177 protein-coding genes and 4 pseudogenes (1 of these 181 running past the window's edge) are annotated in these 230,686 nt (G+C 47.8%); 143 read left to right on the forward strand and 38 right to left on the reverse strand.

All coding sequences use genetic code 11. From position 1 onward, the window contains the following. From EI981_RS06620 to EI981_RS29440, 28 genes are all read left to right on the forward strand, one after another. Positions 1-5,713: the 3' portion of an SDR family NAD(P)-dependent oxidoreductase gene (locus tag EI981_RS06620; RefSeq protein WP_126996556.1), read on the forward strand. The gene continues 3,560 nt to the left of window position 1, outside the view; only the last 5,713 of its 9,273 coding nucleotides appear in the window; its start codon lies off the left edge, out of view; the stop codon is at positions 5,711-5,713. 53 nt (positions 5,714-5,766) lie between these two features. Beyond that, positions 5,767-14,748, forward strand: a complete 8,982-nt coding sequence (locus EI981_RS06625) for a type I polyketide synthase (protein WP_126996558.1) — start codon at positions 5,767-5,769, stop codon at positions 14,746-14,748. A gap of 14 nt (positions 14,749-14,762) precedes the next feature. Next, a complete protein-coding gene (locus EI981_RS06630; protein WP_162616112.1) occupies positions 14,763-17,369 on the forward strand; it encodes an alpha/beta fold hydrolase in 2,607 nt (868 codons plus the stop codon). 141 nt (positions 17,370-17,510) lie between these two features. Continuing rightward, positions 17,511-18,188: an MBL fold metallo-hydrolase gene (locus EI981_RS06635; RefSeq protein WP_126996562.1), complete on the forward strand. Its 678-nt coding sequence runs from the start codon at positions 17,511-17,513 to the stop codon at positions 18,186-18,188. Between the two features lie 56 nt (positions 18,189-18,244). Continuing rightward, a complete protein-coding gene (fabD, locus tag EI981_RS06640; RefSeq protein ID WP_126996564.1) occupies positions 18,245-21,652 on the forward strand; it encodes an ACP S-malonyltransferase in 3,408 nt (1,135 codons plus the stop codon). Further along, on the forward strand, positions 21,649-21,888 hold the full coding sequence (locus EI981_RS06645) for an acyl carrier protein (RefSeq protein WP_126996566.1): 240 nt from the start codon (positions 21,649-21,651) through the stop codon (positions 21,886-21,888). Before fabD ends, EI981_RS06645 begins: the two co-directional genes overlap by 4 nt. Next, the gene (locus EI981_RS06650) at positions 21,875-23,179 is read left to right on the forward strand and encodes a beta-ketoacyl synthase N-terminal-like domain-containing protein (protein ID WP_126996568.1); all 1,305 of its coding nucleotides are present in this window, start codon (positions 21,875-21,877) and stop codon (positions 23,177-23,179) included. Before EI981_RS06645 ends, EI981_RS06650 begins: the two co-directional genes overlap by 14 nt. Next, on the forward strand, positions 23,180-24,412 hold the full coding sequence (locus tag EI981_RS06655) for a hydroxymethylglutaryl-CoA synthase family protein (protein ID WP_126996570.1): 1,233 nt from the start codon (positions 23,180-23,182) through the stop codon (positions 24,410-24,412). Beyond that, entirely contained in the window at positions 24,403-25,197 is a 795-nt protein-coding gene (locus tag EI981_RS06660; RefSeq protein ID WP_126996572.1) for an enoyl-CoA hydratase-related protein, read from the forward strand. Before EI981_RS06655 ends, EI981_RS06660 begins: the two co-directional genes overlap by 10 nt. Before the next feature lie 13 nt (positions 25,198-25,210). Next, positions 25,211-26,005 carry a 4'-phosphopantetheinyl transferase family protein gene (locus EI981_RS06665; protein WP_162616113.1) on the forward strand — a complete coding sequence of 265 codons (795 nt, stop codon included), beginning with the start codon at positions 25,211-25,213 and terminating at the stop codon, positions 26,003-26,005. Positions 26,006-26,061: 56 nt separating this feature from the next. After that, on the forward strand, positions 26,062-26,574 hold the full coding sequence (locus EI981_RS06670) for a flavodoxin domain-containing protein (RefSeq protein WP_126996575.1): 513 nt from the start codon (positions 26,062-26,064) through the stop codon (positions 26,572-26,574). 31 nt (positions 26,575-26,605) lie between these two features. Further along, complete coding sequence (locus EI981_RS06675; protein WP_162616114.1) at positions 26,606-27,379, forward strand: electron transfer flavoprotein subunit beta/FixA family protein; 774 nt, start codon at positions 26,606-26,608, stop codon at positions 27,377-27,379. Between the two features lie 18 nt (positions 27,380-27,397). Continuing rightward, positions 27,398-28,423, forward strand: coding sequence for an electron transfer flavoprotein subunit alpha/FixB family protein (locus EI981_RS06680; protein WP_126996579.1), 1,026 nt, complete (start codon positions 27,398-27,400; stop codon positions 28,421-28,423). 4 nt (positions 28,424-28,427) lie between these two features. Beyond that, positions 28,428-28,697, forward strand: coding sequence for an acyl carrier protein (locus tag EI981_RS06685; protein ID WP_126996581.1), 270 nt, complete (start codon positions 28,428-28,430; stop codon positions 28,695-28,697). A gap of 25 nt (positions 28,698-28,722) precedes the next feature. Beyond that, positions 28,723-29,796, forward strand: coding sequence for a 3-oxoacyl-ACP synthase III family protein (locus EI981_RS06690; RefSeq protein WP_162616115.1), 1,074 nt, complete (start codon positions 28,723-28,725; stop codon positions 29,794-29,796). 16 nt (positions 29,797-29,812) lie between these two features. Then, positions 29,813-30,853 carry a hypothetical protein gene (locus EI981_RS06695; RefSeq protein ID WP_126996585.1) on the forward strand — a complete coding sequence of 347 codons (1,041 nt, stop codon included), beginning with the start codon at positions 29,813-29,815 and terminating at the stop codon, positions 30,851-30,853. Positions 30,854-30,874: 21 nt separating this feature from the next. After that, positions 30,875-32,503 (forward strand): class I adenylate-forming enzyme family protein, encoded by a 1,629-nt coding sequence (locus EI981_RS06700; protein WP_126996587.1) that lies wholly within the window; start codon positions 30,875-30,877, stop codon positions 32,501-32,503. A gap of 24 nt (positions 32,504-32,527) precedes the next feature. Further along, positions 32,528-33,682 (forward strand): acyl-CoA dehydrogenase family protein, encoded by a 1,155-nt coding sequence (locus EI981_RS06705; protein ID WP_126996589.1) that lies wholly within the window; start codon positions 32,528-32,530, stop codon positions 33,680-33,682. Further along, positions 33,654-35,312, forward strand: a complete 1,659-nt coding sequence (locus tag EI981_RS06710) for an amino acid adenylation domain-containing protein (RefSeq protein WP_126996591.1) — start codon at positions 33,654-33,656, stop codon at positions 35,310-35,312. The genes EI981_RS06705 and EI981_RS06710 overlap by 29 nt, the downstream gene beginning before the upstream one ends. Positions 35,313-35,340: 28 nt before the next feature. Beyond that, positions 35,341-35,607: an acyl carrier protein gene (locus tag EI981_RS06715; RefSeq protein WP_126996593.1), complete on the forward strand. Its 267-nt coding sequence runs from the start codon at positions 35,341-35,343 to the stop codon at positions 35,605-35,607. Then, the gene (locus EI981_RS06720) at positions 35,604-38,438 is read left to right on the forward strand and encodes a non-ribosomal peptide synthetase (RefSeq protein ID WP_227011734.1); all 2,835 of its coding nucleotides are present in this window, start codon (positions 35,604-35,606) and stop codon (positions 38,436-38,438) included. The genes EI981_RS06715 and EI981_RS06720 overlap by 4 nt, the downstream gene beginning before the upstream one ends. Next, the gene (locus EI981_RS06725; RefSeq protein WP_126996597.1) at positions 38,435-39,841 is read left to right on the forward strand and encodes a coproporphyrinogen-III oxidase family protein; all 1,407 of its coding nucleotides are present in this window, start codon (positions 38,435-38,437) and stop codon (positions 39,839-39,841) included. Before EI981_RS06720 ends, EI981_RS06725 begins: the two co-directional genes overlap by 4 nt. Continuing rightward, on the forward strand, positions 39,814-40,062 hold the full coding sequence (locus EI981_RS06730; protein ID WP_126996599.1) for a phosphopantetheine-binding protein: 249 nt from the start codon (positions 39,814-39,816) through the stop codon (positions 40,060-40,062). Before EI981_RS06725 ends, EI981_RS06730 begins: the two co-directional genes overlap by 28 nt. A 45-nt stretch (positions 40,063-40,107) precedes the next feature. Then, a complete protein-coding gene (locus EI981_RS06735) occupies positions 40,108-40,812 on the forward strand; it encodes a response regulator transcription factor (RefSeq protein ID WP_126996601.1) in 705 nt (234 codons plus the stop codon). Then, positions 40,809-41,840: a sensor histidine kinase gene (locus EI981_RS06740; protein ID WP_126996603.1), complete on the forward strand. Its 1,032-nt coding sequence runs from the start codon at positions 40,809-40,811 to the stop codon at positions 41,838-41,840. The genes EI981_RS06735 and EI981_RS06740 overlap by 4 nt, the downstream gene beginning before the upstream one ends. 99 nt (positions 41,841-41,939) lie before the next feature. Further along, complete coding sequence (locus EI981_RS06745; protein WP_126996605.1) at positions 41,940-42,704, forward strand: ABC transporter ATP-binding protein; 765 nt, start codon at positions 41,940-41,942, stop codon at positions 42,702-42,704. Next, positions 42,694-44,652 (forward strand): ABC transporter permease, encoded by a 1,959-nt coding sequence (locus EI981_RS06750; protein ID WP_126996607.1) that lies wholly within the window; start codon positions 42,694-42,696, stop codon positions 44,650-44,652. Before EI981_RS06745 ends, EI981_RS06750 begins: the two co-directional genes overlap by 11 nt. A gap of 404 nt (positions 44,653-45,056) precedes the next feature. Continuing rightward, positions 45,057-45,413: a hypothetical protein gene (locus EI981_RS29440; RefSeq protein WP_126996609.1), complete on the forward strand. Its 357-nt coding sequence runs from the start codon at positions 45,057-45,059 to the stop codon at positions 45,411-45,413. 146 nt (positions 45,414-45,559) lie between these two features. Here EI981_RS29440 and EI981_RS06760 read toward each other — a convergent pair whose 3' ends face one another. Further along, on the reverse strand, positions 45,560-46,507 hold the full coding sequence (locus EI981_RS06760) for a helix-turn-helix domain-containing protein (protein ID WP_162616117.1): 948 nt from the start codon (positions 46,505-46,507) through the stop codon (positions 45,560-45,562). A gap of 206 nt (positions 46,508-46,713) precedes the next feature. Between EI981_RS06760 and EI981_RS06770 the strand changes: the two are divergent. After that, positions 46,714-48,905, forward strand: a pseudogene (locus EI981_RS06770) (heavy metal translocating P-type ATPase); the annotation flags it as partial. A gap of 115 nt (positions 48,906-49,020) precedes the next feature. Here the strand turns inward: EI981_RS06770 and EI981_RS06775 are convergent. Both EI981_RS06775 and EI981_RS06780 read right to left on the reverse strand, forming a co-directional pair. Then, positions 49,021-49,407, reverse strand: coding sequence for an ArsR/SmtB family transcription factor (locus EI981_RS06775; protein ID WP_126996617.1), 387 nt, complete (start codon positions 49,405-49,407; stop codon positions 49,021-49,023). Positions 49,408-49,623: 216 nt separating this feature from the next. Further along, positions 49,624-50,427 (reverse strand): lipase family protein, encoded by an 804-nt coding sequence (locus EI981_RS06780; protein ID WP_418789042.1) that lies wholly within the window; start codon positions 50,425-50,427, stop codon positions 49,624-49,626. A 372-nt stretch (positions 50,428-50,799) separates the two neighbouring features. On the opposite strand from EI981_RS06780, the gene EI981_RS06785 reads away from it, so the two are divergent. Both EI981_RS06785 and EI981_RS06790 read left to right on the forward strand, forming a co-directional pair. Beyond that, the gene (locus EI981_RS06785) at positions 50,800-51,879 is read left to right on the forward strand and encodes a Gfo/Idh/MocA family protein (RefSeq protein WP_126996619.1); all 1,080 of its coding nucleotides are present in this window, start codon (positions 50,800-50,802) and stop codon (positions 51,877-51,879) included. 99 nt (positions 51,880-51,978) lie between these two features. Next, on the forward strand, positions 51,979-52,665 hold the full coding sequence (locus EI981_RS06790; protein ID WP_126996621.1) for a DNA alkylation repair protein: 687 nt from the start codon (positions 51,979-51,981) through the stop codon (positions 52,663-52,665). Positions 52,666-52,723: 58 nt separating this feature from the next. On the opposite strand, the gene EI981_RS06795 is transcribed toward EI981_RS06790, so the two are convergent. Continuing rightward, the gene (locus tag EI981_RS06795; protein WP_162616118.1) at positions 52,724-53,653 is read right to left on the reverse strand and encodes a YusW family protein; all 930 of its coding nucleotides are present in this window, start codon (positions 53,651-53,653) and stop codon (positions 52,724-52,726) included. 180 nt (positions 53,654-53,833) lie between these two features. Here EI981_RS06795 and EI981_RS06800 point away from each other — a divergent pair, with 180 nt between their 5' ends. Beyond that, the gene (locus EI981_RS06800) at positions 53,834-54,235 is read left to right on the forward strand and encodes a DUF2871 domain-containing protein (protein WP_126996625.1); all 402 of its coding nucleotides are present in this window, start codon (positions 53,834-53,836) and stop codon (positions 54,233-54,235) included. A gap of 80 nt (positions 54,236-54,315) precedes the next feature. Here EI981_RS06800 and EI981_RS06805 read toward each other — a convergent pair whose 3' ends face one another. The 4 genes from EI981_RS06805 to EI981_RS06820 all read right to left on the reverse strand — a co-directional run bounded on the left by EI981_RS06805 (position 54,316) and on the right by EI981_RS06820 (position 58,229). After that, positions 54,316-54,846 (reverse strand): methylated-DNA--[protein]-cysteine S-methyltransferase, encoded by a 531-nt coding sequence (locus tag EI981_RS06805; protein WP_126996627.1) that lies wholly within the window; start codon positions 54,844-54,846, stop codon positions 54,316-54,318. Continuing rightward, positions 54,843-55,433, reverse strand: a complete 591-nt coding sequence (locus tag EI981_RS06810) for a bifunctional transcriptional activator/DNA repair enzyme AdaA (RefSeq protein WP_127004431.1) — start codon at positions 55,431-55,433, stop codon at positions 54,843-54,845. The genes EI981_RS06805 and EI981_RS06810 overlap by 4 nt, the downstream gene beginning before the upstream one ends. A gap of 128 nt (positions 55,434-55,561) precedes the next feature. After that, positions 55,562-56,743 carry an oxalate decarboxylase family bicupin gene (locus tag EI981_RS06815; RefSeq protein WP_126996629.1) on the reverse strand — a complete coding sequence of 394 codons (1,182 nt, stop codon included), beginning with the start codon at positions 56,741-56,743 and terminating at the stop codon, positions 55,562-55,564. 205 nt (positions 56,744-56,948) lie between these two features. Next, positions 56,949-58,229 carry a glycoside hydrolase family 125 protein gene (locus tag EI981_RS06820; protein ID WP_126996631.1) on the reverse strand — a complete coding sequence of 427 codons (1,281 nt, stop codon included), beginning with the start codon at positions 58,227-58,229 and terminating at the stop codon, positions 56,949-56,951. Between the two features lie 620 nt (positions 58,230-58,849). On the opposite strand from EI981_RS06820, the gene EI981_RS06825 reads away from it, so the two are divergent. The 3 genes from EI981_RS06825 (at position 58,850) to EI981_RS06835 (ending at position 61,852) form a co-directional block, all read left to right on the forward strand. Then, positions 58,850-59,803: an ABC transporter permease gene (locus EI981_RS06825; protein ID WP_126996633.1), complete on the forward strand. Its 954-nt coding sequence runs from the start codon at positions 58,850-58,852 to the stop codon at positions 59,801-59,803. Between the two features lie 25 nt (positions 59,804-59,828). Further along, positions 59,829-60,740 carry a carbohydrate ABC transporter permease gene (locus EI981_RS06830; RefSeq protein ID WP_126996635.1) on the forward strand — a complete coding sequence of 304 codons (912 nt, stop codon included), beginning with the start codon at positions 59,829-59,831 and terminating at the stop codon, positions 60,738-60,740. A gap of 89 nt (positions 60,741-60,829) precedes the next feature. Continuing rightward, positions 60,830-61,852, forward strand: coding sequence for a glycoside hydrolase family 130 protein (locus EI981_RS06835; protein ID WP_126996637.1), 1,023 nt, complete (start codon positions 60,830-60,832; stop codon positions 61,850-61,852). 157 nt (positions 61,853-62,009) lie between these two features. On the opposite strand, the gene EI981_RS06840 is transcribed toward EI981_RS06835, so the two are convergent. Continuing rightward, positions 62,010-64,352 (reverse strand): AraC family transcriptional regulator, encoded by a 2,343-nt coding sequence (locus EI981_RS06840; protein WP_126996639.1) that lies wholly within the window; start codon positions 64,350-64,352, stop codon positions 62,010-62,012. 479 nt (positions 64,353-64,831) lie between these two features. Here EI981_RS06840 and EI981_RS06845 point away from each other — a divergent pair, with 479 nt between their 5' ends. After that, positions 64,832-66,424, forward strand: a complete 1,593-nt coding sequence (locus tag EI981_RS06845; RefSeq protein WP_418789043.1) for an extracellular solute-binding protein — start codon at positions 64,832-64,834, stop codon at positions 66,422-66,424. A gap of 91 nt (positions 66,425-66,515) precedes the next feature. On the opposite strand, the gene EI981_RS06850 is transcribed toward EI981_RS06845, so the two are convergent. Beyond that, complete coding sequence (locus EI981_RS06850) at positions 66,516-67,442, reverse strand: aldo/keto reductase (RefSeq protein WP_126996641.1); 927 nt, start codon at positions 67,440-67,442, stop codon at positions 66,516-66,518. A gap of 161 nt (positions 67,443-67,603) precedes the next feature. On the opposite strand from EI981_RS06850, the gene EI981_RS06855 reads away from it, so the two are divergent. Continuing rightward, complete coding sequence (locus EI981_RS06855; protein ID WP_126996643.1) at positions 67,604-67,981, forward strand: MerR family transcriptional regulator; 378 nt, start codon at positions 67,604-67,606, stop codon at positions 67,979-67,981. Between the two features lie 70 nt (positions 67,982-68,051). On the opposite strand, the gene EI981_RS06860 is transcribed toward EI981_RS06855, so the two are convergent. Beyond that, positions 68,052-68,591, reverse strand: coding sequence for an NADPH-dependent FMN reductase (locus EI981_RS06860; RefSeq protein ID WP_126996645.1), 540 nt, complete (start codon positions 68,589-68,591; stop codon positions 68,052-68,054). Between the two features lie 218 nt (positions 68,592-68,809). Between EI981_RS06860 and EI981_RS29445 the strand changes: the two genes are divergently transcribed. Further along, positions 68,810-69,007: a hypothetical protein gene (locus EI981_RS29445; protein WP_227011735.1), complete on the forward strand. Its 198-nt coding sequence runs from the start codon at positions 68,810-68,812 to the stop codon at positions 69,005-69,007. A 159-nt stretch (positions 69,008-69,166) separates the two neighbouring features. On the opposite strand, the gene uxaC is transcribed toward EI981_RS29445, so the two are convergent. The 7 genes from uxaC to EI981_RS06895 form a co-directional block, all read right to left on the reverse strand. Beyond that, the gene (uxaC, locus tag EI981_RS06865) at positions 69,167-70,555 is read right to left on the reverse strand and encodes a glucuronate isomerase (protein WP_126996647.1); all 1,389 of its coding nucleotides are present in this window, start codon (positions 70,553-70,555) and stop codon (positions 69,167-69,169) included. Between the two features lie 32 nt (positions 70,556-70,587). After that, the gene (locus EI981_RS06870; RefSeq protein WP_126996649.1) at positions 70,588-72,075 is read right to left on the reverse strand and encodes a UxaA family hydrolase; all 1,488 of its coding nucleotides are present in this window, start codon (positions 72,073-72,075) and stop codon (positions 70,588-70,590) included. Between the two features lies 1 nt (position 72,076). Continuing rightward, a complete protein-coding gene (locus EI981_RS06875) occupies positions 72,077-73,495 on the reverse strand; it encodes a tagaturonate reductase (protein ID WP_126996652.1) in 1,419 nt (472 codons plus the stop codon). Between the two features lie 308 nt (positions 73,496-73,803). After that, on the reverse strand, positions 73,804-74,802 hold the full coding sequence (locus EI981_RS06880) for a LacI family DNA-binding transcriptional regulator (protein WP_126996654.1): 999 nt from the start codon (positions 74,800-74,802) through the stop codon (positions 73,804-73,806). A gap of 455 nt (positions 74,803-75,257) precedes the next feature. Further along, positions 75,258-75,602, reverse strand: a complete 345-nt coding sequence (locus EI981_RS06885; RefSeq protein WP_126996656.1) for a hypothetical protein — start codon at positions 75,600-75,602, stop codon at positions 75,258-75,260. A 3-nt stretch (positions 75,603-75,605) separates the two neighbouring features. Then, positions 75,606-76,205 carry an ImmA/IrrE family metallo-endopeptidase gene (locus tag EI981_RS06890; protein ID WP_126996658.1) on the reverse strand — a complete coding sequence of 200 codons (600 nt, stop codon included), beginning with the start codon at positions 76,203-76,205 and terminating at the stop codon, positions 75,606-75,608. Positions 76,206-76,330: 125 nt separating this feature from the next. Then, positions 76,331-76,708 (reverse strand): helix-turn-helix domain-containing protein, encoded by a 378-nt coding sequence (locus tag EI981_RS06895; RefSeq protein ID WP_126996660.1) that lies wholly within the window; start codon positions 76,706-76,708, stop codon positions 76,331-76,333. A gap of 298 nt (positions 76,709-77,006) precedes the next feature. Here EI981_RS06895 and EI981_RS06900 point away from each other — a divergent pair, with 298 nt between their 5' ends. Then, positions 77,007-77,510 (forward strand): ArpU family phage packaging/lysis transcriptional regulator, encoded by a 504-nt coding sequence (locus EI981_RS06900; RefSeq protein WP_126996662.1) that lies wholly within the window; start codon positions 77,007-77,009, stop codon positions 77,508-77,510. A 576-nt stretch (positions 77,511-78,086) separates the two neighbouring features. Continuing rightward, on the forward strand, positions 78,087-79,796 hold the full coding sequence (locus EI981_RS06910) for a DUF4127 family protein (protein ID WP_126996666.1): 1,710 nt from the start codon (positions 78,087-78,089) through the stop codon (positions 79,794-79,796). A gap of 106 nt (positions 79,797-79,902) precedes the next feature. Here the strand turns inward: EI981_RS06910 and EI981_RS06915 are convergent, their stop codons facing one another. Both EI981_RS06915 and EI981_RS06920 read right to left on the reverse strand, forming a co-directional pair. After that, positions 79,903-80,715, reverse strand: a complete 813-nt coding sequence (locus EI981_RS06915; protein ID WP_126996668.1) for a copper amine oxidase N-terminal domain-containing protein — start codon at positions 80,713-80,715, stop codon at positions 79,903-79,905. A gap of 130 nt (positions 80,716-80,845) precedes the next feature. Next, positions 80,846-81,334 carry a hypothetical protein gene (locus EI981_RS06920; RefSeq protein WP_126996670.1) on the reverse strand — a complete coding sequence of 163 codons (489 nt, stop codon included), beginning with the start codon at positions 81,332-81,334 and terminating at the stop codon, positions 80,846-80,848. A 328-nt stretch (positions 81,335-81,662) separates the two neighbouring features. Here EI981_RS06920 and EI981_RS06925 point away from each other — a divergent pair, with 328 nt between their 5' ends. From EI981_RS06925 to EI981_RS07145, 46 genes are all read left to right on the forward strand, one after another. Further along, a complete protein-coding gene (locus EI981_RS06925; protein WP_126996672.1) occupies positions 81,663-81,842 on the forward strand; it encodes a hypothetical protein in 180 nt (59 codons plus the stop codon). Next, a complete protein-coding gene (locus tag EI981_RS06930) occupies positions 81,835-82,293 on the forward strand; it encodes a phage tail terminator family protein (RefSeq protein ID WP_126996674.1) in 459 nt (152 codons plus the stop codon). The genes EI981_RS06925 and EI981_RS06930 overlap by 8 nt, the downstream gene beginning before the upstream one ends. After that, complete coding sequence (locus tag EI981_RS06935; RefSeq protein WP_126996676.1) at positions 82,271-82,501, forward strand: hypothetical protein; 231 nt, start codon at positions 82,271-82,273, stop codon at positions 82,499-82,501. Before EI981_RS06930 ends, EI981_RS06935 begins: the two co-directional genes overlap by 23 nt. A gap of 1 nt (position 82,502) precedes the next feature. Continuing rightward, positions 82,503-83,831 (forward strand): phage tail sheath family protein, encoded by a 1,329-nt coding sequence (locus EI981_RS06940; protein ID WP_126996678.1) that lies wholly within the window; start codon positions 82,503-82,505, stop codon positions 83,829-83,831. Positions 83,832-83,844: 13 nt separating this feature from the next. Further along, positions 83,845-84,312 (forward strand): phage tail tube protein, encoded by a 468-nt coding sequence (locus tag EI981_RS06945; RefSeq protein WP_126996680.1) that lies wholly within the window; start codon positions 83,845-83,847, stop codon positions 84,310-84,312. Positions 84,313-84,323: 11 nt separating this feature from the next. Beyond that, positions 84,324-84,743, forward strand: coding sequence for a phage tail assembly chaperone (locus tag EI981_RS06950; RefSeq protein WP_126996682.1), 420 nt, complete (start codon positions 84,324-84,326; stop codon positions 84,741-84,743). Positions 84,744-84,991: 248 nt separating this feature from the next. After that, entirely contained in the window at positions 84,992-86,284 is a 1,293-nt protein-coding gene (locus EI981_RS06955; protein ID WP_227011880.1) for a tape measure protein, read from the forward strand. A gap of 91 nt (positions 86,285-86,375) precedes the next feature. Continuing rightward, positions 86,376-87,080, forward strand: coding sequence for a hypothetical protein (locus tag EI981_RS06960; RefSeq protein ID WP_227011736.1), 705 nt, complete (start codon positions 86,376-86,378; stop codon positions 87,078-87,080). A gap of 1 nt (position 87,081) precedes the next feature. Further along, positions 87,082-87,765: a LysM peptidoglycan-binding domain-containing protein gene (locus EI981_RS06965; RefSeq protein WP_126996688.1), complete on the forward strand. Its 684-nt coding sequence runs from the start codon at positions 87,082-87,084 to the stop codon at positions 87,763-87,765. A gap of 15 nt (positions 87,766-87,780) precedes the next feature. Beyond that, positions 87,781-88,734 carry an XkdQ/YqbQ family protein gene (locus tag EI981_RS06970; protein ID WP_126996690.1) on the forward strand — a complete coding sequence of 318 codons (954 nt, stop codon included), beginning with the start codon at positions 87,781-87,783 and terminating at the stop codon, positions 88,732-88,734. Next, a complete protein-coding gene (locus EI981_RS06975; protein WP_126996692.1) occupies positions 88,734-89,075 on the forward strand; it encodes a DUF2577 domain-containing protein in 342 nt (113 codons plus the stop codon). Before EI981_RS06970 ends, EI981_RS06975 begins: the two co-directional genes overlap by 1 nt. Continuing rightward, on the forward strand, positions 89,072-89,470 hold the full coding sequence (locus EI981_RS06980; protein ID WP_126996694.1) for a DUF2634 domain-containing protein: 399 nt from the start codon (positions 89,072-89,074) through the stop codon (positions 89,468-89,470). Before EI981_RS06975 ends, EI981_RS06980 begins: the two co-directional genes overlap by 4 nt. Continuing rightward, positions 89,463-90,542, forward strand: coding sequence for a baseplate J/gp47 family protein (locus EI981_RS06985; protein ID WP_126996696.1), 1,080 nt, complete (start codon positions 89,463-89,465; stop codon positions 90,540-90,542). The genes EI981_RS06980 and EI981_RS06985 overlap by 8 nt, the downstream gene beginning before the upstream one ends. Beyond that, positions 90,535-91,119, forward strand: a complete 585-nt coding sequence (locus tag EI981_RS06990) for a putative phage tail protein (RefSeq protein WP_126996698.1) — start codon at positions 90,535-90,537, stop codon at positions 91,117-91,119. Before EI981_RS06985 ends, EI981_RS06990 begins: the two co-directional genes overlap by 8 nt. Further along, a complete protein-coding gene (locus EI981_RS06995; RefSeq protein WP_126996700.1) occupies positions 91,116-91,403 on the forward strand; it encodes a ketopantoate hydroxymethyltransferase in 288 nt (95 codons plus the stop codon). The genes EI981_RS06990 and EI981_RS06995 overlap by 4 nt, the downstream gene beginning before the upstream one ends. Then, a complete protein-coding gene (locus EI981_RS07000; protein ID WP_126996702.1) occupies positions 91,403-94,321 on the forward strand; it encodes a hypothetical protein in 2,919 nt (972 codons plus the stop codon). The genes EI981_RS06995 and EI981_RS07000 overlap by 1 nt, the downstream gene beginning before the upstream one ends. A gap of 9 nt (positions 94,322-94,330) precedes the next feature. Then, complete coding sequence (locus tag EI981_RS07005; RefSeq protein WP_126996704.1) at positions 94,331-94,648, forward strand: XkdW family protein; 318 nt, start codon at positions 94,331-94,333, stop codon at positions 94,646-94,648. After that, positions 94,648-94,791 carry an XkdX family protein gene (locus EI981_RS07010; protein ID WP_126996706.1) on the forward strand — a complete coding sequence of 48 codons (144 nt, stop codon included), beginning with the start codon at positions 94,648-94,650 and terminating at the stop codon, positions 94,789-94,791. The genes EI981_RS07005 and EI981_RS07010 overlap by 1 nt, the downstream gene beginning before the upstream one ends. 484 nt (positions 94,792-95,275) lie before the next feature. Continuing rightward, positions 95,276-96,157, forward strand: a complete 882-nt coding sequence (locus EI981_RS07015) for a hypothetical protein (RefSeq protein WP_227011737.1) — start codon at positions 95,276-95,278, stop codon at positions 96,155-96,157. 71 nt (positions 96,158-96,228) lie between these two features. Next, positions 96,229-96,369: a YqzN/YkzM domain-containing protein gene (locus tag EI981_RS07020; protein WP_162616120.1), complete on the forward strand. Its 141-nt coding sequence runs from the start codon at positions 96,229-96,231 to the stop codon at positions 96,367-96,369. A 1-nt stretch (position 96,370) separates the two neighbouring features. Then, entirely contained in the window at positions 96,371-97,834 is a 1,464-nt protein-coding gene (locus EI981_RS07025; RefSeq protein WP_126996712.1) for a phage tail sheath family protein, read from the forward strand. Between the two features lie 24 nt (positions 97,835-97,858). Continuing rightward, entirely contained in the window at positions 97,859-98,275 is a 417-nt protein-coding gene (locus EI981_RS07030) for a phage tail tube protein (protein WP_068782244.1), read from the forward strand. A gap of 48 nt (positions 98,276-98,323) precedes the next feature. Further along, on the forward strand, positions 98,324-98,785 hold the full coding sequence (locus tag EI981_RS07035) for a phage tail assembly chaperone (RefSeq protein WP_126996714.1): 462 nt from the start codon (positions 98,324-98,326) through the stop codon (positions 98,783-98,785). A gap of 199 nt (positions 98,786-98,984) precedes the next feature. Further along, positions 98,985-100,640, forward strand: a complete 1,656-nt coding sequence (locus EI981_RS07040; protein ID WP_126996716.1) for a hypothetical protein — start codon at positions 98,985-98,987, stop codon at positions 100,638-100,640. A gap of 14 nt (positions 100,641-100,654) precedes the next feature. After that, positions 100,655-101,287, forward strand: coding sequence for a LysM peptidoglycan-binding domain-containing protein (locus tag EI981_RS07045; protein WP_126996718.1), 633 nt, complete (start codon positions 100,655-100,657; stop codon positions 101,285-101,287). After that, positions 101,287-102,264 (forward strand): XkdQ/YqbQ family protein, encoded by a 978-nt coding sequence (locus EI981_RS07050; RefSeq protein WP_127004435.1) that lies wholly within the window; start codon positions 101,287-101,289, stop codon positions 102,262-102,264. The genes EI981_RS07045 and EI981_RS07050 overlap by 1 nt, the downstream gene beginning before the upstream one ends. Further along, positions 102,254-102,631 carry a hypothetical protein gene (locus EI981_RS07055; RefSeq protein WP_126996720.1) on the forward strand — a complete coding sequence of 126 codons (378 nt, stop codon included), beginning with the start codon at positions 102,254-102,256 and terminating at the stop codon, positions 102,629-102,631. Before EI981_RS07050 ends, EI981_RS07055 begins: the two co-directional genes overlap by 11 nt. Beyond that, positions 102,624-103,079, forward strand: a complete 456-nt coding sequence (locus EI981_RS07060; protein WP_126996722.1) for a DUF2634 domain-containing protein — start codon at positions 102,624-102,626, stop codon at positions 103,077-103,079. The genes EI981_RS07055 and EI981_RS07060 overlap by 8 nt, the downstream gene beginning before the upstream one ends. Further along, entirely contained in the window at positions 103,079-104,197 is a 1,119-nt protein-coding gene (locus EI981_RS07065) for a baseplate J/gp47 family protein (protein WP_126996724.1), read from the forward strand. The genes EI981_RS07060 and EI981_RS07065 overlap by 1 nt, the downstream gene beginning before the upstream one ends. Further along, complete coding sequence (locus EI981_RS07070; RefSeq protein ID WP_227011738.1) at positions 104,190-104,777, forward strand: YmfQ family protein; 588 nt, start codon at positions 104,190-104,192, stop codon at positions 104,775-104,777. The genes EI981_RS07065 and EI981_RS07070 overlap by 8 nt, the downstream gene beginning before the upstream one ends. Then, positions 104,767-106,017 carry a phage tail protein gene (locus EI981_RS07075; protein ID WP_227011739.1) on the forward strand — a complete coding sequence of 417 codons (1,251 nt, stop codon included), beginning with the start codon at positions 104,767-104,769 and terminating at the stop codon, positions 106,015-106,017. Before EI981_RS07070 ends, EI981_RS07075 begins: the two co-directional genes overlap by 11 nt. 34 nt (positions 106,018-106,051) lie before the next feature. Continuing rightward, the gene (locus EI981_RS07080; RefSeq protein WP_126996726.1) at positions 106,052-106,297 is read left to right on the forward strand and encodes a hypothetical protein; all 246 of its coding nucleotides are present in this window, start codon (positions 106,052-106,054) and stop codon (positions 106,295-106,297) included. Positions 106,298-106,314: 17 nt separating this feature from the next. Further along, the gene (locus tag EI981_RS07085) at positions 106,315-106,980 is read left to right on the forward strand and encodes a hypothetical protein (RefSeq protein ID WP_126996728.1); all 666 of its coding nucleotides are present in this window, start codon (positions 106,315-106,317) and stop codon (positions 106,978-106,980) included. Positions 106,981-106,995: 15 nt separating this feature from the next. After that, complete coding sequence (locus EI981_RS07090) at positions 106,996-107,400, forward strand: hypothetical protein (protein ID WP_126996730.1); 405 nt, start codon at positions 106,996-106,998, stop codon at positions 107,398-107,400. Positions 107,401-107,613: 213 nt separating this feature from the next. Beyond that, positions 107,614-107,874, forward strand: a complete 261-nt coding sequence (locus EI981_RS07095; RefSeq protein WP_126996732.1) for a hemolysin XhlA family protein — start codon at positions 107,614-107,616, stop codon at positions 107,872-107,874. Positions 107,875-107,929: 55 nt separating this feature from the next. Further along, complete coding sequence (locus EI981_RS07100; RefSeq protein ID WP_126996734.1) at positions 107,930-108,838, forward strand: glycoside hydrolase family 25 protein; 909 nt, start codon at positions 107,930-107,932, stop codon at positions 108,836-108,838. Position 108,839: 1 nt separating this feature from the next. After that, positions 108,840-109,061 carry a phage holin gene (locus EI981_RS07105; protein WP_126996736.1) on the forward strand — a complete coding sequence of 74 codons (222 nt, stop codon included), beginning with the start codon at positions 108,840-108,842 and terminating at the stop codon, positions 109,059-109,061. A 533-nt stretch (positions 109,062-109,594) separates the two neighbouring features. Further along, positions 109,595-109,678 (forward strand): putative holin-like toxin, encoded by an 84-nt coding sequence (locus EI981_RS29965; protein WP_227011881.1) that lies wholly within the window; start codon positions 109,595-109,597, stop codon positions 109,676-109,678. A gap of 258 nt (positions 109,679-109,936) precedes the next feature. Then, positions 109,937-111,067, forward strand: coding sequence for an amidohydrolase/deacetylase family metallohydrolase (locus tag EI981_RS07110; RefSeq protein ID WP_126996738.1), 1,131 nt, complete (start codon positions 109,937-109,939; stop codon positions 111,065-111,067). Beyond that, positions 111,033-112,151, forward strand: coding sequence for a DgaE family pyridoxal phosphate-dependent ammonia lyase (locus tag EI981_RS07115; RefSeq protein WP_126996740.1), 1,119 nt, complete (start codon positions 111,033-111,035; stop codon positions 112,149-112,151). The genes EI981_RS07110 and EI981_RS07115 overlap by 35 nt, the downstream gene beginning before the upstream one ends. Continuing rightward, on the forward strand, positions 112,138-112,893 hold the full coding sequence (gene dagF / locus EI981_RS07120) for a 2-dehydro-3-deoxy-phosphogluconate aldolase (RefSeq protein ID WP_126996742.1): 756 nt from the start codon (positions 112,138-112,140) through the stop codon (positions 112,891-112,893). Before EI981_RS07115 ends, dagF begins: the two co-directional genes overlap by 14 nt. Next, complete coding sequence (locus EI981_RS07125; RefSeq protein WP_126996744.1) at positions 112,886-113,902, forward strand: sugar kinase; 1,017 nt, start codon at positions 112,886-112,888, stop codon at positions 113,900-113,902. Before dagF ends, EI981_RS07125 begins: the two co-directional genes overlap by 8 nt. Positions 113,903-113,913: 11 nt before the next feature. Further along, the gene (locus EI981_RS07130) at positions 113,914-114,627 is read left to right on the forward strand and encodes a GntR family transcriptional regulator (RefSeq protein ID WP_126996746.1); all 714 of its coding nucleotides are present in this window, start codon (positions 113,914-113,916) and stop codon (positions 114,625-114,627) included. 212 nt (positions 114,628-114,839) lie between these two features. Beyond that, on the forward strand, positions 114,840-115,430 hold the full coding sequence (locus tag EI981_RS07135) for a TetR/AcrR family transcriptional regulator (protein WP_126996748.1): 591 nt from the start codon (positions 114,840-114,842) through the stop codon (positions 115,428-115,430). 22 nt (positions 115,431-115,452) lie between these two features. Further along, on the forward strand, positions 115,453-116,175 hold the full coding sequence (locus EI981_RS07140; RefSeq protein WP_126996750.1) for an ABC transporter ATP-binding protein: 723 nt from the start codon (positions 115,453-115,455) through the stop codon (positions 116,173-116,175). After that, the gene (locus EI981_RS07145; protein WP_227011740.1) at positions 116,156-117,910 is read left to right on the forward strand and encodes an FtsX-like permease family protein; all 1,755 of its coding nucleotides are present in this window, start codon (positions 116,156-116,158) and stop codon (positions 117,908-117,910) included. Before EI981_RS07140 ends, EI981_RS07145 begins: the two co-directional genes overlap by 20 nt. Before the next feature lie 7 nt (positions 117,911-117,917). On the opposite strand, the gene EI981_RS07150 is transcribed toward EI981_RS07145, so the two are convergent. Together EI981_RS07150 and EI981_RS07155 are read right to left on the reverse strand one after the other, a co-directional pair. Next, positions 117,918-118,769, reverse strand: a complete 852-nt coding sequence (locus EI981_RS07150) for an AraC family transcriptional regulator (RefSeq protein ID WP_126996754.1) — start codon at positions 118,767-118,769, stop codon at positions 117,918-117,920. A 115-nt stretch (positions 118,770-118,884) separates the two neighbouring features. Then, positions 118,885-119,694, reverse strand: a complete 810-nt coding sequence (locus EI981_RS07155) for a VanW family protein (protein WP_126996756.1) — start codon at positions 119,692-119,694, stop codon at positions 118,885-118,887. Between the two features lie 683 nt (positions 119,695-120,377). Between EI981_RS07155 and EI981_RS07160 the strand changes: the two genes are divergently transcribed. The 6 genes from EI981_RS07160 to EI981_RS07185 all read left to right on the forward strand — a co-directional run bounded on the left by EI981_RS07160 (position 120,378) and on the right by EI981_RS07185 (position 126,196). Then, on the forward strand, positions 120,378-122,168 hold the full coding sequence (locus tag EI981_RS07160) for an L-fucose isomerase (protein WP_126996758.1): 1,791 nt from the start codon (positions 120,378-120,380) through the stop codon (positions 122,166-122,168). Between the two features lie 50 nt (positions 122,169-122,218). Next, complete coding sequence (locus tag EI981_RS07165; protein ID WP_127004441.1) at positions 122,219-122,878, forward strand: class II aldolase/adducin family protein; 660 nt, start codon at positions 122,219-122,221, stop codon at positions 122,876-122,878. Positions 122,879-122,894: 16 nt separating this feature from the next. Next, a complete protein-coding gene (locus EI981_RS07170) occupies positions 122,895-124,400 on the forward strand; it encodes a rhamnulokinase (protein WP_126996760.1) in 1,506 nt (501 codons plus the stop codon). Then, entirely contained in the window at positions 124,394-124,831 is a 438-nt protein-coding gene (gene fucU, locus EI981_RS07175; RefSeq protein ID WP_126996762.1) for an L-fucose mutarotase, read from the forward strand. Before EI981_RS07170 ends, fucU begins: the two co-directional genes overlap by 7 nt. A gap of 6 nt (positions 124,832-124,837) precedes the next feature. Next, positions 124,838-125,077, forward strand: a complete 240-nt coding sequence (locus EI981_RS07180) for a hypothetical protein (protein WP_126996764.1) — start codon at positions 124,838-124,840, stop codon at positions 125,075-125,077. A 141-nt stretch (positions 125,078-125,218) separates the two neighbouring features. Then, positions 125,219-126,196, forward strand: coding sequence for an aldo/keto reductase (locus tag EI981_RS07185; protein ID WP_126996766.1), 978 nt, complete (start codon positions 125,219-125,221; stop codon positions 126,194-126,196). Positions 126,197-126,443: 247 nt separating this feature from the next. Here the strand turns inward: EI981_RS07185 and EI981_RS07190 are convergent, their stop codons facing one another. From EI981_RS07190 to EI981_RS07205, 4 genes are all read right to left on the reverse strand, one after another. Next, positions 126,444-127,442 (reverse strand): LacI family DNA-binding transcriptional regulator, encoded by a 999-nt coding sequence (locus EI981_RS07190; RefSeq protein ID WP_126996768.1) that lies wholly within the window; start codon positions 127,440-127,442, stop codon positions 126,444-126,446. 38 nt (positions 127,443-127,480) lie between these two features. Further along, the gene (locus EI981_RS07195; protein WP_126996770.1) at positions 127,481-128,872 is read right to left on the reverse strand and encodes an ABC transporter substrate-binding protein; all 1,392 of its coding nucleotides are present in this window, start codon (positions 128,870-128,872) and stop codon (positions 127,481-127,483) included. A gap of 73 nt (positions 128,873-128,945) precedes the next feature. Then, the gene (locus EI981_RS07200; RefSeq protein WP_126996772.1) at positions 128,946-129,830 is read right to left on the reverse strand and encodes a carbohydrate ABC transporter permease; all 885 of its coding nucleotides are present in this window, start codon (positions 129,828-129,830) and stop codon (positions 128,946-128,948) included. Then, positions 129,827-130,720 carry a carbohydrate ABC transporter permease gene (locus tag EI981_RS07205; protein WP_126996774.1) on the reverse strand — a complete coding sequence of 298 codons (894 nt, stop codon included), beginning with the start codon at positions 130,718-130,720 and terminating at the stop codon, positions 129,827-129,829. The genes EI981_RS07200 and EI981_RS07205 overlap by 4 nt, the downstream gene beginning before the upstream one ends. Positions 130,721-131,075: 355 nt before the next feature. On the opposite strand from EI981_RS07205, the gene EI981_RS07210 reads away from it, so the two are divergent. Further along, positions 131,076-132,374: a GntP family permease gene (locus EI981_RS07210; protein WP_126996776.1), complete on the forward strand. Its 1,299-nt coding sequence runs from the start codon at positions 131,076-131,078 to the stop codon at positions 132,372-132,374. Positions 132,375-132,441: 67 nt separating this feature from the next. After that, positions 132,442-133,587 carry a glycerate kinase family protein gene (locus EI981_RS07215; protein ID WP_126996778.1) on the forward strand — a complete coding sequence of 382 codons (1,146 nt, stop codon included), beginning with the start codon at positions 132,442-132,444 and terminating at the stop codon, positions 133,585-133,587. 117 nt (positions 133,588-133,704) lie between these two features. Here the strand turns inward: EI981_RS07215 and EI981_RS07220 are convergent, their stop codons facing one another. Continuing rightward, complete coding sequence (locus tag EI981_RS07220) at positions 133,705-134,736, reverse strand: CdaR family transcriptional regulator (RefSeq protein ID WP_193556437.1); 1,032 nt, start codon at positions 134,734-134,736, stop codon at positions 133,705-133,707. 821 nt (positions 134,737-135,557) lie between these two features. Between EI981_RS07220 and EI981_RS07225 the strand changes: the two genes are divergently transcribed. The 9 genes from EI981_RS07225 (at position 135,558) to EI981_RS07265 (ending at position 148,946) form a co-directional block, all read left to right on the forward strand. Continuing rightward, entirely contained in the window at positions 135,558-136,226 is a 669-nt protein-coding gene (locus tag EI981_RS07225) for a response regulator transcription factor (RefSeq protein WP_126996780.1), read from the forward strand. Positions 136,227-136,229: 3 nt separating this feature from the next. Beyond that, on the forward strand, positions 136,230-137,675 hold the full coding sequence (locus EI981_RS07230) for a sensor histidine kinase (protein ID WP_126996782.1): 1,446 nt from the start codon (positions 136,230-136,232) through the stop codon (positions 137,673-137,675). 32 nt (positions 137,676-137,707) lie between these two features. Next, positions 137,708-138,496 (forward strand): DUF3919 family protein, encoded by a 789-nt coding sequence (locus EI981_RS07235; protein WP_126996784.1) that lies wholly within the window; start codon positions 137,708-137,710, stop codon positions 138,494-138,496. A 23-nt stretch (positions 138,497-138,519) separates the two neighbouring features. Continuing rightward, positions 138,520-139,557 carry an ABC transporter substrate-binding protein gene (locus EI981_RS07240; protein WP_162616121.1) on the forward strand — a complete coding sequence of 346 codons (1,038 nt, stop codon included), beginning with the start codon at positions 138,520-138,522 and terminating at the stop codon, positions 139,555-139,557. A gap of 278 nt (positions 139,558-139,835) precedes the next feature. Next, positions 139,836-141,494, forward strand: a complete 1,659-nt coding sequence (locus EI981_RS07245; RefSeq protein WP_126996788.1) for an ABC transporter permease — start codon at positions 139,836-139,838, stop codon at positions 141,492-141,494. Between the two features lie 440 nt (positions 141,495-141,934). Continuing rightward, positions 141,935-143,017 carry an ABC transporter ATP-binding protein gene (locus tag EI981_RS07250; RefSeq protein ID WP_227011742.1) on the forward strand — a complete coding sequence of 361 codons (1,083 nt, stop codon included), beginning with the start codon at positions 141,935-141,937 and terminating at the stop codon, positions 143,015-143,017. Between the two features lie 132 nt (positions 143,018-143,149). Next, entirely contained in the window at positions 143,150-144,163 is a 1,014-nt protein-coding gene (locus tag EI981_RS07255) for an extracellular solute-binding protein (protein ID WP_126996792.1), read from the forward strand. Positions 144,164-144,364: 201 nt separating this feature from the next. Continuing rightward, positions 144,365-145,918, forward strand: coding sequence for a response regulator transcription factor (locus EI981_RS07260; RefSeq protein WP_126996794.1), 1,554 nt, complete (start codon positions 144,365-144,367; stop codon positions 145,916-145,918). 181 nt (positions 145,919-146,099) lie between these two features. Then, positions 146,100-148,946 (forward strand): glycoside hydrolase family 3 protein, encoded by a 2,847-nt coding sequence (locus EI981_RS07265; RefSeq protein ID WP_126996796.1) that lies wholly within the window; start codon positions 146,100-146,102, stop codon positions 148,944-148,946. Positions 148,947-149,018: 72 nt separating this feature from the next. Here the strand turns inward: EI981_RS07265 and EI981_RS07270 are convergent, their stop codons facing one another. Continuing rightward, positions 149,019-149,927 carry an AraC family transcriptional regulator gene (locus tag EI981_RS07270; RefSeq protein ID WP_126996798.1) on the reverse strand — a complete coding sequence of 303 codons (909 nt, stop codon included), beginning with the start codon at positions 149,925-149,927 and terminating at the stop codon, positions 149,019-149,021. Positions 149,928-150,063: 136 nt separating this feature from the next. Between EI981_RS07270 and yicI the strand changes: the two genes are divergently transcribed. The 6 genes from yicI (at position 150,064) to EI981_RS07300 (ending at position 160,957) form a co-directional block, all read left to right on the forward strand. Then, the gene (gene yicI / locus EI981_RS07275) at positions 150,064-152,382 is read left to right on the forward strand and encodes an alpha-xylosidase (protein ID WP_126996800.1); all 2,319 of its coding nucleotides are present in this window, start codon (positions 150,064-150,066) and stop codon (positions 152,380-152,382) included. 169 nt (positions 152,383-152,551) lie between these two features. After that, positions 152,552-154,318, forward strand: a complete 1,767-nt coding sequence (locus EI981_RS07280; protein ID WP_127004445.1) for a sensor histidine kinase — start codon at positions 152,552-152,554, stop codon at positions 154,316-154,318. Positions 154,319-154,636: 318 nt separating this feature from the next. Next, entirely contained in the window at positions 154,637-155,620 is a 984-nt protein-coding gene (locus EI981_RS07285) for an ABC transporter permease (protein WP_126996802.1), read from the forward strand. 11 nt (positions 155,621-155,631) lie between these two features. Continuing rightward, positions 155,632-156,534 (forward strand): carbohydrate ABC transporter permease, encoded by a 903-nt coding sequence (locus EI981_RS07290; RefSeq protein WP_126996804.1) that lies wholly within the window; start codon positions 155,632-155,634, stop codon positions 156,532-156,534. An 81-nt stretch (positions 156,535-156,615) separates the two neighbouring features. Then, positions 156,616-158,361, forward strand: a complete 1,746-nt coding sequence (locus tag EI981_RS07295; protein WP_126996806.1) for an ABC transporter substrate-binding protein — start codon at positions 156,616-156,618, stop codon at positions 158,359-158,361. A 118-nt stretch (positions 158,362-158,479) separates the two neighbouring features. Beyond that, positions 158,480-160,957: a glycoside hydrolase family 95 protein gene (locus tag EI981_RS07300; RefSeq protein WP_227011743.1), complete on the forward strand. Its 2,478-nt coding sequence runs from the start codon at positions 158,480-158,482 to the stop codon at positions 160,955-160,957. 273 nt (positions 160,958-161,230) lie between these two features. Here EI981_RS07300 and EI981_RS07305 read toward each other — a convergent pair whose 3' ends face one another. Further along, positions 161,231-162,085, reverse strand: coding sequence for an AraC family transcriptional regulator (locus EI981_RS07305; protein WP_126996808.1), 855 nt, complete (start codon positions 162,083-162,085; stop codon positions 161,231-161,233). 136 nt (positions 162,086-162,221) lie between these two features. Here EI981_RS07305 and EI981_RS07310 point away from each other — a divergent pair, with 136 nt between their 5' ends. From EI981_RS07310 to EI981_RS07360, 11 genes are all read left to right on the forward strand, one after another. Next, positions 162,222-164,249: a beta-galactosidase gene (locus EI981_RS07310; RefSeq protein ID WP_126996810.1), complete on the forward strand. Its 2,028-nt coding sequence runs from the start codon at positions 162,222-162,224 to the stop codon at positions 164,247-164,249. 123 nt (positions 164,250-164,372) lie between these two features. Further along, positions 164,373-165,317 carry a phosphotransferase family protein gene (locus EI981_RS07315; RefSeq protein WP_162616122.1) on the forward strand — a complete coding sequence of 315 codons (945 nt, stop codon included), beginning with the start codon at positions 164,373-164,375 and terminating at the stop codon, positions 165,315-165,317. Between the two features lie 199 nt (positions 165,318-165,516). After that, positions 165,517-166,728: an S-layer homology domain-containing protein gene (locus EI981_RS07320; protein ID WP_126996814.1), complete on the forward strand. Its 1,212-nt coding sequence runs from the start codon at positions 165,517-165,519 to the stop codon at positions 166,726-166,728. Positions 166,729-166,871: 143 nt separating this feature from the next. After that, the gene (locus EI981_RS07325) at positions 166,872-169,043 is read left to right on the forward strand and encodes a DUF5704 domain-containing protein (protein WP_162616123.1); all 2,172 of its coding nucleotides are present in this window, start codon (positions 166,872-166,874) and stop codon (positions 169,041-169,043) included. Positions 169,044-169,720: 677 nt separating this feature from the next. After that, positions 169,721-171,526: a group II intron reverse transcriptase/maturase gene (gene ltrA, locus EI981_RS07330; protein WP_126996818.1), complete on the forward strand. Its 1,806-nt coding sequence runs from the start codon at positions 169,721-169,723 to the stop codon at positions 171,524-171,526. Between the two features lie 42 nt (positions 171,527-171,568). Continuing rightward, positions 171,569-171,850 carry a hypothetical protein gene (locus EI981_RS29455; protein ID WP_227011744.1) on the forward strand — a complete coding sequence of 94 codons (282 nt, stop codon included), beginning with the start codon at positions 171,569-171,571 and terminating at the stop codon, positions 171,848-171,850. Positions 171,851-172,516: 666 nt separating this feature from the next. Next, entirely contained in the window at positions 172,517-174,310 is a 1,794-nt protein-coding gene (gene ltrA, locus EI981_RS07340) for a group II intron reverse transcriptase/maturase (RefSeq protein WP_126996820.1), read from the forward strand. Between the two features lie 57 nt (positions 174,311-174,367). After that, a complete protein-coding gene (locus EI981_RS07345; protein WP_227011745.1) occupies positions 174,368-175,192 on the forward strand; it encodes a hypothetical protein in 825 nt (274 codons plus the stop codon). A 949-nt stretch (positions 175,193-176,141) separates the two neighbouring features. Beyond that, the gene (gene licT / locus EI981_RS07350; RefSeq protein ID WP_126996824.1) at positions 176,142-176,990 is read left to right on the forward strand and encodes a BglG family transcription antiterminator LicT; all 849 of its coding nucleotides are present in this window, start codon (positions 176,142-176,144) and stop codon (positions 176,988-176,990) included. 212 nt (positions 176,991-177,202) lie between these two features. After that, on the forward strand, positions 177,203-179,110 hold the full coding sequence (locus EI981_RS07355) for a beta-glucoside-specific PTS transporter subunit IIABC (RefSeq protein WP_126996826.1): 1,908 nt from the start codon (positions 177,203-177,205) through the stop codon (positions 179,108-179,110). Continuing rightward, positions 179,097-180,554: a glycoside hydrolase family 1 protein gene (locus tag EI981_RS07360; protein WP_126996828.1), complete on the forward strand. Its 1,458-nt coding sequence runs from the start codon at positions 179,097-179,099 to the stop codon at positions 180,552-180,554. Before EI981_RS07355 ends, EI981_RS07360 begins: the two co-directional genes overlap by 14 nt. A 266-nt stretch (positions 180,555-180,820) precedes the next feature. Here the strand turns inward: EI981_RS07360 and EI981_RS07365 are convergent, their stop codons facing one another. Next, a complete protein-coding gene (locus EI981_RS07365) occupies positions 180,821-183,172 on the reverse strand; it encodes a M13-type metalloendopeptidase (protein ID WP_126996830.1) in 2,352 nt (783 codons plus the stop codon). 279 nt (positions 183,173-183,451) lie between these two features. Here EI981_RS07365 and EI981_RS07370 point away from each other — a divergent pair, with 279 nt between their 5' ends. The 5 genes from EI981_RS07370 (at position 183,452) to EI981_RS07390 (ending at position 191,074) form a co-directional block, all read left to right on the forward strand. After that, positions 183,452-184,072: a class I SAM-dependent methyltransferase gene (locus EI981_RS07370; RefSeq protein WP_162616124.1), complete on the forward strand. Its 621-nt coding sequence runs from the start codon at positions 183,452-183,454 to the stop codon at positions 184,070-184,072. 346 nt (positions 184,073-184,418) lie between these two features. Beyond that, a complete protein-coding gene (locus EI981_RS07375; RefSeq protein WP_162616125.1) occupies positions 184,419-185,645 on the forward strand; it encodes a DUF2399 domain-containing protein in 1,227 nt (408 codons plus the stop codon). After that, the gene (locus EI981_RS07380) at positions 185,621-187,090 is read left to right on the forward strand and encodes a hypothetical protein (RefSeq protein ID WP_418789044.1); all 1,470 of its coding nucleotides are present in this window, start codon (positions 185,621-185,623) and stop codon (positions 187,088-187,090) included. The genes EI981_RS07375 and EI981_RS07380 overlap by 25 nt, the downstream gene beginning before the upstream one ends. After that, a complete protein-coding gene (locus tag EI981_RS07385; protein ID WP_227011746.1) occupies positions 187,074-187,853 on the forward strand; it encodes a hypothetical protein in 780 nt (259 codons plus the stop codon). The genes EI981_RS07380 and EI981_RS07385 overlap by 17 nt, the downstream gene beginning before the upstream one ends. After that, on the forward strand, positions 187,850-191,074 hold the full coding sequence (locus EI981_RS07390) for an AAA family ATPase (protein ID WP_126996836.1): 3,225 nt from the start codon (positions 187,850-187,852) through the stop codon (positions 191,072-191,074). The genes EI981_RS07385 and EI981_RS07390 overlap by 4 nt, the downstream gene beginning before the upstream one ends. Positions 191,075-192,046: 972 nt before the next feature. On the opposite strand, the gene rpoN is transcribed toward EI981_RS07390, so the two are convergent. From rpoN to EI981_RS07410, 4 genes are all read right to left on the reverse strand, one after another. Continuing rightward, a complete protein-coding gene (rpoN, locus tag EI981_RS07395) occupies positions 192,047-193,468 on the reverse strand; it encodes an RNA polymerase factor sigma-54 (protein WP_126996838.1) in 1,422 nt (473 codons plus the stop codon). Between the two features lie 63 nt (positions 193,469-193,531). Then, on the reverse strand, positions 193,532-195,178 hold the full coding sequence (gene ptsP, locus EI981_RS07400) for a phosphoenolpyruvate--protein phosphotransferase (RefSeq protein ID WP_227011747.1): 1,647 nt from the start codon (positions 195,176-195,178) through the stop codon (positions 193,532-193,534). A gap of 13 nt (positions 195,179-195,191) precedes the next feature. After that, complete coding sequence (locus tag EI981_RS07405; RefSeq protein WP_126996842.1) at positions 195,192-195,458, reverse strand: HPr family phosphocarrier protein; 267 nt, start codon at positions 195,456-195,458, stop codon at positions 195,192-195,194. A 76-nt stretch (positions 195,459-195,534) separates the two neighbouring features. After that, a complete protein-coding gene (locus EI981_RS07410) occupies positions 195,535-198,219 on the reverse strand; it encodes a sigma-54-dependent transcriptional regulator (RefSeq protein WP_126996845.1) in 2,685 nt (894 codons plus the stop codon). A gap of 236 nt (positions 198,220-198,455) precedes the next feature. On the opposite strand from EI981_RS07410, the pseudogene EI981_RS07415 reads away from it, so the two are divergent. The 6 genes and pseudogenes from EI981_RS07415 (at position 198,456) to EI981_RS07440 (ending at position 203,473) form a co-directional block, all read left to right on the forward strand. Continuing rightward, positions 198,456-198,780 (forward strand): annotated as a pseudogene (locus tag EI981_RS07415) (PTS lactose/cellobiose transporter subunit IIA). A 5-nt stretch (positions 198,781-198,785) separates the two neighbouring features. Next, the gene (locus EI981_RS07420; RefSeq protein ID WP_126996847.1) at positions 198,786-199,085 is read left to right on the forward strand and encodes a PTS sugar transporter subunit IIB; all 300 of its coding nucleotides are present in this window, start codon (positions 198,786-198,788) and stop codon (positions 199,083-199,085) included. Between the two features lie 89 nt (positions 199,086-199,174). After that, a complete protein-coding gene (locus tag EI981_RS07425; protein ID WP_227011748.1) occupies positions 199,175-200,440 on the forward strand; it encodes a PTS sugar transporter subunit IIC in 1,266 nt (421 codons plus the stop codon). Positions 200,441-200,585: 145 nt separating this feature from the next. Next, positions 200,586-201,560 (forward strand): DUF7916 family protein, encoded by a 975-nt coding sequence (locus EI981_RS07430; protein ID WP_126996849.1) that lies wholly within the window; start codon positions 200,586-200,588, stop codon positions 201,558-201,560. After that, positions 201,560-202,216, forward strand: a complete 657-nt coding sequence (gene rpe / locus EI981_RS07435; protein ID WP_126996851.1) for a ribulose-phosphate 3-epimerase — start codon at positions 201,560-201,562, stop codon at positions 202,214-202,216. The genes EI981_RS07430 and rpe overlap by 1 nt, the downstream gene beginning before the upstream one ends. 195 nt (positions 202,217-202,411) lie before the next feature. Beyond that, the gene (locus EI981_RS07440; RefSeq protein ID WP_126996853.1) at positions 202,412-203,473 is read left to right on the forward strand and encodes an SIS domain-containing protein; all 1,062 of its coding nucleotides are present in this window, start codon (positions 202,412-202,414) and stop codon (positions 203,471-203,473) included. 153 nt (positions 203,474-203,626) lie between these two features. Here EI981_RS07440 and EI981_RS30225 read toward each other — a convergent pair whose 3' ends face one another. From EI981_RS30225 to EI981_RS29460, 3 genes and pseudogenes are all read right to left on the reverse strand, one after another. Beyond that, positions 203,627-203,770, reverse strand: a complete 144-nt coding sequence (locus EI981_RS30225) for an integrase core domain-containing protein (RefSeq protein ID WP_162616126.1) — start codon at positions 203,768-203,770, stop codon at positions 203,627-203,629. A gap of 33 nt (positions 203,771-203,803) precedes the next feature. Then, the gene (locus tag EI981_RS07450) at positions 203,804-204,154 is read right to left on the reverse strand and encodes a DDE-type integrase/transposase/recombinase (RefSeq protein WP_126996855.1); all 351 of its coding nucleotides are present in this window, start codon (positions 204,152-204,154) and stop codon (positions 203,804-203,806) included. A 66-nt stretch (positions 204,155-204,220) separates the two neighbouring features. Further along, a pseudogene (locus EI981_RS29460) lies at positions 204,221-204,334 on the reverse strand (polyketide cyclase); the annotation flags it as partial. Between the two features lie 263 nt (positions 204,335-204,597). Between EI981_RS29460 and EI981_RS07460 the strand changes: the two are divergent. The 3 genes and pseudogenes from EI981_RS07460 to EI981_RS07470 all read left to right on the forward strand — a co-directional run bounded on the left by EI981_RS07460 (position 204,598) and on the right by EI981_RS07470 (position 210,833). Further along, a pseudogene (locus EI981_RS07460) lies at positions 204,598-204,959 on the forward strand (nucleotide pyrophosphohydrolase). 266 nt (positions 204,960-205,225) lie between these two features. Further along, positions 205,226-206,413, forward strand: a complete 1,188-nt coding sequence (locus EI981_RS07465) for a response regulator (RefSeq protein WP_126996857.1) — start codon at positions 205,226-205,228, stop codon at positions 206,411-206,413. Between the two features lie 535 nt (positions 206,414-206,948). Further along, entirely contained in the window at positions 206,949-210,833 is a 3,885-nt protein-coding gene (locus EI981_RS07470) for a DUF8202 domain-containing protein (protein WP_126996859.1), read from the forward strand. 153 nt (positions 210,834-210,986) lie between these two features. Here EI981_RS07470 and EI981_RS07475 read toward each other — a convergent pair whose 3' ends face one another. After that, positions 210,987-214,070: a hybrid sensor histidine kinase/response regulator gene (locus tag EI981_RS07475; RefSeq protein ID WP_126996861.1), complete on the reverse strand. Its 3,084-nt coding sequence runs from the start codon at positions 214,068-214,070 to the stop codon at positions 210,987-210,989. A gap of 214 nt (positions 214,071-214,284) precedes the next feature. Here EI981_RS07475 and EI981_RS07480 point away from each other — a divergent pair, with 214 nt between their 5' ends. From EI981_RS07480 to EI981_RS07520, 9 genes are all read left to right on the forward strand, one after another. Further along, the gene (locus tag EI981_RS07480; protein ID WP_126996863.1) at positions 214,285-216,909 is read left to right on the forward strand and encodes a glycosylhydrolase-like jelly roll fold domain-containing protein; all 2,625 of its coding nucleotides are present in this window, start codon (positions 214,285-214,287) and stop codon (positions 216,907-216,909) included. 210 nt (positions 216,910-217,119) lie between these two features. Then, positions 217,120-218,673 carry an ABC transporter substrate-binding protein gene (locus EI981_RS07485; protein WP_126996865.1) on the forward strand — a complete coding sequence of 518 codons (1,554 nt, stop codon included), beginning with the start codon at positions 217,120-217,122 and terminating at the stop codon, positions 218,671-218,673. A gap of 114 nt (positions 218,674-218,787) precedes the next feature. Further along, complete coding sequence (locus tag EI981_RS07490) at positions 218,788-220,512, forward strand: sensor histidine kinase (protein ID WP_126996867.1); 1,725 nt, start codon at positions 218,788-218,790, stop codon at positions 220,510-220,512. A gap of 228 nt (positions 220,513-220,740) precedes the next feature. Continuing rightward, on the forward strand, positions 220,741-221,610 hold the full coding sequence (locus EI981_RS07495) for an ABC transporter permease (RefSeq protein ID WP_127004455.1): 870 nt from the start codon (positions 220,741-220,743) through the stop codon (positions 221,608-221,610). 14 nt (positions 221,611-221,624) lie between these two features. Next, positions 221,625-222,512, forward strand: a complete 888-nt coding sequence (locus tag EI981_RS07500; protein WP_126996869.1) for a carbohydrate ABC transporter permease — start codon at positions 221,625-221,627, stop codon at positions 222,510-222,512. Between the two features lie 33 nt (positions 222,513-222,545). Then, a complete protein-coding gene (locus tag EI981_RS07505) occupies positions 222,546-224,111 on the forward strand; it encodes a response regulator transcription factor (RefSeq protein ID WP_162616127.1) in 1,566 nt (521 codons plus the stop codon). Positions 224,112-224,168: 57 nt separating this feature from the next. Next, positions 224,169-225,710, forward strand: a complete 1,542-nt coding sequence (locus EI981_RS07510; RefSeq protein ID WP_126996873.1) for a GH35 family beta-galactosidase — start codon at positions 224,169-224,171, stop codon at positions 225,708-225,710. 34 nt (positions 225,711-225,744) lie between these two features. Beyond that, positions 225,745-227,877, forward strand: a complete 2,133-nt coding sequence (locus tag EI981_RS07515) for a beta-glucosidase family protein (RefSeq protein ID WP_126996875.1) — start codon at positions 225,745-225,747, stop codon at positions 227,875-227,877. Between the two features lie 13 nt (positions 227,878-227,890). Then, positions 227,891-229,675 carry a family 43 glycosylhydrolase gene (locus tag EI981_RS07520; protein WP_126996877.1) on the forward strand — a complete coding sequence of 595 codons (1,785 nt, stop codon included), beginning with the start codon at positions 227,891-227,893 and terminating at the stop codon, positions 229,673-229,675. The last annotated feature ends 1,011 nt before the right edge of the window (positions 229,676-230,686 follow it).

A 230,686-nucleotide genomic window follows, 5' to 3' on the forward strand; every position in this document is an offset into this window, starting at 1 on the left:
GTTCCGGGGCAATGCCAAGGGCTTCAAGGAATATGCAGAGCTTTTGAGCAACATACAGCCTGGCGTCTCACTGACGGATATGCTACTGGAAAGCGGAAACATTGGGAAAATTGCCCAGTTATGGACACTTGGACTTGAAGTTGATTGGGCTAGACTCCATAGGTCTGGCGATCGCAGCAGAATCCCGTTACCGACTTACCCCTATGCCCGGAACCGTTATTGGGTAAACGAGGTGAAACGTCGGGAAATCAGCTATCCGGCCATCATTCATGAGACAGCGGGATTGGGACGGCTGGTCGAGCGCAATCTGACCACGATCGCTGGCTTTCGGTTTAACTCTCGCGCGGAAATCATCACCCGCCAGTATGGGCTTCTTTCGTTCGGGGGGCAACCCTGTCTGAATCCCTTTGGCATGCTGAGCTTTGCTCGTGAAGCACTTGAACTGGCTGGGTATGATGGAGAATCGATCATAGAGAACGTCGTCTGGTCAGGCATGGCAGCGCACCGGGATGGTCTGATGCTGGATGTCTATATTTATCCTGAAGATGGCGGGGCGCTATGCGAGATTAGGGATGAAGAAGAACGTGTGCTGCTCCAATGCAAGTTTTCTTCTAGAATTCATGCCGAAGAAGATAATCGGAAATCTGATTTGTCCCTGCTAGAGGCAAAAAAGCTCAAGGACGGGCTGGGCGAGCAGATTCGTCAAGATCTTCAATCGTTGTATGGCATTACGGGAGTGCTAGAAGGCGCCCGTGTCGGGCGATCCGATGGCAGCGACCTGCTTGCCGTCATCGATTGCGGCGAACAGATGACTGATTCGCTGGCGCCTGAGGTGTTGAAACAGGCGAGCGAACTGCTTCTGGTCCTAGCTGCACAATCAAACGCGGGATCCCAGGTTATGCTTCAAGCCGTTGCAAATTGGACTTATCGCCACGGTTTGGCCCGGCAATTTATTCTTAGGGTGGAACGCATCGCGGAGGATCAATATGTCCTGACCACGGCAAACGGTGAGGGCGACATTCTCTGGAGTATGCGGGCATCCGCGTCAGCCGGCTTCCCGGCGCACCATCCGCAAGTAGAAGCACAGGAATCAATCGGCGCAGCAACTATGCTATATTACACGACCGAATGGGCTCCAAGCGGCGTCGAAGATTTGAGTGGCGACAGCCTTGGTGGGGACGTGGTGCTGTTTCTGGACGATGCGTCAAAGCTTGCCAGCTTCAAGCTGAGCTTTGGATCGAGAGCTAGGCTGATCTTCGTCACACCGGGGGAGCAATACGCACAATCGGGGAACAGCCATTATATTGTCAATTACGCTGACAAAGGGTATTTGGCGATGCTTCTAAAGGCGCTGGGCGAGCGGGGCATCAGCATAACGCAGATGGTTTTCTTCGCTGGGGCGTCGGAGCTTCCAGCCGAAGCCAAGCTAAGCCACAGCCTGCATCCGCTGCTGTTCCTAACCCAGGCTCTGATGGAGAGCAAGGCGGCGGACAAGGTGCGGCTGGTCTATGCTTTTACCGATACCGGAAGCGAAACGGCGCTGCTGGACAAGGCGCTCGGTGGCTTCGTCAAGACGCTGCGGCTGGAAAGCCCCAACTACAGCTTCAAAACGGTAGCGCTTGAGACTTCCGTTAAGATGGAGGACGTACAGGGCATGCTGGAGCAGGAGCTTCGCCTGTCCAATGAAGAGCAGGAAGTCCGTTACAGCGGAACCGCCCGTTTTGTAAAGCGGCTCGTTCCGGCGCAATCCCAAGTGGATCTGCCGGGTTCACAAGACATATTACGGGAAAACGGCGTTTACATTGTCACCGGTGGGCTTGGTGGACTCGGCCGTTTGTTTGCGGCATACCTTGCGAGGACCCAAAACGCGCAGCTGGTTCTAACCGGACGGTCCGCCCTTGACGATACCAAGACGCTGCTGCTTGAAGAAGTGCGCTCCTACGGAGGAAGTGTAGAATATATCGTTTCAGATGCTGCAGAAATGCAGGATGCTATGGCGCTTGTAGCGCAGGTTAAAGCTAAATACGGGCGGATTGACGGCGTACTTCACTGCGCCGGCATCAACAATGATGCCTATATCCTTAAGAAGGACGTTGCTGATTTAGATCGTGTCATTTCCTCGAAAATAATGAGCACCCTGAATTTGGATTATGTGCTCAGGGAGGAGAAGCTGGACTTCATGCTTCTTTTCTCTTCGCTGACGGGTGAAACCGGAAATCCAGGTCAAGCCGATTATGCCTATGCCAATCATTTTCTAAATGAATTTGCGGTATATCGCAAGCAGCTTGCTTCAAAGGGTGAACGTACGGGAAGGACAGTATCGGTGGCTTGGCCGCTATGGGAATCTGATGGCATGCAGTTATCGGAGGAGCAACGGAAAATTCTTGAACTGCAGACGGGTCTCGTTCCGCTGCCTGTCGAGAAGGGAATCTTAGCTTTTGAATATGCGCTGGGTCTGGATGCAGCTGGCCCGCTCATAGTGGGCTATGGAAAGCAGGATCGTGTACGAAGGCTGCTGGAAGGCGTTAACCGTAGGGGAACGGCGATAAAAGTTGTTAAGACTCATGTCAGCGACATCTCGGAACGTGAACCGGATGACTTGAATGGTTCAGCTATAAAAGAAGAAGTTCGTACCGTAGCAGACGATTCGGGCATTTCGGCCGCCGAGATTCGAAGCGAGGTGACGGAGGGGCTTCTGGAGCAGACTGTGCGCTATCTGATCGGTATATTTAGCGAACTGCTCAAGCTGGAACCCGATGAGCTTGATGTACACGCCGAATTTGAGGAATACGGTGTCGAATCAGTCATGATCGGTTATTTCAACGGCAAACTTGAAGAGGATCTCGGTGAGGTTTCCAAGACGCTGCTGTTTGAATATCAGACGATCACAACACTGGCCGTCCATTTAACGAAGCAATACAACCAAGCACTTATGCTGCTGTTCGGATCTGATGTGCCATCTCAGCAAGAGCGGAGGGCTGAATCAGTTGAGCCGGTCGATCCTAGTGCAGGGAAATGGTATACAGAGGCTACACCTTATGTATGGCAGGAACTGCCTTCGTTCGCGGGCCGGTTCTCCAGCCGTGCGGAGACAGCTCGTCCAACCTCGGATGATGCGATTGCAATCATCGGATTAGGCGGAAAATATCCGTTGGCTTCCGATGTTTATGAGTTCTGGGATAATATCGCTGCGGGCAGGGATTGCACCGGTGAAATTCCGGCCAGTCGCTGGGATTACCGCAAGTATTTCGGTGGCAGCTTTGAGAAAGTTCAAGAAGGCAAGATGTATAGCAAGTGGGGTGCATTCGTTGATGATGCGGATAAGTTCGATCCGGCCTTCTTCAACATCGCCCCACGCGAAGCGGTCATAATGGATCCGCAGGAACGCCTTTTTGCTGAAACAGTATGGTCAGCGCTGGAAGATGCCGGTTATACGAAGAAGAAGCTTCAGCACTATCAGGAGGGGCATGGAGCGAATGTAGGGGTGTTCGCAGGAGCGACCACCTTCTCGTACCAAATGTGGGGGCCTGAGGAATGGGAGCGCGGCAATCTGTCGGCTATGCCGAATGTGTCGCCATGGTCCATCGCCAACCGCATTTCATATATGTTCAATTTTAGTGGTCCCAGCCTAGCAATTGATACAGCGTGCTCCTCTTCTTTGGCGGCAATCCACGCCGCCTGCGAGAGCCTGAGGAGTAGGGAATGTCGTCTCGCTATAGCCGGAGGTGTCAATCTTTATCTTCATCCTTACAAATATGTGCTGATGTGCCAGACCAAAATGCTCTCACCGACGGGGAAATGCCACAGCTTCGGAGACGATGCCGATGGTTTTGTGCCTGGTGAGGGCGTGGGGGCGATTCTGCTCAAGCCACTTCGCGAGGCAATACAGGACAATGACCATATCTATGGCGTAATCAGGGTTACGGAAGTCAACCATGGGGGGAAGGTCAGTGGGTATACCGTTCCTAATCCAGCCGCGCAGGTCAGCCTGATCTCAAAGGCGCTGAAAAAAGCCGGCGTCGACGCAGGCACTATTTCTTATATGGAGGCGCACGGAACGGGCACCAAGCTGGGCGACCCCATTGAGATCAACGCGTTGAACCAAGTGTTTGATGAATACCACCCTGCCAAGCAGTCCTGTCCGATCGGATCGGTCAAATCCAATATCGGCCACCTGGAAGCGGCAGCGGGTATCGCTTCTATCACTAAAGTGCTACTTCAGATGAAGCATAAACAGCTTGTCCCATCCATCCATGCGGAGAAGACGAATAGCAATATCGATTTCGGCAGCTCTTACTTCCGTGTGCAGCGGCAAGCTGCCCCATGGACTGTAGAAGACCGGGAAACGCCAAGGCGTGCCGGGATCAGTTCCTTCGGCGCTGGCGGAACTAATGCATTTGTACTACTTGAAGAATATAAGGCTTCAGGCGATGGGTACAGAAACAGCGGGCCAGAAGATGATGGAAATCAGATTATTGTCCTTTCCGCCAAAACGCAGTATTCGCTGAAGCAGATGGCTATGAGAATGAAGGGCTTTCTGGAGCGTTTTCCGGATACGGAGCTTAGTGACGCAGCCTACACGCTCCAGACAGGCCGGGAGGAAATGAACTGCCGTATGGCGTTTGTAGCGGTCTCCGTGCAGGAAGCGGTGGACAAGCTTACAGTCTATCTATCCAGCGTTAGCCGAGAGGATATCTATACAGGTACGGTGTCCAAGCGCAACCGGCCGGAAGTGGAGAAGTTGGATAATGACGGAAGGACAGCGGCGTTGTGGGTTCAGGGCGCAGCAATCGATTGGGCACTGCTATACAGCCAAGGTATGAGAAGAATCATTCCGCTTCCGACTTATGCTTTTGAACGGGAGAGCTACTGGATCCCTCGGACAGAGTCACGCGGATCGACTCGCGGATCTCACAAAATACATCCGCTTGTGGACGGTAACATCTCCAGCTTTAGCAGGCAGCAGTACGAGACGTTGTTAGGTGAGGGCTCCTTCCAAAGTTTCGGACATACTGCCTTCATCGAGCTATTCAGGGTCACTTCTGAGCTTGCGATGGAAGCGCCTTGCCGCATGATCGAAGATGTCGTCTGGGGCAAGCTGCCGCTTCTTACGGCGGAGTGCAAAGTGGTCACATCTCTGTATGAGAGTGGTCGTTACATTGAATGCGAAGCGGGCTTTGAGAATGAGTCCGGCGAGTACGTTGTATGCGCACAAGGTAAAGTGTCCACGGTCGGATACAGACAACCCCAGGCTGTCGAAATGGATGATTTGGATGATTTACCTTCGCTTGAGCGGCTCCGGGACGACTTTATGGCTCCAGGAAGCTACATTGAGTCCCTGCGTGATGTCCGGACAGGCGGTGGTCGGGCAGCGATGGGCATTGTTTTTAAGGATTTTGTCGAATCGCAAGCGGAACGAGTATTTAACGATCTGGCAATGGAGGAATTGATCCGGAGCCTGGTGCGCATCACTTCGGATGCAGATGAAATAGAATTCCGCTCGCTGTTGCGGTGTACCGTGTATGGAGCGCTTGGACGCGAGGTCAAGGTGCTGGCATCCTGGCGCCTGCTTCAAGAGGGTAAGGCAGTCTATGAAATTACCGTGAACGATGCGCAAGGCAATGTAATCCTGACAATGGAAGAGTTGGTTGTGAAACTCGTCTCTGTACCAGCAGAAGCCGTCGGCGTCCTGGAACACTCCGCTTCGGTCTGATTCGTAGGGATTGCCGAAAGATAGCATATCAAACAAGACAGGTGGTCAGCACAATGAGTCTCGGTAAAGCGGACGGACATAAAGAAATAATCTATTTTCAGGAGCAGTGGGCGGATTCCGCCCCTGCCCCACAGAACGAAGCGGCCGCCCGGCCCCTGGGAGTCCTACTACTTGTTGTGGAGTCGGACACCCCTGAGTCGTGGAGAACTGTTGACGCTTTGACTTCCGATTTTACAGTGGTGAGCGTGCATCTAGGAGCGTCCTACCTCCGGGAGGGAGAACGTTGCTACAAGGTTAACCGGAATCTAGAGAGTGACTACGCCGCTATGCTTGCGGAGGTTATAACAAGCTTCCCGAAAATTGACTCCGTGGTGATGTTATGGGATCAGGAGCTGCCAGCGGGGAGAAATACGGATGGTGCGTTAAGCAGCGTTTTTTATCTCATTAAAGCCTTCCATGCGTTAAAGCTAAGGTTGAACAATCGTTGGCTGTCCCTTTCCACCAGCGGGGGCGAGAGGCTGGATGTCGAGGCACTTGGCGCGCTTGGAAAGTCGTTGGAGCGCGTATATCCGCGCCTGCGCTTTACGCATGCGGAAGTACCCGGGGACGGCTCAAAAGTGGCGGATATATTGCGCGGAGAGCTGCTACAAGACAGTTATGCATTTTCCCATGAGGTCCGGTATGAACAAGGAATACGGAAAGAAAAACAGCTGCGAGAGGTTGTTTTGAGCAGAGAATGCATACTGTTGAAGCCGGGGGGCGTATACATAATTTCCGGCGGAGCGGGCTCTCTCGGGATGATTCTCGCTGGACACTTGGCCCGTACCTACAAAGCAAGGCTGATGCTGCTCGGCAGGAGCACGCAAGATTCCGCACTTGAAGCGAAGCTGGATACGCTGCGCGCAATGGGGGCGCAGGCGGAGTATCTGGCGTGCGATGTTTCCGATCCGCTACAGGCGCAGCAGGCAGTGCAGCAGGCGAAGCGGTGTTTTGGAGATATTCACGGAGTTGTCCACGCAGCGGGTAAGGCGAGCAGCAAACTTATTTTTCAAAAGCAGGCCCATGAGTTTTCCGGAATTCTCCAGCCCAAAATCGGCGGCGTTCTCGCTCTAGATGAGGCAACGAAGGCGGAGGCGCTTGATTTCTTTATCGTCTTTTCATCTACCTCTTCGCTGATCGGAGATTTTGGGCAAGGAGATTATGCCGTGGCGAACCGATATCTGGACAGATTTTGCGAGCGGCGTGATCGTCGGGTAGATCAGGGGCAACGCAGTGGCAGAAGTATCAGCATACAATGGCCGCTCTGGAAAACGGGAGGTATGCATCTAGATAGTGGGGCCGAGCAGTTGTACCTACAGGCCTCGGGTATCGGGCAATTGGAAGCCGAGCAAGGAATCGTCTGCTTTGAAGCGGTGATGGCGGGCGGATTCCCCCAGACTGCGGTTATATACGGAGAACGAGCCAAGCTGGAACTGCAATTGATGCTGGCGAAGCCGACCGAGCATAGTCAAGTCAAAGGAGGCGCAACCGAGTTGGATAAGCATGGTCAGCAACGATCCATAGAAAGTGGCTTGTCGCGGGTTATCCTCGTGGAAGAGCGGGTCAGGCGCGATGTGCTGCGATTAGCTGCGGAGGTTCTACAAACGCAGACAAGCAAGCTGGATATGGATGAAAATATGGGCGATTTCGGCTTTGATTCGATCTCGCTTAAGGAATATGCCGACGCTTTATGCGAACTGTACGGGATCGAGCTGTCCCCCGCCGTATTTTTTGCCAAAACTACGCTAAAAGAGCTGGCGAATTTTCTTCTGGATGAGGATTTCAGTGAGGAGGTCGCAGCTTATTATGCGGCTGAAGAGGGGCCAGAGCAGGCATTTATTGAATCTCCAGCTGAAGAAGGAGTGGCCGAGAAATCTTCATTTACCGAACAACCAGAACCTTCTCCTCCGAGTCAGACTCCGGCTTTGCAGCCGCTCTCCCAAAAGTACCCAGAACGTAAAAAAACGGGCATGGTGCCCACCTCGGTACAGACAACCCGGGATGTGGCCGTTGTTGGCATTAGCTTCAAGCTACCTGGGGCGGATACGGCTGAAGAGCTGTGGGGACTTCTGGATCGCCGCGAGAACCACGTGCGAGAGGTCCCCGATGACCGTTGGGACTGGAAGGCTTATTACAGTCCCGATGCGCAGGAAGACAACAAGACCAATTCTAGATGGGGAGGATTTATCAGCGGGCACGATCATTTCGACGCGAAATTCTTTCAGATTTCACCACGCGAGGCCGAGCTGATGGATCCGCAGCAAAGGCTGTTTATCCAGGCGGTATGGAGAGCTGTGGAAGATAGCGGCTATAAAATGTCGGAGCTTTCGGGCAAACGGGTAGGGGTGTTTGCAGGTGTGCAGTTCTCCGATTATCAGCAGCTACTGTCCGCTAACATGGAGAAGGTACATGCCCAGTCCAGCATCGGCAACGCGACCGCGCTCCTCAGTAACAGGGTATCTTATCTCTTTAATTTCAACGGGCCGAGCGAGTCGATTGACACCGCCTGCTCGAGCAGCCTTGTGGCCCTTCACCGTGCGGTCAAATCGATCCAGCAGGGGGAGAGCGAGCTGGCCCTTGCGGGTGGCGTTAGCCTAATGCTTGATCCCAACACCTATGTAGGGGCAGGCGTCATGGGGGTCTTTTCTCCGGATGGGCAATGCAAAACGTTTGACCGCAGCGCGAATGGTTATGTCAAAGGCGAGGGTGTCGGCGTGGTTGTACTCAAACCGCTTGAGAAGGCGGTGGGGGACGGTGACTATATTTATGGCGTTGTCAAAGGAACTGCCGTAAACCACGGCGGACGGGCCCACTCCCTGACTGCCCCCAATTCCGACGCCCAGGCGGAACTGTTGCTGGAGGCTTATACGGAAGCAGGAGTTGATCCGGCGACGGTGTCCTATATTGAAACCCACGGAACGGGTACTGAATTGGGTGATCCGGTTGAGGTCGGGGGCTTGAAAAAGGCATTCTCCGAACTGTACCGCCGCTGGGACAAAGACCCGGGAAGCGGACAGCCAATCGGGCTCGGCGCTTTGAAGACAAACATAGGGCATTTGGAGCCTGCCTCAGGTATCGCTGGCTTCATTAAGACTCTGCTTGCTCTTGAGAAGAAGAAATTGCCAGGAAATGTACATTTCAAAGAGCTGAACCCGTACATACAGCTTGAAGGAACCCCTTTTTATGTGCTGGACACTACAAGAGAGTGGGTGGCTACGCGCGATGAGTCCGGCGAAGCCCAACCCCGCTGTGCTGGCGTTAGCTCGTTTGGCTTCGGGGGAGCTAACGCTCACGCCGTGATTCAGGAGTATTTGCCGAGACGATCTGTTCCGCTATCAGGTACGGTTCAGGAACCCAAGCTGTTTGTCCTCTCCGCGAAGAATGAAGGGCGTTTGCGCGAATACGCGTTCCAATTACTTGATTATCTGGGTAAAAGTAAACCAGATCTATGCCGACTTGCCTATACTCTACAAATGGGGCGGGAGGATATGGAGGAGAGGTTGGCTGCGGCTGCTTCCGACGTGGAGGAATTGCGGCTGAAGCTGACAGCTTACTGTGAAGGGCGGCAAGCAGACGGACTTTATACGGGAAGCGTCAAGCAGCGCCGGGCCGGGAATATCGAGACTGTTGTAAACGCAAGCGAGGTTCGTAAAGCGTTGTCTTTGAACGACATCCCCGCACTAGCGAAGGCGTGGATGGCTGGGCAGAGGATCAACTGGGAGGAGCTTTATTCTGGGCGCCCGCTCAGGATAGCCGGCCTGCCAACATATCCTTTTGCAGAAACTCGCTATTGGATGCCGCAGAAGGAAAAGCCGTTTTTTGAAACTGCGGCAGACAGTGGCAGAAGCTCCGTCCCTTGTTTGCAGGTACTGATTGGCCGCAACGTTTCTACGCTGTACGAACAGGCCTTTGAAACGGATTTTCATGGCAGCGAGTTTTATCTTGCAGATCATGGGCATGTGCTACCTGGCGTGGTTTACCTTGAAATGCTACGGGCTGCCGGTGAGATGGCTGATCCTGGGCGCCAAGTATGTGTGATCCGCAATGTGATCTGGTCGAATCCGGTCATCGTTGAAGCGAAGGTGCGCACTGTAAGAACGGTGTTGCAGGCCGGTCCCCAGGGCATTGATTTCCGTATTTGCTCGAAACAGGACGGCCAGATAGCCAGCCATGCGCAGGGCAGGCTGGAGATGGGAAGCACGCTCGCTGGGGCCACGGAGAAGCTGGATATCGGGGCGTTGATAGCAAGATACCGCGGCGGAGAAAGTGACGCACGAGCGTATTATGAGCTAATAGGACGTCTCGGTGCTGAGCTTGGCGAACGATTCCAAGGTATTCAGGCGTTGCATTGCGGCTCCGAAGAGGCGATAACGAAGCTTGCGGTTCTTGCTAGTCTGAATCCGACGCTTGGACAGTTCGGGCTGCATCCGACACTGACCGATGGTGGACTGCAATCGGCCGTGGCTTTTGCTTACAAGACCGGACGGATCGATCAGAATGTGCTGTATGTGCCTTTTGTATTGGGCCAACTTGAGATCTTCGATGTTTCTGCTAAGCCCGCATATGCCCATGTGAAACCTTCCGAGGCCAAGGGGCTTAAATTTGATATTTCCTACCTTGGCGCGGGGGGAGAGGTGCTGGCAAGAATGAAGGAACTGACGATCCGGCCGTTTCAGGCAAGCGTGGTTCAATCTGCGCTGGAGTCCGAATCCGATGTGCCGAAAGAACTTGTCTATTTCATGCCGAAATGGGTGCCGTCTCCAATCAACTCGCCGGCGCTTGACCAAGGGGAGGATAGCCGCCTTGTGTTGGTCAACGTCTCCGGTGGCGAATTCGCTGCACTGGGTACCTTTGATTCAGGCGCGCCCGTCCACATCGAATGGGGGCAGAAGTACCAGAAGCTGGAGGCCGGACGTTTTCAGATCAACCCGAACGCTGATGACGCCTTCAATAAATGGGGCTCTGAATGCAGCATTACCGGAGAGACCCGTCTGCGTATCGTTTACATACTGAGACAACCTGGGGAAGAGACGCTGAAGGAGAGAATCCGTCGGGAAATTTATCCGTTGTTCCAGCTGTGCAAGTGGCTTGTGTCCTGGCGGTTCAAGCATGAGGTCCGGATCTGCTGCATTTATCAAGGAGGACAGGCAATCTCGGAATACAATGCATTAGCCGGGTTCTTCCACTCGCTTGTTCTGGAGCAGCCGAAGCTGCTGGGTAGCGTTATTCATTGCAAAGGTATCGCGGATTTAGACCGTTTGCTGATGGAGGAATTGGCAGGTACCGGGGCGCATGAAGTGAAATACGAGGACGGCAGACGTTATGCACGTCAGTTAGTTCCGGCCGAGCCTACGCTCAAACCAGAGCAGAAGCTCATCCAGCGCGGCGCATATTTAATTGTCGGCGGCATGGGCGGTCTGGGCTATATTTTTGCCAAATATTTAGCGGCCTTCTTCCAGGCCCGGCTTGTTCTCTGCGGAAGAAGCACCCACTGCGACGGGGAGAAGCTGGACGAACTAAGGGGGCTTGGCGCCGAGGCGATGTACATTCCCATGGACTTGGCGGACCCGGCATCCGTAGATGGGGCAGTACGGACAGCAAAAGCTGCGTATTCTGGACTGAACGGTGTCTTCCACTGCGCAGGCGTCGTCCGGGATTCATTATGGGCCAAGAAAGATATGGCCGAAGTTGAAATGGTGCTGAATTCCAAAGTGTACGGGACAGCACATTTGTACGAGACGTTGTCTAGGGAGGAGTTGGAGCTGTTTGTACCGTTTTCCTCCTCCACTTCGCTGATCGGAAACATCGGGCAGGGAGACTACGCTTATGCGAACAGCTTCCTTGATCATTATGTCGCCAGCATGAATGAACAACTTGGCAGATCCGATACGGTGCTCAATTGGTCGGTCTGGCAAAATGGCGGTATGCAAATAGATGCGGCCACACGCGAGTTGCTGTGGAACAAGTTCGGCATGCGCCCACTGACCGATGAGGAGGGGATTGCCGCCTTTGAGCAGAGCCTCGCGCTTGGTGAGCAGCAGATTCTAGTGGCTGCAGGCGACCGGGCTAAGCTGATCTATGCCTTTACCCGCCCTGTCCTCAAGGAGAGCGTCCGTCTTAAGGCGCATCCGGTTACGGCCGCTGCGGCGGGAAGGGATTTGATCTCACGGTTGGCCGATGAACTGATCGGCATTATGGCCGATATTCTGAAGAGCGACCGCGGTGAAATTGCAACTGATTCGGATCTGTCAGAGCTGGGGTTCGACTCGATTTCCTTCACGGAGCTGTCTAATGCGATCAACCGCGCTTTTAGCGTAGATATAACACCGACCCTGTTCTTTGAACAATCTTCTCCGCTTACGATAGCGGAGGCCGTCTATGGGGAGTACGGCGTTGTTATTGATCGGTACTTTGAAGCTGAAGAAGCTTTGCCGACACAGACGGCTAATGCCGAGGCACCTTTTGTGGCGAAGCATTGGCAGAAGGTGCTGGCGGACAATTCGCAGAATGCGTTCCGGACGATGCTGCCAACGTTGGTCAATGAAGCGGTATCCGAATTAGTCCACTCCGATCGGGGCGGGAACGGAAGCTTGTTGGAGCTTACTTCTTCCCGTCCGGCTTCAGCCAGAGAGCCTATCGCGATTATTGGCATGAGCGGCATGATGCCAGGCGCGGACAATCTAGAGCAATTCTGGGAGAATCTCGAGGCTAAGCGGGATATGGTTACGGATATCCCCGCGGATCGCTGGAGCTGGCAGGACCGTTATGGCGATCCTCGCACCGAGACAGGCAGAACGGATGTGAAATCCGGTGCGTTTTTAAATGAAATCGACACCTTTGATCCTTTGTTTTTTGGCATTTCGCCTATGGAAGCGGAGAAGATGGATCCGCAGGAAAGGCATATGCTCCAAATTGTGTGGCACACACTGGAGAATGCAGGCTATAAAGCGGACGCGCTAGCGGGTACGCGTACCTCGGTTTTCATTGGTGTCTCCAATGGGGATTACCAGGAGCTGCTGCTCAAGGATGAAATCGCCACAACGCTGACCCGCACGATGCTGACCAACAGGATATCCTATTTCTTCAATTGGAGCGGGCCTAGCGAACCCGTGGATACGGCTTGCTCCAGCTCACTCGTAGCGATACATCGGGCAGCGGAGTCCATTTGGCATGATGAATGTACATATGCGGTGGCGGGTGGCATCAATTTGATCTCCAGTCCCAATCTATTCATTGCGGGTAGCAGCCTTGGCATGCTGAGCAAAGATGGCAAATGCAAAACGTTCGATAAATCTGCCGACGGGTATGTACGGGGCGAAGGAGCCGGGGCACTTCTGCTTAAGCCGCTATCGGCGGCCATCCGCGACAAGGATTACATTCATGGTGTCATTCGCGGAACGGCGGTCAACCACGGTGGCAAATCCAATTCGATTACGTCGCCCAATGCCAAATCCCAGGCGGATGTGATTGTTCAAGCCCATGCGCGAGCTGGGGTTGATCCGGCCACTATTACGTATATTGAAACCCACGGCACGGGGACTAGCCTTGGCGACCCCATTGAGGTGGACGGTTTGAAGAAAGCTTTTAAAACGCTGTTCCGCGCATGGGACAAACCGGATTCAGAGCTGCCGCAATGTGTGCTAGGTTCGGTCAAGACGAATATCGGCCATTTGGAATCCGCGGCTGGCATGTCTAGCATCTTCAAGGTGCTGTTGTCCATGAAGCACAAAAAAATTCCGGGCAACCTGTATTTCAATGAGTTGAACCCTTACATCAAGCTGGAGGGAACCGGACTGAGAATCGCCGAAGAAACCGTTGCCTGGAAAGCGCTAAGCGACGAACACGGAAGTGAAATTCCGCGTAGGTCGGGTATCAGCTCCTTTGGCGTGGGGGGGAGCAATGCGCACATCATCATTGAGGAGTACCGGAATGATCCTTTTGTTCTCCCTACATCGAACCGGAGTAAGTCACTTATCATTTTGTCGGCAAAAAGCCATAGCAGCCTGCTGGAGAATAGTCGCAGATTGCAGGCGTTTGCAGCCCGAAGTCTGAGCCGTTCCATAACGGCATCTGAGGCGGCAGCCGATTTGGAAGCTGCGTTGCGGCAGGAAACTGCCTCCCTTTTTGGAAATATGATGGGAATTGAACCTGAAAATATCGATCCCTATGTCGCACTGGAAGAATACGGCCTCGATGCGGTCAAAAATGTGCAGTTGCTGGAGGCACTGAAAGAAAAATATCATCTGGAATTCAAGGATTCCCTGTACGGATTCTCTTCTTTAAACAGTTTGGTTATGTTTCTCCTTCAGCATGACCCTGAAGGAATTGCCGAATTTTATGCTGGAATGCCAAGCCATGGAGCAGAGCAGACCCACGTTGACGCTTTTCCGGTAACGCTGGAGCAGATTGCTTACGGTTTACAGACCGGACGCTCCGAATTTGCAGAGCGCGCTGCCTTTGTTGTTGATAGCCTCGTAGGGCTGCATGTCCTACTGGAAGCCTATATCAGTGGAAATCGGGATATGCCGGGCATTTACGAGGGGAGAAGCAATGCACGATCGGCGCTTGGCAAATTGTTCGACGGGGAAGAAAGCCGTCTGTTTATGAACGAACTGATGCAAGCGGGCAAGCTGGACAAAATTGCTCAGCTCTGGGTTCAGGGGGTTTCTGTTGATTGGTCGGCCTGGTACTCGAAAGACGTACACAAGACGCCGCTTCCAGAATACGCATTCGACAGGGAGCGCTATTGGCTTCCAGGACCAGACCGGCCACCAGGAAATGCGGTCCGGAAGGAACATTCTGAATCACCGCTGTACAATGAAGCATCTCAGCACGCCCCGGAAGGAGGGGCGTTCCAAGCCGCTGTAGACCATGACTCACAAGAAGGTCGGGTGTCACTGAATGATGAGCAAATTCTGATGTGGCTGACCAAGGTGCAAAAAGGGGAAATCAGCGCTGAAAATCTAAATCTGTTGGTGGGGGATCTTTTGGAATGAGCAGCTATTCAAGAATGCAATTGTTACAGATGGTCGAGAACGGACAGCTATCGCCGGAAGAGGCGTTGTCCTTGATCCGAGGAAATCAGCGGATGAGTCCAGATAACACGCAGGAGGATCCGCCAGACGCGGCTCCATCCGGCCTTGCTGGGCAAATCCGCCAGATCCTGGTTGAAGGCGTGGCAACCCTGTTGAAAGTGCCTGCCGCCAAGATTGACCTTGATACGGGTTGGAGCAGCTTCGGCTTTGACTCTATCAGCTTTACGGGCTTTCAAAGTTATTTGGCTGAAAAGCTGAAAGTAGACCTCTCTATGAACGTCTTTTTAGAATATGGAACCATTAATGAACTGGGTGAGCATCTATTGGAGCAAACACCTTCCCTGCCTGCTGCAACTGCTGATCTTGCTCCTGCTTACGCGCACGAGGCTGCAGGAACTGCGGAATCCCCGCGAGTGGTTGGATCGCAAGTGGCTTACAGTGCGGGAAATGTAAGGCAGACGGCACTGGATAAGTCTATGTGGCAGAAGACGGATTCCTCGGAGAAGGCAGACACCGTTCCAGTCCGCGGCCCTGAAGTCGGGCAGAATCACCTGCGGCTGATCAGCAGCTCGGATCAATTTTTTACTCGGTTCTGGCAAGAGCTAGGTAGCCAAAAAGCATTCACAGGCAGCTACCGATCCTATTCGCTGGAGGAACTGGAGGAGGATCGGCACAAGTACATCCAACTGCTGGTGGGAACATCATCCGGAAAAAGCATGGAGGTTGTCGTCTCGGGCAAAGGCAGCCCGCTTGTTCTTGTAGGCGGGGTAGGCATGGCTTCGCCGATGGTTCTAAAGCAGTTTGAGCATTTCTCGCAAAAGCATAAAGTGATTTGTATTCATAATCCAGGCTGCGGCCTGAGCGAGGACATTGAGGATTATACGCTAGAGGGCAGAGCTAGGATTATCGCGGAGGTGCTGGACGGCCTTGGGGTGAAAGAGCCGGTTGATTTTATCGGCTTCTCGTGGGGGGGACTTCTGGGGCAAACTTTCAGCGTAATGTATCCGAAGCGTATATCCCGTCTCGTACTGGTCAGTTCTATCTATGAAATCGTCAATGAAAATCCGAAGATGAATGCTGATGAGGCGATGAGGCTGGATCTGGAGGCCGTGCCGGGCGGAGAGGATTATTCAGAGCTGATGGAATGCGGCAAAAGTATCGATCAGCGGATTTTTACTAAATACATGGAATATTATCTGCCTGGAAACCAAAAGAGCTATTCGACGATGAACATCCTCAGGCAAATTCAAGCTCCTGTACTGATTGTCTTCGGAAGAAACGATACCATTATCAACACCCGGCAATCAAAAGTGATGGGAGCCACTATTCCGGGCGCCGCTATGCTGGAACTGGAGGACGCGGCCCACTTTTTGTTTATGACGCATCACAAGCAGCTGAACCTCGCGGTAGAGGACTTCCTAGTGGGGAACACAAAGCCCCATTTCTTCAGCTTGAAGGAATGTCGGGCGCAGATGCTCGAATTCGAGCGGTGCCGCTTGGCGGAGCTTCAGATTGCTGGGCTTGAAGAATACGACGGGCTCGAGGAGCGTCTCAACAACCTGTGCACTAGCTACGCGTTCCGTTTCTTGAAGGATTCAGGCATAGATGTAAGCGCGGGTGCCATCCATGACCGGAACGAATGGGCGATGCGTCTGCGATTGCCAGCGGCCTATACCCGCCTGCTGGACTGCATGATCGACATGCTGGCCGAGGACAGGATCGTAAAGCTGATGGACAGCCGAGTGAAATTTGTTGCGGACGAGTCTACGGTGCCGGATCCAAAGGTACTGTACGAGGCGTGCCTGGAGAGCTATCCCGAGTTCAAGGGCATGCTTTCCTTCCTCGATTATTGCGTTGGAAAATACCAGGATGCACTTACCGGCAAGATTCCTCCGGTCAGTGTGCTTTTTCCGAAAGGAAGCTCGGATGCGTTGGAGCAGAGCAACCGGGATACGGTGGAGCATGGCAGGGAGCGGGTATATGCCGGGGTCGTACATGATACGCTCTCGCTGCTCATTGACGCAGGGGAAGGAGCGGAGATCAATATACTTGAGGTCGGCGGTGGTACCGGCCTGCTGACCCGTCAGCTGCTGCCGCTTGCGGCGCGCGCTAACGTCAACTATTGGTTCACCGACATCGGGGAATATTTTATAGGCAAAGCCAGACAGAATCCCGAATTTGCTTCTCTGAACTTCAAGACATTCGATATCACTAAAGATCCAGAGGCCCAAGGATTTACATCTGGCAGCTTCGACGCTGTGCTTGGCCTGAATGTGGTGCATGCCACTAAGGATATCCAAGGCACGGTGGATAATCTGAAGCCTCTTTTGGCTCCGGGAGGAATCATGATGCTGATTGAGGCCTGTAAACGGCAGCGCTGGGTGGATATGGTCTGGGGGCTGGCTGAGGGCTGGTGGGTCTTTGAAGATCTGCATCTGCGCCAGAAATCGCCAATTATCGATCCGTACGCTTGGGAGAAAGTGCTTGCTGCTTCCGACTTCAGGGAGTTTCATGTGTTTCCCGAAAAAGATAACCAGCGTTTTACTGCGGATTGTGTAATTGCCGCTGCCCAATACCGATAAATATTCAATAAATTGAAACAAAATTTAACAATATACAGTACAAACATTCATTGACAATAAAGGAGTTATTATCTGATAATCTAGTAGATTAATAGGGGAATTTGTGGAAAAATGTCAATGAATCCCTTCTAGGAGGCGCAAATGGAAGCAACCTATGATTTGTTTACCATTAAGACTCAATGTATGACGTTTGTGAATTATTCTTATCTTGGAATCGACAAGTCCTCCCTCAAGGCTTTTGTTGTTGATCCATCCTGGGATGTCTCGCAGCTTGTACATAAACTGAAACTGCATAACGCTTCGTTGGAAGCGGTGCTGCTCACGCATTCCCATTTTGATCATACCAATATGGTGAACAAGCTGGAGATGCTTTACCAGCCCACAGTCTATTTATCCAAAACAGAGGCGGAATATTATCGGTACCACTGCACTCGTCTGAGAACAGTGGAGGATATGGATATTATCCGTGTTGGCGATACCCCTATCACCTGTCTTTTAACTCCAGGTCACACACCGGGAAGCGTCTGTTACTGGGGGGGCGACAATCTGTTCTCCGGCGACACCGTGTTCATCGAGGGCTGCGGTATATGCGACAGCGAGGGTGGCTCTGCGGAAGATATGTACTACAGCATTCAAAGGCTAATCCAGCTGATTCCCGCGAATGTCCGTGTTTATCCCGGACATTCCTTCGGAGAGCCCCCCGGCAGGGAAATGAGCTATTTATACAAAAAGAACCTGTATTTTCAGATTGATGACATCAATCATTTCGTCAAGTATAGAAATCGGAAGAGTAATTCCAAAATTTTTGATTTCAAGTAACCGGATAGCCGGCTGTATGGGCTGAACCGTCATGTTGGATTACGGGAGGTACAAGAGTGCAAGACGAATTGGTATTTATGTTCTCCGGCCAGGGCTCCCAATACAGCAAGATGGGCCTTGAATTGTACGAAGCAAACGCTGTTTTTCGCCAAACCATGAATCAACTGGACGAGTCCTTCCAGGCATTGACCGGTGCAAGCGTTGTGGCAGAGCTTTATCTTGCCGCTAAGCGAAAAGGATCGAGGTTTGATGATATTTTCTATTCCCATCCTGCCATTTTTATGGTTCAATACGCGCTCTCCCAAACGCTGATTGCCGCAGGCATCCGTCCACGTTACGTCATAGGTGTCAGCCTCGGCGAATATGTGGCGCTTGCGGTAGCCAAGGTTCTCTCTCCCACACATGTGCTTGAGCTGATTGTCAAGCAGGTGAATTTGCTGCAGGAGACATGCGGAAAAGGTGCGATGATCGCCATTTTGGACAACTGTCGTCTGTATGAAGAGAGTGCGGAGCTGAATGGTCGTACTGAGCTGATTGCCGTCAATTATGATAAGCATTTTACCGTCGCCTGCAGCGTAAAACACGCCAAAGATACTCAGCAATTTCTGAAAGAACGGAATATTGCTAGTTTGAAGCTTCCCGTAAATTATGCATTTCATTCGGCATCCATCGACAGGCTGAAGGAGCCCTATTGTGATGTCTTGAGGGGATGCGAATTCCGTTTACCTGAAATTTCTTTTGTTTCTTCCATGATGGGTGGTCCGGTAAAGCAGATTGGGGAGTCCTTCCTGTGGGACGTGCTGAGGGAGCCGATGAATTTCCAGGGAGCCTTAAAGGCACTGGCCGACGGGAATCCCAAGGTTTATCTTGATCTGGGGCCCTCGGGAACATTGGAGAACTTCAGCAAGAAGCTCCTCGACCCGGCGCAAACCCGGGCTATCAAATCTATCATTACCCCGATGGGCAGCGATATGAAGAAACTTAATGAGACGATCGTCTATTGCGGACAATTGAACCTTACAAGAGATGGGGAGAAAGCGAAGATGAAAGCTTATTTATTTCCGGGACAAGGCGCACAATCGGTTGGCATGGGGGACAAGCTATTTCAGGAGTTTCCGGAGTATACCGCTATCGCTGACCGGGTGTTGGGCTATTCCATTGAAGAGCTATGCCTCAAGAACAGCAAGAAGTTGCTGGACAATACTGCATATACGCAACCCGCACTTTACGTAGTGAATGCATTGTCATATTTAAAACATCAGCAGGAATCCGGTGAAGCCCCCGACTATGTTGCGGGACACAGCCTTGGCGAATACAGCGCGCTGTTTGCCGCGGAAGTGTTTGATTTTGAGACAGGATTGCGGATTGTGCAAAAGAGAGGCGAGTTGATGAGCACGGCTACCGGAGGCGGTATGGCTGCTCTCATTGGCTTGACGGAAGAAGCGATCCGGGAAATTCTTGCCCAGCATAGACTGGATCGGCTAGACGTTGCCAACCTCAATACACCTACCCAAATTGCTTTATCGGGGCTGCAGGAGGATATAACGGCTGCAAAAGAGATTTTTGAGAGCAGCGGCGTCTCCGCCTATGTGGTTTTGAATGTCAGCGGAGCGTTTCATTCCCGGTACATGCGTGATTCAGCAATACAGTTTAAGCAATTCCTCGAACAATTTACCTTCAAAGCGCCCAAAATACCAGTCATATCGAATCTGACATCTAGACCCTACACTCTGAAAAATATGATTCACTACATGACAGAGCAAATGGTCAGCAGCGTGCAATGGACGGAGTCAGTACGCTATCTAATGGGAAAAGATCCTGAAATGGAGCTGTTGCAGATCGGTCCCGGCCATGTGATCGCCGGACTGGTCAGCAAAATCAAGAGAGAAGCTGAGCCACTTATTGTGGAAGACGATGCGCCTTCAGAGGATAATTTCTTCTTGGAAGCGGCAGCGGCTGTCGAACTGCCTGATATAGAGCCTATCTTGGAGGAAACGGCCACCGAAGAAGAAATTTATGCTGAAGAGATTATTTTGAACGAGGAAGCAGTGCAAGAGGCCGGGCTGGAACAAACGGAAGTGCTTGAGGTTCCGGCGAATGCTGACAATCCAAAAGTTCTAGCTGGGGAGGGTTCCCCAGGAATGCAGCTCGGCAGCACCGGGTTCAAGCAGCGTTACGGTTTGGACTATGCATATGTCCTAGGTGGAATGAATGATGGAATTTCGTCCCAAGAGCTGGTTACGGCGGCTGGAAGAGCGGGCTGTCTGGCCTTTCTCGGTGCAAGCGGAATGCGCCAGGTAGACCTGGAGCATTCCATCCGCGGCATCCGCCAAGCTCTGGGGGCTGACGGTTCGTTCGGAGTAACGGTTATGTACCACCCGATTCATTCCGGCAGGGAAGAACGGCTGATCGAAACGCTGCTGCGGGAGAAGGTGGACTTGGTTGAAGCCACCTCGTATCTGACGATGACACCGGCGCTGATAAAGTATCGTATTCTCGGGCTGAGCCAGCGTCCAGACGGAACGATTCGAACCGCTCATCGTATCATAGCCAAGGTTAGCCGCCCGGATATAGCCAAAATGTTCATGCTTCCTCCACCGGAACGCATCGTGGAGAAGCTGGTGGCCTCTGGAGATATTACGCCCGAGCAGGCTCAGTTGGCCCGGCTTGTGTCGATAGCGGACGATCTATGCGCCGTTGGCGATTCGGCGGGACCAACCGACCAGGCGAATCTACTGAGCCTGCTGCCAACCATGATCCGCCTGAGACAGGAAATCGCACGGGATTTTGCGCCGGCGCGGGATATTCATATCGGTGCGGCGGGTGGTATTGGAACGCCCGAAGCCGCGGCGGGGGTGTTCCTGATGGGTGCCGAATTTATTTTAACGGGATCGATCAACCAGTGTACGGTGGAAAGCGGAGCGAGTGCTGAGGTAAAGGATATCCTCGAGCAACTCAACGTCTACGATATGGCCTATGTTCCGTCAGCCGAGCTGTTTGAGCTTGGCGGCAAGGCGCAAGTGGTCAAGAAGGGCCTATTTTTCTCGGCAAGGGCGAACAAGCTATATGAGCTGTACCGGAATTTGTCCTCGATCGGACAATTGGATCCCAAGACCAAAAGCCAACTGGAGGAGAAATATTTCGGTCGGACGATCACGTCGATCCTTGAGGAGTGTAAGAGGGACATGCCGGCAGAGGAACTGGCTTCATTAAATTCCGATTCGAAGCAGCAGCTCGCAGCCGTTTTTAAATGGTATATCGAGAATAGCAAGAAATCGGCCATTGCCGGAGAAACAGGTAATAAGGTCAATTACAGCATCATGTGCGGACCTTCGGTTGGCGCATTCAACCAATGGGTGAAGGGCACGGCGCTCGAAGCCTGGAGAAATCGCAAAGTCGCCATCATTGGCGCCAAATTGATGGAAGAAGCAGCCACTATAGTCAGAGGGGAGATCGTCCAATGAACAAAGATCAAATTTTTGAAATTATGAGGGAGAAAATGCTAGACATCCTGCCGGACTTGGACGTCCAGCGTGTCAGCAGAGAAGAGAGCATGAAGGATTTGGGTGCGAACTCCATCGATCGCTTCGATATTATTTCCGACACAATGGGCGAACTGAATTTGAAAATTCCGCTCGTTAAGTTCGGTAGCCTCAAGAATATTGGAGAGGTAGTAGATTTCTTGTATGAAAACCTCTAGCAGCGCTTCCTCCTACAGCTTTCGGCATTTCCACCCGGTCGTTGTCACCGGGATCGGCGTAGCCGGGGCGGCGGCGGTAGGAGCTGCCACATTCGAGCAGGTTTTGCGGGAAGGACGCAGCTCGGTGGGCTATCTGACCGGGATGGCCTACCCAAACGGAAAACCATTGATTGGCGCGGAGGCGGAGGCCCGGGAGCTTCAGGTGGGATTTCAGAGGTATGCCCCCGGTTTAAGCCGAACAGCTGGCAGGCTGTTCAAAATCTCGGGTAAATCGGTTCAAGCGTCGTCCGTGGCCGCCGCTGAAGCATGGCAGCAGGCCGGGCTGGAGGAACGCAGCCTCAATCATGAGCGGATCGGGATCATCGTCGCGGGGAGCAACATATCGCCAGCGGTCAGCTATTCTGCTTACAAAGAGTACGGGGAGCAGCCTGAGCTGCTCCATCCCCGTTATGCGCTGAGCTATATGGATACCAATCAAATCGGCGTTCTTAGCGAGATGTTTGGTATCTGTGGAGAAGGAATGACAGTTGGTGGAGCTTCTGCGAGCGGCAATGCCGCGATTCTAAGAGCGTCGCAGTGGATTCAACTGGGTCTAGTGGATGTGTGCATGGTAGTGGGGGCCATGGCAGATTTGTCGCCTCTAGAACTGCAGGGATATCTCAATATCGGCGCCTATGGAGGAAGCGGCTTTGAGGGAGCCCCGAAGCAAGCGTGCCGTCCGTTTGACCGGCGGCATGAAGGCTTTATCTTGGGGCAAACCTCAGCCTGCTTGATTCTGGAATGTGCTAGCAGTGCGGCTGACAGCGGAGCAGAAGTGCTCGCAACTGTGATCGGCGGCGCAGCGGCGCTAGATGGGCACAGCCTCTCCAATCCCAGCGAAGACGGCCAGGTCCGGACGATGAAGGAGGCGCTCCGCAGGGCGGGGCTACCCACGTCTTCCATAGATTATATCAATGCTCACGGGACTTCTACGCCACTCGGCGATTTGACTGAGCTTGCCTCCATCCGGCGCGTATTCGGTGAGCATCTCGGACGTGTGCGGATTAATTCTACCAAAGCACTCACCGGACATTGCCTGTATGCTGCCGGCGTGGTGGAAGCGGCGTCTGTCATCATCCAGATGAAGGGTGGGTTTCTTCATCCGCAGATCAATTTGGAGGAGCCGGTCAGCCGGGAACACTATTTTGCCACGCAGAAGGCGGAGGCGGCAGATTTTACATATGCGCTAAGCAATTCATACGGTTTTGGGGGTATAAATACTAGCATTATTTTCAAGAAAGGATTGTGCTGAATGCGGACAGGAATTGAAAGCATCAATTTTTACGGTGGCCCAGCGGTCATTACAGCACGCAGTATTTTTGAGGGCAGAGGGCTGGATTTAAGTCGGTTCGACAACCTGATGATGGATCGAAAATCGGTGGGGGTGGCGTGTGAGGATGCTGTAACCAATGGTGTCAATGCCGCCAAGCCGATTATCGATGCCTTGAGCGAGGATGAAAAAAAACGGATCGAACTCGTGATCACGGCAAGTGAATCCGGGGTTGATTTCGGCAAATCCATCAGTACATATATCCATGATTATCTGGGATTGGGCCGGAACTGCCGCCTATTTGAGTTAAAGCAGGCATGCTATGGAGGTACCGCGGGTCTGCATATGGCAGCGTGCTTCGTTGCCTCGAATGTGTCACCGGGAGCCAAAGCGCTGGTGATTGCAACGGATGTCGCCAGAGCAGCTGCCAAGAGCACTTACGGGGAGCCCTCGCAGGCCGTTGGCGCTATTGCCATGCTGGTTAGCGACAATCCGGAAATTCTGGAGCTGGATTTCGGTGCCACGGGTCAATACAGTTACGAGGTTATGGATACCTGTCGACCGCTTCCTGAGATTGAGACGGGTAATCCGGATCTCTCGCTGCTGTCATATCTGGACTGCCTAGAGAATTCCTACAAAAATTACAAGCAGAAGGTAGACGGCGTGCATTTTCAGGAAACCTTCGATTATTTGGCATTTCATACCCCTTTCGGAGGGATGGTGAAAGGAGCGCACCGCAAGCTGATGCATGAGGAGCTGAAGCTCCGAGGGCCAGTCGTCCAGCAGGATTTCGAACAGAGAGTGGCACCTGCCCTCACCTACGGCATGCAGGTGGGTAATGTATATTCTGCCGCGCTGTACTTAGGTCTGTGCAGCCTAATTGACCATGCGCAGGTTGATGATTACCGTCGGGTTGGATTGTTCTCCTACGGATCAGGTTGCTCTTCGGAGTTTTACAGCGGGGTGATCGGGCCGGGGGCGGCGGTCAAATTGAGCCAAATGGACATTGGCGGGCATCTGAACAGCCGCTATGAGTTGAGCTTTGACGAATACGAGCAGATTCTTGATCAGAATGTGGAGTGGCTATTCGGCATTCGTGACAAGAAAGTCGATTTCTCCGGCTTCAGCCGGGTCTACGACCACTTCTTCAAAGGCAAGGGATATCTCGTGCTTTCCGAAGTCGATGACTTCCACCGGAAATACGTATGGAGTTGACCGAAATCGGAACCTATTGCTGCCTGGGTGTAGGCCATGTGTTTGAAGGTATCTACAGTATTCGGCTTAGCCGCCCTGAGGACAAAAACAGCCTTACCGCACGGCTTGTGTCCGAGCTACTGCATGCTTTGGACGCCCTCGAACGGTTAGAAGATTGCAAGATGGTTGTGCTTGAAGGAGCAGGGGGATATTTCTGTACAGGAATGAACCTTCAAGCTTTCGAGGATAGAAGTGCGGACGGAAAAGATTATTCTACGCCCGAATCGCCTCAATTCATGTTTGTGATGAAAACCATCGCCGGGATGTCCAAGTTCGTCATTGGCAAGGTAGACGGGCAAGCCTTGGCCGGAGGGGTTGGTCTAGCGGCGGCCTGCGATTATGTAATCGCAACCCCCCGTTCTACGTTCGCGCTGCCGGAAGCTATCTGGGGACTTGTTCCCGCGCTGATCAGCCCTTATCTGATCCGAAGAATTGGCTACTGGCAGGCATATCAAATGACCCTGACTACATTACCGTTAGACGCGGAAGAAGCGCTGAAATGCCGGTTAGCGGACGAGGTGACGGCGGACCCCGATGCAGCGATTATGAAACTGTACCGAAGGGTTAGTCGCGTCTCTTCCCGAACTATGCGGGAAATCAAACAATATTTCAAGCAGATGTGGATCATCAACGAAGCGATGGAGAATGCCGCTATTGAAGAAATCGATAAGTTGACTGCATCGCACGAGGTCAGGGAGTCGATTCAGAACTATGTACGCTACAAGCGGTTTCCCTGGGAGAAATGAGGTTAGTCAGAGCATGATCCAGAATGATTTTGCGAACCGCTATCCCGATTATTGGTCGCAAGGGGTATGGATTATCCCGCTTCAACTGGAAGGGACAAGTCCGCCGGCTTCTCTCAACCTAAGCGTCGTTGCTTTGCCGTCGGAATCAGTTGCTACCGATTTTTTAAGCTTGGTGGAGCAGGAGGAATATTCTCGCTTTCAATATCCGCGCCGTCGCAACAGCTATTTGTTGGGGAAGCTGGCGGCCAAATTGGCGCTTGCCAGGGGTGATGATGAGCTGTCTGCGATTGCAGTTGACCACGGAATTTTAAATCAGCCCATCGCATCCGGCAGATCCAGCAAGGTCACGGTTACGCATAGCGATACATTGGGTGCGGCGCTTGCTTATGACCAGCGGCTGCTTGCCGGCATCGATCTTGAACTCATCAACGAGCAAGCGAGAGACGCTATGCTCAGGATTACTTCGGCGGAAGAGGAAGGACTTGTCAGGCGGCTTGGAACGGATATTGCGCCAACCGCGTTTCTTACCATACTCTGGACGGCAAAGGAAGCGATTTCTAAGGTGCTGCAAACCGGATTCACGGTGGCCATGGAACTGTTCGAGGTAAAGTCGCTGGAGCGAAATAAATACGGGGTTGTGGGGAGCTTTCGTCATTTTCCACAGCTCGTATCCGTCTCCGTTGTGCGTGAAGACTACGTATTCAGTATGGTGCTGCCCGCAAAGGCGTTAGCCGAAGGCGAGGAGTTCCGAATACTTGAACTTATGCATAACAGGCTCCCGGTCTGTTCAATCATCACAGTGGATTAGCGGGGTACAGGCAGTTCAGAGGAATTATGCTCACATAACTTTTAGGAGGTTCGCTTATGAAAACATTGGTGCTTTATACGAGTGTCTATGGAAGTACGCAGCAATATGCGGAGTGGATTGCTCAGGAGCTTGACGCGGTTATCGGCGATATCAACAAATTCGATATGGCTCAGTTAGACGGGTATGACACCATTATTCTCGGAACCTATGTGCGGGTGGGCAAGCTGGTCGCCGGTGATTACCTGAAGAAAATCTGGCCTCGTATCCAGAATAAAAAAGTTGTTCTCTTTTCGGTCTCCAAGACGCCGGTGAATAGCGAGGCTACCTTTAAAAACTATCGGAAAAGCGTTCCCGAGAAAATCCGCGCTGCGATTCAGTATTTTCCGCTGGAGGGACGCTTTGTATTCAACGAGCTGGTGGATAAGGACAAGACTACGATGCGCATCGGCCAGAAAATGACACGCATCTTCATGGGCAAGGCCATGGCGGAAGAAATGGTGCGGGATTGTGACGATGTGCGTTCCGAGAATCTCCAGCCGCTGTTCGCTGCGTTGCGAAGCATTTCTTGATTCCGTCAAAGTTGCGAAAGGAGGGATTGGGATGCGGATTGCTGTATGCGTCAAGCAGGTGAACCTTCCCCGCGAAGGCGCCGCTTTGAATCCGGCTGACCGTTTTGCGCTTGAAGAGGCGTTGCGTATCCGTGATGCGCAGGGTGGTGAAGTTACCGTCGTTAGCATGGGGGCAGATCCAGCGGCCAGAGTACTCCGGAGCTGTATCGCGCTGGGAGCGGATGAAGGCCTGCTTTTGTCGGATAAAACATTTGCGGGTGGGGACACGATGGCCACGGCCACCGTGCTCGCCCAAGGATTGATGGAGAAGATAAAACCGCTGCTGGTGATCTGTGGCAGCCATTCCGTCGACGGGGAGACAGGGCAGGTTGGCCCGGCGCTTGCTGATAAGCTGGATTATCCCCATACAACTCATGTATCTGAAATTCTGAGACTAGATGAACAGTGCATTCGCTGCAGGCGAATCACCGAAGATGGAGAAGAAATCGTAGAACTGCTGCTTCCAGCTTTGATAACGGTACACCATGGGATGAATCAGCCTCGCATGGCTACAGTCAAGGGGATACTCCGGGCTAACCAAAGTGGCATTCGACGTTTGAACGCCGCTGATCTCAAGTTGATGCCCGGAAGCTGCGGCCTTGCCGGATCTCCTACCCGCGTAACACGCACGGTCCAAGCCGTTGCATCCATGCATAACCCATTTGAGGTGGGCGGTGACGATATGGAGGGTCAGATTGAGGCTGTCGTCGCTTTGCTGCTTCGACAGAACCAAATAGATGAAAGGAAACAACCGCTCCATTCATAAGGGAGGAAGGAGAACGAAATGACGGAAGAGCAGGATCATAGCAACGTCGGCGGAATTATGATTATCGCGGAGTGCGGGCCAGCCGGCCCGAAGCCTGTGTTGTACGAGTTGCTTGGAGCGGCCTGCGGGTTGAATGCGAAGCTTATGGGTATCATCTCAGTGGCGCTCATCGGAAGCGGCTGCGGTGGATACAGCAGCAGCTGCATTCACCATGGCGCTCATCAGGTTTTTTTAATTGACCATCCTGGGCTTTGGCCGCTCAACGAAGAAGTATATACCGGACTGCTGCATGAGCTTGTCGTGGACTTAGAGCCCGAAATTGTGCTTATGCCTTCTACCATACATAGTAAATCGATTGCTGCCCGGCTTGCATCGCGGCTGGGTACAGGCTTGACCGCAGAGTGCACGAATCTGGATATTGACCTGCCGGAGCGGACACTATTGCAAATTCGACCTGCCCGAGAGTGTTCATTGATGGCTACTGTGATCTGCCCGCAAGCCCGACCGCAGATGGCGACCGTCCGTCCCGGTGCCTTGCGGTCCAGCATCCCTGATTTCCAGCGGAGTGGTATTGTCGTCCACCGTCCTGTCCTGTTTCCTGTGGACTTGCGTACCACCGTCCTTGAAACGTTGGCCGATAGGGCCGCACGGCACTCATTCGGCGAAGGCGGCATTATTGTGGCGGCAGGACGGGGAATTGGAGGAAAGAACGGGTTGGAGCTAGTGCGGGAGCTATCGGATGTCTTGGGAGCAGATATTGGGGCTACCCGTCCGGTCGTGGATATGGGCTGGCTGGACGGTTCCAAGCAAATAGGGCTTACTGGCAAGCATGTTAAGGGCAAGATTTACTTTGCCGTCGGTATATCCGGAGCCATTCAGCACACGGTGGGCATACGGGGGATGGATACCATTATCGCTGTGAATCCAGACAAGGATGCGCCGATTTTCAAGGAAGCGCATTATGGCATCGCGACCGATATGTTTACCGCCCTGCCGCTGTTGATTGATAAAGTAAAACAAACCATGAAGGTAAGCAGGTGGTGAGAAAATGGAAGAAACAATAAGCTTTCTGCAGTTTCAGAGCATTTTTGCGGAGTATCTGGGGATTGATTCTTCCCGGCTTACCCGGGAGGTTAATCTGTTGCTTGAGCTGGGGGTGGATTCGTTGTCCCTGGTCAATGCGATGATTAGGTTGGAGCGGGAATATCAGGTCATGTTCAAACCGGAGGATGCCATCATGACTCGCACCCTGGGTGAAGCCTATGATTTATTCGTCAATTACCGCAGCCAGGGGGAAGAAATTCAGAGCGGTATTTAATTGTCTGTTAAGGAGGCTTGTTTTCATGTTGAATTTGTCTATTCGTTCCTTATCCTATGCGGTTCCTAGCGGACGCCTGACCAATGGGGAAATTGTAGATTTGTTTGCAGAAAAGTATTTCCGCAATCTGCCAAAGGATGATCTTGAACAACTGGTGTATGGCAGCAAGCGGAAGCTGGATTTCCTGGAAATTCGCACGCGTTCCTACTCACTGGATTACGCCGAAGAGGGCTCTGTCCAAATGGCTGCGAGGGTATCTCGGGAAGCGATTGCAAAGGCTGGGATGACGCCGGACGATATTGATCTCCTGCTTTTTGTCGGCGTGTGCAACCCGTTCCGGGAGCCTTCCTATTCGATTATTCTGGCTCATGAACTAGGGATGACGCAGGGTAACTACTACGATATCAACGATACTTGTAACGGATTTTTGAAAGCGTTGGAGTTGTCCAGCCTATATATAAATTCCGGCAAATACCGCAACATTCTTGTGGTGACAAGCGAGAATCCTTTGGAGCTGCTGGAAGCCTCGAACTTTACGGGCAGAGTGGATACGCTTGCGGAAGCAGATTACAAAATGAACCTGTTCTTCGCTGGAGCAGGCGCAGCGGCGATGCTGCTAACTGCGGACAGCGGGGAGAAATCGGCGCTTTACTACGGGGAAGAACGAAATCACGCAGACTGGGAGTTGTCGCTATACGTCTCTCCAAAAATCCATATGCCTACGCCTCGATTCGAAGGAATGGACTTTATGAGCTGGGCGGACGGCAGAGGCATCGCAGCGCATGTGATTCGTGATATGCCAGCGTTTGTGCACCGCTTTCTGGATGAGCACGAGATTGTGAAAGATGAGATTCGGTATATTTTTTCGCATCAATTGGGTCGCAATATCACGAACTCGCTGCTGAACAAGCTGGAAGTACGCACCGAAAGGGTCTTTCCGGTCAACACCTTTCCCGATTACGGGAATATGGGCAGCGCCAACATTCCTATCGGCCTGTGTATGGCGGAAGAGCAAGGACTGCTATGCAAAGGCGATTCCATTCTTCTGCTGGGCAGCGCCTGCGGCTTGACTTACGGAGCGGCTTATATCCTATGGTAATGCGAGGAGGAGAGCGATGTTGACAGAGAGGAAGTTTCCAGTACCCAAGCTGATTGTGAAGGAGCAGTTGGACAAAGAAATCATCCGCAGGAAAGTGGCGTACGGCAACTACACCTGTATGGACAAAATCGTGCCCATGATTCGGGCACGGGGCACCAATCTGCAAGTTGATGAATCGGGCGACCTGCGTATCATTGGCTGGCAGCGCGATATTACGCGCATGCGCAAGCAGGATGTCTCCCTTTCTTTTATGATCCATTTGACGGTAAGCCCGGAAGGCATGATCAAGGAGGCGCTCGTGGACGATATGTTCAACGGCGGCAAGGGTGTGCTCTGTTCCAAGGACTACCTGGAATCAAAACTGAAGGAAGAGCTGGAGGGCCAGTTGTTTGACCGAAGGCTGGTTTCGCGGCTACGTTTCGACAAGTTCAAGTGCTTTCATATATTCGAAATTATGAGTGGTATCTACAGCTCCTATTTCATGTACAAGAACGAGCTGCAGGAAGGCAGCACCGAACGGCTTTTTTACGAAGAGGATATCGTCGATATCTACGCCTCTGAAGGCAATCTCTACCTTGCAGGGCTACAGGAATTTAAGGGAAAAGAGCCTGTTTCCTATATGGTTGTGCTGTATGATGTGTTCAACAATATTACCTTCGATGAAGATGGTTATATGAAGCTCAAGTCGCCAGTCCAAGCTGAATTTTATTTAAACGACGTGCTGGTTCACAGCAACGAGCTGTACCAGAAGGAGAAGGATTATATTTTTATACGGGTGCAAAAGTTCCTGTTCGTATGCGTCGAAAAACTGAAGGTTTCGTTGTTTCCAGAATTTACTGACAAAATGATGAATACCAATTTGGCGCCGAGCGCATTTATCGGCATCATTATGCAGGCCATCGGTATCCGATCCTTTGCGAACAATTTCAACTATATTCAATATATTATGACGGCTATGCAGCGTCCCCGCAAAATGCCGGGCTGCATCGGCGCGATCCTGAATGAGGAAGAAGCTGCGTGCCATTTCGAAGGCTTTGATTTATCTTATTTGAATTGAGGAAGGAGCTTCGATCAACGGATGATTGAATATAAGCAATTAACGATCGACTGTGTTTTGGATACCCTGCGGGAGGATTATCCCGATAAAGCAGCAGTTGTGTTTGAGCATGAATCGGTAACTTTTGCCCAGCTTCACAGGGTTTCGGTCACCATAGCCGCAAATCTACTGGATATGGGCGTGAAGAAGAATGATAAGGTGGCTGTGCTTCTGCCCAACAGCCTGGAATACCTCTATGTCTACTTCGCGTTGTTTAAGATCGGAGCCTGGATTGTTCCAATCAGCACCCGATATGAGCCGGATGAAATCCGTAGAATCCTTACGGACTCCGATGCAGAGACGGTCATTTATCAGGATGCGCTGGGTATATTCAATTATGATGAAATCCTCTTGTCTGAACTGAAGCACGCTCTGCCGCAAATGAGGAATTATATTATGCTTGGCGAAGGGACTCTGACCGGCAGCTCGCCGTTTGCAGAGCTGCTGAAGCCTGCTTCGGTTCCGCTGGACGAACGAATCCTCGAACCAATTGACCCCGAAGATATCGCCATTCTGGGATACACCTCCGGCACTACGGGACATCCCAAAGGCGTTATGATCTCTCATCGGAATCTGGTGGAAACCTCCTATTACGGCGGCAAGCTACTGGATATACAGGACGACATTGGCTTTTCCATCGCCCCATTGTATGCAGCGCAAGGCTTCAACGCCGTGCTTGTCTATTTCGTCTCTTGCATTACTATGAAATGGATTTCCAATTTTAATCCGAATGATATTTTAAGCCATGTCGCTAAAAACGGGATCAATCTCTTCCATACCCAACCTACGATGTGGAGCTTGATCCTGGCGATGCCTTATTGCAAGCCCGGTCTGTTCAAAGACCTGCGCAAGGTGGTGGTGTCAGGCTCCTTGTGTACGCCGTTTCTAGCCAATAAGATCGAGGAAATGACGCGCTGCACACTGATCAATGCTTATGGCATTATCGAAGCGACAGGTCTGGTCACGATGACTCGACTGGATGATCCACCAGATGTAAGGCTGAACACCGTGGGCAGGCCGATTGACGGCTTCGAGGTGAAGATTGTGGATAAGGAGCGCAAGGAACTTCCTAAAGGGGAAATTGGCGAGCTGGCTATCAAAGGCTTTCTGATGAAGGGATATTACAAAAATGAAGAAAAAACCCGTGAAGTGATCGATGAGGACGGCTGGTTGTATACCGGGGATCTAGCCTGTTACTACGAGGATGGGGTAAACCTGTGCATTGTCGGGAGAATCAAAGACATGGTGATCCGGGGTGGCTTCAACGTGTATCCAGTGGACATTGAGGAGTGTGTTCTGAATTTCGACAAGGTGGAGGATATTTCTGTGGTGGGGCAGCCCGACGAGATTCTGGGCGAATCCTTGACGGCCTTCGTGATCCCGAAGCCGGGCGAACTGCTCAGCGAAGGGGAGATCAAAGCCTGGTGCCGTGGCAAAATCGCTAACTATAAGGTACCCGATCGCGTGCATATGGTCTCTCAGTTTCCCGTGCTGGAATCCGGAAAGGTACAGAAAAATATTCTCCGGGAGTGGGCGGTGGAAGGCATCCCCGCAGAAAGCCAGTTTCTGCTCAACGACCGGATTGTGAAAGGAATGGCCGGACAGCTATAAATTCGGACATTGGAGGGGCTAATTGTGGATTTCAGCTTAACTGAGGACCAAAAGCAAATTTGCGATTTAATGGAAGAGCTGAGCTTGCGGTATTTGAATGTCGGCGTGTATACAGACGATAAACACGCTTCCTTCCGCCGGGACAAGTGGGCCAAAATTGCGGAGACCGGCCTGCTGGGTCTTCCCTTTCCGGAAGCCTGTGGCGGAGCGGATCAAGGTATGCTGACCACCGCGCTGGCCATCCGCACGCTGGCACAGAAATGCCAGGACGAAGGGCTGGTCTTCTCCGTGTGCGCCCAAATGTCTGCGCTTCAGGTTCCACTTTGGCAGTATGGAACCGTGGAGCAGCACAATAAGTTCTTGGCGCCACTTATAGACGGCCGTTACATCGGTAGCAGCGTGATTTCGGAGCCGGGTGCTGGATCGGATTCGGCTGCACTATCAACGCTTATCCGCAAAACGGCGGACGGCTATGAGCTGCACGGTATTAAAACCTTTGCCACGCTGGCACCCGAAGCGGATTGCCTGCTGGTCTACGGGAAACACCCGGGAGGTATTCCGGCGCTTGATGTTTCTGCTTTTATTCTGGAAAAGGAAGGCCAGGAATTTGAAATAGGCCAAATTTTCGAAAAGATGGGACTGCGGACGAGCCCGATGAGCGAAGTTATTCTGAACTGCACCTCGGTGCCGCCCGAGCGGCTGGTTGGGAGAGAACGGCAGGGGATGAGTGTTTTTTTTAAAGCGATGCTGTGGGAACGGATTATGGTTGCTGCCTACCATGTCGGGGCGATGGAGCAGCAGTATGAGGAGGTCTACAAATATGCCTGCGAAAGGAAGCAGTTCGGACAACGGTTGCTCGACTTTGAAGGAGTATACGGCAAGCTGGTGAATATGCGGCTGCGGCTGGAGACCAGTCGACTGATGCTGTTCAAGACCTGTGATGATTTCGATCGGGGCTTCCAGGAGATGCACCGCGCTTCCATGCTCAAGCTGCACACCTCAGAATCTAAGGTTCAGAACAGCCTGGAGGCAGTGCAAATTTTTGGGGCATACGGTTATGTAAAGGAGAGCGCGGTGGAGAAGCAAATCCGCGACTCGCTGGCTGCAAAAATTTATTCCGGCACGAGTGAAATGCAGAAGAAGATCATGCTTGAAGGACTGGGTGAACTGTATGGTTGATTTCCTGCTGCAGCATGATCTGCTGCGCAGCGCTGGCCGTGGTCCAGAGCAGACGGCACTCCGCTATATGGGCCGGAATATGAGCTATCGAGTGCTTCTGGAGAAGAGCCTTCTTCTCTCTGACGCGATGATCGTGTTGGGCATTCAGCCCGGGGAGACCGCTGCCCTCTGTTTGGAAAAATCGCCGCAGGCGGTAATCGCCATGTATGCAATGCTATTTTCCGGAGGAGTCTATATTCCGCTGGACACGGCTTATTCCCCTGTACATCGAGTCTTGACCATTGTGGAACAGAGTGGCACGCGTTTTCTGCTTACCACTTCGTCCACACTGGAAAAATTGTGGAATGGTGCAGAAGAACGGCACCGGCAGATGCTTAAAGGGCTCCACATTCTTGTGCTTGAGCAGGACGAAGCAAGGAGGGAGGGGGACGACTCCGCTTGTATAACGATGGAGCTAGAGGGAGTCAATCACCATCGACCTCAAGCCGGTCAGTCTCCGCGCTACTTATACCGAAGCCGTAAGGAAGTTGTGAGTGACGATGTCGCTTATATTCTTTACACCTCCGGCTCAACGGGGATACCCAAAGGGGTAATGATCACCCACTTGAACGCCAGAACCTTTATCGAATGGTGCCATGCGTACTTCAAGCCGGAGCCGCAGGATATTTTTGCTTCTATTGCTCCTTTTCACTTCGATTTGTCAGTCTTCGATCTCTTCGTGCCGCTATCCATCGGGGCGTCGCTGGTGATCCTTCCAACGGATGTTGTCCAAAATCCTGGACGTTTCACCGCTGCCGTCAAGGAAGAAGAGATCAATTGGGTGTATTCGGTGCCATCCCTGTGGACAGGCGTGATTAAGTACGCCAGATTGGCGCCGGGCGAGCTTACCTCGCTTCGCAAGGTGTTGTTCGCGGGGGAGGTTTTTCAGCCGAAATACTTGAGAACTGCCATGGAGCTGCTGCCGAATGCCTCCTTTTACAATCTGTATGGATTAATTGAAACCAATGTCTGCACTTGTTATGAGGTAAGCCGGGCCGAAGCGGCGTGCGAGCAGCCTCTGCCGATCGGTTACGCCTGCGCGAATACCGAGGTTGTTGCTTTGAATGAGGATGGGCGTATAGCCATTGCAGGAGAAGAAGGCGAGCTGTGCGTAAGGGGTTCGATTGTGATGAAAGGCTATTATCGCAACCGTGCGCTAACCGCCGCAAGCTTTGTTGAACATCCCTCCTTTCCGGAAACCGGAATCATGCTGTACCGCACTGGCGATATCGTCAGAATCAACAACGAAGGAGCCCTTGTCCTGATCGGCCGCAAGGATTTTCTTGTCAAGCGCTCCGGATTTCGGATAGAGCTGCCCGAAATTGAACGGGTACTCCATGGCATGGAGGAAGTTGCGGCTGCTGCCGTTATGGATATCCGCGGGAAGGACGGCGAGGTGCTGCTATGCACCGCGTTGGTGCCAAAGCAGCAGGGCCGGCTTACGGTGCTTGGAGTCAAACAGGTTGTTGGGACGATCCTGCCCCATTACATGATTCCGGATCTGGTTCGGATTATGGATAGCCTCCCGATGGGGAGCAGTGAGAAGGTTGACCGCCAGCAGCTAAAAGAGATGTTCCGGACCATGCTGTGATATAGATTCATGAGAGGAGACATACCCGATGCAGGATGAGCTTTATGGAATCATTGCGGACATATGTTACTTTGAGAAGGATGAAATGCATCCGGCTTTATCGGTTGTCGACGATCTGGCAATCAGCTCCGTTATGATTGTTGAGATCATCGCCATGATTGAGGCCCGGTACGGCTTCAACATAGAGGAGCAAATCGATGAATTACTCGGCTGCGAGTTGCTCGGCGACATGACGACGCTGATCACCCGGCTGGGAGAAGACTATGCAGTAGCCCAAGCCGCGCTAGGGAGGTGAAGCTGTTGCACTCTCCCATAACTTTGCATGGGTTGTTTGAAGAGCAGGTGGAGCGTCGGCCCGAACATCCGGCGATACGCTATAACGGAATGTCCATGACTTACGTGGAACTGAACCACCGGGCCAATCTTCTGGCATATGAATTGATCCGCCGTGGGATTCAGCCGCAAGACCATGTGGCGGTGATTGTAAGCCGCAGGTTTGAACTGATCATCGCCCTCCTGGCAGTATTGAAGAGCGGAGCCGCTTACGTGCCAATTGAACCGGGTTATCCGCTTGAACGCAAGAATTACATCCTTGACCATTCCAGCGCATTTGCGGTCATTACAGAAGATCAGGAAAGGCTGGATGTCCCTGTTCAAATTGTACTGGAGACTAATCTGCCGACGGTTTCCATGAATCAGCCTAATCCGGATATCCATGTGGATGAGCATAGTCTGGCTTATATCATGTACACCTCTGGATCGACGGGTTTGCCTAAGGGTGTGATGATCGAGCAGGGTCCCGCCGTCAATCTGATCCGGTGGGTCAACCGCGAACTCAGTATAGGCAGTGCTGATAAAGTGCTGTTTCTTACGTCGGTCTGCTTCGACCTGTCGGTATATGACATCTTTGGCATGCTGGCGGCCGGAGGTACCGTTGTCCTTTGTCCGGAGGAACAGGTCAGCGACCCAGGGCAACTTCGTCGCCTTCTTATTGAGGAAGGGGTTACCTTCTGGAATTCTGTTCCAACCACATTACTCTATCTGATACGATATCTGGCGGAGTTCGATCCGGATTGTAGGCTACCGATGCTGCGACACCTTTTTGTAAGCGGAGACTGGATTCCGCTAGAACTGGCCCGTAGCTGCCGGAGCCGTTTCCCCCATGCAAGTCTGACGGCGCTTGGTGGTGCGACGGAAGCGACCGTCTGGTCGATTTATTATACGGTAGATGAGGTTAGCTCCGAATGGAACAGCATTCCTTACGGGAAGCCGATTGATGGTAACCTATTTTACATATTGGATGAGATGGGGAGTCCTGTTGCCCCTGGAAATACCGGAGAAATGTTCATCGGGGGGATTGGGCTGGCACGTGGCTACTTGAAAGAGCCGCATAAAACCTCAAAATCTTTCCTACCGGATCCTTTCCAGAAGCAGGGCCGGATGTACCGAACCGGCGACCTCGGGCGCCTGATGGAAGATGGAAATATTGAGTTTCTGGGCCGCATTGACGATCAGGTCAAAATACGCGGATACCGTGTGGAGATTAAGGAAGTCGAGAAGCGTCTGCTGGAATGCCCGGGAGTAAAAGATGCGGCTGTTACGGCAAGAAGTCATGAACACGGTGGACAATATTTATGTGCCTACCTGACGTTAAGTCACCCGCTGGAGCTTTACACTCTTAAACAGAGGCTTTCTTCCCAGCTTCCCACTTATATGCTGCCGTCCATTTTTATTCGTCTAGATGCGCTGCCCTTAAATGCGAACGGAAAAGTGGACAAGAAGCAGCTCCCCGCGCCTTCCCCGGTCATGCTGATGATCGACAGTGGCAGCGAGCCCTGTGCGACACCACTAGAGCTTATCCTTCAGAAGCTGTGGGAAAAGGTTCTCCCGATTCAAGGCATTGGAGCGGAGCAGGATTTCATGGAAATCGGCGGAAGCTCAATTGAGGCGGTGGCTCTACACAGCGAGTTGCTACGGTACGGTTTTTCGATTTCTTTTGAGGAACTGGCTGCGCATTCAACGATCCGAACCCAGGCATCGCTGCTTGAAAAGAAAACCACCCCCGTGGCCTCCGTCCGGAATGAAAGCATTGCAGCGAGCGGGGAAGAAACGGATGTTGTCAAGCCACGACCTTTCAATTCGTTCTTTTACAAAAGCTGTCTGTACAATTCGCTGTTCCCGGTGCTTGAAATGTTCGGCCGCGAACCCAACTCGCTATTTTGTGGGGAAGTTTTCGCTTATGCCTGGAAGGGTGAGCCGGAAGAGTGCATAATCTCGACTGTACCGATGGTGAACGAGTCACCTGAAGAGGCACTACACAGGTTGCATCTGAAGGCCGATTTCAAGCATCTTCCGAACGGCGACGACTTGCTGAAGCAACTTGACTATGGCCTGGCCCGCAGAAGACTATTCATCGTGTGGTTGGACAGCTTCTATCAGCCGGATCGCCGGGACGCATTCAGAAAGCGTCATATTCCCCATACTTTGCTAGTTTACGGGCATGATGCTGTGAGCGGGAGGTATTTGATTCTGGAGCATAGCCATGAGCAGGCGCTTAATTACAAAGAGCGGAGTATTACCGCCAGCGATTTGCTGAATAGCTGCCTCGGCTACAAGGAGCACTTGCAGAGCCTGGCAGATGGCTATACCTGGATAGAGTTTCCCGCCTGGCAGGATGCTTATGAATATGATTTAGCTGCTGACCGTGCAAGGATGGCAGCCTTATTTGCAGAATATGGGCCTGCAGTGATCCGTGGGCTGGATACTCTGGCGGAATTCAAGGCACTGTACGCCGCCCGGTCATGGACGGATTATGTAGCGTTTGCACAACGGCTGCTTCCAGGCGTGACTGCTATAATCGACAGCAAGCGTGCTGAGATCTATCGGCTGGTGCGCCTCTTTCCGGGCAGCCGGATGATTGCCTCTGCGGAGTCCGTGCTTGAAAGCTGGCTGGAAATTCGCGGCGATCTGATCCGCGGCGCTAAAGGCCTTCCGCTGTCCCCGGAGCAGCAGGCTATCCATCTCCTCTTGCTTGAGGGAATCAGAAGCCAAGAGCGGGAATTGGCGGAAACCCTGTGTGGCGGCATAGGTCATAGGATTAATTTTGAAGAGGAGGCTTATCCATGAGCCATGCGCTTGCTAACCGGCTGGATTTCTTGACTCGGAAATACAATGAGTACAATCAGCCTATGTACCTAAGCTATCCTGTGGACACCCACTGGAGGCAGGATACACCGATGTCTGAGATCGCTACTAGTTTGTCTGTCCTTGGATCAGCCCAGGTGTACGTCCATATCCCCTTCTGCCGCACCATTTGTTATTACTGTTGCTGCGATCGTGTGCTGGGCGGTAAGGAAGAGGATAAGGAGCTTTATATCGACGCCCTGGAGAAGGAAATGGAGCTAAAGCTTTCTGGACGGGCATCCAAGCTTGTCACAGATAATATGCACTGGGGAGGTGGAACGCCAGCTTATCTCAGTGAGGTGCAGATTGAGCGGCTGTATGGTTCGGTCAGTCGGTACATTGAATTTACCCCGGACGCTCGCATCAAACTGGAGGCCTATCCTGATAAGCGAATTGTTACCGCCTCAAAGCTCCGTCTGCTGAAAAAGCTTGGCTTCAACTACATTAGCTTCGGCGTCCAGGACTTTGACAAAAGAGTGCTTAGTGCCATCCACCGCGACTGTGATTTGGAAGAAACTCGCGAACTGATCGGCCTGGCGAAAAGTATGGGGTTTATCGTTAATGTGGATTTATGCTACGGCCTGCCGTATCAGGGACTTGGGGAGTTTGAGCGAACGTTGCAGGAAATCGTCAAGATTGCCCCTGACAAAATCGTCGCTTTTCCCTACGCCCACTACCCGGCCGTTTACCCGCTCCAGCGAAAAATTCCGCTGTTGAGCTTGCCTAATCCCTTTATTGTCTCGCTTCTTTATGATATGGCACGGCAATACCTTGCCGCCGATTATGAGGAATTGGGATCAGATACATTCATCCACAGAAACGGGCGAGAAACCCATCCCTCCCTGATTCCCGGCCGACGAGCGGCCCGCGACTTCATGGGCTCCTCGGAGGAGACCAGCCATGATCTTCTTGGTCTTGGCAAATCCGCGGTTAGCAAAGTCGGCGGAATGTATTACAAGAATGTGGCTCCGCTGGACAAGTACCATGACCTGCTAGGCAAGTCGCAGCTTCCCGTTGAACATGGAAGGACGCATGCTTTGAATGCGGATGACTTGATACGGGAGGAAATTATTCTGAAAAATCTGCTGGGAGGCTCGCCCATCGACAAAGCCGCCATTCGCGCCCAATTTGGTGTAGATTTTGATGTTTATTTCTCCGGGGAGCTCGCGCTGCTAAGAAGCATGGAGAAGGATGGTCTGTTGGAGGGCACGGATACGCCACTCATTACGGTTACTGAGCTGGGCAAACATTTTGTCCGAACGATCGCTTTTGCTTTTGATGTTTACTACAAATCAAACAAGATGGGAGAAAACAGTATATGCAACGACAAGAACAAGTTACAATGATCGTAGCGAAGTTGACCCGCATTCCGGCGGGGGAGTTATCGCTTGAGACAGATATCTTTGAATCCAGACTGCTAACCTCTTTGGGGTTGCTGGACCTCGTTTCCAGTCTGGAGGAGGAATTTAATATTATTATTTTGCCCGAGGAACTGATTCACGAGAACTTCGCAAGTATCCGAACGATTATTGACTTTGTCGACGGTAAGCTGGCGGAGGCATCTTAAAGGGGATCGCCTATTGTTCTCATCCGGGCATACGAGGTGACTTCATTGTTCAAGATCATGGTTGTTGAAGATGATATCAAAATCCGTACCCTGATGACGGACATTTTGCAGAAATACGGCTATGAGGTGGTCGAGGTTGTGGATTTCCTCCAGGTCGAGAAAATTTTCGAGCGGGAAGCACCTCAACTGGTGTTACTCGATCTCAATTTGCCCTATTATGATGGATTCTACTATTGCCGGGTATTCCGGCGGAAGACGACGGTGCCAATCATTATCGTGTCCGCCCGGGACGAGGAGTCCAGTCAGGTTCTAAGCATGGAGCTCGGTGCCGATGACTATGTTGTCAAGCCATTGAATATCCAGGTGATGCTGGCCAAAATCATGGCGATTCTGCGTAGGACTTATGGGGAGTATTCCGGAAAGCAGGAGCCTGAGAAGGAAGAACTCCCCATCCATCTGGATGACCGCAATTTCAGCATTTCCCATAACGGAGTGGTGGAGGAACTAAGCAAAAATGAATATAAGCTATTGAAAAAGCTGATGGAGAAGAAGGATACGATTGTGACCCGGGAGGAATTGCTGGAAGAACTGTGGGATGACGTTCACTTCGTGGTGGACAATACATTGACCGTCAATGTGACCCGGGTGAAGGGCAAGCTGGCAAACCTCGGCTTTCATGATGTCATTAAAGTGAAGCGGGGAGTCGGCTACATTTTTGAGTTTGGCCAGACGGGAGGGAGTCAACCATGAGTATGAAGCTGTTCTGGGGATTTCTGAGGGATCATCTGTCCTTTACGGCGGTTTATTTTATCAGCCATATTCTGGTTAGCGTATACTGCTATTTCTATATCAGCAGCAGCGTACAGCTTATGTATTTGCTAGGTATCTACTTCTATTTGTACGTCATCTTCATGTGCTTCCGACTGGTGCGCTATGTGTCGGCCCACCGGGAAATCCAACGTCTGGCGGATAACGTGGAAGTGGAGGAAAAAGGCTTCACCTACGGGCAGCAGGCTGTCATCGCGCTGATCTACCGGATCCACCGGACGTATCAGGATCAAATTTATGAAATCAAGACGCAGACGGACAATACCCATAAACTCATTTCCCAGTGGATACATAATTTAAAGACACCGCTGTCCGTCATCGACCTTATTTTACAAAACCACAGAATGAATGGTTCGCCTAACGATATGGTGCTGCAGCATATCGAGGAAGAGAAGGATCTGATCCTGAACATGCTGAGTCAGATGCTTAAGTTCTTCCGGTTGGAGCATTTCACCCGTGATTATACACCCGAGTCGGTGAACTTGCTGGATTCGCTGCGTGGTATCATCAACAGCAAACGGAATCAGTATATTTACAATAATGTTTACCCCAGGGTGGAATCTGGGGATGAGCGCATCATGGTCATGACGGACAGCAAATGGAATGCGGTTATGCTGGAGCAAATTATCTCCAACGCGATTAAATACTCCGCCTCCAAGGATAAGACGAAATATATCTATTTTCGGATTGAACAAAACGGTGACCAAGTAATGCTGTCCATCCGAGATGAGGGCATCGGCATTGAAAAAACGGATTTGCAACGCGTGTTCCAACCCTTTTTTACTGGAAAGAATGGAAGAACCCACAGCCAAGCCACGGGCATAGGCCTCTATGTCACCTCGGAAATCGCCAGGAAGCTGGGGCATGATCTGAAGATCACATCCGAAATCAGCGTCGGCACCGAGGTGAAGATTTCGTATCTTTCAAAAATGAAAGAAAGCGTAACGTAAATGAATGGATGTCAGTTGCTGCGACAAATACAATAGAGTTAGCCAGAATATAACCGGGATTTGGGCATTTGGAAACGCCCGGCCTAAGGAGATGAAACCGTGAGCGTATTGGAAGTCAGAGAGGTTAAGAAGGTATACGGCGTACAGAACGGGGACAACACGACAGTCGCACTGGATTCAATCAGCTTTAATGTCGAAGAGGGGGATTTCATCGGTATCATGGGTCCATCCGGCAGCGGAAAGACCACCCTGCTCAATATATTGAGCGGCATCGGCAAACCGAGTTACGGCGAGGTATACATTTCGGGCAAGAACATCACCTCCCTGGACAAAAATGAGATGGCACTCTTCCGCAGGAAGCATCTGGGCTTCGTGTTCCAGGAATTCAATCTTATGGATAGCTTAACCCTTAAGGAAAACGTCATGCTGCCAATGATCCTCGACAAGCGGGACAAGGAAGAAATGGAAGCTAAGAGCGAAGAATTAATGCGTCTTTTCGATATCGACCATATCGGAAGCAAATATCCTTTCAATATATCGGGCGGCCAGCAGCAGCGGGTGGCGGTTAGTCGGGCGCTGATCAATGACCCAGACATTATTTTTGCAGATGAGCCAACGGGAAACCTGGATTCCAAATCCTCAAATGCTGTCATGAGGTGCATTGAGAAAATGAATCAGGAGCGCAATAGCACCATTCTGATGGTTACCCATGATGCCTTCGCCGCTAGCTTCTGCAAGAAAATCATTTTCATCAAAGACGGCGCGATCTGCATGGAGATTGTGAGCACCGGGGTGCGCAAGGAATTCTTCGATCAAATCCTTGACTGCCTGGCCGTCATCGGAGGGGAACGCAATGACGTTTAGAGACGTTACGATAAAGAATTTCAAGCGAAATGTCCGCAACTTCTTCTCCTATTTTATTTGTAGCGCCTTTGCGATCACGATCTTTTTCCTGTATGCAGCCTTGCTGTTTAATACCAGCGTACGCGAAGCGGCGACGGAAGATGTGATCAAGATCGTGCTGATGCTGAGTTTGGCCGCATTGACGCTGTTCTCGGTATTCTTCATCAATTATGCGCATTCTTCGTTTATCAAGTCCAGGAGCAAGGAATTCGCCATCTTCATGTCTCTGGGTATGCACAAGAACGATCTTCAGAAGATTATTTTGCTAGAGAATTTGATTATCAGTGTATCTTCAATGATTGTGGGCATTTTGACCGGCTCGATTTTCTCCAGATTATTTCAGAATGTTGCTATTAATTTGCTTGATCTACAAGGAGTTTCCTACTCCCTCAGTGCTGCCAGCTTCATCGTCACGGCTGTCGTCTTTACGGTCATTTTCGCTGTTTCCCAGATGATCTCTAGCGTGAAGGTTGGAAAGCTGGAGATTGCCGATTTGATGAAGGATTCCCGCAAGACCGACAACAAAGCCAAGAAGCATGCGGGCAAGCTGGGCCTCTTGGGCGTGGTGCTGGTGCTGGCCTCGTTCGTCTTGCTGGTGATCATCTCAAATCATGAGAGTCTGAACACGAATCCGTTTATGATCATCACCTACATTCTGATGAGCTTTATAGGCATTTATATGGTCATTTCTCATCTCGGCAATACGCTAATCGGATTTCTAAAGAACAAGAAGTTCTACTACCACCACATCCTGTCAATTACTGAAATCAATCATAAATTCAATCAAAACAAACGTATCATGTTCATTCTGAGCATTCTTAGCGGCATGACCATCTTTCTTGTGGCTTCGCCATTCTCGTTGTTGCAATTATCGGAAAGCATCGCCGAACGCAACAAGCACGATATTGAGTTCGTATCGGTGGCTGGCGTGCACGCCATTCCGGCAAATGAGCTCGAAGGACTACTGAAGCAGGCTCCCGATCCGCTCAAGAATATTAAGGAAACGTCATTCCTGAACCTGAAAATGAATTTGGAAGGCAGCAAGTACGATATATTGAAGACGAAGCCGATTGTCTCTCAGGACATGTATAATGCATTGACCGGGGAGAACGTGCAGGTCGGGGCTGGAGAAGCGCTAAACATCATTACGGCATGGGAGCCAGGCTCGCATGGTATCGAACAAGGCGTGGACATTGAGTTTACCGACGGGCAGCAGACCTTCAATTACAAAATTGCCTCCTCCTATCACGGCGACTGGTTTGCAAGCGCTGGTTCGTATCCGACCAGTTCCGGCATTGTCGTAAGCAACCAGGACTATGCGGATATGCAGGTCAAGGTGAATTCCGCGGCGGTCGGTACCCATTACGGCATAGATTTCGAGTCTTGGAAAGGCACAGATGACGTCGTGTTGATGCTGAAGGATACACTGAATGCTATGGATAAGGACGGTAGCGGCCAATTGTTCCAGGTCGCTTCCAAAGTAGATGCCTACAAGGAATTAAAGAAAAATTACTCGCTGTTTGTCTTTGTGACCACATTGATCGGTGTGCTTTTCTTCGTTGCCGGAGGCATGGTGCTGTACTTCAAGCAATATACCGAGATGGGCAATGCTACCGTTTTTTTTCGCAAGCTGCATAAGATCGGCATAAGCGACAAGGAGATTCGCGGCGTTGTGTCTGCAGAGCTGTTGATCACCTTCTTCGTTCCGCTACTGCTGGGCAGCGTATTCGGCTATTGCTTCATCTATCTGATCACCCATGTCATGAGCGGCTCCGATATCATAGGCGAGTTTATGACCAACACAACGATTGTGGTGGCAATCTATTTCGTCTTCCAGCTCAGCTTCTACCTCATTACCAAGCGTAAATACAGCCGGGAAGTGGTTCGCAAATTGACAAGTGCTGCATGATTGCCAAAGCGGGACAAGATTGCGTCGCAGCTGTTCTTAATGCGTTCTTCATTTACGGTTACTTAACGGGAGAGCCCTCACGGACTCTCCTTGCTTATCCACGGAAATCCTTACTTTTATATGTCTCTCCTCAGAAAAGAACTAAGGGTGGCTCTATTCATAGGTTGCTAAGATTCACACTTCCCGAATCCCGTTTTTAACTAAAAAAGTATGACTTCAACATCATACGATAATTTTGTCAATAGTATGAAGATTGAGGGAATTAATTGAAATTAATGACATAACAAAATATACTAAAGAGGATTTAGAGTTATTTTTTGGCTTTTATATTTTTTAAAAGAACGGACCTAAAAGTATTTCTAGATTTTTTCTCGTAAGCAACTCAAAACCAGAGGTGATATATGATGAGCAGCCACAAAAGCTACGAGATTCAAAGAGAACACCTCAATTCTTTAGGACAAATTTGGAATGTGAAGGTTTCCTTCTATGAAGAAATATCCGGAGTTCTTATTCTCTTCTATTTGTATTGTGATGGTGAAAAATTTCAAGTAGTTCGGTGGCAATGTCCAGATGAAAAGACTGGATTGGCTGAGTTTGCAGTCCTGTTTGTTCGGCTCGTGATCGATAAGATTACGATAGAAGATTTCATTAATAACGATGAGAACGATTACTTGGAGATGATGGGCGAGAAGTATGCCCGACAAGCTTATGCTTTGTCAGAATCTATCCTTTATTCCTATTTTAATAGGTTCTTTGCTTAGCTATTTGCTAGTATGATTCATGTTTGTATGGCCTATGAAATGAAGACAGAAATGCCGATCTCCTTCCTTTCTTCAAACGGATGAAAGAGGAGTACGGGGACCGTCCGACTGTTTGGGCCCGATGATGCCGCCATCAGTTTTTGTCTTTAAAAGAACTTCTTGCGATATTCAAGTGGGGTGATTTTCATCATCTCCTTAAAAGCCGCTCCGAATTTACTCTGGCTCTCATAGCCGACGGACATGGCAATATCGGCTACGCTTTGATTCGTCTCACGCAATAGTGAAGCAGCTTGGCGGATCCGGTACTCCTTCATATATGCTGCAATGGATTTGCCATATACACCTTTGAAATATGCTTTTAGCGCCGTAGGACTGATGCAGTGCTGCTGTGCCAGTTCTTCGATAGTGAAGCGGCGACTAGGTTCGCCGATCATTTGCTTCTCGATTTGTTTAACAATATCTACCTGCTGCCGAGCGTAAAACCTTTTCTGCTTTTCCTTTACCGGATCGAAATAATATAGGTAGAGCAACAACTCAACAATTTTAATCCTGAAGTATAGGCTCCGAGCCTGGCTGGGTATGGTGTACATTCCGGAAAAGATATGTTGAATGTCGTCTTTGGATTGTATGAGAAAGCAGTCATCTTCTATAAAAAAACTCTTAACAAGTTCACCAATCTGAATGGGGATACCGGGAAGCAGATCAGATATTTCTGCAGCCACCTTATCCAGATCGATCATGACCACAATACCGTGGTAAAATCCCAGGGGCAGTTCAATACTGTCACTGGGATTTTGCATTGTATTCAGGAACAGATCGCCTTCGCCGATATATTGCAGGCAGCCGTCACTCATGCGGCATTCAGCCCGACCCTCCAAGCAATGGTTGATCGTCAAAATATTCTTCTCTCTATGAACGGCGGGGATATAGTGCGAAGCCAGGAAATCTAACTGAATGATTTCTATGCCGGAGAGCAGTGGATAGATCGACGCAGTTCCCTCTCCTTCCACAAGGTTCTGTTTATAGGTTATGTAATGCTCATCTTGTTCAATGATAACGCCGTTGTTGAAATAAGAGTAAACAGAGGTAATCAACCAAAACATCTCCTTTTATAGATACCCACCGACTCTATTTTATACCAAATAGACATCGTTTTCGCCCGTTCGGACTTACTTGATCTAAAGCGTTGACTTGTTTTTTCTAAGTGAATATACTGTAGTCATAAACGATCAAACAATCATTTGATTGTTGTATTGATTAAATTCAATCATAACAGTTTTTATACGAGAGGGGAATTACCATGAAAAAAAATATTAAGCTAGAAGAATTGGATTGTGCTAATTGCGCCGCAAAAATTGAGAATGCAATAGGGAAGTTAGACAACGTTACCGACGTGAAAGTGAATTTTATGAGCCAAAAGATGATACTGGAAGCGCCGGATGATAAGTTCGATGATGTTCTGGCAGAAGTCAAGAAGACCGTTAAGAAAATTGAGCCGGATGTTGTTATCTTATCGTAAGTGATGTCTTATTAATACGGAATAGGGGTTCCAAATCACATTAAGGCAGTGGTTGTGTTACCGCAACCGCTGCTTTTCTTATAAGGAGGAAGATAACGATGTCCAGAAAGGAAAAGAAACTTCTATGGCGCATTCTGATTTCGGGGATCATTTTTGGATTAGGATTGCCACTTCACTACACTGATTTTCTAAAAGCTGATATTCTAGGAGTGTCGCTGGAATTAATTGTTTTTCTCAGTGCTTATATTATTATCGGCTGGGATATTGTTTCGAAGGCGGTTCGTAATATCTTTCGGGGGCAGGTCTTTGATGAGAACTTTTTGATGACTGTGGCAACCGTCGGCGCTTTTTTCCTTGGGGAAAATCCTGAAGGTGTAGCCGTGATGTTATTTTACCAAGTGGGAGAATTGTTCCAGTCTTATGCAGTATCCCGATCTCGTCGCTCAATCGCCGATTTGATGGATATCCGTCCCGACTATGCGAACGTGATGCGTAATGGTTTGCTTGTTCAGGTAGATCCGGAGGAAGTTCTGGTTGGTGAAGTTATTGTAGTAAAACCCGGTGAGCGCGTTCCGCTGGACGGTGTTGTAGAAGAGGGTTACTCAACGCTTGATACGTCAGCCTTGACCGGTGAGTCTGTACCTCGTGATGTGTCTACTGGAGAGAATGTGATCAGTGGCTGTATTAACCAATCCGGCAAACTTACGATCCGTGTGAATAAGGAATTTGGTCAGTCCACGGTGGCAAAAATTTTGGAACTGGTGGAGAATGCATCCGATAAAAAGAGCAAAAGCGAGAATTTTATCACCCGTTTCGCACGGTATTATACGCCAATTGTTGTTTTTGCCGCTATTGCCTTGGCAATTCTACCGCCGCTTATCTCCGGGCAGTCGTTCAGCATATGGATCGAGCGGGCTCTAACCTTCCTTGTTGTCTCCTGTCCTTGTGCCCTCGTCATTTCCGTCCCTCTAAGCTTTTTTGGCGGCATTGGCGGAGCGTCTAAATCGGGTGTTCTGGTTAAGGGCAGCAACTATTTGGAGGCACTCGCGAATACAGAATTGGTTGTCGTTGATAAAACCGGTACTTTGACAAAAGGAAGTTTTGCGGTTAGTGAAGTATATTCCGATCAGTTTAGTCAAGAGGAACTGCTTAAATGGGCTACATATGCGGAAGACTACTCCAGTCATCCGATCGCTACAAGCATTAAAAAGGCTTATGGCAAGACGATTCATACGGCTAAAATCAAAGACGTTGAGGAAATTGCCGGTCATGGTGTGAAGGCCGTTGTTGAAGGGAAAGAAGTTCTTGCAGGCAATGCCAAACTGATGAACTTGAAGCATATTGCATACAAGGATACAGCATCGGTTGGTACGGTGGTTCATTTAGCGGTGGATGGCAAATATGCCGGATATATCCGTATTGAGGATGAAATCAAGCAGGACTCGCGACAAGCGATTATAGCTCTCAAAGAAGCTGGCATCAAACAAACAATTATGCTGACTGGCGACAGCGACGCGGTCGGCAGGAAGGTTGCTGCAGCGCTCAATCTGGATAAAGCTTATACGGAACTGCTGCCTGCTGATAAAGTGGAACGCGTGGAAGAGCTCATGCAGAAGAAGAGCGAAAAAGGAATGTTAGCCTTCGTTGGTGACGGCATCAACGACGCGCCTGTGCTGGCTCGCGCAGATATTGGTATCGCCATGGGAGGTCTTGGCTCAGACGCTGCGATCGAAGCAGCCGATGTTGTCATCATGACCGATGAGCCTTCCAAGATCGCTACTGTGATGAAAATAAGTAAGAAAACGCTGCGCATTGCACGTCAGAACATCGTGTTCGCGTTGGTAGTCAAAGGGATCGTACTCGTTCTCTCGGCTCTCGGATATGCTTCCATGTGGGCAGCAGTATTTGCTGACGTGGGTGTTTCGATTCTCGCCATTCTCAACGCTATACGTGCACTGAATGTTAAAGAGTTCAACAGACCAGCTTTAAAAGATGCAGGAAATAGAAGCGAAGTTTCTTCGAAGAAACTTGCAGTATAATATAGAGATGAAAACGTGCTATTCCAAGTTTTTTGGATAGCACGTTTTTTTATTCATGCGTATGGTTAGCAATTCCTTTACTTGGACAACTCAATTGGAAGAAGTCGTCAACCATTTGGTGTACTAGCTGTGCTGTTTCTGTATCAGCCAGCGTGTAGTATACCTCTTTGCCTGCCCGCCTGCTTGTAATCAGGCCGTGCAGCTTCAATGATTTAAGATGGTGGGATACTGCAGCGGTACTCATGTCTACAGCCGAAGCAATGTTGATGCCGCATTCCTCACAGTGGCAGAGCAACCACAGAATGCGCAGACGCGAGCCATCACAGAGCTGTTGAAAGATAGCGGCAGCCTCTTGGAAGTGCTTGATATCAGGCATTCGCTCAAGTATGGGGCCAATATTCTGTCCGTGGTTGTGAGGTAACTCCCGATTGCTCATAACGTCACTTCCTTTCAAATATTCAATGATTAATCAATGAATATATTGTAAGTTGCGGTTCACTGCCTGTAAACCCCTAGTCTCTTCCTTAAGGTAGAGACTAGGGGCTTACAGGCAGGTGGCTTGTCCTTGCCAGTTGGCGCGAAATGTATGGTTCGATTTCGCCCCTTCTTACATTCCTTTCATTATATCTAGAGTATAGTCTGATGTACAACATTACTCTTGTTCTTTCGGTTCAATGACCGGACAAAATCCCGGGTTCGTTGAGCAGAGCAGCTGGGCATACTGCGGCTGGAGCTTGGAGAGCTCGGAGAAATAGCTGCTTATGATGTGATTGCCGCTGAAGGAACCATTTTGGAAGTTCAGGGAAGAGAAGGTCGGGACATGGCTATAATAGTATTTTTTCTGGCGTTTAGGCATCTTGTAGATCGATGGGGGAGTATGGGTAACAACGTCAAATTCATTAGCGATGCGATAGCTTCCTCGTACATATTTTGTAAAAACCTTTGAAAATGAGGGATCCCCTACACGAGGCCCCCCATATGTGAACAGGTATGGTGAGTCGTATTCGGTATTGGCGGCAATATCAATTGCACACAGTGTCGCCAGTGCGGCGCCAAGGCTGTGCCCGGTAACATACAAGGTCTTGTCAGAGGGTAGATTGGACAGCGCGGACATAATTCGATTGCGAGCAGAAGAATAGATGTCTGTGAAGCCGCGATGTGTGAGGCAATCCTCTTTTACATATTTGAATTTTTTCTGAGAGGCGATGATGTCAGATATCCAATTGGTCGTTGAACTGGTCCCGCGAAAGGCAACGATAATTTCCTGAGGGGACTCCAGAATAAACCCGAAGGGCTCCCATACATTGATAATCGATTTCGCTTCGATCGTATCCTTGACCGAATAATTTAATGGGACGATAAATGAGCCGTCCTTATTTGAGAATTGCTCATAGGTCTGTCCGCAGATGGCGGCCATAAAGATGGCCCGCTGCTCTTGTTCATCGATTGTTCTCACAAATATCTCCGCCTTTCTCCTACAATATATTAGAGGGGGCGTGGGGAGATGCCTATATTGCGGAAGATTTTCCGAGATAACCGTAATTTCCCGCGAAGTGACGATAGCTAGATTATTCAATTGCTGATAGAATGAAGCATGTTAGAATGATAGAAATAGAATGCAGATTGGGAAAAGTAAGAATTATGTCGAAATCTCTGAATCCGCTTGCATTTACATCCCGATTGTTAGAGAATAAACTAGAAAAGTGAGTAAATCCTCCTCATAACAGATGTTCATAAAGGTTGGTTCTTAACACGGCTACCTTTATGGCTCCGCTCTGAGGGATGAAATAACCATACTGTCTTGCATAAGGGAAGGGAGACAACATTCATGAGCAATACTAAGCATTCCGTAGTTATCGTTGGCTACGGTGGAATGGGAAGCTATCACGGTCACTTGATTACAGAGAATGGAAGAGTAGAGGTCAAAGGTACTTATGATGTGCTTGAGGAGCGTCGTGAAGCTTCGAAGCAAGCGGGCTACCCTGCTTATGACAGCTTTGAAGCGGTGTTGAACGATTCTTCAGTTGAGGTTGTATTAATTGCAACGCCAAATGATGTGCATAAGGATCTGGCTATTCAAGCTTTGCAAGCTGGCAAGCATGTCATTTGCGAGAAGCCGGTTACGATGTCTGTGAGCGATTTCCAAGACATGGTCGCGGCAGCTGATGAGGCGGGCAAGGTCCTGATGGTCCACCAGAATCGCCGTTGGGATGAGGATTTCTTGACTGTTAAGCAAATGTATAACGAGAGAACAATTGGCGACTTGTTCCAAATCGAGTCCAGAGTACATGGGGCGAACGGAATTCCAGGCGACTGGCGTCATATCAAGCAATATGGCGGCGGCATGCTGCTGGATTGGGGCGTTCATTTGCTGGATCAGATGGTAGAGATGATTGATAGCAAAATTACTAGCGTTAGAAGCCGGCTTAGCTTCATTCTTGGTGATGAGGTTGACGATGGATTCGAGGCGGTTTTACAATTTGAGAATGGGGTTACTGCTTTAGTTGAGGTAGGAACGACCAACTATATTACTTTGCCAAGATGGTATGTGAAGGGTACCGAGGGTGCTGCGGTAATTGAAGACTGGTCCTTGACCGGAAGAACCGTAACGCGGAATAATGAAGTGGGCAAAATTGAGCCTAAGCCGATCCGGGCTGGCGTTGGATTAACAAAGACGATGGCACCGCCATCTGAAGAAGCGACGATTACCGGGGTTCTTCCAGAACCGTTCCAGCGTTCGAGCAGCTTCTACGATAATTTCGCAGATGTGCTAGAGGGCAAAGCGGATCCGATCGTGAAGAATGGCGAAGTACTGCGCGTATTGAATCTGATTGAAGCAATATTCAAAGCTGACGAGACCAATGAAGTCGTGAAGGATTTTGATATTTACGAGCCTGCGGGCAAATAATAGTGAATAAGGATGGAGCCTGACGGGAGGTGGAAGCACTGAGGCCGTTGGGCTTTTTCTGTCTAATGGGTTACCTGAGTTAGGATTGGAGGTTGAATTGTGGAGAAGACGATCAAGGAACAGATTCTGGAATTGGCTGAGGAGGAATATCGTCTATTTAGTTCGAAGCTGATTCCAAATATCGATAATATCTCTGGGGTACGCTTGCCAGCTCTGCGGAAGATCGCCCAGAGAATCGTCCGTTCTGATTGGCGTTCCTATTTGGCTGAGGCCGAGGACGACTATTTCGAGGAGACGATGCTGCAGGGCATGGTTATCGGCTATGCGGTGAAGGATATCGATGAGATGCTGGAATATACAGCGCGGTTTGTTCCGAAAATAAATAATTGGTCGGTATGCGATAGCTTCTGCGGCGGATTAAAGCTTACGAGATCGCATCTGGACAAGGTATGGGATTTCCTGCAGCCTTATCTGCAATCCGATCAGGAGTACGACATTCGCTTCGGGGTAGTCATGCTGTTGGAATATTACGTGCTGGAGGATTACATCGATCGTGTGCTGCAAATTTTGGACGGAATTAGACATGAGGGCTATTATGTAAAAATGGCCGTAGCTTGGGCGGTCTCGATCTGCTATATTAAGCTGCCTGAACCGACATTGGCCTATTTACAGCATAGTACGCTCGATCTTTTTACTTACAACAAGGCTTTGCAGAAGATTACGGAATCCTACCGTGTAGATCAAGCGACTAAACAGATGATTCGCAGCATGAAGCGCAAAGCCTAATATCAAAACCCACCGCTAAAAGGCTGATAGCCTAACGGTGGGTTTTGCTTCATTTCAATTACTTATTAGATTTGAAAGTGAGCTTGTCCCCATCTGGGAAATGGATTTTAAGCTCGAATTCTTTATAGTTGTCAGCTAATTGAAATGCCGTCAAAGTACGAGAGATAGCGTCCTGCTTCGGCGTATCTTTTTCAATTTCCAGCTTAATTAGGACCTTCTCAAGCTGCTTCAGCGCTGTGGCTCCTTGTATCTTCGTAGTAGTCTTACTTCTCTCATCTTCAATTTCAGCTTGAATCATGCCGTGATAATTCTTGTAATCCACCTCATATTGTCCTTGCGCGTAATCAACTTCCAGCTCGAATTCAAGAAAATTGGCGATGCTGGTTGTCAGTTCCTCTGTATTCGTCCCTTTAATTGAATTGTTCTGATTCGACATCTCTCGATTGTCAGCGGCAAAATGAGCGCTGCTATGGTGCTCATTATGCACGATGACGAGCTTTAAATCAGTCACTTTATATTGCGTGATTTGGGTGAGGATCGATTGCAATTTATTCGACTCCTGGCTGGCTGCATTGGCGATTAAATTGGCCTCGGACGCTGAGAAGTTCTGCGCGGTCCAGGTGTCTTCTTGTTGGAGCATCTCTTGTACAACTTTAATAGAAGCGGCGTCAAGTACCTGTCCGGTTAATGCCTCGATCTGATCTTGATTGAATAGGACAACCGTCTTGTAACTGTCCTTATATATTGTGGTCATCGTAGTATCAGTATTGTTCTCCCCTGAAGTAGAAGGGTGATTGGTATCCTCGGCTGGCGTGGTCACTTTATCATTAGCAATTCCTATCGTGTTGGAATTTGTCTCGGAAGGTGTGGCATCCGCTGACTCTAGCGGACGGGGCTTGGATTTGTTCAGGCTTGGAATCAGAATTAGGGCTCCCGCGATAACTACAACAGCAATGCAAGCAACTATTTTTGTGGTTGTCTTGTTCATGTTGTCATTCCTTTCTCTGTGCATTGTGACAATTATCTCAAAGACACTTTAACATAGAACCCCGCCCCCCTAGATTTGAAAATGTGAACAATCTTTTAACAACCGATGATATGGATTACAATTCCGGCTTAAGTTATTTACAATAGGGGCTGAAGTGAGTAAATAATGGAGGGTTATTGAGTGAGAAAATCATACATAGCCGCATTTATCTATCTATTAATCGGGTTAGGATTTGGTGTGTTTTCGAGAGAATTCACGAAAATACAAGGCTTTGACGGGTATACGGTTTTAAATGTTCTGCATACCCACGTTCTTATTCTCGGCTTTATGTTCTTCCTGATCAGTCTGATTCTTTCGAAGCTGTTCTCGGTTCATCAGACCAAGTCTTTCAATGTCTGGTTCATCGTCTATAATATCGGTCTGGTCCTGACGATCGGCTCTATGACGGTGCGCGGAATATTGCAGGTGAATGGCAACGATATGGCAGGCCTGAGTCATATGGCAGGTCTATCTCATTCGATTATCGGCATCGCCTTGATCTGGTATATGCTGTTGCTGAACAAAGCGTACAAACAGCAGTAATATAATAGCACTATCGAGCACAAAGGCATGGTCCCCAAGGTTAAACCTCGGGGACCATGCCTTTAATGATTAAATCCCGCCTATAGCAGGCTCGATCCGCTACGTTCCAGATCCAGCAATTTCGTCTTCATCTCAAGTCCGCCGCGGTAGCCGGTTAATGTCCCGTTCTTGCCAATCACCCGATGACAGGGAACGGTAATCAGAAGAGGGTTAGCTCCGATTGCGGTACCTACTGCGCGAACCGCCGCTGGCCTTTGGATATGATTGGCAATGTCTGAATAAGAGCATGTTTTCCCATAAGGGATCGCACAAAGAGCGTCCCATACTTCTTTTTGAAATGAGGTTCCCTCCAGCGCAACAGGAAGCGAGAAATACTGCCGTTGCCCCTGTAGATATTCGCTCAGTTCAACGGAATAGGGACGGAGGATTTCATTGTTCTCCATCAGCTGGTATTCCTTATAATGTTTCGCTACCCACTTGCTTAGCTCTTCGAAATCCTTATTCTGAGATCCAACGTAGCAGAGCCCTTGCTCGGTAGCAGCCAGGTAAATGCTCCAGTCTTCCTGCGACAATTTAGACCAGTACACCGTCATGTGCGAATTTTGCTTCATAATAAATCGTCTCCTTCATACGGAATGCTTGCGTGTTCTTTGCGATATTGAGCTGGGGTGACTCCAGTCCGTTTCTTGAATAGGGTTATAAAATAAGCTGTATTCGCCATTCCAACACTGGCTCCAACTTTGGCGACCTCAAGCCCGGAATGGAGCAGCAGTTGCTGGGCTTTAGCAATCCGTATTTGCTGGATGTATTCGACCGGCGTTACACCCTTGATTTTTTTAAAAGTCCGATGAAGGTGGTAGGGGCTTCCATGACTGACCTCAGCGAGGGTCTGGAGGGCAAGCGAAGCAGAGTAATTGTTATCAATGTAGTCCGTGACAAGCTCAATCCATTCATCATCAGGCAAGCGCTGACCGGTTGGCCTGCAGCGTTTGCAGGGCCGGAAATTCTCGGATAAGGCCTGCTCAGCGTTTTCGAACAGGCGGATATTCTCCATTTTTGGCGGCCTCGATTTACAGGACGGTCTGCAGAAGATACCCGTTGTCTTGACGGCATAGAAGAACTCTCCGTCATAGGCGGGGTCATTGCCAACAATGGCGTTCCACCGCTCACGGGTTAGCTCTATGGGATGAAGATGCATGGAAGTGTGCTTCAAGTGTAATCCCCCTGGTTTCATATCGGCTTCGTATATTAATATACTCCTTAATTGGGATCATCGTACGCTTTTTAAGCTGTAATAGCAAGATAACGAAATTATGGGGGAGGGGTTTATTTTAGATTATCGTATTTGACAACGGGCCATTTCTCTTTGCGAAGAGCGTCCAGTAATTCGGGGGTCGCATTTAGGTTAGCTTGCACAAGCTCACGCGGCGTAAGGGCCATCCATTGATTCAAGGAGATATCTGCAAAGCGGTCGCTCTTGAATATTTCAAGGAACCAGAGGGTGTCGTTCCCGGTGTTCTGGATATAGTGTCCGAAGGCGAAGGGGACATAACCGACATCTCCCGCCCGGACGTTAAAGGTGCGCGCGACTCCGTTACCGCCGAATACAGTCATTCGACCTTGACCCGTCAAGTAATATTGCCACTCATCATTATTGGGATGCCAGTGCAGCTCGCGCATCCCGCCCGGCTTAATCTCGACCAGTGCAGCCGCAACTGTCTTGGAGATGGGGAAGTTGGTGGTATCAGCGATGCGGACACTACCGCCCGGTGTCTTCAGTGGGGTCTGTGCCAGAAGCTTATGCTTGAAGCTAATGGGAATCGTACCGTAGGGAGATTGAACCTCCTGACTAGCTAATGATCCTGGGACCTTGTCCGGGAAAATATAAAGCTGCTTATCGGGAATACCATCGAAAGCAGCTTCATCTACTCCGAAGTTGGAGGATAGGACTTCTTTGGGCGTATGGGCGAACCAGTCTGAAATGGATAGTGTATTCAGATCTGAGAAATTGCCGTCATCAAAGACAAGCAAAAATTCACATCCGTTCTCAAGCGCTTGAATAGAGTGGGGGATACCCGCCGGAAAATACCATAGATCTCCCGCCTCAATATCAGCGATAAAATTCCGTCCATTCTGATCCACCGCGGTGACTCTGGCACTGCCAAGCAGCATATAGGCCCATTCAGCTTGCTGATGCCAATGTAACTCGCGTACCCCGCCTGGGACCAGACTCATGTTAACGCCTGCCAGGGTCTTCGCGATCGGCAGATCCCGTACGGTAATTTCTCTTGACCATCCGCCCTCATTAAGCTGCATATGGGTATCAGAGTAAGACATAACCAGATTCGGCATTAGCCCGGAATCGGTAACCGGAGGCACCAGCATATCAGGGTTCTCCCGGTCTCTCATCACATCCCGCGGTCCATAATCGGGCCCGCCTGTACCATCGCTGCGTATCGGTTGGGGGATGCGAGGAGGTTCACAGTTGCTTTGTTCTGAATTTGCCATTAAATGATATCCCTCCTTGAACACGGGCATCATTTCCGCCCATTCAGAATATGTTTATGAGTTAGGGCTTGGATAATAGTATTATTCATCGAGCCAGTTATGGGATAAAAGAAAACGCTCCTCACAAACGGCGGGTGTAAGCTCGTTTGGAGAAGCGTAGTTAGGGTTGTTCATTTTGAGGAATAAGGGCTTATTTATGATGTAATTATATGAGGCCTTCGTCCATAGCTTTACAGATCAAGGTTGCAAACAGGCTATTGGACCATGCGAACCAAGGGCGACTGAAATCACTTGGATCATCTGGATGGAAGCCTTCGTGCATATAACCTGTATCGGCATCGGTGTCAATCAAGGTCTGGATAAGTTCTTTGATCTCCTCAGGGTTGTTGGAAGTCAATGCTTGTACAGATAATGCCATATGCCATACATAGCCACCCGGTGTATGCGGGCTACCGATTCCTTTGGCATATTTGCCCTCAAAATAATACGGATTGTCGAAGCTAAGCGCAAATCGGCGGGTATTCTGGTAAATCGGATCGTTGATATCGGTGTAACCGATGTATGGAATCGTAATCAATCCCGGTGTACCAGCATCGTCCATCAGACAGTAGTTACCATGGCCATCGGTCTCGTATGCATAGATCTTCCCGTATTTAGGATGATCCACGATCCCGTAGGTTTGAATGCCGAAATCAATTTCGTTGCGCAGCTTCTCGGTGCGAGCGGCAAGACGGGCATCGCTGTAAATTTCGGTTGCTATCTCCATGATATGACCGAGAATCACTACTGCGAACATGTTACCTGGAATGTTGTATCCGTACAGATTGGCGTCATCGCTTGGCCGGAAACCGGACCAGGTCATCCCGGTATAGTTAGACGGAAGTCCACGGCCGTTGTTCTGAAGTGTTTCTGTATGCTGCTTCGTTTGCCGGATGAAGTGATACAGTGACTTTTGGTCATGATGCTGTTCGGTAATCATCACATTTACAATCGAAGTGAGTGCTTGATATACCTCATTCGTGAACACATCTGTAATCCCGGTTTCTTTCCAATAGGAGTAGAGAAGCTGCACCGGGAAGCAAAGGGAGTCGATCTCATATTTCCGCTCCCACATCCACGGATTTAAGTCGCAGTCGTCTGAATCTCTGTAGTGCTTATCGTTAGCTATCTCATTGAACGCATTCGTATACGGATCAATGTTAATGTAGAACATTTGGCGGGTGATTAGTCCGCCGATCATGTGCTGTAGTTCCTTGTCATGTTTGGCAAAAGGAATGTAGTGACGCACCTGCTCTGTAGAATCGCGTAGCCACATAGCTGGAATATCTCCAGTAAATACGAATGTCGTGCCGTCATCGAGCAGCTTTGTTGTCGTTTCCAGTGTATTAGGGAAGGTGTTTCTGAACAGTTGCTGCAGTTTAGGATTATGCGCCAGTTTCTTATCGGCTTCATCTAGAAATTGTGATATCGAAGCGGGTAAATTCATGAGTCGGACTCCTCTCGAAAATTAGGATTGTTTGAGTTGCAGGGTATTGCACACCTAAATCCTCAGCCTTTACAAATGCACTTGCCTTGATCATCAAGCAGAACACCCTTCTGCAAATCAAGTTCAATTTGTCCCAGAAGGAAAGGGCAATGTCAGTGCATCATTCTTATTGATGCAACAAATGTATGCGTGTACAAAATGATGTCTGATCAAGGCAGGAGTTGATCGACATTGCGACTTCTTTAGACAGATTCACATAACTTCATAGAATTAACAATATGTATGATTTGCACGTGCCAACCTCTGAAAAAACGACATAGCTGTACCTTAAAAAAATACATAGCTAGTGAACTACAGCGACAGCTTGCTGCTGCCATCCTGAGGGTGCAAAGAACTCATAAATCCTTATCTAGCAAGGGATTTGGCGATCAGGAAATGACAATGCAGAATCCACATATTTACGGTATGAAGCTATTTTCACTACAATTTTGCTTGTAAGCGCTAGCAGCTATACTCATCAAATCTCGGTATGAACTGGATTGATGAGTGCTTGCGCCAAATGTTTTCCGGGCAATGACAGCAAGAACTAGAACAAGTTAGGAAAGGAGAGGACTTAGGACATGAGAGCAACACGTAAAGCTGCTGCACTACAATTAAAGACTGCGGGTAAAAGTTCATTACTAACGAGAATTCTGAAGAACTGGGAGTTATATATATTTATCGCCCCAGCGTTCTTATACTTCGTGATTTTCCAATATGGACCGATGTATGGAATTCAGATTGCCTTCAAAAATTTCACTCCGTCCCAAGGAATTACGGGGAGTGAGTGGGTCGGTTTTGAACATTTTAATCGTTTTTTTCATTCCTATTACTTCAAGGATTTATTGTGGAATACGTTCAGCTTGAGTTTCTATGAGCTTGCAATCGGCTTCCCGCTTCCGATCATTATGGCGCTGGCCTTTAATGAAGTACGAAACGGATTTTTTAAGAAAAGCGTGCAAACGATTACTTATGCCCCGCATTTTATTTCTGTCGTCGTTATGGCAGGGATGGTTATTACCTTCTTGACGCCTTCAACAGGAGTTATCGTAAAGCTGATCGAGCTCTTCGGAATCGACGCTCCGGCATTTCTGACTGACCCGCGTTGGTTCAAGACGGTGTATGTATTATCCGGTGTATGGCAGAGCACAGGCTGGGGGACGATCATTTATCTGGCCGCGTTATCCGGAGTAGATCCGCAGCTGCATGAAGCAGCGATCGTCGATGGTGCCAGCCGGTTCAAGCGGGTTCTGAACATTAATTTACCTACGATTGTTCCGACGATAATGATTTTACTCATTTTGAACGTTGGCAACATTCTTGGTATAGGGTATGAGAAAGTATTGCTGCTTCAAAATCCGTTGAATATGGACTCCTCGGATGTAATTTCGACGTTTGTATACCGATCTGGTCTCGTTAGCGCGCAATACAGCTTCTCGACGGCCGTAGGCTTGTTTAACTCCGTAGTGAACGCTCTGTTGTTAATTACAGTTAATAAAATCGCCAAACGGACAAGTGAGACAAGCTTATGGTAAACAGGAAGAGAGGAGGGGCTTATTGATGGCTACTGTTGCAATTAAGGAATCGAAGACAGACAAAATATATCTGGTCATTAACTATTTGTTTCTTGTTATTGCTCTGATCGTTGTATTGTATCCTTTGTTGTATATTATCAGCGCATCGATCAGTGATCCGAAATATGTAAGCTCGGGAGAGATGTGGTTATTCCCTAAAGGATTGAATTTGAAGGGATACAAGCTCGTATTTGACAATCCAAAGATTTGGTCTGGTTACGGCAATACGATTATGTACACGGTGCTAGGAACGATGGTGAATCTGGTTGTTACTTTGCCAGCCGCTTACTCGCTAAGCAGACCTGATTTTGTTGGGCGCAAATTTTTTATGGGCATGTTTCTCGTAACGATGTTCTTTAACGGGGGACTCATCCCAACTTACTTACTTGTAAAAGGCCTTGGATTAATCAACTCGATAGGAGCGCTCATTCTACCGACGACTGTATCCGTCTACAACTTGATTGTTGCCCGTACGTTCTTTGAATCCAGCATTCCGAAGGAATTGAATGAAGCTGCTTACATGGATGGTTGTACAAACTTCAAGCTGTTCATCCGGATTATAATTCCTTTGTCGGCACCGATAATCGCTGTTATGGCTTTGTTCTACGGAGTGGGGCATTGGAACAGCTATTTCCCGGCACTGATCTATTTGAACGATGAAGCAAAGTATCCGCTACAGATGATATTGCGCCAAATTCTCGTTCTGCAGGAGATGTCAGCGGATACGACAGTTGCAGCCAGTGGTGACGCCGCTATAGCGATGAAAAACAAGGCGGAGATCGCTGCGCTGGTTAAATATGCGGTTATTATTGTATCTACGCTTCCTATCATTATCGTATACCCGTTCCTGCAGCGTTATTTCGTTCAAGGCGTTATGATCGGTTCAGTAAAAGGCTAAGACAATTTCAGCTCATAACAAGCGTTTTTTAGATGGTTTCAACTTATAACATAATAGTGAATTTCATAATTAGGAGGGAAATTACTTCGATGAAGATTACGAGGCACCCTAACAACCCGATCGTTGTTCCAGGGGGATATGAATGGCGTAAAGTTACTGTATTTAATCCTGCCGTAATTATTGATAATGGGAAGTTTTATATGATAGAGCGAACAGCAGGTTCATTGACTCCTTGTAAAAACTACCTTGGCTTACTTGAGAGTGAGGATGGTGTAAACTTCACCCATGTGAAGGACGAGCCGATCCTGACCCCAGACGAGCTTGGTTTCCCTTATGGAAGCGTACAGGATCCACGTATTGTCAAAATTGAGGATACATTCTACATGAATTACGCTTTGCGTCCTTGCGCCATGAACTATTACCCAACGAACCGCGGTGTTCCTGAAAGATCGATTCCCGAGTATCCGGATGGCTGGGGGAAGCAGGAAGGCCATTGGCTAACCCGTTCTTCTATTGTGCAGTCCAAGAATCTGATTGATTGGGAATTCGTAGCGGATACGACTCCGCTCGAAATCAATGATCGTGACAATATTCTGTTCCCGGAGAAGATCAATGGCAAGTTTGTATTACTTCGCCGACCAGAGGAATACATCGGCGAGGAATACGGTACGGACAAAGCTGCGATGTGGATTACTTATTCCGAGGATTTGATCCATTGGGAGGAGCCTAAGCTGCTCGCCAAGGCAGAGAATCCAGTATGGGAGTCCAGAAAGATTGGGGGTTCTACTCCGCCAATAAAGACAGACAAAGGTTGGCTGGTGCTGTACCATGGGGTTGATGATGAAGTAGTGTATCGGGTTGGAGCGATGCTGCTGGATTTGGAAAATCCAGAAAAGGTTATTGCCAGAACGAGAAACTTCATTATGGAGCCTGAGACTTACTATGAAAAATTCGGCTTCCAAATACCGAATGTAGTATTCCCTACAGGTAATGTGGTAAAAGATGATCTGCTATATATATATTATGGCGTTACGGATACGGCAATAGCCTTAGCCACAGTTCCGTTGGATGAATTGGTCGATCACATTCTGAACGAGTCTGCTTCATGTTAACGAATAAGCCTTCCCGGTACGGGAAGGCTTATTGTTTATGCAGTGCGCCCGGCAGGGTGTCCGTCGTGAGCAGTATGAGCGTCTAGGAAACTTGCACTTAAGCAATTGAACCACCGTATACCAAACGGTACGTACGGTGGTGTGAGAGGTCGGCTACTCAACTAATGGGTAGCCTCCGACTCGATTTTTCTTGATTTTCGTGTTGCTTGCGGTATTGCCCTGGCGTGACTCCAGTTTCTTTTTTGAACTTACGGATAAAGTTTGGAGCGTCCAGATATCCAACCTGCTCGATGATCTCTTTCAATGGGGCATTCGTAGTTATAAGCAGTCTTTTCACTTCTTCCATTCTTCTCTCCCAAATATATTGCGTGAAATTAATCCCGGTTCTGTCTTTAAACGTACGGCTTAAATAAGAGATAGATACCGAGTATTTCAGTGCGACATGCTCCAGACTGAGCGTATAGTCCGCGTACCTCTGATCCACATAAGAGACAATATCCTCGAAGAGCGATGGCTGATCCGTCTCCGTATTCCGTTCAACCTGGTCACAAATGCGTCTAGTTAAATCAGTTAATCCGACTTCAAGTTCTTCCAGCGTTTCATAGACGGTATAATTGTTGAGACTCTTGAACACTTCGGTTACACCGAGCTCATAGGATGTCCGCAGCATGGAGTTCAAGAGATCAGAGCAGATACAGCGCAGCAGGGCGGGAGACAACGCTTCCTCTTTGATCTGTCTGATGATATCGCCGATAACCTGATTGGCCACGGACTCATTTCCCTGCTTCAAGCTCTGCTCAAGCTTAAGGAATGATTTCTTTGGAATCCAGAATGCCTCTGCCTCGGTAACAACAATATCCTGAAGCTGCTCGAAATAGGTAACTCGTCCGTTTACCCCTATGATACGGTTATCTATTGCAGTTGCAGCCTCGATAAAGGATTGGTTCATACTAGCAAGATCGGGATATGGCAGACCAACGCCGAAATATGGAATGACCTGGGCATTGTCGATAACGATGATCTTAATCGCTTCAATAATCGCTTCGATTCTTTTCTGCACCGATTCACTGCTATCAGCTGGCATTGAGACCAGTAAGGCAAACTGATCTTTTGTATTGAACTCGATACCGAAAATACGAGCTTTAAGGTTCGGGAGTTCCAGTTCACTAAGCATTTCCTGCATATAATGCTGGATGGACAAAGCTTCATCGGCTACTGCGTAGTCATCCCAGGCCAATATAATAGATAAATATAGTCCTTGTTCACCAGGGTATTCCAGACCCGAGCGGATGATCATGCTCTCGATATCAGGATCATTCGGCTTACCATGCTTGAACAGCAACAGAAGACACTGGTTTCTCACAAAAGGAATCTGGGTATCGATTCTTGCGCTGTATTCATGAATGGTCTGCTTGATCCATTCCCATTCGTTACGAGTACGGGCAGAATGATTTGAATTGTACTTCTGTTTGGTGAACTCAATGATATCCTTGATAGGATGATACTGCCGCTTGGCCAGAAATACTGCAGCAACAACACCTGATATTACCGTAACAAGAAATACGATAAGTATTAATGTCTGGATATGCACCACTTTACTAAAGAACTGATAGCTCGGTATGGTGGTGACATAGGTCCAGTTGTTCTCTTTGGATTTGGTGGATACGACAGAGTGCTGTATACCATTTAGCTTCATATTGTGTATCCCAGGCTCCAGTGTGGACAGCATATGAATCGTTTCCGGAGAGATTTCGGTTTCCTTGTTGACGGATGTCAGCAGCTGACCGTCATGAGTGAATATATACCCATTGCCCGAAAAGTTGTTCAGAATCGTATCCATGACACCTGTAAACATAGCCTCGTTAACCATATATACGACTGTTGCGTTGGGATAAAGGTCCGTTGGCTTGATCGGAAAGAGCATCGTCAGAGTTGAATCCTTACGTGAATTCACCGTTACATATTCCGCCGGGCGAACGATTGGCTGATTGATTTCGTTCAGATCGTGGTAAATTTGCTTGCTGTTCCAATTATCGTAATGATAAAGGTTACCAAAGACTACATCGATGTCTGTTAGTCCACGGTAGGAATAGATTTGGTCATCGTTATGAAAATAGAGAAAAAGATCTTCTAATATTCCGCTGTTCGCCTTGTAATTTCCTAGTGTCTCAATGGCTTCCATGCTGTAGTACGGATCGTGAACCATGTAAGAGCTAAGCTTCTGGTCATAGGCAATTCTGCTCGTGATATGCTGCAGTTCGCTCATTCGCTCATCGATTGTAATTTTGACCTGATTTAGCTGATTAAAATTAGTCTGCTCTATCTCCTTACGAAGGGCGCTGACTGCGTTCTCATAAATCAATAGGGTAACGAGGGTTAAAGGTATCAGGAAAATCAGGATGTAGGATAGCGTATACTTGAGCAGTAGCTTGGATTTAAAGCCGTTCCAGGATATGAGAAACTTGGATTCTATAGATATCTTCGGTGCTAATTTGGCCATAGTTGCGTTCTCTCTCCTAAATGTTATCAACATCATATAGTAAACATTATAATGTTCTGATCATTATTATGGACGAAAAAATGACGGCTGTAAAGGAAACGATTTCATTAGTGGTTTATATAACATGTAAATCTATAAAGTAAAAAATGACATATGTAAAATTTGCATTCCAAACTGATTTAACAAAAGACATATATTAAGCTATAATGGTCATCTTGATAAGTGGTCTGTTGCTCCTATTAACGCAATTCCTAACGTTTATCCGTGAAAAATGACAATGGCAAAATCGACATATTTACGCTTAATGACGACCTTGCTTAGAATTACTACTGTAAGCGCTAGCAAATAATCGTCCAAAACGTCAGTTTAGGAAAGCCCTTGCAAGCGCAAGCCAAACATAATAATGCCGGGGAAGAGGCTCCAAGTGAAGCAAGATTCCTGCGCTTATTCATTTGGTCAATATATTCTAAGGGGAGGCAATGCATGTGATTAAAAAGAAAAAAATCTTCATGTCCATACTTGCAACGGTTATGGCACTATCTTTGCTGAGCGGCTGTGGGGGTAAAGGGGAGGATAGCTCTGCAAGCGGCGGCAGCGGCAATGCGGAATCTACGGTTAATAAGGAAGGATATCCGATTGTTGACAAGCCATTGACTCTGTCTATTATGGCTCCTGATATGGGGATTCAGAACTGGAAGGACATGCCTGTTATGCAAGAGATGGAAAAGCTTACAGGTATTAAAATTGAATACCGCAATGCGCCGAGAGACAGCTTCGACACAAAGAAGAATCTCGTATTTGCTAGTGGCGACTATCCGGATATTTTCTTTGCCGCGAAGTTGACTCAAGCTGAAGAACAGACATACGGCAGCCAAGGCATCTTACTTCCATTGGAAGACTTAATTGATGAGTATGGACCTAACATTAAGAAGGCGCTTGAAGACAATCCGGATATTCGTAAGTCCATTACTGCTCCTGATGGACATATCTATTCCTTGCCGCGTATCGAGCCTTATCAACCATGGTATAGAAACCCGATGTGGTATAACGGCAAAATTTTGAAAGAGCTTAACGTTACCAAGCTGCCCGAAACAACGGATGAGTTGTATGATCTATTGAAGCTGTTTAAGGAGAAGGATCCTAAGAACATTCCTCTGTCTTCTTCCTCAGGCATCAAGTTGAGAGATATCAGAACATGGATTTTGGGTGCCTTTGGAGCGTATGAGGAAGAGCTCTATATAGATGATAATGATGTGGTACACTACACACCTGTTGAGGACTCATATAAAGGGTATGTAACTTACCTGAATAAACTGTGGAACGAAGATTTGCTGGATCATGAGTCCTTCTCGCAAACCGATGATCAAAAGAAAGCCAAGATCAAAAACAATCAGGTTCTGTTGTTCTCTGACTGGCATGCATACATGTCGCTTGGCGACCAACCAAGCACAGAAGATCCCATGTTTAGTCCTGTGAAGAGCAATATGGTGGATCAACCGGCGATCGCTCGGAACAAAGGCTTCTCTACGGGAACATTTGCGATCTCTAGGACGAACCCTAGTCCAGAGGCATCTATTCGTTGGGTCGACTACATGTACAGTTCTGAAGGACAAATGATGTGGAATAAAGGACCGGAAGGAACTTTGTGGAAATATACAGATGATTCCAAACAATCGATTGAGTATTTGCCTGTACCAAACGGAGAAGACAGAGAGGATTTCCGTTCGAAGATTACTCCTAACTTTGGTATCGCTTCTCCGATGATCGTACCTGATGAGCCTGTTAAGGATGAGTTTGCGAAGTGGGTTGAAAATGAGTCCCAGACGAAGCTGCTTAACCGTGGTGCTCGAGTTCCATTCCCAGCCCTGTTCTTGACAGAAGCTGAGTCGGCTGAAGTTACAGCGCTTCGTTCCGATCTGAGCACTTATGTGGCGCAGATGGAAGCTAAATTCATTACGGGCCAAGAATCTATCGACGGTTGGGATAAATATGTCCAAACCCTTAAGAAAATGGGATCTGACCGCTTCCAGGAAATTTATCAAGGTGCTTATGACCGCTGGAAGAACAGCTAATACCATTTATAGGGTTTAATAAAAGGCGTCCCAAATGATGTCATTACTGACATCAGGGACGCCTTATATATATTATTGGGAAACTGCTATATTAAGGTATAATCTTGCCGCCTGCCTTGTAGATGCTGTACCATTCTTCTCTGGTGAGTGGAATCTCCGAGCCTTTGCAGGAATCGATAAGTCTTTGCTCATTGGTCGTTCCAAGTACGACCTGCATGTTAGCTGGATGACGAGTAATCCAGGCTACGGCGATCGTTGTATTGGTTACTCCGTATTTCTCGGCAAGATGGTCGATAATCTTGTTGAGTTCTGGATAGTTCTCCAGGTCGCCAAGGAAAGGTCCGTTGAAGAAGCCTTTTTGGAATGGAGACCAAGCTTGAATCGTAATATCCTTCAGACGGCAATATTCGAGAATACCGCTGTCACGGTTCACGGATTGATCGACATCCATATTGAAGGCGATGGCTGAATCGATTATTGGCGTGTGTGTAATGCTAAGCTGCAATTGGTTAGCAATGATCTTATGCGGAATGTACTTCTGCAGCAACTCGATTTGGTTCGGAGTCTGATTGGATACCCCGAAATAGCGAACCTTGCCGCTGCTATGCAGCTGATCAAATGCCTCAGCAACTTCCTCTGGTTCCATTAATGTATCAGGACGATGGAGCAATAGAACGTCCAGATAGTCTGTCTTCAGACGCTTCAGAATGCCGTCCGTTGCTTCAATAATATGCTCCTTGGAGAAGTCGAAGTAACCTGGACGAATGCCGCATTTGCTCTGCAGAATCATTTGCTCCCGAATTTCAGGATTCATTTGGATCGCATCGGCGAAATGGGATTCGCATTCCCCATAGGATGGTCCGTAAATATCGGCGTGGTCGAAGAAGTTAATTTCATGATCCAGTGCAGTACGAACTAGCTTCTCAGCCTCAGTCACAGAGAGCTGCTTCAAGCGCATATTGCCCATAACTATATTTGACGCTTTCAAATCTGTTCCAGCGATGTTAATATACTTCATGCTTTACATTCTCCCTTCATATTCTCTACAATAATAGGATAAGTGCTAGAGTTCACTCTATGTCAAATAACAATTTGGATCGGAAATTTATCTGAATATAGGATGTTCATTGTTATCACATTTGATCCAAATATGGAGCCTTAATGAAGGAGAGATTTTCAATGACTTATACTATTTCGCAGGTTGCCGAGAAGACGAACCTGTCCGTGTACACGATCAGATATTATGATAAAGAGGGACTGCTCCCTTTTGTAGATCGTGAGAACGGTGTACGTGTATTTCATGATCAGGATATTGAATGGATTGACTTGATTTGCTGCTTGAAGCATACAGGAATGCCGATCAAGGATATTCGTACCTTCATCCAGTACTGCATGGATAATGACGCTGTCGTGGATAAGGGGCTGGAGATTCTGATTCAGCATAAGCATAATGTAGAGCAACAGATCAGAGATACTCAGCGCAATCTGGAGACGATTGAATACAAAATTAATCATTTGCCGCAAATGTATAAAGAGAAATTCTCGATCCATCATTAAAGTCGGCTTAATAAAAAAATCCCTCACCCTCTAATGAAGAGAGTGGGGGATTTTGGCTTTGGGGGGAAGATTAACGTAATGTTTTCAAAGCGCCGCTCCATGCAAGAACTTGATCAAGCATGCCGTTAAGGTTAGTCAGGTGAAGATCAGCTGGCTTGAATACGGAGAAGTTCTCGAAATCTGTGAACAGGGACAGAGCTGGGTGAATACGAACGTCAGCAACGGACAATTCGCCCAGGATACCGCGCAGATGTTCAGCAGCACGAGCACCGCCAACAGAGCCATAGCTTACGATACCCGCAGCTTTGTCGTTCCATGTTTCACGGGCATAGTCGAGTGCGTTCTTCAGAGATGCAGAGATACTATGATTATATTCTTGAACGATGAAGACGAATCCGTCCAAGCTGTTCAGCTTATTATTCCAAGCTGTTGCTTGCTCTGTAGCGTCAGCCTCACCGAGCAATGGAAGTTTGAAGTCAGCGATATCCACGATTTCATAGTTTGCGTCTCCACGCTCGTCAGCGATTTTCTTCACCCATTCGCCAACCTGCGGGCTTAAGCGGCCTTCACGTGTGCTTCCTAAAATAATACCGATGTTTAACTTGGACATTGATAAATCCTCCTCTGAAATTAAATAGATTAATAATAACTTGCTTCAGGAATCGTAACCGTTCTGTGAATGAGCAATTCTTGCATATTCTTCACAGATCAACATTGTTTAATTCCTAATGAACAATCTTATTTTTAAGTGTCTTAATATCACGATATGAATATAACACACCGTATTTACTAAATCAAGTACCTAACAAAATGTTAGTAAAGAATTTTTTGAAATGGTCCGAAGTCACAGATATTTCTTTGCGTCAGCAATTAAATAAGCCCATGAATTCAATAAGAATGAACTCATGGGCTTACTATCAGTATAAATATAAAAAGGGTTCAAAAAGTTCAGTTTTCAGCACCGAAGCTGATGCTTCCGATGTGCGTTTTTCCAAAACGCTTCAGTTGGATGAAGCTAGGGCGTGAGGAGCGGAGCGTACGTAGTTTGTACGTGAGCACCTGAGATGTTTCTGTAGGAAACATGACTTCGTAAGCATATGCTTAGGCCAGGGTGAATTCAAGATTCGATGCCGAGATCACTTCTTGAATAGCTTCGTGATCAAAAATGTACTTTTTGACTTCCTCTCAGAAGCCGAAATATCTGGCTGCATTGTTGTAGGAGATATCTTCAACCATCTGTCCCAGTAATACAGGATCTTCAGGCGCTTCGCCGCGCTCTACCCACTCACCGATCAGTTCACACAATACACGGCGGAAGTATTCGTGGCGGGTATAAGACAGGAAGCTGCGCGAGTCGGTCAGCATACCGACAAAGTTTGCGAGCAGGCTGTGCTCTGCGAATAAGGACAATTGCTGGCGCATCCCGCTACGAGTATCGTTGAACCACCAACCGGAGCCAAGCTGCAGCTTCCCTGGAGTTTCCCGCTGGAAGCAGCCCATCAGTGTCAGCAGTACAGGGTAATCCTTTGGATTGAGGGAATATAGAATCGTCTTCGGCAAGCCGGCTTCGCTCTCAGCGCGGTCCAGCAACTTCGCCAGGGCTTCGGTGATCGGCAGGTCATTTAGGGCATCATATCCCGTATCGGGTCCCAACGACTTCAACATCGAAGTATTATTATTGCGGTAAGCATGCATATGAAGCTGCATGGTCCAGTTCTTCTCGCGATAGAAGGCAATTAACTGAGCCAGCAATTCTGTACGGTAAATCGTAATTTCATCTGCTGAGAGCTCCTCATCGGCTATTCTTTTACGGAAGATACTATTCAAAGTTTCGGCATCACCGGCCTTATTGCGTAGTACATCAAGCGCATGGTCGGACAGGCGGCAACCGTTGTCATGAAAGAACTCAACCCGATTCTTGAGTGCATGAACTAACTCAACATAGGAGGAAATCGACTGCCCACTGGTGTTCTCCAGGCGCCCGATCCATTCCTTGAAGCCTGGAGCATCGATGTTCAGCGCTTTATCGGGACGGAAGGTAGGCAATACTTTGAAGTCCTGCTCCTCTTCAGCCAAACGTTGGTGATAGCTCAGAGAATCCACCGGGTCATCGGTGGTACATATCATTTTCACCTTAGCGTTCTTAATAATATTGCGACGCTTGAATGACTCTGTACTCAGTTTGCGGTTCACTTCTTCCCAGATTCGTGGTACAGACTCTTCATTCAGCAACTCATCAACACCGAAAAAGCGACGAAGTTCAAGGTGTGTCCAGCTGTACAGCGGATTACCGATCGTTTTTGGTACCGTTCTGGCCCAGGCCAGGAATTTGTCATAATCGGAAGCATCGCCTGTAATATGAGTCTCCGGCACTCCGTTAGCGCGCATTAATCTCCATTTATAGTGATCTCCGGATAACCAGGCTTCGGTCAGGTTCACAAATGGCTTGTTCTCATAAATTTCCTGCGGGTCGAGATGGCAGTGATAATCGATAATTGGCATCTTACTGGCATGGTTGTGGAACAGCGTCCTAGCCATAGGGGTAGTTAACAGAAAATCGTCATTTAAGAACATAATACCGGCTCCTTTATATCATATAAGTTCGTTTACAAGGTTACACCTGTCTTGAAAATAGCCAGTTCCCGCACTTCATTTTGTTCGTTGCGCGTTTTTTGGCCGCTGGCTACGGCAATGATGTAGTGAATGAAATCCTCCAGCACATCCTCCATCGGAGTCTCCAATAGCGGACCGGCATTGAAGTCCATCCAATGTCCTTTCTTGGCGTACAGCTCATTATTCGTCGCAATCTTCACTGTCGGCACGAAGCTGCCGAAGGGTGTACCGCGTCCGGTTGTGAACAGCACAAGTTGGCAATCTGCAGCAGCAAGAGCAGAGGAAGCGATGAGATCGTTGCCTGGCGCTTGCAGCAGGCTAAGGCCTTTTTTGCGCAGCTTCTCGCCGTATTGCAGCACATCTACTATAGGGGAGGTTCCGGCTTTTTGCGTACAGCCCAATGATTTATCCTCTAGAGTACTGATGCCTCCCGCCTTGTTACCTGGTGACGGATTCTCATATACCGGCCCTCCATAGGAGAGGAAGTACTGCTTGAAATTGTTGATGAGCGAGACGATCTGCTCAAATACTTCGCGATTCTCGGCCCGTGCCATCAGCATCTTCTCAGCGCCGAACATTTCAGGAACCTCAGTCAGAACCGAAGTTCCTCCTTGGGAGATAAGGAAATCAGAGAAGGCGCCAAGCAGAGGATTCGCAGTGATGCCAGAGAATCCATCTGACCCGCCACATTTGAGACCAACATTCAGCTCACTGATCGGAACAGGCTGTCGATGATCGTCTTTGGCAGCTTCATATATTTCATCTAACAGGGTCAGGCCTGTGGAGACTTCATCTCCGACTTCCTGGGCGACGAGAAACTTGACGCGTTCCTCATCATAATCGCCTAAGAGGGTACGGAATTCAGAGACGATATTATTCTCGCAGCCGAGTCCGAAGACGAGTACGCCACCTGCATTAGGATGATTGACAGCATCCATCAGAATGCTACGGGTCATACGGTGATCGTCTCCTAGCTGCGAGCAGCCGTAAGGATGCTTGAGTACTGTAATATTGTCGAAGCTGCCAAGATCCGGATGGAGGTGCTTAAATTCGCTTATCATTTGCTCAGCAATGCCGTTAACACAGCCTACGGTGGGTACAATGTAGAGATCGTTGCGAATGCCAACCTTGCCGTTCTTGCGTACATAACCTTCGAAGGTCAAGTCCCGCTTCGGATAAGTAACCGAATGAAGATCCGGTTGATACTCATATTCTTCTTCACTGGAGAGTCCGGTTTGAAGGTTATGCGTATGCACCCAATCCCCTGTAGAAATGGTATCCATGGCATGGCCTATCGGATAACCGTACTTGGTGATCGTATCGCCTTGATTGAATCGGATGAGAGCCATTTTATGGCCTTGCGGGATATCCTGCTGCGCCTGATACATCTGTCCCTCAAGCGCTAATTCTTCACCAGCTTGAATTGGCCGCAGTGCTACGGCGACCGTATCATGCAGGTTCATCTTCATGAGTCGCTGCATACTACATCACTCCGATCCTATGTTCTAGGGCTGCGCGGCTTCCTACTACTTCGAGCTGTCGCAAGTTCGCTTCTAGGCTCTCAACAAGCCCTGGAAGCTGAGTCAGATCCTCGCCCCATAAATTACTGTTACTCAGAATGGACTGAGCCACGGTGCCTTGATCACTCCATGCTTCATCAAAAATAGCCAGCACCTCAGGGCTGTCCTGCCGCTGCAGGCGATCTCCTCGGTAGCTTAATAGCAGGGCAGCAAAAGAGAGCGTCATAAGCTCAGGCCATTGTCCCTTTTCCTGGTGGTATCTTTGCATAACGGGCAGCAAGCGAGTCTTGAACTTAGAGATGCTATTCAGGAAAATCGATGTTAATTCATGACGTATGGACGGATTATTGAATCTCTCTTGCACGGCAGAGGCATAAGAACGCAATTCTTCGCTGGCGAGGTCAAGCATCGGGATCAGCTCGTTCTCGATTAACAAATTCACAAATCGGGAGAAACTCGGATCGGTCATAACCTCTTCAACCGTCTCAAGTCCGGCTAGCAAACCGAGCGGAACCATGGCCGTATGCGGGCCATTCAAGAGATGAACCTTGCGTTCACGGTAGGGTGTCATGTCTTGAGTGACCCTAACATTAAGTCCGGCTTTGGCCAGAGGAAGTCTCTCCTTCAACCATTCCGGACCTTCGATGACCCAGAGCAGGAAAGGCTCAGCCATGACCATATATTTGTCTTCATAACCAAGCTCCTGTTCAAGCTCAGTAGCCTTGTCATGCGGGTAGCCAGGGACAATCCGATCCACCAGACTGCAGCAGAAAATGTTATCTTCATCCAGCCACTTCAGGAACGATTCTCCCAAATTCCATTCATGGGCGAAGCAGCACACGATTTCTTTCAATTTCTCGCCATTGCGGTCAATCAATTCACAGGGAATGATAGTGAAGCCCTTCTTGCCCAGTTCAAAGCGTCTATATAGAAGAGCAGTCAGTTTGCCAGGGAAGCTCTTTTGCGGGCCGTTGTCGAGCCGATCATCGGGATCATAGGCGATCCCGGCTTCCGTTGTATTCGAAGTGATGAACTCCAACTCATCATTTTCAGCTAATCGAAGAAAATCATCATATTGTGTGTAAGGATTGATCAATCGGCTGACGCTCGTTATAATCTCTCGGTCGTTCACCAGTTGCTGCTGCATAATTCCGTTTATTAACACGGTATAGAGGTAATCCTGCTGATCCAGTCTCGGACCCATGCCCTGGTTGCGAGGTTTAATTAATACTGTGCTGCCTTTAAATAGTCCTTGCTTGTTCATTTGCTGCAATTGCCATTCGACGAACGCTCGCATGAAGTTCCCTTCACCGAACTGGATCATCCGCTCCGGATAGAAGGGGAGATCCGGGTAGTTAGCACGAGATAATGTTTTCACCATCAGACTTCAATCTCCTTTAAGCTATGACAATAATAATGCACACGTTAACAATTTAGGATGTAAAAAAGATATCAATTATGGACTAGTACGTCAGATGAATTGAAATCGGAAACTTGTTAGCTATGTAAGCTGAAAGGATGTTCTTTAGAGCATTCCCTTATAAAAAAATGTTCACGTGTTCATTTTATGTTTTCTTCGCATTTTAGTCAATAACATAATCAGACTGCACGAGCATTGTACTTTAGAAAAAAGCCTGCGATGAGCGGATTTAGCTGTCATCTCAGGCTTTTCTAATGAGGTTATATTCCTTAGATGCTTGCGACCGTCTGACGGATGATCAATTGTGTCTTGACGAATAACTGTTCAGTCGATGTCTCCTTAGGTGTGTTCATTAGTTCGATTAATTTCTGAGTTCCTAATTTGCTAATATCGGCGATAGGTCTATGAATTGTCGTTAGGGCAGGATTCGTGTACTTGGCAAAGACGATATCGTCAAAACCGATCAGCGACATTTGTTCTGGAATCGACACACCTCTGGCATAGCAGGCATTCATGGCGCCAATCGCCATATTATCGTTAGAGCAGAGCACTATGGATGGGGGCTCCGGTAAAGACAAGAGGATGTTCATCGCACTGAAGCCACTCTCCACTGTGTAATCACCGGATACGAAGTATTCGCTTCTGACGGGAATTTGCTTCGCAAGCATGCTATCAATGAAGCCTTGTTTACGCTCGGAGGCTGACTTGAAGTCGGGTCTGCCTTCAATCATAGCAAGTCTGCGATGACCTTGCGAGATCGCATATTCCATCGCTTCCTTGACACCTATTCGGTCGCTGGCCACTACATTCATGATGCTTGAATCCTCGAGCTGGCGGTTGAGAACAACAAGCGGGATATTGGCCTTTTTGACATGATAAATAAAGGCATTGTCCGCATCACTTTGGCTAATGACGAGAATACCATCGAAGCGCTGTGGGGAGATGCTGTCCAGATGCTGGATGCTATCAATGCCGCTAACCGACAGGTTGTAGTTCTCATCAAGCACATGCTTGATGCCCTTGATCACGTCAACGAGGAAGCTCTCCGATGTACCATGGTCGATTGAAGAGAAGAACAGACCGATCGTGTAGGATTTTCTCGTGACCAGGCTCTTGGCGCTGAAGTTGGGAACATAGTTTAATTCAGCAGCGATTTTTTCAATTTTGTCCCGGGTTTCCTTCTTAATTAACGGATTGCCATTAAGCGCCCTGGATACAGTCGTATGGGAGACACCGGCAACCCGGGCAATATCTTTTATCGTAATCATATGTACCTCTTAATTCTTTATATAGTAGTGTGTGTTCAAAAAGGCCGCTTTTCAGCACAGAAGCTTACGCTTCCGATGTGCGTTTTTTCAAAACGCTTCAGTTGGATGAAGCTAGGGTCTGAGGAGCGGAGCTACACGTTTTCGTAGAAAACGACATCGGAAGCATTTGCTTGTAGTTTGTACGTGAGCACCTGAGATGTTTCCGTAGGAAACATGACTTCGTTAGCATCTGCTTAGACCCGGGTGAATTCAAGATTCGATGCCGAGTTACTTCTTGATTTACTTCTTGTTAGATATAGAATTTATAAGTTATCAGCTACGCTGATGAAATTCTATATCGCAAGAAAACCTACCCTTGAATCGCGGTCGCTCATCCTTGAGCTGGCTTCGATCAGGTTTTCTTATCAAAGGCGAATATGTTAACGTGTTCATTTTATGTCTAAGGGGATAACAAGTCAAATAGATATGTTGACCTGCTCCCAGCGGTAGCCTAGCACTTCTTCAACATCGGCAATCTGCAAAATGAGTAGAGAGATGTCGGCTTCTGGGTGGCGTGCGGATATCTGGGGAAGCTGTATGCCAATCTTCTCTGGTTCTTCGTGACTGATAACAAGATCCTCAAGCAGGACGGAAGCGCCGATCAGGTCGCCGAACTGTTCAGCTTCGAACGGTTCAAATGGGCCGGATAAGGGTAAATAGAGAACCTCGCTCCAGTTCAATTCGCCCGGATCAGGCTGAACAATGAGCTGAAGTGGATGTAGCCCTTCCGAGATGAAGTCACAATATACAGCTAGTCGCATAGATCAGTTGCCTCCTTTATCACCTGTAATCTGTCGCTCTAGTTGGTTAAGAATCCGCATGGTCTCGGGAGACCATGAATCAGCAGCCTGCTGCTTCCGATCCGCTTCGCGGGCTGCTGCGATCAATGTGCCCTGAAGCACTCTGCGCTGGACTTGATCGAGTCTGCGCTCCGCTAATTCCAGGGTAACCTGGAACTGCTCAGCGATGAACGGAATCGCCTCACAATGCTGATCCGGAATATTTTGTCTGGCCATCATGTAGAATGGCATCGCAGCGTAGAGAACGAACTGCTCGGCCTCCGTCTCCTGGGCATTCTTGAAGAGCAGGGGCATTCGGCGCTGATCACCAGCATGACGCATGACATGGCAGAGTTCATGGAAGAAGATCAGCCGAGCACTCAGTTCCTGCGTCTGTTTATTAAGAAATATAACTTTATCTTCATTATCGGAGAAGGACGGACAGGCCTCATAGATCAGTTCAACGCCAAAGGCTTCGGCAATATGATCGATATCTAGCTGATCAGGAACCATAATTCCGTGACTCATATATTCTGTACTGATCCATTGTTCCAAAGGAGTTTCCTGGTAATAGGAGAATAACATAAATCCACCTCGAATAAGAATGTATGTTCGTAATATATTGGAAAATAATAGCCCTTCGCAGAAAGGGCCTGATCAAAAGTCAAACTTGATTATTAATAGATTCGTCACCATAAGCGGTGAATCCTCTATTGATTAGGATTGTTTTTATCTGTGTCTCCGCCGTCCTTATGCAGCAATTTCTTCTTCTGCTCGCGATAAGCCTTAAGCGCGGCCTCCATCATCGCGATTTCGTCAGCGGTATAGGCTTCAGGACCACCGTAAAAGGACATGTTCGTCACCGCTTCCTTCATTGGCGCAGGGTCCTGGGTTCTGCCGAGCAAATAATCCCCGCTTGTATCCAGCGCATCGACGATGCGGCGCAAGGATTCTGGATCGGGCTTGCGGTCATTCGTCTCATATCGCGACAATTGGACGATCGTGAGCTCGGCTTGAGCGGCTAAATCTTTTTGCGTAAGTTGCTTCAATTCTCTGAGGTACTTGATACGATCACCAAGGGTTTGCATAATGACTCCTCTTTCATCGTTTAGACTATTATAGCATATAGTTACCGTAATGGTAAGTTATAATTTGTATTTATTTAGGAGTTACAGAGATTGACATTACCATAATGGTAATCTATAATTGAGATATAGTTACCGTTTCGGTAAAAATAGAGTTTAGGAGGTAGGGATACAAAATCAGAAAGAGCGATTCGAATAAAGATTTAAAAGATTCTATCCATTATAAGTTACCAAAATGGTATTGATAATTCAACTGTCTTATGATCATATATTTTATCGGTGAATCTGAGGAGGGATTGCTATGGCAAGACGCAACACTAACATTTACTTGACCGTATTTGAGAATCTGCCGATCAATCAGACTGCAACAAGAGTGGCAGTGGAGCAACGCCTTGAAGAGATCCGTCATTACAGGCAGATTGGCTTTATCCGACGCGAGGCAGGGATCACGGCCAGTTATGAGCCAAGATATCACGGAAATACGAATCTTGTCAGCAAGCCTTCTGAACATCTGGCTATATCGAATGTGGATCGCGAGGCAGAATTGATCCGCAAATCAGAATTGTTGGACAAGGCGATGTGTAGTCTATCTGCGGTACAGCGTGAGGTTATTGAACGGAGTTATCTGGCCCGGGAGGACGAGTATGATTTCATCAGCTGCGGCGAGATGGGCATTAGCGACAGAACATATAGGCGTATCAAGGCAAGTGCGCTGCGGATTCTTGCCGTCGCTATGAAGTTGGAAGTATTCGAAGATGAGGAATCTGAGAGAGTAAGAGAATATGCGAAATGCAGTAATACTTAGTAACTGATATCAGTCGGCAGATAGCCGGCTTTTTCTTTTGTAAGAGGTTGTTCAAAAAGTCCGCTTTTGATAAGAAAACCGATCGTAGCAATTCAAGGAGGAGCGACCGCGATTCAAAGGTAGATTTTCTTGTGATATAGAATTTCATCAGCATCTGCTGATAACGTATAAATCCTATATCTAACACGAAGTGAATCAGGAAGTGGGCTCGACATCGAATCTTGAATTTAGCCGGGCCTTCCGGTGCTCACGTACAAACTACAAGCAAATGCTTCCGATGTCGTTTTCTACGAAAACGTGTAGCTCCGCTCCTCAGTCCCTAGCTTCATCCAACCTTCTCGGTGCTGAAAATCGATCTTTTTGAACACGCACTTAAAGAACCGAACATATGTCCGCTTTGTGTCCTTTGGATGTCCGATCATTTCCTTTTTGCCGTGTTAAATTTGTATTGTGGCATAAGGTGAGAAGCGCAAGAAACCCGCATGCCGATCACACCGGAAAAGTCGCTGAACTTCATTTCAGCGGCTTTTCTTGTTTATGCCACAAAAATTCAAATCCATATAGAGGTGATATTTTATGAAAAAAGTATTGTATGTACCACTCGATGATCGTCCTGTAAATCTGGACGACGTGATCACTTTGGGGCAATCTGCCGGATTGCAGCTTATTACACCTGACCCAATGGACATTAGGAACCGTATTGATTCTGATGCAGAAGCTTCGGGGGATCAATTGATTAGAACCTGCTCGCCAACGTTCGGTAATACGGCGAACATTCGCCAATTCATCCTTGATCATGCGGCAAAGGTAGAGGGCTTTATTATTTCGATTGATATGCTCGCTTACGGCGGACTGATCGGCAGCAGACGACTGCGGGAGAACGGGGGCGGGGACTACCCGAATTATGATTCTTCCACGGCCCACTTGGTCGATGTGATCTGTCAGATTAAAAAGCGATATCCTCATAAACCGGTTTATGTACTGGACACGATTATGCGGCTGGCGACAACGTCATTTACAGAAGGCCTTACTTATGATGCCTACGTAGAATCTCGTAATTTCATGGGCCAGCCTCGTCAAGCATACACGGCCTTCAACGACATTCTGAACGGATACAACACTTCAAATACGGATACACAATACGGCGACACCACGGAGTTTAATAAAGAGCAGTATTATAACGCCCGTCAACATAAGTTCAAGACTAACTATTATGTGCTGGACCGATTGGCCCGACGTGGTTATATCGATTTTCTAGCAGTTGGGGTCGATGATGCGAAGACAGAAGGGGTACAAATCAACGAGATTCGCTTTGTGGAGAACTTTATTAATCGTTCGCTTGGAGGCTGCGGTGGACAAAATCCGAATCTGGCGATTATTCTGCCCGATGCCGACGGTCTCGGTCATTCCTTAGTGGCGCGTATGGCTAATCATTTAAATAGAGGACGAAAGGGCAGAACCAAATTTGCTCTCCAATATTATGGGCCGCATGGTTCCACGATCATTAACCCGTACGAATATATGAGCGTACATGATAATATTCTTCGTCATATCGATATTGTTGGAGGGCAATATGTCACCAGCTCGCCGGATATCGAGATTATCGCCATTACGGACGCTGCCCAAGTACCCAGTGCAATGGCGCGGATTGATGCTAATGGACCGGAGAACAGGGCGACCGTTGTGATTGACTTTGTGGGTCAGGGGGCTGCCAATGCTGCTATAACAGATGCATTGCTGGGAAGCCAAGATACTGGACGACTCCTGGGATACAGCGCATGGAATACAGCTGGAAATAAAATTGGGCTCTCCTTAGGGATGGGCCAGGCTCGCTACAGCTTCCTGGTCTCGGAGAAGAAGGAGGCGGCGCTCGAAGCAGCCGTCAACGCGCATGGGTCTCTGCTGTTCAAGCGCTTCCTGAAGGATTACTTCTACAAAGCAGTAGCTATTGGTGAAATCCGGACGTACTCTAGAAGCCATGGCAAGTACAGCAATTTTCCGCAAACGATGGCAGATCAGAATATGCTTGTTTTCAACTCGCCGGAAGATTATGAATATATGCTTACTTTACTTCGAGATCGAATGCAAACCCTAGTATCGACCTTGGGTGATAAGCCGGCCTTCCTGATCGGCAACTCCGATGGTGCGCTTAATGTGAAGCAAATCTGCGGACCTTCCTGGAGGCTTGCAAGGTATTGCAGTGTCAATCTGCCTTATGATAATCCTGATTTTCTATGGGGCCGTGCCTTTGAGATTACGCTGACTCCTGCCGTTAAGTTGAAGTAACCTGTCTTATTCTTTTAATTCGACTGGTAATATAATGTACCCAGCAAAAGGCCCTCATCTACCGCGATCAGCGGAGGTGAGGGCCTTTTATAAAATTCGGTGGGCGTTAGGCCCCTGTAATAGGAATTTCGTTTTTCTTGAAACTAATGCTATCCACTTTCCAGATCCCTTCACTATAGACGAATTGAGCCTGTCTGGTCATCGTCACCAAATCCCCGTTTTGGTTCTTTCCAATATCAATGGACTGAGAGAATTTCCCTGTCGTAGGGCTTGTATAATAAGCCGGAGAGGTGAGATCTTTAAACTCATATTTACTATTTAGCCCTTTATCCCGAATGATTGAATTAATGAACCGATCGGTGAAGTACGGTGCGAAGTAAGAACGGACCTGCTGGATGGCAGATATATCGTTGGCTTCGTTCAACATATCGGATAATTGCCGCAAACGTTCCATAGTAATTTTCTGTGAAGCTGGGGGCTGTCCGGGATTCATGTTCACTGCGATTTGCAGATCATTCAATGTAATCGTAGCTTGTCTGACTCGTTGATCCCATTTTACGTCCGCTCCCAATGTTTGACTTACAAAACGGAGGGGAACATAAGTAGTTCCTCCATTTATAATCTGTGCAGGAACGTCCAGCGTAACCTCGGATTGATTGACCTGGACCTTTTTCGAGCCTAGAACTAGCTGTATGGTAGTGTCATCTTTGACAATAGTAATAAGCTGATTACGCTTATCCCATTCAACCTGGGCACCTAAGTGCTGTGATACATCCCGAAGAGGAATAAGTACACGATTGTTCTGCAGTTTCCCATTATCCAGTTCTACAGCGGCAGGACTCGCAAAGCTGGAGGCGGATAATACGGGAATAGCCAGCATGACAGAGGCCAATAAGGATAATGTCCATTTTTTAAACATGCGAACCTCCGAATCTTTAAAATTAAAATAGCCGTTAATATATTAAACGTAAAATAGGGAGAAATAGTTGCAAAAAATTTGGATTTAGCAGGAAAGTAAGCTGCTGGTCCTAGGACTAAAAAACGTGATCTCAAAGAGACCACGTAGCGTAACCAAGTACATCCATTGTTTTTGTATATGAGGTCAGTTTTATTTTTATCTTGACTGGTAAATCTTCTTTAGGAAGAGTTGTACCTTTATATACACTTGTATTCTTAATTGGTGAGTCTTTAAAAATTTTATCTGTATTTTCATAATTCAAGTGATAAATCTTTCCGCTCTGTACTTCGATTTCTGCTTGCATGTAAATACCATCAGTGCTATCAGATAATGATTCAACTTGATAATCTATTCCATAATATAAGTAATTATTCATATATTCTTTAGGTTTACTAAACAGCCCATTCACAGTCAGCTTAATATCACCAAATTCAACAGAATCACCCAATTTCAATTCTTCCTTATACATTATCGGTTCTGGAGACTTTGGGGGTTGTTCTGGAGGAAGGGACTGTGTGTAAGGATTAGTGATCAGTATCTCATCCTTTTTCTTATCATAACTAACGTCCATCCCCAGCACTCTTCCAATCTCCCCAATCGGCAGATAATTTAGATTGTTGTAATTAAGTACCCTATTTTTTTCAATATAGTCCCTTCTTTCTTTAAGAGAGTGTCTTGGTTATATTACTATCAATTATAAGGATAGATACAATTATTTACCATATCATTCAAAATACGAACATACGTCCGCTTGTTGTCCTCTGCATGTCCGTCCATTTCCTAATTGGCGTGTTAAATTTGTATTGTGAGAATCAGGCGAACGGGCCAGTGAGGCCCTCCATCGCCGGAAAGAACCAGAGAAGTCGCTGAAGCTGATTCAGCGGCTTTTCTTTTTGGGAGGGTAGCCAATGCCAACGTGCAACAACAACAAGAATCCGCCTGCTGCGCCTTTTACCGAAATCGAGTGGAAGCAGCCCGAGCTGTGCATCAGCTGTATATGGGGGCGGCTCGAAGGTACAAAGCAATTTTGCAGCTTGCCGCGGTGCGTGGTGGAGGATCAAGGGAAAGGAGAGCAACGGTATGATTGAGGTGAGCTTCAGTACGCTACTGGCTGGGGTCATGCGATCACTTGCTGAGCGTTTCCCGGAAATCCCGGTCCATCGTGAGAAGTCCGAGCAGAAGGCCGAAGGGCCTTGTTTTTATGTAGAAATGCTGAAAGCTTCACAGAAGCAGGAGCTGAATCGGCGTTATCACCGGGCTTGTTCATTTCAAGTGCAGTTTGTAAGTGAGGCGACACCTCAGAGTCCCAATATGTCGGTGCATGGTATGGCTGAGCAGCTATACGAATTATTTCGAGATATCGATATTGTCGGTGCTAGATACATGGGGACGCAAATGAAGCATGAGGTTCGGGATGGGGTATTACATTTTGACTTTGGCTTTCATTTTTTGGTCTGGCTCCCGCCTGGGGACGAGCTCAAGATGCAAACGCTCAAAGAGGAGGAATCTCTGAAAAATGGCAACACAAAAGGTAATTAAGCATGCGGAAGATTTAGAAGCTAGTATGTACCAGCCAGTTGAGATGCAGACGGACGTTGCGTTCTCCAAAGCGCAATTTCTGGCTTCGCAGGCCTATTCCGGAGTGCAGAAGGATATTTTGTCGGTCGTACTGAAAGATGGGCAGCGGTATACAAAAGCAGAAGCAGAAGTGGAAATAAATCAATTTAAACATAAAGGAGTGAAATAAAATGGCGGGTGGAACATTTACAGTTCAGAACAAGGTAAGACCTGGCGTTTATATCAATTTCAAATCGGAGGCAAAGGCGCTTGGCACGCTTGGAGAGCGCGGGATCGCGGCATTCCCGGCGCCACTTCCTTGGGGCAAGAGTGGAATTACGGTCCTCAGTAGCGAGACCTTCCTGGAGCAATGCTTGCCATCGCTTGGCTTCCAGCCAACGGATGCGCGGATTCGCCACATTACGGCAGCAATGGCCCATGCCAGTAAGATTCTGATTTATCGGTTAGGTGCCGAAGGCGCTGTGAAGGCAACAGCCAAGCTTGGAACTTTGACAGCGACAGCAAAATATGGTGGTAAACGAGGTAATGATCTGCAGATCGTCATTCAGTCCAGTCTGGACTATGAAGGTTTCTTCGAGGTGAAGACGCTGTTGGACGGTGAGAAGGTAGATGTACAAACCGTTGAGACGGCTGAGAAGCTGCTGGCGAATGAGTTCGTTGAATTCTCGGGAAGCGGCGCATTGACGGAGACTGCAGGTACCGCTCTGGAAGGCGGAGCGAATGGTAGTGGAGGTGCGGGAGAATATTCCGACGCATTGGCGGCTTTTGAGGCAGAAGACTTCAATGTTCTCGGTATTCCTGTAGACGATAGTGCTGTGAAGCAGCTGGCAGTTGCTTATACCAAGCGGCTCCGCGAACAAGAAGGGAAGAAGTTCCAGACCGTTGTATATGACTACCCTGCGGCCAATTACGAAGGCGTCATTAGTCTGAAGAACGGTATCGTTACAGGAGATGGCCTGACAGTAGAGCCTATTTATCTGCTGTGGGAGATCGCGGCGATGGAAGCGGCGGCGAATGTGAATGAGTCCCTAACTTATACGGAAATTCCGAATGCGGTTGATGTGGCGCCAAAATATACAAATTCGGAGATCGTACAAGCCTTGAATAAAGGCGAAATGGTGCTCAGCGTCGTTAACGGGCGGGTGGTCATCGAGCAGGACATTAATACGTTGACTTCCTTTACAGCTGATAAGGATAAGAAATTCAGCAAGAACCGGGTGCTGCGTGTACTCGATTCAATGGCGAAGGACATCCAGTCTATTTTCAGCCAAAATTGTGTTGGCAAGACGGATAACAATGCGGACGGACGTAATCTGCTGAAGGGCGAAGTGATTAGTTACTTGGACAATTTACAGGGAATCGGGGCAATTCAGAATTTCGATTCGCAGAGCGATATCGAGGTATTGCCAGGCCAGGATGTCGACGCTGTCTGGATTCAGCTCGCTGTTCAGCCAGTAGATAGTGCAGAGAAAATTTATATGAGCATTTCAGTTCAATAAGGAGGGACAGACCATGGCATTTTTTAATAAACAGGATGCAGTAAGTGGGAAGCAAGGGAAGGCGTTCGTCATAATCGAGGGGCGGAATGAAGAGCTGTTCTATGCGAAGACGATTGAAGCGACGATCGAGAAGAATAAGGTCGACGTACCTGTTCTTGGTAAGACGAATACACCACAGCGTTCTGCAGGCTGGAAGGGGAGCGGCACATTAACCATTTATTATGTGTCTTCCGTATTCCGCCAATTGATGCGCGATTATATCCGTACAGGCAAGGACTTCTGGTTTGATCTGCAGATTGTAAATGAGCAACCAGGCAGCTCGGCAGGCAAGCAGACCGTTATTCTGAAAAATTGTAATCTCGATAGCGTCATTGCGGCCAAGCTTGATGCGACCACCGACGATATGCTGGATGAGGAACTACCGTTCACATTCGAGGACTACGATATTCTTGATTCGTTCAATACAATCCAAGGAATTTAAGGAGGAGCAGCATGAGTAATTTAAGTTTATTTTTTGCGCAAAATGTAGTGTCGGAAATTTCTGAGGAAGTCATCATTTCACCCCGTTTCAAGAATGAAGCGGGCAAGCCGGTCCCATGGAAGCTGCGCAGTATGACCGAGGACGAGAACGAAGCGATCCGCAAATCGTCACAGCGCAAGATCAAGGAGAGAGGTATCGTTACACTGGATACGAACTCTGATGAATATTTGGCCAAGCTCGTTGTAGCCAGCGTCGTGTTCCCGGACTTGAAGGATGCTGAACTGCAGAAATCCTATGGCGTACTTGGCGCTGATCAACTACTGCGCAAGATGCTGCTGCCTGGGGAATATGCGACGCTCCTACAGAAGGTACAGGAAGTTAACGGCTTTGACAGAGATGTTAACGAGCTCGCTGACGAAGTAAAAAACTAATTAAAGAGGGCGACGGTGAGGCGAACTATGCCTACTACGCCCTCCACAAGCTTCGTATTATGCCCTGGGACTTCGTCGAGCTTGAGCCGCGTAAGAAGGCCGCGCTGATCGCGATGATTCAGGTGCGGATTCAGGCGGAGAAGAAGGCGACGAAAAGGTGAGTCTATTATCTTTGGAGCTTGCAAGCACTCTCTTCAAGAGGGTGCTTTTTACTATTTTTGAAGGGAGGTAGATTTGCATTGGCGACGATGTCTAATGCACTTGCTCTGTTCGACTCTACTACGTCGATTATGCCTCGCATGCCTACTCTGCCATTGCCTGTAACCAATGAACCGGAAATTACAATAATTGATCCGGGTAAGAGCATTGTCTCTAGGTTTGAAGGACAGCCAACAATCTTTGACGCTGAATACACTGTAGTAGAGGATGATTTCAAGAAGAACATTGAAGCTGCTGCCGTAGCCCAGGAAAACTTAAATGAGAAAACCAAAAAGAAGGCTATCGATGTAGTCAAGTTGTTCTCAACAGCGAAAGATGCTGCGAAGAAATTGAAATCCGCAATGGATTTTAGTGATGCCTATGTAAATACATTCGCTCGTCTTGATGCAATTAATGATCATCTTCAGACGACCAAGCAATTGCAGGATAAAGTATTTGCTTCGGCCCAGCGCTCGCGGGGAAATTATATGGATACGGCGGCGCAGATCAGTCAGCTCGGTCAAATGGCTCCGGGTGCATTCAAAAGTAATGATGAAACGATAGCTTTTCATGAATTGGCTCAGCAGTCCATACGTATGGGCGGAGGCGATCCAAAGTCCAGCATGAACAATCTTACCAAAATAATGTCCACTGGAAGTTTCAGCGGTGGTGACTTTAGCTCAATGACGGAGTATGCCCCCATGTTAGCACAGGCGATATCCGATTATACCGGAAAGTCGAGAGAGGAACTGGTCAATCTATCATCTAGTGGTGCGCTATCCTCTGAAGTTATTAAAAATGCTATGTTCGCGGCATCCGATCAAATCAATGCCAAGTTCTCTGAATTTCCGCAGACATTCGGAGACCATTTCAATAGCATTAAAAACACGGCAATCCGCGGCCTGGATCCCATTATCCAAAAATTGAGTGAACTGCTGAATAGTCCGGGAGCAAGTTCTTTCTTCAGCGGGTTAGAGACAGGGATAAGTGTGGCTATGGGGTTGCTCAATATGCTGATTGACGGTGCAATCTGGTTAGCGGAGGTGGCTCAGAACAATTGGCCGGTCATGGAACAAATCTTGACAACCTTCGCGGTGGCTATAATTCCTTTGCTCTGGGGAATGGTAACTCCGATCCTGACCGCAGTAGGGGCTTGGATGATGGCGAATTGGCAGATCCTTTTAGTAGCTGCTATAATCGGTCTCCTTGTCGCTGCTATGATCCATTTTGGAATTTCTGCGGAGGATGTGATCGGGGCAGTCGTAGGTTTTTTTTTTCGCTTTATATGCGGTTATTTACAATATCATTGCAGGAATCATCAATGCGATTGTCCAATCTGCTGAATTCATCGTAAATTTATTCTTTGAAGCTGTCTATTTCGTCAAGAAGCTAATCTATGATTTGGCCATGTTCTTCATTGATCTTTTCTATAATATGTTACTGTCTGTGGAAGAGTTTGCTGGTGGTTTTATGACGACGATTTTATCGGCAATCAATGGGGCGTTGAAGGGCTTTAATTGGCTTGTTGATAAAGTAAATGACATATTTGGTACAGACTTTAAACGGGCTGAATTATTTGACGAGAATAATATCCACGCCCTAAGCGATAAAGTGAACAGCATAAGGGATTTGATGGAAGAACCTGTAAAAACAGAAGTTGATTTCGGTCATATCGCGTACAAAAATGTAGGCGATTCTTTCGATAAGGGTAATAATATTGGGATTAATGGTACAAGAAAAGCGATGGATGGGTTAGGCTCATTTAAAAACTCCCTAACCGACAAGTTCAAAAATCCGACGGGAGGCTTGGATATCACAGCTAATCCTTACAATGCGGCTGGTATTCAGAACCCAGGTGCTGCTTCTATGAACTCAGGGTCCAACTCTATCCCTAATGTCGGAAGAGTCGATAAGGTAGGGCAAATCGAGAATTCGGTAGACATTAGCAGTGAGGATCTAAAAATGATGCGGGAGCTGGCTGAGATGAAATCGATTCAGAATTTTGTCTCTCTCACTCCAACTGTCCAGGTAACGACAGGCCCAGTGAACAACGGTGCGGATATCGATACGATCGTAGCCCGGATAGAACAAACTCTGGAAGAGGAAATCTCCGCTTCCGCTGCGGGGGTGTATGGATGAGATGAATAAATATTCTATGACGCTCTCTTACAATAACGAGAAAGAAGCGATTGAATTTCCGGTGCTGCCGGCCAAGATCGAGGTTTCCGAATCCGGTAATCATAAAACCTATGACATATCGAAGCTCGGCGAGATCAACGTGCTCAGGAATGTGAAGCTTGCCGAGCTGTCTTTTGAGGGCATATTTCCGGCAACTTGGTTCCCGGGGGCGAGTGTTGCGGAAGAAAGGTTATTCGAGCCGAAGCATTATGTTGAGGACATTCAGAAGTGGTCCCGTTCTAAGCAGCCGATGCGTTTGGTCTTTACTGGTGGATCTATAGATATTGCGATGTATGTCAGCGTCGAGAAGTTTTCTTGGTCCGAAAGCAGCGGGGCGGTTGGCGATATCAAGTATCAAATCTCGTTTAAGGAATACCGTTTCTATGCAGCAACGAAGACGGAGGTCGTGAAAGAAACCAAAGAGGGAGCCAAGACCGCTAATAAGAGCAGCACCGAATCGAAGCCCCGTCCGGATACGAGAGTTCAGCCCAAGACTTATAAATTGGTGGCCGGGGACTCATTGTGGAAGGTAGCTAAGAAGTTCCTGGGCGATGGGGCCAAGTATAAGCAGATTCAAAAGCTAAATGGCATTAAGGACAGCGAACTAAGGAAATTACCGATTGGTAAGATCATTAAGCTGCCGTAAAAGGGGGGCATACGGATGCTTGAGCTACTACTGGATAACAAGGAAGGCTCTATATGGGATATATCCGAGCTGGTTACTGATGCAACCTGGAAGACCTCCCGGGTCGGTAAACCTGGCAGCTTTGATTTTTCCTTTATTGCTGCGGATAATATCCAGATTAACAATGGCGATATCGTTAGGGCGAAGTGGGATGGTGTGCCGATTTTTTACGGATATGTATTTACGATCGGGAGCGATCAAGAGGAACAGATCAAGGTCAAATGCTATGACCAGATCCGCTATTTGTCCACGAATGAAACCTATGTGTTCAAGAATATGACTGCCGCAGCCATCGTTAAGCGCATTGCAGATGATACGGGCCTAAAATGGGGGCATGTCGTCGATACGAAGTACCGCATCCCCTCGATGGTTGAGGATAATCAGAAGCTGATCGATATTATTTGCAAAGCGTTCGATCATACCGTTATTAATACGGGGAATATCTATAACTTTTTTGATGAATTCGGGGCATTGGCAGTACGTGATGCTAGGGATATGAGTCTCAATCTGGTGATTGGTGATAAGGCCTCTATGTACGGTTATTCTTTTGAGAAGAGTATCGATAATGAGACGTATAATCGCTTCAAGCTGGTGCAGGACAATAAACAGACGGGTCATCGCGATGTATACGCCGCCGAGGACAGCGCGAATATCGCCAAGTGGGGGCGGCTGCAGTATTTTCAGAAGGTCGATGACAATATGAATGAAGCTCAGATCAATAAGCTGCTTGATCAGCTGCAGCAGATAAAGAACCGCGAGACGAAAAAGCTCAAACTTGAGGCTCTTGGCAATCCATCCGTCAGGGCCGGCTCCTATATCAACGTGAGAATTTCCGATTTGGGCATCGATCAATATTATTTGGTCGACGAGTGCTCGCATCGCTTCAGTGGGGAAGATTATACGATTAGCTTGGATTTGAAGGTGATTTAATGGCACTTGGAGATAAAATAAGAAGGCTCGGCAGTGAAGCCGTGGGCGCCGGAAATCCGGTGGCGGTCATGTTCGGGACTGTGGTAAAAGTTAATCCTCTTGAGGTGAATGTCGATCAACGATTCACGCTCGAAGAGGATTTTTTGGTTGTGACAGAAAGGCTGCAAAGATATGAAATTGACCTGAAGCATAAACACGACACAAGTGAGGCCCCTACGAAGGAGGCGTTACTAGAGAAAGTGGTTATCCGAAAAGGTCTGCAAGTGGGAGATTCAGTTCTCCTGTTGCGTGTTCAAGGCGGGCAGAAATATGTCGTATGGGATCGGGTGGTGAAGTCATGATACCGATTGGAGGCAGCTTGACCCCTGAGCTGGAGGAGACTCAGGAGACGAGTCGAACCTATAGGCTGGATTTCCAGAATAACCGTATGGCCGGAATGACAGATGGGCTGGATGCAGTAAAGCAAGCCGCCTATAAGATTCTGCAGACGGAGAGATTTGCTCATTTGATCTATGGAAATGATTATGGCTTTGAGGGACATAACTTGATTGGTAGGAGTAGTGGTTATGTCAGATCCGAACTGAACAGACGTGTAACCGAAGCTCTTCTGCAGGATGACCGGATATCCGGGATTACGGATTTTCAGGTAGATATTACGGACGATCAAGCGGTGGCATCCTTTTTGCTCCACTCGATTTACGGTGATTTTCGGATGGAGGTGAATGCGAATGTATGAGAATCAGACGTATGAAGCGATTTTGCGGCGGATGCTGGGACGGGTGCCGGAGCAGATCGATAAGCGGGAGGGAAGCATCATTTATGATGCGCTAGCTCCTGCAGCGGCTGAGCTGGCCCAAATGTATATGGAGCTGGATGTGAACCATGATTTGTCTTTTGCGGATACAGCTACGGGAGAGTATCTGGAGAGGCGCACGCTGGAGTTCGGGATCGAACGTGAACCAGCGACCAAAGCAAGACGGAAGGGGTTATTCTTCGCATCCGGGCAAGTACCGATGGATGTTCCGGCCGGAAGCCGTTTCTCGATTCGTAACCTTGATTATACAGCGATCAGCAAAATTAAGACCGGGGAATGGATACTCGAGTGCGAGACGGCGGGAACCGCTGGGAATCAGGAATTCGGAACGCTGCTGCCGATCGAGTACGTCGACGGTCTTGCCCGGGCTGAGCTAGGAGAGGTACTCGTTCCTGGGGAAGATGCAGAGAATGATGAGGCATTGCGCCAGAGGTATCTTGAGGTAGTTAATGAGCAGCCTTTTGGAGGAAATGTTGCTGATTACAAGCAGAAGATTAGTTCGATGGACGGAGTTGGCGGGGTGAAAATATTCCCTGTCTGGAATGGCGGAGGAACGGTGAAGGCGACGATGATCTCGTCGCAGTATACTTCCCCATCTCAGGAACTGATTGAGGAAGTGCAGACCATCCTTGACCCGGAGAAGAATCATGGAGAGGGGATCGGTCTTGCTCCCATCGGGCATACGGTGACGGTTGCGGGGGCGGAGGGCGTCGTAATTGATGTAACAGCCACGCTTACGCTGGCGAACGATACGACGATTGGACAGGTCCAGAGTGATGTGGAAGATGCTCTGCAGTCTTATTTTGGACAACTCAGGCAAAATTGGGCCCATGAATCAGCCCTCGCCGTGCGTGTCGCGCAAATCGATGCCCGCATTTTAACAGTGACCGGAGTCGTTGATGTCAGCCATACGCTGCTTAATGGCCAGGCTGGGAATATTCAGCTCACAGAGGAGCAGATTCCTCTACTGGGGAAGGTGACTCTGGATGAATAGACTGCTTGAATATTTACCGGAATATTACCATGATATTCTCGATTTTCGTGAGCTTACGGAGACCGAGACCCAGGAACTGCTGAGCGTTGAGCAGGCAATGGAGCGGCTGCTGCAGGATCAGTTTGTACTGACTGCCTCGGAGCAGGCGATCAAGCGGCGCGAGAAAATGCTCGGCATCCAGGCCGATCCCAAAGCCGAGACCTTGGACTTCCGCCGCAAGCGGCTGATCAATCGCTACTCGACCAAACCACCGTTTACGGTGCGGTATTTGCAGCAACGGTTGGATTTTTTGGTGGGGGCGGGGCTTTCTATCGTCAGCATCGATCCGCAGAACTATCTGCTTAGGGTAACGGCGAGCATTGATAATGCAAATATTTTCAAAGAAGTAGAGCGCACTGTAAGAGTCATTAAGCCAGTAAATTTGATCTACCAGCAGAAAACTTCATTAGGGGATGACATTCTTCTGGAAGAGCATATTTCTACACAGAAGATTACATGGAATTATAAATTGGATGGAACATGGACACTCGGCGAGATGCCGTTTGCTAGTTTTGATCCAGAGGTGGTGGTGAAATGATAGAGCGAGCTTTTTTAACGGAGATTGCCGAATATACCGAGAACAAAATTGCCAAGGTCGTATTGAACGACTCATTGGAGATAACGGATTTTCTCGTGAAGGAAATGACCGATACGAAGGTTGGAATGCAGTATCTCATTCCGGCGTCGCAGATCTCATTAGTCACGAAAATCGCTCTTGTTGATCAAAGCGGTACGGCGATCAGCACCAATGAGGTGTATATTCCCATCGCATCAGACACGCTGCTCTTACAGACCATCCAAGTGAAGGAGGCGAGCGCCTAATGGCAAAGACAGATTGGAACCTGCGAGATACCATACGCCCCGAGGATATGAATGAATTGGGGCAGGAGATCAATGAGCATGGCGGGAAGATCGCGGAGCAGGGATTGGAAATCGAAGAGCATGATAAGACAATCTTGGAGCAAGGAACGAAAATCACTGAGCAGGGTAAGTCGATCTCCGCATTGGAGAATCGCCTTGATACTGAAGAATACGCCGAGATCACCCTACAGCAGGGGCTTCAGGTGGTTAAGGCCGAGCGGGATTCAAGGTTTAGGCTGGGGAGTATTAAGGGGCGGACTTTGATTAATTTGTTGGGGAGTGCTGGGGGATGCGAGGATGCAAGTATATTTTCCATCAGTTCAGGGTCTGCTACTCCTTCATACTTTGTTTCCACTCCTTTAGAAGCTGATTCCGGAAGTAGTGGTATAAGAGCAACTTGGAATGATATAAATATGGGGTCTTCTTATGCAAAATATGTGCCTATCCCAAATTCATTAGTCCCGGGTAAAACATATTTAGCTGCTCTTGTAGTGAAAACGAATAACCCTAGTATAGGCGGAAGAATAGCTATTAGGAAAACAGATACAGCGATATCTGGAGAAACAACTATACAGAGCTCTAACTATTCGTTAAGTTATCTTAAATTTATGGCAGATGGTAAGGAGACTGCAGTTGGATGTTTTTTTGCAGTTAATAACCAATCAGGCTTTGTTTCTTTCGATTCCATAAGACTCTATGAGCTTTCACAGGCTGAGTCTGTTGCTTTTGATGGCTTGGCACCGGAGCAAATTGCTGAAAAATATTCTTATGTGTCGAGTGGAATCATTGGTGTAGAAAATCCTTATGTAATACGGTATGGAGAGAATCTACTTCCGCCGTTTTATGAGTGGACAACGTACACACAGGACGGAGTGAACACCTACAAGTCATCAGGAGTATACGAAGTTTCTTTTATTGCTGAGCAAGGTAAACAAGGCTTTGTATATTATGACTTACCGCTAGTCCCAAACAGATATTATACTCTAAGCTCCCAACATACTGGCTATATTTCTGTAACTAGCCTAGATTTAAACTCTGTGCTGTTGCCTAACACAGTGGAACAATCAGGCACATTTTTTAGCGGAAAGGCCACTTTAGGACGCGTATACTTATCTAATATAGGAGACGGGTCATTAACTGGTAAAGGCGGCTTATTCACTTTCAAGAGTCCGATGCTTTCACTAGGCACAGAAGCAAAGCCGTTCAAGCCGCGTGAGGACGCTATGCTTGCATTCCAGACAGAGTTACACGCGAATCCGGATACGGGCGCTGAACCTGACGAACTATTTGAACAGAACGGGCAATATTTTAAGCTGGCGAAGTGGAAGAAGGTTGTGCTAGACGAATCGCGTTTTTGGGGAATTGACGCGGGTAATGTTACCCCTGAATATAAACCATTATATTTTCGGGATGGAACAATACAAGCTAAAGATTACATTACTTATGCGACGAAGTACGACGGGACACGTCTTTTTAACAGGGAGACTGCATCTTACACCGGAGCAGATCAGACCTTAATGTACAGAAATGGTATTCATTTGACTGTAGCTAATTCAGACAGCGGATGGGGGCCGAACTACTCACCGACTCAGGACGAGATTAAGGCGTATCTTATGGGCTGGAAAATGTACTTATATGGCAACGTAACACAACCGTATAACGGTACTGGAACCAGAGCATGGGGCAAGTTAGGCCTACCTCTTAATCCAGATGGCGGGTTAAAGGACGGAACAACAACTCTTCCGACGCAATCATACCCTGAATGGAATTATTATCAACTCTTATACCGTTTTGCCGAAGAAACCGTTGAACCAGTCGTGTCCGAAGACTGCCTGACGCTTTCCGAAGGGGATAACGTGGTTGAAGTTGGTACGGGGATTGTGCTGCGGGAGAAAACTAATCCGAAGCAGGTCGGTGGGATTGCGTATCGCATCAATTCTATTAGTATGTCCAATCAGTTTAAATATCGACTCGGCACACCTATAGAAGTATCTCGTAACAACAACATAGATTATCATTGGGTATATGTTGATAACTCTGTTGTTTCTAATGATGGGTACGGCAAAGGGGTTTTGCAGATTAACAGCCCAGCGGATTACGACCCATCCGCAGCTTACAACGTTACCTATATCAAACTCGACAAATCACCCGTCGCCCCGATTACCGGCAGCCTGGCCGCGAACGAAAAGGCACAGATCAGCGACCTGACCGCAGGTGTAGCCGAAGCGTTACACGGTGTATCGGTAAATGGAGCGCAATTGCCAGCACACGTTGATGCTAAGGTACACAGTACAGAGGTACATGGATTACGGATACAAGCGGATAAGTTGCAATATCAAAAGGCGAACGGGGACTGGGATAAGGTAGGGGGGGAAGAAGTTTTATTATCGAACTCCATAACCGGAATTCGGACAGATGTGGCAGCGACAGAATTGGCAGTAAATAGGGCAGCAAATGTACCGTATACGGATAAAACGCTGATAATTGCTAGCCTCAAGAATTCTCCAACACTAACACAACAAGCGAGTACAGTAATTCCATTTGATAATGTACTTACTGATACCTTAGGGGAGCTAAATGGTGATGGTTCATTCACCTTAAGAGATAGCGGAACTTATTATGTCAGCATAGACATAGGAGCTTTTAATACTTCGGATATACCTCAATATACTGATTTTTTTATTTCGATTAGCTATCCTTCAGATCAATATTTAGCGAATTATAGAGTCCCTAAATCAACGAGTATTGTCCGCCTTATTGGGGGGGGGTTACTTGTGGTTAAAAATAATTATGAAAGCTATAAAATCAGTATATGGACTGACGCAGCGAATGTACGTTTAGGCTTAAATTCTTATTTAAATGTAGCACGCTTGAGATAGGAGGAAAAAATGAACAAAGCATTAGCGATTATGCATTTATACCCAAAGGCGAAACCGCTTATTGATTTTGAAGTGGTTGATGATCGCGGGTTACAGACTATTACCAAATGGAATATTGATGCCCCTAAGCCTACTGAAGATGAACTTGTGGTAGCATGGGAAGAGTATTCGAAGTTGCCGCCACCAGAACCCGAGCCGACAGCAGAGGATACACTTGGTATGCTGCTGATCGAGAGCGCAGCGGACAAGGCTACGATTGCAGTACTGGAGGATACGGTTGGATCGTTGTTGCTAGAGGTAGCAGCACTTAAAGGAGGCGAGGCTTAATGTGGTATAACATTATAAAACAGTATTACGATAATGGGCATCCTACGTACAATACGGAGAGTGTCAAGGTGTTTGTAGTAGCCCGGTATATAACGGTAGATGAGTATAAGCAAATTACTGGTGTAACGTATAAAGCTGATTAATGCTGTCGGAGGTTATTGTACAGTAAAATATATAGAGTAGAAAAACTAACCGAATTGGTATAGTTCAATTCTCAAAAAATATATGTTTTTACAGTTAGTTCTTTACAGTTAGTTAGATGATGAATTTAAAGTATTTAAAGTAAAGACTGATAAGGAACATTTTGCGGGTCATTTTACTTATTAATATAACAAACTTGGCCGCTAAGCGTCCGGCAAATGACCTTAGCTCGACCTTTCTCCAGTGAAATATCATGGTAAATTGATATTGTGGGAATCGAAGAAAGACAAGTGACTTTGTTAAGAAAAGAATACGGATTAATCTAAGGCCGCTGAATTGGTTCAGCGGCTTTCTTGTATTCAGAAAACCGTCTAAGACGGTTTTCCTGTATTGTTGGATCCGCGGTTCTATTGCGAACATAATTCCGTAGTCATTCAGTTTTCTTCACTAAACTTGTACTCAGTCTTTTCCCACCCCTGAAAGGAGGTGAGTCAAATTGTCATCTATCCATTAAACGCGATCCGAAGCAGGTTGCTGGAATCTGTGCCGGAATTGAAGGCCGTTTACAACGTCTCGGAACAGGTTGAGCCGAGCAGTGCGAAACCGTACGTCATTTTAGCTTCTTCTACGGATAGTGGCGGTAGCCTATGGAAAGGGCTGCGTTATCCAATCGAAGTCAGCTTATACGTTGACAAGACCAGTCCTGAACAACTTAAGTCCATAGCTGATTCAATTACAGAGACGCTCAACAATCAGCTTCTAGAAGACGAGCTCAACGACAAGTGGCTAACGCTTTATCCCCAACAATCCGTTGCAGAAGCAATCGATGAGGGGCAACAAGCTATCAAGCGTACCATGATCTTTACTGTCATCTGCCCTCGTCCTTTGACGGCAGAAAGTCAAGTGACAAGCGACGAGTGGCTGACCGCTATCGCAGCCTGGACACGTGAATTACTAGGTCAAGAGTGGTCTATATACAGCGGCGCCTGGCCGCTTCAACCATCTGTACCGGCTGTAATGTGGAGAGTTAGTGAGATGGGTATCACGCCCAAGGGAACATCATCCTTTGAAATTCAAAAGCGTATGACCGCTTTTATTCAAGGCGTTGATTCCGACCAGGAACATGCCGCTCTCCTGCAGCTTCTTGAGGCCTTGGGGACATCAACCAGGCTGCCGCTGAATCAAGCTGATCGCCGTTATCTAACCGTCTCCGAGCCGAAGGTGAATAGCAAAGTAACGGCCAATGGTTACACGAATCAAGGTGAAGGGCCGCTCACGGTTACTTTGAGTGGAAGAACGAACCGTCAGCCAGCTGGTACGGAGGGACCATTGATGCAATTTGTACATTATGAACCCAATTTGAGGTGAGACACTTGCTATTCAAAAAAAGAATCGTACTACCCAAAGAGGCATCCTCGCCGCTATATTCACTGCAAGAAATGATGGAGAATTCGGAGCCCATTCTCGGCGTGAAGCCGGAAGTATTGGCTGGGGCCGTAGCAGGAATGAAGCAGGATGCATTACGTATTGAGGAAGCTGAAGAGCTTGTCCAACAATTTTTAAGGAAGAAGGTGCTGTAATATGGCAGGAGGAACTTGGAGTATAACGAATCAACCGGTGTTGCCCGGTTTGTATATGAATTTTGTGAGTGCGGCCGGAACGGCAATCCAATCTGGAGCACGCGGCGTTGTCATCGCCCCCGTTAAATCGCATTGGGGTCCCGTCGGTCAGTTTGTTGAGGTAAATAGTGAAATGGCGATCCGGGAGATGTTTACTGACAATGAGACAGATGGAGCAACAGCGTTCTCTACTTTATATCTTGCACTGCTCGGCGGACCGAACAAGCTGCTAGCTTATCGTCTGGCAGACAGTTCAGCGGCAGAGGCCACTATTCATTTGAAAAATACAGAGTCTAGCCCAGCAGATGCAATTACTCTGAAAGCTAAGTATCCTGGCAAACGTGGTAATGACTTTAAGGTAACGATTCAGCCAAGCCCGGTCATTGCAAATGCCAAAGAACTGAAACTTTACGAGGGCGGTAAGTTGCTGCGGACGATTGCGCTTGGCAGCGGCGAGACGCCTCAGGCCGTAGCTGCTATTAATGAAGATTCAGGCAATCAATGGATTGTAGCAGAGAAAATAGCGGAAGGCACGCTCGCGGATGTATCGGGTGAAGCCTTTGCAGGCGGAGAGAGCGGAATCTCTGGTATTACTAATGCCGATTATATCAAGGCTACGGAAGCTTTTGAGACCCAGGACTTCCACGTGCTGACGCTCGATGGTGTTACAGATGCAGCACTGCGGACCAGCATTGTTGCTTGGGTGAAGCGTGTACGCGGCGAGGGCAAAGGAATTATTGCCACACTGGGTGGCACAGCAGCCGAGGATACGGCCAGTGATGCGGTGAATAAAGCGATTACCCGCAGTATGGCCAGCGATTATGAAGGGATCGTTAACGTAGGTACCGGGGCAAAAATGAACGGCAAAGAATATTCTTCCTCCCAGGTTGCCGCGTGGGTAGCCGGTTTGATTGCCGGTCAGTCCTTGAAGGAATCGACTACTTATGCTGTGGCGCCGTTTGAGGATGTGACTCGCCGCTGGACTCGTTCCGAGCAGGAGCAGGGCGTGCAAAACGGGGTATTTTTGCTGGTGCATGATGGTCGAAAGGTGAAGGTGCTTCGCGGCGTAAACAGTCTGAATACGCTGGGTGAAGGCAAGAACAGAGGCTGGAAGAAAATCCGCAAGATTCGCGTCATTGACCAGATCAACTCGGATCTGCAGAAGACCGCAGAGGATCACTATATTGGCAAAGTGAACAATACGGAAGAAGGCCGTCTCGCCTTGATCAGTGCCGGTAAGCAATATTTGCAGACCTTAGCTCTGGAAAATGTGATCGAATCCACCGGGTTCGATGTAACGCTTGATCCTCGTTTTTATGGCAACGGAGCGCAATTCGTTCCTGAGGACGATCAGGTCTTCCTGGCATGGACGGCGGATGATACCGATGTAATGGAACAAATTTTCGGAACGTTTTACGTACAATAAATCGATTAATAGGGGGATAACAATATGGCACAATATCTTGATCCAGGTCGCATTATTATGGGGACGTTCGGTCAGATTTTTATCGATGGAGTCTGGCAGTCGAACTTGAATCATCTGGAGGCTAATGTCGAAGCGGACAAGCGGGAATTAAACCTTGTTGGTACAGAATATACCGTATTTAAATTAGGACGCAAAAAAGGAACCGGCACGATGAGCGGCTACAAAGTAACGTCGGATATGATTACGCGGGGATTCCAGAAGTTCTCGATCATTAATAAGCTGGATGACCCTGAGGCATATGGCTTTGAACGCATTCAGCTGAACGGATGCATGGTTGATAAAATCCAGCTTGCCAACTGGACCGCCGGCGAAGAGGTCGTTGAGGAAACGGCATTTACGTTTGAATCCTACGAGCTGCTTGACCCGATCGTTGCATCTTAACCGACGGGATTGTTATTGAACGAAGATTAATAAGGAGGAAGCTCAGCTATGAGTTTGAATGAACAACTGAATGAGCAGGAAATTTTGGATGGTCTCTTCGAGACGGCAGCGAATTTGCCGGAAGAGACCATTTTTATTGGACGCCTAAGTCTGAGGATTACGCTTCGAGGCTTAACTTCTAGCAAGGTGGATGCTATCCGCGAACGTTGCACGATCCGCAAGACGACCAAAGGACAGGTTACAGAAAAGATTGATAGCGAGCTATTCAACGCGGCGTTGATCAAAGAAGCTACCTCGGCACTTGAAGTTGTGAAGAAGCTCGACGGCGGTCAGGAGCAGGCCCTGAAGCTGAGCGGATGGGGCGATGATCGCTTGATTAGCCGTTTGAAGCTGTCCGGTGGTGAAGAGGCGGTTCGGCGGATGCTTTTGGCTGGTGAATTGGATGCCGTAGGCGATAAAGTACTCGAAATTTCCGGCTTTGGGGTCGACATTGAAGACATAAAAAACTAATAGACTCCGGCGGCACGACGACACTGCTCTTCCATTTATGGACGCGGCATAGTCTTCGCCCCGGGGTGTATTGGTCTCTTCCCAAAGGAGAACGCCTGTTGTTAAGAGCCTTCTCGGAGAGGGAGCTGGAGTTGTTGAACTCTTCTCCCTCAACCTGAGGTTCGTATCAGGCGTGAACGAGGAAGAAAGGAGGTGGCTTATGCCTCAGAAGGAAATCGATATTGTCATCAATGACCGTGATATTGAACAGTCAGAGAAAAAGCTGATAAGCATGGACAGAATGCTGCAGCAGACCCAGCGACGGGCCGCCGTTCTTGGCCGAACGAGAATGACACCCGTAATTTCATTGGATGATCGTTTCTCCACAAAGGCAAGGCTAATCACACACAGGATGACTCTACTTGACAGGATGAGCGCGAATCCTATTGTTTGGCTGATTGATAATGCATCTGCCCGCATTTTTGAAATTCGAGACTCTTTGGTTCAGTTAACGAGAACGCCTTGGCGCGTGTCTGTTGTAGGGGCGCCTTTGGGTAATGTACTTGGGGATGTTTCACTTTATACGGAGTTGGGTAAGAAGGCGGGAGATGCTTATAATAAATCTTTCTCTGCCTCTATTAACTCTCAGAAAATGACACTAAACCTAAACCAAATATTCATTGGAAATCTAGGTAAAGGCAAAGATAAGCCCGATAAAGATAAAAAACCGGACTGGATAGATAAAATCCTCGGTTTTTTAGGCGATATTGCCAAAGGCATAGCCCAAGATTATATAAAAGATTTCATTGAAAAACTGCTAGGTAAAAAAGATTCTGGAGTCACCAAATGCATTTGTATCTGCAAATGTGGTGGAGGCAGAGGCGGCGGTATGTACGGAGGGGATTATGGGTCCACTGAAGGTGGAAAGAAGGACAACAAGAATAAAAACGGAAGAAGAAATGGAAGATTTCGAAACAGAGCTTCTGGACAAGCGGACGTAGATCCTGGAAGATCCTCAAGACGCATGGGAGCTGGCCCTCGTTCTGGAACTCGAGGAATGCGTCGATTTGGTGGAGGCAGACTTGGAGCTTCTCTACCAGTGGCCATAGGAGGAATGGGATCTTTATTAGGCAAGGGGAAGGATTGGATCGCCAAGAAAGCTCCAGGTTGGATCGATGGAGGGAAGAACTTAGTAAGTAAGGGAACCTCGTGGGCTAAAGATATGGGTTCCAAGACGCTCGAGCAAGGAGGAAAATGGCTTGGCAAAAGCAAACAGTGGCTTGGTAAGGGGACAAAATGGCTAGGAAAAGCAGGTAAGCTGGCTCGTTTACCTGGTCTCGGAGTAGCACTTGATGTAGCATCAATAGCTACAGCCGATTCGAATCGGGATAAGACGAAGGCGGCTACCTCAGCGATTCTGTCTGGAGTTGGCGGAACGCTTGGGGGAGCGGCTGGTACGTTCCTAGGTCCGGGGGTTGGGAACTTTGTGGGTGCTGCAGTTGGGTCAGTGGCAGGCGGTTATGTTGGAGATAAACTTGGGGGATTCTTATACGATTCATATTCAAGTCTATCAGGTTTATTCAAAAAGAAAAAAGCGCCTAAAATCGACGATATTGCCACAAAGACACAAGCGGTTGACAATGTCTTGAATAACACCCAACCCATATTACCAGAAGGACTCAGATCTAGTTATACGCCACAAAATACTGTGCAAGCCCAAACACCTGCGTCTCCACCACAGATCAATGTTTCTGTTTCACAGGATGCCATCAATCTGACCATCCAAAAAGAAGAGATCAACTACGACGATATTGCTCAAAAAACAGGCAGTATGATCGCCAATCAGGTACGATTTGCGATGATGAATATGAGTTAAAGGAGGGATGAGCGGTGGAAATCCACTTGATCGATTCGGCGGGCAAGGATTTTTATTTTCCGGTGAATCCCGAAGAGATTACGATTACCCGGGGGAAAGCCCTGGAGACAATTAATATCGTAGCGCTTGGGGAATATGATTTCCCGATCGGAGAGAGGGTGAAGGAAATCGCCTTCTCTTCTTTTTTTCCGGCAGCATATGATCCGGGCTACTGCAAATATGAAAACTTGCCCGATCCGCAGGTCGCTATGAATCAGATCACCTCAATGATGAACAGTAAACGGCCAGTCCGGCTGATCATTTCCGATACAGCGGTCAATGTGCTAGTTATGCTATCGGCTCACAACAGCACGTTCAAGGGCGGCGAGCCCGGGGATGTATACTTTGAGATAACGGCTCGCACCTGGCAGGAGATGAAGGTACACACTTCTGCAGCAGCTCAAGCTAAGAACAGCCCATCCAATCGAAGCGATACGAAGCAGGCGGCCAAGACCTACACGGTCAAGTCCGGAGATACTCTCTCCAAAATCGCCAAGCTAGAGCTGGGCAGCAGTTCGAAATGGCAGGCGATCTATAAAGCTAACGCTAAAACGATCGGTAAAGATCCGAACAAGATCAAGCCGGGACAAAAGCTGGTGCTGCCATGATGAGTTATGAGGTTGTGCTGCAGAACAAATATTATTTGGGTGGGCTAATTGAGAGTATATCTTTGACGGATTCGCTGGATATGATCTCGTACCAAGGAACGTTTAATATGAAAATCCCTGCTGACTTCCCCGGGATTGAGCCTGGGCAGGAGATCAGGGTGAGCGGCACCCCGTTTGAGGGTTCAAGCAAGGTTTATTTACTTCATCCTGGTGTGGTCTGGGAATGCTCAAGCAGTGTTGATCAGAGCAAGCATATGAGAGTGAGCTTTTATGACAGGACGATATATTTGGCACGATCTGAAGACGAATGTCTTTTTTCGGCGGGAGGAACGGCTACCCAGCGTCTTAAGAAATATGCGGCCGATTGGAATATCAAACTGGCTTCTTCAATTCCCGAAACGAATAAGAGACTAAAAAAAGCCGTTTACCGTGCGCAGACGATCTATAACATGATCATGTCTGATTTGAAGGAAACCGTAAAAGCCGGGGGTGACATGTACATCCCACGGATGACACCTTCAGGTCTCGGGCTGTTCAAGATCGGCAGCAATGAAACGGTGTGGGTGCTGGGAGGAATCGAGTCATCCACTCAAAACCGGACCTTGGAAGAAACGGTCACAAAGGTGAAAGTCCTTGGGACAGCGGATGGTAAGGAAGATGCGCCTTCCAAGGTACTAGCTATCGCTACGGGAGAGACAGCAAAGTATGGCGTTCTCCAGCGGATCGTTCAAGATGATGATGTTAAATCGGCAGAGGCCGCCAAGAAATTGGCCCAATCCAAGCTGACAGGCATCGGGGAAACTTACACCGTCCAGTGTATAGATTTGAACACCATACGTGCTGGAGACAGGGTAAGCTGGGGCGGTCAGCAGCTGATCGTAACAGGTGTAACTCATGAACTGGGGAATCCGGGCCATATGACACTAGATTTAACGACCTTGGCGGATGTGAAAAGGAGGTATTTTCTTGACAGTTGATCCTTATACAGCACTTGCTGTTGCTTTTCGCGATAATGCAATGAAAAAGGCCAACGAGGTTCTTTCCGGCCTTGCAACGGATCTTGGAACGTTAACGGCAACTGGACTTAAGCTGGATCAGTTCAAGCATGAGATCAAGGATTATTATGTTGCTGAGTTCCCCGGAACATTGAAATTGCCCGACCTGGAACTGACCGGGACGACAACCCTAGGCGAAGGGGAAGGTAAGTTTTCTTTTCAAGCCTCGGAGACGGAGGAAGTATCGCTAACCTTGAAATATGCCCCGGGGGACCGGGTGCTGGCCCTGCCTATAAACGGGGGGAATGATGCGATTGTGCTCTGTAAGGTGGTGAGCGGCGGTGGCTAATCTTTTTCCGGAAAGTATGGAGCAATCCTGGGAAGATTCCGGGAGTCCAGAATTGTTGGAGGACGAGGTGATTCTAGGCCGGAGCTGGCGCTTCGACTTTGATGCTGGAGAATTCGTCATGACACCTACGCGAAAAATAGCCCAGGTGGACGGGATGGACGCTTGGGTGATGTGGTGTCAGAAAGCGATTCGTACATCACGGTATAGGCATCTAATCTATTCACGCCAATATGGGCAGGAATTGGATGAATTGATCGGCAGAGGCTATAGCCGTGCTGTGCAGGAGAGCGAAATTCAGCGAATGGTGACGGAGACATTGATGGTTGATCCCCGTACGCTAAGTGTGGATGGTTTTACGTTTAGCTGGCAGGAAGACGGATGTCATTTCTCTTGTCAGATTAGAAATGTGCATGATGAGCAGTTCACTTTAGAAGGGAGTGTGAGCTGATGGCAGAGCTGCCGCTTTTTTTACAAGAGCAGACAGAAGATGAGATTATGCAGCGTATGCTGGAACGAGTGCCCGCGGATATTGATAAATCCGAGGGTTCTTTTATTTGGGACTCGCAGGCGCCGGTAGCATTTATGTTGGCCGATGCGGCTGTCTGGGGGCAACAGGTGCTGCAGCGCGGTTTTGCAAGTACGACCTATGGAGAGTACCTGGATCTGCGGGTCGCAGAGCATGGTCTTACCCGGCGTGCCGCGGTTGCGGCGATAGGCAAGGTGATGTTCTCGGGGACACCGGGAACGATTGTCCCGACCGGGACAGTTGTGGCAACTCCCGCAGATGAGATTACAGATGAGGCATCTATTGAGTACAAGACGTTGGAAGCCGTAAACTTAGGGCCGGATGGGACTGGTGTTGTTCCTATCAAGGCGCTGGTCGCTGGCCGAAGCGGCAATGTTCCGGCGAGTGTTATTAACGTCATGTCAACGTCGATCAGCGGGATCACGGCAGTGATCAACCCGAATGAAACATCGGGCGGTACGGACATTGAGTCCGATGAATTGCTGCTAGAACGGTTCTATGCCCAGGTTCGCAACCAAGGAACAAGCGGAAATAAAGCCCAATATATGAAATGGGCCGGAGAAGTCGCTGGTGTTGGCGGCGTTCAGGTGATTCCTTTATGGAAAGGACCAGGTACAGTTGGGATTTATTTGCTCGATACCGATAAACGTGCGGCAAATGCGGAAATTGTTGCCGCTGCGCAGAAGCATATTGATCCGACCATGGACGGCCAGGGAGAAGGTGTTGCTCCTGCGGGGCCTGTGGTCACAGTCATGGGTGTGCAAGAGGTCCCCATTGAAATTTCGGTGCAATTGACACTCGCAGCAGGGTCAACGATGGAAGAAGTCAGGGGTTATATCGAGGATGGAGTGCGTGCTTATTTGAAGCAGCTAGCTTTTACGGATACTTTGGTTCGTTATACGCGTGTTGCTGCCGTACTGCTGGATCTTCCATCCATTGTGGATTATACGAACCTGACCGTTAACGGCAAGGATAACGCAAATATCGAAATTTCATCGGGGCAGGTCGCCGTTCTGGGGACGGTGAATGTTTATGAGTAGCTTTCAGCATTTTCAAATGACAAGCCCTAAGGGACGAGAAATGTTCTCTTATTTACCGGGGTACTATGAGAGCTCCCGGGTTATGCAGTCTGATATGAACGCTAAAGGCGCAGAACTGGATGAGTTCTATAAAGCGTTGGATGAGACGCTGGAACAGTTCTTTGTACGGACGGCTACCTGGGGGGTGGATCGTTGGGAGCAAGAACTCGGATTGACCACGGAGTTGGCTAAGCCAATTGAGCAGCGCCGTGCGCTGGTCGAATCCAAGCTGCGCGGGGCTGGGCAATTCTCCGGACGGCTCGTGAAGAACGTGGCCGAAGCTTACGATGGCGGAACCGTTGATGTATCATTTCAGCCTGCCAAGTGGAGCTTCACGATTAAGTTCGTGGATACGATCGGCGTGCCTCCTAACCTGGATGATCTGAAGATGGTCATCGAAGAGATTAAGCCGGCGCATTTGAAGGTGGAGTATGAATTCAGCTACTTATTGCTTAGAGACATTCATGGGGTGATAACGCTCAACCAAATGGAGCAGATACCATTAAGTAAATTTGCAGGAGGTGGTCCGGTTGGCCAGTAATACACCTAATCTTAATTTATTGAAAAAAGACCCTGCGACCGATGGGGACGATACATTTAATATAAAGACCATGCTTAATGACAACTGGGACAAGATCGATGCAGCCATGGGCCAGGTTGATATCCCCGATGCTACGCTAACTGTCAAAGGTAAGGTGCAGCTCTCCAGTGCAACAGACAGTGCAGCCGAAGATCGGGCGGCAACACCGAAGGCGGTTAAAGACGCTGCTCTTCAGGCGAAGTCCTACACCGATCAACAGATTAGTTTGGTCACGGAGACAGGCATTCCGAAGCTGGTCAGCTACCCACTGCTAGTGACGGCCACAGCCGATAATCAAAAGGTTTTCGAGATTCCGCTTGATCTATTCGATGCGAACACAGACACCTTGCTCGTAGCGATCAATCGTGCAGTCTTGGACGCTACTCAGTACACAGTCACCAATACCGTTCTCGATGGAGCTGGGAAGGTAACGCAGCGGGCAAAGCTTAACCTTCTGTCTGGCGTGGCCGCTGCGTCAGAGGTGACAATGGTAGTTTTGAAAAATGTTCCGATTGGCTCGGATGGTGCGATCAATGGAGCAGTGCTTGCTACAGGCAGCGTACCAATCAATCGGGTGGACGGCTTGCAGCAGCAACTCGACCTGGCTTTTCAAGCTGGCAATGAGCGAAAAAAGGAAGTCGTGGACGCGCTCATTGCCTTGGGAGTATCGGCGTCCACAGTGGATAGTTGGGATACTTTGATTGGCAAAATATCAACGATCATCCGGGCCACCGGGAATGCAGTCGCTTCGGATGTACGTGCGGGGATGACCTTTAGTAATGCGAGTGGAAATAACCTGATCGGTACGATGCCAAAGTTCAGCCCAGGCGACCATGAAATTTATAGAGATGGAGGACGCGCCGCCAGCCAGCCTCACATGGTAAAGCTTTATACCGTAGAAGTATCGGGCATACAGACAAGTATCCTTCGGGTAAGCATGGTGGATCTAGGAGCCTACTCCGAAAAAACCATCGCCCATGGTCAAATCTATGTGAATGGTCTGCCACGGGGAATCCTAAGGTCCGTTCCTGGAGGGTACTACAAAAAAGCGACCTTTGTCGAAGATATCACCTGTCAGGATCAGGACACCATAGAGCTTTGGGTGAGATCTGAAATGGTGGTGCCGGGCCCTACAGAGACTGTGTCTGCAGATTTAAAACTGAGTATAGACGTGCCTGCGACGAAGTATATTTATGTTTAATTACGAAGGATGGAGATAAAGGAGTCTGGCTCTAATGAGAAAGAAATTCGAATATAAGACCCTGCAAGAACGGGAAGCGCTTATGAAAGAGCATGCGGATTGGTATTTCGTGGAGGAACACAATCTGATCGATGGCAACTTTTTAATTTTCACGGATACGATCGAAGAGCCGCTGACGTATATAAGCATCCCCAAGGCAGAGTACTACGCGATGAAGCAATCCGACATCGAAATTAAGCAGGCGATTGCCGAATTAACCAAGTTGATAGCATCGTCATAGAAGGGATGGAAAGACCTATGGCAAAGGGAATCACGTTACAAGAGATGGACAAGGAAATGGCCGATAGACTGGTGATCAAGGACGGCGCCGGACGAGCTAAAGTTGCTGCTCCTTCAGTAGCGGACGACATCGCGCTCAAAAGCACAGTTGATAATGCTGTCGGAACTCTATCAAGCCTGCTTACAACGGACAAGAGCAATGTGGTAAAGGCAATCAATGAGCTTTTTACAAATGTCAGTAATGGGAAGGATGCGGTCGCTGCCGCTATTACTGGCAAAGGGGTACCAGCATCAGGCAGCGATACAATTGCGCAACTTGCGGCTAAGATCGGTCAGATTGTGACAGGAAAGAAGTTTGCGTCTGGGGTGAAATATGAACCAAACCTTCCTACTGGGTACGAGCTAGTCGTTACCGGGCTAGACTTTAACCCATCTGTAGTGTTTGTCAGTTGTATTTCTACTAATCCGAACACGGCATACTCGACCTTCATGCTATTTCTAGTTTCCCAAGAGTACAGTAGAAGCGCCTATCCGTTAACGGGCTTAAGAGTTATTTATGATGACTCGTTTTCTGCACTCAGGGGTGATACCGGGTCTGTCGGAGTCGGAGGGTTCAGTGCAAAATTCGGGCTTTCATCTTATCCTACCTACGGGTATAACGTTACTTGGTATGCGTATGAGTAAGAAAGGAGAATATTAATGGAGATTGGAAGAAAGGTATACTTTGACACGGCAACAGGAGAAGTGCTAGTTGACACAGGAGAGCGTTCGGGCTTTGTACGCGAAACCACGCAAGAAGAAGACTTTGCAGCATATCAGGCGCTTACTGAGCGAGTGCAGGAGACTGTCGGCTGCTTGCAGCTAGAGTACGGACAATATTCACGGGACTTTGCAGAGTGTAACGGCTACCGCGTTAACCCAGATACGTTAGAACTAGAGTTTAGTTATCCAGACCCAAGCGAGACGGAGCCGACCGAGCCAGTATATCGTAAACCGTTAAGTGTCGAGGTAGACGAATTGAAGGCATCCGACATTGAGAACAAGCAAGCCATCGCAGAACTTACTATGATGATCGCAGCCCCTATGGGAGGTGGTGGACGGTGATATTTACAAACGAAAGCGGTTTGGCTAAGATCTGGGCCAGCCTAGTCATGGCTGGAACATATTCACTCGACCAAGTACCAACACTGTATAATCTTAAAGCAGCCGTAAGTGAAGTTATCAACGAAACATCAGCCTAAAGCACGCCCAAACATATGGGCGTGCTATTTTTATGCCCCCGATCCGGGGGCATTTCTTTTGAAAGGGGGAAGGGGGATGGACGGGGTGCAAACTGAGGTGCTACAGCGGATTACGAGAGTGGAGACGAAGGTGGACAATATGGACGATAAGCTGGATCGGGCGATTGCGGCCAATGAGACGGCGGTAGAGGCGCTATCCTCAGCGCGGTCAGCACACCATCGATTGGACAAGATTGAAGATGCTCAGAAGTGGCTCTGGCGCACCATTACGGCGTCGATCATTACGATTGTCGTCGGGGCTATTTTAACGGTGATTAAGTTGCAGGGCGGGGCTTGAGTACAAGCCAATTGGCTATAACCTAGCATATTTTACAGTAAAGGAAGTGATAGCGATGCAGGCGAGAAAACAAGGCAATGCTCAAGGTATTGACGTCTCCCATTGGCAGGGCAAGATCGATTGGACGAAGGTAGCGGCGAGCGGAATATCATTCGCTTTTATCAAAGCCACACAGAACAGCGTGGATGCGAAGTTTATCGAAAATGCCCGAGGAGCAAAGGCTGCAGGTTTGATGATCGGTGCCTATCATTATTTGGATAATTCCGTGATGACAGAAGCCGCGGCGAAATCGGCAGCACAAGTGTTCTACAATGCGATCCAGTCGGCAGGAGTAAAATTCGATCTTCCCCCGATACTAGATTATGAATCGAAATCCGGAAGTTTAAGCACGGCGGGAACTACTGTGGTTGCGAAGGCTTTTCTGAATGAAATCGGACGATTGACTGGCGTTACACCGATGCTATATACCTATCCGGCGTTCATTGGCAACTTCAGTGGTTTAAGCCAATATCCGCTCTGGATAGCACGATACAGCACGCAAACCCCTGTTGACGCATCCGGTTGGACTCGCTGGACGTTCTGGCAATATAGCGACGGTCAAAGTGGTGGAACACTGCCTAATGGTTCGAGAATCGTGGGCGGGATTAATGGACAGGTAGATTTGAATGAATTCGACGGAACCGAGGCGAAGCTGAGGAATAAATACGGTTCTAAGAAGGAGGAGCCGAAAGTGAGCGAGCGCGATGTGAAACAAGTCAGCGATTGGGCTGCAAAAGACTGGGCGGAAGCCAAGGCGAATGGTTATTTCGATGGAACGAGACCCGGAGCAGCAATAACGAGAGAAGAGACAGCAATCGTGATCAATAGATTAAGAGCGAATTTCCTCAAGCTGATTGCAGGTAGTTCGGCAAGAATTAGTGATCTGGAAGAAAGATTGAAACGGATCGAGCAAGGAGGTCAATAATATGATCAAGAAAAGATGGCGCAACTACGCGTTATGGGTGAGTATCGTATCCCAAGTCCTGCTCCTCCTTCAACTTCTTGGACATCTGACAGGGCTGTTCGACTTAACCGATGTGATGAAGCAGGATATTTTGGCTATTACGGATGTAATCCTTGGCCTCCTGGCTACTCTGGGCATTATCTCTAACCCGACCAAGCCCAATAGTGGCGGATATAATCTATAATCCCTCTATCAGTTTCATAACAACCGGAGAGGACTGAATCAATTGAATACTAGATTAAGAAATCGCCCGTTCGGTCCTGCGATCGGAGGGCGATTTCTTTGTTCCTTTATTTAATCAACATGAACATTACATAGCAGCAAGCCAGCAAAATACCGAACAGACAGATCCATAATACTGCTCTTCCCCAACCCCGGAATCCATTCTTCGATTTAGGCATGACATGATGTCCCCTTTCTCGCGTACTTGACCAAACTTTCTCTCTAATTATTATGTCTGGTTTATAGGGGGCACAGTCATCGTCATATTATTTTCAGATTTCCGCCTCCTGTACTTTCACTGAGATATTCAAATTGCCCTGCACTTCATTTCTAACGAAACGTGGTATCGCTATTGGTTTACATAAGTGGTTCCAAAGCCTAGTTTCTCCAAAATAACGATATGGTGTTTCGTTAGATTTTATTTGGTGCTGTTTTTACGAAAATAGCGATCTGTAGTTTCGTTAGAGACCTCGATAGATTCTTTGCGGCAGCTATATTCATCCCAAAGATGCTCTTTCCTTAATGTTCATGTTCGGCATGTTCATTCTGGCGCTTCTTACCTACATGAAAAATAAATAGACCGCCCTCGCCAAGGAAACGGTCTAACTCGACCTCAACTTTAGCGGCCGGCTGCTCTTTATGCAGTTATTGTACGTGGAGTCGTGTTCGCGCACGGCTCCTTACTATTTTAACTTAGTATAGCTCATTTCATAACGCACTTTGAGGGATATTACTTCAAAAAGTTTCTCCATAAACATTATAACGTTATATTTACTATTTGCTCATTCCGTGCTATCTTAAACATTATAATGTTCTATACGAAATGTGGTGAGAGGGATGGAAGATAGATTAATTCTCCACAACGTGAAGCGCGTGGATGGAGAGGAAATCGACCTCATGATTGAGGATGGCAGAATTGTCGGAATTACTCCGGTCGGCCAGGCGATACCTAGTCAACCAGAAACCGGGGTTACCGTATACAACGGACAGGGGGACTATGTCTCCAGCGGCTGGATTGACATGCATGTGCATGCTTTTCCAGAGTTCGATCCTTATGGTGACGAGATCGACGAAATTGGCGTGAAGCAGGGTGTCACGACGATCGTCGATGCTGGTAGCTGTGGGGCGGACCGGATCGTTGATCTAGTCGAGAGTAGTCAGGAAGCGATGACCAATCTGTTCGCATTCCTGAATATTTCACGGGTCGGCTTAAAAAGAATTGACGAGCTCTCCAATCCTGAATGGATTGACCGTGGCAAGGTGCTCGCCTCGGTTGATACGTTCTGCGATGTGATCGTTGGTCTGAAGGCGCGGATCAGCAGCAGCGTGGTCGGTGGGAACGGAATCAAGCCGCTGCAGACGGCGCGGAGATTATCCAGCGAGACCGAATTGCCGCTAATGGTACATATCGGTTCGGCTCCTCCGGACATTACGGAGGTAATTCCATTATTAGAGCGAAAAGATATTATTACGCACTATTTAAATGGCAAAAAGAACAATCTGTTCGATGAGCAGGGACAGCCGCTCCAGGTACTGCAGGATGCGATAGCTCGAGGTGTACATCTGGATGTCGGGCACGGAACAGCCAGCTTCTCATTCAAGGTGGCCGAAGCGGCCAAGCAATATGGAATTGTGCCCAATACAATCAGCACGGACATTTACCGCGGTAATCGGTTGAACGGTCCAGTGTACAGCATGGCAAGTGTGCTGTCCAAATTCCTGCTGCTGGGCTATCCGCTTGAACAGATCATCGCGGCCGTAACAACGAATGCCGCCGAATGGCTGGGACGGCCGGATCTTGGACGCATCCGCATCGGAGATACCGCCAACTTAACGCTATTCAGTCTGGAGCAGGAGTCCGCAGTACTGACCGATTCAGAAGGAGAGCAGCGGACAACGAACCAGCTCATCAAAGCCAAAGGAGTGTATACGAATGGGACATTCATTAAATGCGAAGTACGGGCTTAAGCGCGTTATTAATGCTAGCGGACGCATGAGCATTCTTGGCGTATCTGCGCCAAGCGATACTGTGATGGAGGCGATGAGGCAGGGCGGGCAGAGCTATGTGGAAATCGCCGATCTGGTCGATAAAGCTGGAGATCGGATCGCCGGAATTCTGGGCTCGGAAGCGGCGGTTGTCGTCAATTCGGCGTCCAGCGGGATTGCGCTCTCTGTTGCCGGGATCGTTACGAGGGGAGAGCGCCGCCAGAGCGAGCGACTCCATCAGGAACCGATCCACCAGAATGAGATCATTATTCTCAAAGGCCATAACGTACAGTACGGCGCTCCGGTGGAGACGATGGTCTATCTGGGCGGCGGCAAGCTGGTTGAGGTCGGTTATGCCAATGAAGGCCGTGCCGAGCATATCGAGGACGCCATCTCCGAGAAGACAGCAGCTATTTTATATGTAAAATCGCACCATGCTGTACAGAAGAACATGATCTCGGTTGAAGAGGCGTGGGCGGTGGCTCAACGTAACGGAATCCCGCTTATTGTGGATGCGGCCGCTGAGGAGGACCTGCAGAAATACGTGAAATGCTCCGATCTGGCCATTTACAGCGGATCCAAAGCGATCGAGGGTCCAACCTCAGGCATCGTTGCCGGCAGACGTACCTATATCGAATGGGTGAAGGTGCAATTGTCAGGCATCGGCCGCAGCATGAAGGTAGGGAAGGAGACCTCCTTCGGTCTGCTGCAGGCGCTGGATGAATATATGGTAAAGGAAGATCACAGCGAGCAGGAAAAAGAAACATTGCAAGTTTTAATGCCCTTGAACGAACTAGCCGGTGTGCAAGTGACGATCGTACAGGATGAGGCGGGACGGGCAATTTTCCGGGCTAGAGTTCAAATTGATCCACAGCAAGCTGGCGTAACAGCCAAGGATGTAGTAGCAGGACTAAAGGATGGAGACATTGCCGTATATACGCGGGATTACGGGGTAAGACAGGGTTATTTTGATATCGATCCGCGCCCGCTGTTAGGGGACGACATCCACGTTATTGAATCCAGAATCCGTGAATTAGCAGGAGGTAAACAAGATGGCTCTAATTGATAAACGTTTCTATAGAGGGCGTGTGGCCCTGAATGTGCTGGCGAAGGATATTGAGAATGCGAAGGGAATTTTTGCAGCTGCGGAAGGCTACGTGCTCGTCGGCGTTCTCTCCAAGAACTATTCTTCTGTCGAAGACGCTGTTGAGGCGATGAAACAATATGGCAGTGAGATTGAAGAAGCTGTATCGATCGGTCTAGGAGCCGGGGATAACCGTCAGGCGTCTGTCGTGGCGAAAATAGCGAAGCATTACCCAGGCAGCCATATCAACCAAGTGTTCCCGGCAGTAGGTGCAACACGCGCCAACCTTGGCGATAAGGACAGCTGGATTAACAGCCTTGTCTCGCCTTGCGGCCGTCCGGGCTTCGTGAATATTTCGACGGGACCCATCAGTGCGCCCGGAGCCGACCAGGCGATTGTGCCTGTGAAAGCGGCAATTGCCCTAGTCAGGGACATGGGCGGTAACGCTTTGAAATACTTCCCGATGCAAGGCCTGAGCCGTGAAGATGAATATCGTGCGGTGGCAGCGGCCTGTGCCGAAGAGGGCTTCGCACTGGAGCCAACGGGCGGCATTGATATGGACAACTTTGAACCGATTCTGTCGATCGCCCTGGAAGCCGGAGTTAAACAGGTCATTCCGCATGTGTACTCCTCGATTATCGATAAAGACACGGGCAACACCAATACCGAGCAAGTACGCGAGCTGACCGCGATTATGAAGAGGCTGGCGGATCAATATGCCTAAACGGATCGCAGCCTTTGGCGAAGTGATGATGCGACTTCAAGTACCGGGATATGATTTACTGTCGCAGGGAAATACGCTCAAGTATTCCTTTTCTGGGACTGGAGTCAATGTGGTGTCAGCACTGGCCCGCTACGGCCATCAAGGGAAGCTGATTACAAGATTGCCGGAGAACGCGCTTGGAGATGCAGCCGAAGCGTACTTACGCAAGCTGTGGATTGATACTTCCCTCGTACAACGTCATGGAAAATACATGGGCCTCTACTTCCTTGAAAATGGATTCGGCGCCAGACCGAGCCGAGTGACGTATACGAATCGGCTGGAGAGCAGCTTCAATACAGCGCCGCAGGATGTTTATGATTATGAGGCGCTGGCCGCGGAGATCGATGCGTTGCATTTCTGCGGCATCGCACTGGCGATGAATAATGGGGTGCGGCAGCATATAAAGGCTTTGGCCAAGGCGGTCAAGCAGCGCGGCGGGACAGTGATTTTTGACTGCAACTACAGGCCCTCCTTGTGGGGAGATAACGGCTATGTCAAGGCCAAGCCGCATTACGAGGAAATTCTTGAGCTGTCGGACATTGTGATGATGAATGAGCAGGATGCGCTATATACGCTTGGGATGGACACAACTAAGGAACGACGTGAAGATCAGCTTGAGGAGCTGCTGCCGCAGGTGGCGGAGCGTTACCAAATCTCTGTAATTGCCGGAACTCATCGATCCATTCATAGCAGTAATGAACATTCTTTGCGGGGATTTCTTTTACGCGGGGGTCAATTTACTTATTCAGATATGCTGACCTTTTCCGTCTATGATAGAATAGGGGCGGGAGATGCCTATGCCAGTGGTATCATTCATGGCACGCTGGAGGGCTTCGCGGCAGAGAAGACCGTCAGGTTTGCCGCAGCCGCTGCCATGCTGGCTCATACGGTATCCGGGGATACGCCGATGGCTTCCGAGCCGGAGGTGCTCCGGGCAATGACGGCATCTGCAGGTGACGTAGAAAGGTAGTTGAACGACAAGTGAGCTTGTCCCGTAAAGATAAACCACTCTATTTGCAAATTAAAAATATAATCAAGGAACGGATTCTGCACGGTGTGTATCCTTTGGGAGAGAACATCCCTTCTGAGCCGCAGCTGGAGCAGGAGTTTGCCGTCAGCAAAATTACGGTCCGCAATGCGATCCAGGAGTTGGCCCAGGAAGGTTATGTCGAGAAGGGCAGCGGGCGGGGAACGAAGGTGGTTCGCAACAGGGCCGCGTCCAAGCTGTCCAAGTGGAAGCACTTTACGGAGATTCTGGTGGAGCAAGGACATCGTATCGAGAAAAAATGGCTCCGTACCGAGATCATCCAAAATGCTGCGGATAGCGAGTCCTTTCGTCTGTTCGGTGAGCAGTGTCTATGTCTTGAGCGGATCTATTATTTGGATGGCAGCCCTTATATCTTCTATACGCATTACTTGACTTTGGAGGCAGGTCCGATCAGTCTGGAGGATCTCAATGCTCAGTCTTTATATGAGCTGCTGGAGGAACGGGAGCTGTCTCTGGACAAGCTTCACGATGAGTTCGGAGTCGCTGTGCCGCCGGATCCAGTGCTGCAAGCCTTGCAGTTAACGGCGGGAACCCCCGCCTTGAAGCGGCTGCGTTACTCGTGTGATTTGCAAGGGAGAATCATAGAATATAGCGAGGGTTATTACAATTCAGCGCTGCAGAATTATGTAGTGAATTATGAAATGTAACTTGGCTTGGCTGCACAAAATAGTGAGCTAACAGGAACAGGCTGTTTCATGCGGGTAGATCCTGCAGAGAAGCAGCTTGTTTTTTCTGAAAAGGGATTCCGACACGATCCGCTCGTTATGCTGGGTGCTTCTATCTTGACAAAGTGACACGCATGTCGTAAAGTTTGATCATCGACACGCGTGTCACTTTTGATTATTGGAGGAAACCCTAAATGTCTTTAACACCAAAGGCTATTGAGAAAAAGAATTATATCTTGGAGAAGGCTTCAAATGTCTTTACTCGAGAGGGCTATACCGTTGTCACGATGAAGGATATCGTTGAAGAATGCGGGATAAGTCGGGGTGGTTTATACAAATATTATGGTTCCACAAAAGAGATTTTTGAGGATATTCTAGCAATAGGGAAAGAGGCGGACTATTCCTATTTTGAAATGAGCATGAAAAATGAGGGAAATGCTTTAGTTATTATGGATGAGTTTTTTCGTCTTCAGAAAGACGAATTATTGAATGCAAAAAACTCAATTCGGGTAGCAACTTATGAATACTTTCTGTCACAGGGTAAGAGTTACTCTGAGAAAATTTTAGAAGAATATTTCAATGATGCTGTTGCTGGCATTTCAAGTATCTTATCTTACGGAATTAAACGGAAGGAAATTAAGCATTTAGATGATAGGGACGTAGAAAAAACCGCAAGGCATATCGTGATTACGCTTGAAGGACTGAATATTTTAGCGATGAGTACGTCTATTTCATCGAATTTGATTCAAGAGCAGCTAGATATACTGAAGAAATTAATAATCTAATTCACGGAATTGGAGAATTAAAATGGAGACGATAATAAGAACCGAAAAAATAACAAAGAAATTTAATAATAATGAAACAGTACTAAAAGGGATAGATCTATCGTTTTATCTCAATTCTTTCAATGCAATTATTGGCGCAAGCGGTTCAGGTAAAAGTACATTGTTAAATATTATAGCTGGGCTTTTGCGTCCAACATCAGGGAAAGTATTCTATCAAGATTTAGAAGTGACATCATTTAGTGATACCCAACTATCGAAATTTAAGAAATATAAAATCAGCACTGTGTTTCAAAACTATCTCTTGCTCCCCAATTTAACAGTAGCCGAGAACATTCGGATAGGAATTTCTGAGAGCAATAAGGCATTGCCCTTTAGTGAAATCACCGAAATGCTTGGAATTGACGACATTTTGAGCAAATTTCCTTCGCAGCTATCTGGCGGACAACAGCAAAGAGTATCCATAGCAAGGGCAATCATTAAAAATCCCAAAATTCTTTTTTGTGATGAAGCCACAGGAGCATTAGATGAAGAAAACAGTATACGTGTTTTGAAATTGTTGCACTTAATAAAAAAGCATTACGGTATAACGATTATTTTCGTAACTCACAATTTAAAGATTGCGGATACAGCTGAACGGATAATTACGATGAAGGACGGTATTGTCCATAATGATATGTGGAATGAGAACCCGATTAGTGCAGATGAAATAAAATGGGGGGTTAATGTTGATCATTCAAGAGAATGAGAAACCCTTTTACAAAGAAGTCATAAAAAGCATAATCAGGAATAAGAGCTACCTCATTCTTATTTTTCTGTTTATTATGCTAACTTCGTTTATGTATTTCTTTGTTCAGTTTTCCGTTGATAAGAACTTGGATAGATTAGATACCATTACACAATATGGCGGGACGCTGTCAGAGGAACAAAATGCTTTGCTTGTCGCTTTGCGATCCAATGCATCGTTGGCTTCGACATTCCTATTATGTCTTTTGATTATTAGTACCTTTGTTATATATCTGTTTTACAAACATTATTTTAACCAGCATCAACAAGAAATCGGTATTTTTAAGGCTTTAGGCTTTAAGGAATCTTCTATTATCAAGGCTTATGTAACCTGTACTTTCTTGTTTTCAGTTTTTGCTTCACTAGCGGGAATGTTCTTGGGCTGGGCATCCTCAGGTGTATTATTAAAAGCTTACACAGCTTCCTTTGGAATTACTGACGTAACAAGAGGAATCCATGTCATTCACATATTTTACGGTGTTATTCTGGTTGTCATTGTTTTATGCGTAACAACTACATTAACCTGTAAGACATTTCTTAAAAAAGAAGCTGCATTACTAATCAATAAGTCGGATAACAAGAAAGAAAATCGAGTAATTGCCTTTGTATCTGATAAAATCACTTCCATTTTACCATCAAAAAAACAATTCCCTGTAAGGATCGCGCTTCGCAAGCCTATAACAATTATTTTGAGTATACTTGCTGTTGGTGCCAGCACAAGTCTTCTTATCATGAGTGTTTCACTTTACATGAGTAGTAATAAAGTTTACCAGTCGCAGAGTGCAGGACATAATTATTCCTTCAACATAAAATTTGGTGAAACCTACCAGGGGAAATCAGGGGATTATACCGATACGCTAATATACTTGGAAACACCGGCTTCCATATATATGGCCAATAGTAATGAACCTCTTTTACACCAGTTAGTTGGTTTATCTGAGACTGGCGACGGTTTATTAGAACTTTATGATAAATATAGTGAGCTATTATCTATACCAGAGAATAACGGAATATTGATTGGACCGGAGCTTCAAGAAATACATGGGCTGAACCAAGGCGATATAATCACACTTTCAATATCCGGTGGAAGCTATTCGGCTGTGATTGCTGATGTAGCGGTAAATGCAGAAACCAATCACATCTATATGTCACGAAAGCAATTAGCCAAATGGATGGGGATAGCCGAATCATCATATAATGGGCTTTTTAGTAATAATATAAATTCCACCGTAACTGGAACAGTTATTACGCAAGAGGAACGTTTGTCCTCACTTGAGAAGGATGCTGTTTCAAATAAAATGAGCGCTGTTATAAATCAATTGCTTGGAATTGTTGCCGGATGCATACTAATTTATTTGGTGTTGCTTCTTAATTTTCAAGACAGTACAAAAGAAATGCTGACTTTAGATTTATTGGGATATACACCAAAAGAAATTAACAAAATGCTGATAAGCATCTATAGACCAATATTTATAGTTGCTTTCTTGCTAATGATTTACCCCAGCATTGCTATATGCAAAGAAATACATAAAAGCCTGTCCTTACAAACAGGCGACTATATCCCATTTCAGACGAATGCCTTCATTCTATTAGGGGTATTTATAATCATTCAAATTATTTATGTCTTAGTCGAGGCGGCCTTTACATCTAAAATTAAAACAATGATTCGGAATGAAACTGCTCGCCAATATTTATAAGGATATTCTATCTTCCCCGCCCTCCCTCCCGAAAAGCCGATGGCGTCTGGCCGGTGACCTTCTTGAACAGCATGGAGAAATACTTGTCGTTACTATAGCCGACTCGGGCGGCGATTTCGTGAACCGGCGTGTCGCTGTCCGCCAGCAGTCGCTTGGCCTCCTCAATCCTCCGATTAATCAGGTAATTCACGGGGGAGTCGCCGAGATCTTTTTTGAAGCGGTGGGATAGGTAGTGCTGGCTGACATAGAGCGTGTCGGCGATATCCTTGAGCGTAATGCTCTGAGTGTAGTTCTTATCGATAAATTCCTTCGTCCGCAGGGATATTTCGTTCTTGCCCTTCAGCTCCTGGAACTGATGCTTCACATCGACAATGCGATAGATCAACGTAATCAGCGACATCAGCAGGTTATTGCTGAGCGTCTCGTAGCCTAGAACCTGCGAGTCGCATTCCTGCAGCATCTCAGACAGATAGCTCTCTACCCGATAAGCGTACTTCTCGCAGGAAATGACCGGGTCTACGTAAGGGGGGAGCAGCATCCCGTATGGAACCCCTTCAATATGCAGATTATCCAGACCGCAATAGAATACCTTAAAAGGCACCCCGCTCGAAGAACGCTCCTCATGAGGAACGCCGGGGTTATAGATGGCTACATCCCCTTGATGTAGAACGTAGTTTTTTCCACCGATCGAGAACTCTCCGGTTCCTTCCACAACATAGATAATCTCGCAAAAGTCATGAATCTGCGGTGGCGCATAGAAGAAGCTCTCATCCTCAACCTTGCCGGCGAAGAGCAGCTCCGGAACTCTTTTGAAGCGGAAGGTATCGCTTTTTTGATGGGGGATTTCGATTTTAGGCACAACGGTTCCCTCCCGATAACAATCTAACTTCATTATGCCATAATTTCGGATCATCTGAAAAAGGGTTAGCTCAGTCAGTCTGAATCATCAAAGACAATAGGTTGTCATTTTAAATCTAAGCATTCTCCTGCTTCAAAAAAGGCGGATACATCATCAATGCATGATTCTCTGTCACATATTGATCGTCTACCAGCTCGCCATCCACATTGAACACCCGCCTGAAAATAAGGTTATGTCTGACATATCCGCCCCACGATTGCTGTGTCATGCTATGTTCTTTTTCATAAATTTCATAGTTGAATTTACTTTCCGTAGTGGTATTCCAGCTCCCGACCAGATGGTCATCGGTCAGATAGACATTCAACTGGTAAGGTTGATCTGTCGGATTGTAAATTTGCAGGTCGAGATAATTGTAGGCACAGGTAGCCCCGCTGCCAAAAGGCTGACTTCGATTCGAATCGGGGAATACGTCGTAGCTGTGACGGTGCCTCTCCGTAACCTTCAGAGGAGTATGCAGTGTAATCCAGTAGATCAGGTTGGAGAGTTGGCATAATCCGCCGCCGATGCCTGCCCGGAAGCTGCCGTAGAACAGCACCATTCCCTCTACATACCCCTTTCTGCGCGAAGGATGCCCGATTAATTTCCAGTAGGAGAATGTCTCGCCAGGCTGAATGACGATACCGTTCACTTTTTGCAAGGCCAGCTTCAGGTTTATGATTTTATTCGTCTGCATCCACATATCTACGTTTTTTAGCTGCCGGATTAGCGGCGTCTGATGCCTGATCAATTCCATGGGGAGTACAGAGGAGCTTTTCTTTGCAGCGAATTTGGTTCGTCCCAAATACCATTTCAAATATCTTCTCCAGCGAAAGTAAAATGCTCCCAGGATTAAGCGCAACTTTGACCTGAGAATTGGTTTCTTCAATGTAGGCCTCCCCCTTTTAAGAAATGAATTATCAATGATGAAGCCAATCTATTAAAGAAGCTACGCACTGAAAATGCCCGGGCTGCTTAGTTTCTTTGTTTGCGGAATTTTCTCGCCAATCCACCAATCAGGCATTGACACAAATAGAAGACTACACTGGAGAAACCGAAGAAGAGAATGAGTTCCATCGCTGAAGTAGGGTGATTTGAGGGGTTCATGATTAAGAAAGTCATGCCAATGATGGATCCCATGACGAAATATAGTAACAGCGAGATAAGCGGTCTTCTGTCACGATAGATGGCCCACTCAACGATATATGAAACGGGGATGCCAATACAAATATATATGAGCAATAAATACCGAAGCCGGTCAAAAATTTATGAGTTGCTGTGTAATATAGCACCTTGGTAAGATCTTTGTCTTGTTCGCTAATAAGTGTAAGTGTTACTGAAATGAGCAGGGCCGATATGAACGATGACATTAATTTAGTAAGCATCTCAATCCCCTTTCATGAAGCCTGTTCTTTCAAAACAAATCCCTATTATTGGTATTATACCTTAGACTTCATCCCCCAGGTACACTATATTGACCACCCCCTCCAGTTAAAAGACAGCATAGTGGGTTATCGCCCTTCAAGACTCCTACTAGAATGAAGACATAACACAGTTGGAGGAGGATGTTTCATGACTGCAAGCGATTACAGATGGAAAGACGGTTTTCCGAAGATCGGAATTCGTCCTACGATAGACGGAAGAAGAAGAGGGGTACGGGAGTCGCTTGAAGAGCAGACGATGAATCTGGCGAAGGCGGTCGCCAAGCTGTTAACGTCTGAGCTCAGATACCCGAATGGCGATCCGGTTGAATGCGTGATTGCCGATACCTGTATCGGTGGGGTGGCCGAAGCAGCTGCAGCAGCGAAGAAATTCAAGCAATCCGAGGTCGGCTTGACGATTACGGTGACACCTTGCTGGTGCTATGGCACGGAGACGATGGATACGGATGCCAGCATGCCGAAGGCGGTGTGGGGCTTCAATGGTACGGGACGTCCCGGAGCGGTATACTTGGCGGCTGTATTGTCTGCCCATGCGCAAAAAGGAATTCCTGCATTCGGCATTTACGGTGAAGATGTACAGGATGAGGGCGATGATCATATTCCTGATGACGTGCAGGAGAAGTTGCTCCGCTTTGCCCGCAGTGGTCTCGCCGTGGCGATGATGCGCGACAAAGCGTATTTATCGATGGGCTCCGTCTCGATGGGGATTGCTGGGTCGATCGTGGACGACAGCTTCTTCCAAGAGTATCTTGGCATGCGTAATGAATATATCGATATGAGTGAATTTACGAGAAGGATCGACGAAGAAATCTATGATCCTGAGGAATATAAATTAGCGCTGGCTTGGGTGAAGGAGAACTGCACAGAGGGCCCTGACAATAATCCAGAGCATCTGCAAACTTCCCGCGAGCGCAAGGACCAGGAGTGGGAGACCGTTGTAAAAATGACGCTCATCGCCCGCGACCTGATGATCGGCAATCCGCGTCTGGCTGAGCTTGGCTTCGGTGAGGAAGCGAATGGCCATCATGCGATTGCTTCCGGCTTCCAAGGCCAGCGGCAGTGGACAGACCACTTCCCGAATGGTGACTTTATGGAGACGATGATGAACTCCTCGTTTGACTGGAACGGGCTAAGAGCGCCATTTACCGTCGCTACGGAAAATGACAGCTTGAACGGGGTCGGCATGCTGTTCGGCAACCTGCTTACGAATACCGCGCAGATCTTCGCTGACGTTAGAACGTACTGGAGCCCTGCTTCTGTGGAGCGCGTTGCCGGTTATAAGCTGGAAGGCCGCGCAGCTAATGGTATCCTTCATCTGATTAATTCAGGATCAGCGGCTTTGGACGGTACTGGTGAGCAAAAGATTGACGGCAAGCCAGCCTTGAAGCCATTCTGGGAGATTACCGAGGAAGAAGTGCAAGCCACGTTAGGGGCTTCGCAGTGGCGCCCGGCCTCGGTAGAGTATTTCCGCGGCGGCGGCTTCTCAACGGACTATCTGACCCGCGGCGGGATGCCAATGACAATGACTCGTCTCAATCTCGTAAAGGGCCTTGGCCCGGTATTGCAAATTGCCGAAGGTTACTCTGTTGATTTGCCGCAGGATGTGCATGATACGCTCGACAAACGGACCGATCCGACTTGGCCGACCACCTGGTTCGCGCCGATCTTAACGGGAAGCGGTGCCTTCACCAGCGTCTATGATGTGATGGATCATTGGGGAGCGAACCATGGCGCAATCAGCTATGGGCATATCGGTGCGGATCTGATCACGCTCGCTTCCATGCTGCGCATTCCGATAAGCATGCACAATGTACCGAAGGAGAGAATATTCCGTCCGCGGGCATGGGGCATGTTCGGTACCGAGCAGAGCGAGGGCGCGGATTTCCGGGCTTGCGAGAACTTCGGACCGCTGTATAAATAACGCTGAACAGAGCTTGAACGGTTTTACCTATGAAAGGAGAAATAACTATGATGCAAAACATAGATATCCGTAATGAACTGTGCAAGTACGCGCAAAAAATTGTTGACCATGGCCTCGTTGTAGGTCCCGGTGGTAACATCAGTGCCCGTGCCGGAGACAAAATGTATTTGTCGCCAAGCGGTTTTGCTCTGGAGGAGATCAAGGCTGAAGAGTGGGTCGAAGTGGATATTCCAAGTGGGGAAATAACCGACAGTGGCTATCGCCCATCTTCTGAGGTGCTCATGCATCTGTATGGATACCGTAGCAATCCGGATATCAGAGCGATTGTGCACACACATCCATCGAATTGTATTGCATTTACATTGATCGCAGAGGAACTGCCGATTATGTTCCCGGATCAAGCGGCATTGGTCGGGCGTACCGCTTACATTCCTTACGTCATTCCGACGACGGACTTGCTAGCGGATGCGGTGGCCGCCAAGGTGAACGAGGCCAGCTCGATTTTACTCGGCAACCATGGACTTGTGACTACAGGCCGGAATCTGCGCGAAGCCTTCTACCGTACGCAGGTCGTTGAAGAGAGCGCTAAAATATATTTGGCCGCCAAGGCTGCGGGAACGCCGTCCGTGCTTACAGAGGAAGAAGTAGATGCCATCGCGGCGCTGGAGAGCGAGGACTACCGGATTCAGCTGCTGCAAAAAATGAAATGAACAGGCGGTGCCACGAATGACTCACACACCAACCGTTCTGGCGTTTGATCTTGGTGCCGGCAGCGGGCGAGCCTTGATTGGAGAAATAGAGGGAGCCGCTCCGGGCGGCTCCAAACGATTGAAGATTACCGAGATTCATCGATTTTCCAATACGCCCATCCGCATCGGCGAACATCTGCATTGGAACACGCCCGGATTGCTTCAGGAGATCAAGACGGGCATCAGCAAAGCGTTCCAGCTTGGCTATAAGCCGGAGAGCTGTGCGATCGACACCTGGGGCGTGGATTTCGGACTGCTTGATGCGAATGGGGAACTGCTCGGCATTCCGTATCATTATCGCGACCGCCAGACCGAGGGATTGGTTGAAGAGCTGTCTGCGAAGCTGGGTGATGAGCGACTGTTCGCTGAGAGCGGTCTGCAATTCATGCCGTTTAATACGCTATATCAGCTCTATGCGATGAGGAAGGCGAACTCTCCGAAGCTGGATGCGGCCAAGACGCTGCTGCTGACGCCTGATCTACTGAACTATTTTTTAACGGGGCGCAAAGCATGCGAGTTTACGATGGCGACGACGACTCAGCTCTATGATCCGGCGAAGCGGGCCTGGAATAAGCCGCTGATGCGAGAACTGGGCTTGTCCGATTCCCTGTTCATCGAGCCGGTGCAGCCGGGAACGGAAATTGGCCAGCTAACAGAGGAGATCCGTGCAGAGCTGGGCGTACCGCAGATGAAGGTGATTGCTGCAGCATCGCATGATACGGAGTCGGCGGCCGCGGCGGTGCCCGCATCATCGCCGATCTTTGCTTATCTTGTCAGCGGGACATGGTCCTTGCTGGGAACGCAGATGCAAGAACCGCTCCTTCACCCCGATGTATTGAAGCTGAAATTTTCCAATGAGGGAGGGGCAGGCGGCACTTATCATCTACTGAAAAATATTATGGGTCTATGGATTCTACAGGAGTGCAAGCGCATTTGGGAACAGCGGGGCGAGCCGCTCACTTATCCGCAGCTTGTTGCCTTGGCCGAGACGGAGGAACCATTCCGCAGCTTGATTGATCCTGACGATCTGCGATTTATGAATCCGGATTCTATGCCGGAGGAAATAGCAGCCTATTGTTGCGAGAGTGGGCAGCCTCAGCCGCGGACAATTGGCGAGACAGTGCGCTGTATTCTAGAGAGCTTGGCGCTCAAGTACCGTATGGTGCTGGAGCAGGCCGAGCAACTGACCGGAACGGTGTTTGACGGGCTGCATATGGTCGGCGGCGGCATCCAGAATGAGCTGCTGTGCCGCTTTACGGCGGGAGCAATTGGCCGACTGGTCTGGACCGGGCCGGTTGAGGCTAGTGCAATCGGCAATATGCTTGTGCAGTTGAAGGCCGGAGGCTATCTTGCTGATATGCAGGAGGGCGTAGAACTGGTGAAGGCCTCTTTTCCAATGAGCACGTATGAACCGGAACAGCAGACCGAATGGGAAAATGCTTATGCACGGTATCAGCAGTTGATGGAGGTCATGTCATGTTAAAAGGAATATCCAGTTTGATTTCGCCTGATCTGATCAAAATATTGATGGAAATGGGCCACTCTGACGAGATCGTGTTCGCTGACGCGAACTTTCCAGCGGCGAGTCACGCCCAGCGGCTCGTCCGCTGCGACGGACACAGCATACCGGAGTTGTTAGAGGCGATCCTGCCACTTTTTCCGCTGGATACCTATGTGGATCATCCTGCAGCTCTCATGGCTGTAACTCCTGGAGATCCCGTAGAGACCCCGGTTTGGGAACGCTATAAGAGCATCGTTGCGCAGCATGATCCAAGACCGGAAACTTTTGAAGAGATAGAGCGATTTGCGTTTTATGAGCGGGCTAAACGGGCTTATGCAATCATATCTACTGGTGAAGCGGCGCTTTATGCCAATATTATTCTAAAAAAAGGCGTAGTCTCCGAGCCGCGTTAACCCCGCGTGATTGCTGGAAGATATAACAAGTGGGAGAAGTCGCTTTCCGAGCCGAGTACAGCTCATGGAGAGCGGCTTATTCTCGTTGATCTGGATGTAGGCAGCGATGAGAGCGTGAAGGCCTGCGGTGCATTTGATGCGGAAGCGGATCTGACGCTGCTCAGTCGGCGAACGGAACGAATTCTGAAGTTGATCCGCGAGCGGTTCATGGATCCATCATCAGTAGAGGCTGAGCAGAGGCTGTAGTTTGTCGATGTAGAAGGGAATAGCTGGCCTTGGTAGAGAATAGAAATAGGAAGTAGTAATATTAAGTAATGATAGTAAGTATTGATAGGATGCTAGAGTGCCAGATCAGATTTTACTATTTTGATCAAGGAGATGTGTTCAATGAAGTATACTGCGCTAGGACGTTCCGGCTTGAAGGTAAGCAAGTTATGTCTGGGTACGATGAATTTTGGCGTATCGACGGATGAGAAGGAATCTTTCCGTATTATGGATGCAGCTCTGGATGCGGGGATCAACTTTTTTGATACCGCTAATATTTATGGCTGGGGCGAGAACTCTGGACGAACTGAAGAGATTATTGGAAAATGGTTCGCACAGGGCGGCAACCGCCGCGAGAAGGTCGTACTGGCAACGAAGGTGTACGGGAATATGAGCGATCCGCTCGACGGCCCTAACGGGGAAGTCGGCTTGTCCGCTTACAAAATTCGCCGCCATCTGGAAGGCTCGCTGCGTCGTCTGCAGACGGATCATATTGAGCTTTATCAGATGCACCACGTAGACCGGGACGTATCCTGGGATGAGCTGTGGGAAGCATTCCATATTCATCAACTTCAGGGTAAGATCGGCTATATCGGTTCTAGCAACTTTGCAGGCCGCGACTTGGTAAAGGCGCAATATGAAGCGAAGAATCATCACATGCTCGGCCTTGTGTCAGAGCAGCATAAATACAATCTACTTTGCCGGTTGCCGGAGCTGGAGGTGCTTCCAGCAGCGGAAGAGCTTGGTATCGGCGTTGTTGCCTGGAGCCCGCTGGAGGGCGGACTGCTTGGCGGGAATGCCTCGAAGAAGGTTCCTGGTTCTAGAACGGAGAAGAACACACGTTATGAGCAATATGCGAAGCAGCTCGACGAATTTGCGACGTTATGCCGTGAGCTTGGCGAGACCGAAGCCAATGTGGCGCTGGCCTGGACGCTGGCCCATCCTGCCATGACCGCTCCGATTATCGGCCCGCGGACGCTGGAGCAATTGGAAGGCGCACTTCGCGTCTGCGAGATCGAGCTTGATGAAGCTGTGTTGAAGCGTCTCGATGAGATCTTCCCAGGACCTGGCGGCGCTGCGCCGCAGGCTTATGCCTGGTAAAAACCGCAAGCTATCGCCCAGCGACCCGCTCAGCCAAAAGAAAAAACTGCAAAAATGCAGTTTTTCTAGTCCGAAAAGATGCTAAATGATGAAATGGCTGCAAAAATGCAGTTTTTTCTAAGCAACTTACGAGAATCCTCAGGATTCACTTAAAATTCCTGCATATTTGCAGTAATTTAACTCTATATGCTAATAAAAAGAAAGAAAACCTGCAAAAATGCAGGTTTTCTTTTTGCTATTGACTAAACTAATTCCCACCTGCAGCGACGGTCGATTCCCGGACGATCAGCTCGGGGTCGATGTGCATGCTGGCGGCGCGCTTCATTTTGCCGGAGATGCGGCCCAGCAGCATGTCGGCTGCGGCCAGTGCGATGCGGTCCGCCGGCTGGCGGACGGTCGTAAGATGCGGGCGCAGTTTGGAGGCGATATAATGATCGTCATATCCGACGATCGAGACTTGCCCGGGCACGGAGAGCCCACTCTCCTGCAAGGCGTTGATTACGCCGAGAGCGATATGGTCGTCACCGGCGAAGATGGCGGAGGGCAGATCGTCCTCTGCGAGCCAGCGCTTGCAGGTATCGTAGCCGGAAGCAATCTCGAATTCGCCGTGCACGACTTCGAATGGGGTAAGCCCGCTGTCTTGAAGTGCCTGGAGAAATCCACTGCGTCGTTCCCGTGTACTGCGGAACATTTCCTGCCCGCAAATATGGGCAATCGAAGTATGACCCAGCTCCAGCAAGTGGTTCGTTGCTGCGTAACCTCCCTTATAATTGTCGATCGTAACCGAGTAAGCGTCGTTCTCTGGAAGCTGGTTATCGATCAACACATAAGGGATGCCACGGCGCTTCAACTCCAGGATATACTTGCTCTCTTCCATCGGAGAGAGGAGAATCAGGCCGTCGACCCGATCCTCCTGGAACAGATAATGACTCTCATCCGATTCCATGCCGGTAGACACGGAGACGGCCAGGAAATATCCCTGCATAGCCAGAATTTCGTTAAGCTCCTTGACGACGGCGTCAAAGAAGGAGTCTTGAAGCGTCGTAACGATCAAACCGATAATTCCCGTCTTTCCTCGGGCCAGACTGCGCGCGGCGGCACTAGGCTGATAATCGAGCTCCTTGATCGCTTCCAGCACTTTTTGGCGATTTTTCTCCCGTACAGTTTCTGCTCCGTTTAATACACGCGATACAGTTACTACGGACAGGCCGGATTTTTTGGCAACATCAAAAATGCTTACCTTCATCTGCATTCTCCTTGCGTGCATTATTCCATCAATATGGCTTATCTCTTAATAATATCAGTTACTTTCTTCTGAATCACCGGCATAACCTCTTCTACAGTCTTATGTCCGGTCTCAATCGGCTGCATCTCGTTGATGAACATATCATTGATTTGCGAGTAGTTCGTAACCAGGTGGTTGAACGATTCAAAGCCGTATTTCACAGCGCCCTCGTACACATTTTTAATATCCTGCGGATCAATTCCTTCAAAGTGCTTATAATAGACCTCAGCCGCTTCCGTGTTCACCGGTGGATTGCCGCCGCTCAGATCAATCGATTTCTCCTGAATGTCGGCGCGGATCAGATACTTGATCCATTCAAACGCTTCCTTCGGATGCTTGGAATCTTTCAGAATGAACAGTGGATCGACGTACAAGGTACTGCGGACCTTGTCATTTCCGCCCCAAGGCACAGCAGCTACACCGATATTGAACGGAAAATCATTCGCGCCAGCCAGGTTCCATGAACCACCAACAGACATGCCGATTTTTCCGGCAACGAATGGATCGCCGTTCTGCCCGGCTACGCTTTTACTCCATTCTGAAGTTGGGGATACTTTATCCTTGAAGATCAAGTCGAATAATTTGTTATAGGCTGCCATAACTTCTGGAGTGTCAAAATAAGTCTCCGAAGGTACTCCGCCATTGGTCCATGTATCTGCGGAATAAGGATCGGCCCCGAAATAGAGCGGGCGATTATCGCGTTCAGACCAGAAGAAGTCTAATCCGTATTGCGTCTTGGCGATATCATCGGAGATGACCGTCATCGGCCGCGCGTATTCGACCATTTTCTCGAAGGTCCAGTCTTTGTCTTCATAATCACTGGTTGGATAAGGCTGCTTGGCCTCATCGAACATATCCTTGTTGTATAGCATGAGTGTAACATACATGTTCAGCGGAATACCGTACACATGGTCATTGATCGTATAAATCTTTATCAAATTATCGGGAATGTTGTTCGCTTCGGCACTGAATCCGTCTTCCTTGATCAGATCCGTCAAATCGAGCAGCATTCCTTTGTTATAGTATTCTGCGAATCCGCCATATCCGTAATGGCTTGTCACGTCCGGAGATTTGCCTGCAGCGATCAGTGTTTGTAGCTTGCTGTCGAACTGCTCATAAGGTGCCTTATCCACTTTAACTTTGATATTCGGATGTTCTTTTTCGAAGTCGGGCACTAATTTCTCAACAAAGGTGCGGTCCTCCGAATCGATGGTGTAGTAGGTAATCGTTACCTGCTCATCCTTACTTCCGCCAGATTTGGACGAATTGTTGTCTGTACCTGGTGTTACCTCAGCAGCGGATTTGCCGCCGGAGCAGCCTGACAGTGCTATAACGGTAACGAAAATCAGAGTTAACAGGAAAACTGAGCTAAGTCGCAGCTTATTCATCATTATAAACGAACCCTCCAATTAAAGTAATATAATTAACCGTGCTTAGTAAGCAGATAAGCCCGTGTGCTTGGCATTATTTGATGCCCGTAAGCACAATTCCCTCAACGAATTGCTTCTGGGCGACGGCGAACAGGGTGACGATCGGGACCATCGCCAGCACGGAAGCGACCATAAGCAGATGCCACGGCGGGATGCGGAACCTGGAAGAAGTCAAGGAAGCCATCCCCACTGGCAGCGTGAAGCGTTCCGTGGAACTCAGGTACAGCACCGGCGCTAGCAGATCGTTCCAGCTGTAAATGAAGGCGAAGATCGCTACGGTCGCCAGGGCAGGGCCGGACAGCGGCAGGGCGATTTTGTACCACATCCGCAGTTCTCCACAGCCATCGATCCTACCGGCGTCGAACAAGTCCTCAGGCAGGGTCGAGAAGAATTGCCGCAGCAGAAAGATGTTATAGGCTGACCCGAAAAATGATGGAACAATTAATGGTAAAAAAGTATCGATCCAGTTCAGCTTGGAGAAGAAAATAAATTGCGGAATCATGATCGCCGGATACGGCAGCATCATCGTAGCCAGCAGCAGCATGAACCACAGCTGATTCCCTTTACCTCTATAACGTGAGAAACCATACGCTGCCAAAGCTGAAGAGATTAGTGTTCCGAACACAGTGACGACGCCGATAATCAGACTGTTCTTATACAGCGTGCCGAATTGCAGTGTGTCGAAGATTTCGGTGTAATTGCTCCATTGCCAGCTCTCCGGTAGAAAGGTCGGAGGGAACTTGAGCATTTCCCGCTTTGATTTCAGCGAGGTGGAGACCATAAAGAACAACGGAAGCAGCATGATAAAGGTCGTAATAATCAAGGTGATGAAACTGATGATTTGCGTAGTGCTTGCTTTACGTTTGGAGCCTGAGCCTGAAAAAGCGGCACGGCGTTTGGGTACCGGTACGGTGTTCATTTGCGTCCTCCTCCCTCATAGTGAACATAGCGGTCGGATGCTTTCATGATGAGCGCGGTACAGATCATAACGACGATCAGCAGTACCCAGGCCAGAGCCGAGGAGTAGCCAGCGCGATATTCTTTGAAAGCGCTTGTATATAAGTTGTAGACATAGAACCAGGTGGAGTAATTCGGTCCCCCTTGTGTCATAACATAGGCTTGCGTAAATACTTGGAAGGAATCAATGATGCTCATGATGAGTTGAAAGAGCAGTACCGGTGAGAGCATAGGAAGTGTGACATGGAGGAAGGTTTTGAAACGGCCGGCTCCGTCAAGTTTTGCAGCTTCGATTAGACTGGCAGGAACGCCCTGTAATCCGGCGAGGAACAGTATCATTCCCGTGCCTGCAGTCCATAAAGTCATAATAATCAAGGCGTACAGTGCAGTATCGGGGTTCATCAGCCAGGCAGGACCATGGATTCCGAACCAAGAGAGTATGTAGTTGAATAATCCGATCTGCGGGTTGAAGATCCAATACCATAGCAGGGACATCGCTACCCCTGAGACCATGCTCGGAAAATACATGGCGGTTCGGAAGAAGCCGCGGAAAGGAATCGTCTGATTCAGCAGCAGTGCAAATCCGAGCGCCAGCAGCAATTGAACAGGCACGCCTATAAAGGAATATTTCAGCGTGACGACTACGGATTTCCAGAACAGCTCGTTATGGAACATCTCGATGTAGTTAGCCAGCCCGACAAACCGGGGTGGATGGATAATGTCGTAATCCGTAAAGCTGTAATAAAGCGATGCCAAAATAGGGTAAAGCGCAAACACGAGGAAGCCGATCAGCCAGGGAGCGATGAATAAATACATATAGAAGGTTTGTCGCCGGCTTTCTTTAAAGGTCACAGCAGCACCAGCCTTTCACTTGTCTAAAGTTTAAGCGCTTTAATTTTTGCAGAGAAAGACATTGAAATAGTTCAGATATTTCGGGACAATTCTACAAATTAAATTAAAGCGCTATAACTTTATTGAGTTTTGATAACATCATCATAGTGGATTGTTCTTAAATTGGCAATAGTAATGTGATAAGTGATTAGATTAAAATTTAAACTTATTTTCCTAAGATATAGATGATAGATGCCGTTGTTCATTTGCACAATGAATTTCGTCTTTTAATCAATATAAATTTTGCGGACAAAGACCTATAATGAAAGCGTAACCAATATAAAAGATAGAAAAACAACCTAGGGAGGAACAGCAGATGGATGGATTTACGATCAGTTGGATTGGAGCGCTGGTAGGTCTCGCAATCGCAATCGTATTGATCTTGAGAAAGCTTAATCCTGTATACGCTTTATTTCTGGGGGCGATCGTCGGGGCTTTGATTGGTGAGGCTAATCTAGAGCAGACGATCAACGTACTTGTTAGCGGAACACAGAGCGTTATGGGCACCGTCATTCGTGTGTTGGCAGCGGGTGTGTTGGCCGGTGTCATGATGGAATCCGGGGCGGCAGAGACGATCGCCCAGGCAATCGTTAAGAAATTTGGCGGTGGAAAGGCGATATTGGCTCTAGCGCTTGCTACTATGATTATTACAGCGGTTGGGGTATTTATTCCGGTTGCCGTATTAATCGTAGCGCCTATCGCACTGTCCGTCGGCAATAAGATGGGCATCTCCAAGCTTGCCTTGTTGCTTGCGCTTTCGGGCGGAGGGAAGGCGGGTAATATTATATCTCCGAACCCAAATACGATTGCCGCCGCACGTGGGTTTGGATTAGACTTAAGTGATGTTATGATCGCGGGTTTTGTTCCGGCTATTTTTGGACTTGTTGTAACCGTTATTGTGGCTTCGCTCTTGAAACGCAAAGGAGTTATGGTAAGCGACGCAGAGGCGGTTCAGGATACCGAGATTGACACTTCGAAGTATCCGCCGCTTAAGAAGGCCATCGTTGCGCCGCTTGTAGCTGTCATATTATTGATGATTAACCCGATCGGTTCGATCGCTGGAATCGATGCGTTGTCTAGCTTCAAGGTTGACGCGATGTACATTTTGCCGATTGCCGGGGTTGTTGGCATGCTGGCGATGGGACAAGGCAAGCACATTCTGAAATATACGGCATCCGGACTGAATAAGATGACAGCGACGGTGCTGATTCTGATCGGTGCCGGCGGGATCGCGGGGCTTATCTCCGCTTCCGACCTGTCTACTCAGGTTGTGTCTTTGATTGAGGCTTCAGGGATCTCGGGAACATTCCTGGCTCCGATCTCAGGTGTTCTTATGGCTGCCGCTACAGCTTCGACTTCTACTGGAGTTATACTCGCTACCGGTTCGTTCGGTCAAGCGATCCTCGATATGGGAACGGCTCCGATGGCTGCCGCCGTTATGGTGCATACCGGGGCGACCGTGATCGACTCCTTGCCACAGGGTAACTACTTCCACGTTACCGCAGGCAGCATGAATATGAGTATTAAACAGCGGATGGGGCTAATTCCTTATGAAGCGATTGTCGGCGGGACGATGACTATTGTAGCAACTTTAATGTATGGATTCTTGCTATAAGTGCGTGTTCAAAAAGTATGGTTTTCAGCACAGAGAACCTTTTTAATATACTGGGTGGGGTGAGAGAGTGATGGAGAAGACATTTGTATTAGCGCCGGATTCATTCAAAGAGAGCATGACGGCCAGGGAAGTATGCATCGCGATGGAGAAGGGGCTGCGGAAGGTGTATCCGCAGGCGAAATATATTCATGTTCCGATGGCGGATGGCGGCGAAGGGACGGTTCAATCGTTGGTTGATGCCAGTGGCGGGACGCTGTATGAGAAGGAAGTTACGGGTCCGCTGGGCCAGCCGGTTAAGGCCCAATTCGGGATACTTGGCGATGGAGTAACTGCAGCCATCGAGATGGCTTCGGCAAGTGGAATTCATCTGGTAACCAAAGAGACCAAGAACCCTCTTATCACAACGACTTATGGGACGGGAGAGCTTATTGCGGAATGTCTCGACCGTGGGGTACAGCAGATCATTATCGGGATCGGCGGGAGCGCCACGAATGATGGTGGCGCAGGTATGGCCGAAGCGTTAGGCGTGGAATTCCTTGATTCAGAAGGGAAAAGTATACCGCGCGGCGGCGGCGGGCTAGACAAGCTAGCCACGATCGATGTATCCAGGCTGGATCCGCGCCTGCAGGAGGTAAACTTAATCGTGGCCAGCGATGTCACAAATCCGCTATGCGGCGAGCATGGCGCATCGCGGGTGTTCGGCCCGCAGAAGGGAGCCACGCCGGAGATGGTGCTGCAGCTTGATAATAACCTGGCTCATTATGCCAAGGTGATCCAGCAGCAGCTTGGCAAGGACGTCCGTGACTATCCCGGCGCAGGCGCAGCCGGAGGGCTCGGAGCGGGCCTGCTTACTTTCACCCGTTCCACGATGCAGAAGGGCATTGAAATCGTGATTGAGCATACCGATTTGAAGAATAAGCTGGCTGAGGCCGATTATGTGTTCACTGGCGAAGGCGGTATCGACTTCCAGACGAAGTTCGGCAAGACGCCTTATGGAGTAGCCCAGGCAGCCAAGCAGCTCGGCAAGAAAGTCATTGCCGTGGCCGGCTATATCGGCGAAGGCATCGATACCCTCTACGATGAAGGGATTGATGCGGTATTTGGTATTGTACCGGGAGCTGCTGATTTGGAGAAGGTGCTGGCGGAAGGCGCGCAGAATGTGGAGCGTACCTGCGAGAATATCGGCAGATTGATCGCATTGAGTTCTAAATAAGGCAACCCTATAAAAAAATAAGAACCTTCATTTCCGCATGGATTGGATTTGAAGGTTCTTTTGCAATCAGTCGTAGGTTGTACACCGTACACCATATTGAGCTACACCTAGCGATACTTAACTATACAGCGCAAGCAAACTCTGGGTTAATTCGAACAGCTCGAGTATATTCCTCGGATCTTTTCCTGTAATCGTCTTGATCCGCTTGAGCCGGTACTGCAACGTGTTGCGGTGAATATTCAGCTGCTCAGAGGTGTTGGAGATGCTGCCATCCTGGTTGATGAAGACGCGCAGCGTCTCCAGCAGATCAGCCGTATCTTCAAGCTTGCTGACGATATTTCCATTCTCGTGCAAGCAGGTATTGCTTAGCTTGACGAGAAATTTCACTTCATCGTAATGAACGACTTTCTTCGAGAGATCGAGCGCTTGCCTTACATTCATTGCGCTCTTAGCTTGAGTATAGCTGGCAGCGATGCTCGCTTCGTGACGACCCGTTGCAATCAGGATATTCGGCTGCCCGGCAACCATTCGCTCAATAAAGCTGTCCACAGAGCCCTTGTCTTGAATCAGCAGCAGACGGGTGTCTTCATCGATCATGAAAGAGGGAACAAGCAGCAATAGCTTGGAGTACTCTTCATCCAATTTACAATTTTGAACGAGCAATGCCGTCGTTTTTAGCAGCAGATCGATTTTGTATTGCGCGGCTTCCTTTTGCAGCCTTTGGGAATAGGCTCCGGCATGACTTAGCAGACTTTCCAGGAAGGCTTTTTTGCGATTCGCTTCATCCTCCAGACTTTTCAGGGCAATTCCTTGCTCGATCAGAAGGGAGACAGTCGTCTTCACGATCCGGCAGAAAGGGCTAACTTCCTCGGGATTACCGCTAATTCCGATCACACCAACGCGTTTATGATTGATGACGATCGGTTCGTTGGTCCCTTGTTTTTCATAGTGTCCGTCCTTCCAGATTTTCACCATTTTCCCGCTTGTCAGCGCCTGAACCGCACCCTGGTGAACCGTACCGACCCTTGATGGATTTCCGCTTCCGATGATGATCCCTTCATGATTCATAATATTGATATTGTAAGGGATGTCCTTCATCATTTTATCGACAATTTCCTGAGCTTGCTCTCTGGAAAGCTGGAACAACATGAACTCCTCCTCTATGATGGGAATGATCAAAGCGAAAGCCAAAAATTGGATATATACATTGTGCAATTGAACGAAAGCTTTTGGTCAGATCATAGCATAACTAGCCTACATCGGACATGCATATATATCACAAGTATTTAGCGAAGATGATATAAATAAACGGGAAGGGATTATCGAACCTGGAAAAGTGTCAATTTATGGATGATAATGCGTGGCAGGCTAACTACCGTTATGATAAAGGTAGAAGTTCGTATCCAAGAAGTACGTTTTTCAGCACCGAGAAGGTTGGATGAAGCTAGGGTCTGAGGAGCGGAGCGTACGTAGTTTGTACGTGAGCACCGGAAGGCCCGGCTGAATTCAAGATTCGATGCCGAGTGGCTACCTGATTCACTTCGTGATCAAAAGCGGACTTTTTGAACAACCTCTAGAAGAAATAATATGAATATGTTTAAGTATTAGAGGATAGAGAGGTTCATCGAATGGAGATGTCGGTGCTAACGGAACTGTATGCTCTTATTGGCGTGGAAAAACATAGTTTTATTTTCTAACGGAACTGGAAGCGCTTAATTGGCTGAAAAGCGGTTGTTGACAGGCTGAAAGAGTCAAATAAGGTATGCTATTTCCGTTACATCCGAAAAGTGCTTGATTTCGTTCCAATAGCGCACTGTATTTCTGTTAGAGCTTGGGATGAGCAGCACGGGATGGTTGATTTTTATTGGCAAGACCCTCTGAACGATTGAGCGAACAGGAGAGCAATTGCCGCAGTTAACTGGAACAGATCCGCAGGAGAACCACAATAGAGATAAAAATGGGGGATACAAATGAACATCTTAATTATCGAGGATGATCCCAGTATTCAGATGCTGTTGAAATTGAGTCTGAAGGTCGAAGGGTTTCATCCTGTTGTTGCCGGGACGGTCGCAGCTGGTTTGAAGGAGCTTGAGGCTGGAGGCACAGATTTGATCCTGCTCGATTTAATGCTGCCAGATTGCTCAGGCTTCGAACTGCTTCAGGTACTACAGCAAAAGTATAAGACGGTACCCGTAATCGTGCTTACCGCCAAGAATGAAATGAACGACAAAATATTAGGCTTCCAGCTCGGAGCAGATGATTATTTGACCAAGCCTTTTGAGACCCGGGAACTCATTGAACGAATCAAGGCTGTTATGCGGCGAATGCAGAAAACGGTTACAACTTCCGAGACCATTCAAATCGGGATCATTGAGATAGATAAAAATGAACGCTCCTGTACGATCGCCGGGCAACCACTCAGGATGACCTACAAGGAGTTCGATTTCCTTTGGCTGCTCTGCAGCAATCCCAAGAAGGTGTTCACCCGCGAGGAACTGCTGGACCAGGTCTGGGGTTATGAATATTACGGTCAAACACGCTCCGTCGATATGATGGTGAAGCGCCTGCGTGAGAAGCTTAAGCCTCACGAGAATCTGGTGACAACCGTGCATGGGACAGGCTATAAACTGGAGGTATAGCAGATGGGGCTGCGCAACAAAATGTTCATTCAGCATGCGGTTACGATCGTTATGCTGCTTACAGCGATGTACTTTATCGTCACTTATACGCTTAATAAGAGCATGATCGAGAGCGATACCCAGTCACTGAACCAGTATTCTGCACTGCACCGGATCGAAGCTTTGAAAATCGTCAACGATCAGAAGATCGATATCGAGCAGTTGTTCTCAGGCAAGTACGCTCCCTTTATCGCTTCGCATCTGGGGTCCAGTATTAATTTTCAAGTACAACTGTTCGCGCCGGACGAGACCATCGTGGGAAGCAGCAGTGACAAAGAAAATTTGCTGAAGCGGGATGACATCAAGTCTGCTCTAGCTGGAGATACGGCAACGATTATTGCCGAGGGGGAGGGGACGAGATATTTAATTTATTCCGTCCCTTTTTGGTACGAGGGGAAAATTGTAGGCGGATTCCGTTATTTACTGGATCTTCATGAGAATATCGAGACGATGAATCAAATGCGTATCTGGTTTATTGGAGCAGCGCTGGGTTGCCTTGCCCTTTCTCTCCTGGCGAGCTATTCTTTCTCCTCTTTTCTGATGCGGCCTCTTCATGCGTTGAAGCAAGCGCTCAAGCTAGTGTCTATCGGCGATTTCAGCCGTAAGATCGAGGTGAACACCCAGGATGAAGTCGGCGAATTGGCGCGAGATTTCAACCATATGTCGGATGCACTGCGGCATCATATCGATATGCTCCATTATGAACAGGGTAAACAGAAAGCTTTTTACGATAACATTACTCATGAATTAAAGACGCCACTCACCTCCATTATTGGCTTCTCCGATCTGATGGCCAGGATAGATCGGCTGGAGGATGTTCAAGATTGCAATTTCTACATCCGCAAGGAGAGCACGCGCTTGTTGAACATGGTCGAAGATCTGCTGCAGACTTCACTTAAAGGCGAAGAAGCTTGGCGTATTGCGCTGGAACAGGCCGAGCTGGGCAATATTATCACGGACACCCTTCGCGTTCTTCAACCGACACTCAAGAAATCGAATATACTCACTTCGGTCAAAATATTGCCATGTACCGTCTACCTCGACCCTAAGCGGACGCAGCAGGTGCTGTTCAACCTTATCGATAACGCCATTAAGCACAGCGATTGCACGCTGCTTCATATCGAGCTTCTCCATGATGAACGCTGCGGCACCGTTCGTATTGTGGACAATGGCAAAGGTATATCCAAGCAAGAGGAAGCGATGCTGTTCTTGCCTACGGAGGAAAAGCAAGGGCGCGAGATCTCCGAGCATTCCCACGGCCTGGGATTGCCTATCTGCAAGCAGTTCATGGAACTTCAGGGAGGGAGCATATCCATGATCAGCGAAGTCGGGCAGGGCACAGAGGTAAAGCTGGAATTTTCAATCCATCCGCCAAATGTAAGCGCTGTTACAAAACTGATACAAAACTAAAATTTTTTTGATATAAGTGGAGGGTAAAGTTAATGCCAGAGGACAAGAAAGGGCTTTCATGGTTTCGCCTCATCCTGCTTCAGGTCATTATCGGATGCTTGCTTATTGGAATCTGTGCCTACTCCTTCCGGATTCCTGTCGACGTGGTCCAAATCGTTCCGCCTCAGCAAGATCAGTTTGAACGAATCTCAGGCGTTCCGATGCGTGTCGATATCACCTATCCGGGGCTGGGTACAGTTTCTATTGAAGATCCGAAGGAATTACTGAAATTGAAATCCTCATTCTCCGGACTTCTATCCGTCGGTAAACAGCGAGCACAGGCACAGACACCCAGACTGCTGCTGACGGGAAGAATGACTTACTTGGACCAGGAGGACATTCCATTTCAAGTAGAGACAGGTGCGTTCCAATTCGGTGACGAGTTGGTCAACTCCCTTGATGTAAGCGCCGGGATTCGCAAGCTACAGAGCACGCTAATCGATAAGATCCTGACCACCGTGATGATCGGTTCTGCGGTGCAGAACGGGAAGAACGATGTGTTCACGCTTGATGCCGGCAAGCTTATGCCTCTCTCACAAGCGGAGAGGAACGATCTTGCCGCGCAGATTACCGCGTCCACGCGTATTATCGACTTCAGTCACTTCACAGATCTGCAGCAGCCACCGGATGCACATTTTGTGATCCAGCTTAGCAGCGGTGAGCAGACGAGGAAGCACTGGATTCACCTGGATCGGTATAACAGCGCTTACTTCGTGGTTTACGACCTGTTGGATGAGACAAATCAAAGAGCCTATTTCAAGTTAAACGATACCTCATATTGAACATGAAGGGATGGTTTACCGAAATGGCGAGAAATAAAAGAAACAGCGGCTCAGTCATTATTTTATCGGTCATAGTTATCGTATTGGTAGCGGGGTTCTTTATGTACAAATCCGGAGTGTTTGGCGGGAAAGAAAAACAGAAGATTACCGTCTACTCCATCTTCCAGGAGGAAGAAGCGCGTAAAATACTAGACAAATTCAAGGCGGAGACCGGAATTGATTATGATATTCTGCGTCTACCTAGCGGTGAGGCTGTATCGCGGATCCAGAATGAAATGTCGAATCCGCAAGCCGACTTCCTAATGGGCGGCCCAGCCGACTCCCATCAGGTATTGAAGGAAGCAGGTTCGCTCGAAGCTTATGTATCACCGAATGCGTCCGATATTGCTGACAATATGAAGGACAAGGAAGGACACTGGACCGGCTTCTACCTGAATCCTGTGGCCATCGGTATTAACGAGAACCGCTGGAAGGAGAAGTATGGCGATGCTCCATACCCTCAATCCTTCAAGGAACTGACTGATCCGAAATTCAAAGGCGAAATCGGCATGTCCGACCCGGCGACCTCCGGTACGGCATATACAGCTGTAGCTTCTCTCGCCCAAGTGTGGGGCGATGATGAGATGCTGAATTATATGAAGGAGCTTCTGCCTAACTTGAAGGAAAGACCAAAGTCCGGGATTGAGCCGATTCAAAAAGCAGCCAAAGGTGAGTATACGATCGGGATTACGTTCCTTGGTGATCAATTGAAGATCAAGTATCAAGGCAATCCGATTACGAGCATTGTACCTGAAGCGGCCGGTTATGAAGTAGGCGCGTTGTCGATCGTGAAGAACGGCCCGAATACGGAAGCCGCAAAGAAGCTGATGGATTATATGCTTACGAAAGAACCGGGAGAAATATATACACAGTCTGCCTATGCGGTGTCTGTGAAGGATTCCGTGCCGATCCCAGAGGGCGGTATCGACATCAAATCAACGAATTACAACGCCTCCTATGACCTGTTGAAGGCTGCTGCGCAGCGCAAGGATTTGCAGAGTGCGTTGAAAGATTTGAAATAAGAGAGCCACTTAACATAGAAGGGGCACTGGACCTCCCGAAACAACCGATGTGTCCATGCCCCTAATAGAGGTAGTTCAAAAAGTCCGCTTTTGATCACGAAGTAACACTGAAAGCTTATTCGACATCGAATCTTGAATTCAGCTTGGCCTTCCGGTGCTCACGTACAAACTACGTACGCTCCGCTCCTCAGGCCTAGCTTCATCCAACCTTCTCGGTGCTGAAAACCGACCTTTTTGAACACGCCTAATAGACAGTAGAAAGGTGGGAGTCGCCCCCTATGATGAAAGAAAAAAAAGGCATTGGGGAGTCGATCAAGAGGCTCTTCAGGGATCCTTCAACGCTCGTACTCGTGTTAACCAGTTTTATATTCCTTGTCTTATTTGTCATTTACCCGTTGATTGTTGTCGTATTCTCATCCGGCTTTGACAACTGGGGGACGTTCTTTAGCAAGCCACGTTATGGCAAGGCTCTGTTAAATACGGTGGTCAGTTCCTCGCTCTCTGCCTTTACGGCAACGGCAGTCGGATTTATTTACGCTTATGCGATTCATTACAGCAATATCAGAGGGAAGAAGTTTTTCCGCTTCATTGCTTTTCTTCCGCTGTTAGCGCCGTCGGTGATGAGTGGTCTTGCTTTCCTGCTCTTGTTCGGCCGCGGCGGCATGATCTCGCAATGGTTGAATACGAATTTCCATTTCGAGCTTGATTTGTACGGCTTGCCGGGATTATGGATCGTACAGACCATTTCCTATTTCCCGCTGGCCTATATGACGATCACCGGTGTGCTTCGCTCCATCTCGCCGAACCTGGAGATTGCGGCACAGAATCTCGGGGCACGCGGTTTCAAGCTGTTCCGCACGATTACACTCAAGCTGGCTTTTCCAGGCGTTCTTAATGCTTTCCTGCTCGTTGCAATCAATTGCTTTGCTGATTTCGGGAATCCGAAGCTGATTGGCGGTAACTATTCGCTGCTCGCGGTTGAAATCTACGGGGAGATTATTAATAACGAGCCTGGACTTGCATCTGTAATGGGGATCATCCTCGTCATTCCTGCACTTCTCGTCTTCTGGGTACAGAACAAACTATTATCCAAGGGCTCTTATTCGACGATTACCGGCAAGCCGGTATCCGGTCTGAATCGAATCACAACTTCCAAGAAGATGGATGTCGTACTTTTTTTATTCAACAGCCTGATGTCCTTGTTCATTATTTCCATGTTCGCTGTTACGATTCTGTTCGCCTTTACGGAGAATTTCGGTCGCAGCAACAGCTTCACGCTTGATCATATCCGCAGGGTCGTATTCAGCTCCTCCAGTCCTGCCGTTATAAACAGCTTGGTTCTGTCGCTCATCAGCGCGATTCTAGCGGTGGCTTTCGCCCTTGTTCTGGCTTATATCGTCGTTCGCAAGCCTTTCCCGGGTAAGAAGCTGCTTGATTTCAGCGCGGTGCTGCCAATCGCTCTGCCTGGTACATTCGTCGGTCTTGCCTTGATCGTCGCGTTCAGCAAGGGGCCGATCGTATTGCAGGGATCAGCGGCACTAATCATCATCGCTATGCTGCTGAAGCAGATGCCCGTCGGGTATCGCGGCTTGTCCGCCTCCTTCAAACAGGTAGATAAATCGATTGAGGAAGCGGCAACGAACCTTGGCGCCAACAGCCGCAAGACACTGACGTCAATCGTCTTCCCGATGCTGCAGAAGACGGTCGTAGCTAACTTCGTCTATGCGTTCATGAAAAATATGAATACGTTAAGTACGATTATTTTCTTAATTACCCCGAAATGGGTAGTCGCTTCGGTCTCGATCTTCAACTACGCGGAGACGGGCACCTACTATTGGGCAGCAGCCGTGGCGGTCGGACTGATGGGTGCAACACTCGGCACACTTGGGGTGATCAAGCTGATCTTCCGCTCCAAAGTAAAAATATTTGATTTTTAGAGAGGTAGTTCAAAAAGTCCGCTTTTGATCACGAAGCAACACTGAAAGCTTATTCGGCATCGAATCTTGAATTCAGCCGGGTCCTCCGGTGCTCACTACCCAAAACGTACGCTGTGCTCCTCAGACCCTAGCTTCATCCAACCTTCTCGGTGCTGAAAACCGGACTTTTTGAACATCATTTGAAGAAGAGGTAGTTCAAAAAGTTCGCCTTTGACCACGAAGCAACACTGAAAGCTTATTCGACATCGAATCTTGAATTCAGCCGGGTCCTCCGGTGCTCACGTACCTAAAACGTACGCTGTGCTCCTCAGACCCTAGCTTCATCCAACTAAAGCGTTTTGAAAAAACGCACATCGGAAGCATAAGCTTCTCGGTGCTGAAAACCGGACTTTTTGAACATCATTTTTTAGAGGTAGTTAATATAGAAGGGAGTGGGCATGATGGAATCCAATATTCTGCTAGATTTAAAAGACGTAAACAAGGTGTTCGGCACGAACCATGTCCTGAAAAATATAAACCTGCAAATCGAACGAGGCAAATTCATTACCTTCCTCGGTCCGAGTGGCTGTGGCAAGACGACCCTGCTGCGGTCCATCGCAGGCTTCTATACCATTGATCAAGGCGAGGTGTGGATCGACGGCAAGCTGGTTAATGACCTGCCTCCTTATAAGCGGGGCACTCCGATGGTGTTCCAGGAGTACGCTCTCTTCCCACATATGACCGTCTTTGATAACATCGCTTATGGTCTGGATATTCTGAAGCGGCCTGAAGGGGAGATCCAGCAGCGGGTTGAGGCTGCTATGGCTCAGGTCAAGCTCACCGGGCTTGAAGAGCGGTATCCGCATGAAATGTCCGGGGGACAGCAGCAGCGTGTCGCCATGGCTCGGGCCCTGGTAATGAACTCGCCCATCATCCTTCTAGATGAGCCGCTGAGTAACCTCGACGCCAAGCTGCGCGAAGAAGTTCGGGTTGAGCTGAGAACGATCCAGCAGGAGCTGGGGTTGACGGTCATTTATGTTACGCATGATCAACTCGAAGCGCTGTCCATGTCGGATCAGATCGTAGTATTCAACCGTGGCAAGATCGATCAATACGGTACGCCACATGAAATTTACTATGAGCCTCGTACCCAGTATGTGGCCGATTTTATCGGCACGACGAACTTTGAGGATGCTAAGGTTGTAAAATATGAGGGTGGATTGGCAACGGTACAATACGGGCAGGCTGGAGATACAGTGACTATCGAGGCCAGGGAACACCTTGCAGTTGGTGAAGAAGTTATCCTATGCGTTCGGCCGGAATCACTACGAATTGAACCGTCGGAGACTAGTGACTTCCATATAACGGGGATCATCAAATCATCTATGTTCCTCGGTGAGAAACAACGTTATTTCCTCGTCGATGAGGTCGGCAAGGAGTGGATCGTCGATGCCTATGATATCGGCAAGAAGGTCTATGACGGTATCGTGCAGATAGGTGCTGCCGCTGACAAGATTCATATCATTAAGAAGAACGGCTCATAATATCCGGCCGTAGCGCAAATAGGTTCAAAAAAGGAAAACGACGGTTTTCCTTTTTTGGCGTGTATTCAGTCATTCAGGGAAGCTGCATAGAGACGCTTGTCCAGGCTTGTCCAACAGGGGGAGTGGTTCCGTTTGAAGAAAAGAGGCATGATTGTCGTATTGATCGTACTTACTGTGGCAGCTATCGTTAGGCTCTATCCAGGGCAGCAAAGCAGTCAGCCGCTTAAAGTATATGTTATTTTTCAGGAGGATGAGTCGCGTATTCTGCTGGAAAAGTTCAAGAAAGAGACGGGCGTATCCTATGAAGTCATTCGGATGTCCGGCGGCGAGGCGAGCTATCATCTTCTAACGATGAATAAGACGGGGATCGATGTCGTCCTGGGCGGACCGGCGGATTTGCACGAGCAATTGAAGAACAACGGCAAACTGATCAGTTATTCTCCGCGCCTCAGTGATCAGGTTCCTGACAAGTATAAGGACAGGCAGGGGTATTGGACGGGCATGTATATGGGACCGCTGGCTATTGGAGTCAATGAGCAGGTATGGAAGCGGGATCCGCAGCTGGCTGACCTGCCGTTGCCGGAGCGCTATGAGGACCTGCTACGTCCCGAGCTGAAGGGCAAGATTGAGATTCCTGACCCGGAGACGTCTGGGACAGGGTATACGCTGCTTGCTTCGCTAGCCCAGGAGCGTGGGGAGGATCAGGCGATTGAACTAGTACATGCACTGAAACAGCAAAGTGCAACGACTACTTTCTCAGGAATCAGCTCGGCACAGCGGCTTGCCCAAGGTGAGGTCGCTGCCGTCGTCAGCTTTATGGGCGATCAGCTGCGGTTCAGGAATTCAGGCTATGCCATTTATTCCGAGGTACCCCCTCAGGCTGGCTGGGAGATCGGAGCGGTATCGATCCTGAAGAGTGGAAATAATAAGGCAGCGGCAAAGAAGCTGGCTGATTTCGTTCTATCGCGCAGCGCACAGACGGATTATATGAATTCGGCGTTTTCTTTTCCCGTGCTTCCCCATATTCAGGTTCACCCCTTGTTAACTTCCGTCAATCTGGATCTTCTCTTGCCAACGTACCGGTTCGATACGGCTGCTGAGCATCGCGAGCAATTGCTTACCAAGTGGCGGAAGGAGAACGGATAAAGCATATTCAGTAATAGTCGACAAATATCAAAATAGTGCAACAAGTAGGCAAAATTATGCAGGAGCAGCCGATAAGAAAAGTAATACAATTAAATTGTAAACGCTTTAATGGGGTGTATGGTACAGGTTGGTTTACCGGTTATCCGGCAAGTGACTGCTGGAATTCACACTGGATTGCATATTCCGGTAGGGGGCTTTGGAATGTATAAGGTGCTGATTGTTGATGATGAGCCGAAACAAAGAGAAGGGCTCAAGATGTTTATCGAGTGGGAAAATTACGGATTTAGCGTGGTGGATACGGCGTCCAATGGAGAAGAAGCATTGGAGAAGTACCGGATGTATTCGCCGGAGCTAGTGATCGCGGATATTCGCATGCCGGGGATGGACGGCTTGCAATTGATCGAGAGGCTGCGTGAGGAAGATCCGCAGCTGCATATTTTGATCTTGAGCGGCTATGCGGATTTCGAGTACGCGAAGAAGGCAATTACGAATCGGACAGACGGTTATTTGCTGAAGCCGGTGGATGAGGACGAACTGATTCAATATTTGCATCGCATCAAGCAGATGATTGATGAGGCGAAGAAGACTTCGCTATGGCAGAATGTCTCAAAGGAGTGGACACGTGAAGCGTTCATTCAATCCATCTTGTCCGGGTCGATGGAACATGATGAATTTACACTTCACGAGCAGGCAGATCGACTCGGATTGCTCTGGAGAAAGTATCAGATCCTGCTAGTTGTCTCCCCGAAGGACGAGAAGGGCGCTACCAATGAGGTTAATGTGCTGCGGAGGAAGCTGAGCGCCCGCTTTGAAGAATGCGGCCGTGGTTATGTATTTAGCCATCAAGGTTATGTGGGCGTATTGTTACAGGAACCACTGCTCGAAGTGGAACATGATGATGTGTATCAAGAACTGCAAGGAAGCGGCATAGCGGAGTTCACTGTCGTGTTGGGAGAACGGGTGAAGGACCTAAGCGATATTCCTCTTTCCTATACTTCAGCGTTGGAATTGATCAAGCTACAATTCTTCTTTGATCGGGGCAGGATTCTATCAGGGGAGCTGTTAAGCAAGCTTCGGAGTCATACGGCTGATAGAGAGGCTGAGGAGAAATGTACTAATAATGCGGAAGAGCAGCTGTATTATGCTGTAGAAGTTGGAAATCTGGATGCTATTAAGCAGCTTGTAGTTGAATTTGGTCATACGTTGATTCGGCGTCATTTCAGTGAAGGAGAGATCAAGCAGCGTTATGTGGAGTTATTGACACTCATACATGGGAGGGAATTGAAGCAAAGACCAGAGCTGCAAAGCCAGAGTAAGGGATATTGTGATCGAGTCGCGGATATTTATCGCGTACGTACGATCGGAGATATGTTCGAGCAGGTCGAATCTCTGCTGCGATCGATTGCCTCTCCATTGAACGAAGATACGGGCAGGCATCGAGAGGTTCGAATTATGCTTGATCTCATCCACCGTAATTTCCGCGACAATTTGAAGCTGGAGACCTTATCCGGGATTTTTAACTATAATAGTGCTTATTTAGGGAAGCTGTTCAAGAATGAGACCGGCGAGTATTTCAATACTTATTTGGATAAAGTGAGAATCGAGAATGCGAAGGAATATTTGGAGGAAGGACTGAAGGTTTATCAGGTTGCTGAGAAGGTTGGATATACGAATGTCGACTATTTTCATACCAAATTCCGAAAATATGTAGGCACATCTCCATCAGCTTACCGCAAGAAGGCTGGAAATGAATAATCTATTGTCACAGGAGCAGGGCAGTCTGATCGGGACCGTCCTGCTCTTTTTTTCGGAAAAATTATAGATTTCTATATGAAAAAGCATCTAATTATCCCTGTATGAAGCTCCGTGAGGGCAAGGTATGATAGCACTACGATGAAACGCTTTCATTAATAATATAGAGACGAGGTTAAAGCTTATGAATATAGACGGGCGTTATCCTTATCAGAACCCGGATTTGCCGCTGGATGAACGACTAGATGATCTCCTATCCAGATTTACATTGGAGGAGAAGGTGCAACTTATGTGTCAATACCAGGTCGAGATTCCCCGGCTTGGTGTGAAGAAATATAAGCATGGTACAGAAGGAGCGCATGGAGTGGCCTGGCTTGGCGAAGCGACGGTATTCCCGCAAAACATCGGGCTGGCCTGTACATGGAACCCTGAACTGCTACGCCAGATCGGCTCGGTCATCGGAGACGAGGCCCGTGTCTATTATCAACGAGATCCGGCTATTAACGGCCTTACCATCTGGGCGCCTACAGTAGATATGGAGCGTGATCCGCGTTGGGGACGAACCGAGGAAGCTTATGGAGAGGATCCGCATTTAACGGGTGTTCTCTCTACTGAACTCGTGAGAGGTATGCAGGGAGAGCATCCATTCTATTACAAGACAGTGGCTACGCTCAAGCACTTCTATGGTAACAATAATGAACTAGAGCGAGGCAGTGCCTCAGTGAGCATCGATCCACGTAATAAGAGGGAATATTATCTGAAGGCTTTTGAGATGGCGTTCCTAGAGGGTCAGGCAGGTTCAATGATGACCGCCTATAACGGAGTTAACGGGAGACCGTGCAACTTCAATGATGAAGTTAACAAGATCGTGAAGGGCGAATGGGCGATGAATGGCTTTGTCGTCGGTGACGCTGGAGATGTGCTCGGAACAGTGATCGATCACCACTATGTGGATTCCTATGCCAAGGCTGTGGCCGTATCAGTAAGAGCTGGTATCGATAGCATCACAGATGAACAGGATATTTCTTATCGGGCGCTGCATGATGCATTAACTCAAGGTTTGTTGCATGAGGAGGATCTTGACCGTGCTCTTCGGAATACATTTCGTGTCCGGTTTCGTCTTGGAGAATTTGATCCAGCTGAACGGAATCCGTATAGCATGGTTCCGGAGTCGAAATTATGTGCGCCGGAGCATACAGCTTTGTCTCTTAGGGCAGCACAGGAATCGATCGTTCTATTAAAAAATGATGGCCTTCTGCCGCTAGGGAGCGATATGCGCTCCATTGCCGTGGTCGGACCGCTGGCGGACGAGGCATTTACCGACTGGTACAGCGGTATACCGCCGTATCGGGTCACCCCGCTGCAAGGCATCAATAAGAAGGTGAATGGTGACTCCGCATTGTTCCATTCCGGGCTTGATCGTGTACGGCTTCGCTCAGCGGCTACAGGCCAATATGTAGTGATTCGCGGAGAGCAAGCCCGACTTGAAGCCATCTGCGCGGATGCCGAGCTGGCCGAGGTGTTCGAGCGGAATGATTGGGGCTGGGGCAATGTGACATTCAAGGCGCTTAGCTGCGACAAGTATGTTACTGAGACGGATAGCGGACTCATGGCGTCGGCGGACGAGGCCCGCGGCTGGTTCGTGAAGGAATCCTTCAATATTGAACCGTCAATGGGAGGCAGGGATGTCGTTCAAATGAAGTCGTGGGAAGGCCGACTTATTATCGTGGATGAACAGGGCTGCCTGGTCACGGACCGGGAAGATGAGAAGAACCAGAATCTTGCCGATTCAGACTTGGCTAAGGATGAATTTATCATAGAGATGGTCGCAGATGGCATTGAACAAGCGGCATATGCAGCCAGCCAGGCGGAGACTGCGATCGTAGTTGTTGGCAATAGTCCGTTTATTAATGGAAAAGAAACGATCGACCGCCCGGATATTGTCCTGCCTCCGGCTCAGCAATCTCTAATTCAGGCTGTTCACGCCGCGAATCCGAATACCGTGGTCATCATCGTCGGCAGCTATCCGTTCGCGGTGAATTGGGAGAAGGAGCATGTACCAGCGATGATTTATACATCCCATGCCGCTCAGGAGCTTGGCTATGCGTTGGCGGATGTGCTGTACGGGGATTACAATCCAGCGGGTCGCTTGAACATGACCTGGTATAAATCGGTCTCGCAGCTGCCGGAGCTAATGGACTACGACATTATTAAAGGAAAACGCACCTATCAATATTTTGACGGCGAGGTGCTGTATCCATTCGGACACGGGTTGAGTTACACCCATTTTGCCTATGAGGAACTTACCCTGGATCAGATGACGATCCAAGCGGACGATGCTGTGTGCGTATCTGTGAGGATCAGGAATACGGGAGAATGGGCCGGGGATGAAGTAGTTCAGCTCTATGTTAGAGCGAATGACTCTCGCGTGGTTCGTCCGCTTAAGACGCTCAAGGGCTTTCAGCGGATCCATCTTGAAGCTGAAGCCTCGCAGACTGTTCACTTCGAATTGAAGGCGGAGGACCTGGCTTTCTGGGACGTCACCCGTGGACGCTATTGTGTAGAGAGTGGCGAATATACGATCGGGATTGGCTCTTCCTCGAAAGTTTTATATCTGTCTACCCAGCTGAGAGTAGAGGGAGATACCATTCCGCCCCGTTCGCTTCGCGAGCCGGTCAGAGCAGTTAATTATGATGATTATAACGGCGTCTATATCGATGAATGCCGCGAGGGAGGAGAGAGCCTTGCTCTTCGGCAGGAAGAGGGCTGGATCGCATTTCACGATGTAGATCTAGGAATAGGGGCTTCCTTATTAGAAGCGAGAGTATCAGGAAATATCAAGGGCGGAGAGATCATCCTGTCGCTGGAACGCCCTGGCGGATCAGTCGTGGGCAGCGGCAAGGTGGTGGCTACAGGCGGTCGTCAGGCATGGTCAACAGTGACGATTCCTATAGAACAATGCAGCGGCCGACATCATGTTTTTCTGACACTGAGGGGTGAAGTCCAGTTAAGCTGGTTCCGGCTAGTTTAGCATAGGGCATTCATCGAGAGAATGCTCCTGCTTAGCATACTATAGAAGCTTGGCTAAAGGAGGGGAAGATCGTTACTCTGGCCCCTCCATCGAGTCTTGCAGCTTCTTGCGGAATTCGGAAGGGGAGCAGTTCATTGTCTTCCGGAATACCCGAATGAAATAGCTGATATTATCATAACCGACCTCCAACGCGATATCGGATATTTTCCGATCGGTCCGTCTAAGCAGTTCGACCGCCTGACGAATCCGATAGGAGTTAATGTAATCAACCGGCGTCTGCCTCGTCATCGATTTGAAGAAACGGCAAAATTGCCCTTCGCTCATCGGAATCAGCGCCGCCAACTCGGATAGCCGGATCGGCTGTCCATAATGTTCCTGAATATATTGAATGACCGTTTTCAATCTTTCTATTTTGGAAGATTCACTACGATTGCTGCTCGTCCGGCTGCAAGCCACGTTTCTGCTGTGCAATCCAGACAGCATTAGATAGAGCTGTCCTTTGACAGCCCCTTCATACCCGGTCCGTCGATCTTCACAGCATTTCTTAATCGCAGTAATGTGGTCAAGCAGCTCAAGCTCGTAATCTTCTTGCGGCTTAATCCATCTCGGCAGCGTCGCTCTTCGCTCCTGCAGGGGGATAATGATATTCTCCTGAACCGCGTCATATTGGGCGCTAGCCAGTAGATTCGTATTAAAGACGAAGGAGAAGAAGCTACAGCCTTCATCACCGTAAGCATGTGCTGCATGGATATCTCCAGCGTCGATATAGACTGCTTCCCCAGCTTGGACCAGAAAATAGTCGGTGTCGACCTGGAACAATGTACAGCCCTGAGCACAATAGAAAATCTCGGCTTCATCATGCCAGTGACAGTCTATCACATGCTCGCCGGGCCCATAGCTGTACCAGTAAGTGCCGAAGGGAAGCAGTTCACTGCCGTGTGTCCTGACCTCTTTGAGAGAACGGCGTAGTGCTTGATCCATGATTCCTCACCTCATCAATATAGTGTTATATATGAAGCGAATTATATAAGTTTATTTCTATTGATATCAGTATAATGCAACTAGAATCTTATTTGAAGCATCTAACGATGCTATGGACAGAAAGGCGGGCAAACTTATGAAATTTACAGATGGCAATTGGTTGATCCGCAAGGAGTATACGCTGGATTCAGCTGTACAGGCTCATGATTTTAGGGTAGATGACGATAGATTAACGGCTTACGCATCGACAACGCCGATTCGCGGTCGCGGAGATATGATTAACACTACGCTTCTAACTGTGCAGTTTCACTCTCCGCAGCCGGGAGTGATCGGTGTTAAGTTAGTTCATTTTGCCGGCACAGTAGACCATGGTCCTCATTTTGAGCTGCTGCAGGGCGGCAAGCATAGCATGATTACGGAGACGAATGAATACGCCGAGTTGAAGAGTGGAAATTTGAGTGTACGGATTGGCAAAGGGGCTGAATGGTCCGTTGATTTCTACCGGGATACGCAGCGGATTACAGGCAGTCGCTCCAAATCGATGGCACATATTACGGAGAACGGTGGACAGACCTATATGCGGGAGGAACTGGATTTATCGGTAGGTGAACTCGTATATGGGCTTGGTGAACGGTTTACGGCTTTTGTGAAGAATGGTCAGGCCGTTGATATTTGGAATAAGGACGGCGGCACGAGCTCTGAGCAGGCCTATAAGAATATCCCTTTCTATATCACGAATAAAGGATATGGCGTATTTGTCAATGACCCGGGTGCAGTCTCGTTCGAAGTCGCCTCGGAGAAAGTGAAAAAGGTGCAGTTCAGCGTTCCCGGCGAATCGCTGGAGTACTTCGTTATCGACGGGCCTGATCCCAAGGGCGTGCTCAGTAAATATACGTCATTGACTGGGCGACCAGCGCTGCCTCCGGCCTGGACATTCGGGCTTTGGCTGACGACCTCCTTTACGACGAATTATGATGAGGCGACCGTCAATTCCTTCGTGGATGGTATGGCCGAGCGGGATTTGCCGCTTCATGTTTTCCATTTCGACTGTTTCTGGATGCGAGGCTTTAATTGGACGGATTTCAAATGGGATGAGGACGTATTTCCCGATCCGGCCGGGATGCTGGGGCGCTTGAAGGAGAAGGGACTGAAAATTTGCGTCTGGATCAATTCCTATATCGCCCAGCGCTCCCGCTTGTTCGAGGAAGGTAGAGAGCGGGGTTATCTCGTTAGGAAAACGAACGGTGATGTGTGGCAGTGGAACCTATGGCAGCCGGGCATGGCGCTGGTTGATTTTACAAACCCGGACGCTTGTGAATGGTATAAGGACTACTTACGCGAGTTGATCGATATGGGCGTGGACAGCTTCAAGACGGACTTTGGTGAGCGGATTCCGACGGATGTTGTCTATTACGATGACTCTGACCCTGTAAAAATGCACAATTATTATACTTATCTGTACAATAAAGTGGTATTTGAAGTGCTGGAAGAGAAGCTGGGTAAGAATGAAGCCGCATTGTTCGCCCGTTCAGCGACAGCTGGGGGACAGCAGTTCCCAGTCCATTGGGGAGGCGACTGCTATGCTGACTACGAGTCGATGGCGGAGACACTGCGCGGCGGCCTATCTTTGGGCTTATCGGGCTTCGGCTTCTGGAGCCATGACATTGGCGGCTTCGAGAACACTGCTCCGGCCCATGTATTTAAGCGCTGGCTCGCCTTCGGCCTACTGTCCAGTCACAGCCGACTGCACGGCAGCAGTTCTTACCGTGTGCCTTGGGCGTACGATGAAGAAGCGGTGAACGTAACAAGACATTTCACCCAATTGAAATGCCGTCTAATGCCGTACCTATACGATACAGCGATGCAAGCGACAGAACAGGGACTTCCATCGATGCGCGCCATGCTGCTGGAGTTCCCGGATGATCCAGCGGCTGAAGTGCTGGACCGCCAGTATATGCTTGGCGATTCTCTGCTGGTAGCTCCTGTATTTAGCGAAGAGGGCGAAGTATCTTACTATTTGCCGGAAGGCAAATGGACGCATTTCCTGACAGGCCAGACTGTGGAAGGTGGTAAATGGCGCAAGGAAACTTATGATTTCTTCAGCTTGCCGCTGTATGTGCGTCCCAATTCGATCCTGCCTATCGGCGCTAATGATGCTCGTCCGGACTATGATTTTGCAGATGGCGTAGAACTCGGGATTTATCAGTTGGAGGATCATGCGACGGTTACGAGGACAGTAAGGAATAGGAATGGCAAGACTGAGCTGTTTGTGAGTGTTACACGTAAAGGCGCTACTGTGTTGCTGCAGGCTGAAGGAGCAGGCAAAGCCTTTAAAATATCTCTACATGGAGTAGGTGAAGTTGCACAAGTACAAGGTGGCCATTGGAACGGGCAAGGCATCATTGAAGTTCCTGCTTACTCCGGGAAGATCGAAGTCTCCATACAATTAAACTAATGGACATCGCTTACGGCGGTGCAGTAATCTTGAAGTATATACACAATTTCTAATATTATGCTAGTGTAAGCCCTGACTAGTTCAGGCCCGAAATATCCCCTCTTCGAAGAAGACAGGGGATATTCGGCTTTTTAGGAGGCGATGATTTGTGTTAAGCAAGGCGATTCGTATGACCAATAATTTGAAGCTGAAGCACAAGCTGATTATTTCATACCTTGTCGTCGTCATGATTCCTGTGCTGCTGGTAGGCGGTGGGGTCGTTAGTTATTTCAGGGCCCAGGCGATGGAGCGGGCGATTGCCCAGACGACCAACAATGTTCAGAAGATCAAGACTCAGCTCAGCAATATGATGCGCATGCCGAATGATGTCTCAAATACGCTGCTCATGGACAAATCGTTGGAGAAGGTCGCCTCTACACATTACCCGAGTGTGCTTGAATTGACGAAGGCCTACCTTTCTTTTGACAGCTTCCATCGTTACATTAATCTGTATCGCGAGATTGCTGAGATTCGCTTCTATTACAAGAACCCAACTTTAATTAACAATCTGGAGCTCGTTCCGGTCGATGCCCAGATTGAATCAACTTATTGGTACAAGGAAGCGATGGAGAGCCGAAGAGCAATCTGGCAATACATCGATGATGAGGAAGAAATTCCGATCCGCAAGCTCAGCCTGGTCCGGCAGGTGAACTTCCCGGAGACTCATACCAGCGGAGTACTTATTGTCTCGTTGGATCAAGAGGAATTGAACAGGATGCTGCGCCAGGAGCCGTTCGAGACACTGATTGCCGATGAGCGGGGATATATTGTCGCTGCTAAGAACCCGGCACTGGTCGGCTCAACCCTAAAGGATCTGGATTATGGAGTGAATTTGAATGAACAGGGGAAGGGGGCTCACAAGCTAGATATTCATGGCGAATCCTCCTATATGATCGTAGATCAGCTTATGCCTGAAGCGGGGACGAGCATTCTTAAAATCGTCTCCATCTTCGATACGGCTTCCATTATGGAGGATGCCAACAAAGTCAGCTTCATCGGCCTGCTGATCATTTTTCTCGTCCTTATTATCGCCTTATTCTTCGTCTATATCGTATCCTTCCTGACGACGAACCGTCTGCTCCAGCTGAGTCGCCAGTTCAACCGTCTGGCACTGGGGAATATGAATGTCGTGTCCAGAATCGATGGCAATGATGAGATTGGGCAGTTATCCCGTCAGTTCAACTACATGGTGGACAGCATCCGGCAGTTGATGGACCAGATCGTAGAGAAGACGGAGCAGAATAATACGCTGGAGCTGGCGCAGCGGGAGATTAAGCTGAAAATGATGGCTAGCCAGATCAATCCCCATTTCCTGTTCAACGCGCTTGAATCGATCCGCATGAATGCCCATATGAAGGGGGACAAGGAGATCGCCAATGTCGTCCGTCTGTTAGGAAAGCTGATGCGCAAAAATTTGGAGGTCGGCAGGGAGCAGACCCCATTGAAGGAAGAGATCGAAATGGTTCGCTCCTATTTGGAAATCCAAAAATTCAGATATGAGGACCGACTCAGCTTCGAGGTGAAGGTGGATCCTGCGGCAAGCAACATGATGATTCCTCCACTAGTGATTCAGCCGCTTGTTGAGAACGCGGTTGTTCACGGTGTTGAAGGTAAGATAGAGGGTGTTCATGTCCAGCTTACTGTTGAGCTGTGCAGTCAAGTTGTACGTGTAACCGTGCAGGATGACGGACTAGGGATGACCTCGGAACGGCTGGCGGAAGTGATCCAATCGACGGTGAATCCCGAGGAATCGGAGCAGAAGCGAATTGGCCTGCGGAATGTGCATCAGCGGCTCGTCCTTTCTTTCGGTGAAGAGCATGGCCTTGTGATTTCCAGCGAGTATGACAAGGGGACGCAGATAACATTCACGGTACCGATGTTAAACGGTGTAGTATAAGTGCGAGTTTAAAAAGTCCGGTTTTCAGCACCAAGAAGGTTGGATGAAGCTAGGGCGTGAGGAGCAGAGCGTACGTAGTTTGTACGTGAGCACCGGAAGGTCCGGGTGAATTCAAGATTCGATGTCGAATAGCTACCTGATTTACTTCGTGATCAAAAGTGGACTTTTTAAACAACCTCTATAAGCTATTTGAATGTAAATATCTTGGGGTATCTATGGGGATGTCTAATTATTATATGGTTTTGTCTGAAATCTATCGGGTATTTCCTCTCTGGGCGGTATATTATCATTGGTTTATACAGAGGAGGGAATGGATAGATGGAAACGCTGTCAGCTAGAGCGGATACGGAAAAAGAGAAGGCAATTACCACTCCTAAGCCGCCCGGAAAACGGATGAAAAGTGTGTGGCGGAGCATCGTTCAACAGAAATATTTATATCTAATGTCCATGCCGTTCATCGTCTGGGTATTTGTGTTCAGCTATTTGCCCGTATGGGGGTGGACGATGGCTTTTCAGAATTATAAGCCGTCCAAATCTTTCTCCCAGCAGAAATGGGTCGGCTTCAAAAATTTCGTAGATCTATTCCATGACGAGAGATTCTATTTGGTGTTAAGGAATACTTTGGCGATGAGCCTGATGGGCCTAGTAGCCGGCTTCATTATTCCGATTCTGTTCGCAGTGTTGTTGAATGAATTGCGCGGAAAATATTTCAAGCGAACCGTGCAGACAGTTTCTTACTTGCCTCACTTCGTATCCTGGGTCGTTGTAGCCGGAATCATTACAAAGATGCTATCGATGGACGGCATCGTGAATGAACTTCTCATTCAGCTTCATGTGATAGATGGCCCGGTTCAGTTTATGGCTGAGGGCAAATACTTCTGGGGAATTGTAACCGCTTCCGATGTGTGGAAGGAGACTGGCTGGAACGCGATCATATATTTGGCGGCCATTACCGGTATAGACAGGGAGCTCTATGAAGCTGCACGAGTTGATGGGGCGGGCCGGTTCCGACAAATCTGGAATATTACGCTGCCAGGTATTCGCACGACGATCTCGGTGCTCCTGATCATGTCGATCGGCCATTTGATTGGCATCGGCTTCGAGAAGCAATTCCAGCTGAGCAACTCGCTTGTCACGGATTACTCTGAGGTACTGGATTTATACGCTCTGAAATACGGCATTCAGATCAGCCGATTCTCCTACGGGACCGCGATCAGTATGTTTACTTCGGTGGTGAGCATCATACTGCTGCTTACGGCTAACGGGATCATGAAGAAAACGACGAAAGAAAGCATCATGTAGGGGGGAGCAGAATGGCTGCGACAAGAGCATTTAATTCCACAAGATCGGATAAAATCTTTGACATTATTAATGTAGTTATTCTAGGTCTCGTGTTGATGATTACGTTATATCCATTTCTAAATGTGCTTGCTATATCACTAAATGATTCTACCGACACCGTTCGGGGCGGGATCTATTTATGGCCACGGGAATTTACGCTAGAGAATTACCGCACGATATTCAGCTACTCCAGCTTGAAGCAGGGCTTCCTGATTACGATATTGAGGACATTATTAGGCACGTTGCTCGGACTGATTAGCTCTTCTATGCTGGCTTACACGCTGAGTCGTCCTGACTTCAAGGCACGTAGATTCGTCTCGGTCTTCCTGGCCCTGACGATGTATTTCTCCGGCGGCATGGTTCCGACCTATATGCTGATGCGTCATCTGCATCTGATCGGGACGTTCTGGATCTATATTCTGCCTGGGATCGTTAGTGCATTTAACGTATTCATCATCCGTTCTTTCATCGATGGTCTACCTTATGCATTGCAAGAATCAGCCAAATTGGATGGGGCCAATGACTTTAAAATTTACTACAAGGTCATCCTCCCATTATGCAAGCCAGTATTAGCAACGATCTCACTGTTCTTGGCGGTAGGCCAATGGAACTCCTGGTTCGATACTTATCTGTACAACGGAAATAAGCCTCATCTAACGACGCTGCAATATGAGCTGATGAAGATTCTGCAGAGCACCAATCAGGGGGCGAGCATGGTTAATGCCAATGATCTCGCCAATCAGATGGCCCAGGTATCGCCTGAATCAATCAAGATGGCGATTACGATTGTCGTTACCGTTCCGATTCTGGTCGTATATCCGTTTCTGCAGCGTTATTTTGTAGACGGTATGACATTGGGTGCGGTTAAAGCTTGATTCGTGATAGTGAAGCGGTATTTGCAGGCGGAAGCCTGTTATACGATATAACTTCTAATTTCTAAGAGGGGGATTGCAGAAATGAGATGGAGAAGTCCTAAAATGTTCGCGGCGCTTCTGCTGGCGACTACGCTGCTGATCGGCGGCTGCGGTAATTCCGGAAGTAATAACAATAGCAAAGCACCTGATAATGCGGGCAATAATGGAGGGACTAATGCGGCGCAAAATACCGAAAATGCCATGGACACCAGCCCGATTACCTTCACCTTCTTCGGTGCCGACGCGAGCCCGAACTGGAACAATATGCAAGATGATGTCGGCAAATTGATTACGGAGAAGACCGGGGTTACGATCAATGCCGAGTACGATGTGGGCAGCGGCGGCGGAGATCAGAAGGTCGCGATGATGGCGGCGAGCGGAGAGGTACCGGATATTATTTTTGCCAAGGGCAGCTTGTCCAAATTGGTGGATGCAGGTCTTATTATCGATCTAACGGATTTAATTGATCAGCATGCGCCGAATATTAAGAAAATTTATAGTGAAAATATGAACCGATTGAAGTACAGCAATGAAGATCAAGCGATCTATGAGCTTCCTACGAATGTCGGCGTGGATCAGCAGTATTTCGATGCCGGCGGTGGATTCGAAATTCAGCAGCGTGTGCTTAAAGAACTCGGTTATCCGCAGGTTCGCACGGTTCAGGATTTTGAAAATGTACTGAAGCAATATGTGGAGAAGCACCCAACGACAGACGGTCAGCCGACGATTCCGCTCACGTTGAATGCCGATGATTGGAGAATTATGATCAGCGTGACGAACCCGGCATTCCTGGCCACAGGTGCACCAGATGATGGCGAGTACTATGTCAACCCTGAAACCTATGAAGCGATGCTTCACTATAAGCGTTCGGAGGAGAAGGAATATTTCCGCTGGTTGAACCATATGTACAATGAAGGATTGCTGGATAAGGATACGTTTGTACAGAAGGATGATCAGTACAAAGCGAAAATCGCCAGCGGCCGTGTACTCGGTCTGATCGACCAGGAATGGGGCTATCAGGATGCAGAAAATGCGCTCAAGACAGCGGGCAAGGATGCATACACCTATGCGCACTTCCCGGTCACACTGACCGAAGAGTATAAGGATCATTCCTTCCAGTCCGCTGGAGTTGACGGCTACGGAATTGCGATTACAACGGCTTGTAAGGATCCTGTCAGGGCGATTCAGTTCCTCGACTGGATGTCTTCTGATGAAGGTCAGGTGCTTCGGAACTGGGGGATTGACGGCAAGCATTATACGGTTGATGGGAATGGAACGCGTGAGATTCCGACGGAAATTCAAGAACGCAAAGTGAATGATTCGACGAACTTTACGAAGGAGTCGGGGATCGGTTTATACTTGACCTTGGGTGGACGTTATGGCGACGGGGTGAAGGATTCAACCGGCAATTATTATACCACCAACTTCCCGGAACAGATTATCGCTGGATATACCGCAGCTGAGAAGGAGACTCTGGCCGCTTATCAAGCAACAACCTGGAAGGACCTCTTCCCGCAGGAGAGTGACTTCCCAGCCAAGGAATGGGGCGCCTTGTACAACATGCCAGTTCCTACAGATGGCGACTATCAAGTGATCTATCAGAAGACGCAGGACATTATCCGTAAGAAAATCCCGGAGGCTGTTCTGGCCAAGACAACGGACTTCGATAAAATCTACGATGATTTCCTTGCCGATTTAGATAAGGCGGGAGCCAAGAAGATGGAGGCCGAGTATACGGAGCTTGTAAAAGCACGGGTTGCCCTCTTTACAGGTAAAGATATTCAATAGTAGTTCAACGCCTATAAAATGCGAGAAAGGACCTCAAATTCCACGTTTTTGTGGAGGGTGAGGTCTTTTCTACAGGGATCTGTGATGGCATGAAGAATTAAATACGGACTAGCTGTTGATGAAAACAATGAGGGCGGTGACCGTGTTGACGGTAAACAGTGACAGAGAGACTTCATGGAAATTATGGTATAAGCAGCCAGCTTCCTGTTGGGAGGAAGCTTTGCCGGTCGGAAATGGACGGATCGGTGGCATGGTTCATGGCGGGGGGCAAAGTGAGCTTATTTGTTTGAATGAGGACACGTTATGGTCTGGATATCCGCGTGATCCGCAAAATTATGAAGCACTGCGGCATTTGCAGACGGTTAGAGAGCTTATATTTTCCGGGAAAAATAAAGAAGCTGAGGCTTTAGTAGAGAAAGGCATGCTCGGCCCGCGGTCGGAAGCCTATTTACCGCTCGGAAATCTGCGGATCGATCATCTTGGCATTGGAGAAATGACGGACTATGAGCGTGAATTGAATCTGGATACGGGAACGGCCTCCGTTCGCTTTCGAAGCGGGGGAACAACGATTACTCGCAAAGTGTATGTCAGCGCCGTTGATCAGATATTAGTTGTACATATAGACTCCGAAGACCACTCTCCGCTCTCAATTACCGTATCGCTGGACTCACCGCTTAAGCATTTAATAGAAGTAACTGAAAAAGATGAATGTCTTATGATGCGTGGCTCATGTCCAAGCCATATTGCAGACAATCATAGGGGAGACCATCCGCAGTCTGTTCTATATGAGGAAGGTCGTGGATTAAGCTTCGCTGCACAGGTCAGTGTCAGGCATGAAGCAGGCAGACTTATGGCTACAGATGATCATAAACTGCGAATAGAGGATGCACGGAGCATCACGCTTCTATTGGCAGCAACTACTGATTACCAAGGCTATGATGTGATGCCTGGGCAGGGGCAAGGAGCAAGCTTAACACCGAAGGAGTGTTGCAACTCTGTGATGCAATCGGCATTAGCACTCCTTGATACTGATCTACGCAGCAGACATCTTGAGGAGCATAGAGAGTTGTTCCGCCGGGTGGAGCTGGAATTAGGGAAAGATCAGGAGTCAGCGTCACTGGCTGAGGATGCTCCGGATAGGCAGACTGTTCCAGTAATGGATAAGGGGATGATGGCATTAGCCCCATCAAAACCAACAGATGAACGGTTGACTGCGTACCAAGCAGGAGAGAGTGACCCGGACCTCGAGGCGTTATATTTTCACTATGGACGTTATTTATTAATGGCTAGTTCCAGGCCAGGGACGCAGCCGGCTAATTTGCAGGGGATCTGGAATCCACATATGCAGCCACCCTGGAATAGCAATTATACGACGAATATTAATACGGAAATGAACTATTGGCCTGCCGAAGTATGCAATTTGAGCGAGTGCCATGAACCATTGATCAATATGGTGCAAGAGATCAGCGAAGCTGGGGCCCGTACCGCAAGGATACACTATGGCTGCAATGGTTGGACGGCTCACCACAATGTAGATTTATGGCGAGTAACGACGCCTTCAGATGGAAGTGCCAGCTGGGCCTGCTGGCCGATGGGTGGAGTATGGCTTAGTCGTCATTTGTGGGAGCACTATGCTTATACTCTGGATAAAGCCTATCTGAAGGAGACGGCCTATCCTGTACTAAAAGGAGCTGCCGAGTTCTGTATCGATTGGCTCGTTCCGGGACCGGACGGTTCGCTGGTTACAGCCCCTTCGACTTCTCCCGAGAATATGTTCCTGACGGAGAGCGGGGAGCCTTGCAGTGTCTCGTATGCGTCAACGATGGATCTGTTCTTGATTCGCGAGCTGTTTGGGCATTGCATCGAGGCCGCGCAGCTTCTTGTAGTGGATGAAGCGTGGGTGGAGCGCCTAAAAGATACGATAGAAAGAATGGCTAGGCCTCAGATTGGGGCAGACGGACGATTACTGGAATGGATCAGTCCTTATGCTGAGAGTGAACTGGGGCATCGACATGTATCTCATCTGTATGGTCTGTACCCAGGTTCAGCAATAACTCCAGATGGCACTCCGGAATGGGCTGAAGCAGCGCGTCGCTCGCTTGATTACCGAATTGCGAATGGAGGCGGGCATACCGGATGGAGCTGCGCCTGGTTAATTAACCTATACGCGAGGTTAAGAGACGGGAATGAGGCCTATCATTATGTCAGGACATTACTGTCACACTCGACCTATCCTAATTTATTTGATGCCCATCCTCCATTTCAAATCGATGGCAACTTTGGAGGAACGGCTGGCACTGCCGAGATGCTACTGCAAAGTCATCAGGGAAGAATAGATTTGTTGCCGGCGCTGCCCGCAGCTTGGTCTTCAGGGCGTGTGGCAGGCCTTAAAGCAAGAGGGAATTTCACGGTTGATATTACTTGGGAGAATGGCAAGCTAAGCGTTGCCTCCATCCTTGCGGCTGAATCGGGCTGGTGCAAGGTAAGCTATGGCGAGCGTTTAAGCATTTCAAGTCGGGATGGAGAGACGAGGAAAGACGGCGAGCGTGTTTGGTTTGAAGCGGGCACGCGTTATTTGGTGAAGTGTGGTAGTTAATTGTAAATACTACAGCTATTCCGCTAGTCAATTCAGAACGGGAAAATTCAGTTGTAAAAACTACAGTTAAATTCGCTGGTTTGATCTCTTTGCTGATTGAACGAGAAATTAACTGTACAAAATGCGATTAATTTCTACATTTGCCTGGTAAGTTGAAATTTAGCTGTAGGAAATACAGTTATTGCTGTTATGGCGTTCTTCTTAGAAAAGAGTAAGGCAGAGTAAGGCAGGATAAAGCTCATCGGATTATCCTGCCTTTTTGCATCGGTGGGGCTAGTGGAGCCTGCGAAATTGCTGTGGTGTCATGCCAGTATGCTTGCGAAATGTAGCGATAAAATGGCTGGCATCGCGGAATCCGGTATGATGAGCGATTTCTGCGACGGTTTGCATGGAATCCGCGGCTAGCTTCTCTTTGGCTTTATGAATTCTCATTTGCACTAAATAGGCGTAAGGCGAGAGATCAAAAGTATTTTGGAACAGCTGGCTTAAATGACGCCCTGACACATCCAGCACATGGGCCAGATCATTCAGCCCGATATCGGCATTGCTATAATTAATCTCCATCCACCTGAGCAGAGGAGCCAGCTTCTCCATATTGCGTGTCACGGACGAATTGCTGACCTGTCCGAATTTACTGAGCAGACCGAGGAAGCGATAGGCATTCACGGAAGCCTCCAAACCGAATAAATCAGGGCCTGTCCCAATATTCTCGATCATTTCACCGAGGAAATAGGCCAGTGGGGAATCCTTCTCCCAACGAAAAAAGTTCGATTCACGGATACCGTAGGCGGACAGAATGGCTCCAGCTGCTTCCCCGCCAAAAGTTAAGTAGAAGGTGGCCCATTTAGCATCACCCATCGATTCATAGGCATGCGGAATGCCGGGCGGAAGCAACACGCCGCTGCCGTGAGTCAGTGTGAAACTGCCTTGGCCATAAGATAGTACGCCTTCGCCTGCCTCTGTTTGCAGCCAATGATAGCAAGGGTAGCCTTCCGGACGGTTGATTTTCTCTTGATTGGGATTACATCCGACGCTCTCGACTTGGAGCGGAAGCTGCAGATTTCCAGATGGGGCGAAGACGAATCTCTGCCAGGCAGGTTCATCAGCAAGCCATGAAGGTCTATTCATAAAGTTACCTCGCTTTAACAAGTTCTTATAGTTCCATATTATTATATTTGGTTACAATTATATTATATATAAAGCGGAAAGTAATAACGGTACAATTGAAATATAATTATATTTCTGGATAAAGGATGTGCTTGAAATGATCAATAACAAGCTTCCAAAGATTTGGTACGGCGGAGATTATAATCCTGAGCAATGGGACCCGGAGACCTGGAAAGAGGACGAGCGCATGTTCAAGCTGGCGGGGATCGATGTGGCAACCATCAATGTATTCTCGTGGGCGATGCTTCAACCGGACGAAGTCACCTATGATTTCTCAGCCCTTGATGCGACAATGGACCGCTTGTACAAGAGCGGGGTATATGTATGTCTGGCAACGAGCACCGCTGCTCATCCGGCATGGATGGCCAAGAAGTATCCAGATGTAACAAGAGTAGATGCGCAGGGAAGAAAGCGTAGATTTGGTGGACGACATAATTCTTGCCCTAATTCGCCTACTTACCGCAAATATGCAGCCCTTATGGCTGGGAAATTGGCTGAGCGTTATAAGGATCACCCGGGACTGCTCGTGTGGCATGTCTCTAATGAATATGGCGGTTACTGTTATTGCGATAACTGTGCAAAAGCCTTCCGTGTCTGGCTCAAAGAGCGCTATGGAACGATGGATCGATTGAATCATGCCTGGAATACCAGGTTCTGGGGACATACCTTCTATGATTGGGATGAAGTCGTTCCACCGAACGAACTGAGTGAGGAATGGGATGGAAATCGGACGAATTTCCAAGGGATTTCACTGGATTACCGACGTTTCCAATCGGATAGTCTGCTGGATGCCTATAAGCTTGAGTATGAGGAGATTAAGAAATATACACCGGATATTCCAGTAACGACGAACATGATGGGATTGTATCCCGAACTTGATTATTTTAAATGGGCCGAGTATCTGGATGTAATCTCTTGGGATAACTACCCCGCTCTTGATACCCCAGTCAGCTATACGGCGATGACGCATGATTTGATGCGCGGATTAAAGAGCGGTCAGCCGTTCATGCTGATGGAGCAGACACCGAGCCAGCAGAACTGGCAGGCGTACAACTCTCTGAAGCGGCCAGGCGTAATGCGTCTCTGGAGCTATCAGGCTGTCGCGCACGGTGCAGATACAGTGATGTTCTTCCAACTGCGCCGCTCGATAGGAGCCTGCGAGAAATACCATGGAGCGGTCATTGAGCATGTCGGTCATGAGCATACCCGGGTCTTCCGCGAGTGCGCAGAGCTTGGGCAGGAATTGCATGTATTGTCTGATAAGCTATTGAATGCTCGGGCTCATGCCAAGGTTGCGATTCTGTTCGATTGGGAGAACCGTTGGGCGGTCGGGTTGTCGAGCGGGCCATCCGTAGCTCTCGATTATGTGAAGGAAGTCCATAAGTATTATGACGCTCTTTTTGAGATGAATATTGAAGTAGATATGGCAGGTGTTAATGAAGATCTGAGCAAGTACGATATCGTAATCGCCCCAGTGATGTATATGGTGAAGGAAGATTTTGCCGAGAAAATAGAGGATTATGTAGCCGCCGGAGGCACCTTTGTAACTACATTCTTCAGTGGAATCGTGAACGAAAATGATTTGGTTACGCTTGGTGGTTATCCTGGGGAACTGCGTCCTTTACTTGGTATCTGGGCAGAAGAGATTGATGCTTTGTTCCAGGATCAGCATAATCAGATCGTGATGAAGCAGACTTGGGGAGAACTGCAGGGTGAGTATGAATGCGGCTTGCTCTGTGATTTGATTCATTCAGAGGGGGCCAAGGTCTTGGCCGAGTATGGTTCGGACTTCTATCAAGGCATGCCGGTTCTGACCGTAAATAAATATGGCAAGGGCAAAGCTTATTATGTAGCAAGCAGTCCGGAAGCTGCGTTTCTAAAAGGATTCCTGGCTAATTTGTGTGCGGAGAAGGGCATTGAGCCGCTTCTGAATGCTCCTGCAGGGATTGAGACGACTCGGCGTGTGAATGATGGCGTCTCCTATCTGTTCTTGTTGAACCATAACGCATCGGATGTCGAGGTGGATCTTGGTAATAAGGAAACTGTGGATCTACTAACTACTGAGAGTGTGAGCGGCAGGATTGTTGTTCCAGGCCGAGGCGTCAGAATATTGGAGCAACGCTAAAATATATTGAAAAATCTATAAGAAAGAAGTATTATTCGTATACACCGATAAGCCACTCGTCATCCTGCGAGTGGCTTAATCTATAGGGGGGGGATGAAGTTGGAGAATGCAATTCGGAGAACTATGGCACGAAGTGAACTTAATCAGGCTATCAGGACAGCATTTGCAGGCACTAAAAGTATAGCTTATGCGGAAGAGTTAACAGATGGAATGTATAACACGGCGTACACATTAACCCTAAGCGATGGAATGAAGGTTGTACTCAAGGTTGCCCCCGATTCTTCCATACAGTCAATGCGCTATGAAAAAGGAATGATGCGCTGTGAGGTGGAGGTACTTCGCCTATTGCGGGAGTGTGGAGATATTCCGGTTCCCGAGGTGTATTACTACAGTGGCGAACAGACGAATCTGGAGTATTTTATTATGGAATATATGTCTGGCGAAACCTTCGTTAAGGTGAAGAAATCCCTGCCTCAGGAAGAGAGGGAGGCGATTGAGGCTGAACTGGGCCGTCTTAATCGCTTAATTAACGATATCGAGGGGGAACGATTCGGCTACTATGCTCTGCGAGAGCAGCAGGGGACGGAATGGCCGGATGTGTTAAGATCCATGTTCGATGGAATTCTAGCGGATGCCCGTGATACTGGGGTGGACTTGCCCATGACAGAGGATGAGATCTGGTCAGTGCTTGATCAAGCACAGGAGAGTTTGGCAGAGGTTAAGAAGCCTTGTCTGGTGCATTGGGATTTGTGGGATGGCAATGTATTTATCCAGGATGGCTGCATTACAGGCTTGATTGATTGTGAGCGGGCACTCTGGGGCGACTATTTGCTAGAATATAACTTTCGAGCGGTATCGGGCCAATCCGCAGCTTTTTTACGGGGCTACGGTATTGAGCAATTAACCCCGTCAGAGAAGACTCGGAGCCAAATCTATGATTTGTATTTGGTTCTCATTCTACATATTGAATGTGCTTACCGAAAATACGAGGATCAGAGGCATATCGAATGGGTTGCCAATCTTCTGCAGAAGACCTGGGATGGATTCACTAGAAGCGAAGACAAGTAGATTCGGTTAAGTTTTCTATTTACTAAATACCCATAATTGTTATATACTGGAATCGGCGAGGCACACTTCTACTTATGTTTAATAGGAGTGTGCTTTTTTGTTACATAAATAGGTCGTGGATGGGCTTATTGGGTTTGGCTAGAAATTCATAGTAGCAAGTAATTACTTTTGAAAAAGAAGATTAGGAGAGTGATTGGTGATGAAGAAATGGTTACCCATTCTGTTGAGTGGAGCAATTGGATGTATGCCTGCGTCGGTTAATGCGGCTGGTGGCTTCAAGGATGTTAAAGCAGATCACTGGGCTAAAAGTGCGATAGAATCCGCAACGGGTAAAGGATATTTCAAAGGATATGCCGACGGTACATTTAAACCGAACGCTACTCTGACCCGTGCCGAATTTGCTGCGACATTAGCACGGCTGTCAAAGGCCGAGGCCACGGACACAGCGGAGAAAGTCTTCGCTGATCTATCTGGACATTGGAGCGAAACTGAGGTTAATCGCGCGGTAGCCTTAGGATTTATCGATCCTAAGGATTATTCAAATGGATTCAAACCTAACACTCCAATTACGCGATTTGAAATTGCCAAATGGATGACCTCCGGCCTGGCTGCTATAGATGGGGATTATAAGCAGGCATTGGAAGATACAAAGACAACAGTAATTCCAGTAAAAGAATATTTTACGCCGGGCATTCCTGAATCAAAGGCTCCTTATGTAGCGGTAGCTATGGGGACAAAGCTGCTCGGGGGTTACCCTGACGGAACATTCGGGCTTAATAGCAATGCAACCCGCGCAGAAGCTTCTACGATTCTATTACGATATGAGTCTGTTAGTGGCAAAAAGGCGGATGAATTCTTGGGGTTAAAAGAGCTGCGCCAGGTTGGCACGGAGCGGACGAATATGGAGACGATTAGTCCGTTTACTACAGCCCCTTTTTCTTTTAATGATGTAGTGGACAAGAGTTATTCATTCCGTAATAAAGCTGGAAGTTTAAAGCTACATAATTATATTGTTGTAGATTCTGAGGATTTCAAAAATATTGAGAGCATTTATGCTCCGATGTTTATTGATGAGACCGATTATTCCAAACGTCTTGATGAGAAAGGGATCTACAGAGCATTTATTCAAATAACGATTTACCCTAAATCTACGGATTTTAGAGTGGGTGAATATGTAGGTGGTGTAAGTGATGGAGTGGTTAGTGGAAGTAGGATTGGTAATGAGAATGTTGTAAAAAAATATGGTTATTTAACTTTACCTAATATGTACACAGACCAGTTCTTTCGGGATCATCAAGATAGTAATGGAGGGGTTACTGTATGGGTTAAGACATTTTTAGAGTACAAGAAGGCTGGAGATCAATTAACAACTGACGATAATTCAATTCTTCGAATCAATACTAAAAATTAATTTGGAGTATTCTTATGATGAAAAAATGGATTAGTTTCTTTGTTATACTTATACTCCTATTAAATATTATCCCAGGTTTCTCTGACGCTGCTTTTGAAAAAGGTTATCCTACTTCGGGATATAAGATAAGTCCACCATCATATATGCAAACTTTAGAAGTGGATGTTACAGGTAAAGCTGAGGCTAGACCAAAAGTTGTTTGGGTACAATCTGATACTGATGAATGGAGTGCGACGTTTCAGAATCAAATTATTACCACAACAACTGTCGGTAAGGGATGGGATGCAGTACCTAAATCGAAACAAACGACAGAAAAGTTAGATATGACAGTATATGCACCAAGTTCAATGCTAGATGATACTGGTAATCCATATATGAAGCAATATATTCGAAATCTGGGAATAGAAGAAATGGAATGGAAGAGGGAGGATTCCTATGAGCCTGTCGGAACTCAGCCTGATTACAAAAAAGGAGAAAAAACCGCAAATATAACAGTAATAACTGGTAGTGATCAGAAATATACCGATAAAATTCAATATTCTACCCGTCCTGATAGACAGCCTAAGTTTACTGCTCATTATTGGATTTACATGAATGTAACATTCAAAGGTACTATCGTAGAAAAGAAGCAAATCCGTGTACTAGAGTCTGCGGCTTTGAAGGTGAATGAGACGAAGGATATGATCGCTCAAGTCAGAACTTTGGAATATAGCATGTCTGATTGGAATGATAAATGGGTTAATGTGACTACGGCTTCTGAGACCAAGTGGGAATCCAGTGATCCGAGTGTAGCCACGATTGATGCTAAAGGTAAAGTTACTGCGAAGAAGACCGGAAAGACTACAATAAGCGCGGAATGGAAAAAAGGGCCCTACCAATTAAAGTCCACGGCTATCATTACAGTGGGTGATGAACCGAATCCATGTCTAGTAGATCCGAACGCTCCTGGATGTGGTGACGGTGGAAGTGTAGATTGCTCAAATCCTGATCCTGGCCAGTCCATGTCTGGTGAAGACTTATACCCTAACGTCAGTGCCGTTATCAAGGCGGACAGCCGCGGAAATGAACGTTTCAATGTCCTTGACGGCATTCCTACAACAGAGAGTTTATACGGTAATGTATGGACGAAAGACTATCTAAGTAAATTTGAGTATCAACAAATGGTAGGTAAGTGTACTTTTGAAGTGAATGTGACGGTTATGCCCCCACCTTCTGATCCGAGTGAACCAGCTCCTGCACCTGGGGCAGATTCGGAGGAAGGTGGCGAAGAGTCAGGGACTACTGTTCAGGTCACTGTTGAAAAAGACTATTCTTACTGGACGATTCAAGACATCAAGGTTTATCAAATTAAGGAATCCCCGCTGTGGAACTATGCTTTTGACGGTGGAGGTATTCGGATTCAACCGAGTGGGTACAATGCTCCGTATTATTCAACAGCGCAGGCTGCAGGTTATGAACCGTCTTCCGTTCCTGAGGATATTACTGTCAATTTCGATGCAGATCCTCAGGCGGCTGCAGAATCGGCTGTGTATGTTAACGTCAGCAATGATACATTTACTTTTTATAATCAGACATTGATGAGCGGATCAACCACAAGTAGTCACGGTTCAACACCTAGACCAATTCCCATAGCTCCAATGACAGGAGACAATGTCCTCTATAGTCCTAATAACGTAATTCCAATGAGCAAGACAAATAAAGCTAATGAACCTAGTTCAGGGACTATTTTTTATGAGCAAGTTAATGGGTCTGATACGATGAACTTTGCCATCTATGGTATTAATCCGGTTACCGTACATACACCGGTCGTCATTTATCCAGGAGTATCGGATGATAAGGCTCATAACCAGAAGACGAATCCGGCATTGAACCGTTCGGCGATCATTCTGGAGCGTCTCTTTATGGTACAGATGCCGAATAGCGGGCAGCATGCCAATTATCTAGGGTATGGGAATCGCAATTATTTAAAATACATAGGAAGTAAACAGATTCGTTTTCCATTTGATGTGTACAACGAGATGAAGACGAAGTTTTATCCTAAGAACACCTGGATTGAGGTGGAAAAGTCACAAGAGTCTTTTACCTTTTATTTGCCGGTATGGGTGGATGAAGGCTTCTACGATGTGGAGTTTCGAACAATTGCCCATAACGCTCCAGCCGGCGCCACTCATGAGACGAATGCGAACCTGAATTTATCGCATCATATCGCCTATGCTACGGTACCTGTAGATGCAATTGGGCGCGTGTACGATTTTCATGTTACGGATATTGCCGATTACAACTGGGGTGCGACAAGTTCTACTATAAATGCATGACTTGCATGAAATGTAGGGGTTTGTAATTCAAACCTAACTTTGCAACTTAGTGATGGGAACGAGGGATCCACGTATTCCAAAACCATCCCGACAATACTCCTGCGTGCGTTGCGATGGACAGATTGCAGGGTGCGAAGCACAGGTGGAGTCGGCAGAACGAAGGCTAAAGCCACTCATTAAGAGAAGGTATGCCAACGGATATGCCGGGCGGCTGAAAAATTGACTACGGTGAGAATGTCTAAAAAGGACTGACGAACTACCGAATGTACGGGTCTAGATGTAAGAACATATGGAAACATATGTGCTAACAAAAGTTAGTGTGGGTGGCGATGAGTACGAATCCCAGTTAGGAAACTCGCTGTACCGAACTATGGCGGTACCCAGCCCACAGGCCCATAGGTAGCACCTAAGGTCAGAATGTATAGCTAAAGTTGCAAGGGACTTGGAAAACAAAGAACGTCGCAATATGGACTGTCATATCCTAGACGGTTGCTATAAGGCATATGCTGAAAAGCATTTATCTTTTGTGAGGGTAGGGGCACGACTGATGAATTATCTGTAATGGGTAAGGAGGAACAGCCCCAAGTCTATTTGAACAAACATTCATTTTTCAAAAAGTTAATTGCACCGGTCAGGTAGGAACGTGGGAACATCTTTCTGGAAGGAGAGATGCCACAGTGCAAACACTACGATATTGGGATTACTATGGCATGACTGGGACCTTTACGGAACTACACCAGAAAGCTTTGAATAAAGGATTGTTTCCGAACATCTACGATATCATAACAACAAGGGAAAACATCCTTCTAGCTTTTCGGACAATCAAATCCAACAAAGGTTCCAAAACTGCCGGAACAGACGGCAAGACCATTGACGATATTAAGGTACAAACTGATGAAGAGATTGTGTCACTCATTCAGCATAAACTATTGAACTATCAACCCAAGAAAGTTAGACGAGTATTTATTCCTAAACCAAATGGTAAACAAAGACCACTAGGTATCCCATGTATCGTCGATAGAATCATTCAACAATGCTTCAAACAAGTGCTTGAACCCATTGCTGAAGCACACTTCTTCAAGCACAGTTATGGATTTAGACCACTACGGTCAACGCACCATGCACTAGCAAGAGTGCAGTCCCTTATTAATAAGGTAAATCTACACTATGTAGTTGATGTGGACATAACTGGATTCTTCGATAATGTGAACCATACTCTACTTATCAAACAACTATGGAACATGGGCATAAGGGACAGAAGAGTCTTACGTATCATCAATAAGATGCTTAAGGCAGAAATTGAGGGCGAAGGAATTCCCTCAAAAGGAACACCACAGGGCGGAATTTTATCTCCACTGCTATCCAATATCGTACTAAATGACCTCGATCAATGGGTAGCTGGACAATGGGAAAACTTTAAAACAAATCATTCATATAGCTACGATTACAGCAAATTTATACCTCTCAAAAGAACAGGCCTAAAAGAAGGTTATATTGTACGTTATGCAGATGATTTTAAAGTTCTTTGCCGTGATTGGAGAGCAGCACAAAAGTGGTTCCACGCCGTAAGACTCTATCTGAAAGATCGTCTGAAACTGGATATATCGCCTGAAAAATCGCAAATCGTGAACTTGAGAAAACGAAAGTCAGAATTTCTAGGCTTCACGATCTGGGCGGCGAAAAAAGGGGAAAAACGAGTAGCGTATACAGGTATTAACAACAAGAAAAAACTTCAGATCAAAGAAGAGGCAAAGAAACACATCAGGAAAATACAAAAGAATCCTATAGCCTTGAACGCTTATCTCTTCAATAGTTTTGTTTTAGGAACACACAATTACTTTAGTAAAGCAACCCATGTCAATGTTGATCTCTCGCGACTTGCCTATGACCTACGTGCTTTCATTTACAATCGTCTCAAGAATATGCGATATGAACGTCCTGTGAGACCACCACTCACTTACTTAAAATTCTATAAGAGAACATATAGAACATTTAAAATAGGTGGTGTATACCTATATCCTTTAGGCGACATAAAAACGGTAAATAATTTTAATTTCAGTCAAAATCTAACGCCGTTTACGTATGAGGGTAGGGAACTGGTACACAAGAAACTTAGACCAGATATACAAATGGAGATCGTGAAACTAATGAATTCTATCATACCTGGTCGAAGTCTTGAATATATAGATAACCGGATTAGTAGATACAGTATGAAAATGGGCAGGTGTGAAATCACTGGAACATTCTTATGCGTAGAGGATGTTCACTGCCATCACTATCTACCGGTTCATCTTAACGGAGACGATAAATTTAATAATTTACGCATCCTACACAAAGACGTCCATAGACTTATTCATGCCGTTAATACAGAGACGATTGAAACACTCACGTCCAGACTGGACCTGACTGAGAGTATGGTCAACAAAATTAACCAGTATCGGAATAAGTGTAACTTGGAACCTATGAATTATGAGTTCAAATAGATAGAACGCCGTATGAGGTGAAAGTCTCACGTACGGTGTGGAGTGGGGGAAAAGCCAGAGATTATCTCAAAGGCATACCTATCACTACAAAGCGTATTTCGGACAGAGATAGGAAAAGCTGAGCGCACAGGGGCCTCCTACTGGGTCGGACTTAACGGCATAGATGGGGCATCGCGTGGCAATACGGAGAGGTATACGCTACCGATCCGCCCTGGGAGTCATCCTATTTATAAAAATGCGGTGATCAAACCAGGCTATCATTTTAAGTTTGATTTGAATACGAAGGGCAATATGTGTGCGACTTGTTTTGCTATAACTGAGTAAAATCAGGAAATGCAAGGACTTTCAAAAGTCTAACTTTCTATCTGAGGACAGGAATGAGGAATCCAAGTTTTCCGAAACTGTTCCGTTGAGACTCCTACATGCCTCCTGTTCAGCAGAAATAAGAGGTATGAAGCTAGGTGAAGTCGGCAGAAAGAAGGCTACAGCCACCTATTAAGGAAGGTATGCCAACCGATATGCCGGACGGCTGAAAAAATTGTCTATGGTGAGAATGTTCATATGGGAACCGACGAAACTCCGAATTTACGAATCTAAATGCCTACCTCATGGAAACATGTTGACCAACGAATGTTGGGGCAAGCGGCGTAAAGTACGATTACATGTTAGGAAATACGCTATACCGAACAATGGCGGTATCACACTTGCAGGTTCAAAGGAGTAACCTAAGGACAATATGTATAGCTAAGATAGAAGGAACAAGGAAACCAAGGGACGTCGCAACAATGGACTGCTATCCAAGACGGTTGCTATAAGGTTAATTCCGAAATGCATTTATCCTTGCGAGAGTAAGGGCACTACCAATGAAGCTTCTGTAACGGGAGTGGAGGAACAGCCCTGAGTCTTGCTATTATGATAAACAACTTCCAAAAGTGAACTGTATCGGTCGGGTATGAAAGTGGGGACAATCTCTACAAGGAGGTTGCCACAATACAGGCTCTACGTTATTGGGATTACTACAACTTAACGGATACCTTTACTGATTTACATGAACGTGCTAAGCAAAAAGGGGCATTTAACCGTCTGTATGAATTAATCACATCAAGGGAAAATATTCTTCTTGCCTACCGCACAATTAAGTCAAATAAGGGATCGAAGACAGCAGGAACAGACGGCAAGACAATTGAGAACCTTAAAGTAATAACTGATAGCGACCTTGTAAATCTCATTAAAACAAAACTGGAAAATTATCATCCTAAGAAAGTTAGACGAGTCTATATTCCTAAAGCCAATGGAAAAATGAGACCATTGGGGATTCCATGCATCCTAGACCGATTAATACAACAATGCTTTAAGCAAGTGCTTGAACCAATTGCCGAGGCGCATTTTTATAAACATAGTTATGGGTTCAGACCGCTACGATCTACCCACAACGCATTGGCCAGAGTGCAATTTTTGATTAATAATGGAGGACTCCATTACATCGTAGACATCGATATAAAAGGATTCTTCGACAACATTAATCACTCAACCTTATTAAAGCAGCTATGGAATCTAGGGATACATGACCGTAAAGTCTTGCGCATCATCAGTCGAATGCTGAAAGCTGAGGTTGAAGGCGAAGGCATTCCTGAAAAGGGAACCCCTCAAGGTGGGATACTATCCCCTTTGCTTTCCAATATTGCATTGCACGACCTGGATGTATGGGTAGCTGGGCAATGGGAGAACTTCCAACCCAATCATGCATATACAAAGAGGAATAAATACAACGCTTTGAAGAAATCAAAGCTTAAAGAAGGATTCATCGTTAGATACGCTGATGACTTCAAGATCCTCTGTCGTGACTGGAAAACAGCCCAAAAGTGGTTTCATGCCGTAAGACTATACTTGAAAGATCGTCTAAACTTGGATATCTCCCCAGATAAATCGAAAATCTTAAATCTTCGAAAGAAGAAATCCGAGTTTCTTGGATTTACTATTAAGGCTACGATAAAGGGGAAAAAGGCAGTTGCGCATACCGGTGTGATTGATAAGAAAAAACAACAAATAAAACTGCAATACAAAAAACTCATTCAAGATATTAAAAAATCACCTTCGGCTGGTAATGCACACCGCTTCAACAGTTTTGTTCTTGGGATTCACAATTACTTTAAGAAAGCAACGCATGTATTTATCGAGTTCTCACGACTTGCCTATGACCTGAAAAAGTTCACCTATAATCGTTTAAAGCAGATTGGTAAATACGAGCATCCGAATAATCCACCTCCTACATATAGGAAATTCTATTCAACAAGTTATCGAACATTTAATGTTGATGGGATATACCTGTATCCAATAGTGGATGTAAGAACCTCCAAAAACCTGAACTTCAGTCAAGAGATGACACCATTCACTGTGGAGGGACGGAGCCTCATTATCAAAAAGCTTAGTGGGCATGTACAAACAGAAATCATCAAAATGATGAAATCTGACAATCCACAACGAAGCGCTGAATTTCTGGATAATCGGATTAGTCGGTACAGTATGGTGATGGGGAAATGTGAAATTACAGGCATGTTCCTATTTGCGAATGATGTACACTGTCATCATTATGTACCAACGTATCTCGGTGGAGATGACAAATATAATAACTTACGCATCCTTCATCGAGATGTCCATACACTAATTCATGCTACGAATGAACAGACGATTATTGGACTCAAGCGTATGCTTGGTTTAACAGAACCTATGTTGCAAAAAGTTAACCAATACCGCAAAATGAGTAACTTGGAAATAGTTGTTTAAAACATAATAGCAAGATGGAGCGCCGTGTGCGGTGAAAGTCGCATGCACGGTGCGGAGGTGGGGAAAAGGTGGCGACTCCAGTCAAAACCTTACCTATACCTATTTGGCACTCAGGATCAGATTCGCATTACTCCGACTTTTAATTTTATTAGTGCTCAGGATGGTAAGCGAATCTTGGTGGATCTGTATTATCATACTGGACGCAGCAGTTATGTGAAGATCGGCTCTCCGATGGATGAGGTAGAACGTTACGTCGTTTTGAATGAGCGGCTGCGGAATGTTCCAGACGAGGAATTAACAAATACGGCGCTCTATAAGTATGATCACGAGTACACGTTTGGACAGATCGCCAATATTGGGCGCGCTCAGTACGTTCAGTACTATAAGGAGAAAATGACAAAGCAGAAAACAATGATCGGTCGTCTTAGTCTGTTACAGCTTCCTGGGAACGTTCGTACCTTTCTTGGACCAAAGAGTGGTCTGCCGCAAGGCGTGGACTCTGCACGAGCAAATGCATCGATTCAGCGATGGTATGGGGAGTATAGTCTGCCTGCAGAATTGTTTGCGGTAGAGGCAGGGACAAATGTAGCGGAATATGGACGAACACATCAAGGGTTAACGGATAAATCTCCGATTTTTCTGAGAGATGGGTATATTGTCGTGAATTTTAACATTGAGACGGTGCGCGACGGACAGACAGACAAGCCGTATTTGCAGTATATCCACGCTCCACTGATGAATCAGTGGCAGCAGATGGAGGGGTTCCAGCGTAAGATTACGGATTCGTATGGACGTACCTTTACACTGCTAGATGGAGATGTGGTATTCTACCACGCCGATCAATCAAGCAGGGATGATTTTCAATCGATGGTAACTCATTAAGCGAATCGCTAGAAACTTGCATATATTAAATTACAGTGAAGTGAAAAATAGAGGAAATAGAGTAGATGAGTTGAATATTGTTCTAATCAGGTTTAATGATACTTGTATAAAAGAATTTGGTGCGAACCCCAAGCGAACATGAAATCCCCAGGGGATTCGCACCATAAATATCTTGATTTTTATCCATAACTGGATGGAAATTGAATTTATTGTTTCTCCAAAGTATTAATTACAGTAAGAATGTACCGATTTTTGGACCATTCCTCCCTAAAATCGGAGTCGCATCCTACGCGGATGCGTGGATTGAAAGTTTGTTGTGGTAACGCATTTAAAAACCCTTATATAAAAGCCTTCTTCCGGCCGGAGTGTATATCCAGGCAAGCGTTGATACACCATACCGGGGCGAGAACGTACAAGCCGCCCCAACTGCCAGATAGTGACCAGCTTCTAAGATCAAACACTCCTGATCATTAGAAAACAGCGATTGGCTCCTCTGATTGCGACCAGGGCCGACAATCTATAGCTCTAGCTTTCTTTCACAGAAGCGTAGCAGGAGAGGGCAGAGCTCATAACGTGCGGCCGCCCTGGGCGGGCTGCAAGTAGAGATCAGCTCCTCGTCGATGATCTCACTTCGTGTTAGATATAGGATGTATAAGTTACCTTGCTACGCTGATGAAATTCTATATCGCAAGAAAACTAACCTTTGCATCGCGGTCGCTTATTCTTGAGGTGTCTTGAGTAGAGGTTTTCCTACCAAAGGCGAACCTCTAGCAAAATATCATAAAAAGCTTGTAATCGCTTTATTTTATGCTAGAATGGAAGGTAAATAAGGATTGTGACCGGTAAAACGGGCAATGCCTAGGTTAATTATAAATCATTCACTGTGAGTGATCTATGATTAGCTTGGGCATTTTTTATTTCTATAAAAAAATCTGGAGGGGAGTCACGAATGATCATTGAGAAGGTCCTTAATAACAATGTTCTTCTGACCAAGAACGCGAAAGGCAAAGAGATCATTGTGATGGGAAGGGGCATTTCTTTTAAAAAAGTGATAGGGGATACCGTCGACGAGGAGAAAATCGATAAAACTTTCATGTTAAGCACCAATGAGCTGACTACCAAGCTGACAGAGCTGCTCTATGAGATCCCGGAATCTCATCTGGAACTGGTCAATGAAATTGTGACTCATGCGAATAAAGTATTGAACACTACGTTTAGCGATAACATTTACTTGACCTTGACGGATCATATCCATTTCGCTATCCAGCGCCATAAGAGGGGACTTAGCATTAGCAATGCCATGCTCTTTGAAATTCAGCGTTTCTATAAGAAAGAATATGAGATTGGGTTAGATGCGCTCCAGATCATTGAACGGAGTACGGGCTATGCCCTTGGTGAGGATGAAGCGGGTTTTATTACTCTCCATCTTGTTAATGCCCGCATGGACAGCAATGAAATGAAATATACGATGAAAATGACTGAGATCGTCCGTAATATCCTCAATATTGTGACCTATCACTATAACATTGTGCTGGATGATACTTCGCTCAATTATTCGCGGTTCCTTAGGCATCTACAATATTTTTCTATGCGGGTATTGCGGAAGGAGAGCCATAGCAGCGGAGAGGATTTTCTTTACAACCAGGTGAAGAACACATATACCAAAGCTTTTGCATGTGTGATGAAAATCAACGAATATTTAGAGAATACTTACGAGCAATCATTAAGCAAAGACGAATATGTATATCTGACAATCCACATTCAGCGCGTGACGGAACGCAATAGCCTTGGAGAATAGAATATCGTTAAACAATCCGTCATTACAGGGTGTTACTGGTCATGCAGGCAAAACCTGAACTGATGGCAAAATGAACATCTCTACAGGTGTTGGTTTTGCCCTGAGTTTAGGTTTTTCTTTTTTGCTAAGGGAATACTGGGGTGCATGCTAGCGGCATCCTGGCTGAACCAAAGCACGTTATATATTTTATAGATGCTAAAGGGGTTATGGTCATGAATAATCAGGATTTGGCTAAGCAAATCATCACTCAGGTTGGCGGGGAATCGAACGTAATCTCTCTCGTTCACTGCGCTACAAGGCTGAGATTCAAGCTAAAGGACAAGTCCAGAGCCAATAAAGCCGCATTAGAAAAGATGGAAGGCGTCATTACCGTCGTTGAGAGCGCCGGTCAGTTGCAGGTCGTCATTGGCAACAATGTAGGCCAAGTATACGCGCAGATTATGAAGGATACCAATCTGGAAGACGCCGAGAGGAAAGGTGGTAATACAGAAAGGTCAAACAGTTCGGTACTTGACAAGGCGATTGATCTTATTTCGGGTATCTTCTCACCGCTGCTGGGGGCGTTTGCCGGCGCCGGGCTATTAAAAGGGTTATTGGCGTTGTTCGTACAGTTGAGCTGGCTGGACGCCGCTAATGGTACCTACATGATCCTAAATGCTGCAGCGGATAGCACATTCTATTTCCTGCCGATTTTGCTGGGCTTCACTTCGGCGCGCAAGTTCCAGGCGAACCCGTTCGTGGCCGTCGCTATCGCCGGTGCACTGGTCTATCCGAGTATTCTGGATGCATTTAATAACGCGCAGCAAATTGCGTTTCTGGGTATTCCTGTAACGCTGATTAATTATACATCAAGCGTAATTCCTATCTTATTAGCGGTCTGGATTCAATCCTATGTGGAGAAGCTCCTACGCTCAATCATTCACGAATCGGTAAGAAATATTTTTGTTCCAATGCTGGCATTGGTCATTGTCGTGCCGCTTACCTTCCTGATTTTTGGACCTGTGGGCAACACGATCAGCCAAGCTGTGGCTTCCGGTTATACGTGGGTCTATAATTTGAGCCCATTGATTGCGGGCATAATTGCTGGGGCATTCTGGCAGGTCTTCGTTATTTTCGGCGTACACTGGGGCTTTATACCGATCATGCTGAACAACCTGACGACTGTTGGTTATGACACGATGATGCCAATGCTGGCTGCGGCTGTCTTAGCGCAGGCAGGAGCTGGTCTCGGCGTTTTCTTGAAATCAAAGAACAAACAGACGAAGGCATTGGCAGGTTCTACGACAATTGCAGGCGTCTTTGGTATTACAGAGCCATTGGTTTACGGGATTACCTTGAAATTTAAGAAACCGTTTATTTATGCTTGTATTTCCGGAGCGGTTGGCGGTGCGATTATCGGGGCCGGCGGCGGTCGCGGCTTCGGATTTGCCTTTCCAAGCCTGCTCGCGATTCCAACGTATATCGGTTCTGGATTCACTACAACGATGATAGGAATTACCGTTGCCTTCATTTTGGCCATTGTGCTCGTCTTGATACTAGGTTTCAAAGAAGAAACTGAGGAGAATACGGCTGCTTCGGGCAATGCATTAGGTAATGCTGCGCCTCTACCTGGAACGGAGAGCCTGGTAGATAAGGAAGTCATCGTCAGTCCGCTGAATGGAAAGATCATGCCTCTTGAACTATTGCCTGATGAGGCGATCGCATCGGGAGCTATGGGGAAGGGAATCGTGATTGAGCCGTCATCTGGCCGCTTGACATCGCCTGTCAGTGGCACCGTAACAACTGTATTTCCGACTGGACATGCGATCGGCATTACGTCCGATGAAGGTGTCGAATTGCTCATTCATGTCGGGGTAAACACAGTTAAATTAAAAGGACAATTCTTCGACAAGAAAGTAAAGGAAGGCGACCGTGTGAAGCAAGGGGATCTGCTGCTTGATTTCGACGTGGAGCAGATTAGAGCAGCTGGCTTCGTTACAGCAACTCCGATTATCGTTACCAATTCCGCCAGCTATCTGGACGTACTGAAGACGGACAAGTCGGAAGCGAAGCATAACGATTACTTATTGACAATCGTAAATCATTCACTAAAGGAGGATCATGTATATGAAGACAAGTAAGAAGGGGTTTCCAGACAATTTCCTATGGGGCGGCGCAACGGCGGCCAACCAGATTGAAGGTGCCTATAATATAGATGGCAAAGGCCTGTCCAGCGCTGATATGGTTGCATTTGTTCCTAAAGAGCAGCGCACTGGAGGGCATGCCATCGAAATCACGTCAAAGCAAATCGAGCGCATTCTCGCTGGCAAGGTCGATGCGCGCTTCCCGAAGCGGCACGGTATTGATTTCTATCATCGCTACAAGGAAGATATCGCTTTGTTCGCGGAGATGGGCTTTAAGGTATTCCGGATTTCTATTAACTGGGCGCGTATCTTCCCGAATGGTGATGATGCTGAACCGAATGAAGCCGGGCTGCAGTTCTATGACAACGTTCTTGATGAACTGCACAAATACGGCATACAGCCGCTTGTCACGCTAGCTCATTATGAGACACCGCTAGGTTTGACACAGAAATATAACGGATGGGCAGGGCGAGAAGTAATAGACTGCTTCGCGAAATACGCCGAAACAGTGTTCAGACGATACAAGGACAAAGTGAAGTACTGGCTGACCTTTAACGAAATCAACATGATGCCGCTTAGTCCGTTTACGGGCGGCGGGGTCGTGATCGATCGGGTCGAGAACAAGCTGCAGACGATCTATCAGGCACTGCATCATCAGTTCGTGGCCAGTGCCCTGGCGACAAAATTGTGTCACGAAATTATTCCTGATGCCAAGATCGGCTGCATGTTGGCCCGAATGGAGACTTACCCGTACTCCTGCAAGCCGGAGGATGTGCTTAAGGCACAACATGGCAACCAGATGAACCTGTTCTATACAGATGTGCATGCTCGCGGAGAATATCCGAAGTATATGGACCGATTCTTTGAGGAGAATGATATAGCTCTTCATAAGGAGCCGGGCGATGATGAAATCCTGAAGAAGTATACTGTGGATTATATATCTTTTAGCTATTACATGAGCCTCACTGTATCGGATTCGCCACAAAATGAAAGAGCGGAAGGAAACTTGTTCGGCGGGGTGAAGAACCCATATCTGAAAGCCTCGGAATGGGGCTGGCAGATTGACCCGATCGGCCTTCGCGTGACGCTTAATGCGATGTACGACCGTTATCAAAAGCCTCTGTTCATCGTTGAGAACGGTCTGGGGGCGTACGATCAGGCAGAGGAGGACGGCTCAATTCACGATACGTACCGGATTGATTATTTAAGACAGCATATTGCGCAAATGAAAGAGGCGATCAGAGACGGCGTAGAGCTGATGGGCTATACAAGTTGGGGGCCAATTGACCTTATCAGCATGTCCACATCGGAAATGTCCAAACGGTACGGATTCATTTATGTAGATCAGGACGATGAAGGAAATGGAACGCTGAAGCGCTCGCGTAAAGATTCTTTCGAATGGTATAAGAGAGTTATAGCCACTAATGGAGAAGAACTGTAAGTATCTAATGCGCTAGTTGCAGGCGTTTAAGTTTTCGTCCCTCTACAGATTGAGAAGAGTAGCCCCTTGAGGCGTAATGCAGTGCACCTCTTATAATAGACATTGGAACCCCAGGGTAAACTGATGAAAAATAAGGGGATATGTAATCCAAACAACTACTTGTCAAAATCATTCGTTTCAACCAAAAAGCTGATGCTCTATTTTGGCATCAGCTTTTTTATAGTTTCATAGTCGAGTTTATATTCCATCTAGTCCGTGTTTAAGAATTACCAAATGCTTACGCGATTCTCAGGAGCAACATACATAGCATCTTTCTCGGTTACTTCATAGGCTTTATAGAACTCAGGGAAGTTCGAGACGGTGCGGTTAACACGTACTTTGTTCGCAGAATGTGTGTCAACGGTTGACATATATGCAGCGATCTCTTTATTCATTGTGGTACGCCAGATTGTTGCATAGCCTTCAAAATAAGCTTTGTAATCCGGATTTTCCATTTTGGACAACACTTGAAGTGAAGCAGCCATGCCGCCGAGGTCGGCGATATTTTCGCTTACGGTCAGTTTGCCGTTGTTATATACGCCAGGAACGACTTCAACGCCGTCATAATAAGCGATAACTTGCTCACATTTTTCCTGGAATTTCTTATAATCCTCTGGCGTCCACCAGTCGACTGCATTTCCGTTCTCATCATAGGCGGAGCCTAGATTATCAAAAGCATGGCTGATCTCATGCGCAATGACCATGCCGATCGCACCCAGATTTGCCTCATGCTTGGCTTTCAGATCATAGAACGGAGCCTGCAAGATTCCTGCCGGGAACACGATTTCGTTGTTCAACGGATTGTAATAAGCATTTACATCGTAGACGCTCATCATCCAGCTATTCTTGTCAACAGGCTGGCCGAGTGAAGCAACCGCACGTGCTTTACTAGCCTTGGAGATCGCAACGATATTTTCAAACAACGATCCGCCATCCTCGTAGGATTTAATAGTTACATTATTTAGTGAATCGTCCCATTTATCCGGATAACCGATTTTGATTGTCATTTTATCTAGCTTCTTGATGGCTTTGGCTTTGGTTGTCTCGGACATCCAGTCCAGGGCCTGAATCCGTTCTTTATAAACTTCAATAAACTGTTTGACCATTTGCTCGACATCTTGTTTAGCTTCTTTGCTGAAGTAGCGTTCTGCGAACTCCTGGCTAAGATAATCGCTCATCACCCCTTGGGTGATCATCAGGGCGATTTCCTCATTTGTTTTTTCGCCTTCTACACCGAACATTTCAGACTGGAACTCTTGGCTGATTTTAATGAAATCTTCTGACAGCATACTACCTGTATTAATCAATAACAATGCTTTGGTATAGGTTTTGAGCGTGTCGAGATTTTTGTCAGTTAATATTTCAGCTGATTTATTCACCAATCCGATGTCAGTTACAATCACTTTATCCGTGTTGTCGAGGTGAAGCTCTTTCATCAATTTAGCCATATCAAATGACTTGAAGAGTGCAACAAATTTGTCTTTGGTGTAAGCATTGTAGAAGTTATTTACGTTTCCTTGATCCTGAATGTCCATTGTCGCTGCGGCCAACTCTTTTTCGAAGGAATACATTGCTTCAGCCTGTGCTTTTGCAGAGTTCTCATCTACTCCAGACAGCTTGAACAATTTCGTTAAATAACCAGTATACACGTTCTTGGTCCGCTCATCCCCGGAAACATAGCTGTTCTTATCGAGTACGGTGCCTAAGCCCGAGAAATACAAAGTGTTGACATTACTGTCTTTGGCATCTCCCATAACGGCAAAAGAAAGCAGAGAACCGTTCGACATTGCACTTTCAATTTCTAGAGTTGTATCGAGCAATTGTTGAATGGAAGAAGCTTTATCAATGGCGGCCAAATAAGGAGCGATCGGCTTGATTCCCTGCTGGTTACGATGCTCTACATCGAGAGCGGTTTTGTAAAAATCGGCAATTTTCTGCTCCATGGAGCCTGCTTGCTGTGGCTTCTGCACGATTTCATCAATGATTGTTTTGACTCGTTCCTCGTTCAAGGTTGCCAGTTCATTAAATACACCGTTAGTCATTTCTCCAGCTGGGATGGTGGATTTATTCAGCCAGGTTTTATTCACGAATTCATAATAATCATCGCGTGGATTCGATCCTTTGAGGGCCATCAAGCGTTTCGTTAGTGTGTTTAATTGCTCCATGGTAATGTGGTCGGAAGCTCCAAGCTTTCCGTTGGGATAACCGTTAATGATGCCCGTTGCTGTTAGCTTGACGATTTCATCCTCTGCCCATTTCGGGATGTCAATGAACTCAGCAGAGTTGTTGGAAATACGTAGATCATTGCCCTTTGGCTCAGGCAGCTCGGAGAACGCCCGACTCAGCATAATTAAAGCTTCAATTCGGGATACATCTTGGTTTTCCTTTGCATCTCCTTTGCCATAGCCTTGTAGAATATCCTCCTTCTTGACACCAGGGTTGTAATCATCTGCGGCTTTCAATAGATAGTTAACAACTTCTCCCCGTGTCACATTTGGCTCTGCTGCTTGAGCCAGTCCAGCTGGAAGTATGCTTAATAAAATGGATGAAGATAGTAGTACTGCTGCAAGTTTTTTCACGTTTTCTCCTCCTGTAGGTTCATGCAAACATGCAAACTATGTAATTCGAGTGAATAAGCAAACAGGATACGAGCTCCTGTATGGTATTATTCTCCTTATTGTATACGGAATAGAAGCTTGGAGGATTCAAAAAATGAAAATTATCATGGGATTTCGGAAATATTCTGAAAATAGCATTGGTAATCCCCTTTTAGAAAGTCCTACTGCCGATGTACTTGTTTTTTGCTAAAATGAACGTGAATATTGATGTACAGAAATTTGAGATGGAGGGATCATGTTATGAGTGAACATCATTCAAACATCAAGTCAGCTCTCCGACGGGCATACGACAATCATGCCGAACTTCGGGAATCAGTGGGGATGGAGCTTTGGAAGGTTGAGGAGAGGGATTATGTACTAGAGACATTCCAAGCAAATGAAGTGCGAAGCATCCTAGAAATTGGCGCAGGACCAGGGCGAGATAGCTTGTTTTTTAAAGAACATGGGTTTACTCTAACTGCCGTGGATTTGTCGGAAGAAATGGTGCGTTTATGTAAGCAAAAGGGACTAACTGCACAAGTGATGGATTTTTACCAATTGGATTTCCCCGATCAAACCTTTGATGCAGTGTACGCGATGAACTGTTTACTGCATGTTCCCAAAAGTAAGCTGCCCGACGTTCTTATGGAGATCAGACGTATTTTGAAACAAAACGGCTTGTTCTTTCTAGGATTGTATGGTGGTGTATCTACGGATAGCATTTGGGAGCAGGATACTTATGAACCGAAACGCTATTTTGCTATGTACCCTGACAATGAGATTCAAGAGATTATCCAGGACTATTTCAAATTGGATGATTTCCATACAAGGTTTTTAGGCGAGGGGAATCCTCATTTTCAATCGTTGTTGATTAGGAACTGATTTCTGAAAATACGAAGGAATCGGATGACAGATGTGGTAATACGGGTAGTTTTAGGAGATAGAACATTATTTAGAGGTCAGTTATGATTAGATAGATCATGATTGACTTGTTTTTTTATTGTTTATAAAAGGTTGCTAATCCCCTACTAGAAAGTCCCACTGTATGTGCATCTCATTTTTGCTAGAATGAATGTGAATATGATCGCATAGGAATACGTTTCAAGAAAAATTCCCAATAGGGAGTTGAGAGAAAATCGTGAATGGACAAGAGCAACTATTGAGATATTTGCAACAACATATTTTGCGAAGTGGAGAGGAGTTATCTCTGAGAATTTTAGAGAACTCTGTGGGCACCATTATAGACATTCCAGTTGTCAAGAGGACAGTTCGTACATATCGACAAGTAGGTATTTTGACGTTAACAACCGATATGCAGCAATGGCAGGATACATCTGTTCCAGACGTGGATCTACTTAAGTGGACACCTGGGCGGCGGGCCACTCTGGAGGATGAGCAGCAGGCATTTGAGTGGCTTTCTGCCGGGTGGATTATCAAGGAAATGCGCTTGAAACGGGATGGGAAGACAACTGATAAGCTTTGTTATCGAATGGGGTATCGTCTGTTCGCTTTACAGTGGCAAAGACAAGACCAAGAGAGAACTAAGCTAGCGGAACAGCTTGAGAGCTGTCGATCGAGAGCAGCGCGGCTGCAGAGACAAGGGACTAGCGTGATACAGAACGAACGAAAGACTCTGATATCTCTTCTGCAAAGCCGACTTATCGCTCATAGTAGTCTAACGATTGACGAACTGGAGGGAGCAGAGCTTTTCCAAGCCCAATGGAGTAATTTGAAGAGAATTCAATTTTTGCATTTTATACTGGCATTTATTCTAGTATCGAACGAACAGGATGTTTTTGATTGGAAAGAGATTGGTGCGCGATATTATAAAGAAATCGGTGGCTCCAAAGTGTTTGATACACACAAAGATGAATTTATCAGAACGCTGGAACTATGGGCAGGACAATCGGCAACTCATCTCGGTTTGATCAGTCCTGGTCAGATTACCCCTATATACTTCTCGGGGCCTCTAGAGGGACAATGGTCTGTCCATCGCCCGGGACCTGTTCATGCATTAACGGATATATCTGCTGTACAGGATGATTATCATACCAGTGCGTCAACCCTTTGGTTGGTAGAGAACCGAGGGATTCTGACACGAATTGCCGCAGACCAACATTTTGCTGAAAAATCAAATTGCTTGATCATATGCGTGGATGGGCATATCCGGAGTTCGCACAAAATGCTGATTCACCGATTGGTTGCTAATAATTCGATTAACCAGGTGTTGATGTGGAGTGACTATGATGAAGATGGCTTTGGCATTGCCAGAGAAATGATGGAAGCGGTCTCGGCCAGTAAGCTTATGTTAAAGTGGATTTGTCATGATCATCAGATCATTACGAATTGGATGGATTACCAAACTTATATGAAGAAGCTGCTGCAGGAGAGTTCCATAGAGCAGGAGCAGGTGCTGGGAGGATACAAGGATTGGAATCGATGGATCGACCACTGATATCTATATTTGAAACAGAAGAGACCTCTGCGGAAATACATCAGTCGATGCGGGATATTGCGTATCTCTCAGGCGTGTTAAGTGATCTGGGCTCGCAAAATGCTTTTCAGACTCCTGCGGAGATATTGCGCTTCTTGCGCATCATTCAACTGATCAATGAAGAGGCACTAGGACTTGATGAACCTATTGAGAATTCAGACACATTATTCTACAGATACCGGAATCGCTATAAGGACCCGGAGCCCCCTAGCCGTAAACGGGTCGAACAGATTATTAATGTGCTGGTCAAATATAATTGGATCTCCAAGCAGTCCAGGCAATTGAAAATGCGCGACGTTGGTAAACGGATGATGGATGCTCTGATCCGTCTAGCTAATGATTCGCTTGCCTACTACATGCATGATGATATTGGGAGGTCCCTGTTTCAGGCTAGACGTGATGCTGAGCTAAGCGAAGCCTACGATGATCATGGCATCTCAGGAGGCAATCGAATCGCCAGTATGATCAGAAATCTGGAGAATGCGATCGAGCTGATGAGAGAACGGGAACTGGAGATGCTGGCAGATCGGGGGGCATTACCGCAGCTTGAGATGATTCATCAGTTAATGCTGGAGCTAGAGGTCAAGCTGAATGAACGCTTCCGTCAATTTCAGACGTTGGAGGATAGTCTTGTCTTAAGCAATTTGATGCAGCAAGGAACGACTGCCTTGGCAGAAGGAACGAATCTAAGCATCGGTATGATTCATAAATACTTGAAATTCACGACGATGCAGCAGACGTTGCTCTCATCGACGATTCATCCCGAGAAGGTAAGGGAATTTATTATGAAGATGTATGACCCTCCGATAGAATCGGATATTCCGAATAGCCATCAGCTGATGAGCTTTATGGAGCAGGATTTGTATCCGGGGGAAGCGGCAGATGGATTATGGGTCCCTGTTAAGTTTGCATCACCTCTATCGGCGGCAGCGATCCACGAGGCGGTTCATTATCTAGAGACGTACGAGCCTATAGTTGACCTTGTCTCCGTACAGGATGAGGAAGAAGAGTATGTAGCAGAGGAAGTTGCGATTGATAAGGTAGGGGATTTGATCGGACAATCCGAATGGCTGCTGACGAAATCAATGATTCGCACAGAGGAGATCGAGATATATATGGATCAGGTGCATGAAGCGCCGATTGAACAAGTGGTGATTGAAGCGACTTCTCCGGCATGGGGGGATGCGATTAATGCATTGACCGCTGTCGCCGCTCTAATAGGCAGTAAGAGAATGTCGATAGAGCCTGCTACTGAAGATCAGTTGCAGAATAGGCTGTTCGATAACAAAATGTGGGATTGGATGAGGCAAGAGGATCGGAGACAAATGGCGAGGCAGAGGTATTCTGGCCGACCAGGCTCTACAGAGAAGGATAAGACAGAGGAAGGGAATGGAGATCTTGAATAGCGATGAGACAAGTACTTCTAATGTTGAACAGGAGGCAGAAGAGAACGGAAAGTCTAGTTTGACAGGGGCAGCTTCTGAGAATATTGATTCTATAACGGATGATTCCTCTCTGTATTCTTTGAATGTGCTGCAAGCTCTTAAAGGAATACTCTCTCAGGAAGAGGAACTGGTATTCATGAATATTTTATTCTCATCATCAGCCACGCTGCGTTCAGGCAACTTTGGACTATCGAGAAAAGAAGTTGAGAAGCAGCTACGAATCACAGATCAGGATGAAGCCTTTTATTCCTTCATAACACGGGTCAATCAGGCGGTAGGCAGGTATTTCCAAGTGATCTACGATGAGAAAAAAGATCAGGTTATAGCGATGATGCGTGTCTCTGCTAGGGCTGCACGTAGTACGCTGTCGAAGGAAAGTCTAGCGATCCTGCTGTTCATGTTCTATCAACAAGAGGTACTGCAGCATGAATTTACGCTGTTCGATCAATTGCTAAGCGCTTTTGGACATGAGACCACGAAGGCAAATCAGCGATTACTGCTTAATATCGATCCCTTGAAGAAGATTGGGGCGGTTGAGGAATATGACACGAATTCACTGGAGAAGGCGTATCAACTAACAGCGATTGGTGTGAATATGTTCTCGGATTCATTTCTGCGCAGAACGGTAGAATTCAGTCAATCCAATCAGTTGAGTAAGGAAGAAGTACTGAAGTTCTTCAAGCGTTACAACTTATATCGGGAAGGGGAGGAGGAGAGGCAATGATACCTTGGAAAATGTGGTTCAGTGGTATTCGCGACTATCCCGCAACAGTGATGGATCTATCGGGTCAAATGGACCATGTTCTGATTACAGGGCCTAACGGGGCGGGCAAATCGACAATTACCTATTGCATGGGAGCGGCGCTGTATTCATCCAAGGTTGATATTGAGGGGCTCAGATCTCGTAATCTGCAAGCGGACGAGTCGTGGAAGGCACATATTCGTCTCCTGTTCAGAAATGAAGGCAGTGATCGGCTTGATGCCCCTGACTATATTGAATTTTTACTGCGTATTTACCAGGACCCGGGACAACCGGTCAAGAAAGAGTTCTTCATTGCCTCCGGCGACGATCCCGATCAATGGGAGAACACAGTTCGTTATACATCCGGAGATCGCCAATATAACTTCTCAGCCTATAAGAAGGATCTGCAGTATAAATACAAAATTGACCCGGACATGTTCTATTTAATATGGTACCAGCAGGAAGTAAATCAATTTGCCGTTATGGACCCTCAGGAGCGGTTTCGGATTTTTGCTGAGATGCACGGAATTGACCGGGCGCAGCAGAGCTGGGAAGAGAGTATGGAGAAACTGAAGGAGACGCAGGAAACGCTGCGTACTTCTGAGACAAATGTTCTGCACAAGAAGCAGTTGCTTAGTATTCAAAGCACTGCGTTGAAGCGTTATGAGGAGAACCGAAGCCGCCTGCTGGAAGGCGGACAATTATATTCACGGTCATTGCTTCAGCTTGAAGATTATTATCGGCGGGAAGAAGCACAGCTGCAAGGACAGATCGAACAGTTGGAGCTGGGCATCGATATTCAACGGGACAACATGGATGAATTGGAGATACGTGAGGCTGAGGTGTTGGAGCAGCTGAATGCACAGGGAGAGCAAATCAATCTGGCTGAGCAAGAACTCACCCGAAATGAGGAAACGTTGCAGCAACTAACGGATGATATGAAGGAGACGTCGACAGCTGTGAACGAGCTGGAGAGTGAACTGCAACTTGTAAGCAAGGAGAAGGAACGTATCCGCCGTACGGAGGATGAAGTGAAGCAGCAACTGGTGCAGACTAAGCACCAATTAAGCGAAGCCATTCGCGAGAAAGAGTTGCGGGAGCAGGAACTGCAGAAATGCGGTGATTCAAGAGATCAATGCACGAAGCTAATCTCCAGATTAGAGGTAGAGATAGATCAGGACAGACAGCAGGAGATTAAGCATAAGGAGCGGCTCACTCAATATAAGAGTAGTCATTATATTCAGGAATGTTTGAATCAGCTTGATAGCTCTATACAGAGGGAAAAGGATCAATTGCATGGTCAACGGCAGGAAATTGGTCAATTAGAGGAAGAACTCCGCCGCCTAGAGCAAGCTCAAGACTGGTCGGTACGACAGATGGAGTCTCTGGAATTTTTTCGCGTAAAAAGGGTACAGGCATTCACGCTAAGCGAGCTGGTTGAACTGGATGTGTCGGCTCAATTGAAATGGGAAGAGAGATTCAATGCGATTAAATATACGATTTTCTTCGATGGAATTATATCCGAGCCGCCAAATGATCTATATCATGTTCCGCTGCGTAAAGTGGTCCCGGACCGTTCAATTACTGAATTACCGAATCTACATTTGAAGGTCAAGGAAGGCTTGAGAGAAGAGTGGATTCCTTATGCGATGAAGGCATTATGGTGGATTGAGCAATTTTTCATAGGTGGAGTGTTCCAGGTTGAGCACAGCGTGCTGATTGATCCGATGGGGATTCGTGGATCGCAGGAGAAGGGGCGTTATATTCTAAGTGAACGGGCATTGCAACTTCGCAAAGAGAAGCTTACGCAGCAGATCCATGATCTGAAGTTGCGGAGCGAAGAACTCAAGGGACAAATTGAGCAAAATACACATGAATATCAGACTCTAAGTAGTATGATTCAGAGGGTGCGCGAATCAGAAGCCTTCATGACTCAAGAGTATGAGCGGACTGAGCGGATAAGGAAGCTTAATGATGAGAATGCACGGGTTAACAAGCTTAAGGACCGAATTCGACAACTGGAACAAGAGCGTATCCAGTATAACCAAGAAGAAGTGCGTTTGCGCCATCTGGAGCAAGAGCTTCAATATGAGTCGGACTTCTATGTACAGCTTGGACAGTTAAAAGATAAATATGAAGCCTTGAATGAGATTCAGCGATATTTGGACAGTCTGAAGGCACAGATTGAGAAACTGCAGGATCAACTGGAGCAAGAGGAGGAACAGTTGCATCGGCTGGGGCGTGGGAAGAAGAAGATAGAGCGGGAGCTGCAGGATGTTCAAGATCAGAAGGTACAGAAAGAGCGGAATCTTGGTCATATGAGCAGGCAACTGGATAATACCAGAGATAAATGGAACGTGGTACAGCAAGAACTAATCGGAGGTATTCAGGAAATTCAAGATTTGAAGCGGCTTATTCCGGACATATATAACGAGGTTGTTGCTACTTATACTTCTAATCTTGCAGAATCAGCTCTTAGCAAGCGAACTACTTCTGAGTTGCAGCAAGATAAGGAGAAGGGGAAGATTCAGTTCGATTTTGCTAGACAAGAACCGGGTATTGATCCTGCAGCGCCTGATAATTATAGGGTCGTTCAGGAGGAATATGAGCGATTACAGAATGAATATAATCGGACGAAAGTGTTGTTCGAAGAGGACCAAATTCGTACCGATGAGCTGAAAAATGCGCTTGAGACGACAATTAACATGAGGGTGCTTGAGATTCGGCAGCGGTTCAGTTCTTATATGAGCTTATTCCAATTTGAAGGTGAGATTGATTGGGAATCTTATGAGGATCGCAAGCAACGTACTCATTTTAATCTATTCATCAAAGCCCGCAAGGAAGGGCATCGCGGAGCACTTGAGGATGTCAGCGTCAAAGCCAGAGGTGGGAAAGTCGGCAAGGGCGTATCCGGTGGGGAAGAATCCTTGAGCTCACTATTGTTCGCTCTAGCTTTACTGCAAAATTTGCAGACGGCTCCAGGCTTCATCGTGCTGGACGAATTCGATAGCGCACTTGACGAACAGCGCAAGCTCAAAGTATTTGATCTCTACGTACGGGAACTCAAACGCAAGCTAATCATCCTTACTCCCAAATCCCATGAACCCTCTTACTTGGAACGCTTTGACAAAGCGTATATTGTCCATCATGACCCGACCGTACCGAGGAGTAAGGTGACGGGGATAGTGAGGCGGGGAAAGTGAGTGATGAATACCATCAGAAGTATCGAAGGGGATTACTGCTTGAATCCGGGAGAGATCGGACAAGAGCTGTCGGATAAATTAGTTGGATTATTGGGTGATAGGCTTTCCAACGAGAACATTTGAGTAACTAAAACGAGAATTATTTTGACAATGTGGTAAGTCAAAATTAATTCTCGTTTTTTTATAAATTTAGAGAAAGAATAATCTTATTTACGGAGGTCAACATGCACATTACCCGAATAGAAGAAGCCTTATCGATTTCTGAAACGTCGGAACGATGTCAACGTGTACTTTACGAAGTTCAGCCAGTAATTAATCAATGATGGATGAATTGAAAAACAAATATTCGAGTCAGGCGCCGGAACTGCTTGAGTATAACGTACAAACATATGAATCTACTCTACGAACGACGAAGAATGATGCACGAAATTCAAACACTAAATGATTCAAATACTTGGTAAACGATAAACTTTCAAAGCTCATTCCAACTTATTTTATTCAAGGGCTACTCATTGTTAAGTTGTGTGATTAATACAAAATAGATGCAAAGAAGTAATGCTTATTATCTCTCCCCTCTATAAAAATATATTTCTTTGCAAGAAGGATTCAAATCAATCTGAAATTTATTTTTAGCACCGATCCTACTATTTTTTTCGAAAGGAAAATACTTATTATCTCCACCTTGTTTTATTTTAAGCGTCCTTATGTATCCCCATACTACTTGCCACAGCAACATTTATTGTCATTGTTTTTCCATCTTCGGATACAGAACAACCAGTTAGCACAATATCAGTTCTTTTTCCTCCTGTGCTGGAAAACAGAAATACTAGCCTAACAGAAAAAGGGCAAAAATTAACCATGGCTCTGAATGCTTCATTAGCCGCTTTTACACAGGACTTGGTTAAATTGCCCACTTGATAAGGACGTAGCCTAATGGTAATCACTCTACGAATTGGCTGCGAGAATTTGCAACTATACAGAGTATCTTTTTCTCAGTGATGAAGATGGAACTTGCAGCTGGTCTCTGTATTTGGCGACCGTTCTTCGAGAGATTATAATTCCGCACCGGTTTAACTCAGAGGTGAGCTCCTGATCGGAAAGCGGCTGCACCTTGTCCTCCGCTGCAATCAACTCCCTGATTTTTTGCTTGACGCCGACGGGCGACAGTGGGGAATTATCATCCTGAAGACTCAGAGTAGAAGTAAACAGGGACTTCAGGATGACCGTCCCAAAGGGACACAGGATAGATTTATTCTGCAGGGCACGGCTGACAGTGGACTCGTTTAGACCAAGCATATCCGCAACTAACTTCATGGACATCGGTTTTAAGTACACGGGGCCATTCAGAAAATAAAGAGGCTGCAGCCGGACGATTTGTTCCAGAATTCTTTCGATTGTGCGTTTTCGGCTGGAAACGTCATGGATCAGGTAAGCGGCGCGCTTGAGCTTAGCTTCCAAATATGCTTTTGTTTCCCGGTCATCGGTTTGTTCCGCCAAATTCCGGTAGTAAGGGTTGATACTTAACTTTTGCACGCTAAAATCATTATATTGAATCTGGATATCCCCATTTCTGTCAACCTGGATAATGGCTTCCGGAATAATGAATTTTTCGCCTGCGCCGGTTTTAAACCCGTTGGAAGGGATGGGGTTCAGCTTCCTTATGCAATCGCAGTACCGCTGGGCGTCTGCAATTGAAATATTCAGTCTTTCAGCAATTTTTTTTATCCTATTTTCGGCAACGAGATAAAGGCAGCTGTCTGCAATTTCGAACAGTGCAGGTTCGCGGTAGTTCATGCGCCGAAGCTGTAGCAAAATGCATTCGCTCAGACAGGAGGCACCTACGCCTGCAGGCTCCATGTGCTGGATCAGAGCGATGGCTTTTCTGATCGAATCTAAGTCCACAGTCTTTAGTTCAAAGGCGATTTCCACTGGGGTTTCGCGGAGGTATCCTCCTTCATCCAGGCTGGCAATGAGATAGCGGCAGATTTTTTCCGTAACCGTGTCGGTTTTAACCTCGGAAAGCTGTTTCAGCAGACAGTCGGAAAAGGTTCGCTCCTCCGACAGAACCGAAAGTGGGTCAATCTGTCCGTCAGAACGGGATGCGTGAGCTGAAGCGCTGAAATCCCTTAAAAAAAGTGGTGGTTCTACAGCTGTGCCGTCCGCTGTTTCCGGCGGCGCACTTCCGGCGCCCTCCATGTTGCCGACAGGGTACCCCGTTTCAAAATCATCGGTATCCGTTTCCAATACCGGATTTTCAATCATTTCTTCGCTGATTTTTTTGCGGAGCTCAAGCAGGGGCATTTGCAGAATGTTGAGGGATTGCTGCATGCGGACCGTCAAAATCTGCTTTTGCCTTTGTATTTGAATCTGGCTGGGCTGATAAGTAAGATCCATACAAACACCACCTCCTCCCTACGGGTTGATTTGTGAATGTACCGACGATATGAAATCGGCTGTTCAGGTTGTGATAGATTTCAGTAAAATGCTCTTTGTTTCCGCAATCGCCCCGAGACTTACGGAAAATTCATCTAAGCCGTATTCCAGAAGGAGGGCGGCCGCTCTTTCGTCGGAAGCGAGCTCCCCACACATGCAGCACGGAATCGAAGCTCGATGGGCTGCGTCAATCGTCATCCGGATCAACTTAAGCACCGCGGGGTGCATGGAATCGTAAAGTGCAGAGATGCTTTCATTCATCCGGTCAACCGCCAGCGTGTATTGGGTTAGATCGTTTGTGCCGATACTGAAAAAGTCGACTTCTTTAGCAAAATCATCCGCGGTGATAGCCGCCGCTGGAAGTTCAATCATCATACCGACCTTGATAAAACGATCATAACGGATATTTTCCCGGTCAAGCTCCTGCCGGCAGACTTCCAGCAGGTGTTTTGCTTTTTTTAGCTCCTCCATGCAGCTGATCATAGGGAACATGATATGAATGTTCCCGTATTGGGAAGCGCGCAGGATCGCGCGAAGCTGCGTTTTGAAAATATCTGGTTCCCGCAGGCATAGGCGAATGGCCCTAAGCCCTAAAAACGGGTTGTCCTCCTTTGGAATTTTCAGATAGGGGAGGCTTTTGTCGCCGCCGACGTCGAGCGTCCGTATGGTGAGCGGTTTTCCTTCCAACATTTCCGCCGCTTCCTTGTAAATGACGAACTGTTCTTCCTCTGAGGGCATCTGTGTCCGTTCCATATATAAAAGTTCCGTTCGAAAAAGCCCGACGCCGTCCGCGCCGTTTTTGAGCGCTTTTGCCAGATCCTCGAGATTGCCAATGTTTGCCGCTACACAGATTGGTCTTCCATCCTTGGCAACGACTTTTTTATGTGCAGTATGCGCAAGGCCATCCACGTGCTTATGGTATTCATCCGCCAGAAGGCAGTATTTTTGCAAGGCGGATTCGTCGGGTGAAACCATCACTTCGCCGGAAAATCCGTCCACGATAACGGGGTCTCCAGATTGCACATGCTGTAGCACACCGCTGCACCCCACAACCGCGGCAATCCCAAGCGCTTTAGCAATAATTGCCGTATGAGAGGTCTTCCCCCCTGTTTCGGTAACAAAAGCGATGACTTTGCTTTTATCAATCTGCGCCGTGTCGGAAGGTTTTAAGTCGTGGGCAAACAGAATGGTATTGGGTGGAAGATCATCAAAGCGGACATCCGGTTGCACCCCGAGCAGATTTTGAAGAACCCTTTCGCCCACATCCCTGATATCTTCGGCCCGTTCTTTTGTAAATTCATCTTCAAATTCCGAAAAAATATCGTAAAGCTGTTGAGTAATATCTGAAATCGCGCGTTCGGCAGATATCGATTCTTCTTTGATTTTACGGAACGCTTCCCCTGTAAAAGAGGGGTCGTTGAGAAAGTTCAGATGACTGTTAATGATCGCGACGTATTTTGTGTCAAGATTGCTGCTGGACTTTTCCGCAATTTTTCGCACTTGTACGATTGACTGTTGAATGGCGTCATTCAGACGTTCCGTTTCCTGCTCTATGTCTTTCGCCTTAGCATCGAAATGCACCTGTTTCAAAGAAGCTATGACATATGCTGTTCCAACTGCATATCCGTTCGAGGCTCCGATTCCTTTATTCATGAAGTTCAATCCTTTCATCAGTAATAATTATTCATTCTTCGCCAAATTTGGATTGGATCAGTGCAGTCAGAGCATCAACTGCTTCTTTTTCATCAACTCCGTTTGCTTGGATTGTAACGGTGTCATTCATCTTTACCCGCAGGGTCAGAAGGTCGATCATGGAGTTTGCCGTTGCAGTCTTGTCGCCGTGGTTGACGGTAATAACGGACTGGAATTGCCCCGCGGCGGTAACAAGCATGGAAGCTGGACGGGCGTGAATGCCAACTTTATTCATAACCTGTACTGTTTGTGTTGTCATTTGAGATCCTCCTTTAACATATGTTTCACTCTTAACTGTAGCATTTTTCGTGCCAACCATTTTGCAGGATGCCGTACTATTCGTCCCCTCCATCATTTTCACAGTTTTCAGGCGCAAAAAATCTCATTATGTTGCAGATCTCATCGTCCGGAACCACAATAGAGAACTTGCTGTTGAGGGAGTCGCACGCTTTCTTGACAAGGTAAAAGAAAGCCTTGTTTTGCTGAATATACGTCTCCCTTTGCGGGAACTTTGAGATTGGCTGGCTTCCGATCAATCGATCCAGCATACATCCCAAATGGCATAAAACCCCGACCAGCACATCTGGGAGCAACTTTTGACCGGATTGGACTTCAATCTCAGCAATTACGCTGTGTATGCTTCTCAGGACTGTTTCACTGTCTCCGTATTTCAGCATGGAGGAAAAGGTTTGGCCTAATTTTGAGAGTATAGCCTCGTGGTCAATCAGTTTTTGAATGCTCGGGATCGCACTCCCCTCCAGGACCTCCGTCAGATTGAAATGCGGCACCGGAAAATCGACCTGAAACGTGCTGACAATGCAGAGGATTTTTCCGATTTTACTGATCGTGCTCAAACGGGCAACGAAATCGTTCTGGTCGGTGAGCTTCAGGGAGATCGCCTCGCACATGGAATTATGGTAATTTAGCTGGCTGTCAAGCACATTTTTCAGCAGGGCCGCACTTCCTTCTCCCGTTGTGCAGATGGTAAGGATAAAAAGCTTGGCAAACTGATCTTTTGCGGGCAGATTCGTATTCGCCTCGCTGAGTAGTTCATTGACGCGCAGTGTTTCCTGATAAATGTAGTCCAGCGGATACCCCAGCGCGGCTTTTCTGGCCGCGTCAATCACGTGCAGCGTGCTGACAAGCGGAATCGCCTTCGTCTGTATTCCCAGTTCTTTTTCAATATCCTCCGGGAAATTCATCAGGGAACCCATATCCACCAACAGCAGCACACCCGCCTCCGATGGGGACTTTTTCAGAAACTCCTTCAATTTCAAGTAAACATTTTGAGAGTTTTCGTCGAGAGAAGCATTGATGCCGACGGTGTAATTGATGTCCAGCAGCCGATTTGCAGTCTCGGCCATGGAAGTCGCAGTACTGTTTCCGTGTGCAATCACAATTACACGCACTTTTGCGCTGCGATGGAATCGATTCAGATCAAAAAATACCGCCAGGAAGCCGGCCTCGTCAATCGGCATGTTAACCTTGAATTTCTCATTAATTATTTCAAGGCTGCTTAGCGCTACCGAAAATTCGGCAGGCAGATTTTTACGAATCACATTAAGCTGCGGATTCACAATTTTACGGCCCTGTCGGATCCGATTGATAGAACTGTAAACATGTACGGCAAGGCCATACCGGACATTCTCTTCAAAATTCCGGTTCAGCTTCTCTTCCGCTTCTATGAGAACTCGGTCAACGATATAGATTATATCCATTCCGACAAGATTGCGAATACTCGGAAAATCCTTTGTGCTCTCGGAAATCTTCGTATACTTTTCAAAATACAGCTGAATGTCACGATCAATTTCATTTTTTATCTGCGTTTCGTCTGTTCCTGCGTCCTTCAATTCTTGCATATGGGTATCAATCATGCCATAAATTGATTCCATGTCGTTATCGTTCCAGATTGCAGCGTGGGATTCACTATTGAAAACGCAAAACCGCTTGTTGATCCCTATAAAGCGCTTCCATATTTGCCGATGTGTTGTTTCAAAACCGAGCCCCTGCCGAACATAATCCGGCAGGTCATGGCTGATAATGCACAGCTCACTCCTTTTCCTCGAAGCATAGTCGGAATATGCTTTCGCACAGATGATTTGAATATCGTTTTTCAGCTGTCCGACGTTGTTGGGACAATGGTAGCTGAGCAGTGACCGCATAGAGTTGACAGAGACAGAAATCGGTTTGCGCAAACGGGCGGATTCAGCTGTGAAAAAGCCGCTAATCAGGTTCAACCGTTCATCGATGCTGCGTTCACTTAAGTTCGGAATTCTGATAATCATAGGAATTCTGCGGACAAAGGTATTTAACAGATTGGACTGCGGATCCTCTGTTGTGGCACAGATAATCAACACCTTGGCGCGGCGCTCCGCATCTGTTTCACCCAGCCGGCGGTAAATTCCTTTGTCCATAAAGGTAAAAAGCATTTCCTGCCCCTGCGGCGGCAAACGGTGAACCTCATCCAAAAATAGAATGCCCCCGTCAGCCTTTTCCAACAGCCCGGGCCTATCGGAATCGGCACCTGTATAGGCGCCTTTTTTTGTGCCCATCAGTTGGCTGACCAGCAGCTGCGGGTTATCTGAATAATCAGCGCAGTTGAAGACGATAAACGGCGCTTTGTCGGCCAAATACCCCTTTTCCTTGACGTATTTGTAAATTAATTCGGCAAACATGGATTTTCCCGTGCCGGTTTCGCCAAACAGCAGAATATGCATCCCGTTCGGTGGATAAAGCACAGCTGCTTTAGCCTGTTCCACACAATGAAACATACTTTGGTTATTGCGCACAAACGCATTCAGCTGAGTCTCAGCGTCTTGCCGTGCCGCAGTATGTGAAATCCTATAATAGACGGGCTTTGATCCGTATTTTTCCGCTTTGCCCTCTGCACAGAGTCTGTTCAGATCATTGCTGACATTGGCGCGTGACAGCCCTAGGCTGGCGGCCAGCTCTCCGGCAGTAACGCCGGCTTCTGCCGAAAGCCTGCTTAGCTTTTCTTCAATCAGATCAATTCGTTTCAAACCCATCACCCTTATTCTCAGCGTAATTTTGAAGTAACTATAGTAAAAATATACGAACAAGTCAACTTAACTACCACCTTGCGAAACCAATCTAATTTCTGAAGGAAGCACTCATGGAAGCAACCCATTTATGGTATTAAGATGCTGACGACCGTCCTTTCAATCTGTTTTGGCACGGTTCTTGCTAGTATAAATACAAGAATTATATTTTGTAAAAGGTAAAGGTGATTTTACGAATGGATATGGAAACAAGAGTTATGCAATTGATTGTTAAAAGCGGAGATGCAAAAAGCAAGGCCATGATGGCAATCCGCAGCGCAAAAAACGGGAAACATTGAAGAGGCAAGAAAAGAGTTAGGAGAGGCAGGTGAATTCCTTACACAAGCACACGAAGTTCAGACCGACATTATACAGGAGGAGGCGGAGGGGAACATTGAAAAAATTACCGTTTTAATGATACATGCGCAGGATCATCTGATGAACGCAATCACCGTGATTGATATGGCCAAGGAATTTGTCGACATGTATGAAAAAATTACAAAACTTTGTGAACGGGGATGACCAAAATGAAAAGGATAACTCTAGTTTGTGCTGCTGGAATGTCCACCAATTTACTGGTGACAAAGATGAATATAGCGTCTGTAAAAGAAAAGGTGGCGGTAAAAATTCAGGCTGTACCTGAAAGTGAATTTGAAAAGTATTCTAAAGAAACAGACATTTTGCTTCTTGGGCCTCAGGTTCGTTTCATGCTGCCGGAATTCAAGGCAAAATATGAGCCGGCTGGAATCAAGGTTGCAGTCATCAACAGTGCGGATTACGGAATGATGAATGGAGAAAAGGTATTGAAGGAAGCCTTGGCACTATGAAGATACCCCGGCTCCGAAAGCACCGGTGCGGCATCAATGAAGATGGTATCTAATACATCAAAAAAACTAAAGGAAAGGCAGGGCTTCCCATGAAAAAAAGTCCAGACAACCAAATTTCTGAAAAGCTAACCAAGTTTTCTGGAAAACTTCAGACAAACAAGTGGATAAATGCTCTTTCGTCTTCTCTGATGGCAACAATGCCCATACTCATGGTGGGTGCGTTGTGTTCATTAATCCGAGGTCTGCCCATAGGGGACGCGTATACCGAATTCCTTTCGAGCTCTGGCCTATCGGCAGTGTTAAGTGTCGGTGTTGCTACTTGCAACCTGATCGCACTGTTCTTCATCTGCGCTTTGGGTTTTAACCTTGGGAAGGCGCTCGAACAAAAGCCGTTTAATACAATAATCATCGCGCTCATGTCATTTTTGCTTGTGACCCCTCTGAGCACCACGGTTACTGACCCTGAAACCGGTGAATTTCTTGCCGAAGCGTTAGATGTGATTCCCATCAAGTGGCTCGGTGCTGAGGGCCTTTTCACAGCCATCTTGATTGGTTATGCGTCAATAATCTTATATTCGTTCCTTGTCAACAAAAAAATCACAATTAGAATGCCTGAATCTGTCCCACCCATCGTTTCGCAGCCGTTTGAGGCGATTATACCTGCAATCATTGTTGCTGCATTGTTCCTTACTGTACAGGGCCTGTTCGGACTTACCTCCTTCGACAACCTGCATCAGTTCATCTTTTCAGTCGTTCAACTTCCGCTCGCCTCACTTGGCAACGGGTTCGGCGCGTTCATCATTGCGATGTTATTCTCCTGTTTGTTGTGGGTGTTCGGTATTCACGGTTCAATGGTTGTTTTATCAATCATGCTGCCAATCTGGATGCCCGCAGCCATCCAAAACATGACGGCCTTCTCGACTGGAGCGGCACTTCCATACGATTTGACCTTCGCTTTATATCTAATGATCATGCAGTTCCTTGGGGGCGACGGATGTCTGATAGGCCTCACCCTTACTATGCCAATCTTTGCAAAGTCGCAACGCTACAAGGCGCTCGGCAAGGTTGCAGTGGTACCCGGAATATTCAACATTATTGAACCCATAGTATTCGGATTCCCAATTATGTTCAACCCGATTATGGCGATCCCCTTTATTGCTACTCCAATTTTGCTGATGAGTGTAACCTATGCGCTTATTAAAATCGGTTTTTTTGGTAACTCCGGCGTTGCTGATGACCGTACCAACGATCCCCGGACCGATCATTGGCTTCCTGGTTGGAGGGGGGTTAAAGTTTGGCTTATGGATGCTCGTGATGGTCGTGATATCCTGCTTGATCTATCTGCCATTCTTTAAGATCTGCGACAAACAGGCACTTAAAGAAGAAAAACTGCAATCGGCCTAAATCCAAGACTAAGCCGAGGCCTAATAATGTACTTCGATTCTCCTGATATTAAATAGGTGAAATGAATCAACAAAAAAGAAAAAGGTGGTATTTCAAATGTCCAATGTTACAAGACTTATAAATGCACATCGTACTCAAATTGAGGCTATGACCGCTAAAGAACTAAAAGAGTCAATATTGCTTAGCGAGGGGCGCGTGATATTAGCCCAGAACTACGTTAGTTTTCCAACAGCACTCTGCCTCGGAACGACGAACGCAGAGCTTTCGCAGGCAATGGGCGCCGATATGCTACTCTTTAACGGCTACTCACTCGATGAAAATGCCAAGCAGTCGGGTTTATATGTTCATGAATTTTCAAATTTGAAAGACTCTTCGTCATCATATTATCGTATTCCTGACATGCGGAAACTGATCGATATACCAATGGGCGTTTATCTCGAGTGCGGTGATATGGAAGACATATCGAACGCCTACTCCGAGACCTTTAGAAAATATCGCACCCCCAGTCCGGAAAATATCAAAAAGCTGCTGGAGGAGAAGGCGCAGTATGTGATACTCGGCGGCAACCCTGGAACGGGCGTTTCTTACGATGCCGTACTAAATGCTGTTCGTAGTACCAAAAAGCTCGTCGGCGATGATATGCTGATCTTTGCAGGCAAGTGGGAGGACGGCGCGACCGAGCCTGTTATTGGCGACCCCATCAAGCCGCTGCAGTTCTACAAAGATTATATTAAAGAGCTTATTGATGCAGGAACCGATGTTATTTGTATGTCAATGCCCGGAAGCCGCTGGGGTATCGACGTGGACAGTATACGGGAACTGGTTACGTTTACACATACCTACAAGCCAGGAACGCTCGCCATGTCATTCCTTGATGGGACTATAGAGGGTTCAGATGTGGATACCGTTCGTCAGTGTGCTCTCTGGAGCAAACAAACGGGCGCAGATATACACGCCATCGGGGATGCAGGTCTTAGCGGCATGAGCGTGCCGGAAAACATCTATCAGCTTGCTTTGTCAATAAAGGGCCGTTGGAAGACATGGGAAAGAATGGCGGCGTCGCGTAGATAATGAAAAATCTATTATTTTCACCATCCATGATGTGCGCTGACTTCGCCCAGCTTGCTGCGGAAACCCAAAAACTGGACGAAGCCGGCGCCGATATGTTCCATATAGACGTAATGGACGGCGTTTTTGTTCCGAACTTTGCCCTCGGCCCGGGTGATATCGCATGTATACGAGCGAGCACCAGCAAGCCCATCGATGTCCATCTGATGATAGAAGACTCATTTCGCTATTGTGAATTGTTTGTATCGCTCGGAGCTGATATCATCTATATTCATCCAGAGGCGGACAAACATCCGGCGCGCACTCTCGCAGCAATCACATCGCTCGGAAAGACTCCGGGGCTTGCCATCAATCCGGGCACCTCGCTCGAAAGCGTGAAAGAACTTCTCAATCTGTGCGACTTTGTACTGCTCATGACGGTGAATCCTGGATTCGCCGGGCAGAAGTACATCCCGTTTGTTACCGATAAGCTTCAACGACTCACAGAAATGAAGAGCAGCTACGGCTTTAAAATAGTGGTCGACGGCGCGATCTCGGACAGTAAGGTTCGCGAACTTGGCGCACTGGGGGCCGATGCCTTTGTTTTGGGTACTTCTGCGCTGTTCGGAAAGGCCCGGCCTTACAAAGATATTATTTCTGAGCTGAGGCAGCCTATATGAGTCCCGCCGGCACATCACAAGAGTATGTTTGTGATGCGCTGATATAATATCAAACCACATATGGCTACTGTATTAATAGTACGTACGTATCAAAGGTTTAAAAGTCCTGCGTGCTGGAGAGGGAATTTCTATGTTCATGGATAGCCCGCAGGGCTTGAAAAACCAAATAATAATAATGAGTGGAGGAAAGCATCAATGAATAGGAATTTTTTAAAGAATAACAGCTCAGTCATGCGCGAGGAGATATTCGAACAGCCTCAGTTGCTGAGAGAAAGCCTTGAAACGAACAAAGAGATGATTAAAACTGTTTCGGCAGACGTAAAGGATAGAGGATGCCGCTCCGTCTATTTTACGGCGCGCGGTTCGAGCGAGCATGCATGTCTGCTCGCTCAATATATAATGGAAATATACGGTGGGATACCCTCAAAGATTGTAAATCCTTCGGTGATTACGCTTTACCATGGCAACTTGGATATGTCTGGCTCGGTGACGATAGGAGTATCCCAGTCGGGTGGTGCAGAAGATGTTTCGATGGTGCTCGGTCATGCACGGAATCAGGGGGCTCTAACAATCAGCCTCACCAATATTCAAGGGGTTGTGGATAAGGCCGCCGAACACAATATGCACAATCATGTCGGCAATGAACGGGCCATGCCTGCCACAAAAACGTATATGTCGCAGGCATTGCTGCTTACAAAAATCATGGCCGAAATAACTGGTAGTGCCGTGCTCAGGAACGCAGTAGATAACGTGCCTGACGCAATAGCCGCAGCGCTCGCTCATGAGAACCTTATCCGCGAGTACGCTAGCTACTTCAGATATGCAAATTCAATCGATATCTTTTCACGTGGTATCACGCACGCGGCGATGAAAGAGGCTGAGCTGAAGATACAGGAGACGGCGAATGTCAGCGCTCGCGCTTACGCGGCGAGCGATTACAGCCACGGACCATTTTCCACAACAAGCCATATGAGGCCTTGTATTTTTACGCTTGTTGACAGTGTGACCGATGACTTTACGATGAACCTTTACCGGAACATGCTCAAAAAGGATATATTCGCCATGGCCATCACGAACAAGCCCGAACTTGCTAAGGAGTTCCCTCTAGCGATTGTGTTGCCCGAAAACTGTGAGGGAATATGCGGCGCGTTCTCTGCGGTTACGGTAATGCAGTTGTTCTCATGCTGGCTTGCTATCTATCGTGGTATTAATCCCGACAAACCAGAAGGAGTGAGCAAAACGGTCGTGACTATCTAAATGCATAAGGTATTCCTTTTGACGGGTTTAGCATACTGCTTTTTCAAGACTGAAATAAAAAGAGTACTAAGGTTAACGGTCTGAACTGTGACCCTGTTTATGGACGGTTGAAAAAAACAGCCTTAGTTATACTGCTAATAGGTGGTCAAGCCCCTATTCTGTAGACATCGAAAAAAGCCCCCAGGCTGCAAGTTGGCGCCGGTAATATACCGGCGTCAACTTATTTAGTTTTCTATGTGGTCGATTCTGGTTATAGAACTGGATATATGCCTCAATTCGCCTTTGTGCCTCATCCAAAGTTCGGATATCATAGGGATAGAGCCCTTTCGTCTATAGATGCGAGAAGAAGCTTTCCATAGAGGCATTATCATAACAATTGCCTCTGCGAGATATGCTGATTTGGGCGCCAACCTGTGGCAGCATGTCGTAGTAAGCGTAGGACGTGTACTGGAACCCTTGGTCGCTGTGAACGATCAATCCAGACACGTCCTTCGTCCTTTCAAAGGCATTTCTCTGCAGGACCAATTCATTATCGTTTCGAAAGCTCATATGGTTGGGGTTCGGTATTTCTGCCAGCAGTTCCAGCCATAGCACTGCTGTTGTTGACTGCACCTTATCTTCTGCCCGAATATCGGGACCCAATACCCGGCCGCTTGGATTTGTCAAGCGTCGTGCTGTCACTGTGCACCATTCTTCCGGCGATATATGGCCTTAAGGCCCTACTATTCGATTCGATCGCAGTATTTATCATTGGCTGTCCAGCGCATCGCCGAGACGATCCAACAACACCTTCGTTCCGTGCTCGCGCTGTTCGGGTGTATCGAGATCGTCTAAGAATACGCCCTGTTCGGTATAAATCAAGGGAAAATAATGAGAATATAACAATGCTATAAAAAGAGGTTTTTTACGATGGTAACAAGAGCACTTTTCCAACTAGTGAACGTACTCATCTCGGGTGCCTCCTTCAAGCTTTTCGCTCTTTTGATGTCACGGTAACCGTACCATAAGTAGTATTAAAGAAGATTCATTGCTTACGTATAAATTTATTCTATTAAATACAAATACTATCTACTCTACTACAACAATTTACTGTTAAAATATCCTTGTTGAAAGGAGTTTAAATAATGAATGAAGAGATCGTTAGAAAGGTTCTTGCCTTTCGTCAAAACCGTAATTGAGAGCAGTTCCATAATCCAAAAGATTTGGCTATTTCAATAAGCATAGAGTCATCTGAACTCCTAGAGAACTTTCAATGGAATCATCAGAGGAAGCTTTACATATAAAGAAAGATGATATTGCAGACGAGTTGACGGATGTATTCATTTATTCGATTTATATGGCAGAAGTTTTAGATTTTAGGATTGAAGAGCTGATTCTAAACAAGCTGAAAAAGAATGAAGTAAAATACCCTGTCAAAACCGCGATGAAAAAAGCAAAGGATCGTCGGATGTACGAAGGCCGGTGCCTGATCGCGCTTGTATTGTAGAAAGGCAAGCGTGAATCGATGAAACGGAGTGATTACAAATGGCTTGGAGCGAATTGCAAAAAATTCCGGATGAATACAATGATGAGTTCAGAACGATTGACGAAACAATTCTTAAGTTGATTCAGAAAAGGAAAGACCTTTCTTAATGGCAGAAGAATTTTTCAGCCTCAGGATATCATTCATGAGTTTGCAGCTCAGTATTACCTGGATATTGAGTATTGGTTAGAGCTAGTGAAATAGCAGTAAATCGAAAGAAGGGATGTTAAATGAGAGTTTTATTGGTCGACGACGAGCCGCTAGCGTCTATTGAACTTCAAGGAGCCCTTGAACGCGAAGTCAGCGGAATACAGATCGTCGCCACGTATTCAAATCCGACAAAAGTGATTGCTGGCGTATTAGAGCATCGCCCTGATGTGGTGTTCTTGGATATTGGAATGCCCGAGATTGACGGGCTGGAGCTTGGTAGGCAGATCCAGGCTGTCGTTCCCGGCATCTGTATCGTGTTCGTGACCGGTTACGACCAGTATGCCGTTCGTGCTTTCGAGCTTTATGCCTTGGATTATCTAGTAAAGCCGGTGAACGACAGTCGTCTTCGCAACACCGTCATGCGGCTTCAGGAGAAGCTGAACTTGAAAGGTTTGGGGAAAGTTCCGGTTCGGAATGCGCCACTGATAGGGTGTTTCGAACAGATCCTTTTCCACCCTCCGGGCATGGAAGCACAGACCGTAAAATGGAGGACGAGCAAATCGCAGGAATTGTTCGCTTTTTTGCTTTACCATCGAGAGCGGGTCGTCGGCCGAGGCGTACTCCTCGAGCTGCTATGGCCGAATATAGAGGAGGCGAGAGCGGCTCAACACCTCTATACGGCTATCTATCATATCCGTCAAACTCTGAAATCCTACAAGATGGATTCGATATCCATACGCATCGGCGAACTGCAAGCAGGATATCAACTGGATATCGGGGGAGCGCAGGTTGACACGGAGCTATGGGAAAGCGAATTAAAGCAATTGGGTTCTCTCGATGCGGGCACCGCCGACGCCTATGAACGCGTGCTGAGGATGTACACGGGCCACTATCTCGGGTATTACGATTACTTGTGGGTGGAGCACGAACGGGAACGCTTGCAGTTGCTATGGCTATACCAGATGAAGAGATTGAGCGAATATTACGAGGGGCAATGCGTCCTAGACAAAGCCATTCAGATTAACCTTAGCATTCAACGGATATGTCCGGATGAGGAAGAATGCTATTTTTCGCTGATGAAGCTCTATCATGCGGTAGATAATCATATGGGCATAGAGGAACAATACTATCTCCTCAAAACGAGAATGGAACGTGAGCTGGAGCTTCCGATTAGCGAGGACATCGTCCGTTGGTATGAACAATGGAGATTGGGCCAACACAAGCTCATCGGAGAATTAAAGGGAAATTCGACGTTTTTATTAAAGTAGACTATATCTGAAGCGAATGCTCATTATTTCATGTTTAAAGGCTGCTACGATGGGGGAATTCGATTCCTCTTCCACGAAGCGGCCTTTTTGTCGTTTCGGGAGTTGTCTAGGTGTTGTCTAGGAGCGTGTGCTAAAGTTATAAGCGTTTATTGTGGAAAATTGACGTATTATGTCATCCCGTAAATTCCTTGCACTTGACCAAATTTTCTGCATTTTCTTTGATTATTTCACGATTTCTCTTGTTTATTGCATTGTCAGCAAGCCCTAAATAGCAAGAGTGAAGGGGGGCATATATAAGCGCGGTATAACAGTACTGTTCTATGGATGTATCATTATGTTGAAAGAAGATGAAATAAGCATTGCGTATGAAAAGCAAAAGCAAAAAAGACAAGCGTGAGAAAAGTTAGCCGGATAAGGTTTACACGGACGGGCCAGAGATTAAATTGTTTAGTTTCATAACGTTAATATTTAGCGGAGATTTGCCAGAAGATGTCGCTAGAATACTAGTATTCTATAATAGAGAGGATGAAGAGATGTGTTGTTACAAGGGGATTATTTCAAATGGAGAAAGCAGCTTATGGTGATGCTCATCTTTGTGCTGGTATTCGGGAGCTTCTCAACTACATTCGTACCTAAGGTATCAGCGGCTAGCAGTCCTCTTACTCCAGGTGGTTTGAGTGGATCTCAACCTGTACTATGGCTTAAAGCAGATTCTGATGTAAATGAAAATAACGGGCTATTGACGGAGTGGGCAGATCAATCTACTGACCCTGTGCGGTTTACTCTTGATGTTCCAACGGGCAAAGAAGCGATAACACCAAAGTATAATTCAGTCGGGGTGAATTTTAACCCGAGTATTACATTTAACAATTCTTATACTACTGACCACTATGATCAATCGGCAAAGTTAATAGGAGATAAACAGATTACATTTCAGTCTGGATATGCTGTCTATAAATGGCCAGCTACTGGCTATGCAGGATCACTTGTCGGATCGATTGAAATAAAAACTTACGGAAGTCAGATTTTGGGTGGAAATGCGGATTTTGCAGTTGGAAATGGCGCGAGCAAAGTATGGCGTGGTTTTAAAGAGCCTGACCCTGACAGAGAGAGATTCCAATTGGCCAATTATGAAATCAAGGATGACACGAACCATAGTGCAAGAGTTAACGGGAAAGCAGCAGAAACTATTATTAATGGTAAGGCTACTTTTGGTACCTTTGAATTCACTCCTGTAATTGGTGCTACTGCAGGAACCAGTGGCAGCAACTGGCGTGGTCTGCGCGCTGAAGTTGCTGAGATTATCTTGTATGATAGCTTAACAAGCGATGATGCCGCTAAAATTGAAACATACTTGGGAGTGAAGTATGGAATTACGCTTAACAATGGTGAGAGCAATTATATTTCCACAAATGATGATACCGTGTGGACTGCGGACAGTACCTACAAACACAACATTGCGGGTATAGGTCAAGATGATGCAGAAGCATTGGTGCAAAAGCAAAGCCGCAGTATTAATGCTGGAACGCAAATTGCAATTGGTGTAAATACCCTCGTTAATTCAAACGCGCTTAATACGGGGACACTGTCCGACCAACAATACTTAATCTGGGGCGACAATGGACAAGACTTGACGTTCGACCAACAGATTGGCAGCACGAACGAGTATCATTCACAGCGCGTTTGGAAGGTACAGAACACGAATGGCGTTGGTGAGGTTCAAATTGCGATTCCGACATCCGCTATTCCTGCAGGGAAAAAACTGCTAGTTAGCAGCAGCGATACGGATTTTACTAATGCAACTCAGAAGGAATTAGAAATTATTGATCTTAACGGTGTAGAGCATTACGCGGCTAAAACAACACTAAATAATGGGCAATTTTTCACATTTGGTGTATTGGCTCAAAGCGCAAAGGTTGAAGAAATAACAGCCGCTGGGGACGAGGTTGTATTAACCTTTGATCAAGAAATCGTTCTAACTGATCTAACCGGCTTCACGCTTGAAATCAACGGTGTAGAGGTTACGATTGATAGCTTTGAAATAGGAGTAGATGGTAAGACATTGAAGCTGAAGACGAGTGAGGAGATTACACAAGTTGATGCTGTTAAAGTGTCTTATGAGAAATCAGTTGGAAACTTAAAAGGAAAAAATGGTGCTCCTGTTCACAGCTTTGATTATCTCATTGCACCACCAGCTTTAGTCATCACCGAGCCAAGTGGTGATACCGTATTCGTGAAAAAGCCTGAAATCAAGGGCACGACCACTCCAGGTGCCAAGGTATCCGTAGAAATCAAGGATGGAAGTGGTGCTGTAATTGCTACGCCAACTGTCACTGTAAATCAAGATGGTACATGGAGTTTCATCCCTTCGGCTGATTTAGTAGATGGCTCTTATACAATTGAAGTGACGTCTACAAAAGATGATAAGACAGCTAAAGAAAACAAAATCATTACGGTAGATACCACAAATCCAGCTTTAGTCATCACCGAGCCAAGTGGTGATACATTATTCATGAAAAAGCCAGAAATCAAAGGTACAGCTGACAAGGATGCAAAGGTCATCGTTGAGTTGAAAGATGAGAGCGGCAATGTTGTCGAGACCCGCGAAGTGGAAGTAGACAGCAATGGAAATTGGAGCTTCATTCCGTCCACTGATTTAAAAGACGGGAAATATACAATCAATGTAACGGCAGAGAAACATAGCAAAGTGTCCACAGACTCCAAGATCGTTACGGTAGACACGACAGACAAATCACAACTATCGGGTCTCGAGTTAAAGCGTGGGGATGGAACACCGATTGCGATCTCTCCGGCTTTTAATGGGGGAGTAACCCATTATCAGGCTTCCGTGACCCACGATGTTTACAATACAACCGTAACGCTGGCGACTTATGACCCGAACGCCACAATCGAAATTTCGGTAAATGGCGGGGTATGGAAAGCAATCCCTAATGGCTCTGTAAGTGATGAATTGCCGCTGGCAGTCGGCACCAATACGATTGTTGTGAAGGTAACGGACGCCCAGGGCAATGTAACGGAATATACGCTGACCATCACCAGAGGATCCAATGGCAGCAATAATAATGGAGGTAACAACGGAGGCAATAGCGGAGGCAATACAACGCCTGCTACGCCGCCTACGACTACGCCACCCGCAACGGACCCAGGTGTGAATACGTCCGTGAACGGTAACGATGGCGGGTTTGCCACTGGCAAGACAACCACTTCTGGAGGTAACAAGCAAACTTCCGTACTGGTAAACAGAGATAAGCTTGGCGATATATTATCGAATGGAACGGGACAGAAGCTGGCCATTCAATCTTCGAATGATGGAGATATGCAGGTGGATGGTTTGACGGCAGAAACGGTTAAGCAATTGGCCGATAAGGGTGCGAGTCTAGAAATTGGCAACCTGTTAGCGATCTACCCTGTTCCTGGCGGAAAGATGGACTTAAGCGGTGTGTCCAAGCAATTGGGCAATGCAGCACTTGGTGATATCGCGGTCCATATTGATATCCAGCGTTCTTCGAAAGCACTGACTGACAGCGCGCGGAGCAAGGCAAAGGCAGAAGGGTACGAGTTATTGGTTGATCCGGTCGATCTTGACATGACCTTTACACATGACGGTCAGACGGTTAGATCGGGACAATTAAGCGGATATGCTCCGAAATACATCGCTCTGCCTGAAGGCATCGATCCGAACCGTATTACAACAGGTGTTATCGTGAATCCTGACGGTACTGTGTTCCATGTACCAACGGTCGTTACGAAGATCAACAGTCGCTACTATGCTCTGATCAACGATTTGCGTAGCCACGGTTCCTACTCTGTCATCTGGAATCCGCAGGATTTCGATGATGTGAAGAAACACTGGGGCAAAGTGGACGTTAACAATATCGCAGCGCGACTCGATCTGGAAGGAACCGGAAACAATACATTCTCGCCGGATCGTAATGTCACGCGCTCGGAGTTCTCGGAGATTGTCGTAGCTGGTCTTGGCTTGATGCGCCAGAACGTTCCAAACAGTATTTTCCCGGACGTTCCGGAATCTGCTTGGTACCAGGATGCAGTCACGATCGCGAATGAATTCGGTATCGTTCGCGGCTATGACAACGGCAACTTCTATGGCGACCAGCAAATTACAAGAGAACAAGGAATGGCGATGATCGCCCGGGCGTACAGCCTCATCGACCCGAAGACCGAGCTAAGCGAGGAGCAGATCACTTCCCTGCTGGCGGGTTACAAAGACGCAGCGAGCGTATCCGGCTGGGCGAGAGAGGATGTCGCTCTGCTGGTTGAAGTGGGAATCGTGAAGGGCAGCGGAATGGAGTTGCTGAGCCCGAAATCCAATATGACACGTGCCGAAGTAACGGCATTGATCGCAAGATTGCTCAAAACGACTAATCTGATCGACAAGTAACATCAGTTACCGACAACCATTGCCGACTTTCAAAGTCGTCGATGGTTGTTTTTTTTTGTACGAATAGCTTTGACTGGATATCGGTTAAGGGGCAAAACAAAAGACACCCGAGTGGATGCCTTTAGATTTCGTTCTATGATACGGTGGCAATAGCTACTTCAATATCTGGAACGAAACGATTGTTCCTTCGTTAAGTCTGCTCTCAATACGCAGCCCTTGTCCGTAAAGCTGCTTCAGCCGCTGGTCGGTATTGATCAGCCCGATCCCCTGCTGCTCCTTCGCGGAACTGCGAATCAGAATGTGCCGGATGGTCGTTCCGTCCATTCCCACGCCATCATCCTCGATGTAAACCTCCGCTCTATCCTCATATTCGGCAATCCGGATTAGGATGGTGCCTCCGCGCGCTCGTTTCAAAATCCCGTGCCTTACTGCATTCTCAACCAGTGGCTGAATGGATAGAGGTGGTACAAGCATCTCCAAGGATGCCTTTACGTCCCACTGCACCTCGAGGCGTTCATCAAACCGTTCCTTCTCAATCGACAAATAGGCTTGGACTAGCTCCAACTCGCTACTCAAGGTCACGAGCTTGTCCGAGTTTTTGAAGTCGAAGCTGGCACGTAAATATAAGCTGAATGCATCTGCAAGCTTGCGCATACGGCGCGTATCGATCTCGCTAAGCGCAACGATGGAGTTGAGTGTGTTGAAGAAAAAATGCGGCTTGATTTGCGCTTGCAGCCACGCTGCCTCCATGTATATTCGATCGCGGACAGCCAGCGTCAGATCGGTAAGTGCCCGAATTCTCGATTTTAGCTCCAACGTGTTCATTGGCTTAATAATGTAGTCGTTGGCCCCCGCGAGGAAGCCGGAATGAATATCCTCCGGCTGACTGCGCGCTGTAAGCAGCAGCACGGGGAGCTCAGCTAGCGAATAGCGCTGCCGGACTCGCTTGGTCAGCTCGTAGCCGGACATGCCGGGCATCATGACGTCGATGATCATAATGTCCCACTTGACCGTATCCAACAGGGCAATAGCTTCGTTTCCGTTTATTGCTGTGCCGACGATATATGGCTCGGAAGCCAGTGCATGAGTCAACACCCGCAAGTTGACCGGATCGTCGTCCACTGCCAGTATGCGAATTTTGTCAATGGTCGGAGACGGCGATTCGCTGACTTCCGGCAATTCGGTCATATCGTCCTCCTTGGAGGCCGCGACAGGTGTGTCCACTGCGTGCGCGAGCAATGGTGCAGCATCCGGCGAAGGGTCATCTCTCTTCGGCGTGTCTGCCGTCATCGCAAGCGGCAACGTAAAGATGAAGGTCGATCCGTGATTGGGAGCGGATTCGGCAGAAATGGTACCTCCCTGCAGCTCGACGAGCTGCTTGCAGACGCTCAGTCCAAGCCCGATGCCGCCGCCTAACGAAGTTACGCTCGAATCGGCTTGCTCGTAGGGGAGAAAGATTCGTTGCAGCGTCGCTTTATCAATCCCGACACCCGTATCAGAGACGGTTATGTGCGCATAGCCATTCTGTATAGTGGCGCGGAGTTCAATATGGCCGCGCATTGTAAATTTGACCGCGTTATGCAAAAGGTTGAATAAAATTTGTGTCAGCCGATTCTCGTCCGCCTGCACCAGGGGGAATGATTCCGGGATTTCGTTGACGATTCGGATCGGCTTACCCTCCGACATGAAGCCCAGCATGTCGATGACGCCGGAAGCCACCGCCTGTACGCGGATGGGAGCAGGCTGAATGTGAATGGCATTCTCTTTGAGCCGGTTGATGTCGAGCAGATCGTTAAGCAGAAACGACATACTGCGGCCGACGGAAATAAGCAAACGCAAGCTTTCCTGATGTCTGCTCTCTTTCCGGCCGGTTTCATCGTCGAGCACCGCTTGGGCAATGTTAAGCATGCCGTGAAGCGGGTTGCGAAGCTCGTGGGACGTATGGGCAAGAAAATCGTCCTTACGCTTGTCAGCCTTCTGCAACTTCTCGGTGAGGAGCCGGAGTGCTGTTATGGAGTTGAAATGTCGTTTGAACCAATAGGCGGTTACAGCCAGCACGGTGAATATGAGGTCAAACGCATAATAGCCGATTTCGGGAAAGTAAAATGTGTTAACGATGCCCCACATCGCGTTGATGGCAATCGTTATTCCTCCAATCAGCAGGAACATCGCATCCCGGTTGCCTTGTTTGGCTGAGCGAAACGTCAAGGTTGGAACGGCCACAATCGTGAACAGGTATAAAGGAATGTTGAAATAACCCAATTTCAACAGCGGTTGCAAGGGCAGAAACAAGACAATGCCGGCATAAAGTGAGCAGAAATAATTGAACCAGCGGTAACGGCTGGATGATGTGCGTTCCACCGTAAGCAGCATGGCATTTTTGAACAAAAAATAGATGATGCCAAGATAGGATAGATGGGTCAGTCGGCTTATCCAATCATAGTTTATCGGCAGCCAGATTTGCAGGAGCCGCTCATCATCGATAAGAATCGAGATAATGGTGCTGACAATCAGCAGAAAGAAGCTTAATAGTCCAGGAATCCGACCGCCAATGAACAGGAGCAGGCAAGCATAGAAGGCGTGTATCAATAGAACGGCGCAAACGAGCATCTGCATGCTGCGGGAGTACCATACGTTCTTCTCAATCGCTTGCCCCGTGCCAATCATGACGGGAGAAGTAAGGCCCCCATTAAAATAGTCATAATAATTAGCAACTTGGATGACAACTTCTATGGTTTCCCCCTCGGAATAGAAATTGGCGTAATAAGGCACTTTGCGCGCTGTGGAAGAATCGATGTCCTTCCCCGGAGTTCCGGAATAAGCCAGCAATTGTCCATTGATATACAGCTCGGAAGAGGTGGGAATGGGCGGCACCCGAATGCCGAGCATCTGCTTCTCGTTTGCATGAATGTGAATGAGAAGTCGGTATGAGCCATAGCCGATCGGCGAATGTCCTGCCGGGTTTAATGTCTTTCCCCAGTTGCTTGGCACGTGAATATAATCAGGCTGTGGCGGATTTTCATCATCATTCATATAGAATGCATGCGTGTAAAACTCCCACTCCCCGTTCAAAGGAATCGCCTGGTTCGACGAAAAGTCCCAGGTGGTGAGATCAATGGTACCTTGAGTAGCATTGGGATGGGGCGGTGGAAATTTCCATGTGACCCATATAAGACGGATACTAGTTATAATCAGCAGGTATATGCCGAGAATGAGTAAGATTTGCTTTGTTTTCATAGATTATCATATTCGACAATTAATGATCATTTCCTTTTCAAGGGATGACGTTGTCTTTGGATATGCCTGCCTCGGGCTTCCCATGTCTGAAAATCGAAAGCGCAATGTCGTGTTGGTGAAAGTAAGAGGAATCGGTTTTCGATATGATGAACTTATATTTACTTGGAGGGTTCATTCAGGGGAACCTTCCCTAATAGGGGGCTGAAACTGCGATATGAGACGATTACAAGAGGTTCTTAAAGGACAGGAAGGCAACTATATCCTGCCCTTATTTTGGCAACACGGGGAAGAGGAAGGGATACTTCGTGAGGAAATGCAGCGGATCCATGAATCCGGAATACGGGCCGTAATCGCCGAGGCAAGACCTCATCCGGATTTTCTGGGGCCAAAGTGGTGGCAGGACATGGACGTCATTATGGAGGAAGCACGCAAGCGTGGGATGCAGGTATGGGTGCTGGACGACGACCATTTTCCTACGGGCAGGGCGGCAGGCAGACTGAAGGACGCACCGAAAGAGTTGCGTCGTTCATTCCTGTCCGAGAGGCATATCGATGCGCTGGGTCCAGCTCCGCACGCATCGTTTATTATCGATCGACCGTACGTGCCCTTCTTTGCCGAGAGCGGAGGGGGAGCTCTGATTGCCGTCGTCGCAAGCAAGCGGGATCCGATATCCGGTGAATTGACAGGTGAATCGATAGATTTATCAGCAATAGTAAAAGACGGAATATTACACTGGAGCGTGCCGGAGGGGTACTGGCGAATTTTCATTATGACCATATCCGATAAAGGAGGCAGCAAAAATCATGAGGATTATCTGAATCCGCTCTCAGCCGAATCGACCCGTGTGCTGATCGACACGGTCCACGAAGCATTCTATGAGCGGTACCGGGACGATTTCGGTAAGACGTTCGCCGGGTTTTTCTCCGACGAACCCGCGTTTTATAATGACAGCAATCAATATGACTACGAATCTGCTACCGGGAAGAAAGACGTAGCGATGCCTTGGAGTAAAGACGTTCCTGAACGACTGAAAGAGGTAATCGGAGAAGACTATCTCAAGCAGCTCCCGCTATTATGGCATGATCAGGGAGTGAATCCGCCTATAATCCGTTACCATTACATGAATATTGTCAGCAGTCTCTATGGGGAGAACTTTACCTCGCAGATCGGAGATTGGTGCCGCGAACGTAGCGTTGAATACATCGGACATGTGATCGAAGATAACAACGCACATACCAGGCTTGGCGCGGGAACTGGACATTTCTTCCGCGCACTCTGGGGACAGGATATGTCCGGTGTTGACGTGGTCCTCTGGCAGCTCGCCCCCGGCTTCGATGAGACTCCGTTTAAGTGGTTCTTCGGTGAAGCAGACAGCGAGTTTTTCAACTATGGTCTGGGAAAAATGGGTTCTTCTCTTGCGCATCTCGATCCCAAGAAGAAAGGTCGTACGATGGCGGAGGTGTTCGGTGCATACGGTTGGGCAGAGGGTCTGAAGTTGATGAAATGGCTCACCGATCATATGCTTGTACGCGGCGTAAATCATTTCATACCACATTCCTTCTCCGCCAAGGCGTTTCCAGACCCGGATTGTCCGCCGCATCTCTACGCCAGAGGGAAAAATCCGCAATTTCGATATTACCGCTATTTGAATCATTATACGAATCGTTTGAGCCACCTGCTTTCAGGCGGTACGCATATCGCTTCCGCGGCTGTATTGTACCATGCGGAGGCTGAATGGTCCGGTAAGGCGATGTATTTCCATAAACCGGTCAAGGAGCTATTAAAAAGACAGATCGATTGCGATGTGCTGCCGATCGATGCGATCCTGGATTCTGTAACGCTTGAAGGGAAGAAGCTGAAGTCACGTGACGAGACGTTCGATTGTTTCATTATCCCGTACAGCGAAGCGCTTCCGGCAAAATGCCTGGCGAGAATTGGAGAACTAGCCGAGCTCGGTTTGCCGGTAATCTTCATCGATGCGCTACCTGTGCGTGCCAGTGAGGGAGAAGATGGCTCCGAGCTTTTGAAACGACTGACGGCATGCCGGAACGTCTCCGTCGTTCCACTTGCCGAGGTAGCCGGACATCTAGCCTCACGTGGATTTTATGAGTTGAAGACGGACGGCGAATATCCGTACTTACGTCATTATCATATACGGCATGAGGACGCTGACGTCTATTTCTTCTTTAATGAACATCCGCAGCTTCCAATCGAAACAAATGTTGAACTGCCCACATCCGGCCATATATGTCTGTACGATGCTTACAATAACCGAGTAACCCGCGTTATTGATGTTGTTGATGGGGAGGATGCACGGGTCCCGTTGCGCTTGGCGCCTTTCGAGACGGTTGTTGTGGTAGCCGGAGAGCTATTCAAGGATCTGACTGTGCAGGACGAGGCAGTAACCGAGCGTGAGCAGCTGGAAGTATCCGCCGTCTGGTCGCTATCAATCGTTTCCTCCGAGCAGTACCCGCGCTTCGAAACGCACGGCAAACTGGAACGGCTGGTGGATCTGAGCCGTCAGGAATACCTGCCTAGATTCACGGGTACGTTCCGCTATGAGACAACGGTGGAATGGAATAATGCGTTGCCAAAGAACATGTGGCTGGACTTGGGGGAAGTCTATGAGACCGCGGAAGTGCTGGTAAACGGCCGTTCTGCCGGCGTAAGAATCAGCCCCCCTTATCGATTCGATATCTCGGGATCGCTGGAGCAAGGCGCAAACATGTTGACGGTTGAAGTCACGAATACGTTGGTCAAGGAACATCGAGATATGTTTTCGCTGGTTGCCCAGCAAGAGCCAAGCGGTTTGTTGGGGCCGGTACGGTTGCTCTATTAACTTTAATAGGGATAATCGTCTGTGACTGTCCGTCACTGATTGTTTCATGATTTCACATATGCTGCCATTTTCCATGCCAGGAAGTCTAAAATTCAAAAACAAAATATCGGGTTTTCAAAAGACTTGATTTTTGATTTCCTATAAGATTTAATCAGAGCGATGCCGTTGCATGGTATCGCCGACATTCGAAACAAGATCAGGGGGATGCCAATGAAACGGCAAAATTGGGTTATCGCATGTGTATTGGTACTGGCGCTTGTAGTAACGGCTTGCGGATCGGGCAATTCAGGTTCTGATGCGAGTTCGAGCAACACTCCGGAAAATAACGCTACCCAAAGCGGATCTGTGAGTGAGTCGCCTGTCCAGGAGTTGGAACCGGTTGAATTGGTTGTGGAATTTCCATTGTATAACGAGCAGAAAGATATGCAAAAGGTGGAAGATGCGTTAAATGAAATTACCAAGAAAAAAATAAATGCGACGGTCAAGTTAAGATCCGACAATATGGGCGCGTATAAGCAAAAGATGCCCTTGCTGCTGTCAGGCGGCGACAAAGTTGATTTGCTGTTTACCGGTCTTGGCCTCTACAATGCGCAAGTGGCCAAAGGGCAGCTTTACCCGATGAATGAACTGCTGGAGAAACACGGACAAGGGATTGTAGAGGTGCTGAATGATCAGAGTCCCGAGTATTTGGAGGCGACGAAATCAGCGGGTGAAATCTATGGCGTTCCGAGTATTCGCGATCTGGCTTCGGACTACGGCTTCATCATGCGCAAGGATCTTGCAGACAAGCACGGAATCGATGTATCGAAGATCAAAACGTTTGATGATCTGGAAAATGTGCTCCAGATATTGAAAGAGAAAGAACCGGAAATGACATTGGCGAGAACCTTGACGACCACGATCGGGTTATACTTTGAAATGGTATGGGACACGATTGGGGATAACCTCGGTGTGGTGATGCTGAATGATGACAATCTTAAAGTTGTGAATGGATTTGAGACGCAGGAATACAAGGATATGGTGACTCGACTTCATCGTTGGTATCAAGCTGGGTATATCGCCAAGGATGCAGCTACGACTTCACAAGCCAGCTCGTTTAACGAAGTAAAGGCAGGAACGGCCTATGGTTATTTATCACATATGAAGCCAGGATTTGAGATGCAGGATTCGCGATCGGCAGGATATGAGATGGTTGCAGTACGACTGACACCTGCCATTGCCACAACTGGTTATGTGACCAACATTATGTGGGCGATTGCTCATCAGTCAGAAAATCCTGAGAGGGCCATGATGTTTCTGGATATGATGTATACGGATCCTGAAGTGGTGAATCTGCTTGATTGGGGTCTGGAAGGAACCCATTATGCCAAGGTCGAGGGAATAGACAATATCATTACCTTCGCTCCGGGTGTGGATGCAACCTCGATCGGTTACAGCCCGGGTATGGGATGGATGTTCGGCAACCAGTTGCTTTCATATATTTGGCAAGGAGATGATCCGGAGCTGTGGAGCAAGCTGAAAGAATTCAATCAAACGGCCTTCAAGTCTCCGCTCATGGGATTCAACTATATAGCGGATGGCGTGAAGACCGAGATTGCTGCGGTTACCAATGTGCTGGATCAATATCGTGTTGCTTTTGAAACAGGTACGATCGGTCCTGACAAGCTGCCGGAATTCAATGCAAAGCTGAAGGATGCCGGTCTGGATATTATTATCGCTGAGAAACAGAAACAAATCGACGAGTGGAAAAAAAGCAAGCAATAACAATAGCAATAGCCTCTGTCTGCCGACCGGCAGACAGAGGCTATTGTGTCTTGCATGTCCCGCTCGTACTCGCCATGATTGTAAGGTATATTGAGCTGAGAAGGGGGCGGAGACGTGCGACGGAATAAAACGATTGTTCATTCGATTCGCTTCAAGTTAATTGTGGGCTTGCTGCTCATTGTGCTTCCCATCCTGATCTATTTGACGTACAACAATAAATATTCGATTCAGGTTGTCCGGAATCAGGTGGCGAGCGCCAGTGTCAGCACCGTGACTTTGTATATGAACATTGTTGATAATATGTTGCAAGCGGCCGACAGCTATATTTTGCGATTAATTAATGAACAGGATGGTTTTTTGCAGTTGGAGAAGGCATCGGCTGAACAGACGGATTCTTATGTCCTGGAAAGGATAAGGATTGGCCAAAAACTGCGGGAGGATATGCAATACTATTCTGCCCATGAGTTCATGTTTATTTATTCGACCGTCAATGATGAGCTTATCTTCGCCCCGAATGCTCGGATAACCGGAAATGAGAATTTGCGTGAATTGCAAAATGCGGTGGAAGGCTATGTGCGTACTGACCTCGTGAAAATGGGCAAAGAGCTGAAGTGGATTGACGCCAACATTGGTGGGCGCTCCTTTGTGATGCGTGTGATCAAGTCGGGCCGCTTATATATTGGTCTTGCGATCGATGTGAACCAATTACTAGGTCCATTGAATTTGTTGAATCTCGGCGAGGGCGGGAAGGCTGTTTTTACGAATACTTTGCATAAGCCGCTGCAGGAGACCGTTTTTTTTGAAGGTCGGGAGATCGATCTGGTATTTGATGAGGATGAATACAAGCTGACCGGGGAACAGGAGCAGTACCTACTCGTCGGCAAATCGTCGAACCTGAGCACGCTTCGCTTGATTGCCTTGATACCGGATGATGTCATTCTTGAGCAACTGCCCTACCTGCTGCGTATCACCTATGTGCTCGTCGGCATCTCCTCGCTGATTGTAGCCGCTGCCTTCTATGCCTTGCGGCGAGTGGTGCTGCTGCCAATTCGGCGTATTATGTTTGCTATGCGAATGGCCAGGGAAGGGGTTCTTGAACACCGTATTCCCCGGTATCGAACCTCCAGTGAATTCGAGTCGATGAATGAATCATTCAATGCCATGGTAAGTCAGATTCAACAATTGAAAATTGATGTATATGAAGAGCAGTTGGCCAAACAACAGGTTGAGTTCAGGCAGCTGCAATTGCAGATCAATCCGCACTTTTTCCTGAATTCCTTAAACATTGTTTTCTATCTGGCGATGGATAAGAAATTTATCCTGATTCAGGAATTGTCCCTTGCACTGATTCATTATTTTCGATTTGTGTTTCAAAGTGGTGCGGATACGGTGGCTTTGCAGAATGAAATTCGACATGTGGACAATTATGTGCGCATTCAATGCTTTCGTTTTCCCGGAAATCTGACGTATGAGGCCGTCATTCCCGAGACGTTGCAGACGGTAGGTGTGCCGCCGCTCATGATTCAGACGTTTGTGGAAAATGCCATTAAATATGCGATTGATACGGATCGACAGACGCATATCCGGATTGAGGCCTGTACATTAACCACGGGTGATATATCCATCGTGATCCAGGATACAGGTCCGGGATTCCCGGAGGACATTCTTGAGTCGCTGCAAGCGGGCGTTCTTAAGGTGCCGGACCAAGGGGAACGCATCGGCATCTGGAATGTTCAGCGGCGGCTGGAGTTATTATACCAAGGCAAGGCACAGGTAAAATTTGAAAATGACAACGGTGCGCGCATCGAAGTCATTTTGCCAGGAAAAGAAACTCCATAGATACCCCTATTGTCAGAGCTTCCCATGTCTGAAAATCGAAAGCGCAATGTCGTGTTGGTGAAAGTAAGAGGAGCCGGTTTTCGATATGATGAACTCATATTCAAACACCGAAGGGGGAATCCAATTGTGGAGCCGACATCTGCACAGAAATTACTGTTGAATACACCGCTAAGGAAAAAACGGTTCGCTGTGTTTCGGAAAATAGTCAAATATAGGTCGCTGTTTCTGATGACGCTGCCCGCTGTGCTTTATTTGCTGATTAATAATTATATGCCTATGTTCGGTACGATAATCGCGTTCAAGGATGTTAATTTTACGAAGGGAATTCTGGGAAGCGATTGGATAGGACTGAAAAACTTTGAATACTTATTCAAAACCAAGGATGCTTTTATCATTACGCGAAATACCTTGCTGTATAACTTGACCTTTATTGTGCTTAACACTACGATAGCCATCGCCTTGGCTATTTTCTTGAATGATATCAAAAACCGCTTTTTATCCCGCACGTATCAGAGTTTGATTCTGCTTCCCCATCTGATTTCAATAATCATCGTCGGCTATCTGGTCTTGGCCTTGCTGGATGTCAAGAACGGCTTTATGAACAAGTCGCTGCTTCCGTTGCTTGGTATGGACGAGGTCTCCTGGTATATGGAGACTGGTCCGTGGCCGTATATCCTGACGATCGTCAATATGTGGAAAGGCGTCGGATATGCATGCGTGATATACCTGGCGGCCATAATCGGGATAGATCAGGAATATTATGAGGCGGCAACGCTGGACGGCGCAAATCGATGGCAGCAAATCCGGCATATTACGTTGCCGATGATTGTGCCGGTTATTACCATTCTGACGCTGCTTATGATCGGTCGCATCTTTTACTCCGATTTCGGCTTGTTCTATCAAGTGCCGCTCAATTCGGGGTCGCTGATGCCAGTGACCAATACGATTGATACGTATGTGTACCGCGCGTTAATCAATTTGGGCGATTATGGCATGTCGTCTGCTGCCGGTTTGTATCAGGCGATTGTCGGATTCATACTGGTCATGCTGTCCAATAGCATCGTTCGCAAGGTTGATAAAGACAATGCTTTATTCTAGAGGGAGGGTGACACATGCAGACCAATAAATTGTATCAGGCGGTTCTCCATGTCATCATGACGGTATTCACTCTTTTTTGTATACTGCCGTTCTGGTTGATGGTCTCCGCTTCTTTGACCGACAATGATACGATCTTGCGTGACGGTTATGCTTTTATTCCCAAGCAGTTTGATCTATCGGCGTATACGTACTTACTGGATAATGCCACGAATATTATACACGCTTACGGGATAACGATCTTCATAACCATAACGGGTACAGTGGCGGGGCTTGCCTTCACTGCCCTGATTGCGTATCCGCTATCGCGCAAGGACATGCCTTTTCGCAATGCGCTTGCTTTCTATGTGTTTTTTACCATGCTGTTCAATGGCGGCCTTGTTCCAATGTATTTGTTGTATACCGATATTTTCGAATTGAAGAACACGCTATGGGCGCTTCTTATTCCCAATTTACTCGTGAATGGTTTCTACATCATTATGATGCGCACCTTCTTTGCGACGACCATACCGGAGGCGGTAATTGAATCGGCCTATATGGACGGGGCGAAGGAAGGCACGATCTTTGTCAGGATCGTGTTGCCGCTGTCAATGCCGGTGCTTGCCACAGTCGGGTTGTTCTATACGATCAATTATTGGAATGACTGGTTTAACGGTCTTATCTTTGTCAGTAACAGCGAGCTTTATAGCCTGCAAAATTTGCTCAACCGAATCTTGCTGGATATACAATTTCTTCAGTCAAGCAGCCAGTTAAGCAGTCACATGTCTGATGGGGTAAGCCGGATTCCGTTGGAATCGATGCGCATGGCCATGGCGGTGATCGGAATTGTGCCGTTAATTCTGCTGTATCCGTTCTTTCAAAAGTTTTTTGTCAAGGGCTTGACGATCGGAGCGGTGAAAGGATAGCTTATTGGCGACAGTCACAGAGGAGGCATGATTATGTTTCGGTTCTTGATTGTAGACGATGAGGCCATTATCGTGAATGGCATAGAGGCAAGCGTGGATTGGCGCAGGCTGGGTGTAGGGGTTGTGGAGACGGCCCTCAATATGCGGCAGGCGAAGGAAGCTTTCGCCAATCGCACCTTCGATGTCATGATTTCTGATATTGAAATGCCGCAAGGCAGCGGATTGGAGCTATTTGCCTGGGTGCGAGCGCATTACCCGAAAACCGAATGCATATTTCTGACCTGTCACGCCGAATTCACCTATGCGAAGCAAGCGATTCAGCTAGGCGGCTATGATTACCTACTGAAGCCGGTTCCGACGGAGGAGCTTGAGAGAACTGTGTTGAATGTGCTGTCCAAGATCCGCAAGGGACGGGATGATGAAGCCAAGTTAGTGGAGCGATTTTGGCTTGCTGTATTGCATCAGGAAGTACCCGCTCGGCCCGATTCCATTCTAAAGCAGGCAGAGCATTATAGGCTTGCCTACTCACCAGCCAGTCGATTGCTGCCGGTATTGATTCAACATCATGATTGGAATAGGGAGCTCGGCACCCAGGATGAGAATATTATGTTATATGCCTTACGAAAAGCCGCGGACGAGTTGGTGACCGATCACTTTGCCGGGGCGTACACGATTAGAATGGGGGAGGCGGAGCTGATACTGCTGATTCCCTGCGGAATCAGTAGCGATCAGGATGAAGCGGAGCTGCTGTTGGAACTTCGTCATCGTTGCCGTGAGTTGCTCCAGACTTGCCAAGCCTATTTCTATTGTCAGCTGGCTTGTATGATTGGCAGACCTGCTCTCCTTAGCGAGCTGGCATCGATGTACGACAAGTTGGGGAGCGCGCTTCGTCATCAGGCAAATGCGGCCAATCGCGTGCTGCTGCTGGATGAATACGGGCAAGCAGGGCGACATGCCCATGTGCCGGATATGAAGCTTTGGGCAGAGCTGCTGCGCAGCCGGGAGGCCAATCGCCTGCAGAGCGAGATCAGGACATTGCTGGATCGCTGGAAGCAGATGAATGATCTGGACACCGGAACGCTTCGGCAGTTTTATCAACTTTTCTTGCAAATGGTGCTGCATACCTTGCAGAAGACCGGATTGAAGGCGGATGAAATCCTGCATGAACACCTGTCACCCGAGCGCGGCCTTAGCGCCACCCGTTCGGTTGCATGGTTGCAGGAGTGGGTGGAAGAAGTGATTGAGAAGGCCGTTGCGAGCATGAAGGCATTGGAATCGAGTGAATCGATTATCGAGAAGATCAAACGATACATTGAATTGCATCTAGACGAGGAGTTGTCCAGACAATACATTGCCGATTATGTCGGGCTTAATCCGGATTACGTCGTTCGCATCTTCAAGAAGTCAACCGGGGTCTCCATATCGGATTATATCTGGCAGGAGCGGATGGAGCGGGCGAAGGAACTATTGATCAAATCAGATATGTCGATTAGTCAGGTGGCGATCTCGGTCGGATATCCGAACTTCTCGTATTTCTCTACGCTTTTTCGCAAATCAACAGCCATGACGCCACAGGATTATCGAAAAATTCATGCTTGACACCAAAAGTGATTCATCGGACAGACTTTTACTGCATGATAACGGGGAGGAATCTGTATGGCCATTCCGGTGTTAGTGAAGGAAAATGGTGCTTTTAATCTGTATGTGGATGATAAACCCTATATTGCGTTAGCGGGTGAATTGCATAATTCAAGCGCTTCCGATCTCGGTTATATGAGCAGTAAAGTTTGGCCATATTTGCGAGAGTTGCATTTGAATACCGTTATTTTACCCGTCTATTGGGAGTTGATTGAGCCGAGTCGGGATGAATTTGATTTCCGGCTGCTGGACGGACTAGTGGAGCAGGCGCGGCAAGAGGGCGCTCGCTTGGTGCTGCTGTGGTTTGGCTTATGGAAGAACGGTATGTCCTCTTATGTGCCAGGTTGGGTCAAGAGAGACTGGCGGACGTACTTCCGGGCTGTACATCGCAATGGCGAACCATCGAATACCATCTCGCCGCTGTGCGAGCCTGCTGTAGAAGCCGATGCCAAGGCGTTCAGGCAGCTCATGAGCCATCTGAAGCAAATCGATGGCAACGAGCATACGGTCATCATGGTACAGATCGAGAATGAAATCGGCTTTCTGGGCAGTGACCGGGATTATTCCGAGGCGGCGAACACGCGCTTCCAGGATTCCATCCCCTCCAATGTAGCGGCGGCTTACGGCAAGGAGGAGGGGTGGCAGGAGGCCTTTGCTGACGAAGCGCAGGAGCTTTTTATGGCCTATCATTATGCGCGGGCTGTGGAGCGTATCGCATCCGCAGGTGCGGAGGTGTATCCGCTGCCTATGTTCGTGAACGCATGGCTGGAGCAGTACCCGTGGCGACCGGGGAATTATCCGAGCGGCGGGCCTATTGCCAAAGTCATGAAGATGTGGAAGCTGGCAGCCCCCACGATATGCCTGTATGCGCCGGACATTTATTTGCCGAACTTCACCGAGATTTGTGAGGAGTATACGGCCGGCAATGAGAACCCCTTGTTCATTCCCGAGGCAAGAAGGGATATGGTAGCGGCCAGCAATGTATTTTATGCGCTTGGCAAGCATGATGCCTTGTGTTATGCGCCGTTTGGCATTGAGGATTTTCTGGCACATCCTTCAACGGCGGGTGCGCCGGATTTGAGGCTGATGATGGCGCTGAATATTGATGTATCCGCGTTTAACATGAATGGTACCGGTCCGGTGCTTGCCCAAAGCTACGAGCTTCTTGGCAATATGCTGGACATGATTCAACAATATCGCGGTACGGACAGCATGACGGGATTTGTCTGGAATCATAATCTGGGCTGCGTCTTATCGTTTGCCAAGTATGACTTGAAGATTACGTATGCACGTCCGCAAGAGAACCAGCCGATTGCGGCCGGGCTGGTCATTGAAGTTGCGGAGGATGAATTTATTGTGGCAGGCGTCAGCTTCGAATTCGAATTTCTGTTGAAGCGGGGCGCACCCGGGAAGTTGGGGATGATCCGGGCTGAGGAAGGGAGCTTCTCTGAGAATCAATGGATACGGGGCAGGGTGCTGAATGGCGACCAAAGCGCATACAACCTGAAAATCGGTCGTAAACCGGCCGCCATGCGGGTAGAGGTATATCGCTATCAATAACGAATCTTGATGATGGAATGGGAGGATGTGCGAGATGACCATGGATATGGAAAGCCGACTTCGATTTACGCAGAAGGCCGAAACGCTGGTTGCGGAAATGACACTGGAGGAAAAAGTGCATCTGATGAGCGGGCAAGTCTCAGCTGAACAGATGTTTCGGGATTTTATCATCATTCATTACAATCATGTGCCTTATCCTGCGGGCGGTATTGAGAGACTGCAGGTGCCTGCGATGAAATTCGTCGATGGCCCTCGCGGTGTGGTGTCGAGCAGCAGCACTTGCTTCCCGGTATCGATGGCACGAGGCGCAACATTCGATCCCGATCTGGAGCGTAGAATCGGCGTCGCGATTGCCAAGGAGATCCGGGCGCAAGGCGGCAACTTGTTTGGAGGCGTGTGTGTCAACCTGCCTCGTCATCCGGGATGGGGCCGCAGTCAGGAAACCTATGGAGAGGACTCTTTTCATTTGGGCGCGATGGGTGCGTCTCTTGTTGTGGGCGTGCAGTCGGAGCAGGTGATCGCCTGCGTGAAGCACTTTGCGTTCAACAGCATGGAGAATGCCCGCTTTAAGGTTAATGTCACGGCAGACAAAAGAACGGAGCGCGAGGTGTATTTTCCGCACTTCAAGGCGTGTATCGATGCCGGCGCTGCTGCGGTGATGAGCGCCTATAACCTGTATGATGGCGCGTACTGCGGACACAACGATTATTTGCTGAATCAGGTACTCAGGCACGAGTGGGGCTTCGACGGTTTCGTTATCAGCGATTTTGTCTGGGGCATCCGCGACACTGTGAAAGCGGTACACGGTGGCATGGATATCGAGATGTGCGATACGAAGTACTATGGACAACGCCTGGTGGATGCCGTCCGCAGTGGCCAGGTCGCCGAGGAGAAGATTGACCAGGCAGCAATTCGTATTGTACGCACCTTGCTGGCATTTACGGCGCAGCCGGAACAGGAGTATGGACCGGAAGTGGTTGCTTCTACTTCGCATATCGCATTGGCGCTTGAGGCGGCTGAGAAATCCATGACGTTGATGAAGAATGACCATGCCATATTGCCTTTTTCCAAATCGGCTCGCAAGGTTGCCGTCATCGGCAAGCTGGGCAAGCAGGCGAATATCGGCGACCACGGGTCGAGCAGGGTGTTCCCGCCGTATGCCGTCACGCCGTTGGAAGGGATACAGCGCTTGCTGCCTGAAGCCGAGGTGTGCTATGACGATGGCACGGATTTGCAAAGGGCCGGCGCGCTGGCCAGGGAATCGGATGCGGTGATCTGCGTGGTCGGCTACAACCATAATGACGAAGGGGAATATGTCACCGATGTAGGGAGCGAGGAATTCAAAGCCAGGATGGCGACTCTTTTCCACAAATATCCTGAAGTGGCGGCGAAGCTGCAAAGCCATACCCCGCAGGAACGCAAGGCTGTGGGGGGAGACCGAAAGTCGCTAGGCCTTCACGCGGATGAAGCGGCATTATTGCAAGAGCTCGGCTCGCTGAACCCGAATACGGCTGTTGTGTTGATCGGCGGCAATACGATAATGATTGAAGAGTGGAAGGATTATGTTCCGGCCATCCTAATGGCCTATTACCCTGGTATGGAAGGCGGTACTGCGATCGCCAAAACCTTGTTCGGGGATGTGAATCCCGGCGGCAAGCTACCCTATGTCACGCCTGTGGATGAGCGACATCTGCCTGATGTGGATTGGGATGCCAGCACTATCGAGTATGGGTACTATCATGGCTATACGAAGCTGGAGAAGGAAGGAATAAGTCCGTCTCTGCCGTATGGATTCGGCTTATCATATACGACATTCCAGTTGGAAGATCCCCGTTTTGAGCGCCAAGGCACGGATGTAGTGGCAAGCTGCACGGTGCATAATACTGGTGAGCGGGAAGGCGACGAGGTCGTTCAACTCTATATCGGCTTCAGTCAGTCACAGGTTGACAGGCCGCATAAATCATTGAAGGGATTCGAGCGAATCACCCTCAAGCCGGGTAAGCGACAGCGGGTTCAACTGAGCTGTCCGATTGACAGCTTGCATTGGTACAATCCACAAACCGACCAGTGGGAGCTGGAGGCCATGGTGCACGAAGTCTATATTGGCAACAGTAGTGCCCGCGAGGGCTTATTAGTGGGAACGGTAGATCTGAGATCATCTGAATAGGGGGATGTGAGAGATGCTCTATCTGTGCAATCCGCTCAATATCGATTACCGATATCAGTTCATTGATGAAGATGGCAAGCTGGTGGTGAATAGGGAGGCCGCAGACCCGTCGCTGGTATTGTTCAAGGACCGTTATTACATGTTTTTGTCCATGACGGGCGGTTTTCTGGTCAGCGATGACCTAGTGGACTGGACATTCCATGCACTCAGGGGCGTGCCGATCTACGATTATGCTCCTGATGCAAGAGTGATGGGAGACAATCTAATCTTGTCCGCCTCTCATCTGTCGCGCAAGGGCTCCTTCTATCGGGCGACCGATCCGATAGAAGGAGAGTTTGAGGAGATGGCAGGCACTTTTCCCTTCTGGGACCCGCATTTGTTCGTGGATGATGACGGCAAGGTGTATTTTTACTGGGGATGCTCCAATTACCAGCCGATCTACGGCGTGCAGCTCGATCCGGTGATTATGCAGCCCCTCGGTGAGCCGCAAGCGATGATCAGCGGTAACCCGGCGCGGCATGGCTATGAACGAAATGGTGAGGATCATTTTCCGAGCAAGACGAAGGAGCAGATTGAACAGCAGGTGCAACTGACTGCCAGCAAGCTGCCGAAGTTGACAGAGGAGATCATGGATACGTTGCGGGTGATGCTGGGTAATGATCCGTTCATCGAGGGTGCCTGGATGAACAAACATGATGGCGTCTACTATCTGCAATACGCTTCGCCGGGCACTGAGTATAATGTTTATTCCGATGGCGTATACGTATCGGATCATCCGCTGGGTCCGTTCAAGCTGGCGCAAAACAATCCCTACTCCTACAAGCCCGGGGGATTTACGCCGGGAGCCGGACACGGATCAACGATGAGCGACCGTTTCGGTAACTTGTGGCATGCGTCTACGATGCGGATCTCCGTGAATCAGCAATTTGAGCGACGAGTCGGCTTATGGCCTGCGGGTTTTGATAGCGATGGGGAGCTGTTCTGCAATCAGCGCTTTGGTGACTGGCCGATGAAGATCGCTCAGGAGCGGGTGGATCCCTGGGCCGATCCCGAGTGGATGATGCTCTCCTATGGCAAGAGTGCGGGGGCGTCCTCTTATATCGAGGGATATGAGCCTGCGAAAGCGACAGACGAGAATGTTCGCACCTGGTGGAAGGCGGCTAATCCGACGCCGGATCAATGGGTGGAAGTGGATCTACAACAGGAATATGACGTACATGCTATCCAAATCAACTTTGCCGATGATCAGCTGTCGGTTGATTTGCCAGAGGGAGCGACATTGCAGCCGTGTGGGCTGTTATCCAGATATATCGATATGCGGCAGCATCATACCCGCTGGATACTGGAAGGCTCGCTGGATGGCCAGAACTATTTTGTGATCGAGGATAAGCTTGAGGCGATGACGAACCTGCCGCATGATTTGATCGTGCGGGAAGCGGGGTTCCGCGCTCGCTACATCAGATGCACGGTCCGGGAGTTGCCGTATGGGCAGATCCCCTGCGTATCAGGCCTTCGCGTGTTCGGAGCAGGCGACGGGTCGTTGCCCGACCGGACGACAGGAGTTCGTATCGAGCGACTGGGCGAACTTGATCTGCATGTTGTCTGGAATCGGGACCAGGCGGTGGGTCATAATGTGTTATGGGGTTATGCGCCGGACAAGCTGTATCACAGCTATATGATATTGGGCAGCAGCCATGCGAAGATCGGGGCGCTGATCAGGGATCAGCCGGTATATGTCCGAGTGGATGCTTTTAATGAGCGTGGCATCGTCGAGGGCGAGGTTTATCTGGTTGTCTGAGACACCGACTCCTTCCGCACTACCATGACCAGTAGCCGCAATGACAATAAAGATAAAGACCGTCATTTTGGGGCAAAAATCGATGATGCCTATGCGCATGCGCATAGGCATCTTACATAGACCGATTTCTTCAAACCACTTGTTCGGCATAGTATACTAGGTGTAGATTGAATATGAACTTCTCCATTTTGTCATGTGAAGTCCAGGTATTTCTTTATTATCCCATCCTCGTTTTCGCATCTCTCGGTGATATTGGACATTCCCTTTCTTTGCAGAGTTATCCGGCTCCGTCAGCCAACATGGTTATGCTGCCTGTTCCGGGTTTTGCCTTCGCATCCTTCGCACCTATCCTCACGGACTAAGCACTATGCGCGAAATCTAGCCTGTCGCAGATGTTTGAGCACACCTAGTTCTCAGTTCAGCAGGCAGTTGCTCAAAGGATGCTTTTTGTTTTATCGTGGGAGGGACACCTCTTCTGTGGTTTGTGATTGATCGACACTTTCACTCTACCAAAAGAAGCGGTGTTTTTCTATGTTAGCAAGCCCCCTACTTATACACCATCTATTTCTGGCCTAGCTTGACACTAAGCTAATTTTTGCTCTGTGAAAGTTGAGATTGAAACACTTGGTAATGCGATAAACTTTCAAAGCTCTTTCCAACTTATTTTATGAGTAGGAACGAGCTTTTTTTGTAGCTAGAACTTGAAGATGCAAAGATAGCGGCGGTGAACATGTGCAGGACTTGGCTGGAAGTACAGCTGTTGCGCGTCGCTTAACCTATTCGAGATTTGGGGAGGTCCTCCTTTTTCTAAGTCTAAAAAACCTTGTTAGATTTAGGCAGATGATTTATGATATCTCATAAAGGAGGAATATTCCACCGAAAACATAATTTAAAGAGGAATATTCCGTAATTATTATGGGAGGTGATGCTTGTAAGAAATATTCGGCAAAAAATAGAATTGTAGACGAGATAAGTTGTAGATAAGAGGGAGTGCTTGGGAAGCTGTTCTTT

This window comes from Paenibacillus lutimineralis (assembly GCF_003991425.1).
Classification (GTDB): domain Bacteria; phylum Bacillota; class Bacilli; order Paenibacillales; family Paenibacillaceae; genus Fontibacillus; species Fontibacillus lutimineralis.

What these genes read in the sequence shown, in the direction of transcription:
- EI981_RS06625 (WP_126996558.1), top strand. Translation starts at nt 5,767, where the DNA reads ATGAGTCTCGGTAAAGCGGACGGACATAAAGAAATAATCTATTTTCAG.
- EI981_RS06630 (WP_162616112.1), top strand. Translation starts at nt 14,763, where the DNA reads ATGCAATTGTTACAGATGGTCGAGAACGGACAGCTATCGCCGGAAGAG.
- EI981_RS06635 (WP_126996562.1), top strand. Translation starts at nt 17,511, where the DNA reads ATGGAAGCAACCTATGATTTGTTTACCATTAAGACTCAATGTATGACG.
- EI981_RS06645 (WP_126996566.1), top strand. Translation starts at nt 21,649, where the DNA reads ATGAACAAAGATCAAATTTTTGAAATTATGAGGGAGAAAATGCTAGAC.
- EI981_RS06650 (WP_126996568.1), top strand. Translation starts at nt 21,875, where the DNA reads ATGAAAACCTCTAGCAGCGCTTCCTCCTACAGCTTTCGGCATTTCCAC.
- EI981_RS06655 (WP_126996570.1), top strand. Translation starts at nt 23,180, where the DNA reads ATGCGGACAGGAATTGAAAGCATCAATTTTTACGGTGGCCCAGCGGTC.
- EI981_RS06660 (WP_126996572.1), top strand. Translation starts at nt 24,403, where the DNA reads ATGGAGTTGACCGAAATCGGAACCTATTGCTGCCTGGGTGTAGGCCAT.
- EI981_RS06665 (WP_162616113.1), top strand. Translation starts at nt 25,211, where the DNA reads ATGATCCAGAATGATTTTGCGAACCGCTATCCCGATTATTGGTCGCAA.
- EI981_RS06670 (WP_126996575.1), top strand. Translation starts at nt 26,062, where the DNA reads ATGAAAACATTGGTGCTTTATACGAGTGTCTATGGAAGTACGCAGCAA.
- EI981_RS06675 (WP_162616114.1), top strand. Translation starts at nt 26,606, where the DNA reads ATGCGGATTGCTGTATGCGTCAAGCAGGTGAACCTTCCCCGCGAAGGC.
- EI981_RS06680 (WP_126996579.1), top strand. Translation starts at nt 27,398, where the DNA reads ATGACGGAAGAGCAGGATCATAGCAACGTCGGCGGAATTATGATTATC.
- EI981_RS06685 (WP_126996581.1), top strand. Translation starts at nt 28,428, where the DNA reads ATGGAAGAAACAATAAGCTTTCTGCAGTTTCAGAGCATTTTTGCGGAG.
- EI981_RS06690 (WP_162616115.1), top strand. Translation starts at nt 28,723, where the DNA reads ATGTTGAATTTGTCTATTCGTTCCTTATCCTATGCGGTTCCTAGCGGA.
- EI981_RS06695 (WP_126996585.1), top strand. Translation starts at nt 29,813, where the DNA reads ATGTTGACAGAGAGGAAGTTTCCAGTACCCAAGCTGATTGTGAAGGAG.
- EI981_RS06700 (WP_126996587.1), top strand. Translation starts at nt 30,875, where the DNA reads ATGATTGAATATAAGCAATTAACGATCGACTGTGTTTTGGATACCCTG.
- EI981_RS06715 (WP_126996593.1), top strand. Translation starts at nt 35,341, where the DNA reads ATGCAGGATGAGCTTTATGGAATCATTGCGGACATATGTTACTTTGAG.
- EI981_RS06725 (WP_126996597.1), top strand. Translation starts at nt 38,435, where the DNA reads ATGAGCCATGCGCTTGCTAACCGGCTGGATTTCTTGACTCGGAAATAC.
- EI981_RS06730 (WP_126996599.1), top strand. Translation starts at nt 39,814, where the DNA reads ATGCAACGACAAGAACAAGTTACAATGATCGTAGCGAAGTTGACCCGC.
- EI981_RS06740 (WP_126996603.1), top strand. Translation starts at nt 40,809, where the DNA reads ATGAGTATGAAGCTGTTCTGGGGATTTCTGAGGGATCATCTGTCCTTT.
- EI981_RS06750 (WP_126996607.1), top strand. Translation starts at nt 42,694, where the DNA reads ATGACGTTTAGAGACGTTACGATAAAGAATTTCAAGCGAAATGTCCGC.
- EI981_RS29440 (WP_126996609.1), top strand. Translation starts at nt 45,057, where the DNA reads ATGAGCAGCCACAAAAGCTACGAGATTCAAAGAGAACACCTCAATTCT.
- EI981_RS06775 (WP_126996617.1), bottom strand. Translation starts at nt 49,407, where the DNA reads ATGAGCAATCGGGAGTTACCTCACAACCACGGACAGAATATTGGCCCC.
- EI981_RS06785 (WP_126996619.1), top strand. Translation starts at nt 50,800, where the DNA reads ATGAGCAATACTAAGCATTCCGTAGTTATCGTTGGCTACGGTGGAATG.
- EI981_RS06795 (WP_162616118.1), bottom strand. Translation starts at nt 53,653, where the DNA reads ATGAACAAGACAACCACAAAAATAGTTGCTTGCATTGCTGTTGTAGTT.
- EI981_RS06805 (WP_126996627.1), bottom strand. Translation starts at nt 54,846, where the DNA reads ATGAAGCAAAATTCGCACATGACGGTGTACTGGTCTAAATTGTCGCAG.
- EI981_RS06810 (WP_127004431.1), bottom strand. Translation starts at nt 55,433, where the DNA reads ATGCATCTTCATCCCATAGAGCTAACCCGTGAGCGGTGGAACGCCATT.
- EI981_RS06815 (WP_126996629.1), bottom strand. Translation starts at nt 56,743, where the DNA reads ATGGCAAATTCAGAACAAAGCAACTGTGAACCTCCTCGCATCCCCCAA.
- EI981_RS06820 (WP_126996631.1), bottom strand. Translation starts at nt 58,229, where the DNA reads ATGAATTTACCCGCTTCGATATCACAATTTCTAGATGAAGCCGATAAG.
- EI981_RS06825 (WP_126996633.1), top strand. Translation starts at nt 58,850, where the DNA reads ATGAGAGCAACACGTAAAGCTGCTGCACTACAATTAAAGACTGCGGGT.
- EI981_RS06830 (WP_126996635.1), top strand. Translation starts at nt 59,829, where the DNA reads ATGGCTACTGTTGCAATTAAGGAATCGAAGACAGACAAAATATATCTG.
- EI981_RS06835 (WP_126996637.1), top strand. Translation starts at nt 60,830, where the DNA reads ATGAAGATTACGAGGCACCCTAACAACCCGATCGTTGTTCCAGGGGGA.
- EI981_RS06840 (WP_126996639.1), bottom strand. Translation starts at nt 64,352, where the DNA reads ATGGCCAAATTAGCACCGAAGATATCTATAGAATCCAAGTTTCTCATA.
- EI981_RS06845 (WP_418789043.1), top strand. Translation starts at nt 64,832, where the DNA reads ATGCATGTGATTAAAAAGAAAAAAATCTTCATGTCCATACTTGCAACG.
- EI981_RS06850 (WP_126996641.1), bottom strand. Translation starts at nt 67,442, where the DNA reads ATGAAGTATATTAACATCGCTGGAACAGATTTGAAAGCGTCAAATATA.
- EI981_RS06855 (WP_126996643.1), top strand. Translation starts at nt 67,604, where the DNA reads ATGACTTATACTATTTCGCAGGTTGCCGAGAAGACGAACCTGTCCGTG.
- EI981_RS06860 (WP_126996645.1), bottom strand. Translation starts at nt 68,591, where the DNA reads ATGTCCAAGTTAAACATCGGTATTATTTTAGGAAGCACACGTGAAGGC.
- uxaC (WP_126996647.1), bottom strand. Translation starts at nt 70,555, where the DNA reads ATGTTCTTAAATGACGATTTTCTGTTAACTACCCCTATGGCTAGGACG.
- EI981_RS06870 (WP_126996649.1), bottom strand. Translation starts at nt 72,075, where the DNA reads ATGCAGCGACTCATGAAGATGAACCTGCATGATACGGTCGCCGTAGCA.
- EI981_RS06875 (WP_126996652.1), bottom strand. Translation starts at nt 73,495, where the DNA reads ATGGTGAAAACATTATCTCGTGCTAACTACCCGGATCTCCCCTTCTAT.
- EI981_RS06880 (WP_126996654.1), bottom strand. Translation starts at nt 74,802, where the DNA reads ATGATTACGATAAAAGATATTGCCCGGGTTGCCGGTGTCTCCCATACG.
- EI981_RS06885 (WP_126996656.1), bottom strand. Translation starts at nt 75,602, where the DNA reads ATGCGACTAGCTGTATATTGTGACTTCATCTCGGAAGGGCTACATCCA.
- EI981_RS06890 (WP_126996658.1), bottom strand. Translation starts at nt 76,205, where the DNA reads ATGTTATTCTCCTATTACCAGGAAACTCCTTTGGAACAATGGATCAGT.
- EI981_RS06895 (WP_126996660.1), bottom strand. Translation starts at nt 76,708, where the DNA reads ATGCAAACCCTTGGTGATCGTATCAAGTACCTCAGAGAATTGAAGCAA.
- EI981_RS06900 (WP_126996662.1), top strand. Translation starts at nt 77,007, where the DNA reads ATGGCAAGACGCAACACTAACATTTACTTGACCGTATTTGAGAATCTG.
- EI981_RS06910 (WP_126996666.1), top strand. Translation starts at nt 78,087, where the DNA reads ATGAAAAAAGTATTGTATGTACCACTCGATGATCGTCCTGTAAATCTG.
- EI981_RS06915 (WP_126996668.1), bottom strand. Translation starts at nt 80,715, where the DNA reads ATGTTTAAAAAATGGACATTATCCTTATTGGCCTCTGTCATGCTGGCT.
- EI981_RS06925 (WP_126996672.1), top strand. Translation starts at nt 81,663, where the DNA reads ATGCCAACGTGCAACAACAACAAGAATCCGCCTGCTGCGCCTTTTACC.
- EI981_RS06930 (WP_126996674.1), top strand. Translation starts at nt 81,835, where the DNA reads ATGATTGAGGTGAGCTTCAGTACGCTACTGGCTGGGGTCATGCGATCA.
- EI981_RS06935 (WP_126996676.1), top strand. Translation starts at nt 82,271, where the DNA reads ATGGCAACACAAAAGGTAATTAAGCATGCGGAAGATTTAGAAGCTAGT.
- EI981_RS06940 (WP_126996678.1), top strand. Translation starts at nt 82,503, where the DNA reads ATGGCGGGTGGAACATTTACAGTTCAGAACAAGGTAAGACCTGGCGTT.
- EI981_RS06945 (WP_126996680.1), top strand. Translation starts at nt 83,845, where the DNA reads ATGGCATTTTTTAATAAACAGGATGCAGTAAGTGGGAAGCAAGGGAAG.
- EI981_RS06950 (WP_126996682.1), top strand. Translation starts at nt 84,324, where the DNA reads ATGAGTAATTTAAGTTTATTTTTTGCGCAAAATGTAGTGTCGGAAATT.
- EI981_RS06955 (WP_227011880.1), top strand. Translation starts at nt 84,992, where the DNA reads ATGTCTAATGCACTTGCTCTGTTCGACTCTACTACGTCGATTATGCCT.
- EI981_RS06960 (WP_227011736.1), top strand. Translation starts at nt 86,376, where the DNA reads ATGTTACTGTCTGTGGAAGAGTTTGCTGGTGGTTTTATGACGACGATT.
- EI981_RS06965 (WP_126996688.1), top strand. Translation starts at nt 87,082, where the DNA reads ATGAATAAATATTCTATGACGCTCTCTTACAATAACGAGAAAGAAGCG.
- EI981_RS06970 (WP_126996690.1), top strand. Translation starts at nt 87,781, where the DNA reads ATGCTTGAGCTACTACTGGATAACAAGGAAGGCTCTATATGGGATATA.
- EI981_RS06975 (WP_126996692.1), top strand. Translation starts at nt 88,734, where the DNA reads ATGGCACTTGGAGATAAAATAAGAAGGCTCGGCAGTGAAGCCGTGGGC.
- EI981_RS06980 (WP_126996694.1), top strand. Translation starts at nt 89,072, where the DNA reads ATGATACCGATTGGAGGCAGCTTGACCCCTGAGCTGGAGGAGACTCAG.
- EI981_RS06985 (WP_126996696.1), top strand. Translation starts at nt 89,463, where the DNA reads ATGTATGAGAATCAGACGTATGAAGCGATTTTGCGGCGGATGCTGGGA.
- EI981_RS06990 (WP_126996698.1), top strand. Translation starts at nt 90,535, where the DNA reads ATGAATAGACTGCTTGAATATTTACCGGAATATTACCATGATATTCTC.
- EI981_RS06995 (WP_126996700.1), top strand. Translation starts at nt 91,116, where the DNA reads ATGATAGAGCGAGCTTTTTTAACGGAGATTGCCGAATATACCGAGAAC.
- EI981_RS07000 (WP_126996702.1), top strand. Translation starts at nt 91,403, where the DNA reads ATGGCAAAGACAGATTGGAACCTGCGAGATACCATACGCCCCGAGGAT.
- EI981_RS07005 (WP_126996704.1), top strand. Translation starts at nt 94,331, where the DNA reads ATGAACAAAGCATTAGCGATTATGCATTTATACCCAAAGGCGAAACCG.
- EI981_RS07010 (WP_126996706.1), top strand. Translation starts at nt 94,648, where the DNA reads ATGTGGTATAACATTATAAAACAGTATTACGATAATGGGCATCCTACG.
- EI981_RS07020 (WP_162616120.1), top strand. Translation starts at nt 96,229, where the DNA reads ATGATGGAGAATTCGGAGCCCATTCTCGGCGTGAAGCCGGAAGTATTG.
- EI981_RS07025 (WP_126996712.1), top strand. Translation starts at nt 96,371, where the DNA reads ATGGCAGGAGGAACTTGGAGTATAACGAATCAACCGGTGTTGCCCGGT.
- EI981_RS07030 (WP_068782244.1), top strand. Translation starts at nt 97,859, where the DNA reads ATGGCACAATATCTTGATCCAGGTCGCATTATTATGGGGACGTTCGGT.
- EI981_RS07035 (WP_126996714.1), top strand. Translation starts at nt 98,324, where the DNA reads ATGAGTTTGAATGAACAACTGAATGAGCAGGAAATTTTGGATGGTCTC.
- EI981_RS07040 (WP_126996716.1), top strand. Translation starts at nt 98,985, where the DNA reads ATGCCTCAGAAGGAAATCGATATTGTCATCAATGACCGTGATATTGAA.
- EI981_RS07050 (WP_127004435.1), top strand. Translation starts at nt 101,287, where the DNA reads ATGAGTTATGAGGTTGTGCTGCAGAACAAATATTATTTGGGTGGGCTA.
- EI981_RS07065 (WP_126996724.1), top strand. Translation starts at nt 103,079, where the DNA reads ATGGCAGAGCTGCCGCTTTTTTTACAAGAGCAGACAGAAGATGAGATT.
- EI981_RS07070 (WP_227011738.1), top strand. Translation starts at nt 104,190, where the DNA reads ATGAGTAGCTTTCAGCATTTTCAAATGACAAGCCCTAAGGGACGAGAA.
- EI981_RS07080 (WP_126996726.1), top strand. Translation starts at nt 106,052, where the DNA reads ATGAGAAAGAAATTCGAATATAAGACCCTGCAAGAACGGGAAGCGCTT.
- EI981_RS07085 (WP_126996728.1), top strand. Translation starts at nt 106,315, where the DNA reads ATGGCAAAGGGAATCACGTTACAAGAGATGGACAAGGAAATGGCCGAT.
- EI981_RS07090 (WP_126996730.1), top strand. Translation starts at nt 106,996, where the DNA reads ATGGAGATTGGAAGAAAGGTATACTTTGACACGGCAACAGGAGAAGTG.
- EI981_RS07095 (WP_126996732.1), top strand. Translation starts at nt 107,614, where the DNA reads ATGGACGGGGTGCAAACTGAGGTGCTACAGCGGATTACGAGAGTGGAG.
- EI981_RS07100 (WP_126996734.1), top strand. Translation starts at nt 107,930, where the DNA reads ATGCAGGCGAGAAAACAAGGCAATGCTCAAGGTATTGACGTCTCCCAT.
- EI981_RS07105 (WP_126996736.1), top strand. Translation starts at nt 108,840, where the DNA reads ATGATCAAGAAAAGATGGCGCAACTACGCGTTATGGGTGAGTATCGTA.
- EI981_RS07110 (WP_126996738.1), top strand. Translation starts at nt 109,937, where the DNA reads ATGGAAGATAGATTAATTCTCCACAACGTGAAGCGCGTGGATGGAGAG.
- EI981_RS07115 (WP_126996740.1), top strand. Translation starts at nt 111,033, where the DNA reads ATGGGACATTCATTAAATGCGAAGTACGGGCTTAAGCGCGTTATTAAT.
- dagF (WP_126996742.1), top strand. Translation starts at nt 112,138, where the DNA reads ATGGCTCTAATTGATAAACGTTTCTATAGAGGGCGTGTGGCCCTGAAT.
- EI981_RS07125 (WP_126996744.1), top strand. Translation starts at nt 112,886, where the DNA reads ATGCCTAAACGGATCGCAGCCTTTGGCGAAGTGATGATGCGACTTCAA.
- EI981_RS07135 (WP_126996748.1), top strand. Translation starts at nt 114,840, where the DNA reads ATGTCTTTAACACCAAAGGCTATTGAGAAAAAGAATTATATCTTGGAG.
- EI981_RS07140 (WP_126996750.1), top strand. Translation starts at nt 115,453, where the DNA reads ATGGAGACGATAATAAGAACCGAAAAAATAACAAAGAAATTTAATAAT.
- EI981_RS07160 (WP_126996758.1), top strand. Translation starts at nt 120,378, where the DNA reads ATGACTGCAAGCGATTACAGATGGAAAGACGGTTTTCCGAAGATCGGA.
- EI981_RS07165 (WP_127004441.1), top strand. Translation starts at nt 122,219, where the DNA reads ATGCAAAACATAGATATCCGTAATGAACTGTGCAAGTACGCGCAAAAA.
- EI981_RS07170 (WP_126996760.1), top strand. Translation starts at nt 122,895, where the DNA reads ATGACTCACACACCAACCGTTCTGGCGTTTGATCTTGGTGCCGGCAGC.
- fucU (WP_126996762.1), top strand. Translation starts at nt 124,394, where the DNA reads ATGTTAAAAGGAATATCCAGTTTGATTTCGCCTGATCTGATCAAAATA.
- EI981_RS07185 (WP_126996766.1), top strand. Translation starts at nt 125,219, where the DNA reads ATGAAGTATACTGCGCTAGGACGTTCCGGCTTGAAGGTAAGCAAGTTA.
- EI981_RS07190 (WP_126996768.1), bottom strand. Translation starts at nt 127,442, where the DNA reads ATGAAGGTAAGCATTTTTGATGTTGCCAAAAAATCCGGCCTGTCCGTA.
- EI981_RS07195 (WP_126996770.1), bottom strand. Translation starts at nt 128,872, where the DNA reads ATGATGAATAAGCTGCGACTTAGCTCAGTTTTCCTGTTAACTCTGATT.
- EI981_RS07200 (WP_126996772.1), bottom strand. Translation starts at nt 129,830, where the DNA reads ATGAACACCGTACCGGTACCCAAACGCCGTGCCGCTTTTTCAGGCTCA.
- EI981_RS07210 (WP_126996776.1), top strand. Translation starts at nt 131,076, where the DNA reads ATGGATGGATTTACGATCAGTTGGATTGGAGCGCTGGTAGGTCTCGCA.
- EI981_RS07220 (WP_193556437.1), bottom strand. Translation starts at nt 134,736, where the DNA reads ATGTTGTTCCAGCTTTCCAGAGAGCAAGCTCAGGAAATTGTCGATAAA.
- EI981_RS07225 (WP_126996780.1), top strand. Translation starts at nt 135,558, where the DNA reads ATGAACATCTTAATTATCGAGGATGATCCCAGTATTCAGATGCTGTTG.
- EI981_RS07230 (WP_126996782.1), top strand. Translation starts at nt 136,230, where the DNA reads ATGGGGCTGCGCAACAAAATGTTCATTCAGCATGCGGTTACGATCGTT.
- EI981_RS07235 (WP_126996784.1), top strand. Translation starts at nt 137,708, where the DNA reads ATGCCAGAGGACAAGAAAGGGCTTTCATGGTTTCGCCTCATCCTGCTT.
- EI981_RS07240 (WP_162616121.1), top strand. Translation starts at nt 138,520, where the DNA reads ATGGCGAGAAATAAAAGAAACAGCGGCTCAGTCATTATTTTATCGGTC.
- EI981_RS07245 (WP_126996788.1), top strand. Translation starts at nt 139,836, where the DNA reads ATGATGAAAGAAAAAAAAGGCATTGGGGAGTCGATCAAGAGGCTCTTC.
- EI981_RS07250 (WP_227011742.1), top strand. Translation starts at nt 141,935, where the DNA reads ATGGAATCCAATATTCTGCTAGATTTAAAAGACGTAAACAAGGTGTTC.
- EI981_RS07260 (WP_126996794.1), top strand. Translation starts at nt 144,365, where the DNA reads ATGTATAAGGTGCTGATTGTTGATGATGAGCCGAAACAAAGAGAAGGG.
- EI981_RS07265 (WP_126996796.1), top strand. Translation starts at nt 146,100, where the DNA reads ATGAATATAGACGGGCGTTATCCTTATCAGAACCCGGATTTGCCGCTG.
- EI981_RS07270 (WP_126996798.1), bottom strand. Translation starts at nt 149,927, where the DNA reads ATGGATCAAGCACTACGCCGTTCTCTCAAAGAGGTCAGGACACACGGC.
- yicI (WP_126996800.1), top strand. Translation starts at nt 150,064, where the DNA reads ATGAAATTTACAGATGGCAATTGGTTGATCCGCAAGGAGTATACGCTG.
- EI981_RS07280 (WP_127004445.1), top strand. Translation starts at nt 152,552, where the DNA reads ATGACCAATAATTTGAAGCTGAAGCACAAGCTGATTATTTCATACCTT.
- EI981_RS07285 (WP_126996802.1), top strand. Translation starts at nt 154,637, where the DNA reads ATGGAAACGCTGTCAGCTAGAGCGGATACGGAAAAAGAGAAGGCAATT.
- EI981_RS07290 (WP_126996804.1), top strand. Translation starts at nt 155,632, where the DNA reads ATGGCTGCGACAAGAGCATTTAATTCCACAAGATCGGATAAAATCTTT.
- EI981_RS07295 (WP_126996806.1), top strand. Translation starts at nt 156,616, where the DNA reads ATGAGATGGAGAAGTCCTAAAATGTTCGCGGCGCTTCTGCTGGCGACT.
- EI981_RS07300 (WP_227011743.1), top strand. Translation starts at nt 158,480, where the DNA reads ATGAAAACAATGAGGGCGGTGACCGTGTTGACGGTAAACAGTGACAGA.
- EI981_RS07305 (WP_126996808.1), bottom strand. Translation starts at nt 162,085, where the DNA reads ATGAATAGACCTTCATGGCTTGCTGATGAACCTGCCTGGCAGAGATTC.
- EI981_RS07310 (WP_126996810.1), top strand. Translation starts at nt 162,222, where the DNA reads ATGATCAATAACAAGCTTCCAAAGATTTGGTACGGCGGAGATTATAAT.
- EI981_RS07315 (WP_162616122.1), top strand. Translation starts at nt 164,373, where the DNA reads ATGGCACGAAGTGAACTTAATCAGGCTATCAGGACAGCATTTGCAGGC.
- EI981_RS07320 (WP_126996814.1), top strand. Translation starts at nt 165,517, where the DNA reads ATGAAGAAATGGTTACCCATTCTGTTGAGTGGAGCAATTGGATGTATG.
- EI981_RS07325 (WP_162616123.1), top strand. Translation starts at nt 166,872, where the DNA reads ATGCAAACTTTAGAAGTGGATGTTACAGGTAAAGCTGAGGCTAGACCA.
- licT (WP_126996824.1), top strand. Translation starts at nt 176,142, where the DNA reads ATGATCATTGAGAAGGTCCTTAATAACAATGTTCTTCTGACCAAGAAC.
- EI981_RS07355 (WP_126996826.1), top strand. Translation starts at nt 177,203, where the DNA reads ATGAATAATCAGGATTTGGCTAAGCAAATCATCACTCAGGTTGGCGGG.
- EI981_RS07360 (WP_126996828.1), top strand. Translation starts at nt 179,097, where the DNA reads ATGAAGACAAGTAAGAAGGGGTTTCCAGACAATTTCCTATGGGGCGGC.
- EI981_RS07370 (WP_162616124.1), top strand. Translation starts at nt 183,452, where the DNA reads ATGAGTGAACATCATTCAAACATCAAGTCAGCTCTCCGACGGGCATAC.
- EI981_RS07385 (WP_227011746.1), top strand. Translation starts at nt 187,074, where the DNA reads ATGGAGATCTTGAATAGCGATGAGACAAGTACTTCTAATGTTGAACAG.
- EI981_RS07390 (WP_126996836.1), top strand. Translation starts at nt 187,850, where the DNA reads ATGATACCTTGGAAAATGTGGTTCAGTGGTATTCGCGACTATCCCGCA.
- rpoN (WP_126996838.1), bottom strand. Translation starts at nt 193,468, where the DNA reads ATGGATCTTACTTATCAGCCCAGCCAGATTCAAATACAAAGGCAAAAG.
- ptsP (WP_227011747.1), bottom strand. Translation starts at nt 195,178, where the DNA reads ATGAAAGGATTGAACTTCATGAATAAAGGAATCGGAGCCTCGAACGGA.
- EI981_RS07405 (WP_126996842.1), bottom strand. Translation starts at nt 195,458, where the DNA reads ATGACAACACAAACAGTACAGGTTATGAATAAAGTTGGCATTCACGCC.
- EI981_RS07420 (WP_126996847.1), top strand. Translation starts at nt 198,786, where the DNA reads ATGAAAAGGATAACTCTAGTTTGTGCTGCTGGAATGTCCACCAATTTA.
- EI981_RS07425 (WP_227011748.1), top strand. Translation starts at nt 199,175, where the DNA reads ATGAAAAAAAGTCCAGACAACCAAATTTCTGAAAAGCTAACCAAGTTT.
- EI981_RS07430 (WP_126996849.1), top strand. Translation starts at nt 200,586, where the DNA reads ATGTCCAATGTTACAAGACTTATAAATGCACATCGTACTCAAATTGAG.
- rpe (WP_126996851.1), top strand. Translation starts at nt 201,560, where the DNA reads ATGAAAAATCTATTATTTTCACCATCCATGATGTGCGCTGACTTCGCC.
- EI981_RS07440 (WP_126996853.1), top strand. Translation starts at nt 202,412, where the DNA reads ATGAATAGGAATTTTTTAAAGAATAACAGCTCAGTCATGCGCGAGGAG.
- EI981_RS07465 (WP_126996857.1), top strand. Translation starts at nt 205,226, where the DNA reads ATGAGAGTTTTATTGGTCGACGACGAGCCGCTAGCGTCTATTGAACTT.
- EI981_RS07475 (WP_126996861.1), bottom strand. Translation starts at nt 214,070, where the DNA reads ATGAAAACAAAGCAAATCTTACTCATTCTCGGCATATACCTGCTGATT.
- EI981_RS07480 (WP_126996863.1), top strand. Translation starts at nt 214,285, where the DNA reads ATGAGACGATTACAAGAGGTTCTTAAAGGACAGGAAGGCAACTATATC.
- EI981_RS07485 (WP_126996865.1), top strand. Translation starts at nt 217,120, where the DNA reads ATGAAACGGCAAAATTGGGTTATCGCATGTGTATTGGTACTGGCGCTT.
- EI981_RS07495 (WP_127004455.1), top strand. Translation starts at nt 220,741, where the DNA reads ATGACGCTGCCCGCTGTGCTTTATTTGCTGATTAATAATTATATGCCT.
- EI981_RS07500 (WP_126996869.1), top strand. Translation starts at nt 221,625, where the DNA reads ATGCAGACCAATAAATTGTATCAGGCGGTTCTCCATGTCATCATGACG.
- EI981_RS07505 (WP_162616127.1), top strand. Translation starts at nt 222,546, where the DNA reads ATGTTTCGGTTCTTGATTGTAGACGATGAGGCCATTATCGTGAATGGC.
- EI981_RS07510 (WP_126996873.1), top strand. Translation starts at nt 224,169, where the DNA reads ATGGCCATTCCGGTGTTAGTGAAGGAAAATGGTGCTTTTAATCTGTAT.
- EI981_RS07515 (WP_126996875.1), top strand. Translation starts at nt 225,745, where the DNA reads ATGACCATGGATATGGAAAGCCGACTTCGATTTACGCAGAAGGCCGAA.
- EI981_RS07520 (WP_126996877.1), top strand. Translation starts at nt 227,891, where the DNA reads ATGCTCTATCTGTGCAATCCGCTCAATATCGATTACCGATATCAGTTC.